Origin of the sequence: Faecalibacterium sp. AF10-46, from assembly GCF_003604105.1 — a bacterium.
Lineage (GTDB): Bacteria > Bacillota > Clostridia > Oscillospirales > Ruminococcaceae > Faecalibacterium > Faecalibacterium taiwanense.
Genome location: NZ_QVGY01000001.1, coordinates 155,067 through 385,752, shown reverse-complemented (window position 1 = coordinate 385,752; position 230,686 = coordinate 155,067). Strand labels below are relative to the sequence as shown.

The following is a 230,686-nucleotide window of genomic DNA, read 5'->3' as shown; positions in this document are numbered from 1 at the left end:
CTTTGGACACTTCTCCCCTTTACAGGTGTATTTACTTGCGCTTTTTGGGGGCAGTACCCTTGCCCACCGGGCCGCGGGGGCGGCGCTCAGCAGCCTTGGACTGCACTGCAGCACTGCGGGTCTGGGCGCGGCCCTTGGCGGCAGCGGCACGCAGACCGTTGATCTCTGCCTTGGTCAGCTCACGGTAGGTGCCGGGCTTGAGCATTCCCAGCTTTACCACGCCCTCGGCATTGCGCTTCAGGCGCACCACCTCAAGGCCCACGGTCTCGCACATGCGGCGGATCTCGCGGTTTTTGCCCTCTTTCAGGGTCATTTCCATCACGGTGCGGCCCGGCTCGTCGGTAACAACGTTGATGGCGCAGGGCATGGTCTTGGTGCCGTCGTCCAGCACAACGCCGCTGCTCAGCTTCAGGATCTGGCTTTCATCGGCGCGGGGCTGCACGGTGACGCGGTACAGCTTGGAGATGCCGCCCGACGGATGGGTGACGGCCTGCGCAAATGCGCCGTCGTTGGTCATGAGCAGCAGGCCCTCGCTGTCCTTATCCAGACGGCCCACCGGGTACAGGCGGGCGGGGATATCGCTCACCAGCTCCATCACGGTCTTGCGGCCCAGCTCGTCGCTGGCGGTGGTCACATAGCCGCGGGGCTTGTACAGGGCCAGATAGTACATCTGCTGATCCTTGCGGATATAGATGCGCTCGTCGTCCACGTGCAGCACGTCGCGGTTGGGGTCCATCTTGTCGCCCACCTTGACGGGGTGGCCGTTGACCTTCACGCGGCCCTCGGCGATGATCTGCTCTGCCGCACGGCGGGAGCACAGACCCTGTTCAGCCATGATCTTTTGAATACGTTCTTCTGCCATAATAAAACTCCTTGTGCGCCTCCCGGCGCTCAAAACGCGCACCTCTCCCCTGTTTTGGGGTGCGGGTGCGCCTGTATCAAAACTGTGAGTTGGAAGCTCACAGTTACGGCGATAGTAGTTAGCAGGCCAGCAGGGAGCTTTCTCCGCGAACAGCCCGGGACTCCAGTCCCGCCCCAACGCTTGCGCGCCGGGGCCCCACCCCCAGGACATTCGCTGGAGAAACTATCTGCCGTCCTGCTGGGATCGGCACCGGATACTCCGGCAAGATGCGCGAAGCCATGTCTAAAGTGCAGGCTGCGACTAAAATCGACAGAAAAGCCCGTCGGGAAGTGCGAGGGCTTCTTTCGCTGGTGGTCTGGCGAGCGCAGGCGGGACGGAGTGTCCGGTGCCAAGCCCCCTCCCTTACTGCTCCGCAGGAGCAGCAGGCTCTTCCTTCTTTTCGTCCTTCTTGATGAGGGCGGCAACCTTGTCCACCAGCTCCGGCAGCATAGTCAGGGCACGGCTGATGGTGTCGGCGTTGTCCGACAGCTGGATGGTGCGCACGCAGCCGTCCTTTACCACGAGGAAGGCCACCGGCTGGATGTTCACACCCGCACCGGAGCCGCCGCCGAACAGGTCCTTGTTGGCGGCGTTCTTGCCGTCAAAGTCGGTGCCGCCGGAGGCAAAGCCAAAGCTCACCTTGGAAACCGGCAGGATGGTGGTGCCGTCCTCGGTGATGATGGGCTTGCCAATGATGGTGTTGGAGTCCACCATCTGGTGGATCTTCTCCATGGTAACGTTCATCAGACCCTGAATGGGATGCTCAGCCATAAAACAGCTCTCCTTTATCGGTTTGATTCGGGCAAAGGCCCGTTGTCTGCAGATCCGGATACTCCTATAGTGTACCACATTATAGGAAGATGTCCAATACTTTTTTGCGCCAGAACTCGTACAGCACCCGCACCGCCGCAAGGACGATGAACAGTGCCTGCGCGCTCACCCGGCAGGACACCCGGTCCTCCACGGTGGGCTGCCCGCTGCCAAAGTCCGGCAGGATGCGCAGCTCATCGAACTGCAGCCAGAGAAAGCGGTCCAGCACGCCCAGTACCGGGTACAGCCACGCCTGCAGCTTGCCGTAGCTGCGGGCAGCGGCGGCGGGGTCCTCCCCGCGCACACCAAGGCGCACCTGTATTTTTGTAATGCGCAGCGCACCGAACACAGCTTTGGTCAAAGTGCCCGCACCTTTGAGCATGGTGCAGAGGATCTCCAGCGTGATCTTTGCCTTTTTGCGCGGCTGGGCGGGCTTGTTTGCCTTGGCGGCAGCGGCCTTTTTGCGGGCCTTCTCCTCTGCCTTTTTCCGCTTGCGCTCGGCCCGCCATGCGGCAAACTTTGCCTTGACCTTGCCAAAGCCTTTGGGCGGCTCCGGGTTTTCCGGTGCGGGCGGCGGCTCCGGCTTCGGGTACTGGAACACCGGGAAGGTGATGCCCAGCGCACCGGCCTTTACGGTGAGCACGCCATGCTCCCAGCAGAGGTCTGCGCAGAAGGGGCACAGCAGCAACAGCACCAGTAAGATCAGCACCACCAGCAGCAGAATACCGATCACCCGGAGGATGAACAGCAGCACTGCGCCCAGCGCGGCGAGGAATGCTCCCATGCGTTACCCCTCACTTTCTGTCGGTGATGCGTTTGTTTCCGTCTCCTGCCCGTGCACCGGCGGCAGGTCGGCCAGAGAAGAAAGGCCGAACACCCGCAAAAAGGTGTCGGTGGTGCGGAAGCTCACCGGCCTGCCCGGCAGGTCAAGGCGTCCGGCTTCCTCAATGAGGCCCTTTTCCAGCAGGCCCGACACGCTGGACGAGGAATCCACGCCGCGCACCTGCTCGATGAAGGCGCGGGACACCGGCTGGTTGTAGGCGATCACGGTCAGGGTCTCCATGGCGGCGGGGCCAAGGGGCACTGCGCGGCGGCTGTCCAGCAGGCGGCGGATGCAGTCGGCCCACTCGGTCTTGGTGGCAAGCTGCCAGCGGGTGTTCAGGTGCAGCAGGCACAGGCCGCTGTCCTCCCGGGCGTAGCGCTCCCGCAGGGCTTCCAGCGCGGCTTCCACGCTGAGCTGCGGCAGCTGCACCGCCTGGGCCAGCTTGTCGGCACCAATGGGGTCGCCGCTGGCAAACAGCATGGCTTCCACGGCTGCACGGATCTGTTTCTGGTTCATTCCTTCTCCTTATCACGTTGGATGCGGCCCCGCTGCATGGTCAGCCGGCCCGCGTCGTCCAGCGTTACGCGGCCGCCGCGCACCAGCTCCAGCAAGGCCAGAAAGGTGGCCACGTTGGTGCTGCGGGTCTGCTGGCGGCTGAACAGCTGGCTCATTTTTGCCGCTGTACCGGTGATCAGGTGCCGCAGAATGTACACCACCCGGCTCGTCACCGACACCATGGGCGCTGTGACCAGCGGCTCGAACTGCTGCTGGGTAGGCTCCCGGCGCAGCTTGGTGCGGCCGGAGAGAGCGGCCCAGTAATCCGCCAGCACCTGCGGTGCATGGTGCAGGTCGTAGGTGTTATCGAACTCCATCTCCATGGGCGGACGCACAAAAACCGGCGCAGCTTCGGCCTTTTGGCGCAAAAGCGCAGCCATGCGGCGGCACTGGTCGTACTCGATCAGCTGGCCGGTGAACTCCTGCTTCATGCGCTCGCCCTCTTCGCTGCGGGGCAAAAGCAGGTAGCTTTTCATCTCCACCAGCCGCGCAGCCATCTCGATGAAGGCGCTGGCGGCTTCCGGGTCCGGGTCGGCCCGCGCCACCGTGGCGGTGTACTGGTCGATCAGCTCCAGAATGGGGATATCGTGCAGGTCCATCTTATGTTTGGCCACAAGCGCCAGCAATAATTCCAGCGGGCCGTCAAAATCTTCCAGATGGAAGGTCAGTTCTTCTGCCACGCTCACACCACCGTCCCAAGGCCGGCATAGTAGATGGAATACGCGATCTTATCAATGTAGCCGGTGCCCTTGCCCAGCAGCTCCCACACGATGTTGTTCAGGTAGTACAGGGGGGTATCCAGTGCGCCGAACCACACTGCCGCCAGCAGGGCGATCATGATATAGCGCTCGTACTTCATCAGGCCAAAGTAGATGCGCCGGGGCAGCAGCACCAGCAGGATGCGGCTGCCGTCCAGCGGCGGCACCGGGATCAAGTTGAACACGGCAAGGCTCACGTTCATCAGCACAAGGTACTGCAGGAACATGGCAATGTAGATGGTGGCATCGTTCACCGGTGCCCAGTAGTACATAAGCTTCCACACCACCATGCCCACATAGGCAAGGAGGATGTTTGCCGCAGGGCCAGCCAGCGCGGTGAGGGCCATGCCCCACTTGGGGTTTTTGAAATTGCGGGGGTCGGTGGAGACGGGCTTTGCCCAGCCCACGCCCGCAAACACCATGCACAGCGTGCCCAGCAGGTCAAAGTGGGCAAAGGGGTTCAGCGAAAGCCGCCCCTGCCGCTTTGCGGTGTCGTCGCCCAGCAGCCATGCCGCCAGCGCGTGGCCGCACTCGTGGAAGGGGATGGCCACCAGCGCCACCAGCGCGCGGATGAGATAATAGATGCCCTGAGAGGTCATTCGATATTCCTGCCTTTTTTCAGTATACCATATATAATACTATTTTTTGAGGTTTTAGACAAGGGGTGTCCAGACGATTTAAAATGATCTCCGCTTCGCTCTGATCATTTCAGCGGAATTTTATTTTTAATTCGTGATTTGTCTACGAGTTGCGGCACCCAGCATTCGTTTCGTGCCTTGAACGGCACTCACGTCTTGCTGGCCGCTGCCCCAACAGCTTCTCCCTGTTTCCGCCACTGGCGGCGGTCGTCGCCGTTGCAGCCTGCGGGCTGCTCCAAATCACATTTTCACACAAGGGGTCGTAACAAAAAACAGCATCTGAATGCATCGGGGCAGTTTTCCAAAAAACCGCAATATTTTTTGAAAAAAGGCTTGCATTTTGCCCGGCAATCTGCTACAATAGTCAAGCTGATTATTTTGATTCCTTACTTCACTGCAGGAGGTGCAAGTACCATGGCTAAATGTGAATGCTGCGGCAAGGGTGTTACCTTTGGTATCAAGGTTTCTCACTCTCATCGTCGTTCCAACCGTACCTGGAAGCCGAATGTCCGTCGTGTCAAGGCGGTCGTTGAGGGTTCTCCCAAGTACGTCTACGCATGCTCCCGTTGCCTGCGCGCTGGCAAAGTTACCCGCGCTGTCTAATTTGGTGTATGTGGCCGGTCACTTTGTCGAGTGGCCGGCTTTTTTTGTTGCTGTAAGGAGGCAAAACACATGGCTCTGCCCAATGATCCCATCATGCTGCTGAGCGTGGTGAACCTGAAGCTGCGTGATTTTTACAAAAACCTCGATGCTCTGTGCGAAGACATGGATGCCGACAAGGCCGACCTTTGCGCAAAGCTCCGGGCCGTGGGCTACGAGTACGATGCCCAGCGCAACCAGTTCGTGTGATATTTCCAGAGAAAGCTTTCTTTTGATCGCTAACGGCCGGCACCGACGTGCAGCGACTGCGCCCGGGCCGGTGAATATAGAAACAAGGAGTGCTTGATTTATGATCCAGGGTACCTATTACAAAGAGTGGAGCAGCGTGCTGAACCGCGAGATGGAGTTCAAGGTATACGGCAGCGCCGGTGTGCCGGTGCTGGCCCTGCCTGCCCGCGGCGGCCGCTTTTACGATTGGGAGAACAACGGCATGCCCGATGCCATTGCCCCGCTGCTGAACGAGGGCAAGGTGCAGCTGTTCTGCGCCGACAGCATTGACGGCGAGGCCGTACTGAACGGCGACATCCCGGTGCGCCGCCGCGCCGAGATGGAGGAAAAGTACTTCGTTTACCTTACCGCCGAGCTGGCTCCCCGGGTGCTGGCCCTGAACGGTGCCGCAAAGGATGCCAAGCTGTGGTGTGTGGGCATCGACCTTGGCGCTGTGCACGCCGTCAACTGCCGCCTGCGCCGTCCCAAGCTTTTTGCCGGTGCCATCGGCCTTTCCGGCATCTACGATCTGGCCCGCTTCTGGGGCAGTGAAGCCGACGATCTGGTGCTGCGCTGCTCTCCCCTGCAGTATCTGGCCGAGAACGGCATCGCCGACAAGCTGGCTCTGGCCAAGGCCGAGGAGAACAGCCTGATGCTCTGCGCCGGTCAGGGTGCCTACGAGGACGATGCCAAAGCCGACACGCAGGCGCTGGCCGATGTGCTGGCCGCACAGGGCCTGCCCGCCCACCTCGAGGTCTGGGGCGGCGATGTCTCCCACGAGTGGTACTGGTGGGGCAAGATGCTGGGCCTGTTTGTGCCGCGGATTCTGGAGAAGTAAAAGTGATTTGATAGAGGGAAGGCATTTGCAGTGCCTTCCCTCTTTTTGTTTATATTTTTCAATTCCCTACTTGATTTATCGGGTTTGCTGTGCTATACTCATGCCGTAAGATTCATACCCCCTATGGGTAAAGGAGATATTTTATGGACAACGAGAAAAAGCCCTGCTGCTGTTGCGGCACGCCCGCCCAGCCCGAAGCTGCCACGGCTCCGGCCATTGACGCATCCGCTGTGCCCACCGAAAGCGTCACCCCCTCCTGCTGCCGCCACAAAGACCGCACCCCTGAGGAACACAAGGCCCTGCTGAACCGGCTCAGCCGCATCGAGGGGCAGGTGCGCGGCATCCGCGGCATGCTGGAAAAGGATGCCTACTGCGTGGACATCCTTGTGCAGGTGGCGGCGGCGAACTCGGCGCTGAACAGCTTTTCCAAGGAGCTGCTGGCACAGCACATCTCCACCTGCGTGGCGGACGACCTGCGCGCGGGCAGCGAGGTAAAGCTGGACGAGCTGATGAATCTGCTGCCCAAGCTCATGAAATAAGAAGCCCTTTCCCGTGCATACTCAACGTAGGAGTGATATTTTATGGAACAATACAACGTTACCGGCATGAGCTGTGCAGCCTGCTCCGCCCGGGTGGAGAAGGCCGTGAGCAAGGTGCCCGGCGTTGCCAGCTGTTCGGTGAGCCTGCTGACCAACTCCATGGGCGTGGAGGGCACCGCCAGCTCTGCCGAGATCATCAAGGCCGTGCAGGATGCCGGCTACGGTGCCAGCCCCAAGCGTGCGGGCGCGGCGGCTGCCAGCTCCACCAGCGCCGACCTTGACGCACTGGCCGACCACGAGACCCCCAAGCTCAAGCGGCGGCTCATTGCGTCGCTGGGCTTTCTGCTGGTGCTGATGTACTTCTCCATGGGCCACATGATGTGGGGCTGGCCCCTGCCCCGCTGGTTCGACGGCAACCACATTGCCATGGGCCTTGTGCAGCTGCTGCTGGCGGGCATCGTCATGGTCATCAACCAGAAGTTCTTCATCAACGGCTTCAAGGGGCTCCTCCACGGCTCGCCTAACATGGACACGCTGGTGGCCATGGGTTCCATGGCAAGCTTTGTGTGGAGCACCTACGCCCTGTTCGCCATGACCCGCGCACAGGTGGACGGCAACCGTGAGCTGGTCATGCACTATATGATGGAGTTCTACTTTGAGTCCGCCGCCATGATCTTGACCCTCATCACGGTGGGCAAGATGTTGGAGGCCCGCTCCAAGGGCAAGACCACCGACGCGCTCAAGAGCCTGATGAAGCTTGCCCCCAAGACCGCCACCCTGCTGCGGGACGGTGCCGAAGTGACCGTGCCCATCGAGCAGGTGCAGAAGGGGGATATTTTTGTGGTGCGCCCGGGCGAGAACATCCCCGTGGACGGCATCGTGCTGGAAGGCACCAGCGCCGTGAACGAGAGCGCCCTGACCGGCGAGAGCATCCCCGTGGACAAGGCTGCGGGCGATAAGGTGAGCGCTGCCACCACCAACCAGTCCGGTTTCCTGCAGTGCCGGGCCACCCGCGTGGGCGAGGACACCACCCTTGCCCAGATCATCCGGATGGTCAGCGATGCCGCCGCCACCAAGGCTCCCATTGCAAAAATCGCCGATACGGTGTCCGGTTTCTTCGTGCCTGCGGTCATTACCATTGCGGTGGTCACCACCATCGTGTGGCTGCTGCTGGGCCGGGAGCTGGGCTATGCGCTGGCCCGCGGCATCTCCGTGCTGGTCATCAGCTGCCCCTGTGCGCTGGGTCTGGCAACGCCGGTGGCCATCATGGTGGGCAACGGTCTGGGTGCAAAGAACGGCATCCTGTTCAAGACCGCCGCTTCGCTGGAAGCTGCAGGCCGCACCCAGATCGTGGCGCTGGATAAGACCGGCACCATCACCAGCGGTGAACCAAAAGTGACCGATATTCTGCCCGCCGAGGGCGTTTCCGAGACGGAGCTGCTCACCCTTGCCGCCGCACTGGAGCGCAAGAGCGAACACCCGCTGGCAAAGGCCGTGCTGGCCTGCACCGACGCGCAGAAGCTCACCGCCCCCGAGGTATCCGGCTTTGCCGCCCTGCCGGGCAACGGTCTGGCCGCAAAGCTGGAGGGCGTGGAGATCTTTGGCGGCAATGCGTCCTTGATCGGCACCAAAGTCACCGTGCCCGCACAGCTGCAGGAGAAGGCCGCAGCCCTCTCCGCACAGGGCAAAACGCCCCTGTTCTTCGGCGGAGCAGGCCGCCTGCTGGGCATCATCGCGGTGGCCGATACCATCAAGGAGGACAGCCCCCGCGCCATCCGGGAGCTGCAGGCCATGGGCATCCGCGTGGTGATGCTCACCGGTGACAACCAGCGCACCGCTGCTGCCATTGGCAGGCAGGCCGGTGTGGACGAGGTGATCGCAGGCGTGCTGCCCGACGGCAAGGAAGCGGTCATCCGCCAGCTGCAGACATCCGGCAAGGTGGCCATGGTGGGCGACGGCATCAACGATGCCCCGGCCCTGACCCGTGCCGACACCGGCATCGCCATCGGCGCAGGCACCGACGTTGCCATCGACGCGGCGGACGTGGTGCTGATGAACTCCCGGCTGTCGGACGTGCCCGCCGCCATCCGCCTGAGCCGCGCTGCCCTGCGCAACATCCACGAAAACCTGTTCTGGGCGTTCATCTACAACATCATCGGCATCCCGCTGGCTGCAGGCGTGTTCATCCCCTTCGGCCTGACGCTGAACCCCATGTTCGGTGCTGCTGCCATGAGCCTTTCCAGCTTCTGCGTGGTAAGCAACGCCCTGCGCCTGAACCTGTTCGACGTGCACAGCACAAAGCACGATCGTGCGGCAAAAAATGCTGCTTCCCTGCCCGCTGTCTCCGCACAGCCCGCAGCGGTTGCAAATAAAGAGAGTACCAAGGAGGACACTGCTATGAAAAAGACCCTGAAAGTGGAAGGCATGATGTGCGGCCACTGCGAAGCCCGTGTGAAGAAGGCTCTGGAAGCCCTGCCCGAGGTGGACGAGGCCGTGGTGAGCCACGAGGCCGGCACCGCCATCGTCACCCTGAACGCCGAGGTCGCCGACGACGTGCTGAAGAAGGCCGTTGAGGATCAGGACTATCCTGTGACCGGCATCCAGTAAACCGCCGCTGAATACGGAAAGGCCGTTGCATGTGAACCGTGCAGCGGCCTTTTTATCGTGTTTACAGGCTTTTAAAATTGATTCAGAATATCATGGTGTCCAATGTCCAACAGCAGAATGATCGTATCACCGTCGTACTGCCAGATGACCCGCACATCCATGTTTACGCTGAACTCGAACAAGTCTACCGTGCCTTGAATACGCTTTGTGCGCAGCGACGGATACAGCGGGTCCATTTCCAGAATTTCCAGCTTCTTTTTCAGCTGCGCCCGCTCCGCTGCGTTCAAACGCTTCAGGTTCTTTATGAATCGTTTGGTGTAGGTGATCTTGTAATTCATTCGTCCGCACCGTCCAGCGCTTCAAACAGTGCGTCCACAGTGTCGAACACCGGCTGCTCCCCTGCCGCAATTTTGGCCTTTGCTTCGTTGATCTCGCTGCGCAGCTCGTCCAGATACTTTTTGGGGTAAACGGCTACCGGCATCAGCTCGATCACGCCATCCTTCTCCACGATCTCCAGCTTGTCGCCCTCACGCAGGCCCATCTTCATTACAATATCCTTTGGAATGGTGATCTGGGATTTTGTCCTCAATTCCGTCAGCATCCTTCATCCTCCTTTGTGCGATTTTCTTACTTTCTCACTTTTATTATACTCTGCTTTTTTGCAAAAAGCAACCATGCACCATAAAATTTTACAAAGCGTCGTTTCTGTGTCTTCTTATTGTATTTCGTCAAAAAGTATGTTAAACTAAAAATGCCGCCCCAAAGGGTGGCGTTAAGGTGCTATCTGCAAGCGCAGGTGGTCATGCTTCCTGCCCTGTATCGCTGCTCTTTCTACATGGAATGAAGCAGAGGTTCCGGGAGGAAACTTTTTTGGAAGTACCCTGCCCGGAGCCTTGAAGGCGAAGGGAGGGATATCAATGAGCCTGATGGAGCTTTTCACTCTGCTCACGGTCATTCTCATGCTATTGAGTCTGATCCTTGATGCAGTTCGCCTGACCGTTGAGGTCTTGGAGAAGTTTTCTCAGCGCAAATGTGATGACAACAAAAAAGATTGACTGCCACAGCCTTCCAACTCCGTGCAGTCAATCTTGATTGTAAAGGTAGGAAGCTGACCATTGCGGACAGCACCTTTTCTATTTATAGTATAGTTATTTTTTGCCGTTTTGTCAAGAGAAGGTGCCCGCCTTCTCTTTTTCTTTTCCCATTTTCCGGTGTATTTTCACCCCGGAAGCTGTGGCTTTTTGCGCAAAAACTATTTGTTGACACGTTGTTTTTTCAGAGTTATACTTATTACAACAACATTTGGTTTTGCTTCCAGTTATAAACCACAGCGAAAGGAGAAATGTATTTTGGGAGTATCCATTCAGGACCGCACAGACTTTCTGAACATGCTGGACGGCTGCAGGACCGAGCAGCAGCTGTTCAGCCGCCTGACCTTTGCGGTAATGTTCCACCAGACCGACCCGGATGCACGGGAAGACCTGCTGGACGACGTGCGCGGCGCAGCCTGCAACATGCAGCTGCCCGCCGTCAATTACAAGATCGATCAATGGCTCAACACCTGCAAGCAGGCGTGGCAGGCCGACCCTGCAGCCTTTATGGCAGCCGTGAACGCGGACGCAAAGCAGCGCAAGCTTGCGCTGGAGGGCAGCGCGGCGCAGCCCGGCCTGCTGGCCGATGTGCCCATGCAGAGCGTGGCGTGGCTGGTGCCGCAGCTGCTGCCGCTGGGCGAAGTGTCGCTGCTGGGTGCCGACGGCGGCACCGGCAAGGGCATCTGGCAGGCACAGCTCATTGCCTATGTGACGGCGGGCAAGACCTCCGGCTTTTTTCCGCTGCCGCCGCAGCAGACCGGTAAGGTGCTGCTGCTTGCGGGCGAGGACGACCCCGGCAAGGTGCTCAAGGCCCGTCTGCTGGCGGCCGGGGCCGACATGAACCGGGTGCTGGTGCTGACCGCCGACGACTACTTTGGCAAGACCGGCCAGCCCCTTACCCTCAAGGATCAGGCACTGGCGGATTTTGCCGCCAAGGCCGGGCCGCTGCTGCTCATCGTGGACCCGCTGCAGAGCTTTCTGCCCTCCGATGTGGAGATGGCAAGCCGCAACCAGATGCGCGGTGCCCTGCTGCCGCTGCGCGCCATTGCCGCAAAGCAAGGCTGCGCGGTGCTCATCGTGATGCACTCCAACAAAAAGCAGGGCGTTTCCGGCCGCGCACGTCTGGCCGACAGCTCGGATATCTGGGACATGGCCCGCAGCGTGCTGATGATGGGCCGCGCCAAGAACGACGGCAAAATTTATCTCAGCCACGAGAAAAACAGCTACGCCCGCCCCCAGCAGACGGTGCTGCTGCACATCGACGATGTGGAGGTGGAGGGCGTAAAGACCGCGCGGGCCGTGTTTGACGGCTACACCGACAAGAAGGATGCCGACTTCATTGAGGAGCGGCGGGTGCGCACGGCGGAGACCCGGCAGGACACCCGCAGCGCCATCCTGAACGTTCTGTCCGAGAGCCGCCTTGGGTCGATGCCCAGCAATGAGCTGCGCGCCGCCGTCCTGCGGGAGATCGGGTGCAGTGACAGTACATACAACCGTGTGTACAGTGAGCTTGTAAAATCCGGTGAGATTGCAAAGCACCAGATCAATCAGGGCGGCAACGTACGCAGTTGGTTCACTGCCATGCCCTACCGTGGAGAAACAAGTGACAAAGTGGCGAAATTATAACGCATCTATGTTTATAATTGTCTGTTTGTCAATTTGATAAAGTGACCCTTGCTGACAAAGTGACTCTGTTTGCCACGCTGTTGTCAGTTTATCAGCTTGACAAAGTGTCTTTTTTCACGCTCATTCATCAAAAATCAGTCACCTTCTCAGATAACGCTCCTACAGTAGCACCTGATAAAGTTCCCTGAAACCAAGGGCTGTGGGCTGGGAGTTTCTCCAGCGAATGTCCGGGAAGTGGGGCCCCGTGCGTAAGCACAGGGGCGGAACCGTGGGTTCCGGGCTGTTCGCGGAGAAAGCTCCCAGCACGCGGCCCAGCCCGCACCTCAACGCGCCAACTCCTCCACCGTGATGCAGCACACGGCAAAGGCCAGCAGGGCGCAGTCCAGCGGCACGCGGCGCAGCACCACCACCCGTTCGGTCAGGGTGGTAAAGGTCTGCACGGCCTGCACCGGCACGGTGCTGCCCAGCCAGAACAGCGCCACCGAAAGCGGCAGATGCACCGCCCGCGCTGCCAGCAAAGGCCGCAGCGAGATCTCGGCCGGGCAGATGGTGCGCACCTGCAAAAGCACCGACACCCCCTGCACACTGAGCGCCGCACAGCACAGCGTGCTGGCCCACAGCCCGGTGCGGGCGGCCTGATCGCAGCCGGAACACACTTCCAGCAGCATGGCGGGCAGCGCCGCCCACGGCTGTGGCAGCAATGCCCCGCACCCTGCCGCCAGCAGCCGGAAGTACAGCACAAAGCCGCAGAGCTTCAGGTAGGTCACTGCCGCCTGCGCGATCACCGCGTCCAGTGCGGGCAGCGGAATGGTTTCCCCCTGCGCGGGCGGAGCCTGCCCGGCCCCGCCCTGCATCCGGCACAGCAGCGCCGCCGTGAGGTAGCCCGCCAGCAGCTGGGCCGCAAACAGCCGCACCCCCACCGCGCGGCTGCCCAGCATCTGCTGCCCTACCGTGAGGATGACAAAGGACGGCCCGCTGCACACACAGGCGGGCAGCAGCGCCGAGGCCTGCCGGGAAGTGAGCTGACCGGTGCGCACGGCTTCGGACGCAGCCACCGCCGCCGGTGCAAAGCCCCCCAAGGCCCCAATGAGCAGCACGCCGCCCGCACCCTTTGCCCGGATGCCCATGAGCCGCGCCGCAGGCCGGAACACAAAGCCCAGCCACTGCCCGGCCCCGCAGCCTGCCGCCAGCGCCGATACGATGAGGAACGGAAACAGCGATACCAGCAGCGGCCCGCCGCACAGCCGCAGCCCCGCCTGCAGGGCATCGGCACAGCGCTGCGGCGCGGCAAACACCAGAAACGCCGTATACCCTGCCAGCGCCAGCAGCACGCCCCGCCGGAAATTCCAGCTTTGATTCATAACTCAGCCCTCCGCATCCATATATATGTAGCAGCGCGCCGCGGGCAGAACTGCGGGATGGGAGGGAATGGGATGTGTGCCAAGCGCAAAAAGCGGCTTAGGCCGCAAAGCTGGCTGGCCCTGCTGTTCCGTCAGCCGCCGCCGGGCTTTTACCGCGCCCCTGCCGTCTACCTGAGCGGGGGCCGCATGGAGGTGGAGCACTTTTGCCGCATTCTGGCCTACAGCCCCGACCGGCTGTGCCTGCAGATGCCCCATGGCCGGTTGACCATCTACGGCGACGGGTTGAAGATCGTCACCCTTACCGCCAGCCGCCTGACCCTGCGGGGGCGGTTCGTGCGCACGGACTTTGCGGATGACTAGGAGGTGCCCATGGAACCGGTAAGCCTTTGGGCCGCGGTGGAGTTCACCGCATGCAATGGCAGCACCGAAGCCCTGCTTACCGCTGCCGCCCGGGCCGGGCTGCATCCCTACGGGGTAACGGCCCTGCCGGGAGGGTTTGGCGGGCGGTGCGCCGCGTGGCAGTACCCGCGCCTTGCCGCGCTGGCCCGCAAGCGCCGGGTGCGGCTGCGCATCCGCCGGAAGCTGGGGCTGTATTTCCGCCTGCGCCCCTTGCTGCGCCGGGCCGGGCTTTGGGCGGGGCTGGCGGTGTTTGTGCCGCTGCTGCTCTTTGCACAGCAGTTCGTCTGGTATGCGGACACCTCTGCCCTCACCACCGGACAGGCCGCGCGGGCCTGCGCCGTCCTGCGGGAAGCGGGCCTGCAGCCCGGTGCGGCTGTGACCGAGGCAAAGCTCACCGCCGGGGAGTACGCCCTTTTGCACAGCGGCGAGTTCTCCTGGGCCAGCCTGAATTTTGCCAAAGGGCGGCTGGTGGTGGAAGCCGCCGCGGCCAGACCCAAGCCGGACATTGCCGCCGGAACGCTGCACGGCATCCGGGCAAAATGCAGCGGCACTGTTCTGCGCACGAACCTTACCAGCGGCACCATGCTGGTGCAGCCGGGCCAGCAGGTGGAAGCCGGGCAGGGCCTCATTGGCACAGCCCGCGCCGAGCGGGACGGCACCCTGATCTTTGCGCCCGCCGCCGGAACGGTGATCGCTCAGTTTGAGTGGAGCGACACCCGCACCGTGCCCTTGGAAGAGACGGTGCAGCAGTACACCGGCGCGTGCACCCGCGCATACCGGGTGACAGCGTTCGGGCACACCTTCTCCCTGCCCGCCGCGCCTGCGCCGGAACATGCGGCGGTGATCCTCCGGCACTTTCAGCCGGAGGTGCCGCTGCTGGGCCTTGCCCTGCCCTGCTCTGTGGAGGAGACCTGCCGCTATGTGCAGCAGCCGGAAACGCTGCACCGCACCGAAGCGCAGGCCGCCGCGCTGGCCCGGCTGCAAAGCCTGCAGGCGCTGTACGCCGCATGGCCGGACGCGGAGCACATCGCCCGCAAAGAGGACTGCACCGTGAACGGCAATGTACTGGACTATACCGTCACCTACACCGTGGCAGCGGACATCTGCGGGTGAAAGGATTCCCGTTGTAATTCGTCAAAAAGTATGCTAAACTAAAAATGCCACCCCGAAGGGTGGCGTTAAGGTGCTATCTGCAAGCGCAGGTGGTCATGCTTCCCTCCGGCAAGCGTCCGGGGGACGTAAAAGCTTATTGTTTGTTCCCCCGTTCGCAAACGCGGAAGGGGGGATGCATCATGGTGTTGAACGATGTTCTGCAGCTGTTCGTCATTGTTGGCGGCACAGTTGGGATTACATTTCAAATCGCATGGGCAATCTTCAAAGAGATCCATAACAATAAGAAATGACCGCCCCAGACTCCCAAACCTGAGCGGTCATTCTTATTGACTATCTAGCCGGAGGGAGCTGACCATTGCGGACAGCGCCTTTTCTGTTTGTAGTATAGTTGTTTTTTAGCGGTTTGTCAAGTCCCCTGCTCTGCAGCGGCACGTTCCGCCGCCTGCGCGTCGTACTCGGCAAGCAGGTCGTTGAGGTCGTACTGGTACTTGCTGTGGCAGAAGTGGCACACCACCTCGCAGGCGGGGTCCTCGTCGCGCATCCTCACCAGCTCCTTGCGGCCAAGGCTGAACAGCATCTCCTTGGTGCGCTCGGCGCTGCAGTCGCACTGGTAGTGCACGTCGCGCTCGTCCAGCACGTTGGGTTCAAAACCTGCCAGCGCCAGCTGCATCATGTCCTCGGGGGTCTTGCCCTCGTGCAGCAGGGTGGTGACGGACGGCATGGCCGCGATATTCTTTTCCAGCTGATCGATCTCCGCATCGGTGGCACCGGGCAGCAGCTGCACCATAAAGCCGCCTGCGCACAGGATGGACAGGTCTTTGTCCACCAGCACGCCCAGCGCCATGACGGTGGGCACCTGCTCGCTGTAGGCGTAGTAGGCGGTCAGGTCCTCGGCGATCTCGCCGGAGACCAGCGGCACCTGCCCCACGGTAGGCTCCTTCTGCAGGCGGTTGTCCCGGATGACGGTGAGCACACCGTCTTTGCCCACAGCGCCGCCCACATCCAGGTGGCCGTTCGGCTTTGCGGGCAGCTCCACCAAGGGGTGATCGATGCAGCCCTTCACGTTGCCGGTGCCGTCGGTGCAGGCAATGACCACGCCCGCCGGGCCGCCGCCGGACACACGCAGGGTGATCTGGTCACGGTCGTCCTTGAGCATGGAGCCCATCAGGGCCGCGCCGGTGAGCAGACGGCCCAGTGCCGCGCTGCAGGTGGCGCTGGTGGTGTGCAGCTTTTCGGCCTTGCGGACGATCTGGGTGGAATCCACGCCGCAGAACACGACCCCGCCGTTCTCCGACAGGCCGCGGATCAGATTTGCCATAAAGTTATCCCTCCAATTGTGTATACTGCTTGACTGCGCAGAAGAAATAGCGCTGGCTGTCCTCGGTCAGCGGGCCGAAGGTCTCGCCGTCGCAGACGCTTTCCAGCGCAAATCCGTGCTTTTCCAGCGCGGTGCGGATGGTGTCAAGGTCATAGGTGTACTCGCAGAACTGCTCGTGGAAGTGCTCGCCGGTCTCGTGGTAGTCGATGTCCACGGTAATCTCCACGCGGCGGTTGGCGGCATCGTAGTGGTTGCGCCACACACAGGCGGCATCCTCTTCCTCAAAGGTGAACGCGTTGTCGCCCAACACGTTCCGGTGTTTGTAGGGCGTGTTCATATCGAACAGGAACACCCCGCCCTTCTCCATGAAAAAGCCCGCGTTGGCAATGGCGGTGTCGAGGTCCGGGATGTGGTTGAAGGTGTCAAAGGTGGACACCGCGCCCCGGATGGTGCCGTACAGATCCAGCTTGAGCAGGTCCTGCCGGAGCAGCAGCAGCCTGCCGGAAAGGCCCAGCTGTTCGGCCTTATCGCGCACAACGCAGAGCATCTCCTCGGACTGGTCAATGCCGATCATATCATAGCCCGCCTGCGTGAGCATCAACGTCAGCTCACCGGTGCCGCAGCCAAGGTCGGCAAGGATGCCGTCGTGGATGCCGTGCTCCTTGAGCTTTGCATGGATGTGGGCATACAGGGCATCGTAATCGGCCTCGCCGTTGAATTCATCGTAGAAATAGGCAAATTCGTTGTAGGCCATGGTTTACTCCGCTTCCTGTTCCCCGGCCACAGCGGCATTGAGCACCGCCTGCAGCTCCGGGATGCCGTAGCCGTTCTCGCCGCTGGTCAGCACCACCTTCTGGCAGCCATAGGGGCGGCAGAGATTTTCAAAGTCTTCCAGCGTCTTGGCCAGCTGGCTCTTTTTGAGCTTGTCGGCCTTGGTCAGGGCCACCACGTAGGGGATCTGGTGATAGTGCAGGTAGCGCAGCATCTGCTCATCGTCGGCGCTGGGGGCGTGGCGGCAGTCCAGCAGCTGCACCAGCAGGGTGTGGTGGCGGGGTGCTTCAAAGTAGCTGTTGATGAGGTCGTCCCAGCGCTCACGGTCGGCGTTGCTCACCTTGGCGTAGCCGTAGCCGGGCAGATCCACAAAGTAGCAGTCGTCCACCGAATAGAAATTGATGGTAGCCGTTTTGCCCGGCGTACTGGACACGCGGGCAAGGTTTTTGCGGCTGCACAGCTTATTGATGAGGCTGGATTTGCCCACGTTGGACCGCCCCGAAAAGCTCAGCTCCGGGCGGTCGCTCTCGGGCAGCTGGCTGGAAATGCCATAGCTGGCAATGAAATCAGCTTTGTTGTAATTCATGGAGCTTTCCTTTCTTTGATAAGGGGATTGTCACCGGACACTCCGTCCCGCCTGCGCTCGCCAGACCACCAGCGAAGGCAAGCCCTCGCACTTCCTGTCGGGCTTTTCTGTCGATTTTAGTCGCAGCCTGCACTTTAGACATGGCTTCGCGCATCTTGCCGGAGTATCCGGTGCCGATCCCAGCAGGACGGCAGATAGTTTCTCCAGCGAATGTCCTGGGGGTGGGGCCCCGGCGCGCAAGCGTTGGGGCGGGACTGGAGTCCCGGGCTGTTCGCGGAGAAAGCTATCTGCCGCCCTGCCCTATTCTCAGCACACCGCGCCGGGCTGGGGCTTTTCTGCGGTGGGCGGCACAATGGCGGCGTCTGCCGCCTTTTTCTTTGCATGGGTGCGGCTGGGAGCCTTGGCCTTCTTTGCGTTCTGGGGCTTGAGCAGGGCCGCGTTCAGCACCTGTGTCAGGCTCTGCATGGGCAGGAAGGTGAGGTTCTTCTTCACCTCGTCGTCCACCTCATACAGGTCGGGTTCGTTGTCCTTGGGGATGAGCACCGTTTTCATACCCTCGCGGTAGGCCGCCATGCTCTTTTCCCGCAGGCCGCCGATGGGCAGCACGTTGCCGTGCAGGGTGATCTCGCCGGTCATGGCCACATCGCCGCGCACCGGGATGCCGGACAGGCAGGACACCAGCGCCGTGGTCAGGGTGACACCGGCAGAAGGGCCGTCCTTGGGCACTGCGCCCTCCGGGGCGTGGATGTGCAGGTCGCACTTCTTGAGCTTTTCCGGGTCGATGCCGTACTCGGCGGCGTGCACGCGCACCCACGTAACGGCCAGCTGAGCGCTCTCCTTCATCACGTCGCCCAGCGAACCGGTGACGGTGATCTTGCCGCTGCCGTTGTCCATCACCTGCACCTCGATGGGCAGGGTCTCGCCGCCCACGCTGGTCCATGCCAGACCGTTGGCGATGCCCACCGCGTTGGTGCGGTTGAGGAAGTCGGGCTTGACGAAGCGGGGGCCAAGCAGCTGTTCCAGCATGGTGCCGGTAACGGAGACGCTTTCCGTCTCGCCTGCGGCGATCTTGCGGGCGCACTTGCGCAGCACGCTGGTGATGGTGCGTTCCAGATTGCGCACACCGGCCTCGCGGGTGTAGCCGTCAATGATGCCGTACAGCGCGCTCTGGCTCAGCGTGACCTTGCCGGTCAGGCCGCAGGCCTTGAGCTGCTTGGGCAGCAGGTGCTTGCGGGCAATGTTGTATTTTTCCACGCGGGTGTAGCTGGGCAGCTCGATCACGTCCATGCGGTCGCGCAGCGGGCCGGGGATGCTGCCCAGATCGTTGGCCGTGGTGATAAAGAGCACATGGCTCAAATCGAACGGGATATCGATGAAATGATCGTTGAAGGTGCTGTTCTGCTCCGGGTCCAGCGCTTCCAGCAGGGCTGCGGCCGGGTCGCCGCGGAAGTCGCCTGCCAGCTTGTCGATCTCGTCCAGCAGCATGAGGGGGTTCGCGCTCTTGGCAGAGATCATGGCAGTGATGATCTTGCCGGGCATCGCGCCGATGTAGGTGCGGCGGTGGCCGCGGATCTCGGCTTCATCCCGCACGCCGCCAAGGCTGATGCGCACATACTTGCGGCCCATACTTTCGGCGATGGAGCGTGCAATACTGGTCTTGCCCACGCCCGGAGGGCCTACAAGGCAGATGATCTGTGCCTTCACGTCCGGTGCCAGCTTGCGCACGGCCAGCGTTTCCAGAATGCGGTCCTTCACCTTTTTCAGGCCGTAGTGGTCGCGGTCCAAAATCTGCTGTGCGCGGCTGATATCAAGGTCGTCCACCGTAAAGGTGTTCCACGGCAGGTCAAGGCAGGTGTCCAGATAGGTGCGGATGACCGTTGCCTCCTGATTGGAGCCCTGCATCTTGGCAAGGCGGTCTACCTCCTTGAGCAGCTTCTTCTCGCTGTCCTCGGCAAGGTGCAGCTCGGTGATCCTGCGGCGGTACTCGTCGGCCTCGGCGTGGGTGTCGTCGCCCTCGCCCAGCTCGTCGCTGATGATGTGCAGCTGTTCGTGCAGGTAGTAATCGCGCTGGTTCTTGTCCATGGACTCGTTGACCTTTTCCGCGATCTCCTTTTCAATTTTCATCACCTGACACTCACGGCGCAGCATCTCGATGAGCTTTTTCAGCCGTCCGTTCAGGGTGCCCTCGTCCATCACAGCCTGCTTGTCCTCGTAGCGGAACAGCAGGTTTGCAGGCATGTACTCGCTGAGGAAGGCGGGGTCGTCGCTGGAAACGATGGCAAACACCACGTCCTTGCCAAGGCGCGGGTTCATGCCAAGGTACTCGTCAAACCCGGCCTTGAGGGCGCGCAGCAGTGCTTCGGTCTCCACGGCATCGTCGGCCTTGCCTGCGCGCACCGGGGCCGGGCGCACCTCCGAAAGCAGAAAATCGCCGCTGGCATCCAGTGCACTGAGCTTTGCGCGGTACTTGCCCTCCACCAGGACCTTTACAAGGTCCCCGGAGACGCGCAGCACCTGCTTGACCTCGGCCACCACGCCGTAGCTGAACAGGTCTGCCTGCTGCGGCTCGGTGGTGTCCATGGACTTCTGTGCCACCAGAAACACGTTAGAATTATTTGCCATTGCCCACTCCACAGCGGCAATGCTCTTTTCGCGGCCCACCTCAAAGTGGACGAGATTGTTGGGGAACACCACCAGCCCGCGCAGGGCGATGGTGGGCAGATGCAGCTTTTTGCGCTCCACCTTGATGGTAACTTTTTCACTCATAGTGCAAACACCTCCCGGCTGCCGCGCACTTTCCCACGGCGGCAGCGCTGTATGCAAGAGATTTTATCTTTAAAATAGCAGGTTGAAAATAGCAGGTTGTTTCCTTATTATACTGATTTCCGGCCAAAATGCAACTGTGCTGCATGGACGGTTGGTTATTCCCCCCGCTTTTCCTGTGTGGAGAAGCCCATTTTGCCAAGAGCCGGCAGCAGGGCCTTGAGGGTGATGGAGGTCAGTGCGCCCATCACAAGGCCCAGCACCAGCATGACCGGCGCATAGTAGAACGAGAGCGACGACGAGATGATCACGCCCGCGCCCAGCAGCTGGCCGATGTTGTGGGCCAGTGCGCCGCATACGGACAGGATGAACCAGGTGGGCCGCACCGGCAGCAGGTAGTAGAGCACCCACATCACCAGCAGGGACAAAAGGCCGCCGCACAGCGAGAGAAAGCCCGCCGTGAAGCCGGACACCAGAAACACGAACAGTGCCTTGAGCACGTCCAGCACCAGCGCCTGCTTTGGCCCCATGAAAAACAGCGCGTACATCACCACGATGTTGGCAAGGCCCAGCTTCATGCCCGGCAAAAGGCCCGGGATGGTGAGCGTGCCCTCAATGAACGAAAGTGCCATGGCCAGCGCAAACAGCAGGCCGGAAAGGGCGATGCGGCGCGTTTTTTCGTAACTGCGTCTGTTTTGGGGCATGCTGCACTCTCCTTTACTCTTCGGTCTGCTGGCTCTGCTCGTAGCTTTCCTGCTCTTCCATGGCAGCTTCCCACGCGGCAAACAGCTCTTCCTGATGGAAGCGCAGGTCGCTCAGCTCGTCGCTCTTCTGGCGCAGCAGGTCGGGGTCGTTGTACACCTCCGGGGAGTTGATCTCGTTGTCCAGCTCCACTTCGCGTGCACCGCAGGCTTCCATCTCGTCCTCGCAGGCCTTGATCTTGGCCCGCAGCTCGGCGCGGCGGCGGCGCTGCTCCCTGCCGTAGCCGGTCTTGGCCGGTTCGGCGGCCTTCTGCACGGCAGGTGCCGGGGCGCTGCGGCCCATCAGGGCATCGTAGCTGGGGTAGAGGGTGGCCTTGCCGTCCTCAAGGTAGAGGATGGGACAGGCCAGACTGTTCATCAGGTGGCGGTCATGGGTGACCAGCAGCAGCGTGCCGGTGTAGGCCATGAGGGCCTCGGTAAGGTTTTCGCGGGTGTAAATGTCCAGATGGTTGGTGGGCTCGTCCAGAAACAGCAGGTTGGGCCGTTCCAGCACGATCTCCGCAAAGCGCAGGCGGGCCAGCTCGCCGCCGGAAAGCGCCTCGCAGGGCTTGAACACCGTCTCGCCCCGGAAGCCCAGCTTTGCCAGATGGCTGCGCACCTCCAGCTCGGTCATGCGGGGGTACTTGTTCCAGATCACATCGATGACCCGGCCCTGCCCCAGACGGTTCTGCTGCTGGGCAAAGATGCTGGGCCGTGCGCCGGTGCCCAGCCGCACCATGCCGCCGGAGGGGCGGCGCTTGCCGTCCAGCACCTGCATCAGGGTGGACTTGCCCGCGCCGTTGGGGCCTGCGATCACCAGCCGCTGGCCGCGGCACACCGTATAGGTAAAGGGTTCCAGCAGGGTGCGCTCCCCTATTTTGATGGTCAGGTTCTTGAGCAGCACCAGCTCGTTCCACGGTTCTACGTCATATTCAAACCGGAACTTGAGCTGGTTGGTCTCGTCCTTGGGCGCTTCGGTGATCTCCAGCTTTTCCAGCTGCCTGCGGCGGCTCTGGGCCATTTTGGTGGTGGAGGCGCGCACAAGGTTGCGGTCCACGTAGTCCTGCAGCTTTTCGGCCAGTGCCACATCTGCATCGTGCTGCTTCTGGCGCAGGGCGTCGGCGGCTTCCTTCTGGGGCAGGTAGGCCGAGAAGTTGCCCTTGTAGGTGGTCATGGTCTGGAAGGAGACCTCCCAGATCTTCGTACACACGTTATCGAGGAAGTAGCGGTCGTGGCTGACCACCAGCACCGCACCGGAATAGCCCTTGAGGTAGTTTTCCAGCCATTCCATGGTGGCAAAGTCCAGGTGGTTGGTGGGCTCGTCCAGAATGAGCACGTCCGGCTTTTCCAGCAGCAGCTTTGCCAGCCGCAGCCTCGTCAGCTCGCCGCCGGAGAGCACCGCAATGTTCTTCTGCCATGTATCCTGCGCAAAGCCCATGCCGGACAGCACCTTTTTGATGTTCACATCCATGTTGTAGCCGTCGGCGGCATCCACGATGTTCTGCAGCTGGTCGTGCCGGGCCAGCAGCTCCGTGTCGTCCGGCTGCGCGGCCATTTTGCGTTCCAGCACCTGCATCTGGGCCATGGCATCCAGCACAGGGGCAAAGGTGGAGCGCATCTCGCCGTAGAGATCCAGCGTGGCATCCAGCTTTGCGTTCTGTTCCAGATAGCCCAGCGTCACGCCGTGGGTCACGCTGAATTCTCCGTCGTAGTCCTGATATTCGCCGGTAAGGATCTTGAGCAGGGTGGTCTTGCCCGCGCCGTTCTGGCCCACGATGCCAATGCGGTCCTCCCGCTCGACGCTGGCGTTCACATCATGCAGGACGATCTTTTCGCCAAAGCTTTTGCCTAGTTTTTCCAAATGTATCAGCATAGTTTTATGATCCGTTCTCTATCCACTTGTTGGCTCAACACTGGTGGCGGCGGTTTTTCAGGCCCACATTGGCCAGCTCTTCCTGCTCCATCACCAGAGGATACAGATCCTTCAGGTCTGCGATCTCGTAGGTGGGCACCACCTTGCCGGGATTCTCAGCGTGATTGGGATTATACCAGCAGGTGTCCAGACCTGCATTCGCGCCGCCCTGAATGTCGCTGCTCAGGCCGTCGCCCACCATCAGCACATGCTCCCGGTTCTCCACGCCAAGGGCGCGCAGGGCCGCATCAAAGATCTTCCGGTTGGGCTTTTCGCTGTCCATCTTCTCGGAGACGAACACGTCCTCCATAAAGTTCAGCACACCGCTCTCGGCCAGACGGCGGGTCTGCACCTTCTGGAAGCCGTTGGTCACAACGGCCAGCGTTGCCACCTCGGAAAGCTCCCGCAGCACATCCAGCACTTCCGGCCCCATCAGGTCCGGGTGGGTGGAGAGCTGTTCCAGATAGAAGCGGTTCATCTCGGCTCCGTCACCGGCGGCATCAATGGCCTTGAGGAAGCGGGTGAACCGCTCTGCCATGAGCTTTTCCCGCTTGATCTGGCCTTTTTCCAGCTGCCGCCACAGCTCCGAGTTGATGGTGCGGTAGGTCTGCACCGTTTCTGCGTCCGGCTCAATGCCGTAGTTCACCAGCGTTTCGGCCAGTGCCTTGCTTTCGGCTGCGTCAAAGTTCAGCAGGGTGTTGTCTGCATCGAACAGCACGCAATAATATTTTGCCATAAACCTTCCCTCTTTTCCTTCTGCCATGGCCTCAAATGCCATGCGCTCAACAACAGGCAGAAGCCAGCCCTGCCGTAAACAGAGCTGGCTTCACATCATTCTGTTACAATTTCGTACGGTGGTACGTCTGTCTGCTCCGGGTCGTTGTCCGGGCAGGTGGTTTTGACATCACAGGGGGTGGCAGCACACTTTGCCATTTCCTCTTCCAGCGCGCCGTTGTCCACGTTCTCCCAGTCGGTGCCGTAATCGTCCACGCTGCCGTCGGTCACATTCTCTTCCCCGGGCAGCGCCGGGATGCGGGGTTCCTCGTAGTACATGCAAACGCCTCCCTTCCTGCCAGCCTATGCGGCACAGCAGGCCGGGGTGACAGCCTCAGGACGCGGAGTCCGTGGATGCGGACTGCTCGTTGGCGGCTTCCTTGCTGGCATTGGATTCCGAAGCCGCATGGGAGCTGCCAGAGCTGCTCTCGCTGCTGGAGCTGCTATGGGAAGCCGAGCTGCTCTCACCAGAGTCCGCGTGGGACGAGCTGGTGCTATGGGAAGAGCTGGCTGTTCCGTTGGAAGCAGAAGCCGAGCCTGCCGGGGAAGCCGTGCTCTCACTGCTGGAAGAGCTGTGAGACGAGCTGCCGGAGGTGGATGTAGCCCCGGAGGATGCCCCGGAGGTGGTGCCGGACGATGCACCGGAAGAACTGGTGCTGCCGGAAGAACCGCTGCCCGACGTGCTGCCGGACGAGCCGGAACTGCTGCCGGAGCCGGACGAAGAGCTGCCGGAGCTTACGCCGCTGACCGTCACATTCAGGGTGTTGCTGGTAACGGTGCAGCCGTTGTAGCTTGCCACTGCGTACACCTTAAAGGTCGCATCGAGCATGGAGGGGTCGATCTCCACCTTGACGGTGGTCTTGCCCGCCGCCTGCGGCACTTCCACACCGTTGGCGTACCAGCGGATGCTGTCGGCAGTGAGGTGCTTGCCGCCCAGCTTTGCGGTAAAGGTGTAGGAATCGCCCAGCACAGCCTTGCCGGTGCTGCTGATATGCACGGAAGCCGCTGCAAACACGGCGGTCACGTCCACGTTCTGCTTGAAGTTCGTATCGGTGCGGGTCTTCTGGGTCACGCCGTCGCTCCACTTGACGAACACATAGCCGTCCTGCGGCACAGCCGTCACGCTGATGGACTGGGCGGCGCTGGTCACTTCATAGGAGAGGGATGTCTTGCCGCTGTCGCTGCCGCTGGAAAGGGTGCCGCCGGTCTTATCCACCCGGTAGCTGGCCTGATACAGCACACCCTGCTCTTCGGAAGAGCCTGCAGCCTCCGAGCTGCTGGGTGCTGTCACCGCAGAGCTGGGGTTCGGGGTATACTCGGCGCGGGTGGGGATGTTGGCGGTGTCGGGCCGACGGTCGTCGGTCTGGTAAGCGTGGGTGCGCAGATAGCTCAGCATGGCCTTCAGGCCCACGGGCTTCAGGTGGATATCGCCGGTCTGGTAGTAATCCTCGCGGCCATAGCCGTTGGCATCCTTCAGCGCTTCGGCGCTGTTGAGGAACTTCAGGCCCATCTGCTCACACATGGACAGCAGGGCCATGTTGAAGTCGTCGATCCTGGTCTGATCCATGTTGGGGTAGTTTGCGTGGTTTGCAGGCACCGGCGGCACCGTGTTCACGATGATGTCGGTGTAGGGGTAGCTTTCCTGAATGGCCTGCACCAGCGCGGTGTAGCTGCTGATGAACTCGTCCACGCTCATGCCTGTATCGTTGGTGCCCAGCATGATGACCACGCGGCGGGGCTTCATTTTGGCCACGGCCTGCGCGATGGTGTAGGTGCTGCTGTCCTTTTTAAAGGTAACGATGCCCTCGTTCAGGGCGGCATGGGTGCCAATGCCCTCCTTGGCGCAGAACTGCTGCAGGCTGATCAGACCGTTGGCATACAGGCGCACCGTGTTGGAATCGCCGAGGAACAGCGTTTCCTTCTGGTAGCTCTCGCCCGCGTCGGCGGTCTCCGGCAGCAGGGCGGCAGAGGTCTCGCTGATCTGGTAGTGATCCGAGATATCCTCTTCGCCCGGCACCAGCACCTCGCTGGAGGGCTGTTCCACCGGGGCCGCAGGGTTCTTGCCGCGCTTGAGCAGCGTCATGGTAATGGCAATGGTCAGAATGGCTGCCAGCGCGCACACACTGCACACCAGCACAGCCTGCTTCTGCATAGGAGTAAGCGCTTGCTTTTCCGGTCGTGTATTTCTCATATTTCTCACCATTCATTTCGTTTCCGGCACAGGGCCTTCCGGTCATGCCTGTCCGTTCAGGATCTGGTCTGCAAGGCTGGCGCAGCTTTCGGCCAGCAGCACCGGGTGGAAGGGTTCCAGTTCTTCCCTGCTGCCATAGCCGTACAGCGCACCGGCTGCATCCAGCCCGCAGTCCGCAGCGCCGCGCATGTCGTCGTTGCGGTCGCCCACCATCAGCACCCGCCTGCCCTGCATCATGGGCTGGGCCAGCACATGGCGCACCACGTCGGTCTTGGTGTCGCGGCTCTCGTCCATGGACGCGCCGCCGATAAAATCAAAATAGCCTGCAAGGCCCTTTTCTTCCAGAATGGGCGTGACGACCTGCGTGGGCTTGGAGGTAGCGGTGCACAGCACAAGGCCCGCATCCTTCAGGCGCTGCAGCATCTCTGCTGCACCGGGGTAGGCGGCGCACTCGTGGCTGCCCTTGACGGCGTAGCTGTCGCGGTACAGGTCGGTGGCCTTTTCAATGAGGGCCGGGTCGGTAAAGTGCTCACCAAAGCTCTTGCGCAGCGGCGGGCCAAGGTAGCGGCGCAGGTTCACATTTGTGGTGTCCACGCCCATCTTGGCAAAGACTTCTTTTAATGTATTTATGATACCGGGAGCGGAATCGATCAGGGTCCCGTCCACATCAAACAGGATCGCATCGTAGTTCAGCAATTTGTAAATTTCCTCACTTTCATGGTGATACATTGTATAGTATAGCACAGAATCCCGTTATCAGCAATTCCAACAAATGGTTTTTACAAAAATTATGCATTCAAGCAGAGAAAAGGCCCGCCCGGCATCCGGACAGGCCTTTCAGCATCTTCTTACTTCGCTGCGGCATCCGCAGGCGGATAGTACAGGTTGTTGGAGACGAACTCCAGCTTATCCTTGAGCACCAGCTCCAGATTTGCCACGGCGTGCACCATGTTGGTGGCCGAATCGTTCACTTCCAGCAGCTTGCACAGGTCCAGACCGTCCAGTTTCATGGCGGCATCCATCTTCCGGCTTTCGGCACACAGGATGTGGCTCAGGGCATTTTCCTGCAGGGCGATGCTCTCCACAAGGTCAACGACCGCCTGCTCCAGCGTCACCTTGGGCAGGCAGGGGCAGGGGCAGCGGGTGGTATCGATACAGTTCTCAGCAGACATGATAAAACCTTCCTTTCGTTCATCCGGTCAGGGGCGGTGTACGCCCCATTCTATGTCTGCCGGGTACGCCGGTGTTACTCCTGCTTTTTAGGGTCCTGGGTGCCGCGCACCTTTTCAATGGTCTCGCGGTAGCCGCCGGAGCCGTACTGGATGCAGCGGTTGATGCGGCTGATGGTGGCCGTGCTGATCTCCACTGCCTTCACGATCTGATCGTAGGTTCTGCCGTCCAGCAGCATCTTTGCCGCTTCCAGCCGCTGTGCCATATCCGAGATCTCCTTTACAGTGCACAGGTCTTCAAAGAAGTTGTAGCACTCCTCCCGCGTTTCCAGACTGAGGATGGCATCAAACAGTGCATCGGTGGTCTGGTTTCTTCTGGAATTTTTATCTGCCATGAATGTTCTCCTTGCCGCCGCAGCGGCCTGTCCGGTTTTGGGAGCGTTCCCTCTTTTAAATGTTTCGGAAATGTTTCGGAACTGTTCCGGCTCTTTCCTGCATCATCACTTTAGCACATCAAAGTGTGAAAGTCAAGCCCTTGGCGTGAACTCTTTTCATCCGTTTGTGTGTATAGTTTTTTTCGTTTCACGCATGAACAAAAATCATCTAAAAATTCTTGCAGAACGCTTTCCTGAATTAGTGTATCCTCCGAACTTGTGCCAAAGATATTGACAATTTGTGAATCCCGCACTAAAATACGGACAATCATTCGGCAAATGCGATGAACAGGACATGATCCTTTGCAGCACCCTCTCCCAGAGAGCCGCCCATCTGATGCAAGGGCAGCAGTCAGGAGCAAAGCGTTCTCCCCTGCGAGCAGCCTGTGTGAACAAAGGCGCTGACCCCGCCTTCCAGTAATGCATGGCCGTTTTGCCCACGTTACGGGGCTGCGTATGTATGTACGCTGGGAGTGGCTGCCCTGTGCAGCAAACGAAGTGGTATCGCGGAGTATTCCATACACGATGTGCAGTGTATGTGAAGGCCTTCGTCTTCGATGGTTCGTCCCAAATGGAACGAACGCAGGAGGACGGGGCCTTTTTTTACACCCTGCCGCACCCATGCCGCTGACATTTGCCGGATGCCAAAAAGGAAAGAGGTAAGAACAATGAATACGCTGGTCATCGTATTGATCGCAGCCGTGTGTCTGTTTGGCGCTTATATGCTTTACGGCCGCTGGCTGGCAAACAAGTGGGGTATCGACCCCTCTGCCAAGACCCCGGCAGTCGTCCATGAGGACGGCCGGGACTACGTTCCCACCGACGGCTGGACCGTGTTTGCACACCAGTTCAGCTCCATTGCCGGTGCAGGCCCTGTTACCGGTGCGATCCAGGCCGCTGCTTTCGGCTGGCTGCCGGTGCTGCTGTGGGTGCTGCTGGGCGGCATCTTCTTCGGTGCTGTCACCGACTTCGGCGCTCTGTATGCTTCCGTCAAGAACGACGGCAAGAGCATGGGCATGCTGATCGAAAAGTACATCGGCAAGACCGGCCGCAAGCTGTTCCTGCTGTTCTGCTGGCTGTTCTGCGGCATCGTGATCGCCGCCTTTGCCGACATGGTGGCCGGCACCTTCAATGCCTACGGTGCTGACGGTGCTCTGGTGGAGGCTGCCCAGACCAACGGTGCTGCCGGCATGGTCTCCATCATGTTCATGGTGTTCGCCGTGATCTTTGGCCTGCTGCAGAAGAACCTGCACTTCACCGGCTGGAAAGAGAATGTGATCAGCATCGTATTCATCGTGCTGTCCTTTGTGGTGGGTGCAAACTTCCCCATCATTCTGGGCAAGGCTGCATGGAGCTACATCACCTTTGTGTACATCTTCTTTGCCGCTGTCCTGCCCATGTGGCTGCTGAAGCAGCCCCGTGACCACATGACCACCTTTATGTTCGTGGCCATGATCGTGGGCGCTGTTCTGGGCCTGATCGTCAACCATCCCGTCATGAACCTGCCGGTGTTCACCGGCTTTACCAACGCCAAGCTGGGCACCATGTTCCCCATCCTGTTCGTTACCGTTGCCTGCGGCGCTGTTTCCGGTTTCCACAGTCTGGTGTCTTCCGGCACTTCCTCCAAGACCGTTACCAATGAGAAGGATATGCTGAAGGTCGGCTATGGCGCCATGGTGCTGGAAAGCCTGCTGGCTGTCATCGCCCTGTGTGTTGCCGGTGCTTCTGCTGCTGCAGACGGCACCCCCGCAGACGGCACTCCGTTCCAGGTCTTCAGCCGCGGCGTTGCCAGCTTCTTCGTGGGCTTCGGCCTGGACCAGCACTTTGCCTCTGTGTTTATGACCATGTGCGTTTCCGCACTGGCCCTGACCAGTCTGGATGCTGTGGCCCGTATCGGCCGCATGAGCTTCCAGGAGCTGTTCAGCGTGGACGACATGGAGCATGCTGAGGGCTGGCGCAAGCTGCTGTGCAACGTGTACTTCTCCACCTTCCTGACTCTGGCTTTCGGCTTCCTGCTGACCAAGATCGGCTACGCCAACATCTGGCCCCTGTTCGGTTCTGCAAACCAGCTGCTGAGCGCTCTGGTTCTGGCCACCCTGTGCGTGTTCCTGAAGGTCACCGGCCGCAGCAACAAGATGATCTTCCCTCCGCTGATCATCATGCTGTGCGTCACCTTCACCGCTCTGGTGCAGCGCCTGATCGCCATGGTCAAGGCCATCAGCAATGCCGCTGCTGTCACCATCCCCGCTGGCGAGACCACTTGGGGTGCTGTGTTCATTGCAAACGGCCTGCAGCTGATCCTGGCCGTGCTGCTGATCGTTCTGGGCCTGAACATCGTGTTCCACTCCTTCAAGGCCTATAAAAACGCTGAGCACAACAGCGAGGCAAAGGTCTGAGTTTCAGATCCTGCTGAACTGAATCTGTAAATGCAAACTGCCGCTGACGGTTTTTATTCCGTCAGCGGCAGTTTTTGTTGCTGTAAGCTTCTATGATTTGAAATGGCCTCCGCGTGCGCTCTGGCCATAAGCAGAGGGAAATTTATTTGATATTGTGGTTTGGAAACGACTGCGGTCGTTTCCAAACCATCTTTTCACAGAAAGAGTCCCAAAGATAAAATGCATAGTCACCACAAAAAATGCAGTGTACGGTCACGACCTTTCCCGTGAAAAAGCAAACCAGCAAAGCCCGCAGGCTTTGCTGGTTTGCAAATATAAAAATAATACTTCCGCTGGAAATGGCCAGAGCGAAGCGGAGGCCATTCTAAATCCTCTGCCCAGTTGCAAAGCACAAGAATCAAAGATTTTCCTCTTCCCAACTCTGCAGCACGGCCAGCTGCAGCGGGGTGTGGAACCAGTGCTCCCCGCCCTCCATGATCGTCAGATGCGCCCCGCTTTCCTGACGGAAGCGCTCGATCATGGTGCGGCTGGTCAGGGCATCCCTGTCACCATACAGCACCTGCGTGCGACCATGCCAGTGCAGCGGATGTTCCCGCACCCAGCACAGATACGGCCATGAGAGGGTCTCACCAAGATCCGTGGGGATCTCCCCTGCCCGCTGCAGCTGTTCCTCGGTCACATGGGCATATTGCATCATATTCGTGATGAGAGCTTCCATATCCACCACCGGAGAGACCAGAAGGGCCTGCTCCGGCGCGTCTCCCTGCAGCGCCTGCATGGCAAGCCACGCGCCGATGCTCACGCCATACAGCCGGATATGCGCCCACACCGGCTTCATGCGGGCGTATACGGCTTCTATCTCCGGCACAGCCACCCACGGCAGAAGCCGCTCCGGGCTGTTTTTCCGTGCGCCATGCTCGGGCAGGTCGATAGCCAGCACCTGCCAGCCTGCTTCACAGGCTGTAGCGGCAAAACGTTCTGCTTCTTCCTTGCAGCCGTTCTTGCCATGGAGATAGAGGTAAACATTCCGGCTCCGGCTGCCGTACAGAATGGCAGGGATGCCCGCAAGAGTCATGATTTGTTTTTTCATAAGGGACTCTCCTTATCCGATCATGCTCTCCATTCGGAGAGACGTTTTGTTTACACTGCGCATTGCTTTTCGTCCTCCCTTCTTTCTGTTTTCTCTATGATAGCACATCCGCCCGGCAAACACAAACAAAAAGGAGCCGCAGCGCCCTGTTACGGGTACTGCAGCTCCCAATTCAACTTTGGAAGTTAAATTACTTCACCATGCTTGCAACTTCAGCAGCGAAGTCGTCAGCACGCTTCTCCAGGCCTTCGCCCTTCTGGAAGCGGGTGAACTTGACGATCTTGATGTCGCCGCCCAGATCCTTAGCGACCTTAGCGGTGTACTGAGCAACGGTCAGGTCGCCGTCCTTGACGAACTCCTGATCGACCAGGCAGTTCTCCTTGAAGAACTTCTTGATCTTGCCCTCGATCATCTTCTGCTTCACAGCCTCGGGCTTGTTAGCGGTCTTGGGATCGCCAGCCATCTGAGCCAGCATGATCTCCTTCTCCTTGGCCACGACCTCAGCGGGGACAGAAGCCTCATCGACATAGCCGGGGTTAGCAGCTGCGACCTGCATGGCGATGTCCTTGCCGTAGGTAACGAACTCGTCCTTAGCCTCGATGCCGTTGGTGGTCTCGAAGTTGACCAGAATGCCGTGGGTGCCGCCGCCGTGGACGTATGCAGAGCAAACGCCCTCGTAACGGACGAAACGGCGAACCTTGATGTTCTCCTTGATGACCAGGATCAGGTTCTTCAGAGCCTCGTCCACGGTCTCGCCGTTCTCGGTCTTGCAAGCCATCAGAGCCTCAACATCAGCAGGGTTCTGCTTCATGATGACCTGAGTAGCCTCCTTGACGAAAGCAACGAACTTGTCGTTCTTGGCAACGAAGTCGGTCTCAGCGTTGACCTCGATGACAACACCCACCTTGCACTGGGGGCAGTAGTCAGCGTAGACCATGCCCTCGGCAGCGGTACGGCTTGCCTTCTTGGCAGCGGTAGCCAGACCACGCTCACGCAGGATCTCGATTGCCTTCTCGAAGTTGCCGTCAGCCTCGGTCAGAGCCTTCTTGCACTCCATCATGCCGCAGTCGGTCTGCTTGCGCAGTTCCATAACGTCCTTTGCAGAAATAGCCATTTTCGTATTCTCCCTTACACGTTATTTTGTTGTTTGTGGGATGGGAAATCAGGCGTTTGCTGCATCCTCAGCGGGAGCGGCCTCCTGGTTGCCCTGCTTGCCTTCCAGCACAGCGTCAGCCATAGCGCCAGCGATCAGCTTGACAGCGCGGATCGCGTCGTCGTTGCCGGGGATCACGTAATCGATCTCGTCGGGGTTGCAGTTGGTATCAACGATAGCCACGATGGGGATGTTCAGCTTGCGGGCCTCAGCAACAGCGATGCGCTCCTTGTGAGGATCAACGATGAACATAGCCTTCGGCAGGGTCTTCATGTTCTTGACACCGCCCAGGTACTTGTCCAGCTTCTCCATCTCCAGCTCCAGCTTGGCAACTTCCTTCTTGGGCAGCAGCTCGAAGGTGCCGTTCTCCTTCATCTTAGCCAGCTGATCCATACGGTCGATGCGCTTGCGGATGGTGCGGAAGTTGGTCAGCATACCGCCCAGCCAGCGAGCATTGACATAGTGCATGCCGCAGCGCAGAGCCTCGTCACGGATGGACTCCTGAGCCTGCTTCTTGGTGCCGACGAACAGGATGTCGCCGCCCTCAGCTGCAACTTCCTTCACGTAGTTGTAAGCCTCGTCCAGCTTCTTCACGGTCTTCTGCAGATCGATGATATAGATGCCGTTGCGCTCGGTGAAGATGTACTTTGCCATCTTGGGGTTCCAGCGGCGGGTCTGGTGACCGAAGTGCACACCTGCTTCGAGAAGCTGCTTCATAGAAACGACTGCCATAGTAAAAATACCTCCAGATATTGTTTTGCCTCCGCACACCGTGATCCCGGGCCGTATCGGACGGTTCGGGACTGCCCTCCACCCATTTGGGCACAAAAGGGCATAGTGATGCGTGTGTAATGCCTTGTTATAATATCACAAACAAACGCCGGTTGCAAGAGTTTTTCTCTGTTTTTTACAAAGAAATCGTCTGTTTTTCGCTCATTTGCCTGTGTCCACGCCGCTCAGGCCCGCAAGGCCCATGCGCTGCAGGGCGTATCCCCTGCCGAACATCAGGTCGTACTGCAAAAGCCAGTGCTCTGCGCACCACCGCTGCTGGAACTCGGTAGGCTCCTGCGTGGTGGTGCCGTCCAGATTCATGGTGGTTCCGCGGGTATTGGTGCGGCTGGCCACACGCAGCTGACGGTTCAGGAACTGGAAGTAGAGCGGCTCTTCCAGACCGTAAATGTCCATCATCACCGGCGAGATATCGTAAGCGGCAATGGTGCCAAGGTCCACCTGCTGCTGGCTGTAGTTGGACCACATCAGCAGCGTGGTCTGGTGCAGGCGGGGGTCTGCGCTGGAATCGCTGGCATAGCCGGTAGTGGTGTAGACATCGTAATTGGAATCGATGGGGTTATAGTGGTCGCCCCAGAACACCAGAATGACCGGCTCGTCCACCTGCGAGAAGTATTCGGTCAGTTTGCCCAGCATGGCATCTGCATCCCGGATGCCGGTAGCAAAATCTTCCAGCGCACCCACGGTGCTGGGCTTGAGGCCCGCCGGGTGGGACAGCACCTTCACCCGCTCGTCGTCCGGGTAGTTGTCCTTGTTATAATTGGTATGGTTCTGCATGGTGACAGCGTGCAGGAAGATGGGCTTGTCCGAGCTGGACTTCATGCTCTCGTACTGCTGAATGATCTGGTCGGCCATGGAATCATCGGTGACAAGGCCGCTGGTCCAGTAGTGCTTGCGCACCTTGGTCACGCCATGCATATCCTCAAGGCTGATAAAATCGTCAAAGCCGAGGTTGGGGTAAGCCTTGTCGCGGCTCCAGTATTTTGCCCAGAAGCAGTGCACGGCTGCGGTCTGGTAGCCCTTGAGCTTGAGGTAATTGGGCATGGCGAACATGGGCTTGGTCACATGCTGCTGGTAGGGCTTGCTGCCGCTGGGCAGGAAGGATACCGAGTAGCCGGTAAGGGCTTCAAACTCCACATCGCAGGTGCCGCCGCCAAAGCTGGGGCTGTAGGCCCGGCCATAGGCGCTGGTCTGCTGCAAGGCGTGCAGGTTCTTGGAGACATCGGTATCAAAGGTGATGCCGTACTGTTCCAGCTCCGAGACATCCCAGTAGGACTCGTCCATCACATAGATGATGGTGGGCTGCTTCACCTGCTCGTCCTTGGGGGTCACGGCGCTGTAGCTGGTGGAGTACAGCGGGCTGGTGGCAAACTTCTGGCTCTCGTCTACATTGTCCAGCAGGGCATCCACCGCTTCCTGCGAGTATTCCTCGGGCTTCGAGATCTCCAGATTGGTGAGGTTGGTCATAAAGCCGGTGATCACGCCGTAGTAGCGGTAGTAGCGGTCCTGCATCCATGCATCCGGCGTAATGCCCAGCACCTGCGTGACAGCGGGCTGCAGGTACACGCCGAACACCAGCAGGCAGAGGGCCGCTGCGGTGGCGGCACTGCCCGCCAGCCGGGGCAGCCACCGCTGTTTGTGACGGCCGCGGTACAGGAAAAAGCTGCCCGCCGTCAGCACCAGCACCACGATGATGGCCACGACCATGCTGGGCTGGATCTTGAGGCCCGCAGCGGATGCCACACCGGCAGCCTCCGACACCTGTGTCAGATCCCATGGCAGGAACGGCTCGCCGCGCAGCTGCAGGGTGTAAAAGTTCACCGCGCAGGGCGCACAGCCCAGCACCGCCATGCCCAGCGTGGACAGCGGCGGGCAGCGGAACACCCAGTCCAGCAGCAGCCACACCAGAAACAGCAGCAGCCACGCCAGCAGATAAGCCCCGATGTGCGGGAAGATAAAACTTGCAAAAACGTCTGCGCTCAGGCTCCCGCGGGCGATCCCCTCGCCCAGCAGCAGCACGATCAGCGATGCCGCCAGCGGGAATACCATCCGCAGCGCCAAAAGCGGTTTGGGAGTTTTCATAATTCCTGTTCCTTTCCTCATCCGTGAAACCTCAGATCAAACGCAAAAGCACATTTCTTTACGCTTTTTGCACAAAGCTTCTGCGATTATTATAGTCACTTCCACAAAAAAGTCCACCCTGTTTTTGCAAAAAATTTACAAACCCAGCTTCACGCGCAGTTTTTGCCACCATTTGAGCTGTTCCGGCTGTGGCGGTGCTTCCGGCAGAGCCGTGTGCACCAGCACCGCATCCGTGCCAATGGTCTCGATCTCCTGCCATGGAATGGTCAGGCTATCGTCCCGGCCAAGCAATCCGAACAGCCTTGGCCGCCCCAGCAGGATCAGGCTCTGCAGCCGGGCGGTGGCAGGGTCAAAGGTCAGGTCGTCGGCCCGGCCAAGGCAGACCCCCTGCTCCAGCTGCACCACCTCTTTTTCACACAGTTCCCGGATGGTCAATGCCCTTCTCCCCTTTCTGCCACAGCTTATGCAGCTGCCGGGCACATCATGCAAAAAGCAGTGGAAACCGCATGGCAGATTGTGGTATACTGTGGGCAGAGCATTCCATGAGAAACAGAGGAAATTTTAAATGTATAAAAGCATCGTGTTTGATCTGGGCGGTGTCATGGTGGATTTTGCCCCCCGCGCCTATCTGGTAGACCGCATTTGCAATGAAGAGATCGAGGAGCAGGTGTACGACCTGACCTTTGGCAGCGAGGAGTGGAAGCAGCTGGATGCGGGGCTTGTCTCCCGCTTTGACGGCAATCAGGCCATGCTGCGCAACGCCAAGGCCGCCGGGCGCGAGTTTGAGGTGCAGGGCGTGCTGGACGACTGGCTGCACATCCTGCGCCCGCGCCGCCGGATGCAGGAGCTGGTGCGCCGCCTGAAGAACCATGGCTACAGCGTGTACTATCTCAGCAACATTCCGGAGGACGTGCTGGCCCTGCTCAAGGAGCGCGGCGTGCTGGACCGCTTTGACGGCGGCGTAGCCTCCTGCGAGGTGCACGTCAACAAGCCCGACCCCCGCATCTATCAGGCCCTGCTGGATCAATACGGCCTGAAGGCCAGCGAGTGCGTGTTCATCGACGACAATCTGGCCAATGTGCAGGCCGCATTCACGCTGGGCTTCGTGGGCATCCAGATGAAGGAAAGCGTGGGCACCCTGATCCGCAGCCTTGCCACCTGCAATGTGGCCCTGCGCTGACCTCCGTGACCCAAAACAGCTCCTGCCGGAAATGCTCTGGCAGGAGCTGTTTTGCTGCTTTAGGAATTACTTTTTCTCGTAGCTCTGGCAGTAGTGCGGGGTCTCCACCTGCTGCGTATCGCAGGTGCACTGCTCGGTCACTTTGATCTGGGGCAGGTCACACTTGCAGCCGCTCACATTGTGGCAGCACTCGCAGACATCACAGGTAACGCCGATGTTTTCCATATTTATCACCTCTCTGTCCACAGTATGGCCTGCGGGCAGGGTGTTTATTCTGGAAAACTCAGCCAGCCTTTTTCGCTTCGCGCTTAGACCGGAGTGTGACTGCTACATGCCGGATGGAAAGCACCGGGTGCACCGGCAGCATCCGCGGGCCTGCCCAGCGCATCACCGCGCGGATCTTCTCCCGCATTTCCGGCTTGTAGCAGTGCACTTTGCAGGCCGAACAGAAGGTCTTGGTCTCCATGAACGGGCATTTGTCAATGCGGGTCAGGGCGTAATCGTGCAGCTGCCGGCACTCCGGGCACAGGCTGCCTTTGGGTGTTTTGTGCTGCCTGCGGCAGTAAAGAGCGATCATCTCGCTCACCAGCATCTTTTCATCTTCGCGTTTCTGATCCAAGTTCTTCGGGATATCCTGCATGGGACGGGGCCTCCTGCTGCCTTATTTTTTTCTACGGCCCGACCGCATTGCAGCGCGGCGCACCGCACGGCGCAAAAATGCAAAGCCTACCGTAACACCAATTGCTGCAGCCACTGCCATATACACCGCTTTCTGAAACCAAAGCGGCAGGAGCGCAGACCTTTCCGTCTGCTGTCCCCTGCCGCAGTTTTGATGCATTCTGTACAGAGGCTGCTGCTTTTGCGTGAAAGTTAGCATTTACTAACTTTCAACTCTGCAAAAACACCGTTTTTCGGTGTTCTCATAGTTTATCGCACCCGTCTCTGTTTGTCAAGAGAAGCTTCTCCTGCTTACCATGCAGCCAGATCTGCACCCAGCTTGCGGCATGCAGCCTGAACATCATCGTCCGGGGCCTCGTTGCAGATTAGGCCCTCACCGTTCAGCACCTGTGCGCCGTCGCCCTGAGCACGCTCCACCCAGTCACGCATCCACTGGCCGTCGCCCCAGCCGTAGGAGCCGAACAGGGCGATCTTCTTGCCGTTCAGAGAACCCTCCAGATCAGAGAACATCGGCTCGAACTCGCTCTCCTCCAGCTGCTCCGCGCCCATTGCAGGGCAGCCAAAAGCCACTGCATCAAACTCAGCCAGCTTTGCGGCGTTCATCTCGCTGCAGGGCACGATGGTGCCGTTTGCGCCCTCTGCCACACAGTTTGCCATGGTCTCGGTGTTGCCGGTTGCGCTCCAGAATACGACTGCTACTTTGCTCATAAAGATCGTCCTCTCTCAAATCAATATTAGTTAGATATCTCTAACTTTATGTTCCATGAAAATGCGTCCAACCACGCAGACGCATTTCCATTTGGTTAGTATCTTCTAACCACCGATAGAATACCACAGCTTCCCTGTCCTGTCAAGCCTTTTCAGCGAAAAATCATCGCCCACACCGTCAGCACCGCGTAGATCACCGGCTGATGCAGCAGATACAGCACCAGCGAGTGCCGCCCCATCCAGCCCAGTGCCGGGCAGACCGAACGGCGCAGCGGTTCCATCCGCGCCCGGCCCACCACGCCGTGCAGAAAGTACCCTGCCCAGAACAAAAACAGCCACGGCAGCAGGGCAAAATAATCGGTGGAATAAAAATCGAAGGGCAGAAAGCCGAAAAACGCTGTAAAGTAATTCGCGTACCATGCATCCGGCAGCGCAAGGCGCAGCCCGCCGAAGCCGAGCCAACGCTCGTCCAGATGATAAGTCAGTGCAAACAGCACCGCCGAAACCGCCAGCCCTGCGGCGGGCGGGATCTTTTTCAGCAGCGGTTCCAGCAGGCCGGTAAGCAGCATGGCGCTGCCCAGAAAGGTCAGCACGCCGAACACTACCCGATCCTCCGGCATGAAGAGCAGCGTCACCGCCGTGACCAGCGCCCCGGCGGCAAACACCTGTGCGCCGCGTTTCAGGGTGTGATGTCCCAGCGGCACGCAGAAGCCGGACAGCAGGATGAACACCCAGCAGATGCTCTGCTGCCACAGCCGCCCCGGCCAGCCGATATACCAGTCCATCCAGATGCCGAACAGAAACATCAGGTCCCAGCAGGCGTGATACAGCATCATGCTGATCAGGTCCAGTCCGCGCAGTTCGTCCAGCAGGGCGTAACGGCTCGCCGGGGTCTTTTGCTGCACTCGTCGCTCGTTTTCCATTTCCCATATTCCCCTTTGCTGCGTTTCGCAATACGATATGACAATATTATAAACCGGCACTGCGGCACCTGTCAACCAGACATCTCAGGGGGTTGAAGGCAGCAAAAAACCGCTGCACAGCAGCAAAGCCATGCAGCGGTCAAATGGATAACCGGGGAGACCTTATCAGACTTCGGTGTTGAAGTAGCGCTTCAGCAGGCCCTCAAAGCCGCGGCCGTGACGGGCCTCGTCCTTTGCCATCTCGTGAACGGTGTCGTGGATGGCATCCAGATTCAGGGCCTTTGCCTTCTTGGCCAGATCCATCTTGCCTGCACATGCGCCGCACTCGGCCTCGGCACGCATCATCAGGTTCTTCTTGGTGCTGTCGGTGACAACTTCGCCCAGCAGCTCTGCAAAGCGGGATGCGTGGTCTGCTTCCTCGTAGGCATAGCGCTTGTAAGCCTCAGCGATCTCGGGGTAGCCCTCGCGCTCAGCCACACGAGCCATTGCCAGATACATGCCGACCTCGCTGCACTCACCCTCAAAGTTTGCGCGCAGGCCATCCACGATCTCCTGCGGCACGCCCTCGGCCTTGCCGATGCCCACAACATGCTCGGTGACATAGGTGTTGCCGGTCTTCTCCACAAAAGCGGAAGCAGGAGCCTTGCAGACGGGGCACTGTGCCGGGATCTCGCCTTCAGCAATATAACCACAAACGGTGCAAACGTACTTCTTCATAAGAATAGACCTCCATCATTCTTTTTATATCAGTTAGAAAACAGGCTGGGCGGTGTTGGTACTCACCGGCCCTTGTCATGGCTCTATTATAGCGAATGATTCTTAGTTAGTCAAGGATAATTTTAAGAATAATTCCTATTTATTTTGCCTTACAGATAAATTCCGGCAGGGTCACTAAAAACCATCATCAAAAACTGTGTGCTTTGCCCTGTGCACCTTAAAAACAGCAAAGCCGCCCTGCACACACAGGACGGCTTCTGCCTTGTTCTTCCTTCTTCTATGGGAGATCAGACCTGCAGGTTGCTGCTGGTAGCGGCTTCGGAGCCGTCAGCAGCATCAAACTCGTAGTCGTTGCCGGGCAGGATAGCGTTCAGCAGGATGCCTGCGATCGCGGCCACAGCCAGACCGGACAGGTTGATGGTGACGCCTGCAACGGCAAAGCTGACGCCGCCCACAGAGTTGAAGCCCAGTGCGCACACCAGAATGACAGCGGCCACGATCAGGTTGCGGCTGTTGGTAAAGTCCACGCGGTTCTCCACCACGTTGCGCACACCGATGGCGGAGATCATGCCATACAGCACAAAGCTGATGCCGCCGATGATGCCGGTGGGGATAGTGTTGATGACAGCCTCAAACTTGGGGCTGAAGCTCAGGATGATGGCCAGGACAGCCGCAATGCGGATGACCAGCGGATCGTAGATCTTGCTCAGGGCCAGCACGCCGGTGTTCTCGCCGTAGGTGGTGTTGGCCGGGCCGCCCAGCAGGCCGGCCATGGTGGTAGCCAGGCCGTCACCCAACAGGGTGCGGTTCAGGCCGGGGTCGTTGATATAGTTGTGGCCCACGGTTGCGCTGATGGCGGCGATATCGCCCACATGCTCCATCATGGTTGCCAGTGCAATGGGGATGATGGTGAACAGTGCGCTGATGAACTCCGGGCTGCCGTCGATGGCAAACAGGCCCATGGCCTCCTTGTGCAGAGGGATGCCCACCCATGCAGCCTCAGAAATGCGCTGGAAGTCCACCGCACCGGTCACCAGTGCCACTGCATAGGACACCAGCACACCGATGAGGATGGGCAGGATCTTGACCATGCCCTTGCCCCAGATGTTGCACACGATCACGACACCCAGTGCCACAAAGGCCAGCAGCCAGTTTGCCTGACAGTTGGAGATGGCGGAGGGAGCCAGGATCAGGCCGATGGAAATGATGATGGGGCCAGTGACCACCGGCGGGAAGAACCGCATGATGCGGCGGATGCCGAAGGTGGAGATCAGCAGGCTGGCCACCAGATACACCAGGCCGGAAAATGCGACGGCGGCGCAGGCGTAGGGCAGCATCTTGGTGTTGGCAATGGTCAGGTTGCCGTCTGCATCTGCCAGCATGGGGGCCACGATGGAGAAGCCGCCCAGATACGCAAAGGAGGAGCCGAGGAATGCAGGCACCTTCTTTTTGGTAATGAGGTGGAACAGCAGGGTGCCCAGACCTGCGCACAGCAGGGTGGTGGAAACGCTCAGGCCGGTGAGCAGCGGCACCAGCACCGTTGCGCCGAACATGGCAAACATGTGCTGCACGCCCAGAATGAACATGCGGCCTGCGCCCAGCTGGCGCGCGTCGTAAATGCCTTTGGAGTAATCGATCTTTTCACTCATGAAGTTTTTCTGCCTCCTACAGAACTCGCAGCCCCAAAAAAAGAGGCACCGCCGTCAGCAAAACGGCAATGCCCCTGAAATTTGGGAACAATGATCCCGCCCGGAAATGAGAAGTGCAATACAGCGCAGTCGATGATTCTTGTGCAGCATGGTGCGCTCCCCCTTTCATTCAGGCTCTTTCCAAACCGCCGCCAAAAGCCCCGCAAAAGGCCGCGGCGGGCAGTCCTTCAAGAGATTATAGCAGACTTTTGGCCGGTGTGCAACCATTTTGCACAATTCTCCTGTATTTCCAGCCCGGAAGTTTGCGCCGCTTCTCTTGCAATCCGGCCCAAAGCGCACTATAATATAGCCTACCATTGCAATCTGTATTATAAGAGAATTATCAGGAGAGTTTATGATCTATCTGGATTATTCCGCCAATACCCCGGTAGACGAAGCGGTTTTACAGCGCTTTTGCGAGGTGGAGCGCAATTGCCCGGGCAATGCCAATTCCCGCCACGCAGCAGGCACTGCCGCAAAGGCTGCCATCGATGCCGCCACCCAGAGCATTGCCCGCAGTCTGAATGTGCAGCCCGCCGAGATCATCTATACATCCGGTGCCAGCGAGGCCAACAACTTTGCCATCAAGAGCATCGCCCGGCTGGAGCGCCACCATGGCAGACACATCATTTCCACCCCGCTGGAGCATTCCTCGGTGAGCGGCAGCCTGACCGCCCTGCAGGAGCAGGGATACGAGATCGACCTTGTGGACATCCGGCAGGACGGCACGGTGGACCTTGCCCACCTGAAAGAACTGCTGCGCCCGGACACCATTCTGGTGGCCGTCACTGCCGTGGACAGTGAGCTGGGTGTGGTGCAGCCGGTGGCCGAGATCGCGGAAATGTTGAAGGCCTGCCCCCACTGCCACTTCCATGTGGATGCCACACAGGCCGTGGGCAAGCTGCCGGTCAGCTTTGCGGGCATCGACACCATGAGCCTGACCGCCCACAAGTTCTACGGGCTGAACGGCATCGGTGTGCTGGTCAAGCGGCGCGGCCTTGCGCTGGAGCCGCTCATCCATGGCGGCGAGAGCACCACCATCTACCGCAGCGGCACCCCCACCGTGGCGCTGGCCTGTTCGCTGGCGCTGGCGCTGGAAAAGGCAGTGAGCGAGCTGCCCGCCCGGGTGGAGCACATCCGCGCCCTGAACGCCCGCCTGCGCACCGGGCTTGCCCAATACCCCAAGGTGCGCATCAACAGCCCGGACACCGCCGTGCCGCAGATTTTAAACCTGAGCGTACAGAACGTGAAGGGCACCGTGTTCCAGCGGGAGCTGGATGCCCAGGGCGTATGCGTCTCGGTCAAATCGGCCTGCTCTTCGGACGGCCTGCCCTCCCGCGCCGTGTTTGCCGTGAGCCATGATCGGCGCAACGCGCTGTCCTCGTGGCGCATCAGCCTGAGCCACCTGACCACGGAACAGGAGATCACTGATTTTATGCAGGCGTTCGATGCCTGTTACAACGCCCTGACGCAATAAAAAGGAGTATTATGAAGCAAGATCCCCCCGCCGACCAGCAGCGAGGGGATCTTTTTTACTGTTTTTGAATGCCGAACAATCTGCGCAGAATGCCGCGCAGCGCCTTGGGGCTTCGGATCACAACTACCTGCATATGCTCCCCGCCTTTCCGTTTTCTGGCCCATCCTATGCAGGCAGGGGCCGGAACGTTCCGGCAAGGGCAGCAGCGCTCAGTCTGCGATGGTCTCCACCACCACCAGCGCACCGCTGCGGGTGGAGATGGTGATGCAGTCCGACCCGGCAGCGTACTCGTTGCTGACGCCCAGCGGGTAGCTGGCGGTCAGCTCCGCATCGGTCAGCTCATAGTAGGAGCCGCGCTCGCACACGCCCTGCGCCCTGCCCTCCATCGGGAAGGCCGAGAAGAAGAAGTACTTCTCCTTCGGGTAGCGGCGGGTCTCGCCGGGCATCACGTAGGTGATGCGGCTGCGCTCATCCAGCAGGGTGGTGCGCACACCGCGCTGTTCCAGCCCAAGGCCGGTGCACAGGTTTGCAAGGGTGTGTTCCACCCGTCTGCCGCCAAGGCCGCCCAGCAGCAGCACCTCGTCAAAGCCCTTTTCCGAGACCAGCTTTGCAGCATACTCGGTGTCGGTATCGTCCTTCACATGGGGCAGCACGATGATATCGTCGTCCTGCTGTTCCGGGCAGGGGGCGGTGTCAAAGTCACCCACGATGATGTTGGGTCTACGCCCCAGAGGTGCGCAGTTGCGGTAGCCTGCATCACAGGCAATGATAAAGTCGTCCGGCCGCAGGGCCTCTGCCAGCTCCGGAGAAACCGGGCAGGCCGAAATGATCACACAGCGTGACATGAATCTCTTCCTTATCCTTTATACTTTCGGGCGCTGCCAATCCTTCACGTCCTTGACTTCCTCGTACATGGCACAGTAGCTGTCGTACCGGGTCTGGGAGAGCCTGCCCTCGGCCAGTGCGGCGCGCACGGCACAGCCTTTTTCGCTGCGGTGGGAGCAGCCGGTGAACTGGCACTGGCCCAGATAAGGCCCGAACTCCGGGAACGCATGTTCCAGATTTTCCTTGGGGATGAACCCGGCGCGGTTCGCTTCCAGACTGGCAAAGCCCGGCGTATCCGCAATGCGCCCGCCAAAGGCTTCAAAGATCGTCACCTCACGGGTGGTGTGGCGGCCGCGGCCCAGCTTCTGGCTGATGGCACTGGTCTCGCGCTCTGCTTCCGGCAGCAGATGGTTCAAAAGGGTGGATTTTCCCACGCCGGAGTTGCCGCAGAACGCACACAGCCTGCCGCTGATCCACTGCTTCACCTCGTCCAGCCCGCCGCCGGTCTCGTAATCGATGCGGATGAACGGCAGGGTCGATCTTTCGTAGGCCTTACGCAGGAATTCCGCCTCGGCCAAGTCGCCCTTGGTGCACACGATCACCGGCTGCACGCCCTTGTCCACCGCAATGGCGGCAAGCTTATCCAGCACCAGCGTGCTGGGCGTGGGCTGGGTGGTGCTGGCCACAAGGAACAGCACATCCAGATTTGCCACCGGAGGCCGCACGAACACATTTTTGCGCGGTGCGATCTCGGCAATGACGGCTGCACCGTTCTCGGTCTCCAGCGTCACCTCATCGCCCGCCACCGGCGTGATCTTCTGCTTGCGGAAAATGCCGCGGGGCTTGCATTCCACAATGCCCTCCGGCGTTTTTACATAGTAAAAGCCGCCGATGCCCTTTGTGATATATCCCTTCATGCACGCCTCCGTCAGCTCAGCAGCGAGGACCACCAGTCGGTCAGCGGTTTCTGCGAAGAGTCGCCGCTGCCCGCTGTGCCCTGTTCGGTGCCGGTCTCGGTGCTGGAAGAAGAGGAGCTGCCGCCAAACAGGCCGCTCCACCAGTCGCCGCCGGTGGTGCTGTCGCTGGGTGCTTCCGGTTCCGGTGCAGGCTCCGGCCCTGCGCTTACCACAATGTTCACGCGGCCGTTCAGCTTTGTGGTAGAGCCTGCCGCCGGGTCCTGACTGATGACAGTGCCCACCGGCTGGTCGCTGTACTGCTCGGTCTGGCTGCCAAGGCCCAGATGGTTCTGCACCAGCAGGGTGCGGGCATCAGCGGTGCTCATGCCGGTCAGCGAGGGCACCTTGGTGGTGGTTGCCACCTGCGGGCGGCTGATATACATCACCACAGTGCTGCCTGCAGCCACCTGACTGCCCGCCGCCGGGTCGGTGCGGATCACCGCGCCGGATGCCACAGAGGTATCCACAGCCTGCGTTACCAGCACCGAGACACCCAGCTCCTTGAGCTGCTGCTCTGCATCGGCCTGCACATAGTTGGTCAGGTCCGGCACGGTAACGTACTGGGTGCCAAGGCTCACAGTCAGGGTCACATTCTGGCCCTCGCGCACCGTGCGGCCGGACACCGGCGACTGCTTATAGATATAGCCCGCCGCATAGTCACTGTTGTACTCCTGCTCCCAGGTAACGCTGATCTGGCCGGAGACCACCTGCTCGGTGGCAGCAGCCTCGTCCTGCGTCATGCCGATATAATCGCCCAGCGTGATATCGGCCTTGTTGTTCATCAGGTTGGAGGAATCGTTCAGGATCATCCAGCACAGCGCAAGGCACGCCAGCGCAAATGCAATGGTAATGCCGAACAGTGCCGGCAGGAAGATGGTGCGCTTTTTCTTGCGCGGTGCGGCCTTTTTGCCGCGGGGCGCAGGCTTTTCGGCCTGACGGTTTGCACGGTTCTGGTTCATGGTACGTTTCACCACCTTTTCGGGTGCATCTTCTGTAATATATTTGTACTCGAACATCACGGAGGGGTTGTGCACGTAGGCGTCCAGCGCATCCAGCATTTCGCGGGCGGATGCGTAGCGGTTCTGCGGCAGCTTTGCCATGGCCTTTTCGGTGATCTCCACCAGTGCATTCGGCACCTCCGGCGCGATCTCGTGCAAAGACTTCGGCTGATCGGAGATCTGCTTGATGGCAACTTCCACCATGTCGTCTGCATCAAAGGGCAGATGACCGCTGAGCATCTCGTACATCATCACGCCCACCGAGTAGATATCGCTGGTGCAGTCGGTCTCATCGCCCTTGGCCTGCTCCGGGCTGATATAGTGCACGCTGCCCATGGCCTTGCCGCTCAGCAGCTGGTTCTCGGCACGGGAGATGCGCGCAATGCCAAAATCCATCATGCGCAGCTGGCCGTTGTCCAAAAGCATGATGTTCTGGGGCTTGATGTCCCGGTGCACCACACCGTTGGCGTGGGCATGTTCCAGCGCCTTTAAGATCTGGGAGATGAAGTGCACGGTCTCCCGGTTGGTCAGCCTGCCGCCGCGCTGGTTAAGGTACTCGCGCAATGTCATGCCGTCCACATATTCCATCACGATATACTGCAGATCATCATTCACCGATACATCGTATACTTTTACGATGTTGGGGTGGTTCAGCAGCGAGATGGCCTTGGATTCATTTTTAAAGCGGCGCACAAGGTCCGGGTCGTGCATATACTCCTGCCGCAGCACCTTTACCGCCACCACGGTACCGGCAGGCACCGGGCCGTTGTGCCCCAGCATGACCGCCTTGTAGACGTTTGCCATGCCGCCGGAACCGATCAGCTCCCGCACCTCATACAGGCCGTCCAGCTTTTTGCCGATCAGGTTGTCCATCAGCGCACCTCCTCCACACGCAGCAGCAGCGCGGTGATGTTATCCGGGCCGCCGTTCTCGTTGGCCGTGCGGATCAGAAGGTCCGGCAGGTCGTAGAACCCGCCGGTGCGCAGCAGCTGTTCCAGCTGTTCTCTGGGCACGGCATTGGTCAGGCCGTCCGAGCACAGCAGCAGGATATCCCCTTTCTGCAGCGGTGCGGTGGTGAACTCCGGGTCCAGCCGGTAGTCCACGCCCAGCGCCTTGGTGATGATGTTTTTCTGAGGGTGGTGCTCGGCTTCCTCCACGGTAATGGTGCCGCAGTCCACCAGCTCCTGCACATAGGAGTGGTCGTGGGTGAGCTGGGCAAGCCTGCCGTCCCGGTACAGGTACGCCCGCGAGTCGCCTGCATGACACAGGAACACCTTGCCGCCGCGCACCAGTGCGCACACAGCCGTGGTGCCCATGCCCGCCAGCGATTCCTCACGCAGGGCCTTCTGGAACACAAAGCGGTTGGCGCTGAGCAGGCTCTTTTTCAAAAAGGTCTCCTCTTCGCCGGGCAGGCACTTGGAAGCATACTGCTCCTGAAAGCAGTGCTCGATCACATCGCACGCGCTCTGGCTGGCTTCCCTGCCGCCGCGTGCACCGCCCATGCCGTCGCATACCAGCAGCCATGCGGCATCGCCGGGCAGTTCTCCTGCGCGATAATCGTCCTGATTATCCTGCCGGACCCTGCCGACATCCGTTTTTCCTGCAAGTTTCATAGGCTTCTCCCTTTAATCTTTACGCTTTCCCGTTCATTTCGTCACGGCGCAGCTGGCCGCATGCGGCGCTGATCTCGCTGCCAAGGCGGCGGCGCACCGTAGCGTTCACGCCAAGGCTCTCCAGCTTCTGCTGGAAGCGGTGCACGTTGGCTGCATCGGTGGCCGAGTACGGGCTGCCGTCCACCGGGTTGATGGGGATCAGGTTCACATGGGCACCCATGCCCCGGATCAGGTTTGCCAGCTGTTTGGCGCAGGCATCGGAATCATTGACACCGCGCACCATGGAATATTCAAAGCTCACGCGGCGGCCGGTGGTGTCCTGATAGCGGCGCACGGCCTGCATCAGCACTTCCACGGGATAGGCATCGTTCACCGGCATCATGCCGCTGCGAATTTCATTGTTGGGTGCGTGCAGCGACACCGAGAGGGTCAGCTGCAGCTTTTTCTCGGCCAGCTGGTCGATCTTGGGCACCAGACCGCAGGTGGAAAGGCTGATGTTGCGCATCCCGATGTTCACGCCCTCGGGCGAGGTGATGTTCTCCAGAAACTTCATCACTTCGTCAAAATTATCCAGCGGTTCGCCAATACCCATGAGCACGATGTGGGAAATGCGCTCCCCGATATCCTTCTGGGCGGTATAGATCTCAGAGCAGATCTCGCCTGCTTCCAGATCGCGCACGCGGCCCGCCTGGGTGGACGCGCAGAAGCGGCAGCCCATGCGGCAGCCCACCTGCGTGGACACACACACCGTGTTGCCGTAGTGGTAGCGCATCACGACAGTCTCGATGCAGTTGCCGTCTGCCATGCGCAGCAGATATTTTACCGTGCCGTCCTTTGCTTCCTGCCTGCGCTCGATCTTGGGCGCGGCAATGTAGAAGCTTTCTTCCAGCTTTGCCAGCAGGGTCTTGGGCTGGTCGGTCATGGCAGAAAACTCGGTGACCAGCTTCTGGTGCACCCAGTGGAAGATCTGCTTTGCCCGGAAGCCCGGCTGACCCATCGCTTTCAGTTCAGCGGTCAGCTCTGCCAGCGTAAAGGAAGAGATACAGCGTTTTTGTTCCATTGTGTTCTCCTATTGTTTTTTACGAACAAGCCACCTGTTTCATTGCAGCTTTTCCCCGTTTTTCTGCATGGCACACAGGAAAAAACCGTCCATGCCGGTACGGGTGGGCACCGAAAGCGCGCCGTGCTCCCCTGCCGTCATCCCGGCGGGCAGCGCTGCGGCAGGCTCCACCACCGTAAACTCCGGGTGGCGGGCCAGAAATGCCGCGATCTGCTGCTGGTTTTCTGCCGGGTCAATGGTGCAGGTGGAGTACACCAGCCTGCCGCCCGCTTTCAGCAGCTGTGCCGCCGTATCGAGGATGGCCGACTGCGTGGCCAATAATTCAGCTTCGCGGGCCGGTTCCAGCTTTTTGTAGCGCAGATCCGGCTTTTTTGCCAGAATGCCAAGGCCGCTGCAGGGCACATCCGCTAAAATGCGGTCGGCCTGCGGCAGGGCCGGGTTCACCTTTGTGGCATCGTTGCACAGGGCTTCCACATTGGTCAGGCCCATGCGCTGCACTGCCGTGCGGATCAGGCCCACGCGGTTCTCGGCGGCATCGCAGCTGTAAAGCCTGCCGGTGCTGTGCATCTGCTCGGCCAGCAGGATGGTCTTGCCGCCGGGCGCGGCGCACAGGTCGATGACTGTTTCTCCGGGCTGTGCGTCCACGCAGAGCGCCGCCAGCTGGCTGGCCTGCCCTTCCACATGGAAGTACCCCTGCCGGAACAGCTCATTTTCCGCCGGGCTGCCCTCGAACCGGGCCAGCACACTGCCGGGCACAATGCCCCGCTTTGCTTCCTTTGCGCCGGAAGCCAGCAGCTTTGCACAAAGCTCATCGGCACTGCCTTTCAGCGGGTTCGCCCGCAGGCTGGTCATGCCGCCGTCGGCCTTGTAGGTAAGGATATCCAGTGCTTCGTCCGGGTAGTTTTTGTGCAGAAATTCCGCCACATCCCGCCCGGCAGAGCCAAGCACCATGAGCCGCTCCACTTCGTTTTTGAAGCTTGCGGTGCTCAGGTCGTAGCTGCACGCCTTGCGCAGTACGGCGTTGACCAGACCGGATGCGCTGGATTTTTTGAAGGCACGGGTCAGCTTGACGGCCTCGTTCACCGCAGCGGACACCGGCACCTGCATATAGCGGGCCTGCGCCAGCGCCGCGCGCAATATTTCGCGCACCGGTGCATCCAGCTTGGCAAGGCCCTTGGGCAGGAACTGGCACAGGATGTAGTCCAGCGTGCCCTGATGTTCCAGCACCGTGTAAAAGATGGCGCTGGCAAATGCTTTATCGCGGCCTTCCAGCTGCTGGCGCTTGAGTTCGGCATCCAGAACAAGGTTGGAAAAACCATCCTGCTCCTGCCGCACCAGCGCCGCCACTGCCGCCGCGCGGGGATTCGCCGCCATCAGAGGATATCCCCCGTTTTCAGGCGCTGACCGGCCGCAAAGGCGGTGCCGTCCATGGTCTTTTTGCCTTCCGGCACCACATTCAGCAGCTGGACGGCCCCCTCACCGCAAGCCACCGTGAGCGGCTTTGTGGCCAGCACGGTGCCGGGCGCTTCACCGTGAGCTTCCACGGCACGGCACTCCATCACCTTGAGCTTTTTGCCGCCGGAGGTGACGAACCATGCACCGGGCCACGGGTTCATGCCGCGCACCCAGTTGTGGATGTGGGCAGCCGATTCGGTCAGGCGGAACTCTGCCATCTCCTTGTTCAGCATAGGTGCAAGGCAGGCGTTCTCATGATCCTGCGGCTGGGGTTTCAGCGTTCCGGCGGCGATGGCGGACACCACCTCGCACAGCACACGGGCACCCACGGCAGTTACGCGGTCAAACAGCTGGCCGCTGGTCTCCTCCGGGTCAATGGCGATCTTCTCGCAGCAGAGCACATCGCCGGTGTCAAGGCCCTCGTCCATCTGCATGATGGAAACGCCGGTCTCGGCATCGCCGTTCAGCACGGCCCACTGCACCGGAGCGCTGCCGCGATACTTGGGCAGCAGGGAGACGTGCAGGTTGATGCAGCCATATTTCGGCGTTTCCAGCACCGACTTCGGCAGGATGCAGCCATAAGCCACCACCACGATCAGTTCCGGGGCCAGTGCGCGGATGTTCTCGTCCTCGCTGCCGTCCCGCAGGGTGCGGGGCTGGAACACCGGCGTGCCGTGGGCAAGGGCCACTTCCTTGACCGGGGGTGCGGTAAGCACCTGCTTGCGGCCAACCGGCTTGTCCCGCCGGGTGTACACCGCGCAGATGTCATGCCCGGCGGCATACAGGGCTTTGAGGCACTCTGCGGCAATATCCGGCGTGCCCATGAACAAAATGCGCATTACTTGTTTCCTTTCGCTTCGCGGGCAGCTTTTTTGCCCTCTTCGGTATCCTCATAGAAATACTCGCTGGACTGCATGATGGTAATGCCGTCCAGATGGTCGTTCTCGTGCTGGATGCAGCGGCCCAGCAGATCCTCGGCTTCCAGCTCGAACCACTCACCGTGGCGGTCCTGTGCGCGCACCTTGACCGCGGCGGGGCGGGTCACAGCGCCGTTGTGGCCCGGGAAGGACAGACAGCCCTCGTAGGCGGTCTCTTCTTCCTCGGATACGGCCAGGATCTCCGGGTTCACAAAGTCGATAAACTTGTACTCGTAATCCTCGGGGATCTCCTCGGGCGCGTCGGTGGTGTCCCACACCACGAACAGACGGCGCAGCATGCCCACCTGCGGGCCGGCCAGACCCACGCCGTCGGCGGCGATCATGGTCTCGTGCATGTCGTCCAGCAGGGTAGCCAGACGGTCATCAAAGGTGGTGACGGGGCGGCAGACCTTGTTCAGGATGGGATCGCCCTCTTTTACAATGTTACGGATTGCCATTTATGGTACCTCCAAATCAGATGTCACCGTCCGAGTGCAGGTCCACCGCAACGGTGGCCTTGGACGGAAGTTTTTCCTGTTCGTATCTTTCCAGTGTGCTGCGCACGAGGTCGCGGAAGCGGCGGTCGTTGCGGCACTTGATGGTAAGTTTGTAGCGGTAGGTGTCGTTGATCTTCTCAATGCTGCCGGGCGTGGGGCCAAGCACCCGCAGCGGCAGGTCCGGCTGTTTTGCCGCCTGCTGGCCCAGCAGGGCCGCAAAGCGCGCCGCCGCCCGTGCCACCTCGATCTCCTTTGCGCCTGCAAAGCCAATGACGCACAGCCCGCAGAAGGGCGGGTACAGGCCCAGCTTGCGGTAGGCGATCTCCTGCTCAAAAAAGGCATCGTAGTCCTGCGCGGCGGCAAGGTTCAGCACCGGGTTATCGGGGTCGGTGGTCTGGATGATGGCAAAGCCGGGGTCTCTGGCCCGTCCGCTGCGGCCCACCACCTGTGTGATGAGGCTGAACACGTTCTCATACGCGCGGAAGCCCTGCGCAAACAGCAGCGAGTCGATGCCCAGCACGCCCACAAGGGTCACATCCTCAAAATCCAGTCCCTTGGCCACCATCTGGGTGCCCACCATGATGTCATATTCGTGATCTGCAAATTTTGCCAGCAGCTTTTCGTGGGCATCCTTTGCGGCAGTGGAATCCTGATCCATGCGCAGCACCCGCGCGTCCGGGAACAGCTTTGCCAGCTCTTCCTCGGCTTTCTGGGTGCCGAAGCCCCGGTACTGCAGCTTGCCGCCGCAGGCGGGGCACACAGTGGGCGGTTCCATCTGGCTGCCGCAGTAGTGGCACAATACCTTGTGCGCCGCTTTGTGGTACACCATCGGCACGCTGCACTTTGTGCACTTGAGCACCTCGCGGCAGTCCTCGCACTGGGCCATGGTCTGGTAGCCCCGGCGGTTCAGCAGCAAAATGGTCTGCTTGCCTGCATCCAGATTGCGGCGGATGGCATCTTCCAGCGACAGACTGATCTCCCGCGGGTTGCCTGCCGCCAGCTCTGCGCGCATATCCACGATCTGCACCGTGGGCAGCGGGTTGCCGCCGTAGCGCTGGGTCAGCCGCACCAGCTGGGTGCGGCCATGCTGGGCCGTGTAAAAACTCTCGGTGCTGGGGGTGGCGCTTGCCAGCAGCAGCAATGCACCGTTTTCCGCCGCGCGCTGCCGGGCCACCTCGTGGGCAGAATAGCGGGGCGCGGATTCCGAGCGATAGGTGTGCTCCTGCTCCTCATCGATGATGATGAGCCCGATGTTTTCCAGCGGCGAAAAGATGGCACTGCGGGTACCCACCACGATATCTGCGCCGCCGTCCTGGATCATCTGCCACTGCAGCAGACGTTCCGTGTGGTTGAGGGCAGAGTGCTGCACCGCCACCCTGCGGCCAAACTGGCTCTTGAGCCGCAGGATCATCTGCGGGGTCAGGCTGATCTCCGGCACCAGCACCAGCGCACGCCTGCCCTGCTCCAGACAGCGGGCAATGAGCTTTAAAAACACCAGCGTTTTGCCGCTGCCGGTCACGCCGTAGAGCAGCGCCGAGTGGGGTGCATCGTCTTCCAGCTTTGGCAGCAGAGCATCGTAAGCCGCCTGCTGCTCCTGCGTGAGGGTGATCGGCTCGTTTTTCAGCGGAATGGACGCATACAGGTCGATGGATTTATTCACCTTGCTGCATTCCAGCACGCCTTTGGCGCACAGGTTATCCAGCACGGCACGGCTGATGCCCTTGTCTTCCAGCTCGTTCAGGGTGCGCGGCCCGCCGCCCAGCAGCGCCACTGCCGCCAATTGCTTGGCTGTCGGCTTCGGCTTTGGCGGCAGCCCGCCCACAAGGCGGTAGGAGTTCTCGGTGTGGCGGGTGAGCTGCTTTTGCAGCACCGGCGTTACACCGTCCGCCGCCACGGCAGGCTTGTACTGTGCACCATAGGGAATGACCGCCTTGACCGCTTCGTAATAGGTGCAGAAGGTGCGCTCCTTCAAAAAGTGCACCAGCCGCAGCAGTTCCGGGGTCAGGCAGGCCGAAGCCGGGGCCACATCGAAAAGATATTTCAGCTTTGCGCTTTCCGGTTCGGCATCGCAGGCCAGCACCACGCCCATGCGGGCGCGGCTGCCGCGGCCAAAGGGCACCAGCACCATGCTGCCAAGTTTTACCGCATTCTGCTGATCCGGCATGACGGCATAGGTATAAAGCTTATCAAAGTGGAAGGTCGCATTGCTGACGGCAACGCCTACCGTTTTGGGCATTCGTCCAGCTCCTTCAAAATGTTATTCTGCGGCACCAATGCGCTGGCAGATGGCCTGATACAGTGCATCGGCGCAGGTATCGACCTGGTCGTTGACCAGCTTCAGGGTGAATTTATCCTGCTGGGCCAGCTCCTGCCGGGCGGTGGCAAGACGTTCCTGAATGCTGTCCTCAGTCTCGGTGCCGCGGCCCCGCAGACGGTGCTCCAGCTCCTCCACCGACGGCGGCAGCAGGAACACGGTGGTCGCGCCCGGGAACATGCGGCGGATGTTCGCTGCGCCGTGCACATCGATGACCAGAACGACCACCTTCCGGGCTGCAAGGCGCTTGTCCACTTCCTCGCGCAGGGTACCGTAGTAGTTGCCGTTATAGAAGTTGTGCTCCACTACCTGATCGTTCTCGATCAGCTGCTGGAACTGCTCCCGGGTGCGGTAATAATAGTCCACGCCCTCCTGCTCACCGGGACGCGGTGCGCGGGTAGTGGCGGAAACAGTCTTTTCGATCTCCGGGTGTGCTTCGCGCAGTGCCTTCACCACGCTGTCCTTGCCGGTACCGGCCGCGCCGGAGACCACAAACAAATATTTATCGTTCGCCATGGGTCTGTTCCTCCTCTGCTGGTGTTTTGCCCTCCTGCCCTGCCGCACGGTTGGCCACCGTTTCCGGCTGAAGCGCCGAGAGCACCACGTGATCGGAGTCCATGATAAGCACTGCACGGGTACTGCGGCCATAGGATGCATCGATCAGCATTCCGCGCTCCCGCGCTTCCTTTACAAGGCGCTTGACCGGGGCGGAGTCCGGGCTGACCACTGCCACCACACGGCCTGCACTGACCATATTGCCAAACCCGATGTTGATGAGCTTCATAAACCCCTCCGAATTCTCTGTATCACTCCAGATTCTGGATCTGTTCGCGGATCTTTTCGATCTCCGCCTTCATATCCACCACGATGCGGGTGATATCCAGATCCTGACACTTGGAGCCGATGGTATTGGTCTCGCGGTTCAGCTCCTGCGTCAAAAAGTCCAACTTGCGGCCCACCGGCTCGTCCAGCTTGAGGATATCGCGGTACTGCGCAATGTGGCTGCGCAGGCGCACCGTCTCTTCATCCACAGCGGTCTTATCACCAAAAATAGCGGCCTCGGTCAGCACGCGGGCATCGTCGATATCGCGATCCTCCAGAATGACCTTGAGCTTCTCGTACAGGCGGTTGGTGTAGGCTTCCACACGGCCTGCGCTCAAGGTCTCCACCCTGCCCACGCACTCCTCGAGGAAGTTCAGGCGGTTTTCCACGTCTGCCTTCATCTTGGCACCCTCGGCGGCGCGCATCTCCACAAAGCGGTCCAGCGCCTGTGCGGTAACGGCAGAAACATCTTCCCACAGCTGTTCCTCGTCCACATCCGCGTGGCGGGTGGTGAGCACATCCGGGAAGCGGGTCAGCACGCCCGCAGAGATATCGTTCTTGACACCCAGCTGTTCCGAAATATCCCGCATGGCCTGCTGGTAGCTGCGTGCCAGCTCCATGTTGACGGCCACCACCGTATCGGCAGCGTCCACATTCTGCACGGTCATGTTCAGCTCCACCTTGCCGCGGGAAATGCGCTCGTTGAGCTGCTTTTTCAGGCGGCTGTCCAGATAACTGCAGGTGCGCGGGATGCGCGAAGAATACTCAAAGTAGCGGGAATTCACGCTGCGCAGCTCCACCGTGATCTCACGGCCATTGCGCACAGCAGTCCCCCGGCCAAAGCCGGTCATGCTTAAGATCATAACGCTCTCCTGTTCTTACATTTTCAGTGTTTCAGCTTACAAGTTTCGGTATACGTATCCGCCTTTGGGTACACAAACCCATGTTACGATACATATAGTTTCATTTTACTATTCTTCGGCCCAAAATTCAAGGTGCACTGTTGCGTGCCGCCGCCAAAACCGGCCGCAATACACGGTGCAAAGCAAAAAAGCTCTGATACAAAATCTTCCGATCCTGTATCAGAGCCTGTTTCAGTTGGTTTTATATACGCAGGTCACGCTGTTCTGCAGCAGATTTGCGTTCAGCAGTGCGCGCTCCACCCAGTGGATATTGTCCGCAATGGTATCGCGGGAGACACCGTATTCTGCCGCAATGTTCTCCATGCTGCGGTACTCGCGGCGGTAGAGCAAAGTCAGCACCAGCTTATCCTGCATTGTGATCTTGGTAAAATGCGGCCTGCGCCGGTGCTCCTTGCAATAAGCCGCATTCAGTGCTTCCAGCATCTGGGCAAATTCCTTCCGAGTGATGCCGAAGGTAAATTCATAATCTTGCTCTGTAAATTCCGCAAGGCGCTGTACCGTGATGCTTCTCATGCAGATCACCTCTTCTTTTTCCGGGGATGCCCGGGTGTCGGCTGCATCCATTTTGATTCATTATAAAATGGATGGATTTTCATGTCAATGAGCCGCCGCCCATTTTTGGGGCCAGATCCGGTGCAAAACACAAAAAGGAGCCTCCCGCCGCAAAAGCGGGAAGCCCCTGGATCCGTTATGAAAGATCAGACGGGATGAGACTGATTGGTGTAGTCCACATGGTCGCCGTCCACGCCCTGCTTCTTGGCATTGCGCTTTTCAAAGAACTTGGGTGCCACCTGCGGGAACATTGCGTAGGTCAGCACATCCTCTTCCTGCGTTGCCCACTTGGCAGCTTCTGCCTTCAGCTTGTCCATCTCAGGAGCCAGAGTATCAGCAAAGCGGCAGGTAATGGGCTGCTCGTCGCCCAGGATCTTCTTGGTGAACTCGGGCTTGATGGGAGCGGGAGTCTTGCCGTAATCACCGTGGACCAGACCCTTGAACTCCTTGGTGACCATCTTGTAGCGCTCGCCCAGGATCACGTTGAACACAGCCTGCGTACCAACGATCTGGCTGGTGGGGGTGACCAGCGGCGGATAGCCTGCATCCTCGCGGACACGGGGGATCTCTGCCAGCACTTCGTCCAGCTTATCTTCCTTGCCGGCATCCTTCAGCTGTTTGAGCATGTTGGAGAACATGCCGCCCGGCACCTGATACAGCAGGGTGTTTGCATCCACGCCGAGGCTCTTCGGGCTGATCTGGCCGTTGGCAATGTACTTCTCGCGCAGCTTTGCAAAGTATGCGCGCACAACGTTCAGCTGCTTCAGATCCAGACCGGTGTCGTAATCGGTGCCCTGCAGGGCAGCGACCAGACTCTCGGTGGGCATGTGGCTGGTGCCCAGGCTCAGGGGGCTCATGGCGGTATCGATGATGTCGGCACCTGCCTCGATGCCCTTCAGGATGGACATGGAAGCCAGACCTGCGGTGTAGTGGCTGTGGATGTCAACAGGGATGCTAACGGTCTCCTTCAGCTTCTTCACCAGATCGTAGCAGGTATAGGGGGTCAGCAGACCGGCCATATCCTTGATGCAGATGGAGTTTGCGCCCATCTCCTCCAGGGTCTTGGCGTAGGCTGCAAAGTACTCGTTGTTGTGCACGGGGCTGAGGGTGTAGCTGATGCAGCCCTGCACATGAGCGCCTTCCTTGTTGGCTGCCTTGATGGCGGTCTGCAGGTTGCGCGGATCGTTCAGTGCATCGAAAATACGGATCACGTCGATGCCGTTTGCAACAGACTTCTGCACAAAGTACTCAACGGCATCGTCTGCGTAGGGGCGGTAGCCCAGCATGTTCTGGCCGCGGAACAGCATCTGCAGCTTCTGGTGGGGCAGCTCCTTGCGCAGGATGCGCAGGCGCTCCCACGGGTCTTCGTCCAGAAAGCGGATGCAGCTGTCGAACGTAGCGCCGCCCCAGCACTCCACGGAGAAGTAGTTGATCTTATCCATTTCCGGCAGGATGGGACGCATCTCATCCATGGTCATGCGGGTGGCCAGCAGAGACTGGTGGGCATCGCGCAGGACGACCTCAGTAACCTTGATCGGCTTTTTGGCCATGATTGTCACCTCTCCCTTAGTTCATGGAAACCAGAACGTCACCGGAGTTGACGGTGTCGCCCTTGTTGACGTTGATGGAAGCCACAGTGCCATCCTGCGGAGCAACGATCTCGTTCTCCATCTTCATGGCCTCCAGGATCACCAGCACGTCGCCAGCCTTCACGGATGCACCGGCCTTGACCTTGACATCCAGAATGTTGCCGGGCATGGGAGCCTTGACGGCAACGGCACCAGCAGCGCCTGCAGCAGCCTTGGGAGCAGCAGCGGGAGCCGGAGCAGCCTTAGGAGCAGCGGGTGCGGCAGGAGCTGCAGCAGCAACCGGAGCAGCACCAGCGGCAGTCTCCTCCACGGAGACGCTGTAAGCAACGCCATTGACGGTAATATTGTAGTACTTCATGGAAGGATCCTCCAAATCAAAATCGTATCAAAAAGATTTATACAGACGATTACAGAGCCATGTTGCCGTGCTTCTTGGGCAGGCGGGCAGCACGCTTGGTGCTCAGCAGTTCCAGTGCGGCAACAACGCTTGCACGCACATTGGCTGCATCGCAGGTCAGGTCAGCAGCGCCGCAGGCAACTGCATTTGCTGCGCTGCACACCTCGGCGGTGTAAGCAGCAGCCTTTGCGTTGGTGGCTGCAATGATGTTGTCGGAAGCATCGATCTCTTCCTTGTACAGGACGCTGACCGCTGCGCTGGGTTCCAGTGCGCTGACGGTGCAGCCAGCCACGGCAATGCGCAGATCGGCAGCAGCCAGAGCGGTGTAAACAGGGCCGACGGCCTTGCCAGCCAGCACAGCCACCTTTGCGGTGGTAGCGTCGGCATAGGTAGCAGCCAGACGGGCAGCCTCACGGATGCCGCCTGCAATGTCATCGGTCGCGCTGGGCACAAAGCCCTCGGTATCCACAATGGTGATCACCGGCACGCTGAAGGCATCGCACAGACGCACAAAGCGGGAAGCCTTGGCCACGCAGTTGTGGCACAGGGTCTTGCCGGTGGCCACAACGCCCACGGCGTTGCCGCCCACGGTGGCAAATGCAGTGTAAACAGACTTGCCAAAGCCTGCATACAGCTCCACAGCGCTGTCCTTATCGACCACGGCAGCAGCAGCCTTTGCAGGCTCTGCACCGGCAGTCAGAGCAGCAGTGGGCTGCTCGAACTCAAAGATCGCAGGGCCGGTCAGGTTGTTGGCCGGCAGCAGGCCCACGATGTGAGCAGCCTTCTCGGCAGCTTCCTCAGCAGTGGGTGCCACAATGGCAGCCACGCCAGCCTTTGCAGCGGCGGCTGCGGTGCCGGCATCGGCCACCTTGTCGCCCTTGGCAGCAGAGGTGAACGGAGCGGTGAAGAACAGCTCTGCGCCCTCAGCCATGATGCAGACATCTGCATTGGCAGCGCTCAGTGCGCTGGTGCCGCCGCAGACACCCAGAACAACAGCCACCTGCGGGATCACGCCGGAAACCTTTGCGATCTGCGCATTCAGCTTTGCGCTGGCGGTCAGCACGTCCAGACCCTCAGCCAGCTTTGCGCCGACGGAGTTGTAGAAGGTGACGACCGGGCAGCCAGTCTGAGCTGCCATCTCCAGAACCTTGATGTTCTTTTCAACATCCTTTACGGTAACAGCTTCGCCGTTCTGGTAAACAGCGTAAGCCTGCTGACCTGCCGCATAGCCGCAGGCAGCGCTCACTGCACCGTCAGCAAACAGTGCAGTGTATTCCCCGTCATCAAAAAACTTGGCGAGGATTTCTCCCTTATTGATCTTTGAAGCCATGGTAAGACCTCCTGGTTGTCTGTGTGAGCTTTCAAAATTAGTTTTATTATACTGAATTTTCCATAAAAATGCAAGAGATTCTATAAAAGTCCATGCGAATCAACATCTGTCGCGCAAAGTTCTACAATTTTTTAACGATTCATCGTTTCTCCGCTTTCCCGCCTTTTTGCGGGCATTTTGCACCGCACACTCAGCTGCCAAAAATTCTCTTTCAATTTTGTGGATTCTGTCTTCCCCTGCTGCATTTTATTTTATAAGAAGTTATGTTACACTATATTTAATATGTAAATTTTTTTCGCAGAACAGCCCGCCGAGAAGCTTCGGGGCGGGTCATTTTGCAGAATATAAAAGGAAGGCCATGTCAAATTGAAAGATCTGCTCACTTCACTCCGCGCCTCCAACGAAACCTACAACTCCATGAAGCACTCCGCCCGGGCTATCATCCGCCGCGCCGAGATCCCCCTGCTCGCGGTCATCGTCCTGTATAAGGCTGCAACGAACCTGCTGTTCGTCCCCCTGATGCAGCAGCTCTGGTCGCTCACGCTGCGGTTCGCACCCATGCACTACCTGAGCAACAACAACGCTTCCGATATCTTTTCCTCCCCCGCGATCATCCTGTGCATCACGCTCATTGCCATCCTGACCGCGTTCTGGGCGCTGTATGAGTTTTCCGTCCTGCTGCATGGGCTGGATCTTGCCCGCAAGGGCGAAACGATCTGCCTACCTGCCCTGCTGCGCACCTCTCTTGCGGATATCCGCCACGCATTCCTGCCGCAGAACTGGCTCGTTCTGATCTACAGTGCCGTGCTGATCCCGTTCACCAATTTTTTCCTCGCCTATAACTATATCACGCAGCTTGCCGTGCCGGAATACATCATGGGTGTCATCCGGGCAAACAGCCGGTATTACCTGCTCTATCTGGCTGCCGGTGCCGCCCTGCTGTTCCTCTGTGTCAGCTGGGTGCTGGTGCTGCCGCTGTTCGTGCTGGAGCGCAAAAGCCTGTGGCAGTCGGTAAAGGAAAGCTTTTGCTGCATCCGCAGGCGCGTCTTCCGTGCTTTTCTTTTGCTGCTGCGCTGGAACCTCTCGGTCGTCCTGCGTTCCCTGCTGCTGACGGCAGCGGTTGCCGTGCCGCTGTACGGCATCATCATCGCGGTCGGGCTACAGAGCACACAGGCCATGTTTGCACTGTCCCGCGCGGCGCTGGCCATTGAGATGCCTTTCTTCCAGTTCCTGATCGACTGCGCCATCACCATGGCGCAGTGCACGATCCTCGCCATACTGCACTGCCGCCTGCGGGAGCAGCTCCCCTCTGAGCCGGAGCCGGTCCAGAGCGGAAAGCATCACCGTTCCACCGGCAGGCTGCTTCTGGGTGCATCGGTTGCGGGTGCTACTCTGCTCACCTTTGCGCTGGCATTCTGTTACCTTGCCCTGCCCAGAGACGACGAGCTGCTTTCCATGCTGGGCGGCGTTGCGCCGGTAGTCACCGCGCACCGCGGCTACTCCGCTGCCGCACCGGAAAACACCCTGCCCGCTTTCCAGCTGGCCATCGATCAGGGCTGCGAGTGGGCCGAGCTGGATGTGCAGATGACCAGGGACGGCGTGGTCATGGTGACCCACGATACCAGCCTGCGCCGCTGCACCGGCCGCAACGAGAACATCTACGACCTGACCTATAACGAGGTTCGCAAGCTGGATGCCGGGCGCTGGTTCGGCCAGAAGTACACTGGTGTCAAAGTTCCCACACTGGAAGAAGTGCTGGACCTGTGCAAAGGTAAGATCCAGCTGAACATTGAGATCAAGCCCAATGCCGCCACCCCGGAGCTGGAAGCGGAAACCATCCGCATCATCCGCGAAAAAGGCTTTGCGCAGGACTGCACCATCACCTCGCAGAGTTATGAAACCCTCTGCAAGGTCAAGGAGCTGGCACCGGAGATCCGGACCGGCTATATCCTTGCACTGGGCGTGGGCAGTTATTACGATCTGCCTGCCGCAGATTTCTTCAGCGTACAGTCCACCTTTATCACCTCCGGTATGGTGCAGCAGATCCATAAGCGCAGCAAGACGATCTCCGCATGGACCGTCAACCGCGAAGAGGATGCCAGCGAACTGCTGAGCATCGGCGTGGACGACCTGATCACCGATAAGCCGGATATGATCCAGCAGCTGCTGAGCGAGGATGCCGACCTTGACAACAGCCTCGTCCTCCTGCGCGACTTCATCCGCGACCTGTTCGCTCCGTCCGATGTCGATGAACCCACTCCTGAGGAAGAGACCATCGAAGAAGCCATCGAGGACCCGGACGAATTGCTGGATGCGTCGTGATCGCGGCAAAGATCAAGTATCCTGTTAAACTACCCGTACACACATAAAAAGCCCCCTGCCAGTTCATCACCGGCAGGGGGCTTACAAGTTTACCTGATCCAGTTTTATCAAGAAAGCTTACTCGAGCTCGGTAAGTTCGGATTCTTACTAAACAAATTTATTTAGTAACGCTATTCTTGAATGTTCCCTTTTTCATGAGATTGCCGTGGTAGATGTGGCTTGCTGATTTTTTAGTATCAGGATAGTATCACGCAACCCGTGGGATCTCTGTGAGTATTATAACGTATTTACGTTTAGGAAGCAACTGTCTTTTAGGAGTCCCATTTATCTTGAATCGTCATTTCAAACGCACGCACTTCTTCTAAGCATCGATATAAGTGATTCTTGATTTCCGACTTCGTACTATTCTCTGCCTGAGTAAATACAGATGATTTGAAGAATAGTCTGTATCCCTGTGTCAACTTTCCTCCATCGGTTAGATTAGCCAACTTCTGGAATGCCGTTCGCATTTCGCCGGTAATGCCCTTACAGTAAAAATAAAGTTGCACATACAACTCATTTTTATCGCTCGTAATTTCATAGAAATAGTAATTGTTTGTCTTCCATGGACTTAGTATGTCTTCATTTGTCGGTATCACGCTATTCAAGAATGGGGTTGTAAAACGGACATATCTGCCTTCGCAATTCTTTATATCAAATACAATTTCACCTCTCTTGTCCCGTTCTTCGCACCACTCCTGTGCAATATTTTTCCAATTTATTCCAGCCAATGCTGTGCTATTTGGCCGAGCACTGTAAACAAAGTCTTCTTCCAAATCAAGGTCATACTTCTTCAAAAGTGCCTTGATAAAACAGATGCAGTCATACGCAGAATATCCCGTGCTGATGTAAATATCGCTGTCATTTTTCAGCTTTACTGCATTCCGGATGGCGTCCTTATCGTAAGCAAATACCGGATTTTGCCACGCTGGAAACACTTCCAAATTTCGCGCCATACGATCAATAATGCTACTGTTTAAGTCGTACAGCTTACCAGCCACCGAACGAACCATAAAGGCAAAACTATCAGCACTGACCCTTTCACCTAGAAGCTCATAGTAGTTGACGAACTTATAGGTCGCATTATGTGGGTCAGACACCGTGTACAGCCGATAGCGCGGATCAGAAAAATCAACCTTTGTTGTTGGCAACTCAATGGGAAAGAGTTTTAAAACCTCTTCAGATAGACGCTCTGCACGAGATTCCATTGTCTGTGCATTCCACTCTGTTTTGTTCTTTACATCACTATAAAGGACGGTAACATGAGTATTTTCCTCTGCAAGCTTATCAAGTTTCTCTGCAAACGGCAGATCACCTAGTTCACTGTTATAACCTGTCAGCGTTAAATTACCCAATGTATGCAGATATCGTTCTCGCACTAACTTCCAATCCGTACCGAGCATTCTCTGCCATGCAGTCGATAGATTCTTGTTCTGCGGCATGATATGCTCGATGGTCAAAGCATCTGTCTTGATTTGCTCTTTACCCTGATTTTCGATTGCCACAAGCAAATACTTACACAGCGCGTTCTTCCGATAAAGATTACGTTCTTTCAGTGCTGCCACGAACTCTGCATCGCTGGGCATCACATCCTTAGATGTCAGCTGAAGTAGGAAAGACACGATGGAATCATAGTAGTTGTTCTTATTTTCCGGGCGATTGAACACCCGTCCGTAAAGGGTCTTATACAAGCCACGCAGCGAGTTTGAACCTACTTCGCAAATCAAGCGGCGGATACTGTAATTCAGGAGCAACCGAAGAACTTTGCAGAGTGTTTCATCATCGATTACACCAGCATCGAAGTCATCAAACACACTGAACAGGAACAGATACACCGTAGTCTGTTTCAGGGTCTGCAAACTTCTCAGCAAATGGTTTACTGTACTGCTGAACCGTTTTTCATCGCCATAATAGAAAGCATGATATTGCTGGACATAGTGGTAAATCTCTTCCAGCATAGATTCATTGGTATACTGCCCACGTGCATAGAGAGCCTTAAACTCATCGTAGGCCGTACTCTCCTTAGCAAATCCATCCATTTTGAAATTCAGATAGTCAAGGAAGAATCCCTCCAACTGATCTTTGGACAGCATCTGCTCTGCTTTAAGCCAGTAATCCTCATATAAACGATCTTGGTCTGTATCTGTCATCAAAACAAAGTTTCGGATTTTATCCGACAAACTTAGCGGAACGCCTGTAGAATTGATTCGTTCAAAAATTTCCTGTGCATTATCGTCATCATCATCCAGCTTAATCTCTGCGCAGGTCAAATGTTCAAGACCATCGTAGATATTGCCAACCCCCATGTCCGGGTTATCATTTAAAAATTCCTGAATCAAATCGCAAAACAGCTCATAGTTCCGATAAATGCCACTCGTCCTATCCATCTGTTCAGCATGATCTTCCATCAACAGCATGAGTTGATTATTATCGCTTTTTATTGGCTTTAGCTTTAGTTTGCTAGAATCATCAATATTGTATCTTTTGAATTTGTCAACATTGAATAGAACTTCCGCCAACGATTTCTTTTCCTCATCTGTAACAGCTTTATCTATCAGTGCTTTTATCAGAATATAAATTGTTGTCAGTCGCTGCTGACCATCAATAACAACATAGTAGTTGATTTTCTTTTCGCTCTTCAAAGGCGCATATACAACCGATCCGCAAAAATGTCTACGATCTCTTTTATGCGCAGTTACTACATCGACAAACAGTTTCCTACACTGTTCAGCTGACCATTCATAGTTGCGTTGGTAAACAGGAATTGCATATTGGCACTTATTCGGTTCGATAAAGTCATTTATAATTCGACCTTCTTCAATTTTCACGCCGCAGTCCATCTCCCATCATTTTTTCTGATTATACCAAATATGCTTTTTTCTTTCAATCTTTCCTGTTCAAAAGCTCCAACCATTAAGTTTTTCTTAATGATTCCCATCACCAAACTCGGACTATCCGGAAATCCCGGATAGTTGCCCCGCCGTCTGAGTTATTAAGCAACACTTAACAACTGCCCTGAACTCTTCGGAATTTCCGAAAAGTTGCCCCGTACGTCCTATATATACAGCCCCCGCCAACATTCGCTGACGGGGGTCTGCTATGCTTACAGCTCTACGCTGTTCTGCCCGTTCTTCTTTTGGCTCCTATCTGTGGTCCGCTCCTGCTCCCTCATAAGCCCAATGACCTGCTGCATCTTTTCGGCACCAAAATAGTTCCATACTCGCCTGAAATCACGTTTCATCGCATAGAGCTGAGAGTTTTCAGCCTCTACCTCTTTCAGCCGCTGGCTTAGATGATGGGTAGCTTTCTTCTCGTCCTGATAGAAGTGCAGATACTTATCCCGCTCATCCTTGACCTCCCAGTACTTCCGATGGAGGGCAAAGAGTACCTTCACCAGCTTCTGGATCAGCGGCATGGCCTTCTTCTCCCGATAGCTCTTGGCGGTCTCAAACGTGGCTGCTTCTGGCACCCATTCTTCTGGCCGCTGGGAGTATTGCGCTGACAGGTTTTCCAAACCTTCCATAATGGGAGCCAGCTTGTTCAGCTTCTGGCTCTGCTTCTGGTAGGTCAGCTCTGCTTTCTGTACCCGCTGTTCAGCGGCTTCTACGGCTGTCTGCGCTGTTTCCAGCTGTTCCTGCATCTCGGTCAGGTCGGTCTGGCACTCCTGCTTGGCAGCTTCCAGAGCCGCCACCTCTTTACTGCGCTCCTGCTTTTTGAAGTCCAGCACAGACAGGTGCTCTTCGTGGGTGCCTTTCTGTTCCCACTCGATGCCGTGCCGCTCCATCACGGCAGCAAGCCGTTCTTTCTCGGCGTTGATCCACTGGTTCAGCTCGGATTCCCGCTTGGAGCCGCCTGCAAAGCCCAAGGCCTTCAGAGCCTGCTTCAGGGAAACCTTGGTGTCCAGTCCTTTGCCCTTCCAGCCGGACACATACGGCACGAAATCGATGTGCAGATGGGGCGTGGCTTCGTCCATGTGGAGGAATGCTCCGAACACCCGCAGTGTCGGGTTACGTTCTTGGAAGCCCTGCATATACTCGTCCAGCAGTTCCTTTGCCAGTGCGCCATTCTCGGTCAGGACACCCATATCATCTTTGTTGCCAATCTGGACGATCAGCTCATGGAAGAGTTTTTCCTGCTTGCCTGTCCGCAGATGCTCATAGTAGTCGTTGATACAGCGGTCCTTGCGCTTCTGCTTGGCGTTGTAGCGGTTCACTGCCTCGTCAAAAAGTTCGTGGTACACCTTCTGAATCGGCTCATCCCGGTACACGACATTCAGGCTGCTACGCTCCGGATCTACGTTTTCAGCGGTGAAACTTCTCCGGTTATGGTTGAGGGAGCCGGGACCCCGCATTGCGGAAATAGTTCTTTTCAATCGCACATCCTTTCTCTGGGAGAAGGTACTAGTGCCGGACACTGCATCAGGCTTTGTTACTTTCGCCGAAAGTAACGCAAAAGCACTTTTGACAGACGTTCCGTCCATCAAAAGATGCCTTTGCGCCCTGCCGGGGGCTATCCGTCTGCGGACGGGGTTTCGCTGCGCCCTGACTTGCTGCCCCGACCAACACCACCTTCCTGCTTATTGGCTGTTCACAGGAGCGTGTCACGCTCCTGTCCTTCGCAAATAGAGGGAATCACCAGCGGAAGCTCTCTGGCACTCCACGCCTGTCCAGATACTCACGTCTGGCCTGTTCCCTCTGTTCCTCGGTAGGTGCCGTCTTATACTGGGCATACAGTTCATGCCGCAGCATTGCATCCAATTTTTGCTCCAAACCCTGTTCAATAATCTCTTCGTACTCATTTTCGCCGCTCAAATGATAATGCAGCAAGGCAACGAAAAGTTCCTGTGAAATTTGCACGTTTTTCATCATTATCACTATCCCGTGTCGGTTGTGTCGATTGTGACGATATTTTACATAGTAGCAAAAATACCGTCACAACCGTCACGAATCGTCACGCCCCAGAATTTTCCAGCGTTAATTTGACCACCCTGCCCTCATGGGTGCGCCTGCTTTCGTACCGAATCCCATAGTCGTTGTAGAGCCTGTCGGCACTCACGTTCAGCTTCCGGGTCAGGATGTTTGCCTGTGTGCTCACACCCGGCAGACGTTCCAGCAGCTCCGTGGGCGTACCACTCCACTCCGGCTGTTCCGGGGTGAGCACCTTTGCCACTGCTTCCAGAAGCGGGTCGGGCGGCAGCTTCCAGAGTTCCGTTTCGGCTCCTTGGAACTCCCACACGCAGCGTTCCCGGTTGAACTCCAACGTCAACTCCTGATCCGGCTGGTCACGCCCCACGATGTCCAGCAGGGCGGTGTTGTCCGTGCGCCGCTTCTTCTGCATGATGAATGCTCCATCCGCTGCACCCAGCAGGCCATTGGTGCCAGAGATCATATCGAAGCTATCCTCGGCTTCCATTTTCCGGGTATGGTGAACCACCAGCAGGCAGATGCCATACTTGTCACTGAAGGTTTTCAGCCTGGTCACGATCTCGTAGTCGCTGGCATAGCTGTATCGGTCCCCGCCGATTTCCCGCACCTTCTGCAGGGTGTCGATGATGATGAGCCGTACATCCGGGTGCTCCCGGATGAATCCTTCCAACTGCTGGTCAAGTCCCTCGCTCACGGACTTAGCTTGCGTGGCGAAGTAGAGATTGCTGGTCTCCTCTACCCCGAACATCCGGGAGAGTCGCCGCTGCAACCGGGCGTAATCATCCTCCAACGCCAGATAGAGGACGGTGCCTTGATGCACCTCGTACTCCCACAACGGAAGCCCCATCGCCACATGGTAGGCGAGCTGCCCCATGAAGAAGGACTTGCCCACCTTGGGCGCACCTACGAAGAGGTAGGTGCCACTGTACAGCAGGTCGTTCACGATGGGTTTCCGAGGTGGATACACTGTGTCGTACAGCTCGGTCATTGATACCGTGTTCAGCCCGAAATTGTTTGACTTTTTCGCGGCTTGCAGATTGATTTGCTTGTCCGAATTTGTTATAATATTGGTGTTGATTTTTGAGGACGACTGTACCGCATCTGCGCCAACAGATACACCCGGTACGGTCGTTTTTCTATTGTCAGTCATTCGCATTCCTCCTTAAGTCCGTTCAACGTCAGAGCCACCATTTGCAGGGTCTCCAGCAAGTCCGGCGGGACTTCTTCATCCACGGCCAGCCGCTGCAATTCCTGATAGATCAGCTCCATCTGGCCTCGTAGGGCTTTGTAGACCCTTGGGTTGCCTACCACGGTGATCTCCCGGTCAGTCAGGCGGCGGATGATATACTCCTGTTTGGTCAACCCGGAGAGCTTTACTTTGGCTTCCAGAACCTCGTCCTCTTCCGGGGACATTCGGAAGGCCACCACCTTGTTCCGCCAGCGGCCTTGCTGGTCGAGTACTCGTTCCATCTTCATCCCTCCCTTCGCTCCATGTCCAGCTTCTGCGCCATCTCCTGCTGCTTTGAGGGGAAGAGGTGGGCGTACTTATAGGTGATGTCCACACTCTCATGCCCTACCCGGTCAGCGATTGCCAAAGCCGAGAAGCCCATTTCAATCAGCAGCGACACATGGGAGTGCCGTAGGTCGTGGATTCGTATCCGCTTCACCCTGGCCTCCTTGGCTCCCCTGTCCATCTCGTGGTGCAGGTAGCTCTTGGTCACCTCAAAGATCCGCTGGTCTGGCTGGACTTTGTAGAGGGATTTCAGATAGTCTCTGATCTCGTCCGTCAGAAACTGTGGCATCTGGATGACCCGGACGCTCTTAGGCGTTTTGGGGTCGGTGATCACATCCCGGCCTTTCAGCCTTTGATAGGATTTGGTGATGGAGAGCAGCCCCTTGTCCAAGTCGAAGTCTGCCGGGGTCAGAGCCAGCAATTCGCCCTCCCGGATGCCACACCAGTAGAGGACTTCAAAGGCGTAGTAGGATTGCGGCTTGTCTATCATGACCTCTGCGAACTTGAGGTACTCCTCCTTCGTCCAGAAGAGCATCTCCTTGTGCTTTTCTGACCCCATGCACCCGGCTGTGGCTGCTGCATTTGATTTCAGCCCATAGAACCGGACGGCGTGGTTCAGAATGGCACTGAGCTGTCCATGGAGCGTCTTGAGGTAGGTCGGCGAGTAGGCCTTGCCGTTTTTGTCCCGGTAGTTCAGCATCTCGTTCTGCCACGCGATTACATCCCGTGGCTTTATCTCACTGAGCCGCTTTTCTTTGAAATACGGTAAGATTTTCGTTCGGATGATGTGCTCTTTGGTAGACCAGGTGTTTTCCCGGAGTCGCTTTTTCTTGTCCGTGATATAAATTTCCACGAACCCTTCAAATGTCATGGTCAGGTCTGCAGCCTGCTGAAGAAGGAACTCCCGCTCCCACGCCAAAGCGTCCTTCTTGGTGGCAAACCCCCGTTTCAGCTTCTTCTGCTTCACGCCTTGCCAGTTCTCGAAGTAGAAGGAAGTGTACCATTTGCCCTGTTTGCTGTCCTTGTAGGCTGGCATCCTATCACTCCTCCCCTGCCCCGTAGATTTTCTCCTGATAGTACCTCCTGCTTACCCGGCCTCCTACGGTCGTGTAGCCCTTGGCTTTCAGTTCCTCGTTCCACTGGGCGATCATCTTATATGCTAGCCCCTGCGAGATGTCCAGTTCCTTTGCCAGCTCGTCTGCCTTGATAAAAATGCTGTTTGCCATTTTTTGTCCTTTCCTTGTCGGTTTCATTTCGGTGCCGCTTCATCCTCGCTGACTTCCGGCAGGCATATCCCCTTTGCGGTGCTGTGCCGTTCCCTTACGGAGCGCTCGCTTCCTTTCGGAAGGTCTTGGCGGTTTGGGTCAGTTTGGCGGTCATTCAATTTTACTAAGCATTTTTGCTTATCTTTTTGTGCCCTCATTATACTAAACACATTCCGTTAAGTCAAGAGGTTTTCAGGTAAAATCTTAAGCTTTTTTGTTTATTTTCTATTGCACCTCCTGTTTTTCTATGCTATACTGGGTTCAACAAATATGTTTAAGTCAGGAGGCAATCGCATGGCAGTCGGTGACCGCATCAAACGTGCCCGCAACCTCCGAGGTATGACCCAGAAAGAACTGGGCATTGCCATCGGGTTTGAGGAGAAAAGCGCAGACATCCGCATCGCACAATACGAAAGCAACACCCGTACGCCCAAGGAAGAGTTGCTCCGCAAGATTGCGGAGGTACTGGACGTGAACTACCGTTCCCTCTATGAGCCGACCCTGTACGCCGCAGAGGATGTGATGTACACCCTGTTCGAGCTGGACGAGCACTACCCCGGCACCCGGCTCTATGAGGTCACAGACACCACCGACCCGGATTTCCCTGAAAAGCACATGGCAGTCAGTTTCCGCTATCGCCTGCTGGATGAGTTCTTAAAGGAGTGGCAGCTCCGTAAGAAGCAGCTCCGGGAGGGTGAGATCAACAAGGAAGAGTATCTGGAATGGAAGCTCAACTGGCCTCAGACCGCCGACGGCTGCGGCCGGTACGAGCCGAAGAAAAAGTGGCGTAAAGAATAAAAGACACAAAAATGCCCTCTGAAAAACTTACCGTTTCTCAGAGGGCATTCTCATGTCTCTCTTTATGAATAATCGCCTGATAGTATCAAAGCAGTATCACAGAGCCTTTTGCCTCTCAAAATATTGCAGTGCATCAATACTTTTCAGGGTTTGTAGATTATTCGAGCTCAATGGTTGCCGGCGGCTTACCGGTGCAATCATAGAACACGCGGTTCACATGCTTGACCTCATTGACGATGCGGCTGGTGACAGTGCCCAGAACATCCCAAGGCATATTATAGCTCTCTGCAGTCATGAAGTCGGTGGTGGTCACAGCACGCAGGGCCACAGCGTAATCATAGGTGCGCTCGTCGCCCATGACGCCCACACTGTGCATGTTGGTCAAGGCTGCATAGTACTGGCTGATCTCCTTATCCAGACCCGCCTTTGCGATCTCCTCACGCCAGATCGCGTCGGCATCCTGCACGATTGCCACCTTCTCCGGGGTCACCTCACCGATGATGCGGATGCCAAGACCCGGGCCGGGGAACGGCTGACGGCTGACCAGATATTCGGGCAGGCCCAGCTCACGGCCAGCCTGACGCACCTCGTCTTTGAACAGGTTGCGCAGCGGCTCCACCAACTCCTTGAAGTCCACAGTGTCGGGCAGACCGCCGACGTTGTGGTGGCTCTTGATAACAGTGGACTCACCGCCCAGACCGCTCTCAACGACATCCGGGTAAATGGTACCCTGTGCCAGGAAATCCACCTTGCCGATCTTCTTGGCCTGCTCTTCGAACACACGGATGAACTCTTCGCCGATGATCTTGCGCTTGCGCTCCGGCTCGGTGACACCAGCCAGCTTTGCAAAGTAGCGGTCGCGGGCATCCACACAGATAAAGTTGATATCAAAGCCATTGGCATTGCCCGGACCAAAGACTGCACAGACCTCTTCCTTCTCGTTCTTACGCAGCAGACCGTGATCCACGAACACGCAGGTCAGCTGCTTGCCGATGGCCTTAGCCAGCATAGCTGCCAGAACGGAGGAATCCACGCCGCCGGACAAGGCGCACAGCACCTTGCCATCGCCGATGCGCTCACGCAGGGCCTTGACGTTGTTTTCCACAAAGGAGTCCATCTTCCAGTCGCCGGTGCAGCCGCAGACGTTGTACACGAAGTTGCGCAGCATCTTCTTGCCTTCCGCAGTGTGCAGCACTTCCGGGTGGAACTGGACCGCATACAGGCCCTTCTCAGCGTTCTCTGCCGCAGCTACCGGGCAGTTGACCGTGTGAGCAGTGATTTTAAAGCCGGGCGCTGCCTGCTCAATGTAGTCGTTATGGCTCATCCAGCAGATGGTGGAGGGCTGCACATCGGTGAACATCTTGCTGTTCGTGTCCACGAACACCTCAGTCTTGCCGTACTCGCGCTCCGGTGCGCGGCAGACATGGCCGCCCAGAAGATGCATCATCAGCTGGCTGCCATAGCAGATGCCCAGCACAGGCACACCCCAGGTAAAGATCTCCGGGTCGATCGTGGGAGAATCCTCCAGATAAACACTGTTGGGGCCACCGGTAAAGATGATACCCTTGGGGTTCTTTGCCTTGATAACCGACAGATCGGTTTTATAGGAATAGATTTCACAGTAGACATTGTTCTCGCGGACGCGGCGCGCGATCAGCTGATTGTACTGGCCGCCAAAGTCCAGCACGATGACAGTTTCATGCTGCATGAAGTTCTCTCCTCCCTTATCCATTCAATGTGTTTCTACAGATAGAATCAGTATATCACATCTGCCAAATAAAAGCGACATCATTTGTGAATTTTCCCGTTTTTATTTTTCACGTATGGGATGCCGCAGAACTGTTTTCAGTGTTCCCGGTGCAGCGCGGCGAGAATCACTCAGATAAATCTCGTGGTGGAAGCGTGTCTCTGAAAAATCAAGCCTATACCCCTGCTCTACGGCAAAGGCATCCATCTGCGCCAGCGTTTTCGGTTCTTCATCATAAGGGCCGATATGCAGGCACTGAACGCAAAGTCCCTCGTCATAGGTCAGGAATTCCGCCTTGGAAAAATCCTTTTTCTTTTTTGCCGTTGCTTCCTGTACGGCCCAATCAAACGCTTCCGACGTCACGAATTCCGGCAGGCGGATCATAGATGTCCACTCAAATAATTCTTTATGCGCATAGTCAACGCCATCCACGCCCTTCTGATGCCACAAGCCCTCCAACGGTGGAACCACATATTCAAAATAGCCGTCCATCTTGTGGCTGCCCTTATAGCTCATTTTGATGGTGAAAGCAATGCCGTACAGCACTCCCATAGCCTCCTGATAGGCTCCACCCGGAGCATTCGGGTCGCCCTTGCCGTGCACTGCCACAAAATTCATACGAGGTATCGTAATCAGATGCGGTTTTTTCGGCGGGAGATAAAATTCCCTGTACTCTTTCTTATAATCAAACAGCATTGCCCTTCACCTCTTCCAGAAGTTCACGCTGTTTCTTTTTGCTGAATCCTCTCAGCACCAGCCGATAGGACTTTTCCAGTATTTCCTTTTTTAGTATACCAGAACAACCTTGTTTTGTAAACAAAGAGTTGTGACATGCCGCAAAAAATCCCCTGCCCTTACAGACAGAGGATCTAAAACAAAAAGAGACCTTCCCACTCTCCGGAATGGGAAGGTCTCTCGTAAGTTTAACCTTTAGCCTTAGGAAAGGCGCGAAGGGTCAAAATCACTCAATAATCTTGCCAACAACGCCAGAACCAACGGTACGGCCACCCTCACGGATAGCGAAACGCAGGCCCTCTTCCATAGCAACAGGGGTCAGCAGCTCAACGTGCATCATGACGTTATCGCCGGGCATGCACATCTCAGTGCCTTCGGGCAGAGTGATGATACCGGTCACGTCGGTGGTGCGGAAGTAGAACTGAGGACGATAGTTGGAGAAGAACGGGGTGTGACGGCCGCCTTCGTCCTTGGTCAGAACGTACACCTGAGACTCGAAGGTCTTGTGGGGGTGCACGGAACCGGGCTTAGCCAGAACCTGACCACGCTCGATCTGGGTACGATCAACACCACGCAGCAGAGCGCCGATGTTATCGCCAGCCTCAGCGAAGTCCAGAGACTTACGGAACATCTCCAGACCGGTGATGGTGGTGCTCAGACGATCGGGCTTGATGCCGACGATCTCCATAGCATCGCCAACCTTAGCAACACCACGCTCAACACGACCGGTTGCAACGGTACCACGGCCAGAAATGGTCATGACATCCTCGATGGGCATCAGGAAGGGCTTGTCTTCCTCACGATCGGGGTTGGGGATATAGCTGTCAACAGCGTCCATCAGCTCCTTGATGCAAGCATACTCGGGAGCATTGGGATCAGTGGAGGTAGACTCCAGAGCCTTCAGAGCGGAACCACGAATGATCGGGGTATCGTCGCCCGGGAAGTCGTACTCGCTCAGCAGCTCACGGATCTCCATCTCGACCAGATCCAGCAGCTCTTCGTCGTCGACCATATCGCACTTGTTCATGAACACGACGATATAGGGCACGCCGACCTGACGAGCCAGCAGGATGTGCTCACGGGTCTGGGGCATGGGACCATCGGTAGCAGCAACGACCAGAATAGCGCCGTCCATCTGAGCAGCACCAGTGATCATGTTCTTAACGTAGTCAGCATGGCCCGGGCAGTCAACGTGAGCGTAGTGACGAGCGTCGGTCTGATACTCAACGTGAGCGGAGTTGATCGTGATACCACGAGCACGCTCCTCAGGAGCCTTATCGATGTTGGCATAATCCATGAAGTCTGCGTCGCCCTTCAGAGCCAGGAACTTGGTGATAGCGGCGGTCAGAGTGGTCTTGCCGTGGTCAACGTGACCGATGGTGCCGATGTTCACATGCGGCTTAGAACGGTCGAACTTTGCCTTTTCAGCCATTGGAATATCCTCCCTTAATTTAGGTTTTGATATTTGGTTACAACAACCCTGCAAGATGCAGACATTGCATTGCAAGGCTATTCTACTAAATTTGCCCTGTAAAATCAAGTGCTTTTACAGGAAATTTTGCCGAGGTTACACTACCCCGGCAAAATTCACTTTAAATTTAAGGCGATCAAGCCTTGGTGCGGCCAGCAATGATCTGGTCAGCAATGTTCTTAGGCACCGGCTCGTAGTGAGACGGCTCCATGACATACTGGCCACGGCCCTGAGTCTTGGAACGCAGGTCGGTAGCGTAGCCGAACATCTGAGCCAGAGGCACAAATGCATTGACACGCTGAGTACCAGCCATAGCTTCCATGCCCTGGATCTGACCACGGCGTGCATTCAGGTCGCCGATAACATCGCCCAGATACTCATCGGGAACGATAACTGCAACCTTCATGATAGGCTCAGTGATGATAGGATCAGCCTTGCGCATAGCATCCTTGAATGCCATAGAACCAGCAATGGAGAAGGCCATTTCAGAGGAGTCGACCTCATGATAAGAACCATCCCACAGGGTAACCTTGACATCAACGACAGGATAGCCAGCCAGAACACCGGACTTCATAGCACCCTGGATACCGTTGTCGATAGCCGGGATGTATTCCTTCGGGATGGCACCGCCAACGATGGCGTTGACGAACTCGTAACCCTTGCCGGGCTCGTTGGGCTCGATCTTGATCTTAACATGACCGTACTGGCCCTTACCACCGGACTGACGTGCGTACTTGGTCTCCTGGTTGGCCTCTTTGCGGATGGTCTCACGGTAAGCAACCTGAGGTGCACCCACGTTTGCTTCAACCTTGAACTCACGCAGCAGACGGTCAACGATGATCTCCAGGTGCAGCTCGCCCATACCGGCGATGATGGTCTGACCGGTCTCTTCGTCAGTGTAGGTCTTGAAGGTCGGATCCTCTTCGGCCAGCTTTGCCAGCGCGATGCCCATCTTCTCGTTGCCGGCCTTGGTCTTGGGCTCGATGGCAACGCGGATAACAGGCTCGGGGAACTTCATGGACTCCAGAATGATGGGATGATTCTCATCACACAGAGTGTCACCGGTAGTGGTGTTCTTCAGACCGACAACAGCAGCGATATCACCTGCGTAGCAGCAGTCGATATCCTTGCGGTGGTTAGAATGCATCTGCAGGATGCGGCCCATACGCTCCTTGTTGTCCTTCACGGAGTTGTAGACAGTGGTACCTGCCTCAACCTTACCGGAGTAAACACGGAAGTATGCCAGCTTACCAACGAACGGGTCGGTAGCGATCTTGAAGGCCAGAGCTGCAAAGGGAGCGTCGTCGGAAGACGGACGGGTCTCCTCTTCCTCAGTCTCGGGATTCACGCCCTTGATGTCAGGGACATCGGTAGGAGCGGGCATATAGTCAACGATAGCATCCAGCAGCTTCTGGACACCACGGTTCTTGTAGGAAGAACCGCAGACAACGGGAACCAGCGTGTTAGCGATGGTCTCCTTGCGGATCGCAGCCTTCAGCTCGGCACGGGTGATCTCCTCGCCCTCGAGGTACTTTTCCATGAGCTCTTCGTCGTTCTCAGCAACAGCCTCGATCAGGATGTTGTGATACTCCTCAGCCTGCTCACGCATATCCTCGGGGATCTCCTCGGTACGCATGTCGTTGCCCATGTCGTCGTAGTAGACCTCAGCGTTCATATCGACCAGGTCAACGATACCGCGGAAGGTATCCTCCTGACCGATAGGCAGCTGGATCGCCACACCATTTGCGTGCAGACGATCGTGCAGCATCTTGATGCAGCGGAAGAAGTCAGCACCCATGGTGTCCATCTTGTTGACGTACACCATACGGGGAACCTTGTACTCGTCAGCCTGACGCCAAACGGTCTCAGACTGCGGCTCAACACCGCCCTTTGCAGCCAGAACGGTCACAGAACCGTCCAGCACGCGCAGAGAACGCTGGACCTCAACAGTGAAGTCCACGTGGCCCGGGGTGTCGATGATGTTGATGCGGTGACGGTTCTTCTTGAATGCAACCGGATCCTTCTGGGTCTCAGAGTGGCTCCAGTAGCAGGTGGTAGCAGCGGAAGTGATGGTGATACCACGCTCCTGCTCCTGAACCATCCAGTCCATGGTAGCGCCGCCATCATGAACTTCGCCGATCTTGTGGTTGATACCGGTGTAGTACAGAATACGCTCGGTAGTAGTAGTCTTACCAGCATCAATGTGGGCCATAATGCCGATATTTCTCGTCATCTGAAGAGAAACTTCTCTGGGTGTAGCCATGAAATTAACCTCCTACAGAACAGATCAATAACGGAAATGAGCGAAAGCCTTGTTGGCCTCTGCCATCTTGTGAGTATCCTCACGCTTCTTCACGGCGTTACCAGTGTTGTTGGCAGCATCCATGATTTCAGCAGCCAGACGCTGAGCCATGGTCTTCTCACCACGGCTGCGGCTGTAGGCAGTCAGCCAGCGCAGACCCAGGGTCTCGCGGCGAGCCGGGCTGACTTCCAGAGGAACCTGGTAGTTAGCACCGCCAACGCGGCGGGTCTTGCACTCGAGGCTGGGCATGATGTTCTCCATCGCCTTCTCGAAAGTCTCCAGAGGATCGTTGCCGGTCTTCTCCTGAATCATGGAGAAAGCTTCGTAAACGATCTTCTGAGCGACGCCCTTCTTGCCATCCAGCATAACGCTGTTGACCAGACGAGTGACCATCTTGGAATTGTAAATAGGATCAGCTAAGACATCGCGCTTAGCAATGTTACCTCTTCTAGGCATCTTTCTTCCCTCCTTCACAGAATGATATCATCGGTACTCGAAAGTAATAAAACTCCCGTTGTGTCACAAAGAGCTGACCTTTACATAAACTGTTGCCCTCCGCTTTGCAAGCGGACTTGTTATTTATATAATGGAAAGCCGTTTATGGCGGTTGTCCTCAATTACTTCTTTGCAGCACCGGCCTTAGGACGCTTTGCGCCGTACTTGGAGCGGGCCTGATTACGGCCTGCCACACCCTGAGTATCCAGGGTACCACGGATGATGTGGTAACGCACACCGGGCAGGTCCTTAACACGACCGCCACGGATCAGCACGACGGAGTGCTCCTGCAGGTTATGGCCGATACCGGGAATGTAAGAGGTGACCTCGATACCATTCGTGAGGCGGACACGAGCAACCTTACGCAGAGCAGAGTTGGGCTTCTTGGGGGTCATGGTACGAACAGCAGTGCAGACACCACGCTTCTGGGGGCTGTTCAGATCAGAATACTGTTTTTTCTGAGAATTGTAGCTCTTCAGCAGTGCGGGAGCGGTGCTCTTGGTAGCCAGAACCTGACGGCCCTTGCGTACAAGCTGGTTAAAAGTAGGCATTTTGTTTCTCCTTTCTTAATAATGCACATCGGACTTTTTCCGACTTTTTTGCCGCACTATCCCCATGAGGGATGCGCAACAGTTATATAATACTCGCTTTACAGGCGGATGTCAACAGTTTTTGCAAAGTTTTTTGCATTTATTCCAGATTTTTTCTTTCAGCATTTTTTCGACGCAAAACGCACGGTTTTCTCTCCTGTTTCCGCTTTTCCGGGCATATAAAAACCGCCCTGCAGGCGGATGCCCACAGAGCGGTCCGTTGTTTTATTTCAGAAGAAGGAGCTTTGCTTACTGTACAGCAGCTGCCAGTTCAGCAGCGACCTCAGCATCGCGCTCAGCCTCACGGTTCTTCAGATCCTCACGGACTTCCGGCAGACCGGTACCTGCGGGGATCAGCTTACCAATGATGACGTTCTCCTTCAGGCCGGCCAGCGGGTCGACCTTGCCCTTGATGGCAGCTTCGGTCAGCACGCGGGTGGTCTCCTGGAAGGATGCAGCGGACAGGAAGGAGTCGTTTGCCAGAGCAGCCTTGGTGATGCCCAGCAGCACCTGCTGGTACTCGACCAGCTTCAGGCCCTCTTCACCAGCGTCGATGCGCTGCTGCAGATCGGCGTTGATGTTCTCCACTTCCAGACGGCTTGCCAGTGCACCGCCGATCAGGTTGGAAGAACCGGAATCCGTCACGCGCACCTTGCGGCACATCTGACGGACGATGACTTCGATATGCTTATCGTTGATCTCAACGCCCTGCAGACGGTAGACCTTCTGAACTTCGTTGATCAGGTAGTTCTGGACATCCTCCAGACCCTTGATTGCCAGAATATCCTGCGGATACAGAACACCTTCACGGGTGATGATGTCGCCCTTCTCCACACGGTCACCCGGCATCACGCGGGAATGCTGGGTGAACGGGATGGAGTAGCTCTTTACGACCTCGGCACCGTTCTCGTCCTTGCCGGTCACCTTGATAACGACATTCTTCTTGGTATCGTCCTGAGAAACGACACCAGAGATCTCGCTCATGATGGCCATGCTCTTGGGACGGCGGCTCTCGAACAGCTCTTCAACACGGGGAAGACCCTGCGTGATATCTTCAGCAGATGCGATACCGCCGGTATGGAAGGTACGCATGGTCAGCTGCGTACCAGGCTCGCCGATGGACTCTGCGGCGATAACGCCGACAGACTCGCCCAGACGGACCGGCTCGCCGTTTGCCATATCGGAACCGTAGCAGCGTGCGCAGACACCGGTCTTTGCACGGCAGGTCAGCAGGCTGCGGATCTTCAGCTTGGTGATGCCAGCAGCCTCGATCTCGTTTGCATCGTACAGGTCGATCATCTTGCCTTCCGGCACGATGACCTTGCCGGTGACGGGGTTGACCACATCGCCCACAGCGAAGCGGCCGATCAAGCGCTCGCGGAAGCTCTCGATCTTCTCCTTGCCCTCGTGGATCTCAGACACCCACAGGCCGTCGGTGGTGCCGCAGTCGATCTCGCGCACGATGACATCCTGAGAGACATCGACCATGCGGCGGGTCAGGTAACCGGAGTCAGCGGTACGCAGAGCGGTATCGGCCAGACCCTTACGGGCGCCACGGGCAGAAACGAAATATTCCAGAATATTCAGACCTTCACGGTAGTTGGCACGAATGGGCATCTCGATGGTGTGGCCGGCGGTGTTTGCCAGCAGGCCGCGCATGCCGGCCAGCTGCTTGATCTGGTTCATAGAACCACGAGCACCGGAGTCTGCCATCATATAGATCTCATTATCCTTGGGCAGGTTGTCTGCCAGAGCCTTGGAGACCTTATCGGTGGTAGCCTGCCAGATGGCGATGGTCTGGTTGTAACGCTCGTTGTCGGAGATCAGGCCGCGGTTGAACAGCTTGCCGACCTTTGCAATCTGCTGGTCAGCCTCAGCGATCAGTTCCTGCTTCTGCGGCGGAATCACAGCGTCGCACACAGCAACGGAGATCGCAGACAGAGTGGAGTACTTGTAGCCCTGCGCCTTGATGGCATCCAGCATCTTTGCACACTTGCGGGTGCCGTTGCGGGTCATGCAGCGGGAAATGATGTCGGGCAGAGTCTTCTTGGTCACGCGGAAGCTGACCTCGTACTCCAGCCAGTGCTCGGGATCAGTACGGTCGATATAACCCAGATTCTGAGGAACAGGGTTATTGAAGATGATGCGGCCGACGGTGGCTTCCACCAGACCGGTGCGCTCCACGCCGTCAATGGTCATGGTGCGGCGCACTTTAATGGGTGCGTGCAGGGTAACGATATGCTCTGCATAAGCCATCAGGGCTTCGTTCTCATCGCGGAATACCTTGCCTGCGCCCTCGTCATTTTCACGAACGGTGGTCAGGTAGTAGCTGCCCAGGATCATATCCTGCGTAGGCACGGTAACAGGTGCGCCGTCAGAAGGCTTCAGCAGGTTGCCGGAAGCCAGCATCAGCATCTTGGCCTCACGGCAGGCATCCTCGCCCAGAGGCAGATGCACTGCCATCTGGTCACCGTCGAAGTCGGCGTTGAATGCGGTACATGCCAGCGGGTGCAGCTTGATTGCACGGCCCTCCACCAGCACCGGGTTGAAAGCCTGAATACCCAGACGGTGCAGGGTAGGTGCACGGTTCAGCAGAACGGGGTGGCCCTTGATCACGGTCTCCAGGCTGTCCCACACTTCGGGCTTAGCGCGCTCCACCATCTTGCGGGCGGACTTGATGTTGTTGGCAATACCCTTCTCCACCAGATCCTTCATGACAAAGGGCTTGAACAGCTCCAGAGCCATTTCCTTGGGCAGACCGCACTGATCCATCTTCAGCTCAGGGCCGACGACGATAACGGAACGACCGGAGTAGTCAACACGCTTGCCCAGCAGGTTCTGACGGAAGCGGCCCTGCTTGCCCTTCAGCATATCGGAAAGGCTCTTCAGTGCGCGGTTGTTGGGGCCGGTGACCGGACGGCCGCGGCGGCCGTTGTCGATCAGGCTGTCCACTGCTTCCTGCAGCATACGCTTCTCGTTGCGCACGATGATGTCGGGAGCGCCCAGCTCCAGCAGACGGCGCAGACGGTTGTTGCGGTTGATCACGCGGCGGTACAGGTCGTTCAGGTCGGAGGTGGCAAAACGGCCGCCGTCCAGCTGGACCATGGGGCGCAGGTCAGGCGGCAGAACAGGCAGCACATCCATGACCATCCATTCAGGACGGTTGCCGGAAATGCGGAATGCCTCAACTACTTCCAGACGCTTGAGGACGCGCACGCGCTTCTGGCCGGAGGACTTTTCCACCTCGGCAGTCAGCTCTTCACTCAGCTGATCCAGATCGATTTCCTTCAGCAGATCCTGAATGGCCTCAGCGCCCATAGCAGCCTCGAACTCATCACCGTAGTGGTCGCGCATCTCACGATACTCGCTCTCGGTGAGCAGCTGCTTCTTTTCCAGACGGGTAGCGCCCGGATCCGTGACGATATAGCTTGCAAAGTACAGCACCTTCTCCAGCAGGCGGGGGCTGATGTCCAGCATCAGGCCGATGCGGCTGGGGATGCCCTTGAAGTACCAGATGTGGCTGACGGGAGCGGCCAGCTCAATGTGGCCCATGCGCTCACGGCGGACCTTAGCCTTGGTCACTTCAACGCCGCAGCGGTCGCAGATCTTGCCCTTGTAGCGGATGCGCTTATACTTACCGCAGTGGCACTCCCAGTCCTTGGTAGGTCCAAAAATGCGCTCACAGTACAAGCCGTCGCGCTCCGGCTTCAGGGTACGGTAGTTGATGGTCTCAGGCTTTTTGACCTCGCCGTAGCTCCAGTTGCGGATCTGCTCCGGGGAGGCAAGGCCGATCTTGATGGAATCGAAAACGTTGTTTTCCATGAAACGAACCCTTTCTTAATCTCTAGTTGTCTCGATGATACAGGCGGCTTTCTTGTTCAGACCACAGGCCCCTCTCCCCTGCCGCAGCACGCGGAACAGGGGGCTTGAGGCTTGTGTTCTTTGTCTGATCAGAAATCTACTTCGTCAGAAGAAGCGGGAGCTTCGGCACCGGAGTTATTGTCCTCCAGCACAGAAGGATCATCGAAACCGGCATCGGCATCCTTAATATTATAATCGTTGAGCAGTTCGCTCTCCTGCACGACGTTCTCAGTGCCGGCAACATCGCGCATATCAAAGCCGGTCTCTTCGTCGTCGAAGTTCTGACGCATGTCGATCTCGTTGCCGTCCTTGTCCTGAACAACAACGTCCAGACCCAGAGACTGCAGTTCCTTCAGCATAACGCGGAAGGACTCGGGGATGCCGGGCTGCGGGATCGGCTCACCCTTAACGATGGCCTCGTAGGTCTTCACACGGCCCTCCACGTCGTCGGACTTGACGGTCAGGATCTCCTGCAGAGTGTAAGCAGCGCCGTAAGCTTCCAGTGCCCAGACTTCCATTTCACCAAAGCGCTGGCCGCCGAACTGGGCCTTGCCGCCCAGAGGCTGCTGAGTGACCAGAGAGTAGGGGCCGGTAGAACGTGCATGGATCTTATCATCGACCAGGTGATGCAGCTTCAGGTAGTACATATAACCGACGGTAACGCGGTTATCGAACTTTTCGCCGGTGCGGCCATCGTAAACGGTGGTCTTGCCATCGCGGTCCAGCTCGATCTTGGAGAAGTCGATGATGTGTCCCTTCTCGCCCATGATCTTGGGGAGCTTCGTGGGATATGCAGGAGCATTCTCACCATGCCACATCTCGCGGGCGGTATCAAAGGTATCGCCGATGTCGTTCTCACGAGCAGAGTCGAAGACGGGAGTCATGACCTTGATGCCGCATGCCTTGGCAGCGTAGCCCAGGTTGACTTCCAGCACCTGACCGATGTTCATACGGGAAGGCACGCCCAGAGGGTTCAGCACGATGTCCAGCGGGGTGCCGTCGGGCAGGTAGGGCATGTCCTCCTGCGGCAGAATGCGGGAAACGACACCCTTGTTGCCGTGGCGGCCTGCCATCTTATCGCCAACGCTGATCTTGCGCTTCTGGGCAATATAGCAGCGGACGACCTCGCGCACGCCGGGCTGCAGTTCGTCGCTGTTCTCCGGGGTGAACACCTTGACATCCACGATGATGCCGTATGCACCATGGGGCACGCGCAGAGAAGTATCACGCACCTCGCGTGCCTTCTCGCCGAAGATGGCGCGCAGCAGGCGCTCTTCAGCGGTCAGCTCGGTCTCGCCCTTCGGGGTGACCTTACCGACCAGAATGTCGCCGCTCTTGACCTCGGCACCGATGCGGATGATGCCGCGCTCGTCCAGATCTTTCAGTGCATCCTCAGAAACGTTGGGGATATCACGGGTGATCTCTTCGGGTCCCAGCTTGGTGTCGCGGCTCTCGGTCTCGTACTCTTCAATATGAATGGAGGTGTACACGTCCTCGCGCACGATCTTCTCGTTCAGCAGAACGGCATCCTCGTAGTTGTAGCCTTCCCAGGTCATGAAGCCGATCAGAGCGTTCTTACCCAGAGAAATTTCGCCGTTGCGCATTGCAGGGCCGTCGGCCAGCACCTGACCGGCCTTGACGCTCTCGCCGACCTCCACGATGGGACGCTGGTTGATGCAGGTGCCTGCGTTGGAGCGTGCGAACTTGACCAGAGGATAATCCTCCAGCTCGCCCTTGTTGTTGCGCACAACAACATGGTCGGCATCCATCTTCTCAACGATACCGTCATTCTTTGCCAGAACAGCGGTGCCGGAGTCGGTAGCAGCCTTGTACTCCATACCGGTAGCAACGATGGGCTGCTGGGTGACCATCAGAGGCACTGCCTGACGCTGCATATTGGAACCCATCAGAGCACGGTTACAGTCATCGTTCTCCAGGAAGGGGATGCAGGCGGTAGCAACAGAGACCATCATTCGCGGAGAAACGTCCATGTAATCGACTTTCTCTGCATCAATTTCAAGGATCTCGTCGCGGCGGCGGGCAGACACACGGGGACGGATGAAGTGCTTGCCCTCATCCAGCGGCTCGTTGGCCTGTGCCACAACGTACTCGTCCTCGACATCAGCGGTCATATACTCCACTTCGTCGGTAACGACCTGCTCGAGCAGGCGGCCGTTCTCGTCGTAGGTCTTCTTGACCTTGCGGTACGGAGCTTCCACGAAGCCGTACTCGTTGATCTTGGCGTAAGATGCCAGATAGGAGATCAGACCGATGTTGGGGCCTTCAGGAGTCTCGATGGGGCACATACGGCCGTAGTGGCTGTAGTGAACGTCGCGGACCTCGAAACCTGCGCGGTCACGGCTCAGACCGCCGGGGCCCAGAGCAGACAGGCGGCGCTTGTGGGTCAGCTCAGCCAGCGGGTTGTTCTGATCCATGAACTGGGACAGCGGAGAAGAACCGAAGAACTCCTTGATGGCTGCCACCACCGGACGGATGTTGATGAGGGCCTGCGGGGTGATGACGCTCTGATCCTGGCTCTGCAGGGTCATGCGCTCACGGATGACACGCTCCATGCGGGAGAAGCCGATGCGGAACTGGTTCTGCAGCAGCTCGCCCACGCTGCGGATGCGGCGGTTGCCCAGATGGTCGATATCATCGGTGGTGCCAATATTGTGGCCCAGACCGTTCAGGTAGTTGATGGAAGCCAGAATATCGGCGACCGTAACGGTGCGGCCGATCAGCTGGTCGTGGTTGCGGCGCAGCATCTCCTTCTGCTCTTCCACATCGGAGGTGGTGTCGAGGATCTTCTTGATCTCATCGAAGGAGCAGCGCTCGTTGATGCCGCACTCCTTCACGTCGAAGGAGAAGAAGCCCTGTGCATCCACACAGCCGTTGGTGATGACCTTGACCTTCCGGCTCTCTTCCTTCATGGGATCGTCGAGCTTCAGCACGACCAGATTCACACCGGCATTGTCAGCCTTCTCAGCCAGCTCGCGGGTGATCTTGGCACCAGCCTCGATCAGGATCTCGCCGGTCAGCGGAGCAACCACATTCTCAGCAGCCACCTGACCGGTGATGCGGCGGGCCAGAGACAGCTTCTTGTTCATCTTATAACGGCCGAAACGAGACAGGTCATAACGGCGCGGGTCGAAGAACAGCATGTTGATCTGGCTGGTAGCAGACTCCACCGTGGGAGGCTCGCCGGGGCGCAGCTTGCGGTAGACTTCCAGCAGGCCCTCTTCCTGATTCTTGGTGGTATCCTTTTCCAGAGTAGCGAGGATGCGCTCATCGTCGCCAAAGAAGTTCAGGATGTCCTCGTTGGTGGACAGGCCCAGTGCACGGCACAGCACGGTGACAGGCAGCTTGCGGTTCTTATCGATACGGACATAGAACACATCGGAAGCATCGGTCTCGTACTCCAGCCATGCACCGCGGTTGGGGTTCATGGTGGCGCTGTACAGGTCGTTGCCCACCTTATCCTTGGCATCGCCGTAGAACACGCCAGGAGAACGCACCAGCTGGCTGACGATAGCACGCTCTGCACCGTTGATCACAAAGGTGCCGGCATCGGTCATCAGCGGGAAATCGCCCATGAAGATCTCCTGATCCTTCACTTCGCCGGTCTCCTTGTTCAGCAGACGGGCGGTGACGCGCAGGGGTGCTGCATAGGTCACGTCGCGCTCCTTGCACTCCTTGATGCTGTACTTCGGCTCCTTATCCAGGCGGAAGTCCACAAAGCTCAGTGCCAGATTGCCGGTGTAGTCCTCAATGGTGCCGATATCGTGGAAGACCTCTTTCAGGCCCTCGTCCAGGAACCACTGATAAGAGTTCTTCTGGACCTCGATCAGGTTCGGCATACTGATGACTTCGTCGATGTGGGAGAAGCTCATGCGCTCGGTTTTGCCGAGCTTTACGGGCTTGACTTTCATCATAAAATCAACCACTCCTTACTTTTATACTCTACGGGATGTCGTATACACGGGTCAAATTTGAGCAGACACACATAATTCGACCCGCGTCGAAGGGAACGTTTCGGCGTTTTTCACAAACTTTTCGGTTTGACCCGTCCAGCCGCCGCCTGCACATTCCTCTTTTTGGCGCACTAGTCCATTATGTGATACTAATGCAGTATACACCCTAAAAGCCTTGCTGTCAAGCCATTTTTCAGATTTTTGCCAAAACAAATTTATTTTTTCTTTCATTTTCGCACGCCCGGCAGCGTGTTGCGTTTTGCTGTTTTAGGGCTTGATTTTTTTATTTTGCACGTTCCTGTTCATAATCCCCTTGTGCAATTTGTCTATCTTTGCCCTTGTGTTTTGGCGTATTACTTTTACAGTCGGATATGCCCGTTTTCCCTTGCGGCCCTTTTTTGTGAAAAAGCAGCTCAGAAAAGCTCGCAGGCTTTTCTGAGCTGCAAATATAAAAATAATGTTTCCTCTAATATTGCCAGAGCGCAAGCGGCGGCAATTATGATCGTTCACTCATCCAGATAATCCCGCAGGCGCTTTGCACGGCTGGGATGCCGCAGCTTGCGCAGGGCCTTGGCTTCGATCTGCCGCACCCGCTCCCGGGTCACATTGAACTCCTTACCCAGCTCTTCCAGCGTATGCGCCCGGCCATCCTCCAGCCCGAAGCGCAGTGCGATCACCCGCTCTTCCCTCGGTGTCAGGCTTTTGAGCACGCTGAACAGTTCCCGCCGCAGCAGCTGCCGCCCGGCTTCATCCACCGGGATGCCTGCATCCTCGTCCTGAATAAAATCTTCAAGGTGGGCATCCTCCTCCTCGCCCACCGGCGTTTCCAGGCTGATGGGGTCCTGCGCCAGCTGCAGCAATTCCCGCACACGGTCCGGCTCCATGTCCAGCTGAACAGCGATCTCTTCCACGGTAGGCTCCCGGCCATTTTTCCGCAGCAGGTCACCCGCCATCTTTTTGACCCGGTTGATGCTCTCCACAAGGTGCACCGGGATGCGGATGGTCCTCCCCTGATCTGCAATGGCGCGGGTGATGGACTGACGGATCCACCACGTGGCATAGGTAGAAAATTTGAAGCCGCGCTCCGGCTCAAACTTTTCCGCCGCCTTCATCAGACCGAGATTGCCCTCCTGAATGAGATCCAGAAACGGCAGGCCTCGTCCTGCATAGCGCTTTGCCACCGACACCACCAGCCGCAGGTTCGCTTCGCTGAGCTTCCGCCGGGCATCCTCGTCTCCGGCCTGCGCGGCACGGGCAAGCGCCGCCTCCTGCTCTGCCGTCAGAAGCGGCACCCGGCCGATCTCCTTCAAATAGGCCTTTACCGGGTCGTCCAGCGCCACCCCCTCTGCCGAAAGCTCATGTTCCAGCCTGCCGATCTGCGTTTCATCCAACGCAGGCAGGTCCGCTTCCTCTTCGGTCAGGTGCACGCCGCGGGCCTCCAGTGCCGTATACAGCTCGTCCAGCTGCGCCACATCGTAATCCTGTTCGTCCATGGCACGGCTGATCTGCTCCGGTGTCAGAGCATGGCGGCGTGCCCGCGCGGCCAGTGTTCTGGCCAATTCCTCCGTTTGCGACAATTTCTGCATGGTTCCTGCTCCTTTCCTCTCCTGCTCCAGCCGGAGGGGAAAGCGGGGATCATTCTTCTACAGGCACATTTCCCTGCTTCTTTTCGCGCATCGACTGGAAGTAATCACTCAGTTCCTCATTGGACATATGCGCCGCCTTGCCTGCCATGGGCATCCCCCGGGCAATGCGGTCCAGATACAGCCGGATATCATCCGGCGTACAATTCACATCGCTGTATTGTGCCGCAAGATGGCTCAGTTCATTCAGCGCTTCTTCGCTTACAAAAGCGCGCAGCGTGGTCAGGCTGATCTCAATGCCCTCCTGTCGGCAGCGCAGCATGGCTTCAAACAGCTCCTTCTGCTGCGGCAGCACGAACTGTTCTGCGGTCAGCTGCCCCTGCACCAGATCGATATAGTGCGGCTCCCGCAGCATGGCCGCCAACAGCCGCTGCTGTGCGCTGGCAATGCCCAGCGCCTGACTGCCGCCCGCACTGTACGGCACGTTGATCTGATTCATCTCACCGGACTTGAGCGCCTGCTGCTTTTTCTCCCAGCGGTGCTTGCTGCCCGCCCTCTTCACGGCGGTCTCCAGCTGGGTCATGATAGCTGTTTTGGAGATGTTGGTCTCCTCAGCCAGACGCCCCGCATACACTTCCTGCTCGGTAGGGTTGGAGCGCTCTGCCAGCATATTCACAGCTTCCTTCACGTATTCCAGCCGCTGGGCATCCTGTGCCAGATCATACTGGCTGCGCAGACGGCCCAGCCGGAAGTCCAGTGCATTGCCCACACCATCCAGCAGAGCCTTGAACCGCTCTGCGCCATACTTTTTGATGTACTCGTCCGGGTCCTTTGCACCGGGGATCTGCAGCACACCCACCTTTACCGGGCTGTTGCGGAACAGTTCCAGCGAGCGCAGCGTGGCCTTCTGGCCTGCTTCGTCCGAATCGTAGCTCAGGATCACCTCGTCAGCATACTCGCTGATAAGCCGCACCTGCTCCGGGGTCAGGGCCGTGCCGCAGGCGCACACTGCTGTGTCGATGCCTGCCTGATGCATACTGATCACGTCCATGTAGCCCTCGCACAGCACGAACCGGCGCACCGCGCTGCGCTTTGCGATCTGCAGCGCAAACACCGTCTCTGATTTGTGGTACACCAGCGTTTCCGGGCTGTTGACATATTTCGGTTTGGAATCGTCCAGCACGCGCCCACCAAACGCAATGATGTTGCCGCGCAGGTCAAAGATAGGGGTCATCACCCGCTTCCAGAACAGGCAGTAGATGCGGCCGGACGCACTGCGCTTGAACAGGCCGCTGGCATCCAGCTCCTGCTGATTGTAGCCCTTATCGCGCAGGAACTGATACAGCGCCTGTCCGTCGTTGGGCGCATAGCCCAGCCCGAACCGGACGATCGTCTTGTCGTCCAGACCGCGCCGCCGCCAGTAGGCACGGGCCTGACGGGCTTCCTCCACGGTGGAGTTCAGGCAGGCGTGGAAAAACCGTGCCGCCTCCTTGTTCATGGAGAGGATGCGGCTGCGCATCCGGCCTGTTTTGTCGTCCTCCTGCGGCTCCGGCATACCGGCTCGCGCTGCCAGCAGCTTAACGGCCTCCGGGTAATCGATGCTGTTGATCTTTTTCGTAAAGGTAATGGCATCGCCGCCTGCGCCGCAGCCAAAGCAGTAAAAGCTCTGGGTGTCCGGGTAGACGTAGAATGAGGGCGATTTTTCGCTGTGGAAGGGGCACAGGCCGCCATACAAACGTCCCTTGCGCTTGAGCTGCACATAGCTGCCCACCAGCTCCACAATGTCGGTGCGGCGGGTCAGTTCTTCAATGTATTCGTGTGGGATCATGGATCTTTCAAACGACCTTTCGGATTTATAGGACATGCCACTTCCGGGGCACAAACAATTCCTCAAAAGTGCGGATGGCAAATTCATCGCTCATGCCACTGATGTAATCAGTCACTGCGCGTTCTCTGCCCTCCTGATAAGCCAGCTGGATGTAAAAGTTGGACATCCGGTCCACATGGTTCAGGTAGTAATCGTACAGTTCCCCGATCACCTTGTCCACCTTCTGCTCTTCCCGCTTGGCGGTCTTGTCCACGTACACGGTGGCGTACATGAAATCCCGCAGCGCAAGGAAGGCTTCGTTTTCCTCTGCGCCCACCTTCACATCCCCATCGCTGTTGGCAAGGATACTGTTGATCATGGTGGTGATGCGGGCAGATTTTGTCTGGCCCAGCACGGCGGTGCATTCCTTCGGCAGGGTGGCTGGGTCCAGCACACCGGCGCGCACCGCGTCCTCAATGTCGTGGTTCACATAGGCGATCTGATCCGCCATGCGCACGATGCGCCCTTCCGGCGTTGCCGCCCAGGTGCCCTTTGTGTGGGTCACGATGCCGTTGCGCACCTCCCACGTCAGGTTCAGGCCCCGGCCGTCCTTTTCCAGCTTGTCCACCACACGCAGGCTCTGCATGTAGTGCTTGAAGCCGTCCGGGCACAGCTCATTCAGCGCGCGCTCCCCGGCATGGCCAAACGGCGTGTGGCCCAGATCATGGGCAAGGCTGATCGCTTCGGTCAGATCTTCGTTCAGCCGCAGGGCGCGGGCAATGGTCCGCGCGATCTGCGAGACCTCCAGCGTGTGGGTCAGTCGGGTGCGGTACAGGTCTCCCTCCGGCGAGAGGAACACCTGCGTCTTTTGTTTGAGCCGTCGGAACGCCTTGCAGTGCAGCACCCGGTCACGGTCACGCTGGAATACCGGCCGGATCGGGTCCTGCTCTTCCGGCACGACCCGCCCCCGGCTAGCGTCACTGAAAGTAGCCCACGACGCGAAGGTCATATGTTCGATCTCTTCTGTGCGCTGACGTACATCCATACAAAGTCGCCCTCCCTTTTTGTCGCCATTCCCCCTCTCTGTTTCGGCACAGCCGATCCCAATTGCTGCGTCTGCGGCAATTGTAGCACACCCGCTTTGTCGAAGGGGGAAAAAGCCTGTCGGTTCGCAAAATAATGCTTGCTTTTTTATTTTTGCCGCTGCCTGGTTCAGAACGGTGCGTAGAACGGGTCGGATACCGTCACCTGCGCGCTGCCGCGCGTCAGCTCCCGCAGCTGTTCCAGCAGCGGGCCTTCGGTGTGTTCCGGCATCTGCCAGCACAGGGTCACGCGATCCGTGAACTGCGGCGCTGCCTGCTTGGCACCTGCCGCATCGATCAGCAGCGATGCCCGCTCATAAAGGGAGTAATCCACCGTCACGCTCAGCTCCACCACGCTGCGCACCGTGACCACCTCGGCATTTTCCAGTGCACGGGCCGTAGCCGTGGTGTATGCACGCACCAAACCACCGGTGCCCAGCAGCACACCGCCAAAGTAACGGGTCACCACCACGATCAGATCCGTCAGGCCGCTGTGCTGCAGCACCTCCAGCGCTGGTGTGCCCGCCGTCTTGGCCGGTTCACCATCATCTGAATAGCGTTCCCGGTTGCCTTCCCGCAGGCGGTAGGCATACACATTGTGGCGGGCGGTACGGTTGGCCGCACGCACCTGTTCCAGAAATGCAACGGCAGCTTCCTCGCTGTCCGCAAATGACAGCGCCGCAATGAAGCGGCTCTTCTTTTCTTCGTATTCTCCTGTGGCCGTGCCATGGATGGTGCGGTAATCCTCCACTGTGGTTCCTCCTGCATGTTATTCAAAACAAGTATAACATAAATCGTCCGTTGTGCAACCACTGCCGCATACGTTTTTGTGTCAAGGGCAGCTTCCTGTACTGCTGCCCGCATGTCCTCTGCCAGAAAAAAGCGCAACAAAAAAATCGGCCAAGCCTTGCAGCTCAGCCGATCTTTTATTAGAAGAAAGCAGATGATCACTTCGTAAAGAGCTGGATCCACTGATGGCCCCAAGTGCTGGAGCTGTTGTAGTAGTAGCCAACACCCATTGCACGAGCTTCGGGATCCAGAATGTTTGCGCGATGGCCTTCGGAATTCATCCAGGCATTCACGACTTCTTCAGGAGAAACGCTGCCCCATGCGGCATTCTCGCCAGCAGCGGCATCCGTCACGCCGTACTCGCTGAGAACAGTGTACCACTTGGTACCATTGGGACGAACGTGAGAATTGACGGTTGCGATCTCTTCGGCGCGCTGCTGAGCAGCTGCGGTGAGCTTTGCATCGCCCATGACCAGGGGCTGCAGGCCGTACTTTGCACGCTCGGCATTGACCAGATCCAGAACTTCCTGACGGTAGTTGCTGGTGTAAGAGTTTTCGGGGTAAGAGAAGATCAGCACCCAGTAGTTGTTGTAAACGCCGCCTTCGTAGTGGCCCACACTCATGGTGGTCACATCCGCATTCAGCATGCGCTCACGTGCGAAATCAATGTTCATCCACTGATCCACCGCTGCATCGGGGGTAGAAACGCCAGCTATGTAGTTTTCACCAACAGACACATCGTCGATACCATTCTCGGCGAAGATGGTGAAATCGCGCTGACCGTTGGGACGAACGTAAGAGTAAGAAACAGCCAGCTCTTCAGCGCGCTCCTGAGCGGCATTGTTGTGGCTGCTGTCGCCCAGCTGAACGGGCTTCAGGCCAGCCTTTGCGCGCTCGTTGTTTACGCGGCGCAGGAACTCGTTCTGATAAGCTTCGTCCTGAAAGCTGATGTAGGAATTTTCTTCTTCGATGGAGACAGAAACCGAAGCCTCAGCTGCGTTTGCAGTAACAGGCTTGAGAGATGCAGCACCAAAAACTACAGCCAGAGTCATAGCTGCTGCTGCGATATTCTTCAGGGTGCGCATCTCGAGTTTCATAAGACATCCTCCGTAAGCCTTTGTATATAAAAGCTTTTTTTGCATTCCTGCGAATGCGTGCCGCAACACATTCGCAACGTTTCCGTTTCAAATATGTCACTCTTGTGCAACAAGAGTATCACAAGAACATCTCATCGTCAAGGGGTTTCTGTCGATTTTTTTGAGAAAAAATGCAAATAAATCAAAATTTCCTGTTCCAAAAGCGTTTCACAAGTGCAACAGGCTCAACCAGGATCCCGTAAATTTGTTACGCCTGTGTTGCACTTCACCGTTTTCGGGATTGTTTCGTCACACTTTACGTGTTGCATTTTATTTTTCTACACTTTTTCTGCAGTGTTTTTCATGCATTTTTCCGTATGTTTATTCGCTTACATGCATATTTCAAAGTATAACAGACTTTTGTGTGCGCTTTTTCCGTTCCACTCCCCTCCCGCAGCCCTTTTCTGGGCTGCAGCCGGCCTTTGGCTGTACTTTCTGCAACAAAAAACAGCACAGGCAGCCTTTTCAGGACCATCTGTGCTGTGCCGTATTCCTTACATAAAAAGAAGAGCGGCTCCGAAGAGCCGCCCTCCCACAATTCAGGCTATGCTATAAAAAGATCTCGCGTCAGTCGATCACTGAGCAGCCTTTGCTGCCTCGATCTGCTTGATCAGCTCGGGCACGACCTTGAACAGATCGCCCACGATGCCGTAGTCGGCAACACCGAAGATGGGTGCGCCCTCATTCTTGTTGACAGCGATGATGCACTCGGAGTCCTGCATACCAGCAGTGTGCTGGATAGCGCCGGAAATGCCCAGAGCAACATAGATCTTGGGATGCACGGTCTTGCCGGTCTGGCCAACCTGATGGTCAGCAGTCATCCAGCCTGCATCGGTGACGGCACGGGAAGCGCCCACAACGCCGCCGCCCAAAGCGGCAGCCAGCTGCTCAGCCAGCTCAATGCCCTTGTTGACATCCTTGCTGATGCCGCGGCCAACAGAGACGATCACGTCTGCGCCGATCAGATCGACCAGCTTTTCAGCTGCCTTCTCAACGCTCAGCACTTCGGTCTTAACATCGTCAGCGGTCAGGCTGAAGGCGGGCTTCACGATCTGGCAGGCATCAGCCTTGGCCTGATCGAAGGGAGCCTTCTTCATAACGCCGGGGCGGACGGTGGACATCTGCGGACGGAAGCGGGGGCAGATGATGGTAGCCATCAGATGGCCGCCGAATGCGGGACGGGTCATCTTCAGGTTGCGATCCTCATAATCGAACTTCTGCTTGGACAGGTCGATGGTGGAGCTTTCCTTCAGGAATTCGACATACTTTGCAGTGTCGATATCCAGATGGGTAGCATCGGCGGTCAGGCCGGTGTGCAGGCGGGCTGCGCAGCGGGGGCCGAGATCGCGGCCGATGTTGGTTGCACCGATCAGCAGGACTTCGGGCTTATACTCGTTGACCATGTCGCACACGACCTTAGCGTATGCATCGGTGGTGTAGTCCTTCAGCAGGGGGCTGTCGCAGACCATGACCTTATCAGCGCCATAGCCGCCCAGTTCCTTGGCAATGCCTTCCACGTTGTCGCCCAGCAGCAGGCCGGTGACCTCGCAGCCCAGCTCATCAGCCAGCTTGCGAGCCTCGCTCACCAGCTCGAAGTCAGTGGACATCAGTGCGCCCTGGCGCTGCTCGCAGAAGACCCAGACGCCCTTGTATTCGTTAAAATCAGCCATTGTAATCCTATGCTCCTTTCATCAGATCAGGTGCTTCTTGGCCAGGATACCAGCCAGCTGGGCAGCAACATCGTCGCCCTTCAGCATGGTGCCTGCGCCCTTCTGCGGAGGAGTGAAGGACTTAAAGACGTTCGTCGGAGAACCCTTCAGACCGATGGTATCAACCTCGATCAGCGGATCGTCCTTCAGTGCGTTGTAATCAAACACTTCCATCGGCTTGTCGTAGCAGGTGAAGATGCCGTTCACGCTCATGTAACGGGGCTGGTTCAGCTCCTTGATGCAGGTCAGCAGGCAGGGAGTCTGCACCTTGACCATCATGTAGCCGTCTTCCAGCATACGCTTCACGGTCAGGGTGTTGCCATCCTTCTGGATGTCTGCCACGTAGGTGACCTGAGGCAGATGCAGCTTTTCAGCGATCTGCGGGCCGACCTGTGCGGTATCGCCATCGATTGCCTGACGGCCGCAGAACACAACGTCCTCGGGGCCAACGCCGATCTTGTTGACAGCGGCAGCCAGGATCTGGCTGGTTGCAAAGGTATCGGAGCCGCCGAACTCACGGCCGGAGACCAGAACAGCCTTATCAGCGCCGCGGGCCAGCAGCTCACGCAGCATGCCTTCTGCCGGCGGGGGACCCATAGTAACAACAACGACCTCGCAGCCGGTCTCGTCCTTCAGCTTCAGAGCAGCCTCCAGAGCGTTCAGGTCATCGGGGTTGGTGATGGTAGCCATCGAAGCACGATCCAGAGTGCCGTCAGCCTTAACGGCGACCTTGCCGGAGGTATCAGGAACCTGCTTTACACAAACAATTGCTTTCATTGTAACTCTTGCCTCCCTTACTTCAGCAGCGCGCCGGAAATGACCATCATCTGCACTTCGCTGGTGCCCTCGTAGATCTCGGTGATCTTGGCATCACGCATCATGCGCTCGATGGGATAGTCACGGGTGTAGCCGTAACCGCCGAACAGCTGCAGGCAGCGGCGGGTCACATCGCTTGCGGTGCGGGCTGCGATCAGCTTTGCCTGAGCAGCCTCGACGCTGTAGCGGACCTTCTTGCCGTCCATAGCCTCCTGCTTCTTCAGAGCAGCGGCGTAAACCAGATACTTTGCAGCCTCAACGCGGGCCTTCATCTCAGCCAGCTCGAACTGAGTGTTCTGGAAAGCTGCGATGGCACGGCCGAACTGCTTGCGCTCCTTGACGTAAGCCACGGTCTCTTCCAGCGCGCCCTCGGCAATGCCCAGAGCCTGAGATGCGATACCGATACGGCCGCCGTCCAGAGTAGCCATAGCCAGCTGGAAGCCCTTGCCGCGCACGCCCAGCATACGATCCTTAGGAATGCGGCAGTCCTCAAAGATCAGCTCGCAGGTAGAAGAACCGCGAATGCCCATCTTGTCCTCAGCCTTACCGACGGAGAAGCCCGGGTCGGTACGCTCCACGATGAAAGCAGAGCACAGCTTGGTGGGACGGCCCTTCTTGTCCAGCACATTGTCGGTGACGGCAATGACGATGAACACATCAGCAAAACCTGCATTGGTGATGAAGATCTTGGAGCCGTTCAGCACCCAGCAGTCGTCCTCTTCCTTTGCAATGGTCTGCTGGCCCTGTGCATCGGTGCCGGCACCCGGCTCGGTCAGGCCGAAAGCACCCAGCCACTCACCGCTGCACAGCTTGGGCAGATACTTTGCCTTCTGCTCGGGAGTACCATTTTCATAAATAGGAGCAGCACACAGGCTGGTGTGAGCAGAGACGATGACACCGGTGGTGCCGCAGACCTTGCTCAGTTCTTCCACTGCCATGACGTAGGACAGCACATCGCCGCCTGCACCGCCGACCTCAGTCGGGAAATAAATGCCCATCATGCCGAGCTTGCCCATCTTTTCGACGGTCTCTTTGGGGAAGTACTCTTCCGCATCAACCTTCTTTGCCAGGGGCTTGACTTCGTTCTCAGCAAACTCGCGGTACATTTTCTGTACCATCTGCTGCTGCTTGGACAGAGTAAAATCCATCGCTATATCCTCCTAACGGGTCTTTTTCATTTACCGGAATTGCCCGGTGCAAACAAATTCCTCCCGGCCGCTTTTCCACGGTCGGGAGAAACGTTTATCAGAATTTACAGCTGGTCAACAGGGGTCTTGGTGCGGTCTGCGTTGTAAACGTAGAAGCCCTTGCCGCTCTTGCAGCCCAGGTTGCCGCCGCGGACCATCTTACGGATCAGCGGGCAGGCACGGTACTTGCTGTCGCCGGTCTCCTTGTACAGCACATCCATGATGGCCAAGCAGATATCCAGGCCGATGAAGTCGCCCAGCTCCAGGGGACCCATGGGGTGGTTGGCACCCAGCTTCATAGCGGTGTCGATGCCGGCGATATCGGAAACGCCTTCCATCTTGATGAAAGCAGCTTCGTTGATCATGGGGATCAGGATACGGTTGACAACGAAGCCTGCAGCCTCGTTGACCTGAACCGGCTGCTTGCCGATGGCAACAGAGATCTCCTTGATCTTCTCAACGGTCTCAGCGGGAGTGTTGCAGCCTGCGATGACCTCGATCAGCTTCATGCGGTCTGCGGGGTTGAAGAAGTGCATGCCGACCAGCGGACGGCCAACGCCCTTGCCGATCTCGGTGATGGACAGAGAAGAAGTGTTGGAAGCGAAGATGCACTCGGGCTTGCAGATCTTATCCAGTTCGCCGAAGGTGGTCTGCTTGACCTTCATATCCTCAAAAGCAGCCTCAACGACCAGATCGCAGTCAGCGCACAGGTCTTCCTTCAGGCCCGGGGTGATGGCAGCAACGATAGCGTCTGCCTTTTCCTGCGTCATCTTTCCCTTGGCAACCAGCTTCTCGTAGCCCTTCTTGATCTTTGCCAGACCATTCTCGGCCCACTCCTGCTTGATGTCGCACAGAGCAACGGTGTTGCCCTCAACCTGTGCAAATGCCTTTGCGATGCCCTGGCCCATGGTGCCAGCGCCGATAACACCGATCTTCATAGGAAACCTCTCCTTTAATATCAAAAATTATGTAGTAATGGATTAGTTGTTGGTGAACACTGCCTTGGGCTTCGGCTTCTCACGGCTCAGGAAGCAGGCCATGCCTTCCTTCTGGTCGTGGGTCTCGAAGCAGTCGCCGAACAGCTTTTCCTCGACCTCAACAGCCTTCTCGATGGGCAGGCTGATGCCGCCGTTGATTGCCTTCTTGCAGTTGCGTACAGCGATGGGTGCATTCTTTGCGATCTTGCCGGCCAGCTTCAGTACGTTCTCCATCAGTTCAGCCTGAGGATACACAGCGTTCACCAGACCAATGCGCAGAGCCTCGTCCGCCTTGATGTTCAGTGCAGAGTAGACCAGCTGCTTTGCCATACCCATGCCGACCAGACGTGCCAGACGCTGGGTACCGCCGAAGCCCGGGGTGATGCCCAGACCCACTTCCGGCTGGCCGAACACAGCGTTGTCAGAGCAGATGCGGATGTCGCAGCTCATAGCCAGCTCGTTGCCGCCGCCCAGTGCAAAGCCGTTCACGGCTGCAATAACGGGGATGGGGAAGCTCTCAATCATCAGGAACACATCATTGCCCAGCTTGCCGAAGGCCTCACCCTCTGCCTTGGTCATGGTGCTCATGGAACCGATATCTGCACCTGCCACGAAGCTCTTGTCGCCTTCGCCGGTCAGAACGATGCAGCGGACATTCTCCTGATCCACAGCCTCAAAAGCTGCCTTCAGGTCTGCCAGAACTTCGGGATTCAGGGCATTCAGTGCCTTGGGGCGGTCGATGGTAATGATCTCAACTGCACCCTGCACCTCGGTTTTTACAAATGCCATTGTGAAAACCTCCTATTCAAATCTTATCAATTATCACAAACAGCCCCCGGACGGAGGAAAGGCTCTCCGGTTTCCTTCCCCGTCCGGGTCTGTCATTCAGTCAGGATTCCAAGAGGTGGAGCTTAGTCCATCTCAACGATGGTAGCGCAGCCCATGCCGCCGCCGATGCACAGGGTAGCCAGGCCCTTGTGTGCACCGCGATGCTTCATAGCATACAGCAGGGTGACCAGGATACGAGCGCCGGAAGCGCCGACCGGGTGGCCCAGAGCAATTGCGCCGCCGTTGACGTTCACCTTGCTCATATCAAAGTTCAGAGCCTGGCTGACAGCCACAGACTGAGCAGCAAATGCCTCGTTGGCCTCGATCAGATCCATGTCAGCAACAGTCAGGCCGGTCTTTGCCATGACCTTCTTGGTAGCGGCGATGGGGCCCAGGCCCATGACTTCGGGCTCAACGCCAGCCAAAGCACCTGCGACCCAGGTAGCCAGAGGCTTCACGCCCAGCTCCTTAGCCTTCTCCTCGCTCATGATGACCAGAGCAGCAGCGCCGTCATTGATGGCGGAAGAGTTGCCGGCGGTCACGATGCCGTCCTTGGTGAAAGCGGGCTTCAGCTTTGCCAGCACTTCAGGAGCGCTCAGACGGGGGCCTTCATCAGTATCGAACACGGTGTCGCCCTTCTTGCCCTTGATCACAACGGGAACGATCTCGTCCTTGAAAGCGCCGTCCTTGATGGCCTTGTCAGCCTTCAGCTGGCTGTTGTATGAGAACTCGTCCAGCATCTCACGGGTGATGGGGCTGTAGCCGTACTTCTTCTGATAGGTCTCGTTGGTGCAGACGTTCTCAGCGGTCATGCCCATGTGCTTGTTGAAGCCGCAGGCATCCCACAGAGCATCGTTGACCATGGTATCCACGATCTCGCTCTTGCCCATAGGAGCGCCCATGCGGTAGCCGTAACGAGCCTTCTGCAGTGCGAAGGGAGCCATGTCCATGTTCTCCATGCCGCCTGCGACCACGATATCAGCATCGCCAGCCTCGATCATCTGAGCAGCCATATTGACGCAGTTCAGACCGGAGCCGCACACCACGTTGACAGTGACAGCCGGGGTCTCGATGGGCAGGCCAGCCTTCAGAGCAGCCTGACGAGCGACGTTCTGGCCCAGACCGGCCTGAATGACGCAGCCCATGTAGACATGATCGACCTGCTCGGGAGCGACGTTTGCACGGTTCAGAGCTTCCTTGATGACGATGGAGCCCAGCTCAACTGCGGGAACGTTTGCCAGAGTGCCGCCGAACTTGCCAATAGCGGTACGGCATGCAGATGCGATAACGATCTTTTTCATGTGAATAGCCTCCTGAATTGTGTATGTGTTACTTTTCGTAAGCCATTTTTATCAAAACGCCCGTAAGCGCTTTTACAAATTAGGTCTCGGGGTCTTTTTTCTGCCGGATCAGCGCATACTTTTCGTTGACCGCCTTTTCCACATTGGGTGTGACGAACTTACCGATGTCGCTGCCGTAGTAAGCTGCCTCTTTTACAATGGTGGAAGAAAGGTAGCTCCACTTGATGCTCGTTGCCAGAAACATGGTCTCGATGCCGGGCATCAGTGCGTGATTGGTCTGCGCAAGCTGGATCTCGTTTTCAAAATCCGTCACCGCCCGCAGGCCCCGCACCATCACCGAAGCGTGCCGTTTCTTGGCGAACTCCACGGTCAGGCCGTCGAAGCTCTCCACCGAAACATTCTGGATGCCCTTGCAGCATTCCTTTAGAAGCTCCACGCGCTCCTCCACGGTGAAGAGCGGATTCTTTGCGCTGTTGATGAGCACCGCCACGATCAGATGATCGTTGATCTTTGCTGCGCGCTTGATGATATCGAGATGCCCTTTTGTGACCGGATCGAACGAACCGGGATAAACTGCTGTTGCCATCGTCTGGTGTCCTCCTTGAGCGCTGTGAAAAGCGCGTTTTGGTTCTGCCATGATAGCACTTTCCAGTCTTGGGTGCAAGATTTTTGTGCAAGCTGTACGTTTTATCGTTAAAATTTAAACAATCAATGTCATGCTGCATCGCAGCTGCCTGCTACGCTATAAGTAAACCATATCGTCAAAATTTTATCAAGTCCTTTTGCAAAGATTTTGGTTTTTCAGCACCAAACAATCGCCTAAAAACTCCGCGAATTTTGTCCATATTGCCAGTCGGTCAAAATTTTCTCGATAAACTATTGATTCTACACATTGTTAATGTTATAACTAAGTTGTGCAGATCTGCTGCCCTGTCCGACAGCTGCCTTCTGCTGGTTATCAGGATATCATCCGCCTGTGTCAGAGCTGTGTTCAAATTGCCAACAGGTGGTAAACATCCTGCAAAGATTTGTCCGTGCAGGAAGAGTAAATGATAAATTTACAATTCCTTTATGTTATTATAGGAGAGGATGGTTTATAATGGATTTTACGGAACTGTATGCTCAGAAGAAAATGACCGCCGCTCAGGCTGCCGCACTGGTCAAAAGCGGTGACTGGGTGGATTACGGCTGGGCTGTGAACACCCCTGTGGCGGTGGATGCCGAGATTGCAAAGCGTCTGCCTGAGCTGGAAGGTGTCAACTTCCGCGGCGGCATCCTGATGTGGGTGCCCGCGATCTTCCAGATCGACGATCCCGCTGCACACATGACATGGAACAGCTGGCATATGGGCGGCATCGAGCGCAAGGCCATTGCACAGGGCTTCTCCTTCTACTCCCCCATCCGTTATTCCGAGCTGCCCCGCTACTACCGCGAAAGCCCGGATCCGCTGGATGTGGCGGTGTTCCAGGTGGCCCCCATGGACGAGCATGGCTACTTCAACTTCGGCCCCAGTGCATCTCATCTGGGTGCTGTGTGCGAAAAAGCCAAGAAGATCATCGTTGAGGTCAACAAGAACATGCCCCGCTGCCTTGGCGGCATGGAGAACTGCATCCACATTTCTCAGGTCACCGGCATCGTGGAAGGCGAGAACCCGCCCATCGGCCAGATGGCCGCTCCCGGTGCTGCTACCGAAGTGGATCTGAAGGTTGCCAACCTGATCGTTCCGCAGATCCCCAACGGTGCCTGCCTGCAGCTGGGCATCGGCGGTATGCCCAATGCCATCGGCAGCCTGATCGCACAGAGCGATTTGAAGGATCTGGGCGTGCACACCGAAATGTATGTGGATGCCTTTGTGGATATCGCCAAGGCCGGCAAGATCACCGGTGCATGCAAGCAGCTGGACAAGGGCCGTCAGGTCTACGCCTTCGGTGCCGGCACCCAGAAAATGTACGATTACCTGAACGATAATCCGGAGTGCATGTCTGCACCCGTGGACTACACCAACGATATCCGCAGCATCTCCGCACTGGATAACTTTATTTCCATCAACAACGCTGTGGACATCGACCTGTTCGGTCAGGTGAACGCCGAGACTGCAGGCCTCAAGCACATCTCCGGTGCCGGCGGTCAGCTGGACTTCGTTCTGGGCGCATACCTTTCCAAGGGCGGCAAGAGCTTTATCTGCCTGTCCTCTACCTTCTTTAATAAGAAGACCGGCCAGCTGGAGAGCCGCATCCGTCCCACTCTGGAAAACGGCAGCATCATCACCGATACCCGTGCCAACATCCACTACCTGTGCACCGAGTACGGCTGCGTGAACCTGAAGGGCCTGACCACTTGGGAAAAGGCCGAAGCTCTGATCAGCGTAGCACATCCCGACTTCCGTGAAGACCTGATCAAGGAAGCCGAAAAAATGCACATCTGGCGCAGGAGCAACAAAATCTGATAAGTGCCGCGGAGATTCCTGCTGTCCGCGGCTGAAATGGAGTCTATCATGATGGACAAAAAGCCGCACATCAAGCCCTACCTCTACGGGATGTTGGCAGGATTTGGAGCGATCTCCCTGAGCATCATCTTCTTTTTCCTGATCTACCGCTTCGATGGTTTTGGCGATGCCATCTCCACGCTGACCGGCATTCTGATGCCATTCATCTACGGTGCCGTCATCGCCTACCTGCTCAAGCCTGTGTGCAACACCATCGAGAGCTTTCTGCGCCGGTTCATTCCGGAAAAGATGCATGGTCTGGTCAATGTGCTGTCCGTTACGCTGACCATCCTGTTCGGCCTGCTCCTCATCTACGCTTTGTGCATGATGATCATTCCGCAGCTCATTACCAGCGTGACCACCCTGTACTACACTGCGCAGCGCAACCTCGCAAAGTTCGTGCAGTGGGCGAATCATGTGGAGTTCATTGAGAACAACCAGCAGATCATGGACATGCTCAACTCTGCTTATGCCACCATCAGCACCAATATCGATGATCTGATCAAGACCCGGCTCCTGCCCTCCATGCAGAACATCGTCAGCGGTGCCGCAGTGGGTGTGCTGAACGTAGTGACCATGGCCAAGAACCTGATCATCGGCATCATCGTGGCCGTGTATATGCTGGCCAGCCGCAAGCGCTTTGTGCAGCAGGCCAAGCTGGTGCTCTACAGCATCTTCAAGCCCCGCTGGGCAGAGCTGATCAAGGAAGAAGTGAAGTACGCCGATAAGATGTTCGGCGGCTTCATCAACGGCAAGATCATGGATTCCGCCATCATCGGCGTGCTGTGCTATATCGGCTGCCTGATCTTCAAGTTCCCCAGTGCCCTTCTGGTTTCCGTGATCATCGGCGTGACCAATGTGATCCCCTTCTTCGGCCCGTTCATCGGTGCCGTGCCCGCCACTCTGCTGATCCTCATTCAGAACCCCATCAAGGCGCTGTGGTTCGTCCTGTTCGTTCTGGTGCTGCAGCAGCTGGACGGAAACGTGATCGGTCCCAAGATCCTAGGCAACACCACCGGTCTTTCCAGTTTCTGGGTGCTTTTCGCCATCCTGCTGTTCGGCGGTCTGTGGGGTTTTGTGGGCATGATCGTAGGTGTGCCGCTGTTTGCAGTCATCTATGATGTGATCAAAAAGCTGGTCATCTACGGCCTGAAGCGCAACAAGGAGATCGACCTGCTGCAGACTTACCACGACAACTTCGGTGACCCGGAGGACGATGTTCCGGTAGAAACGTCTGCATCGGAAGCACCTCCTGTCGAAACAAATAATCTATCAATCACAAAGCCCCGGCATTCCATGTGATATGCTGCCCCTAGAGTAGACAGAGTAAAAAACAAAAGCTCTGAGTACTCTGGGGGTATTTTCATGTCAAGAAAGAGCAATCACTATTCACTGTTGACTGCTGCAACAACCGCCGTTACCAGCACCGTCTGTTCATCCAGATGCCGATGCTGGCAGATGCCGATGCAGGCTCATGTCGGTGCCATGAACCGAGCTTCCTGATCCCGATTTTGCACAAAAAATTCGCCGTCTCCTTGTGGAAACGGCGAACAAAAACCTTATATTATTTTTTCTACTTGACAGAATGCACTTCAGTGATTCAGAGCGGGTCCTGTTTTTTTATTTCTGTTTCGTGCAGAGCTTTCTGGCTGCGTTTTATGCCGTCACTCCACGGTCACGCTCTTGGCCAGATTACGCGGCTTATCCACGTCACAGCCGCGCAGAACAGCCATATAATAGGCAAATAGCTGCAGCGGCACAATGAGCTGCAGCGGCATCAGGATATCCTCATACTCATCCAGTCGGATCACGGCATCTGCCACGCCTTCCGGCACCGCAGCATCCTTTGTGGTAAACAGCAGCACCCTTGCTCCGCGGCTGCGGGTCTCCTTGGCATTGGAAATGGTCTTTTCGTACACCTGTTTCTGGGTGGCCAGTGCGATCACCGGCACGCCATCGGTGATCAGGCTGATGGTACCATGTTTCAGTTCACCGGCTGCATAGGCATCCGAGTGCACATAGCTGATCTCCTTGAGTTTCAGGCTGCCCTCCAGCGAGAGCGCATAGTCGAACCCGCGCCCAATGAAGAAGCAGCTCTGGGTGTTCACATAGCGGCTGGCAAGGTACTTGATCTGCTCACAATCTGCAAGGCGCGGCTTGATGATCTCCGGTGCGCGCAGCAGCTGGGCCGTAAAGCGGCGGGTCTCTGCCTCGCTCAGCCGTCCGCGCGCATAGGCCAGCCGCAGTGCAAACAGATAAAGCACGCACATCTGCACCATATACGCCTTGGTGGATGCTACCGCGATCTCCGGCCCGGCGTAGGTGTACATTACATAATCTGCGGCACGTGCAATGGAGCTGCCCACCACATTCACGATGGCCAGCACCGGCACGCCGCGGCTCTTGGCCAGCTTGAGCGCTGCCAACGTGTCGCTGGTCTCGCCGGACTGGCTGATGATGATGACCAGATCGTTCTTTTCCAGAATGGGGTCCCGGTAACGGAACTCGCTGGCAATGTCCACCTCGGCGGGCACACGGGCCAACGTTTCGATGGCAGATTTGCCCACCATACCGGCATGCATAGCCGTACCGCAGCCCACCAGATGCACCCGGCCAATACCGCGCAGCACTTCATCGGTCAGCTCCGGGATGCGCAGCACCGGCAGTCCGTCCTCTACACGGGGGCTGACCGTGGCCATAATGGCCGCAGGCTGCTCGTTGATCTCCTTGAGCATAAAGTGGGGATAGCCGCCCTTTTCGGCAGCTTCCATATCCCAGTCCGCCGTCAGCTGCTGGCGCTCCACTGGCTCACCAAATTCGTTGTAGAAGCGGATGCCCTCTGTGGTGCAGACGGCCATATCCCCTTCTTCCAGCACGCTGTATTTCCGGGTATACTTGAGCAGTGCCGGAATATCCGAAGCCACAAAGTTTTCGCCCTCGCCCCAGCCGACGATCAGCGGGCTTTCCCGCTTGACTGCAAAAATGGTGTCCGGGTAATCCCGGAACAGCACGGCCAGCGCATAGCTGCCGCGCACCTTGGCAAGCGCCTGCTGCAGTGCACGCAGCGGGTCACCGGTATAGCAGCTGTCGATCAACTTTACCAGTACTTCGGTGTCCGTCTCACTCTGGAAGGTATAGCCTTTTGCGGCCAAGCGCTCCTTGAGCAGGCCGTAATTTTCAATGATGCCATTGTGCACAATGCTCACACGCGGGGTCGAATGCGGGTGGCTGTTCACATCGCTGGGCTCGCCATGGGTAGCCCAGCGGGTGTGGCCGATGCCGCAGAAGCTTTGTGCCAGCTGCTGCGCCGCCAGCTTTTCCCGCAGGGCGGTGAGCCGTCCTTTGCTTTTTACCACGCGGATGCCGCCGTCCAGCGCAAGCGCCACACCGGCGGAGTCGTACCCGCGATACTCCAGCTTTTCCAGACCATCCAGCAGCACGTCCTGCGCACTGCGCTTACCGACATAACCAACAATGCCGCACATACAAAACACCTCCATACCGACCGTTCCCGCGCAAAAAGGCGCAGTGATACCCAGTCAGCTTCCTAGTACAGTTTATGTTCTTGTATGGCTTTCTTTGAAGGGATCTGTTGCGGTATTGCTGCCGTTTTTTGCCCTTCTCTGCGGCTGGTCTAGCCCTCAGCCGGAGAAACATCCGCCGAATCTTTCGATGATTCCTCTCCTCGTCACCCTCGCGGCTGTCACCCGCGTGGCCCGGCGCTTTGCGTTACCTGTGTGCTGCGCTCTCCCCTTTCTGATGCCCCATTATAGCACAAAGGCTGGCTCAGCGCCAGCCCAAAGTTTTATGAAGTTTCGGCCGCCAGACCAGCCGGTACATCATGAGCATGTTATGCAATGCCCGGTCGTACAGCACAAAGGCAACATTGCCCATGGCCAGCGTTGCCAGCGAGACCGCCAGCGCGGTGGTGCGCAGCTCCTGCGAAATGCTGCCCGCCGGCACCAACAGAAATACCAGCCCGTACATGGCCAGCACTGTGCCGTTGCACAGCAGCAGCTTGCAGACAATGCACAGAACCGCAGGGCGGATGCGCTCAAACTTCGGCTTTGCCAGCGGGTAATACCCCAGCAAAAACACAAAGATCAGCGCTACTTCCTTATCCGGCACGAACAGCAGTGCCAGCAGGCTGACTGCCGCATAGGCCGTCAAAGCCAGCTGCATCCCGCACTCCACGCAGACTGTTGCAACAAGAAAGCCCGCCACTGCAGGCGCAATGAACATGGCAATGGGGATCACAGCTCCCAGCAGCATCAGTGCGACGCACAGCGCCGCCACAATGCCGCAGTAAGCCATGGCCCAGCTTTTTTGATGGTTTTGCTTCATGGGATCTCCCAGTTTTCGTGCTCAGCACCGGCTTCCAGCGGGTCCACCGCATGGTGCAGACCAAGCAGCATGATGTTATCCAGCAGGCCGCGGTTCAATTTGATGTCCAGCATACTGTACACGCGAATCAGATCGTTGGCGGCAGCCAGTGCCTGACGGCGGGCATTCTCCACCGCCGCAGCCTGTCCCCGCAGGTCGTTGACTACGAACACGTTGTAGCGGCCACTGCGCTTGTCCATCTCAAAGCGCTCAGCCTTATCCAGCAGGTAAAAAATGCGGCCGATGCTGCTGCCGATGTAGCGCATGCTTTTGCGCTGGCTGGGGTCGTCGGTGGCAAGGGTGGAATACAGTGCACCGTAAATGTTGCTCATGGGTTCAGCGGCAAGAGAGTAGTTCTTGGCGCTCAGGTTCATCTGCACCACGGCCTGATCCCGCTCCTGCACGAACAGCCGTTCCAGCGCCGGGTTCTCCTGCACGGCACGCTCATAGGCGCGGCGCAGCAGCAGACGGTCCACCGCACGGCGCAGGCGCTTGAGCGGCCGCAGCTCGCTGTATTTGCGGTCCTGCAGGTTGTGCCAGCCCAGCAGCACCTCCACCTGTGCGGCCAGCCGGATGCCCTGGGTCTGGCACATGAGCCTGCGCCAGGCCAGTGTGCCCGGGACCCGCTTGCGCTGGCAAGTGGCCTGCCGCCCGGCCAGACTGTCCGAAAGGATGGCAAACAGCACGCCGTTGCTCCGCAGCAGATGGCAGGAATATAATCCGTACGCCTCGTACAGCTGACGCCGCACCCCGCGCAGATAGCGCAGGTAGATATTGTAATCCCGGATGGTGAGCTCCGGCAGATATGGCCGCATCCTACCCTTCATACGCACCTTTTCCTCCTCGGAAGAACCGCAGAATAATAAGGTAAGTATAATCCATTTTCAGCCCGGGTTCAACCATCCTTTGTAAAAAGAGCATGAATTTGTCTCATCTTTGCCGCACGTGGCGCGGAACACAGCGTAAAACTTCCTGTGTTTGCGTTCATTTCCATCTCCTGCCAATTCAGATCCCGCTTTGTTTTTTTTTCGGTAATTACCGGCTGCAATGTAAAAAGCCGCACTGGACAGCTCCGGTGCGGCAGGTAACATTTTTCAATTACTTCTTGTTAAAGCGGTTCGGTGCAGTGCGCTTGCCGTCAAAGCCGGACTTCGGCATCGGCTTTGCAGTGTGCTCAAGCTTGAGCGCGCTGTAGTACATATACAACTGGCAGGGGATCATGCCGTTGTACATCTTGCGGCGCTTGTTGGCACGCTTGCCGTAGTGGGTCTCAAAATCCATATCGGCAGTGATCGCATACACGCCTGCACAGGGGTGTGCTTCCATCTGCCGGCCCAGCGTGCGGGCCAGCTTTGCAGCACCTTCAATGGTGCTCATGCGCTCGCCATACGGGGGATTCGTCAGCACGATGGCCTCCTGCTTCGCGGCAAAGTCGGCCACATCAGCCACTTCAAAGTGGCAGCGCTTTTCCACACCGGCCAGCTTTGCATTGGCGTTGGCCAGAGCCACAGCGGCAGGGTCGATATCATAGCCAAAGGCTTCAAAGCCCACATCCAGCTTGGCCTCGGCCAGTGCCTTCTGACGCTGCTCTGCCCAGATGGCTGCCGGCACAAAGCCATAGCGCTCAGCGGCAAAGCGGCGCTTCAGGCCGGGGGCAATGTTCATGGCTTTCTGAGCAGCTTCGATCAGCAGCGTGCCGCTGCCGCAGAAGGGGTCCTCCACCAGACTGTCGCGGCGCACACGGCCAAGGTCTGCAATGGTAGCGGCCAAAGTCTCGCGAATGGGTGCCTCCATGGCGTTGCGGCGGTAGCCGCGCTTGTGCAGACCGTCGCCGGTGGTGTCCAGCATGATCTCACACTGATCCTTGCGCAACATGAAGCGGATCTTGTACTCCGCGCCGGTCTCCGGCAGCACAGAGGTGTGGTGCTTTGCCATCAGGCGCTTGACCACAGCTTTTTTGATGATGCTCTGGCAGGCAGGCACACTGGACAGCTGGCTGTTCAGTGAAGAGCCGGTGACCGGAAAGGCTGCGTCTGCGGGCAGCAGCTCCTCCCACGGAATATCGTACACGCCGTCGAACAGGTCATCAAAGGTGGCGGCCCTGTAGCGGGCCAGCAACAGCATCACGCGCTCCACCGTGCGCAGATTGAGGTTTGCAGCAGCAATCATCTCTGCGCCGCCGGCAAAGCTCAGACGGCCATCGTCCACGCGGATATTCTCTGCGCCGATGCGGGTCAGCTCAAATTTTGCAGTGGATTCACACCCAAAAAAGCAGGGCGCGATCAGTTCAAATTTTGCAGGCATTGTGTTTCCTTTCTTTTATTACGGAAAAAACAGACCTGCCCGATCAAATGAGACAGGTCTGTTTCCGTTATTTTAATCAGGCTTGAAAAGCGCAGGCCTTTCCGCTCAGCGGCGGCCACCGCGGCCGCGAGGCGCATAACCACCGCCGCGGCGGTTATTGGTCTCGTGATCAAGATCGGCCATCTTCTCTTCGCTCTGGCTCTTGAAGCGGCTCATCATGTCCTCAAAACTCATGTTATCGGAACGGACGGGAGCCTTGGGCTGCCATACACGGGGTGCGCTGTCGCGGGCAGGGCCTCTGCCGCCCTCACGCGGGGGACGGCCAGCGCCGCCGCGGCCTGCACCAAAATGACCACCCTCGCGGGGGCCGCCCGGACGGGGACCACCAGAGCGCGGACCGCTTGCAGGGCCTCTGCCCTCACGCGCCGGGCGCGGAGGCGGCGGCAGCAGGCGCTTGATGGACAGCGCGATCTTGCCATCCGGTGCAATGTTGATCACCTGCACCTTGACGATATCACCATCGTGCAGAACAGCTGCAATGTCCTGCACGAACTCGTTGGACACCTCGGAAATATGGACCATGCCCACACGGCCCTCCGGCAGTGCGACAAAAGCGCCAAACGGCTTTACACCGGTGACGCGGCCCTCGAATACGTTCCCTACCTCAATTGCCAAAACTCAATACTCCTTGTTTTCCATAGAATGGGCAGCAATTCAGCTGCCGGTCACATCCACAAAGATGCGCTCGTTGGGTGCAGCGTAATTGTAAGAATCCCGCGCGACCCACTCGGTGATCTGGTCTGCATCGCCGCTGAGAATGCGCTGCATCTCCTCGTTTTCAGTCTTTTGCTGGGCGATCTGCTCGTTCAGCGTGTCCAGCTCCGCACGTTTGGAGCTGATCGTAACCTGATTGGAAATGTATGCTGCCAGCATACTCAGCAGCAGCAGGACAAAAAACACCCGTACAAGCGTTTTAACGACCACTTTCTTCTTGCGTTTTCTGCGGTCCGGTGCTGCCATGATCTCTTCTGCCCCCGTTGCATTTGACTCTTACTTTAACACATATGAATTATACATCATGCGGCGCTGGTTTGGCAAGTTCTTTTTGCGCTTTTTTGCAGTTCTTTTTGCGCTGCGGCGTAGTTTGCGTGCCTTTCTCCGCCGGGCGCGCCGCCGCTCTGCCGGCCGGAGCACCCGGCGCTGTAAAACGCCTCCCGCTGCACGCAGCGGTGCACCCAGCACAAAGGCTGCTGCACCGGCACCGGCAAAGGCTGCCGCAGCCATGTACCAGCGCAGAACACCGGCACTGCTCTGCCCTGCTGCGTAGCTCTGCACAGTGGCCAGCACAGCACCCATCCACACCAGATCCGACACAAAAGCTGCACGCCCTCTGGCCGGGAATACAGCCCGCAGTGCGCCGATACTGGCTCCCAGCACCGTGCAGGCAGCGATCTCCTGCCCAAGGGCTGCAGGCGGCAGTACCGGGATCATCGCAGCAGGCGGCGCAGAAAACCGCCCGCCGGTGCGCTGACCGTATATTCCAGCGTGTCGATGCGGCCGGTGAACTTCGCCTCCCCGGTCTCCAGATCCAGCGCCGCCATGTTCAGCTGCGCCCCGGTCAGGTGCAGCGTACCCTTGCCCGTTTCCATGGCAGCGCTGTCGGCATTGCAGTGCAGTACCTTCTGCACACCGGTCACCGTCAGGCGGGCGCGGCTTTCCAAGATTAGATCGTGCGGCGCGGGCTGCGGGTCTCTGGGTGTTTTTTCCGGCATGGTTCGTCTCCCCTTTTCTGGTGCATCCTATGCACCGGACCGGGGCTTTTATGCCTGCTCGCCCTCTGCAATGATCTCGTACATCTCGCGGGCCACATCCTTGGTGCGCGGCTCCACATCCGAGAGCACCTTTACCTTGATGGGCCGGTTGCCAAAGGTCACTTCGATGATGTCGCCCGCCTTGACGGCCTGACTGGCCTTGGCGATCTTGCCGTTGATGAGGATGCGGCCTGCATCGGCCACCTCGTTTGCCACGGTGCGGCGCTTGATCAGACGCGAAACTTTCAAATATTTATCCAGACGCATGGATCTTCCTCCTGTCACAAAAAATGCCGCCGCACCCTCTTGCAGGCAGCGGCGGCAAAGCAGATACAGCTTACAGGGTGTCCTTCAGGGACTTGCCGGGCTTGAACACGATGCTGCGGGAAGCGGCAATGGTGATCGGCTCACGGGTGCGGGGGTTGATGCCCTGACGCTCGGCGCGCTCACGCACCTCAAAGGTGCCAAAGCCGGAAATGGTGATCTTTTCGCCCTCAGACATGGCCTTGCTCAGTGCTTCAAACACAGCATTGACAGCCTGCTCAGCACTCTTCTTGCTCATCTCAGTGTTCGCAGCAACCTGTGCGATCAGATCGGTCTTCGTCATAAAAATACCCTCCAGATTTGTTACTTGGTGTTCTTTTTTTCTCTATCGGAGCAGGTCACTCGACCTGAGTACCGCTTTGTTCTTTCTGCGCCAGCAGTTCTGCACAATAGCGCTTGGATGCAAAGGTCAGCGCTTCCTCCGCGTCCACACCTGCCAGCCGCATGGCATTGGCCGCAGCAAACAGCAGTTCTCCCGCCGCCTGTGCGTCCTGTTCCCGGTTCCAGCCGTCCAGTGCTGCCTGCAAAGCCTGCCGTGCCGTTTCCGGCACAGACTGCTCTGTCCCGCAGCGGTCGGCACGCTTCTGCAGCTTCTGGGCACGCATCAAAGCAGGCAGCGTAACCGGCACTGTGCCCAGCTCATCAGCCAGAGTGGTGCGGCCCTTTTCCTTATTTTTGAGCGCATCCCAGCCGTTTATACCCGCATTTTGTGCCGCCGAGGACGCAAAGATGTTCGGATGCCGGAACACCAGCTTCTCGCACACCTCACGGCAGACATCCTCAAACGTAAAGCGCCCGCGCTCTTCTTCGATCACCGCGTGGAACGCCACCTGCATCAGCACATCGCCCAGCTCTTCCTGCATCAACTGCGGATCGTCAGCATCAATGGCCTCCAGCGCTTCGCAGGTCTCTTCCAGAAAGTTCTTCCGGATGGAAGCATGGGTCTGTACCTTATCCCACGGACAGCCGTTCTCCGGGTCCCGCAGGATACGCAGAATTTCCAGCAGCTGCTCTGCCGTATAGGGTGCCTTTGGCTGCCAGTCCAGCACAGCGCTCACCTGCCTTGTAAAAGATACTGTATATTGTATCGCATCTCATGCAGTTTTGCAAGACAAAGTGCGCAAATTTCCCGCATTTCTCCTGCATTTTCCGCTCGCAAAAACAGGACGGTGCCCTGTGGGGAGCGCCGCCCTGTTGCTGAACCGTTTTATTACAGCTGTGCACCGCACTTGTTGCAGAACAGTGCATCGTCCGAGACGGGAGCACCGCACTGCGGGCAGGCTTTGTGCTCTTCCGGTGCAGCTTCGGCAGCAGGGGCTTCCGGCTGGTCGGCAGGAACTTCCTCGTGCACCACATATTCCGCCTCGGCAGCTTCCGCCGGGGTCAGGGATGCTTTCAGGCGGGCGATCTCCTGCTCGATGTTATCGATCATCTCGATATACTTATCCACCAGCGGCTGGTTTTCTTCCTTGCCCTTGGCCAGACTGTACACCAGTGCGCCCAACTGGCGCTGTGCCTTGAGCAGCTTGCCCTGCTCATTTACGATCAAAGCCTGAGTCCTGCCCTTTTCGGCCAGATCCAGCGCAGCGTTCTTGCCTTTTTCGGCATATTCCAGACCCATTTCCTTGATCTTGTTGAAATCCATAAAAGACACCTCTCTTACTATCGGCCTGTTTATCGTGGGCCATGTGCGGATGTTATCTCCATTATAGCGCACAAGCCGCTCATTTGCAACGAACGGACCGCATTTTTTACAGTTCGGTGCCGGTTTGGAAACAATTTTTTCGCATTCGGCCTAAATTTACACGATAAGTTCACACATCGGCATTCTGTGCCCTGCGGTCGGCTGCGCCGCCGTAGAATTCCCGCAGCATGCTGTCCTCCGGCAGCAGCTCCAGCTCCAGCGGTGCCACATGCTCAAAGCGGCGGGCTGTCTCGTCCCACAGCTCTGCATTGTGGCCTTCCAGCGTGAACTGACGGCGCACCACGCCCAGCAGCTTGGAGATCAGGCCCAGCTCGTAGGTAAAGGAGGTATCCAGCAGAAAATCTGCCGTGGTCTTGAAGCCCTTGATATACCGCGTCTCACCGTCCAGCACGCGGTCCCACATGGCAAGGGTCTTTTCCGGGCTGCGGCCGCGCGCTGCAGCGTCCCGCAGGGTGCGGCGGCACAGGCGGATATCCTGCGTGTTGATGACGCGGCGGCCATCGATGCAGTATTCCTCCCGCAGGCCTGCATAGATGCGGTAGATGTCGTCGCCCTTTACAAGGCCGGTCAGCTCCGGGTTCAGCGCATGGATGCCCTCCACGATGCATACACCGCCCTGCAGGTCGATGGGCTCCACCTCTGCCGAGCGCTTTTCGGCAGAGAAATCGTAGATGGGCAGCACGGTCTTGCCCGTCTCGCTCAGCTCCCGCAGGCACTGCTTGATGAGAGGCAGATCCAGCGTATCGGGGTTCTCGTAGTCCAGCGTGCCGTCCGGCAGGCGCGGATAGAACTCTGCGCCTTTGAAGAAATTATCCAGACTGACCACCTGCGCCGGGGTCCCGCGCTTTTGCAGAGCCTTTGCAATGCAGTGGGCGCTGGTGGTCTTGCCGCTGGCCGACGGGCCGGTGAGCATGACGATCTTTGCGCCGGAAAGCTGCACTTTCTGGGCGGCGTAATCTACCCTTTGGGCATAGCTCTGCTCACTCAGGTCGGCAAGTGCCTGCGGGCTGCGGGCTGCCACATTGTACAGATCGATCTCAACCAGACGTTTGGGTACCCAAATCGTGATCATAAAAATCAGCCACTCCTTTTTTGCGTTCCAGCACCTCCGCAAAACGCTGGATATATTCGTTCGGATACTTAAAATTGAAAATGCGCTGCATCCGTTTTCCGCCGTCGGCCACCAGCTTGGTGCTGCCGCCTGCACCGGCGGAGAGGATGGTCTGGACTTCCTCCATGATATAGATGTTGTAATATCCCTCGTGGCCCGGCTTGCACCAGCCCACGTTTTCCAGGTTCTGCAAGGTATTCTTCTGGCGGTAGAGGTAGTAGGGCCGATAACCCGCCTCGGCCAGCAGATGGCACTTTTCCAGCATGGCGGCGACATCGGCGTAGTCGTTCTCCTTCTGGTCCTCAATGACGATGCGGGAAGCGCGCTTGAGGGTGAGGGTGTGCACGGTGATGTTCTCCGGGTCCAGCGCGATGGCCTGCCGCAGGCTGCGCTCAAAACTTTCCACCGTATCGCCGGGCAGACCGGCGATCAGGTCCATGTTGATATCATCATGACCGGCCTTGCGCGCTTCGGCATAGCAGTCCAGAATGTCCTGCGCCGAGTGCTTGCGCCCAATGCCCGCCAGCACCTCGTCCGAGAAGGTCTGCGGGTTGATGGAGATGCGGGTAGCGCCGTATTCCTTGATGACCGCCAGCTTTTCGGCATCCGTGCAGTCCGGACGGCCTGCCTCCACCGTATATTCCACGACCTTCGAGAGGTCAAAATTCGCCCGGACCGTGCCCATCAGCTGCCGCAGCTGGTCGGCAGACAGGCTGGTGGGCGTGCCGCCGCCGATGTAGATGCTGCAAAGGGTAAGCCCCGCCTTGTCAGCCTGAATGCGGATCTCTTCCACCTCTCGGCACAGACAGTCCACATAAGGCTGCACCATCTTGCGGTCGCGGTCCAGATTGCAGCTGACAAAGCTGCAGTAGCTGCACCGGGACGGGCAGAACGGGATGCCGATGTACAGGCTGTAGGTCCCGGGTTCATTGCCCACTTTCAAGATCGGCTCCTGCAGGTCGGCAATGGCCTTGGCCATCTGGTATTTCTGCTGGGAGCAGTCGAACCGGTCAAGGAAAAAGTGGTCGATCTCCGCTTCCGTCCAGCCTGCGGCGCGCTTGTCGTGGATGAGCCGCACCGGGCGCACACCGGTCATTTTGCCCCATGGCGGGCGGATGCCGGTCCAATCCCGCAGCAGATCATAGGTCAGGCTGGCAAGGCTGAATTCCGGGGTCTCGCCGCCCTGTTCCACAGGCGCAGGCAGCGGTGCGTGTCGTTCAGCACTTCTGCCGTCCTGACGCACCAGTGCATGCAGGCCGTCCGGCGTTTTTTCTGCCCAGACGCAGTCCTCGGCGTTCTCCGGCGGGGTGAGGGTGAGCGGTGCCATGGGGTAAAACAAACGCACCAGATGCTCCACTTCGTAGCCGGAAGGCAGGCCTGTAATATAAATCTTCATGTTGTTCACTCTTTAAAATAAATCATTGTTGCCGCGCAGAGCGCTGCGGATATAGTAGTTATTGTCCAGTTCATCGCCAAAGGTGGAGAACTCGCCGTGGCCGGGCAGCACCTGCGTGCCGCGCGGGATGGGCAGCTTTGCCAGCTTACGCAGGCTCTCGGCCATCTGTGCACTGCTGCCGCCCTCCAGATCGGTACGGCCGATGCTGCCTTCAAACAGGGTGTCGCCGCAGAAGAGATACTCGCCGCACAGCAGCACCACGCCGCCGGGCGTATGGCCGGGCGTGTGCCAGACCGTGAACTGCAGCTCGTCTACCGAGACAGTCTCCCCTTCTGCGTAGCCGCAGTCCGCTGCGCTCAGCGGATACATGCGGTCGCCTGCAAGGTCGGCAGCCTCACAGTAGAGCTTTGCGTTCCACTCGGTGCGCAAGGCTTCGGCGCTGCCCACATGGTCGTAGTGGCCGTGGGTGCACAGGATGGTGGTGAGCTGCGCATTGTTTTCCTTTAAAATTTTATCGTAGGTCTGCGCATCTGCCGCCGGATCAATGACCACGGCATGGCCTGCGTCGGAAATGAGCAGGAAGGTATTGGTATACAGCGGCGCAGCGCCCGGAATATGAAAAGCCTGCATGGTGGTCACTCCTTTTTCTTCCACTCGTCGGTATCGATGATAATGGTGCAGGGGCCTTCGTTCACAAGAGCCACCTGCATGTCCGCGCCAAACTCGCCGTGCTGAACATCCTTCAGGCCCTGTTTGTTCATCTCTGCAAGGAACAGCTCGTAAGCATCCACGGAGAGCGGCGGCTTTGCGGCCTTGATAAAGCTGGGCCGGTAGCCTTTTTTCGTGTCACCGTAAAGGGTGAACTGGCTCACCACCAGAGCCGAATAGCCAAGGTCCTTTGCGCTGAGATTCAGCTTGCCCTCTGCGTCCGGGAAGATGCGCAGGCCCGCGCATTTATCGGCAAGCTTGGGCACGATGTCCAGACTGTCGGTATCCCTGACACCCAGCAGAATCATAAGGCCCGGCCCGATGGCCCGCGGCTCACCGCCGTTTACCCGCACACTGGCGGAAGAGACCGCCTGAATGACTGCACGCATGTTTTAGCTCCTTGTCACCTTGAGCACGTCCTTTACCTTGGAAAGTCTTGCGACCACACGGTTGAGGTGCTCGGTATTGTTGATGCCGATGGTCAGGCTGACCATGGCGCAGTTGTTTTCCACCTGACGGGCGTTCACCGCATAGATGGGCACCCGGATATCCGCCAGCGCAGCCAGCACATCCTGCAGCAGCTCGTTGCGGTTCAGCGCGATGATCTCAATGCCGGCCTTATAGCTGTCCTTGACGCTGTCGGCCCAGTACGCCTTGACCCAGCGGGGGGCGTTGGTGGGATCTTTCATGCTGGAAATGGCGTTCACGCAGCTCTGCTTATGGATGGAAACGCCAAAGCCGCGGGTGATAAAGCCCACGATGGGGTCGCCCGGCAGCGGGCTGCAGCACTTGGCAAACTTGATGGGGGTGTTATCGAAGCCTTCTACCACCACGCCGTCGGTAGCGTGCACACGGCTCAGGTCCACCTTGGGCAGGTCTTCCCCGGCCTTTTCCTCCGAAGTTTTCAGCTTCTGCCACTCCTCCTTGAGCTTGGGCAGGCAGTTGGCAATGGTCATGCCGCCGTAGCCGATGGCGGCATAAAGCTCCTCGGCATTGTTCTGGCGCAGGCGGCGGGAACAGCTGTTGATAAAATCGTCCAGCTGGTCGTCCGGAATGATGATCATTTCCCTGCGCAGCTCACGGGCCAGCGCATCACGTCCCTGCGTGATATTTTCCTCGCGGCGCATCTTTTTGAACCAGTTTCGGATCTTGCTCTTCGCTTCGCTGGTGCGCACGATCTTGAGCCAGTCGCGGCTGGGGCCTTTGTCCGCCGGGCCAAGGATCACTTCGATGATCTCGCCGGTGGAAACGATGTGGTCGATGGGCACCATGCGGTTGTTCACCTTGCAGCCCACCATGCGGTTGCCCACCGCCGAATGGATCGCATAGGCAAAATCGATGCAGGTAGCGCCGGTGGGCAGGTTGATGACATCGCCCTTGGGGGTAAAGGCAAACACTTCCTCCGGCAGCAGGTCGCTCTTGAGGTCGTGCAGCAGATTGCCGGAATCCTCGCTGACGCGCTGGTTTTCCAACAGCTGGCTCACCCATGCCAGACGTTCGTCCAGCTTGTCGTGGCCATCCAGACCTTCTTTATACTTCCAGTGGGCCGCAACGCCGTACTCGGCCTGCTCGTCCATCTTGCGGGTGCGGATCTGCACCTCAAAGGGGATGCCCTCGTGGCCGATGACGGTGGTGTGCAGGCTCTGGTAGCCATTGGGCTTGGGAGTGGAGATATAGTCCTTGAAGCGGTTGGGCAGCGGATGGTACATATCGTGGATGAGGCCCAGAGTGCTGTAGCACTCGGCCAGCGTATCCAGAATGACACGCACCGCATAGATATCGTAGATCTCATCAAAGGACTTGTTCTGCATGATGGTCTTGCGATAGATGCCGTAAATGCTCTTGACGCGGCGCTTGATGGTAGCGCCCTCAATACCGCTTTCGGCCAGCCGCCGCTCGATCACACCGGACACCTTTGCAAGGAACTCCTCGCCTGCACGCTCACTGAGCATCCGGCTGATCTCCTCGTAGCCCACAGGGTCAAGATAATGCAGGCTGCGGTCCTCCAGCTCTTCCTTCACGTTCAGGATGCCCAGACGGTTGGCGATGGGGGCATACACCTCCATGGTCTCGCGGGCTTTATCGCGGCGCTTCTGTTCCGGCCATGCATCACCGGTGCGCATGTTGTGCAGCCGGTCGCACAGCTTAATGATCATCACGCGCACATCGCGGCTCATAGCCAGCAGCATTTTGCGCAGGTTTTCGGCCTGCAGTTCTTCAATGTTGGAGAACTGGATCTTGGTCAGCTTGGTCACGCCGTCCACCAGCAGGGCAACTTCCTCGCCAAAGGCGGCTTTCAGGTCGTCCAGCGTAGTGGGAGTGTCCTCCACCACATCGTGCAGCAGGGCCGCAGCAATGCTCTCGGAGTCCATACCAAGGTCCAGCACCAGCCGTGCCACGGCCAGCGGGTGGCAGATATACGGCTCGCCGCTGCGGCGGCACACCCCCTTGTGGGCAGTGTTGGCAAGGTCATATGCCTTTTCGATCATCTCCATATTGTAGGAGCGGCCGCTGGCCTTGATGGCCTCACACAGCTTTTCCCAGGTAACGATCTCCGGCCGTACCTCCGAAGGCAGAGTTCCTTCCGGTGCATCGGCCAGCTGTGCTGTTGCAGAAACGGTAGCCGTTTCCTGCACCGGCACCGGCTGATGCAGGTGGGTCTTTGCGGAGTAGAGATCCTCTTCCCGCACAGGCTTCGGTGCCGGGACAGCAGTTTTCTTTCCCTCTGGCATTTTACATTCCCTCCAAACATTTCAGGACCGGGGCATCCGCAAGGTTCTTTTTGCCCTGTGCAGGCACAAGATCCAGATACTTTGCTCCGCCCTTTTCCACCGTGGCGATCAGTCCCACCTGTTCCAGAGCCGTGACCGCCACCAGCGTTTTGCCTGTATTTTCCTCGCCCAGTTTTGCGCACAGCGGCTGCAGATCTTCCGCGTGCCAGCGGCGCGCCTGCAGCTCACGGTACACTGTGACGATATCACTGCGCTCAGGCGTAATAAGCTTTTTCTGTTCCTCGGTCAGGGGTGTGCCGCGGCGCAGCGCCGCTACAAAAGCAGCCTGCTCCGCAAGCTTTGTGCCCAGCCCTGCCGGGTGCAGGTCCAGAATGCGGCCCGAAAGCTGTGCGCCCCGGGGCGAATCGTAGACCGAAAGGTTCAGCGCAGCATCCACCACATCGCCCATGGCATAGGGCAGCTGTTCCGGCGGCATGCCGAACCACACGGCATACACGCTGGCATTGCCCTGCCGCAGGCGCAGGCGGCTGTGCCTGCCCTCCGATACCGGGTATACCCCATCCAGCACGGCGTTCTGCAAAAGGAACACCGGGGTCGGGTTCTCGGCCCCATAGGGAGCCAGCTGGTCGAGCTTCCGCACACTTTCCACGGTCACACGGTCCAGATGGATGGGCAGGTCGCACTCCAGCGGGGTGGTATGCAGCACCGGGCATTCCCGTGCTGCCCAGTCGTTCAGGCGGCGGCGCAGAGCGGGCAGATTTTCTTCCCGCACCGAAAGGCCCGCAGCCATGGCATGGCCGCCGTAGCGGATGAGCAGATCTGCGCAGGCACCAATGCAGGCATGCAAATTGAAGCCCTGCACGCTGCGTCCGCTGCCCTTGCATTCGCCGTGCTCGTCGATCGTCACCACGATCACAGGTCGGCCGGTGCGTTCCACCAGCCGGGATGCCACGATGCCAATGACACCGGGGTGCCAATCGCGGCCCCACAGCAGCATCACGCGGTCTTCTAGCCGCTCCGGTTCCTGTTCCAGCAGTTCCTGCGCGGCCTTGAAGATCTGCAGCTCTGTCTCCTGACGCTTTGTATTGATCTCGTTCAGTTTATGGGCCAGCTCTGCGGCGCGGTCCGGGTCCTCACACATCACAAGCTGCAAAGCCGTAACAGCGTTGTCCATGCGGCCAGCCGCATTGATGCGGGGCGCAATGGCGTAGCTGACATTTTCTGCGGTGACCGGTTTGCCCGCAAGGCCCACCTCTTCCAGCAACGCTTCCAGACCCGGACGGTCCGTGTTCTGCAGCTGGCGCAGGCCCGCCTTGACAAGGGTGCGGTTTTCGCCGGTAAGCGGCATCACGTCCGCCACAGTACCCACAGCGGCAAGGTCGCCGCAGTAATCCAGCATTTCTTCCGGCGGGCAGCCATCCAGTGCGGCACACAGCTTGAACGCCACGCCCGCACCGCACAGGCCCTTGAAGGGACTGGTGTCGTCCTCACGACGGGGGTCTACCACGGCAATGGCCTTGGGCAGAGTTTCCGGCGGCAGATGATGGTCGGTAATGATCAGGTCAATGCCCAGTTCAGCGGCATAATCGGCTTCTTCCACAGCAGAAATGCCGTTATCCACCGTCACGATCAGCTTGCAGCCCTTATCGTGGATGGAACGGATGGCATTGCGCGAAAGGCCGTAGCCGTCACCCTCGCGGCTGGGCAGCATACATTTTACGGTAGCCCCCATGCCCTTGAGATGCTGGTACAGCAGGGCCGTGGCCGTCACGCCGTCCACATCATAATCGCCGAACACCACAATGGTCTCGCCCTCGTCAATGGCCCGCCAGATGCGCTCGCAGGCCTTGTCCATATCGGTGAGCAGCGAAGGGTCGCTCAATTCTTCCTCACCGGCAAGCAGGGTCAGTGCTTCGGTAGGGTCGGTAATGCCGCGGGCCGTCAGCACGCCCGCCAACAGGGCATTTTCCTTCTGCTGGGCGGCAAGGGCGGCCGCATATTTTTGCTCGCTCCACGGCTCGTCGTCCTGTGCGTTATATTCCAGTTCTTCGGTGGCCTGCTCCGCAATCGCCTGCGTCAGCTCCCGCAGCGCGGCACGGTCCAGCGGCTTCAGATTCCATGCACGGTAGGTCATTCAAAATTTCCTCCCGTCAGGCCATCGTTGGCCAGCATTCCCTGCAGGGCGGCGATCTCAGAAGAGACATCCATCGCTACATCCGAGAGCAGCGTATCATACAGGGTGTCGTAGGCCTGATTCAGCGTGTGAAGGATGCCCGCGATATCGCGGCGGATGGTCTCGGCGTTTTCACCCTGCTGGCCCTGCACATCGTTGTAGGTGTGCAGCAGCTTGAGGGTGGTGGGGATATAGTATTCCGCAAAGCGGCGGGCCTTGGGCAGGCTTTCCGGGTGTGCTTCCAGCCAGTCACAGATGGCAGTGGTGGTGGTCTGCATATGGTCCAGCTCTTCGCGGCCCTGCGCATCCTGCATCAGCTGTTTTTCCTGCTGCAGCACGGCGGCAAAGCGGCGCGCTGTCTCAAGATTGAGCGGCACATCGTCTGTTTTTTCTGTCTCCGGTTCCGGCTGCGGCGGTGCCTTGGAGGCTGCGGCAGCTTCCTGCGCGGCACGGTAATCCTCAGCAGTCAGGTAAAGCTTTTCCGCTTTTTCGTCCACCCATGCACTCAGCCAGCCATTGCGGATGAATCTGCGCACCCGCTTGAGGGCACGGGCCTTTTTCTCGTCCACGGCTTCCAGCGGCAGGCCCTTTTTGCAGTCAAAGCCTTCTGCTGCCTCGGCCAGACGGAGCAGCGTCTTGCTGGCCTTCAGGCGGGATGCACCGGCAGTGATCATCCACACGAACACGGCGGTGACAGCCGCAAAGCACCAGCCGGTGATCCGCACCGCCCCCAGTGCAAAGCTGCCCATGGCTGCAGCATTTTCAGCCATAAAGCTGTCCTGCAGAAGAGCCTGCAGAACCGCCGCATTGGGCGTAAACAGGCCCGCCGCACCCAGACAGGAAACCGCCGTGATGCCAAAGATCACCGTAAACGTGATGCCGACTGCCAGCAATGCGCAGCCTGCGCTGTAGCGCTTTTTGGCACTGGCGCGGATCTCGTCTGCCGGGGTCGTCTCTGCCTTGCCGAACATCTGCCGGAACCAGCCGGAAACACCTGCGGCCTGCGCGTTGATATCGTCCTCATTCAAGCCCTGTTTTTTCGTATTCTGCGCATTCTGGCGGCTGCGGTAGTATTCATCCCGGCTTCTGCGGAACGCCTTTGCCGCTTCGCCAAGGCCAAAGTTTGCAGCATTCACCGCCGCACGGCCCACACCATAGGCGCGGTCGCCAATGTCCTCCCCTTTGCCCTCAAAGCCATGGGCAAAGGCATCCGACACGGTATCGCCAAAGGCGCGCAGCTGGTCTTCCAGCTCCTGCTGCACCTGACGGCCCTCATTTTCCCTCATTGTATCGTTTTCACGATCGTTCATCGAATTCTTCTCACCCTTCTGCCGGTGCATACCGGCTGATGATGGCGCGGGCCACCCGCAGGCCATCCACGGCGGCGCTCATGATGCCGCCCGCATATCCGGCACCCTCGCCGCAGGGATACAGACCTGCCAGCTGGGTGCATTCAAAATTTTCTTCCCGCTTCAGCCGCACCGGGCTGCTGGTGCGGGTCTCAAGACCCGTAAGGATCGCTTCCGGCGCGGTATAACCCGCAATTTTGCGCTCGTAGGCGCGCAGGCCCGCCCGCAGCGTTTCGGCCAGCTCCTGCGGCAGCAGTGCGCCGAGGTCTGCCGCAGCAACGCCGCGGTCATAGGTAGGCTGCACGCGTCCAATGTTCAGCTGGCCGCGCCCTTCCAGAAAGCTCTGGATGTTCTCTGCCGGAGCGGCATACTCCCCTGCACTGCGCCCAGCGGCGTAGGCTCTGGCTTCCAGTTCCCGCTGGAACGCGATGGCCCGGCGTGGATCGTCTGCAAAATCCTTGCCGCCCACGCTCACCACCACGGCCGCGTTGGCATTTTTGCCATTGCGGGCGTGAAAGCTCATGCCGTTGGTCACTACACGGCCTTCCTCGCTGGCCGATGCCACCACCTGCCCGCCGGGGCACATGCAGAAGGTGTAAACGCACCGCTCCCCCACATGCTGGGAGAGCTGATACTCGCCCCGCGGCAGAGCCGGATGCCCGGCAGCCTCGTGATATAAGCTCTTTTCGATTTCACTCTGCAGATGCTCGGCGCGGAAGCCCACGCTGAACGGCTTGCATTCCAGCTGCAGGCCGCTGTCCATCAGCATCCCAAAGGTATCGCGGGCCGAGTGGCCCACCGCGAACACTAAAGCTTCGCAGGCAAAGGTGCCATTTGTGGTAAAAATGCCGGTGAGCCGACTATTTTTCTGTTCAAAGCCGGTCAGGGCCGTGTTGAAATGCACCTCACCGCCCAGAGCTTCGATCTCCTTGCGGATAGAGGTGATCACACCGCGCAGCAGGTCGGTGCCCACATGGGGCTTCTGCTTCCAGGCGATCTCCTCCGGCGCACCGTGCTGCAGGAACACCTCGGTAACAAAGCCGCACAGTTCATCGCCGATGCGGGTGGTCAGCTTGCCGTCCGAGAAAGTACCGGCACCGCCCTCGCCAAATTGAATGTTCGCATTCACATCCAGTTCGCCGGTAGCAGAAAAATGTTCCACCGCCTTTACGCGCTCGTCCAGCGCCGGGCCGCGCTCCAGCACAATGGGCTGATAGCCCTGCCGGGCCAGCAGCAGCGCTGCAAACAGGCCCGCCGGGCCAAGGCCGCACACCACAGGCCGATGTGCCAGCGGCTGGATGCCATTCTGCACCGAAAAATCCACCTTCTGCTGCAGAGAAGCATCACCACAGCGGGCTGCAAAAGCCGCTTCCTCGGCAGGTTCTTTCAGGGTGACAGCCACGGTATACACCAGCTTGGGCTGGCCGTGGCGGGCATCCACCGAGAGCTTTGCCACGCCCAGATGCTGCACCTTTCCGCGCGGGATGCGGGCAGCGTGCAGGGCTTTTTCAAATGCCTGCGGCTCTCCGGCAGAGAGCGGCAGACGGATGTTGCGAACCAGAATCATGTTATCGTGTGTTCCTTTTTGTTTCAGTTGCTTTCGATGCGGCACTGCAGCACATAGCTGCCCAGTGCAAAGATCTTGCCGTTGGAGGGCACATACAGGCGGCAGGCAATGTTCTGCTCGCCGGTCGCCACCGAGAAATCCTCGGCATCGATCTCAATGACCACCTGCTCCGGGGTCAGCGTTTCGATCGCGCCCTTGGGGCCGCAGAGCGTTACATTCATCAGGCGTTCTGTCTGCACCGTCAGCTGGTAGGTAGAGGGCAGATTGACCACCTGCACGCAGGTATTGGGCAGGTTCATGGTCTTGGTTCCCAGATTGGAGCAGTCAAAGCTGACCGTAATGGTGGAAATGTTATCCAGCAGATAGATGTCTGCGGGCAGGTCGATGGGCAGCTCATAGCTCTTGTTCAGTGTAAAGGTGGAAAGGTCGATATTGCCGATGGGCAGCGTGGACAGCATATCGATCTTGGCTGCCGGACCTGCCACCTTGAGCTGCTTGCGGCTGAGTGCATATACCAGCACCGAATCATCAAAATCACGCGGTGCATTGATGAAATTCACGTCCACCGGCAGCGTTGCCATCTTGTACACCTGCAAGGTCACATCCACGCTGTTCTCTTCCAGCTCCGTGTACTCAAACTTGACTTCCTTGCCGCCGGAGGTATAGAAGCGCAGCGGCGTGTTCAGCGTGATGGACTCGGTCAGTTCGCCGCTGTAGGTCACCTCTGCTGTGCAGGTAGCAACTTTGTCCAGCTCACTGCTGGGGCCGGAAAGGGTGATATTCTCCTTGGAAACATCCGTACTATAGAGGATATAGCCGTCCGCGATGGTCAGGTAGTTGGTGGTAATGGTAACGGGCAGGGTCTTTTCCTCCACCACGTCAAACACCACATCCACCGTGTTGTCATTGCCTTCCATGGTCACGGTCACACCGTTCAGCAGACCGTTGGCACCGCGTACCAGCAGGCGCAGGGTCTTTTCGCCGCTGTCGCGTACGCTGGAAAAATCCGGGTAGACCACAAAGTCGGAAGCCGTCAGCCCGCCGATGGTGTAGCCGTCGCCGGAGATTTTCAGGTTCACGGTCTTATCCTCGGCGCTGACGATGCTCAGGCCCCGGGAGGTGTAAGCAGCGGAATCGTAGGTATAATCCACCGGCACATTGTAGATGGTGTTGCTGGTGCCGGGCTGCACGATGATGGTGACCACCATCCATGCAACGATGGCACCCAGCACCGAAAGTGCCAGCCGGATGCGGCGGTCGTCCAGAATGTTTTTCTTATGGGCGACCGCAGGCTTTGCGCCATTTTTCTTGTTGGGTTCGTTGTTCATTGCGCATCGTCCTCCTTCTGGCTGACCCATTTCCACAGACGGTCCAGCTGACCGCGCCAGCCGCTGACCGTCGTCTTTTCGGTGGTGGTCTCCTTGGGGATCATCTCATCCACCAGACGGGTATACAGGGTCTGGCGGTCAAAATGGCGGATCAGCACGCCGTTTTTCGCCATGGAGATGATACCGGTCTCCTCGCTGACCACGATGGCGATTGCATCGGAATTTTCGGCAATGCCAAGGCAGGCGCGGTGACGGGTGCCCATATCCTTGCCAAGATCCAGATTGTTGGAAAGCGGCAGCACACAGCCCGCGGCTTTGATGCGGCCATTCTCAATGATGGCAGCACCATCGTGCAGGGGCGTGCCCTCGTAGAAAATGGTGCCCAGCACTTCCAGATTGACCGCACTGTTCACCGGCGTGCCGGTGCGCACGATCTCCGAAAGGTTCGTGTGGCGTTCCAGCACGATCAGTGCACCGGTCTTGGTCTCAGAAAAGCGCTCTGCCGCATCGCAGATGGCAATGATGGCGCTGCGCCATGCACCTTTTAGGCTGGGATCGTTATAGCGGCCTTTGACATTGAACAGCTTGGCGGCCCACTGGTCGGTCTGGCCCATGCGCTCCAGCGCACGGCGGATCTCTGGCTGGAACAGCACCACCAGCGTCAGCAGGCCCACCTGCAGCAGTGAGTTCAGCAGCCATGTAACGGTACGCATGTTCAGCGTTTCTGCCACCAGATAGACGGCCATCACCAGCAGCGCACCCTTGAACAGCTGGCCGGCGCGGGTGCGGTTGACAATGCCCAGCAGCTGGTAAATCAGGAAGGAAATGATGATGATATCCAGCAAATCGACCAGTTTGAAGGTCTGGAAATTTGCAATGATCGCGTTCAGAGTCATTGGTACACGCTCCCGTTTACAGTGTTTCGATCAGGGCAACAGCGTGGGCGGCAATGCCCAGCCCCTCACCGGTAAAGCCCAGATGTTCCTCGGTGGTGGCCTTTACACTCACGGCATCCACCGGCAGGCCGAAGGCATCGGCCAGATTCTGGCGCATGGCCGGAATGTACGGCGCAAGCTTGGGCCGCTGACACAACAGCGTCGCGTCGATATTTTCAATGCGGAAGCCGTGCTCCTTTAAAATTTCGGCCACACGGCGGGCCAGCTTCAGGCTGTCGGCACCGGAGTAGGCCGGGTCATTGTCCGGGAAATGCTGGCCGATATCCCCCAGCGCAGCGGCACCCAGCACAGCATCCATCACCGCATGGGCCAGCACATCTGCATCCGAGTGTCCCAGCAGGCCTTTTTCAAAGGGCACTTCCACGCCGCCCAGGATCAGCTTGCGGCCTTCCACCAGACGGTGCACGTCATAACCATGTCCAATGCGCATTTTGTATTCCTCTTTCTGTTCCGGGCGGGGCAGGTCCTCGCGGGTCGTGATCTTATAATTGGCGTAATCGCCCTGCGTCAGCTGCACGGCGCGGCCGGTCAGCTCGAACAGGCTGCAGTCGTCGGTGACAAGGCGGGCTTTTTCGGCATCCAGCTCTTCCAGCGCAGCAAGGTACTCTGCGCGGTCAAAGCACTGAGGGGTCTGCACCGCATACAGGGTGCTGCGGTCGGGCGTTGTGTACACAAGGCAGGCATCCGGCACGGTCTTTCCGTTGCCGCGCGCTGCAGCCTTGATGGTATCCTTTACCGGTACGGCAGGTGCAGCTGCGCCGCACCGTGCCGCTGCTTCCAGCGCTGCTGTAATGACGGCCTGACTGACGAAGGGTCTTGCCGCGTCGTGCACTGCCACAAGCTCCCCTGCTGCCGCCAGCACGCCGTTTTTTGCGCTCTCGGCGCGGGTAGTGCCGCCCGTTACGATCTGCACAGGCTTTGTGCAGTCTACTGCCTGCTGCTCCACAAAGGCGCGGTTCTTACCGGCCACCAGCACGATCTCCGTGACAAGCGGGTCCTGTTCAAACGCGCGGATGCTGCGGTGCAGCACGGTCTCGCCGCCCAGATCAAAGCTGAGCTTGTCAAAGCCCATGCGTGTGGAAGACCCCGCCGCCACCAGTACTGCGGATACTCTCTTTTCCAATTTCTTCACCTGCCCGATTCCTATAGTAAGCCATATTTTATTATAGCGTATAACTTCCCAAACTGCAACCAATATTCTACAGCAAAAATGCCCCTCTGCACACAGCAGAGGGGCACAAACTTGTTCTTGATGGAGTTTACTTCAGGATCGGCTCGATGGCAGCAGCCAGAGCATCCTTCTGTGCCTGTGCTTCAGCCAGATCCTTGCCCAGAGTGGTGAAGTAGGTCTTGATCTTCGGCTCAGTGCCGGAGGGACGCACCACAACGGTCGCACCGTTTTCCAGACTGTAGATCAGCACGTTTGCAGCGGGCAGGCCGGTCTCCTCGGGCTTCTTGTAGTCGGTCACCTTGACCACCTTGTGGCCAGCCAGCTCGGCGGGCGGGTTATCACGCAGCTTCTGCATGATGGAAGCCATCTTCTCCATGCCGGTCAGGCCGGGGAACTCGAAGCTGTCCACCTTGTTCAGGTAGCGGCCATACTGTTTATAGATCTCTTCCAGACGCTGCTTGATGGAGGAACCGATGCTGCGGTAGTAAGCGGCCATTTCGCAAATCAGCATGGAACCGATGACGGCATCCTTATCGCGTACATAGGGGCCGGCCAGATAGCCGTAGCTCTCCTCGAAGCCAAAGATGAAGCGGTCCACCTCACCGGCAGCTTCCAGATTTGCGATCTGGTCGCCGATCCACTTGAAGCCGGTCAGCACGCTGCGCATTTCCACGCCGTAGTGTGCGGCAATGGCATCGGCCAGAGGAGTGGATACGATGGACTTGACGGCCACCGGGTTTTTGGGCATGGTGCCCTTCTCGATGCGGCCTGCGCAGATGTAATCCAGCAGCAGAGCGCCCATCTCGTTGCCGGATACCAGCTCATAGCTGCCATCCGGGCACTTCATGGCAATGCCCACGCGGTCGGCATCGGGGTCGGTGGCCAGCATCAGGTCGGCACCAGTCTTGGTTGCCAGCTCCAGACCCAGCTTCAGAGCCTCGAAAATTTCGGGGTTCGGGTAGGAGCAGGTGGTAAAGTAGCCGTTGGGGTACTCCTGCTCGGGCACGATGGTGATATCGGTGATGCCCATATCGTTCAGCACATGAGTGACAGGCACCAGACCGGAACCATTCAGCGGGCTGTACACCAGCTTCAGGCCGGCAGTCTTGCACAGGCCCGGGCGCACCTGACGGGCCTCAATGGCATCATACAGTGCCTTCTTGCAGTCGTCGCCCACAAAGCGGATCAGGCCCTGCTCCACGCCCTCGGCAAAGGAGATGTACTTTGCACCGGTCAGCACATCCGTCTTCTGGATCTCATCGTACACGATGGCAGCAGCATCATCGGTCATCTGGCAGCCATCCGGGCCGTAGGCCTTGTAGCCGTTGTACTTGGCCGGGTTGTGAGAAGCCGTGACCATGATACCAGCATTGCACTGGTAGTAACGGGTAGCAAAGCTCAGTGCAGGCACAGGCATCAGAGCATCGTAAATGCGCACCTTGATACCGTTTGCAGCCAGAACGCCTGCGGCGGTCTTGGCAAAGATATCGCTCTTCAGGCGGCTGTCGTAGCTGATAGCCACAGTCTGGCTACCGCCCTGAGTCTTGACCCAGTTTGCCAGACCCTGCGTGGCCTGACGCACAACATAGATATTCATACGGTTGGTGCCAGCGCCCAGAACGCCGCGCAGACCAGCGGTGCCAAACTTCAAAGCCACAGCAAAGCGGTCCTTAATCTCGTCATCATTTCCCTCGATCTTTGCCAGCTCCGGCTTCAGATCAGCGTCTTCCAGCTCTGCAGCCATCCAGCGCTTATATTCATCCAAATACATCTTGCACACCTTACCTTTTGTAAATTTTTCCGCAAAAAGAACAGGTTTGGTTAAACCTACTTATAATATAAACTCTCCGCGTCCATGTGTCAATTGCGTAATCTGCAACAAGATTTGCAATTCAAAACCGGCATATGGCACAAAAATCAAAGTTTTTCCCGGTAAAGTCGGGAACCGTCCCGGCCTCGCTTGCATTTTCCAGCAGTTCATAACTCTGGCCTGCATCGTCCAGAACGTCCAGCCACTGCTCCAAACCGATGCTGTTTTCACACAGGTAGCGCAGCAGCTGCATTGCCCGGGCAAAACTGTCCTGCAGCAGCACCGCGCTGCGGCGCACCCGTCCATCCTGCTCCTGCCGCAGCTCCATTACAACGCCCCGCGCAACGGCGGCACCGCAATATACAAGGGTGTGGGCATGCTGCAGCCCTTCCAGTTCTGAATATGTACGGATATAGCGGCAGTATTCTTTGCTCATCATGGAAAACTCTCTCCTCTCTATCGCATTGACATCTTTCCTGCCCTTTACTATAATGAATTTAGAAGCATTTTTGTGTCGAAGTATGACATAATCATCCAATATTTTCCACTTTTGCCAATTCTTTTCCGTCATATCATCCGCTGGGATAAGGGAGAACAACATGTATTCTGTTACCAGAAGCTTTGGTCTGAACGGCCTGAGCGGCTTTGCCGTGGCAGTGGAGGCCGACATTTCCGGCGGTCTGCCCGCCTTTTCCATCGTGGGCCTGCCGGATTCCGCTGTGCGTGAAAGCGCCGACCGTGTGCGCGCCGCCATCAAAAATCTGGGCTTCAAGTTCCCAGACCGGCGCATTACCATCAATCTTGCCCCGGCGGATGTGCGCAAGACCGGCCCGGTGTACGACCTGCCGCTTCTGCTGGCAGTGCTCACTGCCAGCGGCCAGCTGGAGGATGTGCCTGCCGACGCGGCATTTCTGGGCGAACTGGCACTGGACGGCACCCTGCGGCCGGTTTCCGGCGTGCTGCCCATGGCGCTGGCTGCAGCAGAAAATGGCACCCACGCCCTGTATGTACCTGCCGAGAATGCCGCTGAAGCAGCCGAGGCCTGTGCCGACAGCATGGCCGTCTACCCCGCCCACACGGCACGCGAAGTTGTAGATGCCCTGCGCGGCATCTCCCCGCTTGCCCCGGCGGCTGTTGTTCCCTTTGACCCTGCAGACGCCTGGGCACAGGTGCCGGATTTTGCGGACGTGATGGGACAGTCGCTGGCGCGGCGGGCTATGGTCATTGCTGCCGCAGGCGGACACAATGTTTTGCTCATTGGCGCACCCGGCACCGGCAAATCCATGCTGGCAAAGCGTCTGCCCGGCATCCTGCCGCCGCTCACCCGTGAGGAAGCCGTGGAGACCACTAAAATTTATTCCATTGCAGGGCAGCTGCCGCAGGGCCGGGGCCTGATCTCTGCACGGCCTTTCCGCAGTCCGCACCACTCGGCCAGTGCCGCAGCTCTGGCTGGCGGCGGCGCACAGTTCCGGCCCGGCGAGTGCAGCCTTGCCAACTGCGGTGTGCTGTTTTTAGACGAATTGCCGGAGTTCTCCCGCGAGAGTCTGGAAGTGCTGCGCCAGCCGCTGGAGGACGGCCAGATCACCGTGAGCCGAGCGGCAGGCAGCGCCACCTATCCCAGCCGCTTCCAGCTGGTAGCCGCCATGAACCCCTGCAAATGCGGCTACTACGGCCACCCCACCCGGCAGTGCACCTGTTCGCCCAGTGCTGTGCGGCAGTACCGCAGCCGTGTGTCCGGCCCGCTGCTGGACCGCATCGACCTGTGCGTGGAGATGGACCCCATCGCCTTTGACGAGCTGCACGCCGTCGTCCCTTCCGAGAGCAGCGCCGATCTGCGCAAACAGGTGCTTACCGCCCGGGCCATTCAGGCAAAGCGCTATGCCGCCCCGGGTTTTGAGGATGTGCTCTGCAACGCCCAGCTCACCGCCGGGCAGGTGCGGCGCGTCTGCCGCATGACCCCCGCCGCCGAGCGGCTGCTGCGCGCCTCCTACGACGCTTTGGGCCTTTCCGCCCGCGCCCATGACCGTATCCTGCGGGTGGCCCGCACGGTGGCCGATCTGGCAGGCAAACAGCTGCTGGATGAGGATTGTGTGCTGGAAGCCCTGCAGTACCGGGCACAGGAAAAAGTGGAAGTATAAAAACTTCTCCGTCTTTGCTTCACAGATCCGCCTTCCCCGAAAAGGGAAGGGTTTGTGCAGCTTACCGTTACGCGCAAAAAAGCCATCTGTATCTTTCCAAATGCTCAATACGAGCGGAAGATCACAGATGGCTTTTTATAATTGCTTTTTAGAATCTGCGCCATGTATCCGGCAGGAACAGCACCAGCATCGGGAAGATCTCCAGACGGCCGGCCAGCATGTCGAAGATCATCACCAGCTTTGCGGGGTTCGTAAAGCTTCCAAAGTTCATCATGGGGCCTACCTGCGCAAGGCCCGGGCCGATGTTGTTCAAAGTAGCTGCAATGGCTGTGAAGTTCGTCACCATATCAAAGCCATCCAGACTGATGAGCAGGAAGGATACCACGAAGATGAAGAAATACGCGCCCATAAACACATTGGTGGTGCGGATGGTCTCGTGGTTGAGCAGCTTGCCGTCCATGCGGACGGGGGCCACCACCTGCGGGTGCAGTGCCTGCTTGAGCTCCTTGCCCAAGGTCTTGCCCAGAATGAGGAGGCGGCTCACCTTGATGCCGCCGCCGGTGCTGCCTGCGCAGGCACCAATGAACATGAGCACCACCAGAATTTCTTTGGAGAGGGTGGGCCACAGGTCAAAATCGCAGCTGGAAAAGCCAGTGGTCGTGATGATGGAACCCACCTGAAAGGCTGCTTGACGCACCGCTTCGCCAAAGCTGTTATAAAGGCTGTAGATATTGGCCGTGATAATGCCAATTGCCACCAGAATAATGGCGAAGTAGCCGCGCACTTCCTCGCTGATGGCGCGGTTGAATTTGCGCAGCAACAGCAGGAAGTAGGCATTGAAGTTGACACCAAACAGAATCATGAAGATGGTCACGACCCACTGGATGTAGGGAGAAAAGCTGGTAAAGCTGTCGTTCTTGAAGCCGAAGCCGCCGGTGCCCGCCGTGCCGAAGGCCGTGAGCATGGACTCAAACAGCGGCATGCCGCCCAGCATCAGGAATACCAGCTCCAGCACGGTGAGTGCAAAATAGATGCCGTACAGGATCTTTGCGGTAGACTGCACCTTGGGCACCAGCTTATCCACCTGCGGACCGGGGCTTTCTGCCTTCATCAGGTTGACGTGGGAGCCACCAGTCAGGGGCAGCAGCGAGAGCAGGAACACCAGAACGCCCATGCCGCCGATCCAGTGGGTGAAGCTGCGCCAGAACAGAATGCCCTTGGGCAGATCCTCTACCCCGGGCAGGATGCTGGCACCGGTGGTGGTAAAGCCGGACACCGTCTCAAACAGGGCATCCACCGGGTTCGGGATGCAGCCCGTCACCACAAACGGAACGGCACCCACGATGGAAATGACGATCCAGCTCAGCGAGGTAGCAGCAAAGCCCTCCCGCATATAGAATACCTTGCTTTGGGGCTTGATGCCGCGCAGGGCGTAGCCGATGGCGGCGCTGACTGCCGCCGTGATCAGAAACACGCCCAGCACGAACCATTCGCCGTAGATCCAGCTGGCTGCCGCCGGAAGCAGCAGCAGCGCTCCCTCGATCAGCATGACATAGCCCAGCAGACGGAAAACGATCGCATAATTCATAGTCTGCCTCCGTCAACCCTCTGCGCCCTTGTCCAGAATATCGCGCAGGTCATGCAGACCATGCTCCAGCGTGACCACGATCACGTTGTCGCCCACCTGGATCTGGTCGCCGCCGCGCGGGATCAGGATCTGATGGCCGCGGGTGATGCAGCACAGCAGCAGATTCTTTTTCAGGTGCAGCTGGCTCAGGGGGACACCGGTGGCAGCGCTCTTCTCGTGGACGGTAAATTCCAGCGCTTCCACACGGTCGTCCAGAATGCGGTACAGCGTCTTGATGTTGCTGCCCGCTTCGTTCTGCAGTGCACGCACATACTGCACGATGTAATCGCAGGTCATGTACTTGGGGTAGACCACGCTGCCCAGATCCAGACCGGCCAGAATATCATCAAATTCCAGACGGTTGACTTTGGTGACCAGCTTGCCGTTGGAGTGCTTTTTGGCAAACAGGGTCAGCAGCACATTTTCCTCGTCGATGTTGGTCAGGGCCACAAAAGCCTCGGTGGACTCCATGCCCTCCGAGAGCAGGAATTCGCGGTTGGAGCCGTCCTCGTTCAGGATCTGTGCGCCGGGCAGCTGCTCGGCCAGCTCCATGCAGCGGGCAGGGTCGCGCTCCACGATGCGCACACGCACGTGGTTTTCCAGCAGCTCCTGGCTCAGATAGAAGGCGATGGCACCGCCGCCCACGATGAAGGCATTGCGCACCGGGCGCACCGGCAGGTGGATGCGCTGGAAGAACTCGTGGGCCTTTTCCTGTGTTGCAAGGAAGGTGACCTGATCGCCGTTCTGCAGTACAAAGTTACCGTTCGGAATGATCACGCCGCCGCTGCGCTCCACTGCACACACCAGAATGTCGCTCTTCAGACGGGTGGGGATCTCGCGGATGGCCACGCCATCCAGCCCCTGCTCTGCAGTGAGTGCAAACTTGATCAGCCGCACACGGCCGTCTGCAAAGGTGTCGATCTTGCTTGCACCCGGGAAGCGCAGCAGATGGGAGATTTCCTTTGCTGCAGCCATTTCCGGATTGATGATGGCCGAAATGCCGATTTGCTTTTTGATAAAGTCCAACTCATGGCTGTAGGACGGGTTGCGCACACGGGCAATTGCATGGCAGTGGCCCGCCTTTTTGGCAAACATGCAGCACAGCAGGTTCAGCTCATCCGAACCGGTCACGGCAATGAACACATCCGCGTCTTCAATGCCGGCCTCTGCCAGCGTGGTGATCGAGGAACCGTTGCCCACGATGCCCAGCACATCGTAGCTTTCAGTCAGGTGCTCCACACGCGCTTTGTTGGTATCCACAATGGTCACATTATGGTCTTCCTCACTGAGCTGCCGCGCCAGCGCAGTACCAACCTTGCCGCCGCCCACCAGAATGATCTTCATAACAAGTCCTTTCTCTTTCCGCGTCCCTTCTGCCGGGACAGCACAAATCCATCATAGTATACCATATCTCCTGCCAAAGTTCCACTGTTTTCCACATTATGCAACAAAAACCTGCCAAATGACGCAAAAAAGCCCCGGGAGATACCGTCCCGGAAGCTTTTATTTCATTTAATAGCGCGCCACGCCGTCCTTCGTTACAAGGGCATACACCAGCGGGGCTTCCTCCGGCTTCTCAGGGCCGTATCCAAGGCCGCTGCGGTACTCGGCGGCGGCAGCTTCAAACTTATCGGCTGCGCCGTAGAAGGTGGCAAGGCTCTCGCCCTTCTTTACGTAGTCGCCGCGCTTTTTATGCAGGGTGATGCCGGCGGCAAAATCCAGCGGGTCGCCCTTTTTCTGTCGGCCCGCACCCAGCAGTACGCTGGCAGAGCCAATCTTCTCGGCATCGTTCGCCACAATGTAACCGTCCTGCTCTGCCAGCAGCTCAAAGCTTGCCGCGGGCTGCTCAAACAGGCTGTAATCGTCCAGCACGCGGGTATCGCCGCCCTGCGCCGCAAACATCTCCTTGCACTTTGCAAAGGCAGACCCATCGGCGATCACCGCCTCGGCCATGGCGCGGCACTCGGCAGGAGTGCCCTTATCGGCCAGCACCAGCATGTTCGCCGCCAGCTGCAGGCAGACCTCGGTCAGGTCGGCGGGGCCATGGCCCTTGAGCACATCCATGCTTTCCATGACTTCCAGACTGTTGCCAATGTTATGGCCCAGCGGGGTGTCCATATCGGTGATCATGGCAGCAACGCGGCGGCCGTGATGGGTGCCAATGGATACCATCAGCTTAGCCAGCTCAATGCTCTGGTCTACCGTTTTCATAAAAGCTCCGGTGCCGGTGGTCACATCCAGCAGGATGGCATCCGAGCCGGAAGCCAGTTTCTTGGACATGATGCTGGATGCGATGAGTGGGATGCAGCTGACGGTTGCGGTCACATCCCGCAGGGCATACATTTTTTTATCTGCAATGGCAATGCCCTCGCTCTGGCCAATGACCGACAGGCCGATCCTGTTCACCTGCGCAAAGAACTCCTCCTGCGAGAGGGCGGTTCTGGTTCCGGGCACGCTCTCCATCTTATCAATGGTGCCGCCGGTATGGCCAAGGCCCCGGCCGCTCATCTTGGCGATCTTCACGCCGCAGGCCGCCACGATGGGGGCAATGACCAGCGTGGTCTTGTCACCTACGCCGCCGGTGGAGTGCTTGTCCACCTTGATGCCCGGAATGGGCGAAAGATCCACCATCACACCGCTGTGAGCCATCACATCGGTCAGCTCTGCGGTCTCCTCATCGGTCATGCCGCGCAGATAGACAGCCATCATCCATGCAGCCATCTGGTAATCAGTCACTTCTCCGCTGACATAGCCATTGACGATCTGCTCCAGCTCCTCACGGCTGTGCGTACCGCCATCACGCTTTTTTGCGATCAGATCATAAACGCGCATCGTATCACGCTCCTCGTTTTTTCAATAGTACGACATTGATAGTACGACATTGTAAGATATAGTATAGCAAAATTCCAAACAAAAGCAAGTATCATTCTGTAAACTTTGCCCAATTTTAAGCCAAAAAGGGCGCAGCCGCCCGGAAAAGCAGCTGCGCCCTTTTTTGGGGATCACGAATCGTCGTTTTAGCGGGATTCCTTGTCATAGGGGATGCCCTCTGCCTTGGGTGCCATGCTGTTCTTGGAGGTAAACGCCAGAATGATCATGGACGCCACGAACGGCATCATGTTGTAGATGTTGCTGGACCAGTGCAGCTGTGCCAGGAAGGTGGAGTCTGCAATGTTTGCCAGACTCTTGAACACAGCAAAGAACATGGCTGCGCCAAAGATGTTGAAGGGCTTCCACTGGCCAAAGATCATAACAGCCATGGCAAGGAAGCCTGCGCCGGCCACGCCCACCTCAAAGTTCCAGGTCTGCACCGGGGGCACGATGTAGGCCATACCGCCGATCGCGCCCAGCGCACCGGAAATGACAACACCGGCATAGCGCATCTTGTAGACATTGATGCCCACAGAGTCCGCTGCCTGCGGATGCTCGCCGCAGGCACGCAGGCGCAGGCCAAAGCGGGTCTTGTACAGCACCACATAGCTGATGATCAGCAGAATGATGCCCAGCGGCACAAAAATGCTCAGTTCCAGCCCGCCGATGCTGAACAGGAAGGGCTTGTTGGAGTAGTTCAGCTTTGCACTGCCGCTATCGCTGAAATACTTGGCAATGACCACCGCAATAGCAGTAGCCAGCAGGTTCAGGGCCGTGCCGCCGATGGTCTGATCCGCCTTCAGGTTGATGGAGGCAAAGGCCAGCAGCAGACTGTACACCATACCGGCCAGTGCCGCCACCAGAACAGAGATCAGCACCACGAGGAAGACCGGCATACTGGAAGGCAGCATGGTCAGGGTGAGAACACCCGCCACACCGCCAATGACCATGATACCTTCCAGTGCAATGTTGATGATGCCGGAGTGCTCACTGAACATACCGCCCAGTGCCACCATCATCAGAACGATGCCATACAGCAGCGTATATTTGATCAGAAGCAGCATATCACTTGCCCTCCTTTTCGGTTGCAAATCCTGCAGGAGCAGCAGGCTCTGCGTTCACATTGGTCTTGTCGGCATTCCTGAACAGCAGTGCGTGGATCTTGCCGCGGAACAGCATGGAGAATGCGCACAGGTAGATGATGATGCCGCTGATCAGGTCCGAGATCTCAGTGGGGTAATACTTGGTGGAAAGGAAGGAGCCGCCCACCGAGATATGGGAAATGAAGATCGCCGAGAAAATGGTGCCAATGGGGTTGGAGCTTGCCAGCAGTGCAACGGAAATGCCGTTGAAGCCCATTGCCGGCAGGCTGGTGGAGTTCAGCGGGTTCCACTGGGACACATTGGACAGATAGTACAGGCCCGCACCAAAACCGGCCAGCGCACCGGCAATGGCCATGGAGAGGATGATGTTCTTCTTCTCGTTGATGCCGGCGTAGCGGGCAGCGCTCTTGTTCAGGCCGACTGCCTTGAGCTCGTAGCCGAAGGTGGTCTTGTTCAGCACCACCCAGATCAGAACTGCCACCGCTGCCGCCAGGAAGATGGCGATGGTGGTGCTGTTGGTCTGGAACAGCTTGTTCAGGCCGAAATCCGGGATGATGGACTGAGCGTAATCGGCGTTCTTGCTGATGTTGATGGTACGGGTGTTGCGCACATCGTACATGGGGCCGGTGCCGTTCTGGTAAATGAGCTCATTGACCAGATACAGGCCGATCCAGTTGAACATGATGGAGGTAATGACCTCGTTGATGTTGAAGTAGGCCTTGAAGAAGCCGGGGATCGCACCCCAGATGCCGCCCAGAATGGTGGCTGCGATCAGACAGACGAACCACGGCAGCTTGAGCATGATGGCGCAGTACAGAGCGCCGTAAGCGCCCAGCGTATACTGACCCGCCGCACCGATGTTGAACAGGCCGGTCTTGAAGGCAAAGGCCACGGACAGACCGGTCATAATGAGGGGAGCCGCATTTGCCAGCTCCTTGCCGACACCGTAGGGCGCGTCATGGAAGCCGCCCTTCAGGATGCGCACAAAGCCGTCGCCCCATGCGTGGGCCGGGTTGATGGCCAGCAGCACCAGAAAACCGACCACAAGGCCAATCAGGATGCACAGCAGAGCAGCCAGCACACTGGTGATGGAGCTGTTCAGACTGCTGTGGGAAAGTTTTTTCTTGTTCATGTGTTATTTGCTCTCCTTTCCCTGCTTGCGTGCGCCTGCCATATGCAGGCCCAGCTCCTGCACGGTGGTGGTCTTGGGGTCAAATTCGCCCACGACCTCGCCCTCGTACATCACAAGGATGCGGTCGGACAGGTTCATCACCTCGTCCAGCTCCAGACTGACCAGCAGCACGGCCGTACCCTTATCCCGCTCGGCCACGATCTGACGGTGGATGTATTCAATTGCACCAACGTCCAGACCGCGGGTGGGCTGGACTGCCACCAAGAGCTTCGGGTCCTTATCGATCTCACGGGCAATGATGGCCTTCTGCTGGTTGCCGCCGGACATGCTGCGCACGGTGGTCAGGCTGCCCTGACCGCTGCGCACATCGTACTGGGCAATGAGCTTATCGGAATATTCGCGCACCTTATCGCTGCGGATAAAGCCGCCCTTCTGGAACTCGGGCTGCCAGTAGCGCTGCAGCACCATGTTGTTTTCCAGACTGTAATCCAGCACAAGGCCGTGCTTGTGGCGGTCCTCCGGGATATGGCTCATGCCGTCCTTGGAGCGCTGACGGATGGACTCGTTGGTGATGTCCTTGCCGTCCAGTGTGATCTTGCCGCTGCTGATCTTTTCCAGACCAGTCAGGCCGTAGACGAACTCGGTCTGACCGTTGCCCTCGATACCGGCAAGACAGACGATCTCACCGGCGTGCACCTGAAAAGAGACATTCCGGACTGCATCCTTCTTGTGCTGGGCATTGTGCATGGTGACGTTTTCCACATCCAGCACCACTTCGCCGGGGTTGGCAGGCTTTTTGTCCACCTGCAGCTGCACATCACGGCCAACCATCATGCGGGAAAGCTCTTCCTTGGTGGTATCCTTGATGTCCACGGTACCCATGCATTTGCCCTTGCGCAGAACTGTGCAGCGGTCTGCCACAGCCATGATCTCGTTGAGCTTGTGGGTAATGAACAGGATGGACTTGCCTTCCTTCTTGAACCCGCGCATGATCTCCATCAGTTCGTCGATCTCCTGCGGGGTCAGCACTGCGGTAGGCTCGTCGAAGATCAGGATCTCGTTGTCGCGGTACAGCATCTTCAGGATCTCAACGCGCTGCTGCATACCAACAGAGATATCGCTGATCAGTGCATCCGGGTCCACGCGCAGGCCGTACTTTTCGCTCAGGGCCATCACCTTTTTGCGTGCCTCGGCCTTCTGCAAAAAGCCCATCTTGTTGGGTTCCACGCCCAGAATGATGTTGTCCAGCACGCTGAAGCATTCCACCAGCTTGAAGTGCTGGTGCACCATGCCGATGCCCAGTGCGTTTGCATCATTGGGGTTGCGGATAGCAACCTCCTTGCCGTTTTTGCGGATCTGACCAGCTTCCGGCTGGTACAGGCCAAACAGCACGCTCATCAGTGTACTTTTGCCGGCGCCGTTCTCGCCCAGCAGGGCATGTACCTCGCCTTTGCGCAGCTGCAGGGTGATATCGTCGTTTGCTTTGATCCCAGGAAACTCCTTGGTAATGTGGAGCATTTCGATCACAAAATCCTCTGCCAATCTGCTCACTCTCCTTTCGTGTCGTTTCGACACCGATACTTCTTTAAGTTCCATTATACCTGATTTGCGGCAATTTGCACATGTCTTTTTTGCTTTTTGGCAGAAAGCACAGACAATAGTATTACTTTTGTACTCTTTTCACGAAGAGTACGCTGCATTTTTCCCGCATTACGCCAATAGAAGACAGAAAAAAGCGGGACACCCCGTTACAGGATGCCCCGCTTTGAAAAGAACCATCGATCGTCCGCAGGCAGGCCTGCCGGACAACAGCTTACTGGATGTAGTTGACAGTGGTGAACTCGCTGACGGTGGGCTTGGTAGCGTCGTCGGAGCTGTTATCAACAGTGATCTCGCCGCTCTTGATCTTGCCCTTGACTTCCTCGTACTCGTCGGTGGTGAAGGACTCGAAGTTCCAGCTGTCTGCATCGGTGGGCAGGCCGACATAATCGCCGTCCTCCAGACCGAAGTTGCCGTTGGAAGCTGCGATGTCGCCCCAGCTGCCGGCCTCGATATCAGCCAGAGCAGTGTTGACAGCCTCGGACAGGCCCTTCATAGCAGAGGTGATGAACGGGTTATAAGCGTAGGTGCCGTCTGCAACGCCGTTTGCACCGATGTAGTTCTGGTCAACATCAACGCCGATGACGTAGCCGTTGTTCTTCAGAGCAGCCTCAACAGCGGAGGTGTAGATGCCGCCGCCGCAGGCAAAGACGACCTGAGTGCCGTTGGAGTACCAGCCCTCCATACGGGAGGTGATGTTTGCATCACCGTAGAACTGGCCGCCGTAGAAGTAGTTGATCTCGATGTTCTGGCCCAGCTCAGCAGCAGCGGCATCAGCACCTTGCACGAAGCCGTAGCCGTAACGGATAACAGCGGGAACAGCCATGCCGCCCAGGAAGCCCAGCTTGGTCTTGCCGTCCTTTGCGATGGCGTAGCCTGCCAGATAGCCTGCCTGCTCCTCTTTGAAGGTGATGCAGTAGCAGTTGGCAGGGATGGCATCGGTGCCGATATCGCCCTGCGTCACATCGATGGCGATGAACTTGACATCGGGATACTGGTCAGCAGCCCATGCCAGAGAAGCACCGTACAGGTAGCCGACGCAGACGATCACATCAGCGCCGTCGTTGACAGCCTGACGGATCATGGTCTCGCGGTCCTCATCGGAAGCGTCAGCCTCGGGGATGTAGTACTGGCAGTCATCGCCCATGTAGCTGGAAACAGCAGCCCAGCATGCCTGGTTGAAGCTCTCATCATCGATCGTGCCGGTATCGCAGGTCAGAGCGACCTTGACGATCTTCTCACCGCCCTCAGCAGCAGAGGAGGCAGTAGAAGCAGCAGCGGAAGAAGCGGTGCTGGCAGAAGAAGCGGAAGAACCGCCGCAGGCGGTCAGAGCAGCGGCAGCGGCAGCAGCACCAGCCACAGCCAGAAAGTTACGACGAGAAATCTTCATAAGAAACTCTCCTTTATTTTAAAAAATCGCGTCAAATAAATAAAATGCGCAGAGCTGCACATTTACTGGCTCAAGTATAACGGCAAGCCGTGTCAGATGCAAGCAAATTCCGATTACAAAATCTTTACAATAATTTTGTCAGTTTTTATCAAAAGTAGTATTTATGCACAAATTTGCCGTAGTTCCGGCCATTTTCCGTGCACTCCCTGTGTTTTGCCGCACAATGCACGTATTTCCGTTACTTTATTGTCCTGCAGTGTGCCTCTGCGCTTTTATCCCGTTACTTCACGGCACGGTTGCCCGCCACATTGGAGGGGCCAAAGCCGAAGGGCAGCAGTTCGTCCATGCTGCGCTCGATAAAGTCTTCCGGTGTCTTTGCCATGATAACGTTCAGTTCCGGCCCGCCGAATTCAAACAGAGCCTGGCGGCACACCCCGCAGGGAGAAGTGATCTGCTCGTTTACCTCGCCGCGGCGGCTGCCCACCACAGCAATGTCGGTGAACTCGGTCACGCCCTCAGCCACCGCCTTGAACAGAGCCGTGCGCTCTGCACAGCTGGTGGGGGTAAAGGCAGCGTTCTCCACGTTGCAGCCGGTAAAAATGCGGCCATCCTTGGCGCGCAGGGCAGCGCCCACCATAAAATCGCTGTAGGGCACATAGGCTTTTTCCCGTGCAGCCAGTGCCATGCGGATGAGCTCCTTCTTTTCTTCCAGCGTCAGGTTTGTCATATCCGTCACTCCTTTTTTGGTTTTCAGCGGTCGAAAACAGCGCGGCAAGCCCTTTTGCAGGCAAACCGCGCTGAAATACGTTTTTAACGCTTAGTATTCTGCACCCAGTGCTACCTTCATCATGTCGGTAAAGCTCTTCTGGCGCTGTTCTGCCGTGGTGATCTCCGGCGAAACAAAGCTGTCGGAAATGGTCAGCAGGCAGGCAGCGTTCTTGCCCAGCACCTGTGCATTGGCAAACAGGGCAAAGCTCTCCATCTCCACGCACAGGCAGCCGCGCTCGTCGCGCAGCTTTTCCCAGTAGGTGGGCTTTGCATCGGAGGGCTGACGGTAGAACACATCCGAAGAATGGATGTTTCCCTCGATGAGGGGGATGCCCTGCTTTGCGGCAGAAGCGCGCAGCTTGTCGTTCAGACTCTGGCTGGGCAGGGTAACATTGCCGTCAAAACCGCTCTGCACGCGGGCATAGTTGCTTTCACTCACAGCACCGGCGGCCAGCACCACGTCAAACAGCTTGGCCTTGTCGGTATAGCTGCCGGCAGAGCCAATGCGGACGATGTTCTCTACATCGTAGAACTTGAACAGCTCATAGGAATAAATGCCGATGGAAGGCATACCCATGCCGCTGCCCATCACGCTGATGGGACGGCCCTCGTAAGTGCCGGTAAAGCCTAGCATGCCGCGCACGCCGGTCACCTGACGGACATCCTTGAGGAAGGTATCCGCAATGAATTTTGCACGCAGGGGATCGCCCGGCATCAGAACGGTCTTTGCAAAATCGCCTTTTTCAGCACTGATGTGAGGGGTAGACATAAGATCATCTCTCCTTTTCTGTTACATAATACAGCAGATGGGCCTTCTCCGGAGAAAAAGCCCTCTGCAAACTTACCTTTACCTATACTTTCTGCGGTTGAACACATTCTGCGGCGCGATGTAGCTGCCGTTGCGGCGGATCTCAAAGTGGCAGTGGTTGCCGCTGGAGCGTCCGGTGCTGCCCACATAGCCGATCAGCTGGCCCTGCTTGACGGTCTGACCGGAGTGCACCGCCAGCGACAGACAGTGCGCATACACCGTGGTGTAGCCGCTGCCGTGGCTGATGATGATGGAGTAGCCATAACCCGTACCGGCACCGGCCTTGTTGTAGCCGGCCTTGGTCACGGTGCCGCCCGCCGATGCGTAGATGGGCGTACCGGCAGCCGCACAGATATCCACACCCTTGTGGCTGCCGCCGTACCAGCGCGAGCAGTTCCGGTAGCCGGGCACCGGCCAGATGAACTGACCGCTGCCGGTGATGTAGCTGGTGCTGCTGGTCACCTTTTTGGTGCCCTTCACGATCTTTTCCGTGACAGGCTCCTGCACCACTTCCGTGCTCAGGATCTTCTGGGAAAGCTGGATGCCGTCGGTGTTATAAACACGCTGCGCCGTGATCTGACGCAGGCCGTTCACACCGTTCTGCACCGTTTTCTTGGTGCCCACCGTGTACTCGTTGGAGGTGGTGGTCTCGGTGGTATAGGGGATCTCCTCCTGCCAGGTCTCCACCTTGGTGATGCGCACTTCCAGCGTAGCTTCCTGCTTGGTCACGATCAGCTCATCACCGGCCTGAATGTTGGATTTTTCATTCAGCTGTGCGCCTTTGAAGCTGGGGTTCAGCTCGCACAGTTCCCGGAAGGTCAGGTCGTTTTTCTGGGCGATGCTCCACAGCGTGTCGCCTGCGCCCACTGTGTAGATCTTTTCCTGCTGCTGCACACCGGAAAGTTCCTTTTCCACATCCGCTTCGTCCTGAAAGCTGTCGTTGAAGTAGATGCCGTTTTCCAGCGTGACTTCCTTGTTGAAGCCCACGGTCACGTTGGAGTTCTCAGGGTCCTCATAGGGTTCCAGCAGGCTGCTCAGGTAGCTCTGCAGGCTGGCACCATCGCTGCACACTGCGGTCAGCTCACCATCCAGATACAGGGCCGTGCCCTCGCTGATCTCGTCGCTGGCGCTCTTCAGGATCGCGTCCGCCATCTCGTTTTCATCCATGGTCTTGTGGGCCACGGTAACGGTGTAGGTAGGCTCCACGGTCCACTTTGCATGGTCGGTGTCTGCGTAGTTGATACGCTCCTGCACCGCCTCGCGGGCCGAGTTGAACACATCCTCATTGGCCACATAGCCGACGGTCTGGCCGTTCACCTGCACCTCCAGCGCATAAGGCTGGCGGACGGTATGGTTGAACACGGTCACCATAACGGCCAGTGCGCACACCGGCAGCACATACATGGCCATGCGCGGCAGTGTTTTCAGGTTGCGGCGCACGCCGCTGGCCAGATAATGTACGCTGGCTTTGCAGGCTGCGGCAAAGCCTTTTTCTTTCCGCACCCGTTGGGCGTGCACCAGCAGCGAACCGCAGCCCCGGAAGAACAGCCAGATCGGGCCGAACAGGTCCCGGAACATCTGCGCTGCCCCCGGGAACGCCATTGCCGCAGTATTTGCCAGCAGTGTCGTAAATGCCTGCCACAGCCACAGCCAGCCGCTGCGCAGGCCGCGCCCAACGCGGACGAATACATACTCTGTAGAATAGCCCAGTGCATACAGCGTCTCCCCGATGACTGGCGCGGCAGAATTCTGGGCAAGCTTTCTGCCAAAATCATTCATATGATTCTGGGTTTTACGGCGCAGCCGGTGCCGGTGCAAAAGCCCCATGCATTGCAGCTGTGCCCAAAGGGAGCGCAGCCTCTGGCCGCGTTTCGGTTTTACCGGTGAAGCGGGCTGCTGCTCCTTTGTCTTGTCTTCGATCAAAAGGTTTTTCTCCTTCCTTGCCGCCAATGCACACACGGTGCCGGGATAAGACGGCGGCGGTCTTGGGCGCACATGCCCTTTCCAGCAGGCTCATGCGCACAACATTCTTATTTTATTATACACCCTGCCGTCTTTGAAACAAGCATTGTCACAAAATTTGGGCGGTTCTTTCACTTACTTTTCACCAAAAAGCTGTTTCATATCCTGCGGCATCGGGCTTTCTGCCGCAACAGTCTTCCAGTTATTTCCATTCGCCGGGCATTTCACCCGGATTCCGCCCTCCACCGGGGTGTACACCGGCACCCGGAAGCTCTGCCTTGCACAGTGCAGCGCCTGCCGCCCAATGCGCTCCCGGCTCCCGCCGTAAAGGTCATCCCCAGCCAGCGGGTGGCCGATGGACGCAAAATGCACCCGGATCTGATGGGTGCGGCCCGTTACCGGCACACAGGCTGCAAGGCTCAGGCCGTTTTCTGCCTTTAATATGGTATACTCGGTGCGGCTGGGCTTGCCGTCCGGGGTCACGCAGCGGCCAATGATGCTCTCCGCCTGGCGGCCAATGGGCGCGTCGATCACGCCCGGACCCAGCGGCAGCTCCCCCTCCACAACGGCATAGTAGAGTTTTTCCACATTCCGGGCCAGCAGCGGCGCAGCGTAGGCGTGCTTTGCAGCCAGAACAAGGCCGCTGGTGTCCTTATCGATACGGTTCACCGGGCGGAACACCGGGCTGATGCCCTGCTGCGCAGCCCATGCCGCATACCCGTTGGCAAGGGTATCGTAGGGGTAGTTCAGGGTGGGGTGCACGGCCAGATGCGGCGGCTTTTCCAGCACCACTGCAAAGGCATCCTCATAGACCACGTTTACCGGGATCTCCGGCTGTGGGGCCACGCCTTCCCCTTCCGGCGGCAGCTCAAAGCTGACCGTCTGCCCCGGGTACACCCTGCGGTTGGCAAGGACAGGCTCTCCATCCGCAAAAAAGCCGCTGCCCCGGAACTTGACTGCACGGGCAAGGTCGGTGGAGACGGCACACTGGCGCAGAAAATTGCGCAGAAGCACTCCGTTTTGGGTCTGCAGCGTATCGGGCACCGTAAAAAACAGCCACATATGCACCCCCACCTCCTGCGCAAAAAACATAAAAATGTATAAGATATTATATCAAAAAAGGCTTCTACTTGCAAATCCTTCTTTTTTATGGTATCATGAGGAGCGGAAAACGAGTGGAACATACGGCGGCGGGGCGGCTTTGACCGCTCTGAGGAAAGTCCGGGCCTCACAGAGCACGGTAACTGCTAACGGCAGCCGAGGGTGACCTTAGGGAAAGTGCAACAGAAAACAAACCGCCGCAGCAATGCGGTAAGGATGAAACGGCGAGGTAAGAGCTCACCAGCGCATGGGTGACCATGCGGCTTTGTAAACCCTACCGGAAGCAACGCCTATATGGGACGTACAGCGCTGCTCGCGTGTCCCGAAGGCGGCACGAGCCTGTCAGCAATGGCAGGTCTAGACAGATCGTCGTTTAATACAGAACCCGGCTTACGGTCTATCTCGTTTTCCATTTTTCAGTCTTTGATTCCCGCACATTTTTGTGTGGGATTTTTTATTTTTTGTCTTGCCCGCTTTCTTCGTCGGGCAGTGCGAGATGGAGAGAGCGCGGCTGTTTTGTTTTTGTCATTGTTCTTTTACTTCCCGTTTGGGTCTGTTTGTGGTATACTATGTGCACTGCAGGAAATTGCAGTCAACTAAGAAAGACAGGATGTGAAATCCTCCGATGAAAGATGGTTTTTTGAAAGCAGCCGCCCTTTCTCCCGCACTGCGGGTGGCCGACTGCGCCTATAATGTCCGGCAGATCACGGATGCTTTGCACAAAGCCGCAGCCCGCGGCGTAAAGCTGGCCGTGTTCCCTGAGTTCTGCCTGACCGGCTATACCTGCGGCGACCTGTTTTTGCAGCGTACTCTGCAGACCGGCGCGCTGGACGCTTTGAGCGCCCTGCTGGCTGAAACGCAGGAGCTGGACGTGGTGGCTCTGGTGGGCCTGCCGCTGCTGGTGCACGGCAAGCTGTACAACTGCGCCGCCGTGCTGTGCCATGGCCGCATTCTGGGCCTTGTACCCAAGACCTATCTGCCCAACTACGGCGAGTTCTACGAAAAGCGTCAGTTCACCCCGGGCAGTACCGAGGTGGAGCTGGTGGAGATGTGTGGTCAGCAGGTGCCCTTTGGCACTTCCCTGCTGTTCCGCTGCCGCCAGATGCCCAGTTTTGTGCTAGGTGTGGAGATCTGCGAGGATCTGTGGAGCGCCCTGCCGCCCTCCACCTTCCACGCGCTGGCCGGTGCGACCGTGATCGCAAATCTTTCCGCCAGCGATGAGACCGTCGGCAAGGCCGAGTACCGCCGGGCGCTGGTGTCCAACCAGTCTGCCCGCCTGCTGTGCGGCTACCTGTATGCTTCCGCCGGGCACGGTGAGAGCACGCAGGACATGGTGTTCGCCGGCCACGACCTGATCGCCGAGAACGGCACTATTCTGGCGGAGAACGCTCCCTTTGACGGCGGCTGTGCCGAGACCGAGATCGACTGCCAGCGCATGGAAGCCGAGCGTGCCCGCAACACCAGTTTTGAGCTGAGCGGCGAGGGCTACCAGACCGTGGAGTTCGATCTGGAACCGGCAGAGACCACGCTGACCCGCTGGATCGACCCCGCACCCTTTGTGCCCGGCGACCCCAAGCGCCGCGCCGAGCGCTGTGAGCTGATTCTGAAAATGCAGGCCGACGGCCTTGCAAAGCGGCTGGAACACGCCCACGCAAAGACCGCCGTTATCGGCATTTCCGGCGGCTTGGACAGCTGTCTTGCGCTTCTGGTGGCCGTGCGTGCCATGAAGCAGCTGGGCCGCCCCGCCCGGGATGTGCTGGCTGTGACCATGCCCTGCTTTGGCACCACGAAGCGCACCCGCAGCAATGCAGAGATCCTGTGCGATGAGCTGCAGGTCTCCTTTAAAGAGATCGATATCGCCAACACCGTGCACAGCCATTTTGCGGACATCGGTCAGGACGAGAGCGTGCTGGATGTCACCTTTGAAAACGGTCAGGCCCGCGTGCGTACGCTGGAGCTGATGGACACCGCCAACCGCACCGGAGGCCTTGTAGTGGGCACCGGCGACCTTTCGGAGCTGGCGCTGGGCTGGGCCACCTACAACGGCGACCACATGAGCATGTACGGTGTGAACGCCGGTGTGCCCAAAACGCTGGTGCGCCACCTTGTGCGCTACGAAGCCGACATTGCCGCCGCCGATGCTCTGCGCACGGTGCTGCTGGATATTCTGGATACGCCCGTCTCCCCGGAGCTGCTGCCTGCCAAGGACGGCGAGATCGCGCAGAAGACCGAGGACCTTGTGGGACCCTACGAGCTGCACGATTTCTACCTGTATCAGGTACTGCGCTTCGGCTTTGGCCCAGCCAAGATCTTCCGGCTGGCAAAGGCTGCATTCGCAGGCCGGCCGGAGTACCCGGACAGTGTTCTGTACAAGTGGCTGCGCAACTTCTACTGGCGGTTCTTTGCCCAACAGTTCAAGCGCAGCTGCCTGCCCGACGGCCCCAAGGTGGGCAGCGTGACCCTTTCGCCCCGCGGCGACTGGCGGATGCCCAGCGATGCCTGTGCCGCACTGTGGCTGGCCGAGCTGGAACAATTACAGATCAAGGACTAACGCATGAAAAACAAAAAGCTGCTTGCCAATCTTCTGTTTGCCGTGGTCATTCTGGCCATTGCCGCTGTGCTGCTGGTGGTACGCCGCGTGCACGCTTCCGGCTCCGGGCTGCGGGCCGAGCTGATCTACGGCGACAACAACACCACCATGAACCTGCCGCTGGACGTGGATGAGACCTATGATGTGGACACCGGTTACTATACCGTCCACATCCAGATCAAGGACGGTGCAGCCCGGTTCGTGGATTCGCCCTGCCCGGATCACATCTGTGAAGGCTTTGGCTGGCTTTCCAACGAAGATCAGACCGCCACCTGCCTTCCGGCCCGTGCAGTGCTGACCATTGTACCTGTTTCCTGACAAAAAGGAGTGGTTTTGAATGATGGATGAAAACGATCGTTCCCACGAAGATTACCGTTCTCTGCGGCACATCAGCCGCAAGGAAGGCTCTGAGGACACTGCGCCCATCGAGGTAGACAGCTCGGCGTTTTTTTCCGAGCTTCCGCCGGAACAGCCCAGCACACCGCCTCCGGCCCAGCCTCCCCAGAAGCCGCCGCGCAGCGGCCACAACACACCCGTACCGCCCAAGGCCCAGCCGCCCGTGGATGGAGCCGTGGCAGTACCTTCCAAGTGGGGGAAAATTTTGCTGATCTTACAAGGTATTTTAAGCATTCTGGCACTGGTGCAGCTGTGGCGCACCCAGATGCTGCCGGTGCTGTATCTGGTCATTCTGGCCGCGCTGCTGGCACTTTTGTGGCTGCTGGTAAAGCGCTGTCAGGAATACAATGTTCCCGGCAAGGTAGCCCGGGTATTCTCGGTGTTCCTGTGCGCTGCCATGGCGCTGGGCTGCTTCTGGGCCCAGCAGGGCCTTTCTGCCTTGGGCAGCATGACCTCTGGCCTGCTCACCGGTGCCGAGGCCAACAAGATCACCAAGGAGCCGTTTGTGATCTACCTCAGCGGCGTGGACACCCGCGGCGAGCTGACCGAAAATGCCCGCAGCGACGTGAATATCCTTGCTGCCGTGAACCCTGTCACCAAGAGGGTAGCCCTGATCAACACCCCGCGCGACTACTACGTAGACCTTGCCGGCACTGACAGCAAGGATAAGCTGACTCACGCCGGTCTGTACGGCGTGGAAACCAGCATGGCCACACTGGGCAATCTGTACGGCGTCAATGTTGACCATTACATCCGCATCAACTTTGCGGGCTTCATCAGCATCATCGATGCGCTGGGCGGCGTGGATGTCTACTCCGATCAGGCGTTCACTTCTGTGGGCAGCCCCGGCTACTATGACCCCACCACCTTTGTGGAGGGCTGGAACCATCTGGACGGCAAGGCCGCTCTGGCCTTTGCCCGTGAGCGTCACGCCTTTGCATCCGGCGATATCCAGCGCGGCATCAACCAGATGAAGGTGATCGATGCCATGCTGAACAAGATCAAGTCCCCTGCCCTGCTGATGGGTTTTTCCAAGATCATGGATGCCGCAGCCGACTGCTTTGTGACCAGCTTTTCACAGGATCAGATCAGTGCGCTGGTGCGGATGCAGCTGAGCGACTTTGCCGAGTGGGATATTGAAAGCTACACCGTCACCGGCACAAGCTCCAGCAGCACCAAGTGCTACTCTGCCAAGGGACAGAAGCTCTACGTCATGAAACCGGACGATGCTTCTGTGAGCAAGGCCAAGGAAATGATCGCGTCCGTGCTGGGCGGTGAGGGCACCGTTGCCGACACCACCCAGAAGCCGGAAAAGACCGAGGTGTTCACCCCCACCACCGACCCGAACGCCGCTGTTTCGGAGGTGCCTGCGGAGAGCGTTCCCGAGGAAGTGCCCGCCGACAGCCTGCCGGAAGAGACTGTCCCGGCCGACCAGCCTGCAGATGCAGAGCAGCCTGCCGACACCCAGCCGCAGGAGCCGGAAGCTCCCGCCGAGGGCGAGACCGGCAGCGGTGATACGGCCGGAGAAGCACCGTCCATCTCCCTGCCCACGCAGGAAGAGGTGGAACAGGCTGCATCGTCCATCTACAATGCAGCTTCCTCCATCTGGGATGCCATTCAGGATGCCGCTTCGCAGCAGAACGAAGCCGCGTGACGATTTAAAATGTCCTCCGCGCAAGCTCCGGACTCTATCGTGGAAATATTATTTTATTTGCAAAACAGGAAACAACTGCGGTCGTTTCCTGTTTTGCTTTTTCACCAGAAAGTCCGTGCCGATAAACTGCATAAAAATGCCGCCTGCATCTTGAACCAATGCAGGCGGCTTTCTCATTCTATAAAATCATTATGCCTTGATCTCGTTCCAGACGCTCTTGCCGTCCAGAGAGGAAGCATCCACATCAAGATACTCGCAGATGGTCTGGGCGATGGTGCCAAAGCACAGACGGGTGCCAAGGTCAACGCCGGGCTTCACGCCCTTGCCGCAGATCAGATACGGCACATACTCGCGGGTGTGGTCGGTGGTCTTGGTATAGGACGGGTCGCAGCCGTGGTCAGCCGTCACCATCAGGAGATCGCCCTCCCGCATCCCGGGGATGAAATCTGCCACGAACCTGTCGAACTCCGTAGCAGCGGCGGCATAGCCTGCCACATCGCGGCGGTGGCCGTAGAGCATATCGAAGTCCACCAGATTTACAAAGGCAAGGCCCTCAAAGTCGCGGGTCTGGAGCGCCTTGGTGAAGGCGATGCCGTTGGTATTGCCAGTGGTCTTGATCTTCTCGGTCACGCCCTCACCGTCAAAGATATCGAAGATCTTACCCACAGCGATCACATCCCTGCCCGCGTCCTTCAGCAGATCCAGCATGGTAGCGCGGGGCGGCTTGAGGCTCAGGTCGTGGCGGTTGGTGGTGCGGTAGAAGGTATCCGCAGTGTGGCCCAGGAAGGGGCGTGCGATCACGCGGCCCACGCCGTACTCGCCCTTGAGCATCTCGCGGGCGATCTCGCAGTAGCGGTACAGCTCATGCACCGGCACCAGCTCTTCGTTGGCGGCCACCTGAAATACACTGTCGGCACTGGTGTAGACGATAAGGGCGTTTTCTTTCATGGCCTGCTCGCCGTAATCCTTCAGCACCTGCGTGCCGGAGTAAGGCTTGTTGCACAGCACCTTGTGGCCGGTCTTTTCCTCAAACTCGTGGATCAGCTCATCCGGGAAGCCGTTCGGGAAGGTGGGCAGCGGCTTGGGGCTTACCACACCGGCGATCTCCCAGTGACCAATGGTGGTATCCTTGCCCATGCTCTGCTCCTGCAGGCGGGCAAAGGAGCCGATGGGCGCTGCGGTCTTTTCGCCTGCGGTCACGCCATCAATGTTGAACATGCCCATCTTTTGCAGGTTGGGGCAGTTGAAGTTGGGGTGTTTTGCAATGGCACCCAGGGTGTTGGTGCCCTCATCGCCAAACGCTGCGGCATCCGGCTCTGCGCCAATGCCAAAGCTGTCGAGGACGATCAGAAAAACACGCTTTTCCATATCGTTTTTTCTCCATTTCTTCCGGGGACCTGCCCCGGATAAGTGATACTATCTTTACTTATCATTATAAGCAAATCCTGTGCCGGATGCAAGCGTTTTTGCTGTGCTGCAAATATCCGTCATTTTCACCAAAATGTTCGTCATTTCGTTCACAATTCAACGAAGCGTTTTGGCGTTTTTGTTCGTTGCTGCGTTATTTCATGAAAAAGACATCTTAGCTGCCAAAAAAATTGCAGCGCAGCTTGAATTTTTTCTTGCCCTATTGTATCCAAGCGGGTATAATAGTAAATGGAAAGGTTTTGAACTACAGAATTTTTCCGCTTTTGTACCACAGCACGGGATTTTTCTCGTTGGCCACGCGCAGCTGCCTGTACGACGACAGCCTGCCGCAAAATAGAGAATGTGAAGTTGTAGTTGGAGGTAGTAAAAGTATATGAGAAAAACCAAGATCATCTGCACTCTGGGTCCGTCCACCGATCAGGAAGGCGTTCTGCGCGAGCTGGTCGCCAACGGCATGAATGTTGCCCGTTTTAATTTTTCCCACGGCTCTCACGAAGAGCATCTGGGCCGCTTTGAAAAGCTGAAGGCCATTCGTGAAGAGCTGGGCAAGCCGGTCGCCGCCCTGCTGGACACCAAAGGCCCCGAGATCCGCCTGAAGGACTTCAAGAACGGCACTGAAATGCTGGAAGCCGGCCAGACCTTCACCCTGACCACCCGCGAGGTGGAAGGCACCAAGGAGATCTGCTCCATCACCTATAAGGACCTGCCGCAGGACGTGCAGCCCGGCGGCACCATCATGCTGGACGACGGCCTGATCAAGCTGCAGATCGTCACCGTGAACGACACCGACATCGTGTGCAAGGTGCTGAACAGCGGCAAGATCAAGAACAAGAAGGGTGTCAATGTGCCCGGCGTGCATCTGTCCATGCCGTATATGAGCCAGCGCGACCGCGACGATATCATCTTTGGCGCACAGCAGGGCTTTGACTTCATCGCTGCTTCCTTCGTGCGCACCGCGCAGGATGTGTACGATATCCGCAACCTGCTCAACGAGTATGATTCCGATATCCGCATCATCGCCAAGATCGAGAACCGTGAGGGCGTGAACAACATCGACAGCATTCTGGCTGCAGCCGATGCTGTCATGGTGGCCCGCGGCGATCTGGGCGTTGAGATCGACTTTACCGAGCTGCCCGGCATTCAGAAGAATATCATCGAGCGCTCCTTCTCCTTTGGCAAGCCCATCGTCACCGCTACCCAGATGCTGGACAGCATGATCGTGAACCCCCGTCCCACCCGCGCCGAGATCTCTGACGTGGCAAATGCCATCTACGACGGCACCTCTGCCATCATGCTCTCCGGCGAGACTGCTGCCGGTGCTTACCCCGTGGAGGCCCTCAAGACCATGTCTGCCATTGCTGAGCGCACCGAGCAGGAGAACCACGCCCGCTTTGTTCCCCTCACCGAGAACACCGGCAAGATCAGCGTGAGCGACGCAACTGCACACGCTGCCTGCCTGACCGCCAAGGACGTGAACGCTGCCGCCATCGTCACCGTGTCCGAGTCCGGCAACACCGCCCGTCTGCTGAGCAAGTACCGCCCGGAGCAGCCCATCATCGCCTGCGTGATGAAGGAGCAGGTGCAGCGTCAGCTGGCCCTGAGCTGGGGCATCACCCCGCTGATGATGCCTCTGGCACACAGCACCGATGAGCTGATCGAGATGTCCACCTCTCTGGCCAAGGAGAACGGCTACCTGCACAACGGTGAGCTGGCCGTTGTGACCGCAGGCGTGCCTGTGGGCGTGTCCGGCACCACCAACATGATCAAGATCCACATGGTAGGCAACTGTCTGGCTACCGGTGTGGGCGTTGGCCGCGAGAATGCCGACGTGACCAGCGCCACCGGCAAGGCCTGCGTCTGCCGCACGCTGGAAGAGGTACGTGCAAAGTTCAAGCCCGGCATGGTTCTGGTGGTGCCCTCCACCAGCAACGAAATGCTGAGTTACGTGCGTGATGCCGCCGCTCTGGTGGTGGAAGAGCCGGGCCTGAACAGCCACGCTGCCATTGCTGGCAAGGCCCTGCTCAAGCCTACCGTTGTGGGTGCCGCCGGTGCTACCAGCCACATCCGCGACGGTCTGATGATCGCTGTGGACTGCGCTCACGGCAGCGTGCAGCGCCTGCAGGCATAAGCCAAAGGAGAAGATCATGGAACGCATTGCAAGCTTCTGTGTTGACCATACCAAACTGGACCGCGGCATGTATCTGAGCCGTCAGGACGGAGATGTTCTCACATGGGACATCCGCATGAAAAGGCCCAATCACGGCGATTACCTGTCCACCGGTGCCGCCCACACGCTGGAGCATCTGTTTGCCACCTATGCACGCAACAGCGCCTTTCAGGACAGCGTGATCTACGTTGGCCCCATGGGCTGCCGCACCGGCTTCTATCTGCTCACCCGCGGCCTGACTCCCGCCGAGGCACTGGAGCTGACGGTGGAATCCTTCCGCTTCATGGCTGGCTTTGAGGGCGCTGTGCCCGGTGCCAGCGAAGTGGAGTGCGGCAACTACCGCGATATGGATCTGCCCGCTGCCAAAGCCGAAGCCGCTGCCATGCTGCCGGTGCTGGAAGCACTGACCGGCGACGAGCTGCATTACTAAGCTATCTTCACCCTTCAAATTCATCATCATAAAAAGCGCTCTTCCGCCGGGGTTTCCCGTGGGAGAGCGCTTTCGTTTTAGTTGTTCTTGATTGCATCCAGTGCCTGCCGTGCAGCACGAATGTTTTCTTCACCCGTCTGCCATACCTCAAACTCTGAAAAGCCCGGCAGCCCCATGGGCACACCCTCGCGGCGGAAGGTCATGCGGCTTTGCAGCACCTGCTTGCCGGAAAGGTGGAACGCACGTGCCCCGGTCTGTGCGGCCAGTGCCGGGATGTTTTGTGCCGTGACACCGGCACCTACCAGAATTTCCACGCTGTCCCCTGCCCGCTCCACCAGTCGGCCGAGAAGCTCCGCTCCCTCTGGGGCACTCGCCGCCTGCCCGCTGGTGAGGATGGTACAAAGGCCCATGCTCCGGACCGTTTCCAGTGCCGCAAAGGGGTCGGCGCTGACATCAAAGGCACGGTGCAGGGTACACGCCACCGGACGGCCTGCCTTTTCCGCTGCCCTGCGCGCCGCCGCATAAATGGGCCGCATGGCATCCGCATCCAGCTGCCCTTCCGGGGTCAGCACACCGGTCACGATACCATCCGCCCCGGCCTCCACCAGCTCTGCAGCCAGCTGTTCCATCTGGGCAAGCTCGTAGCTGTCGTAACAGAAGTCTCCGAACCGGGGCCGCAGCAGAGCGCGCACCGGCAGGCCGGTCTCCGCCTTGACCTGACGCACCAGCGCAAGGCTGGGCGTTGTACCGCCCACGATCAGGTCGGCACACAGTTCCAGCCTGCTGGCACCGCCGCGCTTTGCTGCCAGTGCACTGGCAGTGCTGTCCACACATACTTCCAGAACAGAACGCATTTCAATTCCTCCCTTTTTGCCGGGCCTTGAATCCGGCATTCTGGTTTATTCTACCACGTTTTTCCGTTTTATAAAACCCTGTGGCAGCAAAAAAGCTGCGGCCCGGGTCTTATCCCTGCCGCAGCCTTTGTTGTTTTTTTCAAATCAGACCCAGCGCCTTGAACTCCTTTGCAATGCCGTCCTCGTATACCGAGGGAGCAATGCGGTCGCACCGCTTTTTCAGGTTTTCGGAGCCATTGGCCATGCACACACTGATGCCGACAACATCGGTCATCTGCAGGTCGTTATCGCTGTCACCAAAGCCGATGGTATCCGCCAGCGTGCAGCCCAGATGATCACAGATGGCCTTGATTCCGGTGCCCTTATCAAATTTGCGGTTGATGAGCTCACCATTCACAAAGCCATCGGTCAGGCGGTCCAGCTTGCTTTCGCAGAACACGAACTGGTCGGCATAGAGCTGCTTTGCCTCGGCAAGGTCGCTCTCGTGGTCGGCAATGAACACGATCTTATACAGCGGTTCCCCTTTGTAATCGGAAAGCGGCAGGATGGACATGCCCTCTTCCATGGCTTTGCGCCAGCGTTCTGCTTCGCTGTTCAGCGGTGCATCGTTCTTTTTGTGGATAAAGTTCCACCTCTCAGCCATCTTGCTTCCGCCAAAGGTGGCATCCCGGGCTTCCAGCGTGCACTCCACGCCATTGCGCTCCAGCGCCGCGCGCACGCCTTCAGCCTGCTGCGGCTCCATTGGGATATCCACCAGAGTCTTGCCATCGCACAGCACATAGCCGCCGGCGCTGCACACTGCGCCTGCAAAGCAGTCGTGCCGCAGCAGCGGTTCGGTCATGCGGTGGTTGCGGCCGGTGCACAAAAACAGCTTGTGTCCGTTTGCTCTGGCGCGATCCAGTGCAGCCAGAGTGCTTTCCGGGATGAGCATATCACCCGGCGGCAGCAGCGTGCCGTCAATATCCAGAAAAATCAGCTTACGACCCATACTTTTATCCTTTATCATCAAAGGGAGCCTCGCTCCACGATCTGATAGCCCAGCGTCACCTGACGCACAGGCCCGCTGCTCCCATTCTCTTCCAGCATCTGCAGCAGGATCCGGGCAGCCTCCTGCCCCACCTGCTTCTGGTAAAAGCGCACCGTTGCCAGCCCCGGTTCCATCATGCTGCCAGCCCAGCTGTCGCCAACGCCTGCAAGACCCACATCCTGCCCCACATGCCGTCCTGCTTCCCGCAAGGCACGCATGGCACCAAAGGCCACCGTGTCAGTCACGCAGACCACACCGTCCAGATCCGGGCAGCGCACCAGCAGTTCCTGCATACAGCGCTGGCCCTCCTCCATGGTAAAGGCGTTGCAGCAGATGCGGGGCATCTGTTCGCCGTTCAGTCCGGCAGCGTTCAGCGCATCCTGCACGCCCTCACGGCGCTGCACGCCGGTGGCATCGTCCCGCTCTGTACCGCCAATATAGACGATCCTTCTGCGGCCATGGTCCAGCATCCGCTGGGCAAGTTCCCGGGCTGCAGTGCGGTCGTCGTTGTACACGCAGGCCACATCCTGAAAACGCTGGCCTGTTACCACCACCGGCACACGGCAGTTTTTCAGTGCCTGCGCCAGCTGAGGGGTATAATAGCTGCCCAGCAGGATGATGCCCGCCACGTGGTTGCGCTGCATGGCAGTCAGATAGCCCAATTCCCGCTGGGCATCCAGCTCGGTGTTTCCCAGCAGCAGCAGATAGTTCTTTGCATCCAGCTCACTGGCAATGCCTTCCGTGATCTGCCCCACCGACTGAGATCCGATGCTGGGAGCGATCACCCCCACCTGATTCACTTTTCCAGTGCGCAGAGTCTGGGCGGCGGTATCCGGGCGGTAGCCGGTCTTTTCCACTATCTCGCGGATGACAGCCCTCTTCTGTTCGCTCAGGGGGCCTCCGTTCAGGTAGCGGCTGACCGCCGCACTGGATACACCCGCCATTTTTGCAATATCACTGATGGTCATTTGCAGTACTTCTCTCTTTTGGGATGCATTGTTATGTGTAAACGTTTTCATGCTTATTATAAACCGCTTTCATCCATCCCGCAAGATGCGCTTTTCCCGGTTTATTCCGAACGCATTTTTGTTTTTCTGGCAACTGTGTACAAAAGACGGCTTTTTTCTGAGAAGCAGGGCATTACAGGCGGTCAGGCTGCGCCCATGCTCCATGCACGCACGGCAAGCCCCAGCAGCAGGACCACCAGCAGAACGATGAACACGGTTTTATTGCCAGTTCTTCTCTGTTTCTTTTTGCGGCCTGCCGTGCTGCGGCTTTTGGCCGAGCTGCTGCGCGCTGTGGTGCTTCTGCTGCCGGAGGAACGGCTGCCGGCCGTTTTGCGGCTCTGGGTGCTGCGGTTCTGGCCCTGCTTTGTGCTCTGGCGGGCTGGCTCGTGCGCAGCCGTTTTTTCTTCCGGCGTACGGCTGGATGCGATCGGCTCCTTTGCGCCGCAGCGTGCCAGATAATTTTCTGCATCGCGGTAATAGCGGGCAAGTTCATTCTCGCGGAAAGCCGTGCCCACATAGCCGTCTTCCAAGCTCTCCACCGCCTCGTTGAACAGGATCGCCGCCTGAGCGGCATCGGTGTGATCGGTGGCGTGGGCGGCTTCGTTGCGGGCGGTGCGCACAGCATTGCAGGCGCGGCGGGCCGCACCCGGATTGCTGGTATTGCCCAGCAGGTCCAGCGGTTTGGCGGCATCCTTTTCCGGGTCCAGCAGAACCCGCATACAAATGGTGGTATCCAGCTGCTGCCAGCTGTTTTTGCCGGAAAGATCCGGCATACGGTCGTAGTAGTCCGGGCTTTCCTGCTGGCGCTGTGCAACGTGATCCAGCAATGCACCCAAGCTGTGCGCACCGGGTTTGTGCTCCCAGTGCCAGCGCAGCAGGCGGCGGCTGATCTCATCGCAGGCAGTCTTGATCTCAAAGGCAGCCTGTAAGGCTTCTTCCGGCATAATGGTTCTCCCTTCTTCTGGCATACAAAAAAGCGGAGAAGGCATACCGCCCTCTCCGCTGCTGTTTGTGTTACAGCACGAACTGGTAATACACGAAGCCGCACAGTGCCACTGCTGCACAGACAATGGCAGTGATGGGCGGCACCCAGCGGATCAGCGCTTCGGCCACGCTGTCGCGCTCGTCCTCGTATTCTTCCTCGTCGTCATAGGCAGGCTCCGGCTGCTGAGATATCGGCTGTGCACGACGGGCTGCAGCAGGCATCACACGGGTGCCTTCGTCCGCAGCTGCATGAGATGCCCTGCTCGGGAACTGTGCCCGCATTCCGGCATCCATCACACGGGTCTGCTCTGCAGCAGGTTCTTCCGGCTGTGGTTCTGCTTCACGGCACGGTGCACCCATGATCCGGGTCGGCTCCTCCTGCACGGGCGCTGCGCCCATAATGCGGGTAGGCTCTTCGGCCTGCGGGGCAAGAGGCGTTTCCAGTTCCGGCTCGGTCTGGGCAGGCTGTTCCGGCTGCAGCAGAGTGTTCAGCGCGTTCTGCAGCAGGATGCGGTCGCAGCCGCACTCCGAGCAGTACACGGTATCCTCCTCCTTCGGGTGGAAGGCACCGCAGGCGCAGTACCAGCCGTTTTCAAACACCTGAGGCTGATACTTCAGCTCCGGGCGGTTCATGCGGGTCTCCAGCGCCTTTTCCAGCTCAGCAGACAGGCGCTTGGGGGCAGGCAGGCGCACGCGCTTGATGCCGTCCAGATGCACCACCCGCTTGCCGTTGTACACGTTGCACAGCGAAACATCCACGCTGGTGATGGCCTTTGCGGTAACGAACACCGCATCGTCCATGCCAAACAGTTCGCCGGGCTTTACTTCCAAGTCACGGTACTCGAACCGGTCCTCGCACAGGATCACGCCGTCCACGCCCTTGCACTTGAAGTGGATCTCCAGTGCGGTCAGGGTCACCTTGGAAATATTCTTGAAGGTCAGGCAGACCGCGTGCTCCCCGCTGACATCACCCTTGAGCAGCTCCACGCAGACGAACTGCACCGGGCTGCCGGGGGTGTAATAGTTTGCGCGGGTCCGTGCGACCGGGTTAAAATTTTCCTCCACGACACTCGCTCCTTTCCGTTTGGATCAAATCAGTTCTGCGGGTCCTGTGCATCCGGCGTTTCCGGTGCAGCGGTCTCCGGCAGCGGCTGGGCCGTTTCGGCCTGTTCGGCAGGCTCAGCGGTCTCTGCAGGTTCAGCAGTTTCGGCCTGCTGAGCGGTCTGAGCAGAGGCAGCCTGCACGGTCTGAGCAGACTGTTCCGGCTTCGGCTCATCGCCTTCACGCGGGGGCAGTGTGCCGCCCGCCATAATGGTGTTGAACTCCTGCTCGTTGAGCTTCTCGCGTTCCATCAGGGCCTGTGCCAGCGCGTGCAGCTGATCGATGTGCTCGGTCAGGGTGCGGCGGCAGGTCTCGTAGGCTTCATCGATGATATCCCGCATCTCGCCGTCGATCTCGGCAGCGGTGGTCTCGCTGTAGCCCTTGCCCTGACCCAGATCGCGGCCCAGGAAGGTCTCCTCCTGCGAGGTTCCGTACACCACAGGGCCAAGCCGCTCCGAGAAGCCGTACTTGGTAATCATCTGGCGGGCAATGTTGGTGGCCTGCTGCAGATCATTGGAAGCACCGGTGGAGATATCCTCCAGGATCAGCTGTTCGGCCACGCGGCCGCCCAGACTGGAAACGATATCCTCGAACATTTCGCCCTTTGTCACGTAGCTGCGGTCTTTCTCGGGCAGGTACATGGTGTAGCCGCCAGCCTGACCACGCGGGATAATGGTGATCTCGTGCACACGGGGGTGATGCTTGCAGTAGAAGCCCGCCACAGCGTGGCCTGCCTCGTGGTAAGCAGTCAGCTTCTTTTCCTCCGGGGTCACAACGCGGCTCTTCTTCTCCGGGCCAGCCATCACCTTCATGGAAGCTTCCTCGATATCCTCCATGGTAATGGCCTTGCGGTTGCGGCGTGCAGCCAGCAGAGCTGCTTCGTTGACAAGGTTCTCAAGGTCTGCGCCCGCAAAGCCTGCGGTGCGCTGTGCAATGACCCTGAGAGAGACATCCGGGGCCAGCGGCTTCTTTTTGGTGTGGACCTTGAGGATCTCCTCACGGCCCTTGACATCCGGCAGGCCCACATAGACCTGACGATCAAAGCGGCCCGGCCGCAGCAGGGCCTTATCCAGAATGTCGGCACGGTTGGTGGCCGCCATGACGATGATGCCGTCGTTGGCCTCAAAGCCGTCCATTTCCACCAGCAGCTGGTTCAGGGTCTGCTCGCGTTCATCGTGGCCGCCGCCCAGACCGGCACCGCGCTGACGGCCCACAGCATCGATCTCATCAATGAAGATGATGCAGGGCATGGACTTCTTTGCCTTATCGAACAGGTCACGCACGCGGGATGCACCCACGCCGACGTACATTTCCACAAAGTCAGAGCCGGAAATGGAATAGAAGGGCACACCGGCCTCGCCTGCGCAGGCGCGGGCCAGCAGGGTCTTGCCGGTGCCCGGAGGGCCTACCAGCAGCACGCCGTGGGGAATGCGTGCGCCCAGAGTGTTGAACTTCTCCGGGCTTTTCAGGAACTCCACGACCTCTTTCAGCTCTTCCTTTTCCTCGTCCTCACCGGCAACATCGGCAAAGGTGGCTGTCTTTTGGTTCTCGTGCTCGTCCTTCACCTTGGCTTTGCCAACGTTCATGATCCCGCCGCCGCCAGCGCCACCGCGCATCATGGAGAAGAGCAAAAAGCCGGTGCAGCCCAGCATTGCCAGATAGAACAGGATCTCCATCCATGGGATGCTTTCCTTGACAGGGGTATAATCGTACACCATGGGAGCATCCGGGTTTGCGGCATCGTAGGCGGCAATGTAGTCGCCTACATACTTGACGAACATGGATGCATAGGGCAGCTTGTAGCGCACAGTCACAGTGCCGTCGCTGTTCTTCTGCGCAGCAGTATCCTCATCCGAGGAGGACAGCATACCGCTCAGCAGTCCGCCGGTGGCCTGCGTGGTGCTCTGGGACGTGGTATCGGGCAGGGGCAGGTTGTTCTTGCCGCCTTCCTTGAGGTTCATGGTGATGACACCGGTGTTCAGGTCCAGCGAGAACTGCGTGACCTGCAGGCTTTCAAAGTAATGCACCACCGTGGAATACTCCATGGAAGAGCTGCTGGCAGAGCCGGTGCCGCCCAGCACCGACCAGACCATCAGCACCGCCGCCAGCGCCAGAGCAAGGATCAGCGGATTGAAACGGGGTCTTTTGGATTGCAAAAAAATCAACTCCAGTTCTTGGATGAATTATAGTGTGAGAAATCACTTCTCGTAGACTTCAGGCTTGAGCACACCCACATAAGGCAGGTTGCGGTATTTTTCATCGTAGTCCAGACCGTAGCCCACCACGAACTCGTCCGGCACCTGGAAGCCCTCGTAGTCGGGCTGGATATCGGCCTTTCGGCGGCTGGGCTTGTCCAGAATGGTGCAGATCTTTACCGAGTTGGGGTTGCGCATCTTGAGCATGGGCACAAGATTCGAGAGGGTGACGCCGGTATCCAGAATATCCTCCACGATCAGCACATCCTTGCCGGACAGATCACCGTCCAGATCCTTGATGATCTTTACAAGGCCGCTGGTAACGGTGTTGCTGCCACCGTAGCTGGACACCACCATAAAATCGATGCTGCAGGGAATGCTCACCGCACGCATCAGGTCGGCCATAAACACCACCGAGCCCTTGAGGATGGATACCAGAACAAGGTTCTTGCCCTCGTAATCCCTGCTGATCTGGGCACCCAGCTCAGCAACCTTTGCCTTTAACTCTTCTTCACTGACCAGAACGGTCTTGATATCATCATGCATGCTCATGTTATTTCCTCCCTATGTTCCATTTCCATCTGCAGCACCTGCGCAGTGTCTGCATCCGGGGCAAGGCCCTCGGCAAAGCCCGCACCGCAGACCCACAGTACTTCGCTGCCCGCCGCCAGCAGCGGCAGCTGGTCACGCAGCTGCGCGGGGATGCCCGCTTCGTTCATCCACTTGCGCAGCCGGTTGTGCACACTTCGCCCCGCCGGGCGGTATACATCTCCCGGCTGGCGGGTGCGCAGGACAAGACCAGCATACAACGTAGTTATTCTAGCATAATCCGCCTGATTTTTTAAGTCTTTTTTATGAACGACTTGTATTTTTTCTTCAAAATCAGCCGTAAAAAGCCCTGCAGTCACCTTCCAGCCGCCCGCAAGGCAGTATTCTGCCTGTTTTTCCGGCTGAAAGGGCTGGCTTTCCGGCCGTTTGTCTTCCTGCTGCCGGGGCCGTTCCGGCACAATCTCCTGCCAGAAGCATCCGTCTCCGGCACAAAAGCGCACCCGGTCAGTCAACTGTACCGCACCGCTGCCGCGCCGCACAAGGCCGCACAGCAGCTGCACATATTTTTCCTCTGCGTCACGCACGGGAGCCGTCAGCGAATGCATGGCTGCTTCCAAAACAAGCGCATCCGCATCGGAAAGCGGGCCCAGCCGCCACACTGTGCAGGCTTCCGGGCTTTTGATGGCAGCCTGTGCCGCATCCAGACGTGCAGCGGAAAGCAGCTCTTCGGCCTTCCGGGCAAAATAGGCATCTGCGCGGGCTGCCTTCTCGCAGAAGCGGGCAAGGTTTTCCACCGCTGCGCCGTTGGTGCTCTGCAGCGCAGGCAGCGCCGCACGGCGCACCCGGTTGCGGGCATAGGCATCGGTCGCGTTCGTCTCATCTGTGACCCATGCCTGCCCGGCTGCACGGCAGAAGCTTTCGGTATCCTGCCGGGTAAGGGCCAGCAATGGCCGCAGATAGCACCCGCGCTTTGGCCGGATGCCTGCCGCACCGTGCAGCCCCGTGCCCCGGGCCAGCCGCAGCAGCAGGGTCTCAGCCTGATCATTTGCAGTATGGGCCGTTGCAACGACATCTATCCCCTCCCCGCACAAATGCGCAAAGCAGGCATAGCGCAGGCGGCGCGCCCAGTCCTCCCCGGCATGTTCCGACGGCAGGCCCACTTCGTCGGCCATCTCTGCAGCATGGAACACCCGCAGCGGCACACCCAGCCGGGCGCATTCCGCCCGCACAAAGGCTTCGTCCCGGTCGGCGTTCTCGCCGCGCAGGCCGTGGTTCACATGGCAGGCCGAAAGCACAAACCCGAACTCCGGCTGCAGGGCCAGCAGGATGCGCAGCAGTGCCATGCTGTCTGCCCCGCCGGACGCTGCCGCGGCCAAGTGCAGCGGCTCACCCGGACAAAGCAGCTTTTCTCGCAGGACAAACATGCGCACATGCGCCAGAATTTTTTCATTGTTCATCAGCGTTTAAAGTCCACATCCATAAAGCGGGTGTGGGCACCATCCCAGCCCAGCGGCACCGTGCTGGTCTCGCCGTGACGGTTCTTCGCCACGATGCACTCTGCCGTATCGGCATCCACCTCAGCGCCGTCCGGGTTCTGGCTGGCATAGTAGGAATCGCGGTACAGGAACAGAACGCAGTCGGCATCCTGCTCGATGGAACCAGAATCGCGCAGGTCGGAAAGCTGGGGCCGGTGGCTGGAATTGTTGCCCTGCTTTTCCACCGCACGGGACAGCTGAGAAAGTGCGATGATGGGCACATTCATTTCCTTTGCCATGATCTTGAGGTTTCGGGTGATGGAGCTGATCTCCTGCACGCGGTTCTCGCTGCGCTGGCCGGTGGTCATCAGCTGCAGATAGTCGATGACGATGAGGCCCACATTCGGGCGGGTGGGGTCCTGATTCACCCGGCGGATCTTCGCCTTCATCTCAGTGATGGTGATGCCGGAGGTATCGTCCATATAGATGGGTGCATCGTGCAGCTTTTCGGTGGCAAGGGCCAGATATTCCCAGTCCTCGGCGCGCAGGGCACCGGTGCGGAATGCCTGACTGTCGATGCCGGCCTCAGCAGAAAGGATGCGGTTCGTGAGCTGTTCCTTGGTCATTTCCAAGCTGAAGATCGCCACCGGCACCTTCTGCTGCATGGCCACGCGGGTGGCGATGTTCAGCGCAAAGCTGGTCTTGCCCATACCGGGGCGGGCCGCAAGGATGATGAGGTCGCCGCGGCCAAGGCCGGTGAGCACCGTATCCAGCAGGCGGAAGCCTGTGGGGATGCCCTTGTATTTGTCCGCATCCGGGCCGCTGATCTTCTGCAGGTTGGTCAGGGTCTCCACCATGCTGGAGGAAAGCGGTGTCAGTGCGCTGGAATCGCGGCCGGAGCGGATCTCATAAATGCGCTGCTCCGCGTTTTCCAGCAGCAGGTCGGCATCCGGCTCATCTCCGGCATCCTGCAGGATGTCCTTTGCAACGCCCATCAGCTGGCGCACCAGATACTTTTCCTGCACGATCTGGGCATAGGCCTTCACGTTGGAAATGCTGGGCACCGTCTCGGCAAGGCCGGTCAGGTACACCTTTGCTTCGTCGGCACTGGGGAACACGCCGTCCGAGATAACAGCGTCCAGCAACGTCACAAAGTCGATGGTCTGGTCGGCGGTGAACAGGCGCAGCATTTCGGAGTAGATCTGCGCATTCTGCCGGGTGTAGAACATCTCCGGCCGGATGATCTCCACCAAGTCGGTGAGCGTTTCCGGTTTGAGCAGCACCGCACCCAGTACGCTCTGCTCTGCCTGCATGTTGTAGGGCAGGTTGATGCCCACGCTTTCCAGATTCAGTTCATTGGAATAATGTCGTTCGTTCGGCATGGTAGTTTATCCTTTTGCATCATTTCGCTGAAAAGCCAAAAAGCGCCCCCTGCTGTGAGGGGGCGCAGATGGCAGAAAAATCAGGCCTGTTCCACTTCCACCATGATCTTGAAAGAAGCGACCACACCAACGTGCAGACGGACCTTGCCGTTGAACACACCGGCATCCTTGATGTCCTTGGTCTCCAGCTCGATCTTCTTCTTATCGATGGGTGCGCCTGCCAGCTGAGCCAAAGCATCGGCAACTTCCTTGCCGGTGACTTTGCCGTGCAGACGGCCGGATGCACCGCCCTTGGCCTTGATGGTCACGGTCTTGCCCTCGATCTTTGCGGCCAGATCCTTGGCAGCAGCTACGGTCTCAGCCTCGTGGAAATCGGCAGCAGCTTCCTTGCTGCGGGCAACGTTCACAGCGCTGGCATCTGCCACAGCGGCCAGCTTGCGCGGGAACAGATAGTTGCGGGCGTAGCCGTCGGAGACCTCGTGGATCTCGTCCTTCTTGCCAATGCCCTTGATATCCTGCTTGAGAATCACTTTCATGATAGTATCCCTCACTTCTCACCGGAAAACCGGTGCAGTTGTTGTGTTTATAGTATAGCGCATTTGTCGCTTTTGGGCAAGAGGAAGCGCCTGACCATTTAAAATGGCCGCCGCTCCGCTCTGGCCATATTCAGCGGGAATTTTATTTTTAATTTGTAAATCAGAAAAATCTGCGGATTTTTCTGATTTACTTTTTCACGGGAGGGGTCGTAACGGCAAACGACATATGCTGCTGTCGGCCTGCGGCCGTCGCGCAGCGACTTTAAATCGGCGTAACACAAAAAATCCTTTAGCGCAGCGACTTGGATTTTTTGTATGGAGCCCAACCGCTTTGGGATTATTAAGGGCGTGCAGCCCTTAATTCGTGCCTCCCGCGCCTCGAAAGTAGCGGGTGCTTTTCTGGTTCTCTTTTGGCACACAAAAGAGAACGTACCCGGCGGCCATGCTTCTTGCAAAAGGCAAAAAGCCTGCCCCACACGACCACATTCTGCCCGGGAAGCGGTTACGCCAGTTCCTTTGCAGCCACGTCCAGAGCCACCTCAATGACCTTGTCCATGTCATAGTACTTATACTCGCCCAGACGGCCGCCAAAAATCACGTCCGGCTCCGCATCGGCCAGCTTCTTGTACTCGGCATACAGGGCACCGTTCTTCTCGTCATTGACGGGGTAGTACGGCTCATCGCCCTTCTTCCACTCAGCGCTGTACTCGCGGCTGATGACTGTTTTGGGCTGGGTGCCGAACTCAAAGTGCTTGTGCTCGATGATGCGGGTGTAGGGAGTTTCCGCGTCGGTATAGTTGACCACCGCGTTGCCCTGATAGTTGTCGGTGTCCAGCACCTCGGTCTCAAAGCGGACGCTGCGGTACTGCAGAGCACCCAGCCTGTAGCCAAAGTAGGCATCCACCGGGCCGGTGTAGACCACCTTCTCGGCCAGAGCGTTCAGATTTTCGCGGTCGGCCAGATAGTCCACATTCAGGCGCACCTCGGTGCCGTCCAGCATCTTTTCCACCATGGCGGTGTAGCCGCCATTGGGAATGCCCTGATACAACGCATTGAAGTAGTTGTCGTCGTAGGTGAAGCGCACCGGCAGACGCTTGATAATGAAGGCCGGCAGTTCGGTGCAGGGGCGGCCCCACTGCTTGCCAGTGTAGCCCTTGATAAGCTTTTCGTAGATATCGGTGCCCACAAGGCTGATGGCCTGCTCTTCCAGATTCTGCGGGTCGGTGATGCCTGCTTCCTTCTTCTGCTCTTCGATCTTGGCCTTGGCTTCGGCAGGGGTAACAACGCCCCACATCTTATTAAAAGTGTTCATATTGAAGGGCAGGTTGTAGATCTCGCCGTGGTAGTTTGCCACCGGGCTGTTGGTGTAGCGGTTGAACTCTGCAAACTGGTTCACATACTGCCACACAGCCTTGTTGTTGGTGTGGAAGATATGTGCACCGTAGCGGTGGACGTTGATGCCCTCCACCGGCTCCGTGTAGATATTGCCTGCAATGTGGCTGCGCTTATCGATCACAAGGCACTTCTTGCCTGCCTTTTTTGCTTCCTGTGCAAAGACCGCGCCGTAAAGGCCGGCACCAACGATCAGGTAATCGTACTGCTTCATGGGTGTGATCCTCTCTGTTCCGTTTATTTTCCTTCTACATCGCCCTTTTTCTGCGATGCATAGTATTTGTCGATGGCATCTTCGATGCGGGCACGGGCTGCTTCCGGCGTGATATGCTTGAGCTGTGCTGCTGCCATGGTCTGGTGGCCGCCGCCGCCCAAAGATTCCATGATCACCTGCACGTTCACGGCACCCAGACTGCGGGCCGAGATGTTCACGCCTGTGCCCACCTGCACTGCCACAAAGCTGGCATCCACGCCCTGAATGGTCAGCAGATCGTTTGCCGCCTGTGCAATGGCCACGCGGGCTTCCGGTGCCACCTCGCCGCTGACGGAGATCGCGCAGTTTTTGTACATGCGTGCTTTTTCCACCAGATCTGCCTTGGCATTGTACTCCACCATGGTCACATCGAACAGCTGGCGCACCCGCTCCGTCTCCGCGCCATAGCGGCGCAGCGCAGCGGCAGCTTCAAAGGTACGCACACCGGTGTGCAGGGTAAAATCGCGGGTATCCAGCATGATGCCGGACAAAAGGCCCTCGGCCTCCACACGGTTGGGCTTGTCGTCGCGCTCGCCCACGTACTGCAAAAGCTCCGTGACCAGCTCACTGGCCGAGGAAGAATACGGCTCATGGCAGACCAGCGCCGGGTTCTCGATGTAGCCCACGCCCTTGCGGTGGTGGTCGATCACGGCTACCTTGCCGCATTTTTCCAGAATATCCTTGCTTTCCACAAGGCCCACCTGATATGTATCCACCACGATGCACAAGGTGCGCTTGGAGATGATGGGCAGTGCGTCCTTCGGGTCGATAAAGTCGTCCTTCTGGCCTGCACGGCACAATGCATCGATCAGGCTGCCCGCAAGGGTAGCGTCACGCCGCACCGCGATCACCGCCGGGACATCGCATATTTTGCAGATGCGCAGCACGCCCTCGGCGGAGCCGATGGCATCCAGATCGCTCATGCGGTGGCCCATGATGACCACATGGTCGGCTTCCTTGATCAGCTTTACCAGCTGGTCGGCCACGATGCGGCTGCGCACCTTGCTGCGCTTTTCCACGCCGTGGCTCACGCCGCCGTAGAACGTAAAGCCGTCCGGTGTCATTTCAGCGGCCTGATCGCCGCCGCGGCCCTGCGCCATATCCAGCGCCTGCACGGCCATATCCTGGGCTTCCCGCAGGGTCTTGGCCCCGCGGCCAATGCCGATGGACAGCGAAAGGTTCACGCTGGGATCCAGCGCACGGATCTTGTCCAGCACATCGTAGCCGCGGTTTGCGAACTGCTCCATCTGGCGCTCTTCCACCACAGCGATATAGCGGCCGCTGGCTACACGGCGCAAAAAGCCGCTGCCCCGGCCGATCATATCCTCCAGCGTGCGGTTGATGCCTTCCAGCAGGCGGGCGCGCTCGCTGTCCAGCATGTCACCGAACACATCGTCGTAGCCGTCCACCAGAAACACCAGATAGCCCGGACGGCTGGCTTTGTATTCCGCCTCCACCTTGCGCAGGGCGGTCTCCTCGTTCAGCACCAGCAGGGTCATGCTCTCGGCATTGCCGGGCACCGTGGAGCTGTGTACGCTCCACATGCCGTCCGCGAGGGTCAGCAGCTGGCCCTCCTGCCTGCGGCACTGCTGCAGATCAAGGCCGGGCAGCACCTTCTGCACGCGGCTCACCAGCGCATCCTGCCCGTTCAACAGGCGGGTGCGGAACTGTGCATTGTACCACAGCACCGTCTCACCGGAAAGCAGCGCGGCCGGCTGAGAGAGCGGCTCCAGACTGAACTGCAGCTTGGAGCCTTCAAAGCTGCCGCCGCACATCCACCGGGCCACCCACTTGCGCAGCTGGCAGCGGAACAGCACCACCACAACGCCCCACAGCACCACCAGTGCCAGCAGCGCCGGCCATGCCGTGGGCCGCTGGACCAGCAGCACCAGCACCAGCAGGCCGCACAGCACGGCCAGACTGGCGGTGAGCATCTCCAATGTCCATCTTGGTTTTTGTTTCATCAAATCTCCTGCCTTCCGCCGCATTGTTTGCGGCAGTGTGCCCGGATCAGACCTCCATCAGGATGGGGAGGATCATCGGGCTGCGCTTGGTGCGCCGATAGATATAGCTGCTCAGTGCCTCGCGCACGCGGGTCTTGACGCTGTTCCAGTCGCGCACATGTTCATCCACGCAGCGGTCCAGCGCATTTTCCACGATGCTCTGTGCACCGTCCATCAGGCTCTCGTTCTCGCGCACATACACAAAGCCACGGCTCACAAGGTCCGGGCCGGCCAGCACCTTGCCGGTCTTGCTGTCCACGGTGGCCACAATGATGACCAGACCGTCCTCGGACAGGTGTTTGCGGTCGCGCAGGACCACATTGCCCACGTCGCCCACGCCAAGGCCGTCCACCATCACTGCACCGGCGGTGACAGGCTCGCCCAGCTTTATCTCGTCCTGGCTGAGAATGACATTGGAGCCGTTCTCCGCGATCAGAATATTGCTGGTAGGGATGCCAAGGCTGGCAGCGGTGAGGGCGTGCTTTTTGAGCTGCTTGTACTCGCCGTGCACCGGAAGGAAGTACTTGGGCCTGGTCAGGGTGAGCATGAGCTTCTGTTCTTCCTGACAGGCGTGGCCGGAAACATGCACATCGTACATGCTCTCGTAAATGACCTCTGCACCCAGCAACAGCAGACCATTGACGATCTTGGTCACGCTCTTCTCGTTGCCGGGAATGGGATTTGCCGAAATGATAATGAAGTCGCCGGGGCCCACGCGCACCTGACGGTGGCTGCAGGATGCCATGCGGGAAAGGGCGCTCAAGGGTTCGCCCTGGCTGCCGGTGGTAATGAGCACTACCTGCTCCGGGGGATACTGGTTCAGCTCATCCACGCTGATGAGGGTGCCCTCCGGGATGTGCATATAGCCCAGTTCCTGCGCCATGGCGGTGTTGTTCACCATGCTGCGGCCGCTGAAGGCCACTTTGCGGCCATCCTCCACGGCCAGATCGATGATCTGCTGCACGCGGTAGATGTTGGAAGCAAAGGTGGCAATGATGATCCGCTTGTTGCGTGCGCGGGCAAACAGATTGCGCACACCTGCAGCCACCTTCTGTTCGGTGGCGGTAAAGCCCGGACGCTCGGAGTTGGTGGAATCGCTCAGCAGAGCCAGCACGCCGTGCTGACCGTACTCGGCCAGCGTGGACAGGTCGGTGACACCGCAGGCCAGCGGGGTGTAGTCGATTTTAAAGTCGCCGGTCTGGATGATGGTGCCCGCCGGGCTGTCGATGGCAAAGGCCACCGAATCCGGGATGGAGTGGTTCACATGGATGGGCTCAATGGTAAAGCAGCCCAGCTTGATCTTCTGTCTGGGGGTGATCTCCACGAACTTGGTCTTGCCTGCCAGACCGAACTCCTCCAGCTTGTTGCGGATCAGGCCGCAGGTCAGGCGGGTGCCATAGATGGGCAGGTCAAATTTCTGCAGCAGATACGGGATGCTGCCGATGTGGTCTTCGTGGCCGTGGGTGATGAGCAGGCCCTTGATCTTATCCTTGTTCTGCACCACAAAGGTGAAATCTGGGATGACCATGTCCACGCCGTACATGTCGCTGTCCGGGAACACAAGGCCGCAGTCCACGATGATCATATCGCCGTTGCACTCGTACACGGTCATGTTCTTGCCCACTTCGCCCAGACCGCCCAACGGGTAGATGTGGATGGGCACCGCAGCCTCTCTGGGCTGCTGCGGGCGGCGGGGCCGACGGTTATAATAAGGGCGGCGGGTGGTGCGGGGGCGCTTTTCGCCCGTCTGCGCGGCGGGTGCGCCGGTGCTCTGAGCAGCAGCTGCTGCCTTGCTGCGTGCGGAATTATTGGTATTTTCTTTCGACTGTGCCATTCTGACCTCCAAAATAATTACAGCGCAGGCCGTCCCCGCTTGTGGGAACAGCCGCGCTGTGCATGGGAAGCACCTTGAAAAATCGCATCGGCTTCCGTTGGATGCACCGTATAGAATTTATTTCTCAGCGTGTTTTTTGCAAACCGCTGCCTGTTCCGTAAGAGGTTTTGTGCCAGATAGGTCCATCTGCTCGATGCGACCGTGGCTTTTCTGTTGGAACGCCCGGGCACACGCCTGCGGTGCGCCCCTATACGCATTTTGTTAGGATAAGTATAGTATTTCCCGGCGTTTTTGTCAATTCCAAGGTTTGGCAGCTCCGGCACGGAATATACATTCGCACTTGACAGAAGCCGGAAAATAGCGCTAAATAGAAGCAACTCATTTTAGAAGGAGAACCGCATGAAGCAGGTCGAAGTGTACACCGACGGCGCATGCAGCGGCAATCCCGGCCCGGGCGGCTGGGGTGCCGTGCTGCGCTACCGTTTTAACGGCAAAGTTTACGAAAAAGAGCTGAGCGGCGGCGACGACAGCACCACCAACAACCGCATGGAGCTGACAGCCTTTATCGAAGCACTGCGCCAGCTCAAGGAGCCGTGCGAGGTACGGCTGTGCTCCGACAGCCAGTATGTCATCAATGGGCTTCAGAAGGGCTGGGCCAAAAACTGGCAGCGCCGGGGCTGGAAAAAGGCAGATGGCTCCCCCGCCCTGAACCCGGACCTCTGGGCACAGGCACTGGAGCAGGAAGCCCGGCACAAGATCACCTATGTCTGGGTCAAGGGCCACGCAGGCCACCCGGAGAACGAACGCTGCGACCAGCTGGCCGTGGCACAGAGCAAAGCACATGGCGGGAGGCAGGGAACATGAGCGACACATTTTTGCCCGGCAGCGGGTTCGACACCTACGAGAGTCAGGATAAGGTTCTGGTGCAGATGGACGGAAGCAGAGAATGCGCCGTAGCTGTGCGCATTTTACAGCAGCAGGGCTTTGCCGTGGCGGGCGCTGCCGTGCGGCTGGCAGCAGAACAGACCACCGATGCGGAAAGCGCCAAAAAGGCAGCAGAGGCCCTTGGCATCGAGTGCATTGTACTGAACGCCGAAGCACTGGCCGGGCAGGACGCAGACGTTCTGGGCGAAGGCGGCACGCCGCTGTTTGCCGCCCTGCTGACGGCTGCAGACAAGCTTGGGATGCAATATGTGGCAACCACTCACCGTGCCCGGGTGGAGACCGGTGCAGACGGCGTGCACACCGTCTGCCCGCCCGCAGGCACCGGCAGTGATGACAGCACGATTCTTGCAGCTCTGCCGCAGGAAACGCTGGCACGGCTGATCTTGCCGCTGGGCGATTTTGCCCCGGAAGATGTGGCGGAGATGGCCGAGGATTTTAAAGTTTAACCGTACGTTTCAAATGGCCTCCGTTGCACTCTGGCCATATTCAGCGGAAACATTATTTTTATATTAGAATTCCGGAAAATCTGCGGATTTTCCGGAATTCTTTTTTCACAGGCAAGGCCGCTGCGGCACACGGCATCTGCTGTTTTTGCTTCCTGCGGAAACAGCCGCACGGCGGCAGAAATGCATTCTGCGGTTCGGACCCCATTCCCGTGAAAATTAAAATCGGGAACATCCGCAGATGTTCCCGATTTTCGCATTATCAATATAGTTTCCGCTGAATATGGCGCAGCGCACGCGGAGCCATTCCAAATCGTTTTGTCAGTTCTGGGGATGCACGATATCGCGCCAATCCAGATCTCCGCGCTCCAAGCCGTGGATCAGCACCTCAGCGGTGGCGATGTTGGTGGCCATAGGGATATTGTGCACATCGCACAGGCGCAGCAGCGTCATTTCGTTGGGCTCGCTGGGCTTAGCGTTGATGGGATCACGGAAGAACAGCAACAGGTCGATCTCATTGCAGGCGATGCGGGATGCGATCTGCTGGTCGCCGCCCTGCACACCGGCCAGAAAGCGCTGCACCTGTAAGCCGGTAGCTTCTGCGATCAGTTTACCGGTGGTGCCGGTCGCTACCAGTTTATGCTGGCTCAGGATGCGGCAGTACGCCGTACAAAACTGAACCATCAGCTCCTTTTTGGAGTCATGCGCAATGAGTGCAATCGTCATCCGTTACCCTCTCCTCTTCCTAAACGATTGGAACGCTTTTTCAAAAAAGTCCTTTGCTTGAAATGATATCACAAAATCCAATCTTTTACAACTGGTTTTTATACAAAATATTCAATTTTGTTTTCTTTTCCAGTCCCATGTGGTTCAAACCGACGCTGCAGCGCCCTTCCGTCTGTCCGTTTTGTCTCCCGTTTTCAGTTCTCCGGCGCAATGGCATCGGGGTTCTGCTCGGTGTCTGCGGCGGGCTGCTGCTCGTCCTGCACGGCAGGCTGGGCTTCCCCTTCTGCTGCCGTTTCCGGCGCAGCGGTGTCTGCGGCAGGTGTCATCTGTGCAGGCTGGGCTGCGGCATTGCCGGTGGTCTGGCCTGCAGCGGCCTGAGCTGGGTCAGTGGTCTGCGCCTGATCTTCCTGCTGGGCCTGCTCGGCTTCCTTTTCCGCTTCAGCCTGCTGGGCAAGGCTGCCATCCTTCAGGGCAAAATAGGCATTTGCAATGTCCACCACCAGATCACCGGTACGGGCACCATAGCCGCCGTACTCAATGCTAATGCCAATGGCGATCTGCGGATCATCCGCCGGGAGGTAAGCCACCATCATGGCGTTCAGATAGTGCTTACCGGGCGCATAGGTCTCGCTGCGCTGAGGTGTACCGGTCTTGCAGGCGATCGGCACCGGATAGCTGGAAATTTTGCCGCTGATGGTGCTGGGCACCTGCTTCATGCCCTGCCGCACCAGCTCAAAGGTGTTGCCGGTGCCTTCGATCACATCCATGACCTCGGGCTTGGTCTCGCTGAGCACCTCGCCGGTGTTGGTGTCCAGAATGGCCTTGACGAAATGGGTGCGGTAACGGGTGCCGTTGTTGGCCAGCGTTGCCGCGTAGGTAGCCAGCTGGATGGGCGAGACCACCGTGTTGCCCTGACCGATGGCGGCCTGCACATCCAGCGATGCCGTATAGTTGGAGTCGCTCTTGGTGGTCAGACGGCCCACGGCCTCGCTCACCTCCACACCGGTGCGCTGGCCAAGACCCAGCTTGTAGGCATAGGCATCGTACACATCGCTGGTCAGGCGGCGGCCAACATCATAGAAGAAGATGTTGCAGCTCCACTTGATGGCCGTTACCACATCAATGTTGCCGCTGTGGCCATGGCGGGTACAGCGGGGGTGGTAATCCTTGAAGTAGTTGTACACGCCGTTGCAGTAAACGGTAGAATACTGGTTGATGAGGCCGCTGTCCAGTGCAGCCACCGCCACGGCGGGCTTGAAGGTAGAACCCGGCGTATACAGGCCCTGCAGTGCGCGGTTGAACAGCGGCAGGCTCGGGTCGGAGCTGTACTCGCTATAGTTGGCGGCATACAGGTTCTGGTCATAGCTGGGATAGTTGGAAGCAGCCAGCACACTGCCGTCCTTCACGTCCAGAACCACCACCGCACCGGCGGCAGCTTTCATGGTGCCGGTATTGTACACGCGGTTGATCATATCAATGTTGTCCGCCAGTGCCTTGTCCACGGCACGCTGGAAGTTGCTGTCAATGGTCAGCTGCACGGTATGGCCCGGCTCCGGAACAGTGGTGAGCTTTGTATCCACGATCACGCCGTCCGAATTGCGGGTGATGGTCTTCACGCCGTCCTTGCCGCGCAGCTCGTCCTCAAAAACGGATTCCAGACCGGAAATGCCCAGAACATCGTTCATGTTATAGCCTTTTTCCCGCAGCGGATAGGTCACCTGACCGTTGGGATCGGTCACCTTCCACTTTTCCGCCGTGATCTTGCCCACACGGCCCAGCACCGCCGGGATGATATCGCTCTGGTCGTAGCTGCGAGCGCTGGTCTCCACGATCTCCACACCCGGCAGCTGCAGGCTGTGCTCCTTGATGGTGGCCACCGTTGCTGCACTGACGTTTTCTGCCATGACAAAGTTGTTCACATTGGAGAACGCCTGCCGGTCCATCTCGTAGTGGATGCCGGCCAGCACACGCTGCCATTCCGGCGAAAAATCCTGCAGATCGTTCTTTTCCACCAGCATTTCCATTACATCGTTGGCGGTGGCGTACTGCTGCAGACCAAGCGTTTCCTTCATGTCTGCCAGCTGCTTCTGGTCGCTGGTGGACGTGTCATCGTCCGTAAAGGCGTAATTGCCTGCTGCGTCCGCCTGACCGATCAGCAGCGTATCGTTCCAGCTCTCGCCATTCGCACGCAGCAGCTCCACGATCTGCTGCAGCATGGTGTCCAGATCCCGGTCGCCCATCAGCAGTTTGTTGAGGACCACATTGTAGCTGGTGGTTGTGGTGGCAATGCGCCGCCCGGCGCTGTCCACGATATCGCCGCGGGCCGCCGTGACCGTAAAGTTGTAGTCGGTGGTGTTGGTGGCCTTGGCCTTAAAATCGTCGCCGTTGACCAGCTGCAGAAAGATCAGCCGCATCACGTACAGGCCCATGATAACACATGCCACTGCAATGAGCAGGATCATCCGGTGCACAACGGTTTTTCGTTCGTTTTGGTTCATCCGCGTTTCCTCCGGCGGTTCAGACTACGCCGTTGTCGATTTTGAATGCGCTGTAAATGTGCCGCACCAGACTGAACAGCATCAGCGACGGCACCAGCGTCATCATGGCCGAAGGCAGCACAAAGGTCAGCCAGCGGCTCAGCGCCCAGCTGTAACCGGGCATGTAGTAGAAGAACAGCCAGTCCAGCGAGAGCACCACAAGGGCCGTGCCGGTGCTGATGAGCGCAAAGTTCCATGTGCTGCCCTGCAGATACACCTGAACCAGCACCGAAAGCGCAAAGCAGAGCAACAGCAGTTCCAGCGCCAGCATACCCACGGTGCGCCCGGCAGTGTAGTCCCACAAAAGGCCGCTCACGGCACCAAACAGCGCACCTGCAAACTCGCCTTCATACACGGCCACAGCCAGACACAGCGGCAGAATGAACAGCGGCTTTGCCTGCCCCAGCTGGAACAGGCCGGGGGTCGTCTGCAGTGCCGCGCACACAAACAGTGCCACCGCGTAGCAGACCCATTTCAGGATCTGGCTGCGGCTGCGCATGCGGCGTGATTCCATACAAATGCGCCCCCTTAATAGTCGGTAATAACGAATACGTGCTTGACCGTGCGCGGGTCTGCACCCGGGCGCACCACTGCAATGGAAGATTTGCCGCTGACTTCCGGCTCCACCTTCTGCACGGTTCCCACCAGCAGATCCGGCGGGAACACTCCGCCAAGACCGGTGGTAATCACCTGATCGCTCATCTTCGTCTCAGTGGCGCGTTCCAGATTGGTCAGCACGCACAGGCCGTCACCGGCATAATCGGTGCTGCCATTGATAATGCCGTTTTCCCGCGTGCGGGATACCACGCCCGCAGCGCTGAAGCTGGGATGCAGAATGGTCATCACTTTGCAGCTGGTGGTGTCGGCTTCCACCACCATGCCGATCAGATAGCCCTTATCGCTGATCACGGCATCGTTCACGGCTGCGCCGTTCACCGTGCCGCAGTCCAGCGTAAAGCCTCCGAACTCATCCAGTGGGTCGCGGCCGATCACAAAGGCAGAAATATAGCTTGCTTCGGTGTTAGAATCCTGAATGCGGGCCAGTGCCTTGTAGGCTTCGTTCTCCGCCTTGATGCGGTCGTAGTCCACCATCTGCTGGCGAAGCTCGGCATTCTCCGCTTCCAGCTGTTCGTTCTGTTCCATGACTTCATCGATGCTGGTGTATTTTTCCCACACCGAGCCAATGCCGCCGCTCAGTGCCGATGTGACCTTCTGGAGCGGCATCAGCACCACGCCCAGCAGCTCCTGCGGGGCAGCGGTCAGCCGTCCGTTGGCACCGGCATAGGCCATGATGCCCACCAGAAACACCGCCACGGCTACCAGTATTTTAAATTTCCATGTGTCAAAAAAATCCTTCAAGGGAGTACCCTCCTGTTTCGGGTGGATGCCATGCCATAAGAAAAGCGCGGACAGCCCTGCCATCCGCGCAAGAGACATTGTTTGCAGCGGAAATCAGCGCAGACGTTGCGCAAAAGAGCCTTTTTCCGCAAGTGTGGGCCTTGCCCGTGTTACATGTGGCCGCCGTCGGTGTCCAGCACGTCATGCAGGACATCCACATGATCCAGCACCGCACCGGCACCCTTGGCCACGCAGTCCAGCGGGTCTTCCGCAATGTGTACGTCGATGCCGGTCTCGCTCTGGATCAACTGATCCAGACCGCGCAGCAGTGCGCCGCCGCCGGTCAGAGTGATGCCGCGGTCGATGATATCCGCACTCAGCTCCGGCGGGGTGCGCTCCAGCGTTTCCTTGATGGCGCTGGTGATCTTGACCAGGCATTCAAGCAGAGCTTCGCGCACATCCTCCGAGTGGACGACGATGTTCTTGGGCAGGCCGTCCACGAGGTTACGGCCCTTGATCTCCATGGTCATTTCGGGGTCCAGCGCATAGGCGGAGCCGATCTCGATCTTGATCTGCTCTGCGGTGCGCTCACCGATCAGCAGGTTGTACTTGCGCTTGATGAAGGCGATGATGGCCTGATCGAACATATCACCTGCCATGCGCACGCTGCGGGAGGCCACGATGCCGCCCAGAGAGATCACAGCGATCTCAGCCGTGCCGCCGCCGATATCCACGATCATGCTGCCGGTAGGCTCGCTGATGGGCAGGCCCGCACCGATGGCTGCCGCCATGGGTTCCTCAATGACGGACACCTGACGGGCACCGGCCTTCAGGGTAGCTTCGCGCACAGCGCGGCGCTCCACCTCGGTAACGCCGGACGGGATGCAGATGACCACGCGGGGGCGGGAGAACATGCTGTTGCCGCATGCCTTCTTGAGGAAATTTTCCAGCATGTTGGTGGTGATGTCAAAGTCAGCGATCACGCCATCCTTCAGCGGACGCACAGCCACGATGCTGCCGGGGGTACGGCCAATGACAGCCTTTGCCTCGGCACCCACACAGCGCACCTCGTCGGTCTTGGTATCCACAGCCACGACCGAAGGCTCCCGCATGATGATGCCCTTGCCCTTCATATATACCAGAGTATTTGCGGTACCCAGATCGATACCTACATCTTTAGAAAACAGGCCCATTGTAAAAATTCTCCTTATGCTTCCCATTTTATCTATAGCGCCAGAACATCCGGCAGCCCTTTTGTGCCGCCTTTGCGCAGAATAACACGGTTCTATTATAGCCGCAAGGCAATGATTTCTCAAGCGTTTGCGCAAGTTTTCTTCGTTTTTTCCAGTTTTATCACACAAAATGTGCCAGCAGCTGTACGGTGCGGCTCACCGGCAGACCCATGATGGTGTAGTAGTCGCCCTCAATACGGTCCAGCCAGAGGGCCGCCCGTCCCTGAATGGCATAGGCACCGGCTTTATCGTAGGGTTCGGCGGTGGAAGCGTAGAAGTCGATCTCCTCTTCACCCAGCGGGAAGAAGGTAACGCGGCAGCTGTCCACAAAGCTTTCAGTGCGCGCACCGTCCGAGATGCACACGCCGGTGTGCACCTCGTGGGTGGCACCGGAAAGGGCGCGCAGCATCCGCTTTGCGTCCTCTTCGCTGTGGGGCTTGCCGAATACTTCACCGTTCACATCCACCACGGTGTCGCAGCCGATGACCACAGCGCCCGGATGCTGGGCCGAAACAGCAAGGCACTTGCCCCGGGCCAGCTGTTCCACCAGATGGGCAGGCGTAGCGGCCTGCACCGTACTTTCGTTAAAGTCGCTGACGCAGACGGTGAAATTGGTGGTATATAAGGAGAGCAGCTCCCGCCTGCGCGGGCTGCCGGAAGCTAAGATCAGGTTCATGATTCCATCTCACTTTCCGGTAGAGCCAAAGCCGCCCTCGCCACGCTGGGTATCGCCCAGCTCTTCGGCAGGCACAAAGGCAGCGGTGTACACCGGTGCAATGCACAGCTGGGCCACACGCTCACCGGGCTGAATGGTGTAGGCTTCCCTGCCCAGATTGACCATGGGCACCTTCAGCTCGCCGCGGTAATCGCTGTCCACCACGCCCACGCCGTTGGCCATGCACAGGCCGTGCTTGATGGAAAGGCCGCTGCGTGCGTACACCAGTGCCACGCTGTGGGGGCCGGGCAGCTCGATGGCAAGGCCGGTGGGCACCAGTGCCCGCTCCATGGGGGCAAGGGTGAGCGGCGCGTCCAGTACGGCGCACAGGTCGGCGGCAGCAGAGCCGGGGGTTGCGTAAGAGGGCACCTTGGCACGGGTGTCCAATACCTTATATTTTACTGTGATGGGTTCCATAGTATACCTCGTTTTGATTTTATAGCAACTCCTTCAGGGAGGGAGCTGGCATTGCGTCAGCAATGACGGAAGGAGTTTCAGTTCGTACCTTTAAAATACAACCCACGGGTAAAATCACCTTCAAAGGGTGCATGGGTGCGGATCATCTCCAGAATTTTGGCCGCTTCCTCCCGGCTTTCCAGCGTGAAGTAAGCCACACCGTAGTCCACCGTCAAAGCGCCCGGCTTATCCCCCATATAAATAGGTACAGGGTTATAGATGGTGCGCACACCAAGGCCGCACCGCACTGGGAACTTCTTGGCCTTGCGGTCGGTCAGCACGCCGGTCTTGTCGCAGTGGGCGCAGTCGTGGATGTTCTGCAGCGGGCAGGCACGGGTGATCATCAGCGGCATATGGCCGTACACCAGCACGCCGGTGGGCACCGGCCTGCCGTTATGGGTGGGCGCAATGGTGCTGATGTCGCTGTCCTTCACCTCGGGCAGGATAAGCATGGAGCCAAGGCCGTTGTCCGCGTAGAACTGCGCGGCCAGCTGGTTCGTGATGTTCAGGCCAAAGCTTCCGCTCATGGGCAGGCCCCGGCACAGGCGCAGGTGGGCGATATTGCTCACCTCATAGCCTGCAAAACCGGCGTCCTGCGTGGCCGCGATGCGGCGGGCGGTATCCTCTTCCAGCTTGCCAAACATGACCCGGGGCAGTTCCAAAAGGGTCTTTGCCCGCCATTCCCGGGGCACGCGGTCGGCCTGCGCAATGGGCAGGATGAGATACTCGATGCCGTCAAGCGCCCGCTCCGGCACCTGCTCCCAGCTCTCAAACCGGGCACGCAGGGTACGGTGGGGCGGCAGGGTGCGCAGCGGCAGGGCAGGCACATGCTCCTCGGTGGTGGGCCACGGGCGCAGCACTTCCCGCTTTTTGAGCAGGGCATCCAGCGCTTCACGGCGCAGCTCGTTCACCGCACCGCCCGGGATAAACCACGTCCCGCCGTCCATTTCCACGGTGATATCCTGATCTTCCACCGCAAAAGGCGTGCCGCCGGTCTTGGCAAGGCTGCGGTGCAGGCTTTCGGTGGGATCCGTACGGGCAGGCTGCGGCTCTGCATCCCCATAGGCAAAGGCCTTGCTGCCGTCTGCATCGGTGACAGTGAGCTTTTCGCCACCCTCTTCAATTTCCAGCTTCATCTTTACCGGCACGCGGCTGCGCTCACGGCGGTAAAGCTCCCGCAGCATGGGCAGGGTCTTTTTGGTCTGTTCTGCATCTGCTTCGCTGCGCACGCCGAACATGGTGCCGTCGATCTTTCCATCCAGATAGCCGGAGGTGAAGCCGGAACGGCTGAAAGCATTCTTCAACAGGTCGCGGTCGTAGGCGCGGCCCTCGCGGCCTGCCAGACAGGCGCTGACTGCCGCCGCCACATACTCCGGCGTGCGCAGACGGCCCTCGATTTTTGCCGATGCCACGCCAAGCGCCTGCAGCTTGTCCAGCTTATCAATGACCGAATTATCCTTTAAGGACAGGTGGTGCAGGCGGCCCGGCTTGCCCTCCGGCAGGGCATTTGCCTCAAACGGCAGGCGGCACGGGCCGGCACAGGAACCGCGGTTGCCGCTGCGTCCGCCCAGAAAGGCCGACATGTAGCACTGGCCGCTGACGCACATGCACAGCGCGCCGTGCACGAAGCACTCGGTCTCGATGCCGCAGTGCTTTGTGATATACTCCACCTCGGGCATGCTCAGCTCACGGGCCAGCACCACGCGGGTGAAGCCCAGCTCCTTGAGCTCCAGCGCACCCTGCAGGCTGTGCACGCTCATCTGGGTGGAGCCGTGGCGCGGCAGCTGCGGTGCAATTTTACCGATCAGCGTTGCCACTGCCAGATCCTGACAGATGACCGCATCGGCACCGCTGGCTGCAACGGCACGGATGGCCTGTTCCAGCGCGGGCAGTTCGCCGCCATAGACGGTGGTGTTCAGCGCCACATGCACAGCCACGCCCCGCGCATGGCAGAAGGAGACCGCATCTTTCAGCGTATCCGCGTTAAAATTGTCGGCACTGGTGCGGGCATTGAAACCCGAAAAACCCAGATACACTGCGTCGGCACCGCTGAACACAGCGGCACGCAGCATTTCTTTGTTGCCCACCGGGGCAAGGATCTCGATCTTTGACATACTTCTCCTTTATCCTGTAAACGGCTTATTCTGCCTTGTCCGCTTCGCCCTCTGCAAGAGACTGCTGTGCCGCCTGCTGGGCGCGCTCCTCGCGCCGGACTTCCTTATTGCGCATCTTTTCCAGCTGTTCGCGCAGGGCGGCAGCTTCCCGCCGCAGCACCTCATTCTCTGCTTTGACCTTATCTTCCGCCAGCTTTGCGCGGGTGGCATCCGCAATGTAATCCTGGATCTGGCTGCGCATATTCTCAGCACTGCCGGTGCTCTTGCGGTATTCGTCCAGATAATCCATGGCGCAGAACACCGCCGCCTTCGTCACCGAAAGATTCGCATTGTCGTCCAAAAGCTTGGTGATGTCTTCATCCAGCTTTTTCGCCAGCGACAAAATATATTTTTCCGGGTCCGTCGTAGCAATGGCATACGGCGTACCTGCAATGTTCACCCGTACCTTGTTGACCATATCTGTTTCCCCTTTTTATCCTTTTCTGCCCGCAGCGGGCAGTGATCTTCTGATTTTTGCCGGGAAACGGCACCGTTCCCGGTACCGTTTTGGTGTCTTGTCACCCGCCGGGCGAGTTACCCGGCACATTTCTCCCGGAGTTTGTCCCCGAAAATGTTTCGGAACACAGCTTTCTTTCTCTATTATAATATAAATAAGCATCAAGAAAAAGTGTATTTTTTGAAATTTTGGCATATTTATCAGAAAGTTCAATAAAAAAATGTCAGTTACGGAAAAAATGCCCTGATTCCTTGCATTTGTCATTCTGCCATATTATAATATCTTTGTCATGTTGGCGGCAGAGCAAGTGAGGGAAAGTGCCTGCAGGCGCCAATTATTTCAATTATTTTAGCAAAGCTGAAAACTTATGCGGATAGGAGTACCTTTATGACATCGAAAGAATTCGGTAAACTTCTTCAGGACAAGCTCACCAGCGAGTACGGCGTGGAGCTGAGCGTTGCTTCCAACCAGCAGATCTACCGCTCTCTGGCTCTGATCTGCCGCCAGATGATGAGTGAGAACCACAAGAAGTTCCAGTCCAAGGCCATTGGCACCGGCACCAAGCAGGTGTATTACCTGTGCATGGAGTTCCTGATGGGCCGCAGCCTGAAGACCAGCCTGCTGAACCTGGGTCTGGACGAGGTGGCAAAAAAGGCCCTGTCCGACGCTGATATCAGCATTGACAGCATCTTTGAGGAAGAGCCGGATGCAGGTCTGGGCAACGGCGGTCTGGGCCGTCTGGCTGCCTGCTATCTGGACGGCATGGCCACCACCGGCATCTGCGGCACCGGCTACTCCATCCTGTACGAGTACGGCATCTTCAAGCAGAAGATCGTGGACGGCTGGCAGCAGGAGCGTGCCGACAACTGGCTGCCCGGCGGTCAGGTCTGGCTGAAGAGCCACCCCGATCAGGCTGTGGAAGTGCGCTTTGACGGCGAGATCCACGAGAACTGGGACAACGGCTTCCACTATATCCAGCACACCAACTACAACAGCGTCATGGCTGTTCCCTCTGATATGTATGTGCAGGGCTACGACGGCAAGGGCGTTGCAAAGCTGCGCCTGTGGCAGGCAAAGGCCCCGGACTTCGATATGTCCAGCTTCTCTCTGGGCAACTACAACACTGCAATGAGCAAGAACGCCAATGCAGAGCTGATCTCCAAGGTGCTGTACCCCAACGATAACCATGTTGAGGGCAAGATCCTGCGCCTGCGCCAGCAGTACTTCCTGTCTGCCGCATCCATCGGCGATATCGTCCAGAACCACCTGTCCAGCTATGCGACCCTCGAGAACCTGCCCGACAAGGTGGCCATCCAGCTGAACGACACCCACCCCACTCTGGCCATCCCCGAGATGATGCGCATTCTGCTGGATGAGTGCGGCTTTGGCTGGGACAAAGCCTTCAACATCTGCCAGAAGGTCTTCTCCTACACCAACCACACCGTCATGGCTGAGGCTCTGGAAAAGTGGAACGTGGACATCTTCAAGATGACCCTGCCCCGCATCTACCAGATCGTGGTGGAGATGGACCGCCGCGCCCGCGCAGAGCTGGAGAAGGTCTTCCCCGGCGACAAGGGCAAGATCGACTATATGGCACTGATCGGCGACAATCAGGTGCGCATGGCAAACATCTGCGCCTACACCGCCAACAGCATCAACGGCGTGTCCAAGCTGCACAGTGAGATCATCAAGGACAGCGTCTTCCACGATTACTACCTGTTCAAGCCGCAGGCCTTCAAGAACGTGACCAACGGCATCGCTTACCGCCGCTGGCTGCTGGCCTCTAACCCCGGCCTGTGCAAGCTGCTGGACGAGACCATCGGCGACGGCTACAAGCATGATGCTTCCGATCTGTCCAAGCTGAACAAGTTCGAGAACGACAAGACCGTTCTCAAGCGCCTGAACGAGATCAAGCTGGAGAACAAGACCAGCTTTGCCAACTATCTGGCAAAGAGCACCGGTCAGGTCATCGACCCGAACTCCATTTTTGACTGTCAGGTCAAGCGTATGCACGAGTACAAGCGCCAGCACCTGAACGCGCTGAACATCGCTGCCCAGTACCTGTACCTGAAAGAGAACCCCAACGCCGACTTCATCCCCAAGACCTATATCTTCGGTGCAAAGGCTGCTCCCGGCTACTACATGGCAAAGCAGATGATCCGCATGATCTGCAAGCTGGGCGACCTCATCAACAACGACCCCGCTGTGCGCGACAAGCTGCGCGTGGTCTATCTGGAAGAGTACTGCGTCTCTCTGAGCGAACACCTGATGCCCGCTGCCGAGGTCTCTGAGCAGATCTCTCTGGCAGGCACCGAGGCTTCCGGTACCGGCAACATGAAGTTCATGCTGAACGGCGCTATCACTCTGGGCACTCTGGACGGCGCAAACGTGGAGATCGCAGACGCTGCCGGCAAGGAGAACGAGCTGATCTTCGGTATGCTGACCCCCGAGGTGAACAACCTCAAGCAGGTGGGCTACCATCCCAACGCCTTTATCACGGGCGACGACGTGGCCAACTACACCCTGAACTTCCTGGAGCGTGGCTGGAACGGTGAGAACTTCCACGAGGTGACCGAGAACCTGCGCACCAGCGACCCGTACATGGTCATGGCCGACTTCAAGGATTACCGCCGTGCACAGGCCGACCTGCAGAAGCTGTATGGCGACCGTGAGAAGTGGGCACAGATGAGCCTGAAGAACACCGCCAACAGCGGCATCTTCAGCGCCGACCGCGCCGTGCTGGACTACGCACGCGACATCTGGTACGCTTCCCCGGTGCCCATGGGCAAGTAATTTTCCCTTAAAAAATCCATCTGCCCCGGCGGCGTTTGGCCCGCCGGGGCTTTTTTGAGAAAGGACGACCCTGCTTTGTCTTGTCTGTTCAATAGCTATGACCCCTATTTCAAGCAGCCCTTTGGTGCAGTGCGGGCCGGGCAGTCCGTACGCCTGACCCTTTGCATCCCGGAAGAGCTGGGCTATGTCGATCCTCATCTGGTGCTCCAGAAGGAGGGAAAATATGACGTGCCGGTGCACTACCGCATGAAGTTCGACGGCCAGACCCCCCAGCAGAACCACTTTTCCGTGGAGCTGCCGCTGAACGACCCGGGCCTGTACTTCTACTACTTCGACCTCTACACCGACTTCCGCCGCATCTACCGCGGGCCGGACAACTGCGGCGTTGTCAGCTGGCAGGAAGGCGAAAAGTGGCAGATTACCGTCTACGATACCGGTTTCCAGACCCCGGAGTGCATCAAGGGCAAGGTGTTCTATCAGATCTTCCCGGACCGGTTCTGCGAGGGCATTGAGAACAAGCCCATGCCTTTCCCGGACCGGCTGTATCAGGCCGACAAACACGCCGAACCCTTCTGGCAGCCCAACGAGACCGGCGGCCATCTGAACGAGGACTATTTCGGCGGCGATTTGGAAGGCATCCGCATCAAGCTGCCCTACCTGCGAGAGATGGGGGTGGACTACCTTTACCTCAACCCCATCTTTGAGGCACACTCCAACCACCGCTACAACACCGCCGACTATCTCAACGTAGACCCGCTGCTGGGCACCAACGAGGAGTTCGAGGTGCTCTGCCGCGAGGCCGCTAAGTACGGCATTGGCATCGTGCTGGACGGTGTGTTCAGCCACACCGGTTCCGACAGCCGCTATTTCAACCGCGAAGGCCGCTATGGTGACGGCGGTGCTTACCGCGACCCCAACTCCCCCTACCGCAGCTGGTACGATTTTGACCCCAAGTATAAGGGCGGCTACCGCAGCTGGTGGGGCTTCGAGACCCTGCCCGAGGTGAACGAAGAGACCCCCTCCTATGTGGAGTTCATCACCGGCGAGGGCGGTGTCATTGACACATGGCTGCGGCGCGGTGCCGCAGGCTTCCGTCTGGATGTGGCCGACGAGCTGCCGGACGATTTTATTGAAAAGATCCGCGCCGCTGTCAAGCGGGTCAGCCCGGATAAGTTCCTGCTGGGCGAGGTGTGGGAGGATGCCACCACCAAATACGGCTTTGGCCAGCGCCGCACCTACCTGCTGGGCAAGGGGCTGGACAGCGTGATGAATTACCCCTTCAAGAACGCTGTGCTGGACTTTGTAAAGGGTAAGCCCGCCGAGCAGGCCATGGGCGAAATTCTGTCCATCTGTGAGCACTACCCCGCCCCTGCCATGGACACTGCGCTGAACTTTCTCTCCACCCACGACACCGAACGCGCCCTCACCGTCATCGCGGACGAGCCCTCCAATGGCCGTGGCCGCGAGTGGCAGAGCGGCCGCTGTGTGACCGGCGAAGCCTACGAGGAAGGGATGCTGCGCCTGCGCATGGCCTATGCCATCATCTACACGCTGCCCGGCGTGCCCTGCCTGTACTACGGTGATGAGATCGGGATGCAGGGCTACCGCGACCCCTTCAACCGTGCCTTCTTCTGCTGGGACAGCCACGAAAAGCGCCTGAAGCCGGTGCTTGCCCAGCTGGCGCAGCTGCGCCACAGCTGCGAGGCCTTCCGCACCGGTGAGCTGCGGGTGCTGCGGGCGCAGGACGGCATCCTGCACTACCAGCGCGTAGGCGAAGCGGAAACAGCCGAGATCATCGTAAACCGCTCGGAGCACATCATCGTGGAGCCGCTGGCTTCCGGCAAACACACGGAGGTGAACCCCATGGGCTTTACCATCGTGGTGGAGGAGAACGGGCATAACCCGAACCACAGCTATTACGATATCAAGTAAAAGCGATTTGAATGCCCGCCGCGTTCGCTCTGGGCATATTCAGAGGAAATTTTATCTTTTATTTTCGCAACAACGGGCAGCCTGCGGGCCGCCCGTTGTTGCATTTTCACACAAAGGGCCGTATCCGCAAACTACATCTTGCACTGTTTTTCATTTATTTTGTTCTTTATTTCGTTTTCTGTGCAACGTTCCAGTAAAAAACGCTTGACCTTCCACCCGGGGGATACTCTATAATAGGGGCATAAGGAGGGAGAACCATGAATCCTGTTCCATTTCTCTGGCTGGCTGCCGTGGTGGGCTTTTTGCTGTTGGAGGCTTCCACCTTCAGCATGACCTCCGTCTGGTTCGCCGTCGGCGCAGCTGCCGCCCTGCTCACCTGCCTGTTCACGGATTCGTTCCGGGCGCAGGCTCTGGTGTTCATCGTGGTAAGCATTCTGTGCCTGCTGGCGTTCCGGCCGCTGGCTGCAAAGCTGCGCCAGAAAACCACCCCCACCAATGGCGACCGCAACCTTGGCCGGGAGGCCACCGTGCTGACCACGATCACCGCCGACCTGCCGGGTCGTGTGCGGCTGGACGGCGTGGACTGGAATGCCCGCTGCGCCACTCCCGGCGACATTCTCACCCCCGGGCAGCGCTGCCGTGTGACCGAACTGCACAGCACCCTGCTCATCGTGGAGCCCGTATTGACCGAAAGCCGCAGAGCGTGATCTGCGTTCTGCGCTGAAACGTTGCACCCATCTGAAAAAGGAGAACCACTATGGTCATGTTTTTTCTGATCCTCGCGCTGGTCTTTGTCGTCCTGCTGGTGATCATCACCAATATCGTCATCGTGCCCCAGTCCAAGGTGTATGTCGTTGAGCGGCTGGGCAGCTACTCCGACACATGGTCGGCAGGCCTGCACATTAAGATTCCCTTCATCGAGCGCATCGCCAAAAAGGTGAGCCTGAAGGAGCAGGTGGCAGACTTTCCCCCTCAGCCGGTCATCACCCGCGATAACGTTACCATGCAGATCGATACCGTGGTGTTCTTTCAGGTGATGGATGCCAAGCTCTACACCTACGGTGTCAACCAGCCCATTGCGGCAATCGAAAGTCTGTCCGCCACCACCCTGCGCAACATCATCGGCGAAATGGAGCTGGACCACACCCTGACCAGCCGCGATGTCATCAACGGCAAGATCACCGCCATCCTGGATGAAGCCACCGACAAGTGGGGCATCAAGGTGAACCGCGTGGAGGTGAAGAACATCATCCCGCCGCGTGAAATTCAGGAAGCCATGGAGAAACAGATGAAGGCTGAGCGCGAGAAGCGCGCCGTCATCCTGAAAGCCGACGGCGAAAAGCAGGCCGCCATTACCGCCGCTGAGGGCGAAAAGGAAGCCGCCATCCTGCGTGCAGATGCTGTGAAGCAGCAGCGCATTCTGGAAGCCGAGGGCGAAGCACAGGCCATTCTGGCCGTGCAGAAGGCCAACGCCGATGCCATCCGCCTGTTGAACGAGGCCATGCCCAGCGATAAGGTTCTGGCCATCCGCAGTCTGGAAGCTCTGGCCAAGGTGGCCAACGGCAAGGCAACCAAGATCATCATTCCTTCGGAGCTTCAGAATCTGGGCGGCGTGGTGCCCAGCATCAAAGAGCTGATGACCGACCCGAAGGACGCAGAATAAAGAATTTTATAAAGGACAGCTTCCTCGCCCTCTCAGTCTCACTTCGTTCGACAGCTCCCCCAAAGTGGGAGCCCTTGGCAGAATGATAAAGTCTCCGGTTTTGCCAAAGCCTCTCCCTTTGGGAGAGGTGTCACGGAACGTGACGGAGAGGGCGAGGCCGCTTGTGGAGGAGCACCACTATGATCTACGATACCCTGAACAATCTGCCCAACTATCTGGGCGTGAGCGACAACCTCGACACCGTCATTGAGTATATCATGGCGCGGGACATCACCACCCTGCCCGCCGGACGCACCCGCATCGACGGCGAAAAGGCTGTGGTCACTGTGAGCACCGTCACACCGCTGACTTCCGATAAAGCGCTGTTTCAGCGCCACGACAACCACATCACGCTGGAGACCGATCTGGACGGCAGCGAGCTGTTTGAGGTGAGCCTTGCAGAGCTGACCCCGACAAAGCCCACCGACGAAGCCACCGACACCACCGTGGGCACCGCAGGCACCAGCATTGCCGGAATGCTGTGCGAGGGGCGGTTTGCCCTGTATCTGGCCGGAGAGCCCTATAAATCCGGCCTGAAGGCGCAGGGCTGCGGCAAACTGAAGAAAGCCGCGTTCAGCATCGAGCTGGACCCGGACGATGAGGACGAGACCGAGGAATAAGCCGAGAGAGGGCATTTATATGGGATTTTTTGCTGTACTGGCTGCAAGCCTGTTTGCCGTGTTCCTCTTTACCGTGTTCGGCGGCTATTCGCTGCTGCTCTGGTGCCAGCAGTCCCTGCTGATGGTGGTTCCGCCTGCGGTGGTGCTGGCTGTTCTGGTGTGGACGTTCCTGAAAATGGACGACAAGATCACCGCTCTGCAAAAGCGGGTGGAGGAGCTGGAAGACGCACAGAAAAACGCCGAAAAGCCCGAAAAATAAATACAGCGCCGCCCTTGCCAGAGAAGATTCTCCTGCAGGGGCGGCGCTCTTTTTTGCAGCTTACTTTTTATCCTGTGGGTCATCCAATCCTTTGAACATCACCATGCCCAGAATTGCAAAGCTGGCGCCCAGCACAAAACCCACTGTTCCCAGTGTCACGCTGAACAAAACGCCCATGGCAACGCCGAACAGGATGCCCGCGATTTGACTTTTCTTCATTTTACTGCTCTGCCTTTCCGTACCATGCAACGGACAGCCGCCACGAGAGAGCATACAGCGCCAGCGCCGCCGCCAGCACGACAACCAGCACCAACAGCGAACCATGGGCAGGCAGGATGCTGTTCAACAGGATTCCACCGGAGGACACAGCAATGCCCATCAAGCAGGCCAGCACACCGATGCAAAGATAATACACATACCTTGCCTTCTCGTAGCCAAAGCGGTAGGTCAGCGGCAGCAGGATCATGTTGCCCAGCAGGGTCAGCATCGCTACCTGAAGCAGGGTCGCCACGGTGATCTGCACGGTTACCGTACCCCAGAGCAGCTGTGCTGCTGCCAGCGCTGCCATGCTCAGCAGCTCCGACAGTGCCATAGCACCCAAGCCGATCAGGTATTTGCTGCCCACCAGCTGCTCTTTTGTCACCGGCAGGGCGGCACTGTAAGCACTGAACCGGCTGTTCTGGTCGTAGGCCAGCAATGTCATGGGGAATATCCCCAGCAAAAACCCACCGTACAGCATAAAGAAATTAGAGCCTTCCTTCATGCCAAACACTCCCACCAGCATCATGACCACCGCTGCCAGAATGATCACTCTGGTATAGTACCACATCTGATAGACATCCTTTAACAGCAGACCCTTCATTGCACATCTTCCCCTTTCACCATCAACACAAACAATTCCTCAATGCTTACCGGGGCAAGCTCTGCTCCGGCGGGCATTGCATCCCGGCGCACAAGCGCCTCGACTCCGTAGGGGGTGACCCGCTTGCCGTACACCCGCGTATCCAGTGCCGCCAGCTGCGCCGCCGTGCCATGCCACAGGGCGTATTCCTCCCGCAAGGTGTCCTTTTCCTCATAGAGCAGCAGCCTGCCCTTGTGCAGGAAGGCGATGGTATCGCACAGCTTTTCCAAGTCGCTGACGATGTGGGAGGAGATAAGGATAGAGTGGTTTTCGTCCCGGGTAAAGTCCAGCAGCAGGTCGGTCACCTCGTCCCGCACCACCGGATCCAGCCCGTTGGTGGCTTCGTCCAATAGCAGCAGCTTCGGGTGGTGCGCCAGCGCCACGGCAATGCACAGCTTCATCTTCATGCCGGTAGAGTAGTCCTTGTATTGCTTTTTGTCCGGCAGACCGAATTTTTGGCACAGCTCCGCATAGGCGGCAGCGTCCCAGTTGCGGTAGATGCCCGCCATCACCTTGCCCGCCTGCACCGCATTCAGGCACAGGGGAATGCCCTCGCTGCCCAGCACCACGCCGATTTCCTCCTTGCTGCGGACAGAAGCGGTGCGGCTGTCCCTGCCAAGGATGGTCACGGTACCGCCGTCCCGCTGCACCATGTCCAGAATCAATTTGATGGTGGTGCTTTTGCCTGCGCCGTTCTCGCCGATCAGGCCGCAGATGGTGCCGCCGGGCAGTGTCAGATCCAGCGGTCCGAGGGTAAAGTCCTTATAGTGTTTTGTAAGTCCACGCAGTTCCAGTGCGTTCATGTTCAGCCCTCCCACAGCAGTTCCAACATCTCCCGCAGCTCTTCCCTGCTCAGCCCGCAGGATGCGGACAGCTTCACAGCTTCGGTGAGGTGCGCTTCAATTTTTTTCAGGTTCTCTTCCCGCAGCAGCTCGGTGTTTTTAGGGGCTACAAAAAAGCCCTTTGCCGGTACTGCGTAAAGGAAGCCCTCTTTTTCCAGTTCATCGTAGGCACGCTTTGTGGTAATGACGCTGATGCGCAGATCCCGTGCCAGCCCCCGGATGGAGGGCATGGCCTCGTCCGGCTGCAAAGCCCCGCTGATGATCTGCTGCTTGATCTGGTTGTAGATCTGGTCATAGATAGGCGCGCCGCTTTTGTTGTTGATAAACAGTTCCATCGGCTGCTCCTTTGGCTCTTATGTTTTGTCTGTATATGCACAGTATATACAGTAGATACGGATTTGTCAAGAGAATGCGCAAAAAAAATACACCCGCCGTCCAAAACGGACAGCAGGTGCATTTTTTAGGTTTTACAGTGCCTTGATGGCGGTCTTAATGCGCTCGGCGGCCATCTTGGTCTTTTCGGCGTCACCGAAAGCGGTCAGGCGGAAGTAGCCCTCGCCGCACTCGCCGAAGCCCACGCCCGGGGTACCGACCACGCCGCAGTTTTCCAGCAGCCAGTCGAAGAACTCCCAGCTCTTCATGTTACCGGGGCAGCGCAGCCAGATGTAGGGGCTGTTCTTGCCGCCGCAGTACCACACGCCGCACTCGTCCAGAGCGTCTGCGATGACCTTGGCATTCTTGCGGTAGTAGTCCAAATTCTGCTGGATCTCGGCCATGCCGCTCTCGGTGAACACCGCAGCGGCGGCGCGCTGCACCACGTAAGGCACACCGTTGAACTTGGTAGTCTGGCGGCGCAGCCACAGCTTATTGATGTTCATGCCCTCGCGCTCCAGCTCCTTGGGCACCACAGTGTAGCCGCAGCGGGTGCCGGTGAAGCCTGCGATCTTGGAGAAGGAGCAAATTTCAATGGCACACTCGCGTGCACCCTCGATCTCGAAGATGCTGCGGGCGAGGTTCTCGTCGGAGATGAAGCACTCGTATGCAGCATCGTACAGGATGATGGCATCGTTCTTCTTGGCGTAGTCCACCCATGCCTTGAGCTGGTCGCGGGTGTAGGCGGCACCGGTGGGGTTATTGGGGCTGCAGATATAGATGATGTCAGCCTTCACATTCTCATCCGGCATTCCCAGGAAGCCGTTCTCCTGACTGGTGCGGCTGTAGATGATCTTGCGGCCATCGGTCACGTTATCGTCCACGTAGGTGGGATAAACGGGGTCCGGCACCAGCACGGTGTTGTCCACATCGAACAGGCCCAGTACGTTGGCCAGATCGCTCTTTGCACCATCAGAGATGAAAATTTCATCCTCTGCCAGCTGGGTGCCGCGGCCTGCGTAGTAGCCCTGAATGGCCTGTTTGAGGAAGGGGTAGCCCTGCTCTGGGCCATAACCGTGGAAGCCTTCCTTGGTGCCCATCTCATCGGCTGCATCGTGCATGGCCTTGACCACACACTTTGCCAGCGGCTGGGTCACGTCGCCAATGCCCAGACGGATGATCTCCTTCTCCGGGTGTGCCTCCTGATAAGCGGCCACCTTGTGGGCAATGTCCACAAACAGGTAGCTTGCCTTCAGCTCGTTGTAATGCTTGTTCATCTTCATGGTTACTTTCCCTCGATTCATCTTTGTATCATGTTCTCCGCCGCCGGACGGCGGCAGCGAACATTCTTTTTAAACTTCTGTGATACCTTCGCACACGGTCTCGGCGGTGCCGGTCATCAGCAGCTGTCTGCCGGGCAATACCCGGATGGTCAGCACACCGCCGCGCAGCTGCACATGGATGTCCTCGCCTGCCGGGCAGATGCCAAGCTCGGTCAGGGCCGCCACGGTGGCGCAGGTGCCGGTGCCGCAGGCCCATGTCTCGCCGCTGCCGCGCTCCCACACCCGCATCTTCAGGTGGGTGGGATCCACCACCTGCACGAACTCGGTGTTGATGCGCTCCGGGAAGTTTGCGTGGTGCTCAAAGGCCGGGCCGATCTCTTCCAGCTTCAGGCTGTCCACATCCTCCACCACGGTCACACAGTGGGGGTTGCCCACACTGATGCAGGTCACATGCCACGTTTTGCCGTCCACGGTCAGTTCTTTGTCCACAAGCGGTTCTTCGCCCATGTTCACAGCAGGCAGGCTGGCAGGCATGGCACTGTAAGCGCCCATCTCCACCTGCCACAGGCCCGCACCCTTGTGGGTGACGGTCTTCAGGCCGCTGAGGGTATCAATGGCAAGGGTCTCTTTGGCAATGCCGTGGGTGTACAGCCATTCAGCCACACAGCGGATACCGTTGCCGCACATCCTGCCCTCGCTGCCGTCTGCGTTGAAGATGCGCATCATGCCGTCCGCACCCGCCGTCTGCGCAGCACAGATGCAGATGATGCCGTCCGCACCAATGGAAAAATGCCGCCGGGACAATTTTTCGGAAAGGGCTGCAATGTTCTCCGGCACACCGCTTTTGCGGCAGTCCAGATAGATATAATCGTTGGCGCAGCCCTGCATTTTGGTAAATGAAAGCTTCATGCTCAAAACTCCTTCATGGGACTTGTGGTCAGTCCCTATAAACTCGCTACTCTATAATGATAAGAAACCGGGGCGCTCCTGTCAAGCGAAAATGCACCTTTCCGGCAATTTTTCGCAAAGGAATCTGTCAGAATGGAAAACAGGGCTTGACAATACGCATGGCATGGGATATAAAAAAAGAGAGAGTTTTGTACAGTCCGGGGCCGCGCAGCATCTGCGGGTGCATCCGTCACGGCAGCCGCATGCACGGCACCGGTGTACAGGACAGGCAAAACAACTGCAAAAAGGAGACCACAGGAATGGATACTTTTGAAAAAATCCGTGCATTGCTGGCGGAGCAGCTGGATGTTGACCCGGCAAAGATCACGATGGACAGTGACATCATGAGCGATTTTGAGGCCGACAGTCTGGATATCGTGGATATGGTGATGACGCTGGAGGATGAGTTTGGCATTGAGGTGCCGGACGATGCCATCGAGTCCCTGCGCACCGTGGGCGATGTGGTAAACTTTGTGGACAGCCACGCGCAGAACTGATTCAGTCAAAAAGCCCTGCCTTCTGGTGCGGCACCCGGCCGCACTGCATGGACGGGGCTTTTAATATGGTTCGTGCGGAACGCAAGCCGTTTGGCGCACGGCCTTAGGAGGAAAAAGCAAAAATGGCAAAAGATTCAAAGAAGCTCGTACAGGCGATCACCAGCCAGGAAGAGAACTTCGCACAGTGGTACACCGATATCTGCGTGAAGGCAGAGCTGGTGGAGTACTCCAGCGTGAAGGGTTTCATCATCCTGCGCCCCTACGGTCAGGCCATCTGGGAGCTGATCCAGAAGGACATGGATGCCCGCTTCAAGGCCACCGGCCATGAGAACGTGGCAATGCCCGTGCTGATCCCGGAAAGCCTGCTGCAGAAGGAAGGCGAACTGGTCAATGGCTTCGCGCCGGAGGTGGCGTGGGTCACGATGGGCGGTTCCGACAAGCTGGAAGAGCGTCTGGCCGTGCGTCCCACCAGCGAGACCATGTTCTGCGACCACTGGTCCCGCGTGCTGCACAGCTACCGCGAGCTTCCCATGAAGTACAACCAGTGGTGCAGCGTTGTCCGCTGGGAAAAGACCACCCGCCCCTTCCTGCGCAGCCGCGAGTTCTGGTGGCAGGAAGGCCACACCATCCACGAGACTGCCGCCGAGGCTGAGGCTGAGACCCAGCAGCAGCTGAACTGTTATGCAGATGTCTGTGAGCAGGATCTGGCCATCCCCGTGGTGAAGGGCCGCAAGACCGACAAGGAAAAGTTTGCCGGTGCCGAGGCCACCTATACCATCGAGGCCATGATGAAGGACGGCAAGGCCCTGCAGAGCGGCACCAGCCACTACTTTGGCGATAAGTTCAGCAAGGCTTATGACGTGACCTTTACCGGCCGCGACAACCAGCTGCATCATCCGTTCCAGACTAGCTGGGGCGTTTCCACCCGTCTGGTGGGCGCTATCATCATGACCCACGGCGACGACGACGGCCTGATCCTGCCCCCGGCAGTGGCCCCCATTCAGGTGGTCGTAGTGCCCATCGCAGCCCACAAGCCCGGCGTTTCCGAGAAGGCTGCCGAGCTGGCCGAGAAGATCAGCAAGTATGCCCGCGTGAAGCTGGACGACAGCGACAATGCCCCGGGCTGGAAGTTCTCCCAGTGGGAGATGAAGGGCGTGCCCCTGCGTCTGGAGATCGGCCCCAAGGATCTGGAAAAGAACCAGTGCGTGCTGGTGCGCCGCGATACCCGCGAAAAAGTCTTCGTCTCTCTGGACGAGCTGGAGACTGCGATCCCCGCACAGCTGGAAGCTCTGCGCAAGGACCTGTACGAGCGTGCTCTTGCCAACCGCGAGAAGCGCACCTGGGCTGCCACCACCATGGACGAGGTGAAGGAGCTGGCCAAGGCAAACACCGGCTACATCAAGACCATGTGGTGCGGCGACCTTGCCTGCGAAATGAAGATGAAGGAAGAAGTCGGCCTGTCCAGCCGCTGCATGCCGTTTGAGCAGGAACACCTGAGCGATGTGTGCCCCTGCTGCGGCAAGCCCGCCAAGACCATGGTCTACTGGGGCGTGGCGTACTAAGCTTTCCTTTTGATGACAGCATAAAAGCTCCCGGAGCATTTCGATGTTCCGGGAGCTTTTATGCTGTTTGCAGAACTCCTTCCGTCATCGCTGGCGCGTTAGCGCCTGAGAGGGTTTTGTCATTCACCTTTTTCAGCGGTCAAATGTGGTGCTCAGGGTGGTCTCCCAGCTTTCACCCGGGGCAAGGCAGGCGGCGGCTGCACGCTGGCTCCACGCCTGCGGGTCAGTCTCGGCGGCGGGCAGGCTGTGCCATGGCTCGATGCACACAAACCGCACCGGCTTTGCGGGAGCCGACCAGATGAGCGAATAGGGGTAGCCCTCCACCCTGCAGGTGATCTTGCGGCCGGTGCCTTTCTCATAGATGCCAATGGTCTTGGTGCGCAGGCCCGCCATGCAAAAGCTGTCGTTTGCGAACAGATCATCCGTCAGCTGGATGGCCTGCTGGTTCTTCCACTGATAATAGCACTTGCCAGACAGCAGGCCGTTCGGGCGGGCATCCAGAATGACCGGGCTTTCCGGCTGGTCGAACCGGAACTCGTAATCCGTGGTGGTGTGCTGTGCATCAAAGGGGATGTTGAACGCCGGGTGATAGCCGATGCCAAAGCGTAGCTCTTCGGTGCCGGGGTTGCGCACCGTCAGCGTATGGTGCACGGTCTTGCCGTCCAGATGGAAGGTGCTGGTGAGCACAAAGTCGAAGGGGAAGCGTTCGGCTTTGATGGCATCATCCGAGCTCAGCTCCAACTGGATGGTGTCGCCCTCGGCCTTGAGCAGGGTGTGCTCCACATCGCGGGCAAAGCCGTGCTGACCGCCCTTGTACGTTTTGCCGCCCGCCTCAAAGGTGCCGCCGGGCAGCTTGCCCGTCCACGGGAACAGAATGGGTGCGTGGCGCTTCCACACTGCCGGGTCGGCCTGCCAGAGCAGCTCTTCCCCCGCCGCATTTTTCAGGCTGACGGCTTCGGCACCGTGGGTATCCACAGTCAAGGTCAAAAATTCATTGTGAATGGTTGCCTGCATTGCTGTATTCTCCTTTATGCTTCTTATCATAGGCTGTCCGAACGGCAGGTGCGCCCACTCCGTCCTGCTTCCGCTCGCCAGTCCATCCAGCGTGAGAAGCCCTCGCACTTCCCGTAGTGGTGCATCGTCGATCCTAATTGCAGCCTGCACTTTAGACCATGGCTTCGCGTCATCCTGCCGGAGTGGGCGCACCCGCCTAACTGCTTCCAGTATACACTCCTCTGCTGCAAAAGAAAAGCCCCATTCACGCGCGGCGGCGCAGTGGAATACGCTGTGAGAGAAGCGATACCACTTTTACAGCAAAGGAGCATCCGCCTATGAAAAACACCGGCATTCTACGCATTCAGGCTTTCGGTGCACGTCAGTCCTCGCCCATCGAGGGTGTTCTCGTCACCGTGTCCGGCAACGGCTTTACCGCTCAGCGTATCACCGACGAGACCGGCACCGCTGCCGACCTCTCCATTGAAGCCCCCTCCTGTGCGCTGTCCCTGCAGGAGGACAACACCATCCGGCCCTATGCCGTTGTGGATCTGACTGCCGCAAAAGCAGGCTACCGCACCGTGCGCATTCAGGGCGTGCAGATCTTTGCCGGGCAGGTCACCCTTGCCCAGCCGGAGATGATCCCCGATACCGAGGAAGGCCGCGATATCCCGAATGTGCCGGTGGTCATCCCGGAGCATTCGCTTTTCACCGGAGACGGCGGCAGCGGCCCGGAGCCGGTGCAAAACTGCGTGCCCCGGGTGCTGGACAGAGTTATCATTCCCAAAAACATCACGGTGCATCTGGGCAGGCCTGCGGCATCCGCCCGCAATGTGACTGTCTCCTTCCGGGACTATATCGCCAATGTTGCATCCAGCGAAGTCTACCCTACCTGGCCGGACGAAAATAACCCAACGGGTCATCCAGAGCTTTTTCGCTCAAAAATTCCATTCGATCGTGATTTTTTGCCCACCCATCCGTGCATCCTTCGGCCCGACCACTACACGGTCCACCAGCAGCACAACAAGTTCGCGGGTCAGATGCGAAACCTGTGCCAGTTCTCGGACACGCTGCATTTGCGCCTGCACCACGCCGGTCTCTTCCTGCTGTTGTTCCAGTTCCGCCTCCAATGCATTGATCCGTGTCTCTGCCTTTTTCACTTCTTTCAGAAAAGACTGGTTCATTTCCGAAAACTGGACGGCGTCAATCAAACCGGACACCTTATCCAGATACAGCTGCTGCACAGCCCTGCGGCGCCGTTCTACCTCGCTTTTCAGCCGTTTCAGCTCACTGCGCTGCGCTTGTTGCCGCACCGGGTCATCCCTCCGGGGCAGCTCCACCTTTTCCGGGTCGAAGTAGTCCTCTGCATATTCCCGGATGCGCCGGAGCACCAGCTCCTGCAGGTCATTCAGGTTGGTGCAGGTCCTGTTCCCGCACCGCCCGGGGTCACGCTGGTGCATCCGGCAGCGGACATAGCGCACACGGGTGCCATCTGCCTTGGGCGGCCGGCCGGTCTGCTCCATGATGCAGCCGCAGCAGCTGCACACCACTTTCCGTGCCAAAGGGTGGATCATGCCGCCGACGCCGCTGCGGGTGCGGCCCTGCATCGTCCGCTGCACCATAGCGTAGGTATCCTTGTCGATGATGGCTTCGTGAGTGTTCTCCACCACGATCCACTGAGACTTGGGGAGCCAGACCGTCCGCTTGGATTTATAGCTCACCCTTTTGTGCCGCCCCTGCACCAGATCCCCGGCATAGGTCTGGTTGTGGAGCATCTGGTAGATGGTCCCGCTGCTCCACAGCGGCTCATAGGGCGTTTTCCGAGTCAGGTGGCAGCGGTCTCCGTTCTGCTGCTTGTACGCCGTGGGGCTCGGCACCCCCTCCTCGTTCAAAATCTGTGCGATCTTGTGGGCTCCCACGCCGCGGAGAGCCATGGCGTAGATCCGCTTCACCACCTCCGCCGCCTCCGGGTCGATCTGAAGTCTCCCCTTCACCGCTGGGTCTTTCCGGTAGCCATACAACGCAAAGGAGGCAATGTACTGCCCCTCCTTCCGCTTGTGGTCCAGCACCGAACGGACATTGACGGACAGATCCTCCAGATACCACTCGTTGATCAGACCGTTGATCTGCCGGGACTTTTTGTTGGCGGTATCGTCGGTATCCACATGGTCCACCACCGCAATGAACCGGATGCCCCACTCCATGAACTTTCCGTGGAGGTATTTTTCCACCAGCTCCATATCACGGGTAAAACGGGACTGGGTCTTTGCCAGCACCACATCAAACCTATGTTCGCTGGCAGCCTGGATCATCGCATTGAAGGCCGGACGGTTCCGGTCGATGCCGGAGTAATCCTCATCAGAATAGATCTGGTAGAGTTCAAGCCCCTTTTCCATGGCGTATTGGATCAGCATCGACTTCTGGTTCTGGATGCTTTCTGATTCACCGGTTTTGGTTTCGTCTTCTTTGCTCAGACGGCAATAAATTGCTGCTTTCATGCTTTGCACCATTGCAGTGACACTCTGTCAGACACCGGCCTTTGACGGATCGGCAGCAGACAGTCTATCAACGATATATCGTTCAAACTCCCGTTGAAAACGTTCTTTGCGCTGCTGGTTGGTCTCAGAATGGAATTTTTCGTGCAGGATAAAAGAAGTTTTCTCCATAGGCTCCCCCTTTTCGGTTTACCTTGTTGTGATGTGCGTCCTTTCAGTCTATTTCCGTCTGCAGGAAATCAGAACTTTTCAGGCTGCAATCCTTCAGGGCGGTGTGGTCCAGCTCACATTTTGTAAAGGAGCAGTCCACAAAACCTTGCATTTTTTCAGACGTCATACTGAAAGAAAAGGTGTCTTGACACATCCGTTTGGGAGGTACTCCGTATGAAATTTCTGATCGTAGTGGATATGCAAAACGACTTTATCACCGGCTCGCTTGGCACAAAAGAGGCCGAAGCCATTCTGCCGAAGGTGCTGGAAAAGATCCGCACCTACCGTCCGGAGCAGATCTTTGTCACCTAGGATACACACCCGGACAACTATCTGGATGGTGCCCGCTTTGACCGGTGCTGTCAGCACCACCTTGCGGATCTCGTCCATCACCGGGAAGATCATATCCTTGGGGACGGCCTTGGTCAGGCGCACGCTGGTAACAGGCAGCTCGCCGCCCTTGACCAGCACCGAGCTGGCGATGGTGCGGCGGGGCGCAGTCAGCTCCTGACGGACATACTGTTCGCCGCGGGGGCAGGTGTGACCGGTGACCGAGATCACCTGACCATTTTCAACTTCGGCTTCGATCTCGCAGCCGTTGGGGCAGACGATACAGGTAAATTGCTTTTTCATTCCACCGACACCTCCAGTGCGCCCGTTTCCTGCAGCTTGGCAGCAGAGACCTTGAACTGGATCATCTCCGCAGGAATGGCTTTCTTCATCTTCTTGGCAGCAACTTCCACACCGTTCTGGCGCACCACGATGCGGCAGTCACGTTGCCGTCCACGGTGGGGGTGATGTGGATGCCCATGTAGGTGTTGCTGGGCACCGGGTACACCGGCATGGGCAGCAGCTTGCCCATGCGCTTGTGCAGGATGATGTAGTTGCTGCGGGAGCCGATGACACGGTAGCCGGTCAGGCCCAGCAGGTCGGAGATCTGTTTTGCGCCCAGACCAGCGGCGTTGACCACCCAGCGGGTGCAGAAATCGCCGTGAGCGGTGTGCAGGTAGTACAGCTCATTTTCCCGGGTGATAGCCTCTACCTTATTGAAATATATTTCATCGTTTTAAATACATCTTGCAGTCGGGATTGTCAAGCCGTTTCGGCAAAAAACGTGCACAAAAAGAAGCTCTGTCCTTTGGAAAAAACGACAGAGCTTCTGGAAATTCGGGGATATTCACTTAAAATACTGGGGGAAGGACTCCCGGATGGTGGCAAGGTTTTCGGTATACCGCTGCATGTGCCGGGCGGCAACGGTCCGCGCAGCGGCAGCATCCTTTGCTTCGATGGCCTTCAGCAGACTGGTGTGGTCGTCCAGAATGGCCTCTGCCGGACGGCAGCGGAAGCTGAGCACCGTGGTGCGGTCAAAATGAGGTGCCAGATTTTCCACCAGATCGTACCAGTACGGGCAGCCGCACTGCACATAAAGCAGCCGGTGGAATCCCTTGTCCAGCGCAAAGATCTTTTCCTCCTGCGCTCGCTGAATGTACATCTGCCACAGCGCCACATTCTCCCACAGGTGGTCCAGCTGCTGATTGTTCAGCATCTGGCAGGCCATCTCGGACAGATCGATCTCCAGCACCGCCCGGAGGTGCCGCACCTCCTCTACCAGCTCCGCGTCGATGAGGGAGACATAGGTGCCGATCTTCGGACGGATCTCGATGAGCCGCCGCTGCACCAGCTCCAACTCTGCCTCCCGGAAGGGCATCCGGCTGACTCCCAACTGCTGGCACAATTCCGGCTCGTTGAGTTTTTCTCCGGGTTCCAGACAGGTGTTGACAATGTTGTCCACCAGAACGCGTAGCACATAGTTCTTGGCAGATTCACCGTTTCTGCGCTCAGAAGTCCGTACAATTGTTCACCGCTCCTTTCTTTGATCGCTTTTTGCATTATACGCGATTTCAGGGCAGGTTGTCAAATCCGAAAATCGGGGCATCGGCTCTGTATCCGTCAGCGCAGAGCCCCCTATTATAATGGAAGCGCGCCACACCCGTTCTGCCATGGAAGAAGTGCAATTGTGAATGAAACGCGTTTCTTTTCAAAGAACGCTGAGAGACTTTCCTTAAAACAAATCCGCCAAAAATAAAGGCAAAAATCAGTCAAAACGACCATAAAAACTAAGAATTGATAAAAAGAATAAAAAATACTTGACAAAAAAGGAGCAAAGCCGTATTATGAAATCGCAATGAAAGCGGATACACAATGTTTCCATTGAACTCCGCAGGCCATGCCGATGGCCGAAACGAACCGTGTCTCAGGTGGAGCTTTCCACACGAATACAAGAGGACAAAAAACAAGGAGGCTATTGAAATGAAAAAGATCTCTCGTCGCCGTTTCCTGCAGATCACCGGCATCTCGGCAGCTGCAGTCGGACTGAATGCCTGCGGCGGAAGCTCCGGCAGCACTGCCGGCACTGCAGCTTCCGGCAGTGCAAGTGCAGCCCCTGCAGCGGACGGAAAGAAGTACACTCTGCGTGCTTCTTCCAATCAGGCAGCCACAAGCACCATCGGCATGGCGCTGGCAAAGTTTGTGGAGCTTGTCAACGAAAAGAGTGCCGGTCGGATCAAAGCAACGGCAAACTACGGTTCTGAGCTGGGCAGTCAGGCTGAGCAGGTGGCAATGGCCATTGCAGGCGATCTGGAGCTGGTCCTGTCCACTCCCGGCACCGGCCCGGGTGCATACGACGGTCTGGAGCAGATGCAGATGTTCGAGTTCCCCTTCCTGTTTGAGGATAACGATCAGTACCGCCGTGTGCTGAAGGGTGCCGAGGATCAGGTGAACGAGTTGGCAAACACCATCGGCCTGAGCGGCATGGGCGGCATGTCTATGGGCTCCCGCGATATGCTGACCACCGTGCCCGTAAAGACGCTGGCCGATATGAAAGATCTGGTCATGCGCGGTCCCAACGCCATCTACAACGGAATGTTCGAGTGTCTGGGCGCTGCTGGCATCACCATGGACTGGAACGATATTTATACTTCCCTTTCGCAGAATGTCTGTCAGGGCTGCGAAGGCTCTCCCGTGATGTTGAATGCGTCCAAGCTGCAGGATAATGCAAAGTATCTGGCCATCACCAATCATATCATTGCCTGCGTTTACTTCTTCTTCAACACCGACTGGCTGGAATCTCTGCCGGAAGATGTGCGCACCCTCGTCACCGATTGCGTGAAGGAAGCCGTGGATTATCAGGAGTCCATTGATGACGATGCCCAGAAGGACGCACTGGAGCAGATGAAGAAGGATGGCGTGGAGGTCACCGAGCCTGCCGATATTCAGGCATGGAAGGATGCTTGTGCACCAATGCTGGACGAGTATCGCGCAAAGGGCGATGCCTGGGCCAAGTTCACTGACCTGCTGCTCTCCATTAAGTAAAAAGCCGGCATCGGCTATCCCTGTATTTTGAATGGAGTTGTCCGGGCTGTATCTTTCTGGAACCAGAAATTTTCAGCCCGGACTTTTTTGGTGATACACAAAATCATTGCGGCAGGAGGTGTCTGCTTTGAATGCACTGAGAAAAATTGATAAGATCCTGAATAGGGTCCGGTCGGTCGTACTGGTCGCACTGCTGGTTTCCATGATGGGCATGTGCACAATGAATGTCGTTCTGCGCTACCTGATCAAAGGTGTGTCGTTTCTTCGTCCGTTTTCATGGGTAAACGAGATGATGCAAATGCTGGCGATCTGGGTAGTATTTCTGGCGGCGGGGCTTGGCGTACGGCAGGATGCGCATGTCAGTCTGGAGAGCTTTACAGAGAAATATCTGCCCGCCAAAGCATCCCGGATCCTGCACAAGGCCGCACAGGTGATCGTCATTGCTACGTTGGTTCTGCTGATCGTGATCGGCATTCAGCAAACGATCAAAATGCGCACAAGTTTCCTGCAGAACCTGCCCATCTCCAATGCATGGTTCTATGCAGCGATCCCGGTGGGATGTGCGTATCTTCTTTACGAATATATTCTGATCCTGGTGTTCGGCAAAAACCCGTTTGCTTCCTCGCCCGGTGAGGACGACAATGTGACCGGCGCGTTTTGAGAAGGAGGGAGGACACAGATGCTTACCGTATTTTTGATTTTTATTGTTCTGCTTGCCTTTATCTTTCTGGGATTTCCCATTTTTATGTCGCTGCTGATCACCGGCATCCTGTTCCTTACGTTAGGCGGCAACTCGCTGGGACTTACCGTCATCAAGATGTTCGGCAGCGCCAACAGCCTTTCGCTGCTGGCCATCCCATACTTTGTCATCGCGGGCAACATCATTATGAAGGCTCGCATCACCGACAAGCTGGTCAACTTTGCAGATGCAGCCGTTGGCTGGCTGCCCGGCGGTCTTGGTCATGTGAACGTGCTTACCTCCATGATCTTTGGCGGCATTCAGGGCAGCGGCTGCGCCGATGCTGCAGCCATTGGCGGCATGCTGATCCCTGCCATGGAAAAGCAGGGATACGACAAAGATTATTCTGTGGCAGTCACCGCAGGCTCCTCCATGCTGTCGCCCATCATTCCGCCCAGCATCGCCATGATCCTGTATTCTTATTATACAGAGGTGCCCGTGGGACGTCTGTTCATGGGTGCACTGGTGCCCGGCATTCTTTTGGGACTCCTGCAGATGGGTGTTGTGTATCTGGAATACCGGCTGCGCAAATATGACATTCCCCGCACCCGCTTCTCTCTCCGGAATCTGCTGACGACCGCATGGCATTCTCTGGGAGCACTGATGATGCCCCTGATCATTCTCAGCGGCATCTGCTTCGGCATCGTTACGCCCACCGAGTCCGGTGTTCTGGCCATCCTGTACGGTCTGCTGTATGGCTTCTGCATCAGCAAGACTCTGAAGTGGAGCGACATTCCCGGCATCCTGATCGATTCTGCCGTGACGACCTCTGTGGTGTACATGACCATTGTGGGTGCCGGTGTGCTTTCCAATGTGCTGGTGCGCCTGCACTTCCAGACCGAGGTGCAGAATTTTGCGGTCAACACACTGGGCAGCCCGGTGCTGGCAGTGCTGTTCCTCATCGTGACATTTGTGATCCTTGGCATGTTCCTGGATCCCACTGTCATCATTGCCATGTTTGCAGCCACCGTGCTTGCCATTGGCAACTCGCTGGGCTTTGATCCCATTCAGTTCGGCGTTCCCATGGTCATCGTCATGCAGCTGGGCGCGATCACCCCGCCGGTTGGCACCTTCCTGTTCATCTCCTGCGGCGTGGCAAAACTTCCGGTAGAAAAAGCGGCCAAGCCTCTGCTGCCCTACATCGCGACCGTCGTGATCGTCGTTGCGCTGGCATTCGTATTCCCGCCGCTGGTCACCTGGCTGCCGGGTCTCATCTACGGCTGATAAAGAAAAGGGGGTATCCTTATGCAGGAAAAAAAAGATGGAGCAATGTATGCACCCAAGGGCAGGTCAAAGCCGGTATGCGCCCCGGGTGACTTCCCCGTAGGAGTCATCGGGCTGGACCATGGTCACATCTACGGCATGTGCAACGGTCTGACCGAGGCGGGTGCCGAGATCACGCTGGTGTACGACTCCGACCCTGCAAAGGTGGCGCAATTCCAACAGGCGTTCCCCTCGGCGAAGGCTGCGGCGAGCAAGGATGAGGTGTACGCCTCCAATGTGAAGATGATCGCTTCGGCATCCATCCCGCTGGATCGCGGGCCGCTGGGCGTGGAGGCTATGCGCCACGGCAAGGATTTTTTTGTGGACAAGCCGCCGCTGATCACGCTCGAGCATCTGGAGCAGGTGCGTCAGACGGTGCGCGAGACCGGGCAGAAGTTTTTCTGCTATTTCAGCGAGCGTCTGCATGTGGAAGGTTCGGTGTATGCACAGCAGTTGCTGGAACAGGGCAAGATCGGCAAGGTCGTGCAGGTAATGGGCTGGGGCCCCCACCGCATGGGCCCTGAGAGCAGTCGTCCGGACTGGTTTTTTGAGAAAGATGTTTACGGCGGCATCCTCACGGACATCGGTTGTCACCAGATCGAGCAGATCATATTCTTTTCCGGAGCCAAAGATGCCCGCATCGTGCACAGCCGCGCAGGCAACTACAATCATCCGGGCCGCCCCGGACTCGAGGACTTTGGCGACTGCATGATCGAATGCGACAACGGTGTGACCGGTTACTTCCGGGTGGACTGGTTCACCCCGAAGGGGCTGGGTGCATGGGGTGATGGTCGCACCATCATCGAGGGCACGGACGGCTACATTGAGATCCGAAAGTATATTGATATCGCCAACAACGCAGAAGGCGATCAGGTGTATTATGTTGACCACGAAGGCGAGCATCACTGCTGCGCCAGCGGCAAGTGCGGTTTTCCCTTTTTTGGCGGCATGATCCGTGACTGTCTGGATCACACCGAGCTGGTGATGAAGCAGGATTACATCTTCCGTGTGATCGAGCTTGCGATCCAGGCAGAACGCGAAGCGGAAAAAGTTGGCTTTAAGAGGTGAAATTGATGGAACAGAAAAAAATCCGAATCGCCATTATTGGTGCAGGCGCGATCGCAGATGTACATATCAAGGCCTATCTGCAGTATCCGGATCTGTGCGAGGTGTGCGCGGTGTGCGACCTTTTCCCGGAAAAAGCCGAACAGCTCATTCAGGCAAACGGGCTGACCGCCGCAAAAGCCTATAAGGACTGCCGGGAAGCCATTGCTTCCGGCGGCATCGACGCAGTGTCCATCTGCCTGCCGCCGCAGATGCACGCGGAAATCGCCGTGGAAGCTCTGCGCAGCGGCTGCCATGTCATCTGTGAGAAGCCCATGGCCTGCTCACTGGAAGAGTGCGATGCCATGATCGCCGCAGCCAGAGAAAGCGGAAAGCTCCTAAGCGTGGTGGTGCAGAATCGCTGCAAGACCCCCAACCAGAAGGTGAAAAAGATCCTGGACGAGGGGCTCATCGGCAAGGTGCTGTTTGCCACTGTGGATTCGCTGTGGTGGCGCGGACAGAGCTACTACGACCTGTGGTGGCGAGGCACATGGGATAAGGAGTCCTCCGGCGCGATGGCGAGCCACGGTGTGCACCATATCGACCTGATGCAGTGGATGCTTGGAATGCCGGAAAGCGTGTACGCGGTCATCCGCAATGTAGGGCACGACAACTCCGAATGCGAGGATCTGGGCATTGCCATCCTGAACTATCCGGACAAGCTGGTGCGGCTTACCACCTCCATCGTGAACCATGACGAAGCGCAGCAGATACAGTTCAATGGCGAAAAGGCCAGCATTGCAGTGCCGTGGAACGTGTCGTCCAACGCCTCCATGGTCAACGGCTTCCCCGAGGAAAATCGGGAAGAAGAGGAAAAGCTGCAAAAATATTACGATGATCTGCCCGATCTCGAGCGTGAAGGCCACCCTGCCCAGCTGCTCAACTTCCTGCGGGCGATCCGTGGGGAAGAAGCTCTGTTTGTAGACGGTGCCGAAGGCCGCAAGACCATTGAGCTGATCACTGCCATCTACAAATCCGCCAACACGGGCACCACCGTCACGCTGCCCCTTACCGGTGACGATGTGTACTACCAGCGGGGCGGCTTTGCCAAGGTGATGCCTCACTTCCACGAAAAACACCGCAGCGTTGAAAATTTTGTAGGTGCAAAGCCTATCACGCTGGGGCGTGACGTGGGCAAGTGATGCGGCAGTGATCTGTCGGCTGAACCGGTCATTGTTCCCAGACACCCCTTGCGTGGAAGCTCCTGCGCAAGGGGTGTTTTTCGGATGCAGCGGCGGCGCGGGACCATCTTTGCACACCCGGCAGTTCCGGACGCAAAAATGGTTCACGGCAGCTTGACATTGCTGCCGTGAATATGGTATTTTTGTACCAACAAATCCAAGTAAAGGAACCTGCGTACAGATGAACATTTACGACGTTTCCAGAGAGGCAAATGTATCTGCTGCCACGGTATCCAGAGTGATCAACGGAAGCAGCAAGGTCAGCCCCGCTACCCGCAAAAAAGTGCTGGATGTGATCCATAAAAGCGGATATATCCCAAACGCCTTCGCACAGGGGCTCAGCCATGATACCATGCGTACTGTGGGCATCCTGTGCGTGGACCCCTCCGACCCGAATGCCTGCGGCAATTTTTCCATGGGGATCGGTTATGTACAGCGGGAGCTGCGCGGCTTTGATTATGATACCGTCATCTATTGCGTGGGCTACGATATGGAGGATAAGGCAAGCTGCCTGCAGACCATGTGCGACCGCCGCGTGGATGCCATTGTGGTGCTGGGTTCTTTCTTTGTGGAAGGCGACCCGGAAAAGAATGCCTGTATCATCAAGGCTGCTCAGCAGGTACCGGTTTTTCTGGTCAATGGCTACATTGATGCGCCCAACGTATACTCCTTCCGCTGCGGTGACCGCAAGGGCGCGTTTCAGGCGGTGAACCAGATGGCAAAGAGCGGTGCCAAAGACATCCTGTTTCTGCACCACAACATGACCGGCAGTGTGCGCAGCAAGCTGGAGGGCTATCAGGAGGCTCTGCACCAGAACGGGCTTACCGTGCGGCAGGAGTACATCTGCTCCTGTTCGCTGGATATTCAGGAAAGTGCTGCCGAGGTCGAGCGACTGGCCGAAGCAGGGCTGAAGTTCGACGGTGTAATTGCCACCGAGGACAGCATTGCGGTGGGTGTACTCAAGTATGCCCAGCGGCACGGCATTGCAGTGCCGGACGATCTGTGTGTGATCGGTTTTGGCAACACGAACCTTACGGAAAGTTGCACCCCAGAGCTGAGTTCCGTGGACAACAGTGTGGAGGCAGCCTGTGTGGCCGCAGTTTCCATGCTGATCCACAAACTCAAAAATCACCGTATTCCCTCGGAGCTCACTGTCTCCTCGGCGGTGGTGTACCGCAAAACCACCCGGTAAGAAGATGCCCTTCCTATCATCGTTGGCATGGCTTTGCAGCCAATCAGCCACTGTATCCACTGTAATTTTGGCAGGCCCGTCCGGCGGACAGCCATAAGCACCGGCAGAGACAGCCGGAGAAGCAATGCGGTGGATGCGGTGGCTTTTTGCCAGTTTCGGCGAATCGCGGCAGCAGCATGTCAACTGCCCGGCATCCTCCGGGGCACCGGATCCCAACGTTTTGGACGGAGTCCTGCACATCCATGCCAAACCCGAAAATGATGCCGATACCGGCAAACGCCGGGTTGCACCCCCGCAGGCGGTCGCGCACCGCCCAAAAAAGCTTGAAAGCACGGTTCAGAACTTGAAAAACTGCTGTTTTTCGGGGGGGATCGTGCGTTTATTTTTTTCTTTGGTTTGTGCTGCCCTACCTGGCCGGAGCAGGCCCTGCGAGCCAACATCCACTGCCAGATCTCGCTGGCACTCAACCGCATCTACACCGAGTGGTACCCCAGCAAAGGCTACACCTTCAACATTACCAACTCCACCAGCTACGACCAGTATTACGTTCACGGACGCACGGTGTTCGATGTGATGGTGCGCATCACCGACGACATCTTCAACACCTATATCCGCAAGACCGGCACCGTAAACCCCTACTACTCTGAATACTGCGACGGTAAATCGGTCACCTGCCCGGGTCTCAAGCAGTGGGGCACCGTGACGCTGGCCAATCAGGGCCGTAACGCCTTGCAGATCCTGAAGTATTACTACGGCAACGACATCGAGATCATCCGCACCTCGAACATCCAGTCCATCCCCCAGAGCTACCCCGGTTCGCCCATCCGGCAGGGCGACAGCGGCACAGCGGTGTTCACCCTGCAGCGCCAGCTGAACCGCATCACCAAGGACTATCCCTTCCTCGGCCTGCTGACTGTGGACGGCGTGTTCGGGGCCAAGATGGCCGCCACGGTCAGGGCATTCCAGAAGCAGTTCAACCTGACCGCCGACGGTGCAGTTGGACGGCAGACATGGTACAAGATCAGCTATATCTATGTGTCGGTCAAGGATCTTGCGGAGCTGACCAGCGAGGGCGAGGTATCCAGCGGCACTCTCTCGGACGGCACATGGGGCGGCACCGTGCTGCGCACCGGCTCTACCGGCAGTGCTGTGGAACAGCTGCAGTTCTGGCTGAATACGCTGGCGCAGTACACTTCCTCCATCCCATCGGTCACGGTGGACGGCGTATTCGGCAGCGGCACAGCCGCAGCGGTGCGGGCCTTCCAGCGCAAATACGGCCTGACCGTGGACGGCGTGGTGGGCCGTGACACATGGACCGGGCTGTACGACCAGTTCCGCAGCATCCAGTCCGACAACGGCACCCCCAATGCCTACCCCGGCACCGCCCTGCGGGAGGGTGCAAGCGGACAGAATGTGCGGCTGGTGCAGTTCTGGCTCAAGATCGCGCGCACGGTGTACTCGAACCTGAACAACATCACGGTGGACGGCAAGTTCGGCAGTGCCACCACAGCGGCAGTCAAGCGGTTCCAGACCTACTTTGGCCTGACCAGCGACGGTGTAGTGGGCCGCACGACATGGAACAAGCTATACGAGGTGTACAACGACATCGCCAACAAGCTGCTGTCGTCCAGCCTGCGCCCCGGCGAGTACCCGGGCGTGCTGCGCAAAGGCTCCTCCGGCACAGCGGTGCGGGAGCTGCAGTTCTACCTCTACCTCATGAGCGCCTACGAGAGCAGCATCCCGGCCATTGGCATCGACGGACAGTTCGGTGCTTCCACCGAAGCTGCCGTGCGGGCCTACCAGCGCTTTGCGGGGCTGACTGTAGATGGCATCGTGGGACGTACCACATGGAACAGCCTGTACGACAAGGCGTCCACTCTGCGGACATCCGGGCCGGTGGTCACCCTGAAACGCCTGCCCTACCCCGGTACCCCGCTCACAGTGGGGTCTTCCGGCAGTGCAGTGCTCTACTACAGCCTGCTTTTGCAGCGCATTGCCTACTACTTTACCAGCGTGGAGGCCCCGCCCCTCTCCGACCAGTACACCGACGAGACTACCGTCGCCACCCGCAGCGCACAGGAGCTGCTGGGCCTGCCCGAGACCGGCATTGCGGATGCCGACACATGGACAGCTGTGGAAGCGCTGAGCCTGCAGCTCGCCGCCGAAATGCCCAACCCCGACCGCAGCATCGGGCATGGCCCGGTCTACCCGGGCCGGGCCATCGGCGCGGGCAGCGTGGGGCCGGACGTGGCGCAGGTGGAGACATGGCTGAACGGGCGTTCCTGCCTGTACTGCACCGAGGGCTATGTGACCGAGAACCGCTGCTTCGGCCCGGAAGAGACTGCCGCCGTCCGGCTGACACAGCAGCGAGCCGGGCTGCTGGTGACCGGCACCGTGGACCGCGGAACATGGGCCGCGCTGCAGGCCCAGAGCTGCCCACACTGCAGCAAGGAGGAATGAGCGATGGCACGACTTCTGATCTACGATGCCTACGAGAACAAGGTATACACCTATGCAAACCTGAACGAGAACGACCCCATGCCCTACAGCACCGGCACCACCCTGCGGGTGCGGGAATTCCGGGGCAAATCCGCCAGCCCCACCCTGTGGACCACCATTGCGGCCATGGAAGCGTGGAACCTGACCCGCCGCAAGTACGGCAAGGGCATCCCGGTGGGATATGCCTTCCGCCGCATCTGGGAGGGCGGCCACGGCACCCGCAGCCAGCACTACGCGGGCGTATCCTTTGACGTGGGCCAAAGCCTGACCCGGACCGCCCGCACGGCCATCTACAACGCAGCCCGGGGCACCGGGGCGTGGGGCTATGTGGAGCCGCTGAGCCAGACCCCCACATGGGTGCACATGGACCGCCGCTACGGCACGCCCGCCTGCAGCGGCACCACCGCAGGCTACCCCACCCTGCGGCGGGGAAGCCGCGGCTGCTATGTGATGATTCTGCAGGACGCGCTTTCCACGCTGGGCTACCAGACCGGGAGCCGAATCGACGGCATCTTTGGTGCCCGGACGGAGGAAGCGCTGAAAGGCTTCCAGCGGCGCACGAGCCTGCGTGTGGACGGTGTGTGCGGCTGCAACAGCTGGAAAAAGATCAGCACCGCCGTCATCGGCGTGGGACGGACAAAAACGACGATCGATTAGCAGAAACTCCCCCAGTCACCTTCGGTGCCAACCCCCTCGGAGATGGGGCCTTTGGCAAAACCGCAAGCTTTTCCTCTTCGCCAGAGGCTCCCTCATTGAGGGAGCTGGCAAACCCAAAGGATTTGACTGAAAGAGTTCCCCCGTGAAACATCCTTCGCTTCCCATCACCGAAAGTTGAAACTTTCTCCCCCATCTGCCCTTTTCGTTGCGCGGTTTGGAAAAACGTGCTAAAATAGCTCTATTATTAAAATGGTTCATGTTGAAAGCAAGAGGATTTGAGGGGTATTGTATCATGGAATTTTCCAAACGACTGGACTTGTTCGGCGACGAGATCTTCGCCGCACTGAACGAACGCAAGGTAGCTCTGGAAGCACAGGGCCGTACCATTTATAATCTGAGCGTCGGCACGCCGGACTTTGCGCCTGCCGAGCACATCCGCAAGGCCATGATGGACGCAGCCGCCGACCCGCAGAATTGGAAGTACAGCCTGCGCGACCTACCTGAGCTGCTGGATGCTGTGTGCGGCTACTACAAGCGCCGCTTTCATGTGGAGATCACCCCGGATCAGGTGGCCAGCTGTGCGGGCAGTCAGGAGGGCGTGGGCCACATCGGCATGGTGCTGTGCGACGAGGGCGACACCGTGCTGCTGCCCACTCCCTGCTACCCGGTGTTCATCGCGGGCAGTCTGCTGGGCGGCGCAAAGCCGTGGTATTACCCGCTGACCAAGGAGCACGGCTTCCTGCCTTATGTGAAGGACATCCCGGAGGATGTGGCCCGCAAGGCAAAGTATATGATCGTCTCCCTGCCCGCAAACCCGGTGGGCAGCGTCGGCTCCCCGGAGCTGTACGCCGAGCTGGTGGCCTTTGCCAAAAAGTATGACATTCTCATCATCCACGACAACGCCTACAGCGACATCATCTTTGATGGTGCCGTGGGCAACAGCTTCTTCAATACGCCGGGTGCCATGGATGTGGGCGTGGAGTTCTTCAGCCTGTCCAAAAGCTTCAACGTCACCGGTGCCCGCATCAGCTTTCTTGTGGGCCGGAGGGACGTGGTAGCCGCCTTCAAGAAACTGCGCGGCCAGATCGATTTTGGCATGTTCCTGCCGGTGCAGAAAGCGGCCATCGCCGCCCTGACCGGCCCGCTGGACATGGTAAAAACGCAGTGCGGCCTGTACCAGCAGCGCCGCGACGCTCTGTGCGGCGGCCTGCGTTCCATTGGCTGGAATGTGCCGGACAGTCACGGCAGCATGTTCGTGTGGGCACCCATCCCGGCAAAGTACGCAAAGAGCATGGACTTCTGTCTTGACCTTGTGGAAAAGAGCGGTGTGCTGTGCACGCCGGGTTCCAGCTTCGGCCCGCTGGGCGAAGGCTACGTGCGCTTTGCCCTCACCCTGCCGCCGGAGCACATTGCCGAGGCGGTGCAGTCCATCAAGGCAAGCGGTATCCTGAACTAAAAAAACGGGAACGTCCATGCGGCGTTCCCGTTTTTTTATGCGTTCACAATATTCTCTCCCGCGCCATCCAGCCATGTGCGCAGGTTGTTGGCAGTAATATCCATCAGCCGCTGCAGGGCTTCGTTGGTGGCCCACGCGATGTGCGGTGTCAGCAGGGCATTCGGCAGGCCGCGCAAAGGGCTTGCCTGCGGCAGCGGTTCAGTGCCAAAGGCATCGGCGCCGTAAAAGCCAAGCTTCCCGTTTTTCAGCGCATCGGCCACGGCCTGCTCGTCCACCAGTGCACCGCGCGCAGTATTCAGCAAGATCATGCCGGGCTTTGCCTTTGCAAGGGTGGCCGCGTTGATCAGCCCCTGTGTTGCAGGTGTTGCCGGGCAGTGCAGGCTGAGCACATCGCTGCGGGCAAGCAGGGTGTCAAGATCCACGAACTCCACACCGTCGGTTTTGTACTCCGGACGAACGGTGCGGGTGCACACCAACACCTCCATGCCAAAGGCCTTGGCAATGCGGGCGGTCTGCCGGCCAATGCTGCCGTAGCCATAGATGCCAAAGGTCTTGCCCAGCAGTTCCACCTGCGGCAGCAGACCGTAGGACGCAGGCTCCTCGGTGCGCCATTGGCCGTCCTGCACAAGGCGATGGTAACGGTCGGCGCACTGGCAGATGGCCAGCAGCAGGCTGAAGGTCATCTGTGCCACACTGTAAGTAGAATAGCCCGGCACGTTGGCTACCGGCACGCCATGGCGGCGGCAGGCCTTCAGATCAAGGTTATCCGTGCCGGTGGCAATGATGCCCACCCACCTGAGCTTCGGGCACTGGGCCAGCACGGCTTCGTCGATGCGGCACTTATTCAGGAACACGATCTCCGCATCCCCGATGCGCGGCACCACCTCTTCCTGCGCGGTGCGCCCATAGCGGGTGATGTCCGGCACAAGCGCCTTCACACCCGACCAGTCCAGATCTCCCTGCTGTATGGCATAATCTTCCAGAACCACTGCTTTCATTTCAACTTCCTCACTTTCACATCATACGGGATACAGTGCCAGCACCGTGCCCTGCGGGCTTTCGCGGCTTTCCAGCGCGGCATAGCCCCGAGCCAGCAGGATGGCAATGTGCACCCGGTCGGCCAGCGGGAGCCATACCGGCGGCACATTCTGCGCAAGGCACCCGGCCTGCAGCAGAAAACACGGTGCCAAACTGTCCAGCGGGCGGATAGCCCGCAAAGCAAACCCCTGACGCAGATACAGCGGGATCAGCTCTTCTGCTGCACATTCCACCACGGCCCACCGTGCCCGCTGCCGGGCAAGAAACTCCTGCCGGGCAGCAGCCGCAGCCAGCAGCGGCGCAAGGGTCTCGGCGGCATGGCCGTCCGGCCCGGCTGCCGGGGTCAAAAAATATCCGCCTGACGTGCGGTTCCAGCCCAGAAAGCGGCGCAGCGCAGCCGCCGCTGCCACATCAGCATCCATGGGCAGCAGGATGCACCCGGCTCCCGGCACACCGCGTGTACTGTACATGCCCCACACCTCACCTACCGTCAGCATCCGCAGCACCTCGCTGCGCGGACGGTACACACTGCTCACTTCGCCCTGCGCCAGCCGGCAGAATTCCTCCGCCGAAAGCCGCCTTACCTGCCGCGTGCGCGGCGGGTCACAAACCTGGATCATTTGGTTTCCCCCATTCTTTTTCAGTATGCATCCAGCATACCGGACCGGGGGCGAGAATCGGCGCGAAACAGGGCCGCTCTTTTTGTTTTACAGATCCAGCGTTACATCCTCGCTCAGCACCTGACCAATGGGCTTTGCAATGCACAGGTCGGCTTCCGCATCTGCCCCGGTGGGCTGCATGTTGATGACCACCAGATGGTCGCCCCGGAAGTACCGGATCAGTCCTGCCGCCGGGTACACCACAAGGCTTGTGCCGCCGATGATCAGGGTATCCGCATGGCGGATGGCGTTCACCGCGCCGGACAGCACCTCCTCGTCCAGCCCTTCTTCATACAGCACCACATCCGGCTTGACGATGCCGCCGCACTCGGTGCAGCGGGGCACACCGGTGCTGTTGGCAATGAAATCCACATCGTAGAACTTACCGCAGCGGGTGCAGTAGTTGCGCAGGGTGCTGCCGTGCAGCTCGTACACCGTGCGGCTGCCCGCCGCCTGATGCAGGCCGTCGATGTTCTGGGTGACGACCGCTTTCAGCCTGCCCTCCCGTTCCAGCTTTGCCAGCCGCAGGTGGGCCGCGTTGGGCTTTGCCCCCTTCACGATGAGCTTATCGCGGTAAAAACGGTAAAACTCCTCCGGGTTCTCCTCCCAGAAGGTATGGCTCAGGATCGTTTCCGGCGGGTAGGCGTACTTCTGATGATAAAGTCCGTCCACACTGCGGAAGTCCGGGATGCCGCTCTCGGTGGAAACGCCCGCCCCGCCAAAGAACACGATGCTGCTGCTTTTGGCAATGATCTCTTCCAATGCCTGTACCATAACAAAAAACGCCCCTTTCGCCGGATGTACATTTGTGTTAAGATAGCTTCAGTATAACACAAACTCACAGGAAAGGAAGCGCAACTTTTGAACGTCTGGTATGTGAACAGCATTCTGGGAACCTTCCGGCTGGAAGAGGAAAACGATGCCATCTGCGGGCTGACCCTCTGCCCGGACGGAGTGCCGGAACTGGAACCGCTGCCCCGCAAGGTGTGCGAGACACCGCTTTTACAGGAAGCCGAGGAGCAGCTGAACGAATATTTTGCCGGGGCGCGCAGGGAATTCGATCTGCCGCTGGCCCCCAAGGGCACCCCCTTCCAGAAGGCCGTCTGGGCCGAGATGAACAAGATCCCCTACGGTGAGACCCGCACCTACGGCCAGCTGGCCGCCGCTGTTGGCAAGCCCAAGGCCAGCCGTGCCGTGGGCGGTGCCTGCCACTGCAACCCCATCGCCATCCTTCAGCCCTGCCACCGGGTGGTGGGCAGCACCGGCAAGCTCACCGGCTACGCCTATGGCGTGGAGATGAAGCAGTATCTTCTGGAATTGGAAAAACAGGAATAAGCAAAGGGAAAGGCTCTGCAGAAATTTCGCAGAGCCTTTTCCTTTTACCATAAGTTATTGTGCACTGTAAATGCTGCCCATCGTCCAGGAATTATCCGCGCTGTACTTGGCGTGGTTGCGCAGGTAGGTGACCCACGCGCCGTAGCCGTTGCCGGCAGAGAGATGCACGCCATCCGGCGCTGCAAGCATCTCCTTCAGGTTGCCCTCGCCGTCGGCAAGGGTCTCCCACAGGTCAAGGTAAACGCATCCCTTGCTGGCGGCCAGCTGAGCCAGCTGCTCGTTCACACCGCGCAGCACATCCGATGCAAGGCCAGGCTTTTCGGCAGCTGCCGAGGGTCGCACCGGCGGGATAGACTGCACGTAGATCACGCAGTCCTCGCCCAAAGCCTCGCGCAGCATATCCAGCATCTGGCCATAGTAGGCAAGGAAGCGATCCGAAGCGCCCAGCGTGGTGAGGGTGTTAGTGCCCAGCAGGATATACAGCTTCTTGGGCCGGGCAGCGGCCAGCACATCCAGCGCTACCTCCTGCCCGCGGGTGGGGCTTTTGACTGCGCTGCGGTTCACAATGGCATCCGGGCCAACGCCGGTATAGCCGCAGATGAGTGCCCCGCCCAGATTGATCTGGTAATCCGAGAAGCCCACCGTCAGACTGTCGCCCAGAAAGGCTGCGTCCGCAAAGTAGCTCAGGTCCACCTGCCCGCAGCTGGGCTGGCGGATGACGCTGGCATCATAGGCTTTGACGGTGTAGGCCCCAGCGCTCTGCTTTGCAGGGCCAAAGTTCTCCAGTGTGACGGCCTGCCCACCGGTGCTGCCATCCTGTGCAGCACTGCTGCTGTCCGCTTCGCCCTGCATGGGCAGCGGTGCCAGAATGTTCTCGGCAATGCCGCTGGCGTTGGTAGACGGGGTATCGCCCGCGCCCTCTGCGCCCTTTTCCAGAATGGCCGTGATGGCGTAGGATACCAGCAAAATGGCGACTACTGCGCCCAGAAAGCGCAGCTTGCCGCTGACTGTACCGCGCCGTGCCCGGCGCGGCGCAGAATGATACTCGTGTGAAATGCCCATGGTTTTTCCAGCTTTCTCCATTTTTCCCGCACAGAAGGGGGTTTTATCCGCCCGGGGCTGTGCGTTTTTTATTTTATCATAATTTTTTTGCCTGCGCAACCAATTAGGTCTTGCATACAACAGGCAAAACAGGTACAATAAGGATGTGGTAATTTTGCACATTTTACAAAAAGGGTGTGCACATGCCGCAAACTTTTTTGTATCACTTGCAGCATCCGGTTTGTTTGCCGCACGGTCTGCGGGCAGTGCAGGGCCTTTAGACCAAACCCCACTCTGGCGGCGCGGAAGCCGGAACCTGCAGCGATGTACAAATGATAAGAATGAAATTTGCAAAAGGAGGTACTCATGGCCAAGAATGTGATCATTGGTCAGAGCGGCGGCCCTACCGCCGTGATCAACTCCAGTCTGGCAGGCGTGTACAAAGCCGCCTGCAGCCTGGGTGCAGACAAGGTGTACGGCATGAAATACGGCATCGAAGGTCTGCTCAAGGAAGAAATGCTGGAGCTGAACGTCCTGCTGGACGACCGCATGAGCATTGAACTGCTCAAGCGCACGCCTTCCAGCTACCTTGGCAGCTGCCGTTACAAGCTGCCGGACCCGGATGTGGACTCCACACCCTTCATCAAACTGTTCACCCTGTTTGACAAGTACGACATCTGCGCGGTGTTCTACATTGGCGGTAACGACTCCATGGACACCATCGCAAAGCTTTCCCGCTACGGTGAGCGCGTGGGCAGCAGCGTGCGGTTCATCGGTGTGCCCAAAACCATCGACAACGACCTGTGCCTGACCGACCACACCCCCGGCTACGGCTCTGCCGCCAAGTACATTGCCACTATTTTAAAGGAAGTCATCCGGGATTCCTCCGTGTATGACATCCGCAGCGTGACCGTGGCCGAGATCATGGGCCGACATGCGGGCTGGCTTGCCGGTGCGGCCTGCCTTGCGGGCGGCGACGACTGCGAAGGCCCGGATCTGATCCTGCTGCCGGAGGTGCCCTTCGATCAGGACAAGTTCCTTGCCAAGGTGGACGAGCTGCAGCGCCGCAAGTCCAATGTGATCATTGCGGCCAGCGAGGGCGTAAAGACCGCCGACGGCACCTATCTGTGCGATCTGGTGTCCACCGCAGGCCAGCTGGATGCCTTTGGCCACAAGGCCGTGCTCAGCGGCACCAGCCGTTATCTCTCCGACCTCATCCACGACAAGCTGAACTGCAAGAGCCGTGCCATCGAGTTTTCCACCCTGCAGCGCTGCGCCAGCCATCTGGCCAGCCGCACGGATGTGAACGAAGCCTACGCTGTGGGCGGTGCCGCAGCAGCCGCCGCCTTTGCGGGCGAGACCGGCCGCATGATCGCGCTCAAGCGCATTTCCGCTTATCCCTACCAGTGCATCACCGAGTCGGTGGATGTGCAGCAGGTGGCAAACCTTGAAAAGAAGGTGCCGCTGGACTGGATCAGCCCCGACGGGATGCAGGTGACTGCTGCCTTTGAGGAGTATGCCCGTCCGCTGATCCTGGACGAGGTAACGCCCGTCTATGTCAACGGCACCCCGCGCCACATCCGCCTGTAATCCCTTTTCCCGCGTCTGTTTTCGTGCATCCTGCACGTAATATTATATTGCCGAAACAGAAAAACAAAAAAGGAGAAATCATCATGGGTAAAAATGCAATCGTTGGTCAGTCTGGCGGTCCTACTTCCGTCATCAATGCAAGCCTTGCAGGCGTATTTGAAAGCTGCAAGAGTCGCGGCGCAGAGATCGTTTACGGTATGTGCAATGGCGTTGCCGGTCTGCTGGAGGAGCGGGTGGTGGATCTTTCCACCGTGCTGACGGACGATCTGGACATCGAACTGCTCAAGCGCACCCCGTCCAGCTTTCTGGGCAGCTGCCGCTACAAGCTGCCCGACTGGCATGAGGACGAGACCGTCTACAAAAAGCTGTTTGCCATTCTGGAAAAGCTGAACATCGGCTACTTCTTCTACATCGGCGGCAACGACTCCATGGATACCATCGGCAAGTTGGCCGAGTACGGCGAGCGCATCCAGAGCGACATCCGCTTTATGGGCGTGCCCAAGACCATCGACAACGACCTGATGGTCACCGACCACACCCCCGGCTACGGCTCTGCTGCCAAGTACATCGGCGTGGTGATGAAGGAGATCATCCGCGATGCCACCGTGTACGGCACCAAGTACGTCACCGTGGTGGAGATCATGGGCCGCAACGCCGGCTGGCTGACCGCTGCCGCCGCTCTGGCAAAGAGTGACGACTGCGAGGGTGTGGACATGATCTGCCTGCCCGAAGTGCCCTTCAATGTGGAACACTTCATTGAGAAGGTGCGCGTGATGCAGGAGAAGAAGCCCAGCATCGTGATCGCCGTTTCCGAGGGCGTAAAGCTGGAAGATGGCCGTTACGTCTGTGAGCTGGCCGACGATGTGCACGCAGTGGACGCTTTCGGCCATAAGGCCCTGACCGGCACCGCCCGATATCTGGCCAACGTGGTGGCCCGCAATCTGGACACAAAGACCCGCTGCATCGAGCTTTCCACCCTGCAGCGCTGCGCAGGCCATCTGACCAGCCGCACCGACATCACCGAAGCCTATCAGGTGGGCGGTGCTGCCGCCAAGGCGGCCTTTGAGGGCGTTACCGGCCAGATGGTGGCCCTGAAGCGCATCTCCAACAGCCCGTACCAGTGCACCACCGAGCTGCATCCCATCAGCGAGGTGGCAAACCTTGAAAAGAAGGTGCCGCTGAGCTGGATGAACGCCAACCACACCCAGATGACCGATGAGTTCCTTGCTTATGCCCGCCCGCTGATCCAGGCCGAGCTGACCCCGCTGTACATTGCCGGTCTGCCCCACCACATCTACATGAAGAATCAGAAGTGATCTCTCCTGCATTGATTTTTCTCAAGGCATGATGAAAGCCCGTCCGAGTTTTAGGCCCGGACGGGCTTTTTGCATTTCGGTATTCTCCGCCTTAGAACATCAGACCGCTGCGCCGACTTTGGGTGCGCCGCCTGCGATCTCCTCTGCCGTCAGGGGCTTTGCCTCCACCGGGGCATTTAGGCGCTCCTTGGCCACTGCCAGCATCAGCTTGATGCGGTTCTCCTGATTGACCTTGGTGGCGCTGGGGTCGTAATCGATGGGGGTGATGTTGGCACTGGGGTACAGGGCGCGGATCTTGTTCACCATGCCCTTGCCCACGATGTGGTTGGGCAGGCAGCCGAAGGGCTGGGCACACACGATGTTGCCGTAGCCGCCCTGCACCAGCTCGATCATCTCGGCAGTCAGCAGCCAGCCCTCGCCCATCTTGGCACCCAGCGAAATGATGCCCTTGGGCTTTTCCACCAGCTCCTTGAAGGGGCCGGGGGCGTAGAAGCCTGCGTCGGCCTCAGCCTTGAGCATGGCGCGCTCGATGCTGTCCAGCCAGTTCAGGAACTGGTCAATGCCGATCTTCACAGCCAGCTTGCCGCCGTACAGTACATGATCCTCGCCCATGTTGAAGGCGCAGTACTGCACAAAGCCCATCAGGCCCGGGAAGTTCACCTCGCAGTCCTGACTTTCGAGGAACTTCTGCAGGTCGTTGTTGCCCAGCGGGCTGTACTTGACGTAAATTTCGCCAACCACGCCCACCTTGACCTTGGGCACCCGGGTAACGGGGATGGCAGCAAAGTCCTTTGCGATGAGGGGGAAGGTGTGCTTCATCTCCTTGGAGGTGTAGCCCTTGCCTGCCAGCAGCACGCGGCCCAAGCGTTCCACCCACAGGTCTACCATCTTATCGGCAGCCCCCTTCTCGTTCTCGTAAGGTGCCACCTGATTGCGCAGAGCGCACAGCATATCGCCGTAGAAGATGCAGGCCAGCGCACGGCGAGCCAGCGGCAGGGTCATCTGGAAGCCGCTGTCCTTTTCCAGACCCGAGAAGTTCAGGCTGGCCACCGGGATCTGCGGATAGCCCGCCTTGACCAGTGCCTTGCGCAGCAGATGAATGTAGTTGGAGGCACGGCAGCCACCGCCGGTCTGGGTGATGAGCAGGGCGGTGTGGTCCAGATCGTACTTGCCGCTGTTCAACGCGTCCAGAAACTGACCGATGACCAGCAGAGCCGGGTAGCAGGTGTCGTTGTGGACGTATTTCAGGCCCAGCTGTGCCACGGCACTGCCGCAGTTGCCCAGAATTTTGCACTTGTAGCCGTCGTAACGCAGAGCGTACTCCAGCAGGCGGAACTGGGTAATGGCCATGTTGGGGATGAGGATGGTATGGGTCTTCTTCATCTCCGGAGTAAATTTGGGATAATTGTATTCCATAGGTTCCTCCTATGTTGCTTTCTTAAAAAGCTTTTTGCTCTATCTCTATTTTATTCTGCCTTTTCTGCGGCTACCTCGTCCCGCTCATCCAGAGCGGCGAACAGACTGCGCAGGCGGATATTCACGGCACCCAGATTGGTGATCTCGTCGATCTTGAGCTGGGTGTAGAGCTTGCCGCCCTCCTGCAGAATTTCGCGGGTCTCGTCGGTGGTGATGGCATCCACGCCGCAGCCGAAGGACACCAGCTGCACCAGATCCATATCCTTCTGGGTGGTGCAGTACTTGGCGGCGGCATACAGGCGGCTGTGATAGGTCCACTGGTTCAGTACACTGGTAGGGAACTTCTGCACCCGGTTGGAAATGCTGTCCTCGGTAACAACGGCAGCACCGTGGCGGGTGATGAGGCGGTCGATGCCGTGGTTCACCTCGGGGTCCACATGGTAGGGGCGGCCTGCCAGCACGATGATGCGCTTGCCCTGACGGCGGGCTTCATCGATGATCTCGCTGCCCTTCACGCGGATCTTTGCCATGTGGGACTCGTATTCCGCATAGGCGGCATCCGCTGCGGCCTGCACTTCCTTCTCGGAGATACCGCCAAAGTACTTGGGCAGGATGTTCTTTGCCATCTTGTGCACAAAGTCCTTCGGGCGGTGGATGCCCACATAATCATAGATGAACTTGGTGCCCTCCAGCTCCGGGCAGTTGCCTGCCAGAACCTCGGGGTAGTAGGCCACCACCGGGCAGTTATAGTGGTTGTCGCCCAGTCCCTCGTCCACATTGTAGGTCAGGCAGGGATAGAAAATAGCGTCCAGCTGCATCTGGCTCAGGGCCTTGATGTGGCCGTGGCTCAGCTTTGCCGGGAAGCAGGCGGTATCGCTGGGGATAGTAGCCTGACCGGCGAGGTACAGGCCGCGGCTGGACACCGGGCTGGTGTGCACGGCAAAGCCAAGCTTTGTCCAGAAGGCCCACCAGAAGGGCAGCAGCTCGTAGAAGCCCAGACACAGCGGGATGCCGATGGAGCCGCGCTTGCCGGCCACCGGCTTATACTCGGCCAGAAGCTGCTGCTTGTAGGCGTAGAGGTTCAGGCTGTCGTCGGCACTCTTGCCGGTCACAGGCTTATCGCAGCGGTTGCCGGAGATGTACTTGCGGCCATCCGCAAAGGTGTTGACGGTAAGCTGGCAGTGGTTGCCGCAGCCGCCGCACTTCACGCTGACCACCTTCTGCTCAAACTTTTCCAGCTCTTTCTGGCTCATCATGGCAGAAGCAGTCTTGTGGGCCTTCTGGCTCTGGCGCAGGCCGAACAGCGCCGCACCGTAAGCACCCATCAGACCGGCAATGTCCGGGCGGATGACCTCCACGCCCATCTCCTTTTCAAAGGCGCGGAGCACGGCTTCATTATAAAAGGTACCGCCCTGCACCACGATCTTACGGCCCAGCTCTTCCGGACTGGACGCGCGGATGACCTTGTACAGTGCGTTCTTGACCACGCTGATGGACAGACCAGCCGAGATGTTCTCGATGCTTGCGCCGTCCTTCTGGGCCTGCTTGACCGAGCTGTTCATGAACACGGTGCAGCGGCTGCCCAGATCCACCGGGCGGTCTGCAAACAGGCCAAGGCTTGCAAATTCCTTCACGTCATAGCCCAGTGCCTGTGCAAAGGTCTGCAAAAAGCTGCCACAGCCGGAGGAACATGCTTCGTTCAGGAAGATGTTGCTGATGGCACCATCTTCGATCTTGAAGCACTTCATATCCTGACCGCCGATGTCGATGATGAAATCCACATCCGGCATAAAGTATTTTGCAGCGGTAAAGTGAGCCACCGTTTCCACCAGACCGTAATCGCAGCGGAATGCGTTCTTCACCAGCTCTTCGCCGTAGCCGGTGGTGGTCACGCTGGCCACCTGCAGGCCCGGGTGCTCCTTGTAAATTTTCAGCAGCTGTTCCCGGATGAGAGGCAGCGGGTTGCCGAGGTTCGGTTGATAGTTGGTGTAAAGGATCTGGCTCTTCTCGTCCACCACCACCAGCTTGACGGTGGTGGAGCCGGAGTCGATGCCGATATGCACCGGGCCGCACTGCGCGCTGAACGGCACACGCGGCACACTGTGGGACATGTGGCGGGCGTGGAAGGCCTCGTATTCCTCCTTGCTGGCGAACAGCGGCGGCTCGCTGGCGTAGGTGGCAGTGGCAGCATACTGATCCAGCGCATCGGCCACCTCGGACAGAACAAAAGCCTTGTCGGCATAGAGGGCAGCGCCCAGTGCCACATACAGCAGGCTGTTCTCCGGGCAGGTGCCGGTCACGTTCAGCGCTTCGTCAAAGCTCTTGCGCAGCACACTGCTGAAGGTGAGCGGGCCGCCCAGATACAGGATATTGCCCTTGATGGGACGGCCCTGTGCAAGGCCTGCAATGGTCTGATTGACCACAGCCTTATAAATGCTGGCAGCAATGTCCTCGGTGCGGGCACCCTGATTGATCAGGGGCTGCACGTCGCTCTTGGCAAACACGCCGCAGCGGGACGCAATGGTGTAGGTGCGCTGTGCATTCTCTGCTGCCTTGTTCATCTCGTCGGCACCCATTTTCAGCAGGGTGGCCATCTGGTCGATGAAGGCACCGGTGCCGCCGGCACAGCTGCCGTTCATGCGCACCTCGGTACCGTTGGTCAGAAACAGGATCTTGGCATCCTCACCGCCCAGCTCGATCACGCAGTCGGTGGCAGGCACAAAGCGCTTGACCGCCACGCGGGTGGAGAACACCTCCTGCACAAAGGGCACGCCGCAGCTGTCGGCCAGACCCATGCCCGCCGAACCGGAAATGCTCAGCAGCGCCTTCTGACCGTGCAGCTGCTCGGCATCGATGCGGCGCAGCAGCTCCTGCGCCTTTTCCAGAATATGGCTGTAGTGCCGTTCGTATGTAGAATACAGCAGCGCATCATGTTCATCCAGCACCACACACTTGATGGTGGTACTGCCGATGTCAAGACCTACTCTCACGTTGTTTTTCCTCCTAAGGACAAATGCCGGAGGCAAAGCCCCCGGTGGACGGCAAAATCAATTTCTTTGCCAAAAATTAGTTTGTTAACGAATCATTTTGTCAATTCGCATACAAATGTATTATAATCCAATTTTGCGGCACAATCAATCAGCGTCCTTTATTTTACACAGAAAAAATAGTATTTTCCGCTCAAAAAGTTAAACATTTTGTGAACTTGTCGCTTTTTATGCGGCTGCGCCGGTGTCTTGGCAAAGGTTCTTAACCTTTGCCAACAAAAAAGGACTGCCGCACAGGAGCATCTCCCCCCGCAGCAGTCCTTATTCATTATTATAAAGCAATCATGCAGCATGCATCACAGCTCGTCCGGGTCGCCGCGCTCCGGCATGGTACGCAGCTCCCGCACCAGCATATTGCGCAACTGGTACTGATGCTGCTGTGCCTGTGCCGTATCGCCGCCCGTATGCAGCTCTACCGTCGGCTCCGTTATGCGGTCGGTGCACAGAGGAATGGTCACCACTGCCTGTGTGCCCTTTTCCGGTGCGCGCTCCACCCGCAGGCCCCAGCCCATACGGCGGCAGCACTCGCGGCAGAGCAGCAGGCCCAGCTTTGCGCCGCCCAGAAAGCAGCGCCGGTTCTCCAGCCATGTATCCTCGCCTGCTTCCGGCAGGCCGCAGCCATTATCCATCACCGTCAGCTGCCAGAAGCTTTCGCTGCGGCGCAGCATCAGCCGCACTTTGCCGCCCGCACTGCAGGCCCGCAAGGCATTCGAAAGCAGATGCAGGCACAGCAGTTCTGCATCATTGCGGTCCGCCATGACCCGGCAGGCTGTCCAGCCGCCATAGTCCAGCGTCAGTTCCACCCCAAGCTGCGCCTGCACCATATCGGCCTGTGCGGCGACCTGCTGCAGCAGCTGGCACAGGTCCAGCGGATAGAGCCGCGGGTCTTCCTCGGTGCGCAGAAAATCCAGCAGCGACATCACTTCGTTCACAGTGCGGTCCAGCCTTGCCGACGCAGCGCTGATATCGTTCACCGCCTGCCGGGTCTGCTGGTCGGCACCCACATGCGCAAGGTGCTGGTCCAGATATTCGCAATTGCGTCCGATCAGACCCAGTGCATGGAAGCATGCCTGTTCCACATCCTTCTGCGGGACCGCCTGCGCGGTCAGTGCACCCGCCTCGTTCTGCCGCATCTGCTCCATACCCTTGCGCCTCCTGTGTTTTATGCTCAGTCGTCCTTCTGACGCTGAAGATAATTCTTGACTGTGTAGATCAGTTTACCAGTGGTAGGTTTCTCGTCCGCAAATCCGCTTTCTTCCTTGAAGCGCAGCCACTTGACCGAGGGCTTTGCTTCCAGCTGGTCGATCATACGCCGGATGCCGCTGTCCACAGCAGAGACCGACACATCGTACTGCTCGCTCACCGCCTGCAGGATCTCCTTGCGGATGGCCAGCTTCTGGCTGGTGCCGTACACCACGCCCACCGCACAGGAAAGATAGTTGCAGTTCACGTCCGGCAGCTGGATGCCCCAGCCCTCGTACAGTTCCTGACACTTGCGTTCTATGCGCTGGCTCTGCCGTCCCGGCAGGCGGTACAGCTCCCACAGCAGGTTCTTCAGTTCGGCATGGCCCACATAGCAGAACCCATCGCCCGATTCCAGACAGATGGCACTCGTATTCTGCCGCCTGCCCTCATCAAACAGAACAACATTCGGTTTGGGATCCATGCTGCGGATATTCATTAAAAACTCCAGCCCGCTCATATCTTCCAGCTGGCTGCAGAGGATCACAACATCAAACTGACGGCCCTGACGCAGCTGTTCCAGCAGACGGCCGCCGTTCTGGAAGCAGGTGCACTCCAACGCAGGGCTTTGCTCCTGCAGGTAGTTCTTTTCCACCCGCAGTTCCTTGCGGTCGTAGCTTCCAAGGGCGATCTGCAGCGTTTTTGCTGTGTGCTCACTCTCCACGCAACGCGCCGCCTTTCTGCCTGAGCTGTTCTGTATCGGTCAGTTCTTCTACCACATCCTGCCAGATCTCCGGCTGGACACCATTCTCACACAGATAGCGCAGGATCCGGTAGCAGAACTCTGGTGCAGCTGCAATGTAGCAGCTTTGCATGTACTGCCGGTTCCCGGTACGGCAAAGCGTCAGGCAGCAGCCGTCTTCGTTGCCTGTATCCATTGAGTATACCAGCGTATATGCTTTCTGCAACCCGTCGATTGCCGAAAACTGACGGATCATAGGTGAAAATGTACGTTCCATAATTTTTCCTCCCTTGCTACAAGGTCCTGCGACATTTTTAAGGCATTCCTTGTTTTTCTTATCTTATTTTAAAGAGCAAGGAGGGCTGGTTCAATCCTGAAAAAGCGTCTAAAAACATCAAAATCACATTCGTTGCATTTTTTTGTCGTGTTTTTCTGTTCCGTGGCACATTTTATTTTGTACTTGCGTTTGATCGCAGATTTTTTGCGTCGTATTGGCAGTGCAATTCTGCTTTCGTGATGTTTTTCCGTTTTATCAGGATCTTCCGCTATTAAAATAGCACGACGGCGACGCAAATTCAACCTCCACGTCAATTTTTCCTTTATTTTCCTGTTTTTCTGCCTCAAAAGCCAAAAATACCGGTCCGGTCAAAATTTACGTTGAAATATACACAGTTTTTTCATATTGTTCCGGTAAAATAGAAGTGTATAACGCCTTGCTGCGGGTCCTGTATCCGGGCAGTTTATTATAATGTATAGCGGCAGCGTTCCTGCGAGGATGCGCCGGAAAGGCTCACACATGCTCCAACTCAACCACATCAAGAAAGAATACAAGACCGGCGATCTGGTGCAGAAAGCACTGGATGATGTCAGCCTGAACCTGCGGGACAACGAATTCGTCGCCATTCTCGGCCCCAGCGGTTCCGGTAAGACCACCCTGCTGAACGTCATTGGCGGTCTGGACCGCTACGACAGCGGTGATCTGATCATCAACGGCATCTCCACCAAAAAATATACCGACCGCAACTGGGACTCTTACCGCAACCACACCATTGGCTTTGTGTTCCAGAGCTATAACCTCATCCCGCACCAGACAGTGCTTTCCAATGTGGAGCTGGCGCTGACCATCTCCGGCATTTCCGGTGCCGAGCGCCGCAGCCGGGCCACCAAGGCGCTGGAGCAGGTAGGTCTGGGCGACCAGCTGCACAAGCACCCCAGCGAAATGTCCGGCGGCCAGATGCAGCGTGTGGCCATTGCCCGCGCACTGGTCAACAACCCCGACATCCTGCTGGCCGACGAGCCGACCGGCGCACTGGACAGCGACACCAGCATTCAGGTGATGGAGTTGCTGAAGGAGGTGGCCAAAGACCGCCTTGTGGTCATGGTCACCCATAACCCGGAGCTTGCAGAGCAGTATGCTACCCGCATCGTCCGCCTGCGGGACGGCGTGATCCAATCGGACACCGCACCGTTTACGCCGGATGATTCCGCTCAGGTGCCGCCGGTGCACAAAAATCTGGGCCGTTCTTCCATGTCGCCGCTCACCGCTCTCGCGCTGAGCTTCAACAACCTGCTCACCAAAAAGACCCGCACCCTGCTCACCGCGTTTGCCGGTTCCATCGGCATCATCGGCATTGCGCTCATCCTTTCGCTCTCGGCCGGTGTGAGCAATTATATCCAGGAGATGGAACGCTCCACCCTTTCGGAATATCCGCTGCAGCTCTCGACCACCGGCGTGGACCTTGCCGCCCTGCTGGATCCGGAAAGCTACACCAGCGCCGTTGCCGACAACACCAATGTGGGCACCACCAGCACTTCTTCCACCCCGGAGGGCATGGTCACGGTGCGTGAACTGCTGAGCCAGCTGACCGAGGATAATTCCTCTGTCAATGACCTTGCTTCCCTGAAAAAATATCTGGACAGCAGCGAGTGCACCATCTCAGAGGATGCTGCTTCCATCGAGTATACCTACGGCACCGTACCGCTGATCTACCGCCAGAACAAGGACGGCACCGTGCGCCAGATCTTCCCGGACAGCAGCCTTTCTGCGCTGAACAACACCACCTCTGCCGCCGGCATCGTCTCTTCCATGACCAACCAGAGCGTGTTTACCGAGATGGCCGAAGAGCCTTCGCTGTACGAAGATCAGTACGATGTCAAGGCAGGCCGCTGGCCGGAAAGCTACAACGAGGCCGTTCTTGTGCTGAATTCGGATGGCAGCATCAGCGACTACGCTCTTTATATTCTGGGCATTGAGGACGACAGCGTGATGATGCGTTTTCTGCAGGAGTACGCAAAAAACAAGAACACACAGGCTCCCACCGGCTACGGCACCTACCCCTACGATACCTTTGTGGGCCTGAAATATAAGATCGTTACCAACTCAGACTATTACGTTTATGACGAAGAACGCCAGATCTGGCGCAACCGCTCCGACGATGAAGCGTATGTGGAGCAGCTTGTGGAAAACAGTCCGGATCTGACCATCGTGGGCGTGGTGCAGCCCCGCGCAGATGCCAGCTCCACCATTCTGCCCATAGGCGTTGCCTATACCCATGCACTCACCAACTACGCCATCGACCATGCAGCCGAAAGTGAAGTGGTAAAGCAGCAGCTTGCCGACCCGGAAGTGAACGTGCTGACCGGCGAGCGCTTTGATGCCGACCAGCGCAAAACCGATCTTGACATTTCTTCCCTGTTCTCGGTGGATACCGATATGCTGAAGGATTCCTTCCAGTTCGATGCAAGCAAGCTGCAGTTCGACCTGAGCGGTGCATTTGATCTGCAGGATGGCAGCTTTGACTTTTCCTCCATCCTTGATCCGTCCGCGTTCCAGCTGGATCTGAGCGATCTGGACCTGAGCGACATCGACATGAGCGATGTGGAGCTGCCGGACATGGACGCGCTGGATCTGAGCCAGTTGTTTGCCGATATGGACCTGTCCGTCTCGGAGGATGCGCTGCAGAGCCTGATGAAGAAGATCATGAATGGCTATAAGCGCTATATCATCGGCAACGGCATCTTGAATCTGGATAAGATCGGTTTCTCTTCCTATATGGAGAGCGACCAGTTCAAACAGCTTCTGTCCGAATCCATGGGCGACCTGCTGGACACCACCGGCCTGCAGGAGCAGTTCACCGCTTCACTTCAGCAGAACCTGCAGGGCATCATGACGAGCTATCTGCAAAGCTACTCGGAACAGCTGAGTCAGAAGCTGGGCGAAGCTCTGCAGACCAAACTTACCGCTGCCATTCAGACCCAGATGAGCACCGTGATGCAGCAGCTGATGACCCAGCTGACCACTCAGTTCAGCCAGCAGATCCAGTCCGCCATCCAGAACAACATCGCTCAGCTCAGCAGTCAGGTGGAAGATGCCCTGAAGATCGACCCCACTGTGTTCCAGAGTGCCGTGCAGGTGAACATGAGCACCGACGACCTTGTGGATCTGGTCAAAATGAACCTGCAGTCCAGCACCACCTCCTACGGCAGTGTTCTTGGTGCACTGGGCTATTCGGATTATGCCAAGCCCGGCAGCATCTGGATCTACCCCAAGAGCTTTGAGGCCAAGAACCGCATCGTGGACAGCCTGAACGCCTACAACGCCGCCATGCGTGCGCAGGGAGAAGAGGACAAGGTGATCGTATTCTCGGATACGGTTGGCACCCTGATGAGCGCCGTGACCAGGATCGTAGATATGGTCAGCAATGTGCTGGTGGCCTTTGTTGCCATCTCGCTGGTGGTTTCTTCCATCATGATCGGTGTCATCACCTATATCAGCGTGCTGGAACGCCGCAAGGAGATCGGTATTCTGCGTGCCATCGGTGCATCCAAGCACAATGTCTCCGAGGTATTCAATGCCGAAACCTTCATTATCGGAATGTGCTCCGGCGTGATCGGCGTGGGCCTGTGCCTGCTGCTGCTGATCCCCGGCAACATGCTCATCCACTCCATTGCAGGAACCACCAGCGTCACCGCTGTGCTGCCGCCCAAGGCTGCACTGATCCTGATCGTTCTGGCTACCCTGCTCACGATCCTTGGCGGCCTGATTCCCGCCCGCAGCGCAGCCAAGTGCAACCCCGTCACCGCCCTGCGTTCTGAGTAATTTCCTTTCTCTGCAAGCAAAAGGAGTCGCTGCATCACGCAGCGGCTCCTTTTTTGATGTCCGGTGCTTTATCTCAATTTCTCGTGTAATTCCTCATGCAGTTCCTCGCGCTCTTCCTTCAGTTCCTGCTTGAGAGTCCGGTCGATCTCCTGTGTCTCCTGCCGGATCTCAGCCAGATCCTTTTCGATCGCAGGGTTTTCTTTGATTTCTTCCCGGATGAACATGAGTGCAAAGCTTACCAGCAGCAGCCCGCAGGAGATCCAGATGGTCTTTTCTGCCAGCCGCGCTGCGCCCACGCTTCCAATACCGGCACCCACCGCGAACAGCAGGATGATGCCAAAATAACGCATCATCCGGTCCTTAGCTTTCGGCTCATGGGTCTTGCGCCAGATGCAGAATGCTTCCACACCGCTGCGCAGGTCACCAATGCACATAGTGCTGGCAAATGCATAGCCGTTCACCTTGCGGAACGCCTGCACCTGCATCGCGCAGGAGAAGGAAACGATGGCGTTTGCCAGCAGATTCTGCTCCTGCGGTAAAAAACCTACAACGAACAGCAGAAGCACTTCGCCCAGCACCACCAGCTGCCGCCAGTGAAGCCGCTGCATGTCACGAAAGCACTCCCGCATCTTTTCTGCCACCAGTACGCCCAGCGCAAAAGCACACAGAGGAACCAGATAGTGTAGCACCCGATCCCACTGACCATCCATGATGTTGGCACTCAGCAGCACGATGTTGCCGGTCTGTGCATTTGCAAACACCTTGCCGCGGAACAGATACGTATAGGCATCCTGCAGCCCGCCCGAAAGCGAAAGGAACACCGCCGTCAGGAAGGACTCCGACATCTGCCCATGATGTTTTGTTTTCATATTACCTTTTCCCCTCTTTTCGCACCCTATTATAATATATTTTTACAGCTTGGTTCATATCAATTTTACATGTCATGCATGTATATCCCTGCGTCCTGCCAGAGCCAAAAATACGGCCGTGCCCGGCCCGCACTTTGCATTCCCTCACAGGTTGTGTTAGAATAAGAAAAAAGCTTTTCCAAAGGAGAACTTCCTTATGCCGAATATTGTCGAGATCACAGACCTTTCCGCACCGGAGCTGGATGTCTATGCCCGCCTGACGCAAGCGCAGCTGCGCAATCGTCTGGAGCCGGATAAAGGCATCTTTATTGCCGAAAGCCCCAAGGTGATCACCCGTGCGCTGGATGCCGGATACACCCCGCTCTCCCTGCTCATGGAGCGCAAACAGATCACCGGCCCGGCTGCCGTTATCCTGACCCGCTGCGGTGATGCCCCGGTGTACACAGCCGACCGTGAGACCCTTGCCAGCCTGACCGGCTTCGTACTGACCCGCGGCGTGCTGTGCGCCCTCCGCCGCCCGCTGCCGCGCAGCGTGGAAGAGGTCTGCCGCAATGCCCGCCGGGTGGCCGTTCTGGAGGGCATTGTGGACTCCACCAATGTGGGAGCGATCTTCCGCAGCGCCGCTGCACTGAACATGGATGCCGTGCTCGTTACTCCTTCCTGCTGCGACCCGCTGTGCCGCCGTGCCGTGCGTGTGAGCATGGGCACCGTGTTTCAGGTGCCCTGGGCGCAGATTGGCACCTGTCCTGCCGACTGGCCGGAAAACGGCATTGCTCAGTTGCACAGTCTTGGCTTCAAGACTGCTGCCATGGCTCTGAGCGACCGCTCCGTAAGCATTGACGACAGCGCTCTTTCCGCTGAGCCGAAGCTTGCCATCGTGCTGGGCACAGAGGGTGACGGCCTTGCCCACAGCACCATTGCCGCCTGTGACTACACCGTAAAGATTCCTATGTCCCACGGCGTGGATTCCCTGAATGTTGCCGCTGCCAGCGCTGTTGCTTTCTGGCAGCTAGGCAACCGCTGATGAGCCAGGCTTTTGGCCCTGCCCAAAATACTTGACAAATCGCCCGAACAGAGTTACACTTACAGGGTCATCACATGGGCCTATAGCTCAGCTGGGAGTGCAAGCGTATCGCTTTTGTGCCCCACAGAGTTGTGGGCATTCAAATGGGGAGTATGTCGGTTGGTCGCCCAACCGAGTCACGCCCCTAAATATGGGCCTATAGCTCAGCTGGGAGCCCATGCGGTCCTTAAACAATCTGGAGTTATATACCACGCGCCCCCAAGCGGTTTTTGGGGGCTTAAATATGGGCTCGTAGCTCAGTTGGGAGTGCAAGCGTATCGCTTTTGTGCCCCACAGAGTTGTGGGCATTCAAATGGGGAGTATGTCGGTTGGTCGCCCAACCGAGTCACGCCCCTAAATATGGGCCTATAGCTCAGCTGGGAG

At 58.2% G+C, this 230,686-nt stretch carries 206 protein-coding genes and 1 other RNA gene; 48 read left to right on the top strand and 159 right to left on the bottom strand.

Going from position 1 to position 230,686, the window contains the following annotated elements; all coding sequences use genetic code 11:
* Window positions 1–31 precede the first annotated feature (31 nt).
* From DWV57_RS01880 to DWV57_RS01855, 6 genes are all read right to left on the bottom strand, one after another.
* Complete coding sequence (locus DWV57_RS01880) at window positions 32–862, bottom strand: pseudouridine synthase (protein WP_005941260.1); 831 nt, start codon at window positions 860–862, stop codon at window positions 32–34.
* A gap of 402 nt (window positions 863–1,264) precedes the next feature.
* On the bottom strand, window positions 1,265–1,672 hold the full coding sequence (gene ytfJ / locus DWV57_RS01875; protein WP_118527832.1) for a GerW family sporulation protein: 408 nt from the start codon (window positions 1,670–1,672) through the stop codon (window positions 1,265–1,267).
* Between the two features lie 79 nt (window positions 1,673–1,751).
* Window positions 1,752–2,495, bottom strand: coding sequence for a DUF2953 domain-containing protein (locus DWV57_RS01870; protein WP_120019747.1), 744 nt, complete (start codon window positions 2,493–2,495; stop codon window positions 1,752–1,754).
* A gap of 3 nt (window positions 2,496–2,498) precedes the next feature.
* Complete coding sequence (gene scpB, locus DWV57_RS01865) at window positions 2,499–3,050, bottom strand: SMC-Scp complex subunit ScpB (RefSeq protein ID WP_005941268.1); 552 nt, start codon at window positions 3,048–3,050, stop codon at window positions 2,499–2,501.
* A complete protein-coding gene (locus DWV57_RS01860; protein ID WP_120019924.1) occupies window positions 3,047–3,769 on the bottom strand; it encodes a segregation/condensation protein A in 723 nt (240 codons plus the stop codon). The genes scpB and DWV57_RS01860 overlap by 4 nt, the downstream gene beginning before the upstream one ends.
* A 2-nt stretch (window positions 3,770–3,771) precedes the next feature.
* The gene (locus DWV57_RS01855; protein ID WP_118527838.1) at window positions 3,772–4,446 is read right to left on the bottom strand and encodes a site-2 protease family protein; all 675 of its coding nucleotides are present in this window, start codon (window positions 4,444–4,446) and stop codon (window positions 3,772–3,774) included.
* Window positions 4,447–4,899: 453 nt separating this feature from the next.
* Here DWV57_RS01855 and rpmB point away from each other — a divergent pair, with 453 nt between their 5' ends.
* From rpmB to DWV57_RS01830, 5 genes are all read left to right on the top strand, one after another.
* Window positions 4,900–5,088, top strand: a complete 189-nt coding sequence (rpmB, locus tag DWV57_RS01850) for a 50S ribosomal protein L28 (protein WP_080545321.1) — start codon at window positions 4,900–4,902, stop codon at window positions 5,086–5,088.
* 69 nt (window positions 5,089–5,157) lie between these two features.
* A complete protein-coding gene (locus DWV57_RS01845; RefSeq protein ID WP_097801859.1) occupies window positions 5,158–5,334 on the top strand; it encodes a DUF4250 domain-containing protein in 177 nt (58 codons plus the stop codon).
* 100 nt (window positions 5,335–5,434) lie between these two features.
* Entirely contained in the window at window positions 5,435–6,190 is a 756-nt protein-coding gene (locus DWV57_RS01840) for an alpha/beta hydrolase-fold protein (protein ID WP_005941285.1), read from the top strand.
* Window positions 6,191–6,333: 143 nt separating this feature from the next.
* Window positions 6,334–6,729, top strand: a complete 396-nt coding sequence (locus tag DWV57_RS01835) for a metal-sensing transcriptional repressor (RefSeq protein ID WP_120019746.1) — start codon at window positions 6,334–6,336, stop codon at window positions 6,727–6,729.
* Window positions 6,730–6,771: 42 nt separating this feature from the next.
* A complete protein-coding gene (locus DWV57_RS01830; RefSeq protein ID WP_120019745.1) occupies window positions 6,772–9,336 on the top strand; it encodes a heavy metal translocating P-type ATPase in 2,565 nt (854 codons plus the stop codon).
* 71 nt (window positions 9,337–9,407) lie between these two features.
* Here DWV57_RS01830 and DWV57_RS01825 read toward each other — a convergent pair whose 3' ends face one another.
* Together DWV57_RS01825 and DWV57_RS01820 are read right to left on the bottom strand one after the other, a co-directional pair.
* Entirely contained in the window at window positions 9,408–9,674 is a 267-nt protein-coding gene (locus DWV57_RS01825; RefSeq protein WP_097774883.1) for a type II toxin-antitoxin system mRNA interferase toxin, RelE/StbE family, read from the bottom strand.
* Window positions 9,671–9,937, bottom strand: a complete 267-nt coding sequence (locus tag DWV57_RS01820) for an AbrB/MazE/SpoVT family DNA-binding domain-containing protein (protein WP_097774882.1) — start codon at window positions 9,935–9,937, stop codon at window positions 9,671–9,673. The genes DWV57_RS01825 and DWV57_RS01820 overlap by 4 nt, the downstream gene beginning before the upstream one ends.
* Window positions 9,938–10,253: 316 nt before the next feature.
* On the opposite strand from DWV57_RS01820, the gene DWV57_RS14380 reads away from it, so the two are divergent.
* Both DWV57_RS14380 and DWV57_RS01815 read left to right on the top strand, forming a co-directional pair.
* Window positions 10,254–10,391, top strand: a complete 138-nt coding sequence (locus DWV57_RS14380) for a hypothetical protein (RefSeq protein ID WP_165853639.1) — start codon at window positions 10,254–10,256, stop codon at window positions 10,389–10,391.
* A 294-nt stretch (window positions 10,392–10,685) separates the two neighbouring features.
* Window positions 10,686–12,053, top strand: coding sequence for an AAA family ATPase (locus tag DWV57_RS01815; RefSeq protein WP_120019744.1), 1,368 nt, complete (start codon window positions 10,686–10,688; stop codon window positions 12,051–12,053).
* 323 nt (window positions 12,054–12,376) lie between these two features.
* Here the strand turns inward: DWV57_RS01815 and DWV57_RS01810 are convergent, their stop codons facing one another.
* Window positions 12,377–13,414 carry a hypothetical protein gene (locus tag DWV57_RS01810; RefSeq protein ID WP_120019743.1) on the bottom strand — a complete coding sequence of 346 codons (1,038 nt, stop codon included), beginning with the start codon at window positions 13,412–13,414 and terminating at the stop codon, window positions 12,377–12,379.
* Between the two features lie 72 nt (window positions 13,415–13,486).
* On the opposite strand from DWV57_RS01810, the gene DWV57_RS01805 reads away from it, so the two are divergent.
* On the top strand, window positions 13,487–13,774 hold the full coding sequence (locus tag DWV57_RS01805) for a YabP/YqfC family sporulation protein (RefSeq protein WP_243112284.1): 288 nt from the start codon (window positions 13,487–13,489) through the stop codon (window positions 13,772–13,774).
* Window positions 13,775–13,783: 9 nt separating this feature from the next.
* Complete coding sequence (locus DWV57_RS01800) at window positions 13,784–14,926, top strand: sporulation protein YqfD (RefSeq protein ID WP_120019741.1); 1,143 nt, start codon at window positions 13,784–13,786, stop codon at window positions 14,924–14,926.
* 406 nt (window positions 14,927–15,332) lie between these two features.
* Here the strand turns inward: DWV57_RS01800 and hslO are convergent, their stop codons facing one another.
* The 12 genes from hslO to DWV57_RS01735 all read right to left on the bottom strand — a co-directional run bounded on the left by hslO (window position 15,333) and on the right by DWV57_RS01735 (window position 27,545).
* Window positions 15,333–16,244: an Hsp33 family molecular chaperone HslO gene (gene hslO, locus DWV57_RS01790; RefSeq protein WP_120019739.1), complete on the bottom strand. Its 912-nt coding sequence runs from the start codon at window positions 16,242–16,244 to the stop codon at window positions 15,333–15,335.
* A gap of 4 nt (window positions 16,245–16,248) precedes the next feature.
* Window positions 16,249–16,998, bottom strand: a complete 750-nt coding sequence (locus DWV57_RS01785; RefSeq protein ID WP_005940360.1) for a class I SAM-dependent methyltransferase — start codon at window positions 16,996–16,998, stop codon at window positions 16,249–16,251.
* Window positions 16,999–17,001: 3 nt separating this feature from the next.
* Window positions 17,002–17,601 carry a ribosome biogenesis GTP-binding protein YihA/YsxC gene (gene yihA / locus DWV57_RS01780; protein WP_005940358.1) on the bottom strand — a complete coding sequence of 200 codons (600 nt, stop codon included), beginning with the start codon at window positions 17,599–17,601 and terminating at the stop codon, window positions 17,002–17,004.
* A gap of 306 nt (window positions 17,602–17,907) precedes the next feature.
* Window positions 17,908–20,367 carry an endopeptidase La gene (gene lon, locus DWV57_RS01775; RefSeq protein ID WP_120019738.1) on the bottom strand — a complete coding sequence of 820 codons (2,460 nt, stop codon included), beginning with the start codon at window positions 20,365–20,367 and terminating at the stop codon, window positions 17,908–17,910.
* Between the two features lie 155 nt (window positions 20,368–20,522).
* Window positions 20,523–21,068: a Gx transporter family protein gene (locus tag DWV57_RS01770; RefSeq protein WP_097774873.1), complete on the bottom strand. Its 546-nt coding sequence runs from the start codon at window positions 21,066–21,068 to the stop codon at window positions 20,523–20,525.
* A 13-nt stretch (window positions 21,069–21,081) separates the two neighbouring features.
* Window positions 21,082–22,977: an ABC-F family ATP-binding cassette domain-containing protein gene (locus DWV57_RS01765; RefSeq protein WP_120019737.1), complete on the bottom strand. Its 1,896-nt coding sequence runs from the start codon at window positions 22,975–22,977 to the stop codon at window positions 21,082–21,084.
* 34 nt (window positions 22,978–23,011) lie between these two features.
* Entirely contained in the window at window positions 23,012–23,752 is a 741-nt protein-coding gene (locus DWV57_RS01760; RefSeq protein WP_120019736.1) for a YjjG family noncanonical pyrimidine nucleotidase, read from the bottom strand.
* 95 nt (window positions 23,753–23,847) lie between these two features.
* Window positions 23,848–24,069, bottom strand: a complete 222-nt coding sequence (locus DWV57_RS01755; protein ID WP_118527866.1) for a hypothetical protein — start codon at window positions 24,067–24,069, stop codon at window positions 23,848–23,850.
* A gap of 55 nt (window positions 24,070–24,124) precedes the next feature.
* Entirely contained in the window at window positions 24,125–25,942 is a 1,818-nt protein-coding gene (locus DWV57_RS01750; protein WP_207666228.1) for an SGNH/GDSL hydrolase family protein, read from the bottom strand.
* A gap of 81 nt (window positions 25,943–26,023) precedes the next feature.
* Window positions 26,024–26,677 (bottom strand): HAD-IA family hydrolase, encoded by a 654-nt coding sequence (locus DWV57_RS01745; RefSeq protein ID WP_243112283.1) that lies wholly within the window; start codon window positions 26,675–26,677, stop codon window positions 26,024–26,026.
* 152 nt (window positions 26,678–26,829) lie between these two features.
* Complete coding sequence (locus DWV57_RS01740) at window positions 26,830–27,153, bottom strand: hypothetical protein (protein WP_005940334.1); 324 nt, start codon at window positions 27,151–27,153, stop codon at window positions 26,830–26,832.
* A 74-nt stretch (window positions 27,154–27,227) separates the two neighbouring features.
* Window positions 27,228–27,545 (bottom strand): YerC/YecD family TrpR-related protein, encoded by a 318-nt coding sequence (locus tag DWV57_RS01735; protein WP_120019735.1) that lies wholly within the window; start codon window positions 27,543–27,545, stop codon window positions 27,228–27,230.
* A 707-nt stretch (window positions 27,546–28,252) separates the two neighbouring features.
* Here DWV57_RS01735 and DWV57_RS01730 point away from each other — a divergent pair.
* Window positions 28,253–29,980, top strand: a complete 1,728-nt coding sequence (locus DWV57_RS01730) for a carbon starvation CstA family protein (protein ID WP_118527872.1) — start codon at window positions 28,253–28,255, stop codon at window positions 29,978–29,980.
* Window positions 29,981–30,377: 397 nt separating this feature from the next.
* Here DWV57_RS01730 and DWV57_RS01725 read toward each other — a convergent pair whose 3' ends face one another.
* The 5 genes from DWV57_RS01725 to DWV57_RS01705 form a co-directional block, all read right to left on the bottom strand.
* A complete protein-coding gene (locus tag DWV57_RS01725) occupies window positions 30,378–31,070 on the bottom strand; it encodes an alpha/beta hydrolase (RefSeq protein WP_120019734.1) in 693 nt (230 codons plus the stop codon).
* 190 nt (window positions 31,071–31,260) lie between these two features.
* Window positions 31,261–32,184, bottom strand: coding sequence for a translation elongation factor Ts (gene tsf, locus DWV57_RS01720; RefSeq protein WP_097774867.1), 924 nt, complete (start codon window positions 32,182–32,184; stop codon window positions 31,261–31,263).
* A 48-nt stretch (window positions 32,185–32,232) separates the two neighbouring features.
* Window positions 32,233–32,955, bottom strand: a complete 723-nt coding sequence (gene rpsB, locus DWV57_RS01715; protein ID WP_005940316.1) for a 30S ribosomal protein S2 — start codon at window positions 32,953–32,955, stop codon at window positions 32,233–32,235.
* A 201-nt stretch (window positions 32,956–33,156) separates the two neighbouring features.
* Window positions 33,157–35,094, bottom strand: a complete 1,938-nt coding sequence (locus DWV57_RS01710) for an LTA synthase family protein (protein WP_120019733.1) — start codon at window positions 35,092–35,094, stop codon at window positions 33,157–33,159.
* A 135-nt stretch (window positions 35,095–35,229) separates the two neighbouring features.
* Window positions 35,230–35,529, bottom strand: a complete 300-nt coding sequence (locus DWV57_RS01705; RefSeq protein ID WP_097774865.1) for a YlmC/YmxH family sporulation protein — start codon at window positions 35,527–35,529, stop codon at window positions 35,230–35,232.
* A 130-nt stretch (window positions 35,530–35,659) separates the two neighbouring features.
* Here DWV57_RS01705 and DWV57_RS01700 point away from each other — a divergent pair, with 130 nt between their 5' ends.
* Window positions 35,660–36,274: an HAD family phosphatase gene (locus DWV57_RS01700; protein ID WP_097777932.1), complete on the top strand. Its 615-nt coding sequence runs from the start codon at window positions 35,660–35,662 to the stop codon at window positions 36,272–36,274.
* A 66-nt stretch (window positions 36,275–36,340) separates the two neighbouring features.
* Here DWV57_RS01700 and DWV57_RS01695 read toward each other — a convergent pair whose 3' ends face one another.
* The 6 genes from DWV57_RS01695 to DWV57_RS01670 all read right to left on the bottom strand — a co-directional run bounded on the left by DWV57_RS01695 (window position 36,341) and on the right by DWV57_RS01670 (window position 40,949).
* Complete coding sequence (locus DWV57_RS01695) at window positions 36,341–36,499, bottom strand: DUF1540 domain-containing protein (RefSeq protein WP_097777933.1); 159 nt, start codon at window positions 36,497–36,499, stop codon at window positions 36,341–36,343.
* Window positions 36,500–36,557: 58 nt separating this feature from the next.
* Window positions 36,558–36,914 carry a nitrous oxide-stimulated promoter family protein gene (locus tag DWV57_RS01690; RefSeq protein WP_120019732.1) on the bottom strand — a complete coding sequence of 119 codons (357 nt, stop codon included), beginning with the start codon at window positions 36,912–36,914 and terminating at the stop codon, window positions 36,558–36,560.
* 329 nt (window positions 36,915–37,243) lie between these two features.
* A complete protein-coding gene (locus DWV57_RS01685; protein WP_005940293.1) occupies window positions 37,244–37,660 on the bottom strand; it encodes a flavodoxin in 417 nt (138 codons plus the stop codon).
* A gap of 152 nt (window positions 37,661–37,812) precedes the next feature.
* A complete protein-coding gene (locus DWV57_RS01680) occupies window positions 37,813–38,583 on the bottom strand; it encodes a heparan-alpha-glucosaminide N-acetyltransferase (protein WP_120019731.1) in 771 nt (256 codons plus the stop codon).
* Window positions 38,584–38,748: 165 nt separating this feature from the next.
* Window positions 38,749–39,300: an NADH peroxidase gene (locus DWV57_RS01675; protein WP_005926148.1), complete on the bottom strand. Its 552-nt coding sequence runs from the start codon at window positions 39,298–39,300 to the stop codon at window positions 38,749–38,751.
* 287 nt (window positions 39,301–39,587) lie between these two features.
* Window positions 39,588–40,949, bottom strand: a complete 1,362-nt coding sequence (locus DWV57_RS01670) for a uracil-xanthine permease family protein (protein ID WP_120019730.1) — start codon at window positions 40,947–40,949, stop codon at window positions 39,588–39,590.
* Between the two features lie 394 nt (window positions 40,950–41,343).
* Between DWV57_RS01670 and DWV57_RS01665 the strand changes: the two genes are divergently transcribed.
* Window positions 41,344–42,465, top strand: coding sequence for a cysteine desulfurase family protein (locus DWV57_RS01665; protein WP_120019729.1), 1,122 nt, complete (start codon window positions 41,344–41,346; stop codon window positions 42,463–42,465).
* A gap of 209 nt (window positions 42,466–42,674) precedes the next feature.
* Here the strand turns inward: DWV57_RS01665 and DWV57_RS01660 are convergent, their stop codons facing one another.
* From DWV57_RS01660 to DWV57_RS01585, 16 genes are all read right to left on the bottom strand, one after another.
* The gene (locus tag DWV57_RS01660; protein WP_044953453.1) at window positions 42,675–43,310 is read right to left on the bottom strand and encodes a thiamine diphosphokinase; all 636 of its coding nucleotides are present in this window, start codon (window positions 43,308–43,310) and stop codon (window positions 42,675–42,677) included.
* 18 nt (window positions 43,311–43,328) lie between these two features.
* Window positions 43,329–44,207: a ribosome small subunit-dependent GTPase A gene (gene rsgA / locus DWV57_RS01655; RefSeq protein ID WP_097777939.1), complete on the bottom strand. Its 879-nt coding sequence runs from the start codon at window positions 44,205–44,207 to the stop codon at window positions 43,329–43,331.
* A gap of 11 nt (window positions 44,208–44,218) precedes the next feature.
* Window positions 44,219–46,117 (bottom strand): Stk1 family PASTA domain-containing Ser/Thr kinase, encoded by a 1,899-nt coding sequence (gene pknB / locus DWV57_RS01650; RefSeq protein WP_120019728.1) that lies wholly within the window; start codon window positions 46,115–46,117, stop codon window positions 44,219–44,221.
* The gene (locus DWV57_RS01645; protein WP_120019727.1) at window positions 46,117–46,857 is read right to left on the bottom strand and encodes a Stp1/IreP family PP2C-type Ser/Thr phosphatase; all 741 of its coding nucleotides are present in this window, start codon (window positions 46,855–46,857) and stop codon (window positions 46,117–46,119) included. Before DWV57_RS01645 ends, pknB begins: the two co-directional genes overlap by 1 nt.
* Window positions 46,858–46,876: 19 nt before the next feature.
* Window positions 46,877–47,917 carry a 23S rRNA (adenine(2503)-C(2))-methyltransferase RlmN gene (gene rlmN, locus DWV57_RS01640; protein WP_120019726.1) on the bottom strand — a complete coding sequence of 347 codons (1,041 nt, stop codon included), beginning with the start codon at window positions 47,915–47,917 and terminating at the stop codon, window positions 46,877–46,879.
* Window positions 47,918–47,956: 39 nt separating this feature from the next.
* Window positions 47,957–49,291 (bottom strand): 16S rRNA (cytosine(967)-C(5))-methyltransferase RsmB, encoded by a 1,335-nt coding sequence (gene rsmB, locus DWV57_RS01635; protein ID WP_118527897.1) that lies wholly within the window; start codon window positions 49,289–49,291, stop codon window positions 47,957–47,959.
* Complete coding sequence (gene fmt / locus DWV57_RS01630) at window positions 49,291–50,211, bottom strand: methionyl-tRNA formyltransferase (RefSeq protein ID WP_120019725.1); 921 nt, start codon at window positions 50,209–50,211, stop codon at window positions 49,291–49,293. Before fmt ends, rsmB begins: the two co-directional genes overlap by 1 nt.
* Window positions 50,211–50,747 carry a peptide deformylase gene (def, locus tag DWV57_RS01625; protein WP_097777944.1) on the bottom strand — a complete coding sequence of 179 codons (537 nt, stop codon included), beginning with the start codon at window positions 50,745–50,747 and terminating at the stop codon, window positions 50,211–50,213. Before def ends, fmt begins: the two co-directional genes overlap by 1 nt.
* Window positions 50,748–50,763: 16 nt before the next feature.
* Window positions 50,764–53,022, bottom strand: coding sequence for a primosomal protein N' (priA, locus tag DWV57_RS01620; protein WP_120019724.1), 2,259 nt, complete (start codon window positions 53,020–53,022; stop codon window positions 50,764–50,766).
* A 21-nt stretch (window positions 53,023–53,043) separates the two neighbouring features.
* Window positions 53,044–53,616 carry a guanylate kinase gene (gmk, locus tag DWV57_RS01615; RefSeq protein ID WP_120019723.1) on the bottom strand — a complete coding sequence of 191 codons (573 nt, stop codon included), beginning with the start codon at window positions 53,614–53,616 and terminating at the stop codon, window positions 53,044–53,046.
* Complete coding sequence (locus DWV57_RS01610) at window positions 53,603–53,884, bottom strand: DUF370 domain-containing protein (RefSeq protein WP_005940246.1); 282 nt, start codon at window positions 53,882–53,884, stop codon at window positions 53,603–53,605. The genes gmk and DWV57_RS01610 overlap by 14 nt, the downstream gene beginning before the upstream one ends.
* Before the next feature lie 22 nt (window positions 53,885–53,906).
* Window positions 53,907–54,785: a YicC/YloC family endoribonuclease gene (locus DWV57_RS01605; protein ID WP_120019722.1), complete on the bottom strand. Its 879-nt coding sequence runs from the start codon at window positions 54,783–54,785 to the stop codon at window positions 53,907–53,909.
* A gap of 231 nt (window positions 54,786–55,016) precedes the next feature.
* Window positions 55,017–55,358, bottom strand: a complete 342-nt coding sequence (locus tag DWV57_RS01600) for a transposase family protein (protein ID WP_118528073.1) — start codon at window positions 55,356–55,358, stop codon at window positions 55,017–55,019.
* 185 nt (window positions 55,359–55,543) lie between these two features.
* The gene (locus DWV57_RS01595) at window positions 55,544–56,947 is read right to left on the bottom strand and encodes an oxaloacetate decarboxylase subunit alpha (protein ID WP_005940236.1); all 1,404 of its coding nucleotides are present in this window, start codon (window positions 56,945–56,947) and stop codon (window positions 55,544–55,546) included.
* A gap of 16 nt (window positions 56,948–56,963) precedes the next feature.
* Window positions 56,964–57,344, bottom strand: a complete 381-nt coding sequence (locus tag DWV57_RS01590) for a biotin/lipoyl-containing protein (RefSeq protein WP_005940233.1) — start codon at window positions 57,342–57,344, stop codon at window positions 56,964–56,966.
* 49 nt (window positions 57,345–57,393) lie between these two features.
* Window positions 57,394–58,713: a carboxyl transferase domain-containing protein gene (locus DWV57_RS01585; protein ID WP_118527907.1), complete on the bottom strand. Its 1,320-nt coding sequence runs from the start codon at window positions 58,711–58,713 to the stop codon at window positions 57,394–57,396.
* A gap of 366 nt (window positions 58,714–59,079) precedes the next feature.
* On the opposite strand from DWV57_RS01585, the gene DWV57_RS01580 reads away from it, so the two are divergent.
* Window positions 59,080–61,035 (top strand): glycerophosphodiester phosphodiesterase family protein, encoded by a 1,956-nt coding sequence (locus tag DWV57_RS01580; RefSeq protein WP_243112282.1) that lies wholly within the window; start codon window positions 59,080–59,082, stop codon window positions 61,033–61,035.
* Window positions 61,036–61,346: 311 nt separating this feature from the next.
* Here the strand turns inward: DWV57_RS01580 and DWV57_RS01575 are convergent, their stop codons facing one another.
* From DWV57_RS01575 to DWV57_RS01545, 7 genes are all read right to left on the bottom strand, one after another.
* A complete protein-coding gene (locus DWV57_RS01575; RefSeq protein WP_165853638.1) occupies window positions 61,347–63,902 on the bottom strand; it encodes a DUF262 domain-containing protein in 2,556 nt (851 codons plus the stop codon).
* 275 nt (window positions 63,903–64,177) lie between these two features.
* The gene (locus DWV57_RS01570) at window positions 64,178–65,446 is read right to left on the bottom strand and encodes a plasmid recombination protein (protein WP_243112281.1); all 1,269 of its coding nucleotides are present in this window, start codon (window positions 65,444–65,446) and stop codon (window positions 64,178–64,180) included.
* Between the two features lie 259 nt (window positions 65,447–65,705).
* Window positions 65,706–65,939 carry a complexin-2 gene (locus DWV57_RS01565; RefSeq protein WP_120019921.1) on the bottom strand — a complete coding sequence of 78 codons (234 nt, stop codon included), beginning with the start codon at window positions 65,937–65,939 and terminating at the stop codon, window positions 65,706–65,708.
* Window positions 65,940–66,024: 85 nt separating this feature from the next.
* A complete protein-coding gene (locus DWV57_RS01560; RefSeq protein ID WP_120019719.1) occupies window positions 66,025–67,149 on the bottom strand; it encodes a helicase RepA family protein in 1,125 nt (374 codons plus the stop codon).
* Window positions 67,146–67,475 carry a hypothetical protein gene (locus DWV57_RS01555; protein ID WP_097770292.1) on the bottom strand — a complete coding sequence of 110 codons (330 nt, stop codon included), beginning with the start codon at window positions 67,473–67,475 and terminating at the stop codon, window positions 67,146–67,148. Before DWV57_RS01555 ends, DWV57_RS01560 begins: the two co-directional genes overlap by 4 nt.
* Window positions 67,472–68,548: a site-specific integrase gene (locus tag DWV57_RS01550; protein WP_120019718.1), complete on the bottom strand. Its 1,077-nt coding sequence runs from the start codon at window positions 68,546–68,548 to the stop codon at window positions 67,472–67,474. The genes DWV57_RS01555 and DWV57_RS01550 overlap by 4 nt, the downstream gene beginning before the upstream one ends.
* Window positions 68,549–68,552: 4 nt before the next feature.
* A complete protein-coding gene (locus DWV57_RS01545) occupies window positions 68,553–68,738 on the bottom strand; it encodes a hypothetical protein (RefSeq protein ID WP_055184318.1) in 186 nt (61 codons plus the stop codon).
* Between the two features lie 333 nt (window positions 68,739–69,071).
* On the opposite strand from DWV57_RS01545, the gene DWV57_RS01540 reads away from it, so the two are divergent.
* A complete protein-coding gene (locus DWV57_RS01540; protein WP_120019717.1) occupies window positions 69,072–69,575 on the top strand; it encodes a helix-turn-helix transcriptional regulator in 504 nt (167 codons plus the stop codon).
* Window positions 69,576–69,732: 157 nt separating this feature from the next.
* Here the strand turns inward: DWV57_RS01540 and guaA are convergent, their stop codons facing one another.
* From guaA to coaD, 21 genes are all read right to left on the bottom strand, one after another.
* On the bottom strand, window positions 69,733–71,283 hold the full coding sequence (guaA, locus tag DWV57_RS01535) for a glutamine-hydrolyzing GMP synthase (RefSeq protein ID WP_118527935.1): 1,551 nt from the start codon (window positions 71,281–71,283) through the stop codon (window positions 69,733–69,735).
* A 102-nt stretch (window positions 71,284–71,385) separates the two neighbouring features.
* Window positions 71,386–72,018 (bottom strand): GyrI-like domain-containing protein, encoded by a 633-nt coding sequence (locus tag DWV57_RS01530; RefSeq protein ID WP_120019716.1) that lies wholly within the window; start codon window positions 72,016–72,018, stop codon window positions 71,386–71,388.
* 265 nt (window positions 72,019–72,283) lie between these two features.
* Window positions 72,284–73,489 (bottom strand): elongation factor Tu, encoded by a 1,206-nt coding sequence (gene tuf, locus DWV57_RS01520; protein WP_118527939.1) that lies wholly within the window; start codon window positions 73,487–73,489, stop codon window positions 72,284–72,286.
* Between the two features lie 175 nt (window positions 73,490–73,664).
* Window positions 73,665–75,791, bottom strand: coding sequence for an elongation factor G (fusA, locus tag DWV57_RS01515; protein ID WP_118527941.1), 2,127 nt, complete (start codon window positions 75,789–75,791; stop codon window positions 73,665–73,667).
* Window positions 75,792–75,815: 24 nt separating this feature from the next.
* Complete coding sequence (gene rpsG, locus DWV57_RS01510) at window positions 75,816–76,286, bottom strand: 30S ribosomal protein S7 (RefSeq protein WP_005930552.1); 471 nt, start codon at window positions 76,284–76,286, stop codon at window positions 75,816–75,818.
* Between the two features lie 161 nt (window positions 76,287–76,447).
* Window positions 76,448–76,876: a 30S ribosomal protein S12 gene (rpsL, locus tag DWV57_RS01505; RefSeq protein ID WP_005940205.1), complete on the bottom strand. Its 429-nt coding sequence runs from the start codon at window positions 76,874–76,876 to the stop codon at window positions 76,448–76,450.
* A 288-nt stretch (window positions 76,877–77,164) separates the two neighbouring features.
* Window positions 77,165–80,737, bottom strand: coding sequence for a DNA-directed RNA polymerase subunit beta' (rpoC, locus tag DWV57_RS01500; RefSeq protein ID WP_120019715.1), 3,573 nt, complete (start codon window positions 80,735–80,737; stop codon window positions 77,165–77,167).
* A 128-nt stretch (window positions 80,738–80,865) separates the two neighbouring features.
* On the bottom strand, window positions 80,866–84,708 hold the full coding sequence (locus DWV57_RS01495) for a DNA-directed RNA polymerase subunit beta (protein WP_118527945.1): 3,843 nt from the start codon (window positions 84,706–84,708) through the stop codon (window positions 80,866–80,868).
* Between the two features lie 51 nt (window positions 84,709–84,759).
* On the bottom strand, window positions 84,760–84,978 hold the full coding sequence (locus DWV57_RS14295; RefSeq protein WP_133300959.1) for a hypothetical protein: 219 nt from the start codon (window positions 84,976–84,978) through the stop codon (window positions 84,760–84,762).
* A 275-nt stretch (window positions 84,979–85,253) separates the two neighbouring features.
* Window positions 85,254–86,333: an RNA polymerase sigma factor RpoD gene (gene rpoD, locus DWV57_RS01490; RefSeq protein WP_120019714.1), complete on the bottom strand. Its 1,080-nt coding sequence runs from the start codon at window positions 86,331–86,333 to the stop codon at window positions 85,254–85,256.
* Between the two features lie 49 nt (window positions 86,334–86,382).
* The gene (gene dnaG / locus DWV57_RS01485; protein WP_120019713.1) at window positions 86,383–88,158 is read right to left on the bottom strand and encodes a DNA primase; all 1,776 of its coding nucleotides are present in this window, start codon (window positions 88,156–88,158) and stop codon (window positions 86,383–86,385) included.
* A 25-nt stretch (window positions 88,159–88,183) separates the two neighbouring features.
* On the bottom strand, window positions 88,184–89,182 hold the full coding sequence (locus DWV57_RS01480) for a deoxyguanosinetriphosphate triphosphohydrolase (protein WP_120019712.1): 999 nt from the start codon (window positions 89,180–89,182) through the stop codon (window positions 88,184–88,186).
* A 167-nt stretch (window positions 89,183–89,349) separates the two neighbouring features.
* Entirely contained in the window at window positions 89,350–89,970 is a 621-nt protein-coding gene (locus DWV57_RS01475; RefSeq protein ID WP_120019711.1) for a YigZ family protein, read from the bottom strand.
* 196 nt (window positions 89,971–90,166) lie between these two features.
* Window positions 90,167–91,105, bottom strand: coding sequence for a CAP domain-containing protein (locus DWV57_RS01470; protein ID WP_120019710.1), 939 nt, complete (start codon window positions 91,103–91,105; stop codon window positions 90,167–90,169).
* Window positions 91,106–91,719: 614 nt separating this feature from the next.
* Window positions 91,720–92,814, bottom strand: a complete 1,095-nt coding sequence (acrA, locus tag DWV57_RS01465; RefSeq protein ID WP_097778131.1) for an acryloyl-CoA reductase electron transfer subunit beta — start codon at window positions 92,812–92,814, stop codon at window positions 91,720–91,722.
* Between the two features lie 21 nt (window positions 92,815–92,835).
* On the bottom strand, window positions 92,836–93,630 hold the full coding sequence (gene acrB / locus DWV57_RS01460; RefSeq protein WP_097778132.1) for an acryloyl-CoA reductase electron transfer subunit gamma: 795 nt from the start codon (window positions 93,628–93,630) through the stop codon (window positions 92,836–92,838).
* A gap of 17 nt (window positions 93,631–93,647) precedes the next feature.
* A complete protein-coding gene (locus DWV57_RS01455; protein WP_097778133.1) occupies window positions 93,648–94,817 on the bottom strand; it encodes an acyl-CoA dehydrogenase in 1,170 nt (389 codons plus the stop codon).
* 104 nt (window positions 94,818–94,921) lie between these two features.
* The gene (locus DWV57_RS01450) at window positions 94,922–95,794 is read right to left on the bottom strand and encodes a 3-hydroxyacyl-CoA dehydrogenase NAD-binding domain-containing protein (RefSeq protein WP_097774829.1); all 873 of its coding nucleotides are present in this window, start codon (window positions 95,792–95,794) and stop codon (window positions 94,922–94,924) included.
* A 42-nt stretch (window positions 95,795–95,836) separates the two neighbouring features.
* Window positions 95,837–96,622, bottom strand: a complete 786-nt coding sequence (locus DWV57_RS01445; RefSeq protein ID WP_120019709.1) for an enoyl-CoA hydratase-related protein — start codon at window positions 96,620–96,622, stop codon at window positions 95,837–95,839.
* Window positions 96,623–96,744: 122 nt separating this feature from the next.
* Window positions 96,745–97,962 (bottom strand): acetyl-CoA C-acetyltransferase, encoded by a 1,218-nt coding sequence (locus DWV57_RS01440; protein ID WP_005940168.1) that lies wholly within the window; start codon window positions 97,960–97,962, stop codon window positions 96,745–96,747.
* 79 nt (window positions 97,963–98,041) lie between these two features.
* Window positions 98,042–98,548 carry a pantetheine-phosphate adenylyltransferase gene (gene coaD, locus DWV57_RS01435; protein WP_120019708.1) on the bottom strand — a complete coding sequence of 169 codons (507 nt, stop codon included), beginning with the start codon at window positions 98,546–98,548 and terminating at the stop codon, window positions 98,042–98,044.
* A 513-nt stretch (window positions 98,549–99,061) separates the two neighbouring features.
* Here coaD and DWV57_RS01430 point away from each other — a divergent pair.
* Together DWV57_RS01430 and DWV57_RS01425 are read left to right on the top strand one after the other, a co-directional pair.
* Window positions 99,062–100,408: a butyryl-CoA:acetate CoA-transferase gene (locus tag DWV57_RS01430; protein ID WP_120019707.1), complete on the top strand. Its 1,347-nt coding sequence runs from the start codon at window positions 99,062–99,064 to the stop codon at window positions 100,406–100,408.
* Window positions 100,409–100,456: 48 nt separating this feature from the next.
* A complete protein-coding gene (locus DWV57_RS01425) occupies window positions 100,457–101,749 on the top strand; it encodes an AI-2E family transporter (RefSeq protein WP_165853636.1) in 1,293 nt (430 codons plus the stop codon).
* A 362-nt stretch (window positions 101,750–102,111) separates the two neighbouring features.
* Here DWV57_RS01425 and glmS read toward each other — a convergent pair whose 3' ends face one another.
* The 25 genes from glmS to DWV57_RS01300 form a co-directional block, all read right to left on the bottom strand.
* Window positions 102,112–103,932 carry a glutamine--fructose-6-phosphate transaminase (isomerizing) gene (glmS, locus tag DWV57_RS01420; protein ID WP_120019705.1) on the bottom strand — a complete coding sequence of 607 codons (1,821 nt, stop codon included), beginning with the start codon at window positions 103,930–103,932 and terminating at the stop codon, window positions 102,112–102,114.
* A 301-nt stretch (window positions 103,933–104,233) separates the two neighbouring features.
* Complete coding sequence (locus tag DWV57_RS01415) at window positions 104,234–104,791, bottom strand: hypothetical protein (protein ID WP_118527965.1); 558 nt, start codon at window positions 104,789–104,791, stop codon at window positions 104,234–104,236.
* Complete coding sequence (locus tag DWV57_RS01410; protein ID WP_097778139.1) at window positions 104,788–105,657, bottom strand: DUF5685 family protein; 870 nt, start codon at window positions 105,655–105,657, stop codon at window positions 104,788–104,790. Before DWV57_RS01410 ends, DWV57_RS01415 begins: the two co-directional genes overlap by 4 nt.
* 271 nt (window positions 105,658–105,928) lie before the next feature.
* Window positions 105,929–107,134, bottom strand: a complete 1,206-nt coding sequence (locus DWV57_RS01405) for a class I SAM-dependent RNA methyltransferase (protein ID WP_120019704.1) — start codon at window positions 107,132–107,134, stop codon at window positions 105,929–105,931.
* A gap of 105 nt (window positions 107,135–107,239) precedes the next feature.
* The gene (locus DWV57_RS01400) at window positions 107,240–107,809 is read right to left on the bottom strand and encodes a S1 RNA-binding domain-containing protein (RefSeq protein WP_120019703.1); all 570 of its coding nucleotides are present in this window, start codon (window positions 107,807–107,809) and stop codon (window positions 107,240–107,242) included.
* A 39-nt stretch (window positions 107,810–107,848) separates the two neighbouring features.
* Complete coding sequence (locus DWV57_RS01395) at window positions 107,849–108,154, bottom strand: septum formation initiator family protein (protein ID WP_005940137.1); 306 nt, start codon at window positions 108,152–108,154, stop codon at window positions 107,849–107,851.
* A gap of 30 nt (window positions 108,155–108,184) precedes the next feature.
* Complete coding sequence (locus DWV57_RS01390) at window positions 108,185–108,625, bottom strand: hypothetical protein (RefSeq protein WP_120019702.1); 441 nt, start codon at window positions 108,623–108,625, stop codon at window positions 108,185–108,187.
* On the bottom strand, window positions 108,622–108,906 hold the full coding sequence (locus tag DWV57_RS01385; protein ID WP_120019701.1) for a YabP/YqfC family sporulation protein: 285 nt from the start codon (window positions 108,904–108,906) through the stop codon (window positions 108,622–108,624). The genes DWV57_RS01390 and DWV57_RS01385 overlap by 4 nt, the downstream gene beginning before the upstream one ends.
* 48 nt (window positions 108,907–108,954) lie before the next feature.
* The gene (locus tag DWV57_RS01380; RefSeq protein ID WP_005940129.1) at window positions 108,955–109,212 is read right to left on the bottom strand and encodes an RNA-binding S4 domain-containing protein; all 258 of its coding nucleotides are present in this window, start codon (window positions 109,210–109,212) and stop codon (window positions 108,955–108,957) included.
* Between the two features lie 70 nt (window positions 109,213–109,282).
* On the bottom strand, window positions 109,283–109,552 hold the full coding sequence (locus DWV57_RS01375; RefSeq protein WP_097778145.1) for an HU family DNA-binding protein: 270 nt from the start codon (window positions 109,550–109,552) through the stop codon (window positions 109,283–109,285).
* 55 nt (window positions 109,553–109,607) lie between these two features.
* Entirely contained in the window at window positions 109,608–110,318 is a 711-nt protein-coding gene (locus tag DWV57_RS01370) for a MazG family protein (protein ID WP_243112280.1), read from the bottom strand.
* Window positions 110,319–110,479: 161 nt separating this feature from the next.
* Entirely contained in the window at window positions 110,480–110,914 is a 435-nt protein-coding gene (locus tag DWV57_RS01365; protein ID WP_120019699.1) for a zinc ribbon domain-containing protein, read from the bottom strand.
* A gap of 169 nt (window positions 110,915–111,083) precedes the next feature.
* A complete protein-coding gene (locus DWV57_RS01360; RefSeq protein WP_097778148.1) occupies window positions 111,084–112,046 on the bottom strand; it encodes a nucleoside kinase in 963 nt (320 codons plus the stop codon).
* Window positions 112,012–113,481, bottom strand: a complete 1,470-nt coding sequence (gene hemZ / locus DWV57_RS01355; RefSeq protein WP_120019698.1) for a coproporphyrinogen dehydrogenase HemZ — start codon at window positions 113,479–113,481, stop codon at window positions 112,012–112,014. Before hemZ ends, DWV57_RS01360 begins: the two co-directional genes overlap by 35 nt.
* Window positions 113,482–113,493: 12 nt before the next feature.
* Window positions 113,494–114,111 carry an MBL fold metallo-hydrolase gene (locus tag DWV57_RS01350; protein WP_120019920.1) on the bottom strand — a complete coding sequence of 206 codons (618 nt, stop codon included), beginning with the start codon at window positions 114,109–114,111 and terminating at the stop codon, window positions 113,494–113,496.
* Window positions 114,112–114,116: 5 nt separating this feature from the next.
* The gene (dtd, locus tag DWV57_RS01345; RefSeq protein WP_005940113.1) at window positions 114,117–114,578 is read right to left on the bottom strand and encodes a D-aminoacyl-tRNA deacylase; all 462 of its coding nucleotides are present in this window, start codon (window positions 114,576–114,578) and stop codon (window positions 114,117–114,119) included.
* A gap of 3 nt (window positions 114,579–114,581) precedes the next feature.
* Window positions 114,582–116,921 carry a bifunctional (p)ppGpp synthetase/guanosine-3',5'-bis(diphosphate) 3'-pyrophosphohydrolase gene (locus tag DWV57_RS01340; protein ID WP_097778151.1) on the bottom strand — a complete coding sequence of 780 codons (2,340 nt, stop codon included), beginning with the start codon at window positions 116,919–116,921 and terminating at the stop codon, window positions 114,582–114,584.
* A gap of 1 nt (window position 116,922) precedes the next feature.
* A complete protein-coding gene (recJ, locus tag DWV57_RS01335; RefSeq protein ID WP_097778152.1) occupies window positions 116,923–119,055 on the bottom strand; it encodes a single-stranded-DNA-specific exonuclease RecJ in 2,133 nt (710 codons plus the stop codon).
* Entirely contained in the window at window positions 119,052–120,404 is a 1,353-nt protein-coding gene (locus DWV57_RS01330; RefSeq protein ID WP_243112279.1) for a 5-bromo-4-chloroindolyl phosphate hydrolysis family protein, read from the bottom strand. The genes recJ and DWV57_RS01330 overlap by 4 nt, the downstream gene beginning before the upstream one ends.
* A gap of 10 nt (window positions 120,405–120,414) precedes the next feature.
* Window positions 120,415–122,010 carry an FAD-dependent protein gene (locus tag DWV57_RS01325; protein ID WP_120019696.1) on the bottom strand — a complete coding sequence of 532 codons (1,596 nt, stop codon included), beginning with the start codon at window positions 122,008–122,010 and terminating at the stop codon, window positions 120,415–120,417.
* Window positions 122,011–122,033: 23 nt separating this feature from the next.
* A complete protein-coding gene (locus DWV57_RS01320; protein WP_120019695.1) occupies window positions 122,034–123,338 on the bottom strand; it encodes a CdaR family protein in 1,305 nt (434 codons plus the stop codon).
* Window positions 123,335–124,234: a diadenylate cyclase CdaA gene (gene cdaA / locus DWV57_RS01315; RefSeq protein WP_005940107.1), complete on the bottom strand. Its 900-nt coding sequence runs from the start codon at window positions 124,232–124,234 to the stop codon at window positions 123,335–123,337. Before cdaA ends, DWV57_RS01320 begins: the two co-directional genes overlap by 4 nt.
* A 16-nt stretch (window positions 124,235–124,250) precedes the next feature.
* The gene (ispF, locus tag DWV57_RS01310) at window positions 124,251–125,417 is read right to left on the bottom strand and encodes a 2-C-methyl-D-erythritol 2,4-cyclodiphosphate synthase (protein ID WP_120019919.1); all 1,167 of its coding nucleotides are present in this window, start codon (window positions 125,415–125,417) and stop codon (window positions 124,251–124,253) included.
* Between the two features lie 136 nt (window positions 125,418–125,553).
* Window positions 125,554–127,236, bottom strand: a complete 1,683-nt coding sequence (locus DWV57_RS01305; RefSeq protein ID WP_005940102.1) for a phospho-sugar mutase — start codon at window positions 127,234–127,236, stop codon at window positions 125,554–125,556.
* 121 nt (window positions 127,237–127,357) lie between these two features.
* Entirely contained in the window at window positions 127,358–127,714 is a 357-nt protein-coding gene (locus DWV57_RS01300) for a hypothetical protein (RefSeq protein ID WP_207666227.1), read from the bottom strand.
* Window positions 127,715–127,874: 160 nt separating this feature from the next.
* Here DWV57_RS01300 and DWV57_RS01295 point away from each other — a divergent pair, with 160 nt between their 5' ends.
* Window positions 127,875–129,413 (top strand): YifB family Mg chelatase-like AAA ATPase, encoded by a 1,539-nt coding sequence (locus DWV57_RS01295; protein ID WP_120019694.1) that lies wholly within the window; start codon window positions 127,875–127,877, stop codon window positions 129,411–129,413.
* A gap of 148 nt (window positions 129,414–129,561) precedes the next feature.
* Here the strand turns inward: DWV57_RS01295 and DWV57_RS01290 are convergent, their stop codons facing one another.
* The 11 genes from DWV57_RS01290 to DWV57_RS01240 all read right to left on the bottom strand — a co-directional run bounded on the left by DWV57_RS01290 (window position 129,562) and on the right by DWV57_RS01240 (window position 143,735).
* Window positions 129,562–131,001 (bottom strand): TrkH family potassium uptake protein, encoded by a 1,440-nt coding sequence (locus tag DWV57_RS01290; RefSeq protein ID WP_120019693.1) that lies wholly within the window; start codon window positions 130,999–131,001, stop codon window positions 129,562–129,564.
* 12 nt (window positions 131,002–131,013) lie between these two features.
* The gene (trkA, locus tag DWV57_RS01285) at window positions 131,014–132,384 is read right to left on the bottom strand and encodes a Trk system potassium transporter TrkA (RefSeq protein ID WP_120019692.1); all 1,371 of its coding nucleotides are present in this window, start codon (window positions 132,382–132,384) and stop codon (window positions 131,014–131,016) included.
* Between the two features lie 168 nt (window positions 132,385–132,552).
* The gene (locus DWV57_RS01280) at window positions 132,553–133,872 is read right to left on the bottom strand and encodes a thymidine phosphorylase (protein ID WP_097778159.1); all 1,320 of its coding nucleotides are present in this window, start codon (window positions 133,870–133,872) and stop codon (window positions 132,553–132,555) included.
* A gap of 185 nt (window positions 133,873–134,057) precedes the next feature.
* Entirely contained in the window at window positions 134,058–134,975 is a 918-nt protein-coding gene (locus DWV57_RS01275; protein ID WP_120019691.1) for an ABC transporter permease, read from the bottom strand.
* A 1-nt stretch (window position 134,976) separates the two neighbouring features.
* Window positions 134,977–136,146: an ABC transporter permease gene (locus DWV57_RS01270; protein ID WP_120019690.1), complete on the bottom strand. Its 1,170-nt coding sequence runs from the start codon at window positions 136,144–136,146 to the stop codon at window positions 134,977–134,979.
* Between the two features lie 3 nt (window positions 136,147–136,149).
* The gene (locus DWV57_RS01265) at window positions 136,150–137,664 is read right to left on the bottom strand and encodes an ABC transporter ATP-binding protein (RefSeq protein WP_165853652.1); all 1,515 of its coding nucleotides are present in this window, start codon (window positions 137,662–137,664) and stop codon (window positions 136,150–136,152) included.
* Window positions 137,665–137,959: 295 nt separating this feature from the next.
* Entirely contained in the window at window positions 137,960–139,135 is a 1,176-nt protein-coding gene (locus DWV57_RS01260) for a BMP family ABC transporter substrate-binding protein (RefSeq protein ID WP_097778163.1), read from the bottom strand.
* A gap of 280 nt (window positions 139,136–139,415) precedes the next feature.
* A complete protein-coding gene (locus DWV57_RS01255; protein ID WP_005940064.1) occupies window positions 139,416–139,862 on the bottom strand; it encodes a cytidine deaminase in 447 nt (148 codons plus the stop codon).
* Between the two features lie 90 nt (window positions 139,863–139,952).
* Window positions 139,953–140,672, bottom strand: coding sequence for a purine-nucleoside phosphorylase (gene deoD / locus DWV57_RS01250; protein WP_120019688.1), 720 nt, complete (start codon window positions 140,670–140,672; stop codon window positions 139,953–139,955).
* A 78-nt stretch (window positions 140,673–140,750) separates the two neighbouring features.
* Window positions 140,751–142,634: a M23 family metallopeptidase gene (locus tag DWV57_RS01245; protein WP_243112278.1), complete on the bottom strand. Its 1,884-nt coding sequence runs from the start codon at window positions 142,632–142,634 to the stop codon at window positions 140,751–140,753.
* Window positions 142,635–142,808: 174 nt separating this feature from the next.
* Complete coding sequence (locus tag DWV57_RS01240) at window positions 142,809–143,735, bottom strand: RluA family pseudouridine synthase (RefSeq protein ID WP_120019687.1); 927 nt, start codon at window positions 143,733–143,735, stop codon at window positions 142,809–142,811.
* 110 nt (window positions 143,736–143,845) lie between these two features.
* Here DWV57_RS01240 and rnpB point away from each other — a divergent pair.
* The 4 genes from rnpB to DWV57_RS01220 all read left to right on the top strand — a co-directional run bounded on the left by rnpB (window position 143,846) and on the right by DWV57_RS01220 (window position 148,414).
* Window positions 143,846–144,183, top strand: an RNA gene (rnpB, locus tag DWV57_RS01235) — RNase P RNA component class A.
* A 216-nt stretch (window positions 144,184–144,399) separates the two neighbouring features.
* The gene (locus DWV57_RS01230; protein ID WP_120019686.1) at window positions 144,400–146,325 is read left to right on the top strand and encodes an NAD(+) synthase; all 1,926 of its coding nucleotides are present in this window, start codon (window positions 144,400–144,402) and stop codon (window positions 146,323–146,325) included.
* Window positions 146,326–146,328: 3 nt separating this feature from the next.
* Window positions 146,329–146,682 carry a NusG domain II-containing protein gene (locus DWV57_RS01225; protein WP_097774802.1) on the top strand — a complete coding sequence of 118 codons (354 nt, stop codon included), beginning with the start codon at window positions 146,329–146,331 and terminating at the stop codon, window positions 146,680–146,682.
* A gap of 19 nt (window positions 146,683–146,701) precedes the next feature.
* Entirely contained in the window at window positions 146,702–148,414 is a 1,713-nt protein-coding gene (locus DWV57_RS01220; RefSeq protein ID WP_120019685.1) for an LCP family protein, read from the top strand.
* A gap of 189 nt (window positions 148,415–148,603) precedes the next feature.
* On the opposite strand, the gene DWV57_RS01215 is transcribed toward DWV57_RS01220, so the two are convergent.
* Window positions 148,604–149,782 (bottom strand): phosphopentomutase, encoded by a 1,179-nt coding sequence (locus tag DWV57_RS01215; protein WP_120019684.1) that lies wholly within the window; start codon window positions 149,780–149,782, stop codon window positions 148,604–148,606.
* 79 nt (window positions 149,783–149,861) lie between these two features.
* On the opposite strand from DWV57_RS01215, the gene DWV57_RS01210 reads away from it, so the two are divergent.
* From DWV57_RS01210 to DWV57_RS01200, 3 genes are read left to right on the top strand one after another with little or no spacing between them, the layout of a single operon-like run.
* Window positions 149,862–150,179: a hypothetical protein gene (locus tag DWV57_RS01210; RefSeq protein WP_120019683.1), complete on the top strand. Its 318-nt coding sequence runs from the start codon at window positions 149,862–149,864 to the stop codon at window positions 150,177–150,179.
* Between the two features lie 36 nt (window positions 150,180–150,215).
* A complete protein-coding gene (gene pyk, locus DWV57_RS01205) occupies window positions 150,216–151,970 on the top strand; it encodes a pyruvate kinase (protein ID WP_120019682.1) in 1,755 nt (584 codons plus the stop codon).
* Window positions 151,971–151,986: 16 nt separating this feature from the next.
* Complete coding sequence (locus DWV57_RS01200) at window positions 151,987–152,439, top strand: S-ribosylhomocysteine lyase (RefSeq protein ID WP_005940027.1); 453 nt, start codon at window positions 151,987–151,989, stop codon at window positions 152,437–152,439.
* A 77-nt stretch (window positions 152,440–152,516) separates the two neighbouring features.
* Here DWV57_RS01200 and DWV57_RS01195 read toward each other — a convergent pair whose 3' ends face one another.
* The 13 genes from DWV57_RS01195 to DWV57_RS01135 all read right to left on the bottom strand — a co-directional run bounded on the left by DWV57_RS01195 (window position 152,517) and on the right by DWV57_RS01135 (window position 169,031).
* The gene (locus DWV57_RS01195) at window positions 152,517–153,293 is read right to left on the bottom strand and encodes a copper homeostasis protein CutC (RefSeq protein WP_120019681.1); all 777 of its coding nucleotides are present in this window, start codon (window positions 153,291–153,293) and stop codon (window positions 152,517–152,519) included.
* Between the two features lie 139 nt (window positions 153,294–153,432).
* Entirely contained in the window at window positions 153,433–154,281 is an 849-nt protein-coding gene (locus tag DWV57_RS01190; RefSeq protein WP_120019680.1) for an HAD family hydrolase, read from the bottom strand.
* A gap of 17 nt (window positions 154,282–154,298) precedes the next feature.
* On the bottom strand, window positions 154,299–155,288 hold the full coding sequence (locus DWV57_RS01185) for a LacI family DNA-binding transcriptional regulator (RefSeq protein WP_120019679.1): 990 nt from the start codon (window positions 155,286–155,288) through the stop codon (window positions 154,299–154,301).
* Window positions 155,289–155,470: 182 nt separating this feature from the next.
* Window positions 155,471–156,271: a hypothetical protein gene (locus DWV57_RS01180; RefSeq protein ID WP_165853635.1), complete on the bottom strand. Its 801-nt coding sequence runs from the start codon at window positions 156,269–156,271 to the stop codon at window positions 155,471–155,473.
* A 70-nt stretch (window positions 156,272–156,341) separates the two neighbouring features.
* Window positions 156,342–157,376, bottom strand: coding sequence for a hypothetical protein (locus DWV57_RS01175; RefSeq protein ID WP_120019678.1), 1,035 nt, complete (start codon window positions 157,374–157,376; stop codon window positions 156,342–156,344).
* Window positions 157,377–157,405: 29 nt separating this feature from the next.
* The gene (gene ftsH, locus DWV57_RS01170; RefSeq protein WP_120019677.1) at window positions 157,406–159,577 is read right to left on the bottom strand and encodes an ATP-dependent zinc metalloprotease FtsH; all 2,172 of its coding nucleotides are present in this window, start codon (window positions 159,575–159,577) and stop codon (window positions 157,406–157,408) included.
* Between the two features lie 33 nt (window positions 159,578–159,610).
* Window positions 159,611–160,159 carry a hypoxanthine phosphoribosyltransferase gene (hpt, locus tag DWV57_RS01165; protein WP_118528027.1) on the bottom strand — a complete coding sequence of 183 codons (549 nt, stop codon included), beginning with the start codon at window positions 160,157–160,159 and terminating at the stop codon, window positions 159,611–159,613.
* A complete protein-coding gene (tilS, locus tag DWV57_RS01160; RefSeq protein ID WP_118528029.1) occupies window positions 160,156–161,613 on the bottom strand; it encodes a tRNA lysidine(34) synthetase TilS in 1,458 nt (485 codons plus the stop codon). Before tilS ends, hpt begins: the two co-directional genes overlap by 4 nt.
* Window positions 161,613–163,013 carry a replicative DNA helicase gene (gene dnaB / locus DWV57_RS01155; protein ID WP_005939997.1) on the bottom strand — a complete coding sequence of 467 codons (1,401 nt, stop codon included), beginning with the start codon at window positions 163,011–163,013 and terminating at the stop codon, window positions 161,613–161,615. Before dnaB ends, tilS begins: the two co-directional genes overlap by 1 nt.
* Window positions 163,014–163,093: 80 nt before the next feature.
* Window positions 163,094–163,549 (bottom strand): 50S ribosomal protein L9, encoded by a 456-nt coding sequence (rplI, locus tag DWV57_RS01150; protein ID WP_005939994.1) that lies wholly within the window; start codon window positions 163,547–163,549, stop codon window positions 163,094–163,096.
* Window positions 163,550–164,051: 502 nt separating this feature from the next.
* Entirely contained in the window at window positions 164,052–165,155 is a 1,104-nt protein-coding gene (gene glf / locus DWV57_RS01145; protein ID WP_118528031.1) for a UDP-galactopyranose mutase, read from the bottom strand.
* Window positions 165,156–165,178: 23 nt separating this feature from the next.
* Window positions 165,179–167,158 (bottom strand): DHH family phosphoesterase, encoded by a 1,980-nt coding sequence (locus tag DWV57_RS01140; RefSeq protein WP_243112277.1) that lies wholly within the window; start codon window positions 167,156–167,158, stop codon window positions 165,179–165,181.
* 46 nt (window positions 167,159–167,204) lie between these two features.
* Window positions 167,205–169,031: a ribonuclease J gene (locus DWV57_RS01135; protein WP_120019675.1), complete on the bottom strand. Its 1,827-nt coding sequence runs from the start codon at window positions 169,029–169,031 to the stop codon at window positions 167,205–167,207.
* A 399-nt stretch (window positions 169,032–169,430) separates the two neighbouring features.
* On the opposite strand from DWV57_RS01135, the gene rnhA reads away from it, so the two are divergent.
* The gene (rnhA, locus tag DWV57_RS01130; RefSeq protein ID WP_005939979.1) at window positions 169,431–169,895 is read left to right on the top strand and encodes a ribonuclease HI; all 465 of its coding nucleotides are present in this window, start codon (window positions 169,431–169,433) and stop codon (window positions 169,893–169,895) included.
* Complete coding sequence (locus tag DWV57_RS01125) at window positions 169,892–170,422, top strand: hypothetical protein (protein ID WP_120019674.1); 531 nt, start codon at window positions 169,892–169,894, stop codon at window positions 170,420–170,422. Before rnhA ends, DWV57_RS01125 begins: the two co-directional genes overlap by 4 nt.
* A 318-nt stretch (window positions 170,423–170,740) precedes the next feature.
* Here DWV57_RS01125 and mgsA read toward each other — a convergent pair whose 3' ends face one another.
* From mgsA to DWV57_RS01080, 9 genes are all read right to left on the bottom strand, one after another.
* Entirely contained in the window at window positions 170,741–171,145 is a 405-nt protein-coding gene (mgsA, locus tag DWV57_RS01120) for a methylglyoxal synthase (RefSeq protein ID WP_005939970.1), read from the bottom strand.
* A gap of 194 nt (window positions 171,146–171,339) precedes the next feature.
* Window positions 171,340–173,643: a penicillin-binding transpeptidase domain-containing protein gene (locus DWV57_RS01115; protein ID WP_120019673.1), complete on the bottom strand. Its 2,304-nt coding sequence runs from the start codon at window positions 173,641–173,643 to the stop codon at window positions 171,340–171,342.
* Between the two features lie 19 nt (window positions 173,644–173,662).
* Window positions 173,663–174,196, bottom strand: coding sequence for a rod shape-determining protein MreD (gene mreD / locus DWV57_RS01110; RefSeq protein WP_120019672.1), 534 nt, complete (start codon window positions 174,194–174,196; stop codon window positions 173,663–173,665).
* 14 nt (window positions 174,197–174,210) lie between these two features.
* On the bottom strand, window positions 174,211–175,041 hold the full coding sequence (mreC, locus tag DWV57_RS01105) for a rod shape-determining protein MreC (protein ID WP_243089058.1): 831 nt from the start codon (window positions 175,039–175,041) through the stop codon (window positions 174,211–174,213).
* A 149-nt stretch (window positions 175,042–175,190) separates the two neighbouring features.
* Window positions 175,191–176,213, bottom strand: a complete 1,023-nt coding sequence (locus DWV57_RS01100) for a rod shape-determining protein (protein ID WP_005939954.1) — start codon at window positions 176,211–176,213, stop codon at window positions 175,191–175,193.
* 160 nt (window positions 176,214–176,373) lie between these two features.
* Window positions 176,374–176,931, bottom strand: a complete 558-nt coding sequence (locus tag DWV57_RS01095) for a Maf family protein (protein ID WP_120019671.1) — start codon at window positions 176,929–176,931, stop codon at window positions 176,374–176,376.
* A gap of 6 nt (window positions 176,932–176,937) precedes the next feature.
* Complete coding sequence (gene dut / locus DWV57_RS01090) at window positions 176,938–177,384, bottom strand: dUTP diphosphatase (RefSeq protein WP_005939948.1); 447 nt, start codon at window positions 177,382–177,384, stop codon at window positions 176,938–176,940.
* Window positions 177,385–177,461: 77 nt separating this feature from the next.
* Window positions 177,462–179,537 (bottom strand): U32 family peptidase, encoded by a 2,076-nt coding sequence (locus DWV57_RS01085; RefSeq protein ID WP_120019670.1) that lies wholly within the window; start codon window positions 179,535–179,537, stop codon window positions 177,462–177,464.
* Window positions 179,538–179,562: 25 nt separating this feature from the next.
* Entirely contained in the window at window positions 179,563–179,994 is a 432-nt protein-coding gene (locus DWV57_RS01080) for a cell division protein ZapA (RefSeq protein ID WP_120019669.1), read from the bottom strand.
* 426 nt (window positions 179,995–180,420) lie between these two features.
* Between DWV57_RS01080 and DWV57_RS01075 the strand changes: the two genes are divergently transcribed.
* The 6 genes from DWV57_RS01075 (at window position 180,421) to DWV57_RS01045 (ending at window position 187,339) form a co-directional block, all read left to right on the top strand.
* Complete coding sequence (locus DWV57_RS01075; protein ID WP_120019668.1) at window positions 180,421–182,826, top strand: glycogen/starch/alpha-glucan phosphorylase; 2,406 nt, start codon at window positions 180,421–180,423, stop codon at window positions 182,824–182,826.
* A 75-nt stretch (window positions 182,827–182,901) separates the two neighbouring features.
* A complete protein-coding gene (locus DWV57_RS01070; RefSeq protein ID WP_120019667.1) occupies window positions 182,902–184,758 on the top strand; it encodes a glycoside hydrolase family 13 protein in 1,857 nt (618 codons plus the stop codon).
* 257 nt (window positions 184,759–185,015) lie between these two features.
* The gene (locus DWV57_RS01060; protein WP_120019665.1) at window positions 185,016–185,465 is read left to right on the top strand and encodes an NfeD family protein; all 450 of its coding nucleotides are present in this window, start codon (window positions 185,016–185,018) and stop codon (window positions 185,463–185,465) included.
* A 50-nt stretch (window positions 185,466–185,515) separates the two neighbouring features.
* Window positions 185,516–186,421, top strand: a complete 906-nt coding sequence (locus DWV57_RS01055; protein ID WP_005939926.1) for an SPFH domain-containing protein — start codon at window positions 185,516–185,518, stop codon at window positions 186,419–186,421.
* A gap of 179 nt (window positions 186,422–186,600) precedes the next feature.
* A complete protein-coding gene (locus DWV57_RS01050; protein WP_120019664.1) occupies window positions 186,601–187,080 on the top strand; it encodes a YhcH/YjgK/YiaL family protein in 480 nt (159 codons plus the stop codon).
* Between the two features lie 19 nt (window positions 187,081–187,099).
* On the top strand, window positions 187,100–187,339 hold the full coding sequence (locus tag DWV57_RS01045) for a hypothetical protein (RefSeq protein WP_120019663.1): 240 nt from the start codon (window positions 187,100–187,102) through the stop codon (window positions 187,337–187,339).
* A 60-nt stretch (window positions 187,340–187,399) separates the two neighbouring features.
* Here the strand turns inward: DWV57_RS01045 and DWV57_RS14375 are convergent, their stop codons facing one another.
* The 6 genes from DWV57_RS14375 to dapF all read right to left on the bottom strand — a co-directional run bounded on the left by DWV57_RS14375 (window position 187,400) and on the right by dapF (window position 191,646).
* A complete protein-coding gene (locus tag DWV57_RS14375; protein ID WP_005939916.1) occupies window positions 187,400–187,558 on the bottom strand; it encodes a hypothetical protein in 159 nt (52 codons plus the stop codon).
* Between the two features lies 1 nt (window position 187,559).
* On the bottom strand, window positions 187,560–188,201 hold the full coding sequence (locus tag DWV57_RS01040; RefSeq protein WP_120019662.1) for an ABC-2 transporter permease: 642 nt from the start codon (window positions 188,199–188,201) through the stop codon (window positions 187,560–187,562).
* Window positions 188,198–189,043, bottom strand: coding sequence for an ABC transporter ATP-binding protein (locus DWV57_RS01035; RefSeq protein ID WP_120019661.1), 846 nt, complete (start codon window positions 189,041–189,043; stop codon window positions 188,198–188,200). Before DWV57_RS01035 ends, DWV57_RS01040 begins: the two co-directional genes overlap by 4 nt.
* Before the next feature lie 2 nt (window positions 189,044–189,045).
* Window positions 189,046–189,417: a GntR family transcriptional regulator gene (locus DWV57_RS01030; protein ID WP_005939906.1), complete on the bottom strand. Its 372-nt coding sequence runs from the start codon at window positions 189,415–189,417 to the stop codon at window positions 189,046–189,048.
* 132 nt (window positions 189,418–189,549) lie between these two features.
* Window positions 189,550–190,737 carry an LL-diaminopimelate aminotransferase gene (locus DWV57_RS01025; RefSeq protein ID WP_097774778.1) on the bottom strand — a complete coding sequence of 396 codons (1,188 nt, stop codon included), beginning with the start codon at window positions 190,735–190,737 and terminating at the stop codon, window positions 189,550–189,552.
* Window positions 190,738–190,806: 69 nt separating this feature from the next.
* Complete coding sequence (dapF, locus tag DWV57_RS01020) at window positions 190,807–191,646, bottom strand: diaminopimelate epimerase (protein ID WP_120019660.1); 840 nt, start codon at window positions 191,644–191,646, stop codon at window positions 190,807–190,809.
* A 299-nt stretch (window positions 191,647–191,945) separates the two neighbouring features.
* Between dapF and acpP the strand changes: the two genes are divergently transcribed.
* Together acpP and proS are read left to right on the top strand one after the other, a co-directional pair.
* Window positions 191,946–192,182: an acyl carrier protein gene (acpP, locus tag DWV57_RS01015; protein WP_044953468.1), complete on the top strand. Its 237-nt coding sequence runs from the start codon at window positions 191,946–191,948 to the stop codon at window positions 192,180–192,182.
* Between the two features lie 122 nt (window positions 192,183–192,304).
* A complete protein-coding gene (gene proS, locus DWV57_RS01010) occupies window positions 192,305–193,744 on the top strand; it encodes a proline--tRNA ligase (RefSeq protein ID WP_005939895.1) in 1,440 nt (479 codons plus the stop codon).
* A 132-nt stretch (window positions 193,745–193,876) separates the two neighbouring features.
* Here the strand turns inward: proS and DWV57_RS01005 are convergent, their stop codons facing one another.
* The 7 genes from DWV57_RS01005 to DWV57_RS00970 form a co-directional block, all read right to left on the bottom strand.
* The gene (locus tag DWV57_RS01005; RefSeq protein ID WP_120019659.1) at window positions 193,877–194,758 is read right to left on the bottom strand and encodes an aldose 1-epimerase family protein; all 882 of its coding nucleotides are present in this window, start codon (window positions 194,756–194,758) and stop codon (window positions 193,877–193,879) included.
* Between the two features lie 335 nt (window positions 194,759–195,093).
* Window positions 195,094–195,540, bottom strand: a complete 447-nt coding sequence (locus DWV57_RS14370) for a hypothetical protein (RefSeq protein WP_165853634.1) — start codon at window positions 195,538–195,540, stop codon at window positions 195,094–195,096.
* A 135-nt stretch (window positions 195,541–195,675) separates the two neighbouring features.
* Complete coding sequence (locus DWV57_RS00995; RefSeq protein WP_097778388.1) at window positions 195,676–197,235, bottom strand: recombinase family protein; 1,560 nt, start codon at window positions 197,233–197,235, stop codon at window positions 195,676–195,678.
* A gap of 27 nt (window positions 197,236–197,262) precedes the next feature.
* Complete coding sequence (locus DWV57_RS14365; protein ID WP_154258627.1) at window positions 197,263–197,403, bottom strand: hypothetical protein; 141 nt, start codon at window positions 197,401–197,403, stop codon at window positions 197,263–197,265.
* 162 nt (window positions 197,404–197,565) lie between these two features.
* Window positions 197,566–198,075, bottom strand: coding sequence for a DUF1667 domain-containing protein (locus DWV57_RS00985; protein ID WP_343214680.1), 510 nt, complete (start codon window positions 198,073–198,075; stop codon window positions 197,566–197,568).
* Between the two features lie 85 nt (window positions 198,076–198,160).
* Window positions 198,161–198,448: a hypothetical protein gene (locus DWV57_RS00975; RefSeq protein ID WP_242959405.1), complete on the bottom strand. Its 288-nt coding sequence runs from the start codon at window positions 198,446–198,448 to the stop codon at window positions 198,161–198,163.
* Window positions 198,449–198,619: 171 nt separating this feature from the next.
* Window positions 198,620–199,249, bottom strand: a complete 630-nt coding sequence (locus DWV57_RS00970; RefSeq protein WP_243089061.1) for a GntR family transcriptional regulator — start codon at window positions 199,247–199,249, stop codon at window positions 198,620–198,622.
* A gap of 503 nt (window positions 199,250–199,752) precedes the next feature.
* On the opposite strand from DWV57_RS00970, the gene DWV57_RS00965 reads away from it, so the two are divergent.
* From DWV57_RS00965 to DWV57_RS00925, 9 genes are all read left to right on the top strand, one after another.
* The gene (locus tag DWV57_RS00965) at window positions 199,753–200,814 is read left to right on the top strand and encodes a TRAP transporter substrate-binding protein (protein ID WP_158576352.1); all 1,062 of its coding nucleotides are present in this window, start codon (window positions 199,753–199,755) and stop codon (window positions 200,812–200,814) included.
* Window positions 200,815–200,941: 127 nt separating this feature from the next.
* Window positions 200,942–201,475 carry a TRAP transporter small permease gene (locus DWV57_RS00960; RefSeq protein WP_097778200.1) on the top strand — a complete coding sequence of 178 codons (534 nt, stop codon included), beginning with the start codon at window positions 200,942–200,944 and terminating at the stop codon, window positions 201,473–201,475.
* A gap of 18 nt (window positions 201,476–201,493) precedes the next feature.
* Window positions 201,494–202,777, top strand: coding sequence for a TRAP transporter large permease (locus DWV57_RS00955; protein WP_097778201.1), 1,284 nt, complete (start codon window positions 201,494–201,496; stop codon window positions 202,775–202,777).
* 21 nt (window positions 202,778–202,798) lie between these two features.
* A complete protein-coding gene (locus tag DWV57_RS00950; RefSeq protein ID WP_118528086.1) occupies window positions 202,799–203,884 on the top strand; it encodes a Gfo/Idh/MocA family oxidoreductase in 1,086 nt (361 codons plus the stop codon).
* Window positions 203,885–203,889: 5 nt separating this feature from the next.
* A complete protein-coding gene (locus DWV57_RS00945) occupies window positions 203,890–205,062 on the top strand; it encodes a Gfo/Idh/MocA family oxidoreductase (protein WP_097778203.1) in 1,173 nt (390 codons plus the stop codon).
* Between the two features lie 220 nt (window positions 205,063–205,282).
* Entirely contained in the window at window positions 205,283–206,293 is a 1,011-nt protein-coding gene (locus DWV57_RS00940) for a LacI family DNA-binding transcriptional regulator (protein WP_097778204.1), read from the top strand.
* A gap of 396 nt (window positions 206,294–206,689) precedes the next feature.
* The gene (locus tag DWV57_RS00935) at window positions 206,690–208,753 is read left to right on the top strand and encodes a peptidoglycan-binding protein (RefSeq protein WP_243112276.1); all 2,064 of its coding nucleotides are present in this window, start codon (window positions 206,690–206,692) and stop codon (window positions 208,751–208,753) included.
* A gap of 3 nt (window positions 208,754–208,756) precedes the next feature.
* Window positions 208,757–209,449 (top strand): peptidoglycan-binding domain-containing protein, encoded by a 693-nt coding sequence (locus DWV57_RS00930; protein ID WP_097781966.1) that lies wholly within the window; start codon window positions 208,757–208,759, stop codon window positions 209,447–209,449.
* 292 nt (window positions 209,450–209,741) lie between these two features.
* The gene (locus DWV57_RS00925; RefSeq protein WP_120019657.1) at window positions 209,742–210,905 is read left to right on the top strand and encodes an aminotransferase class I/II-fold pyridoxal phosphate-dependent enzyme; all 1,164 of its coding nucleotides are present in this window, start codon (window positions 209,742–209,744) and stop codon (window positions 210,903–210,905) included.
* Between the two features lie 35 nt (window positions 210,906–210,940).
* On the opposite strand, the gene DWV57_RS00920 is transcribed toward DWV57_RS00925, so the two are convergent.
* The 3 genes from DWV57_RS00920 to DWV57_RS00910 all read right to left on the bottom strand — a co-directional run bounded on the left by DWV57_RS00920 (window position 210,941) and on the right by DWV57_RS00910 (window position 213,376).
* Window positions 210,941–211,903 carry a D-2-hydroxyacid dehydrogenase gene (locus tag DWV57_RS00920; RefSeq protein ID WP_120019656.1) on the bottom strand — a complete coding sequence of 321 codons (963 nt, stop codon included), beginning with the start codon at window positions 211,901–211,903 and terminating at the stop codon, window positions 210,941–210,943.
* 21 nt (window positions 211,904–211,924) lie between these two features.
* Window positions 211,925–212,563 (bottom strand): hypothetical protein, encoded by a 639-nt coding sequence (locus DWV57_RS00915; protein ID WP_120019655.1) that lies wholly within the window; start codon window positions 212,561–212,563, stop codon window positions 211,925–211,927.
* 87 nt (window positions 212,564–212,650) lie between these two features.
* Window positions 212,651–213,376, bottom strand: a complete 726-nt coding sequence (locus DWV57_RS00910) for an NAD-dependent protein deacylase (RefSeq protein WP_097774769.1) — start codon at window positions 213,374–213,376, stop codon at window positions 212,651–212,653.
* Between the two features lie 87 nt (window positions 213,377–213,463).
* On the opposite strand from DWV57_RS00910, the gene DWV57_RS00905 reads away from it, so the two are divergent.
* Window positions 213,464–213,937, top strand: coding sequence for a methylated-DNA--[protein]-cysteine S-methyltransferase (locus DWV57_RS00905; RefSeq protein WP_120019654.1), 474 nt, complete (start codon window positions 213,464–213,466; stop codon window positions 213,935–213,937).
* A 54-nt stretch (window positions 213,938–213,991) separates the two neighbouring features.
* Here the strand turns inward: DWV57_RS00905 and DWV57_RS00900 are convergent, their stop codons facing one another.
* On the bottom strand, window positions 213,992–214,999 hold the full coding sequence (locus tag DWV57_RS00900) for a GDSL-type esterase/lipase family protein (protein WP_120019916.1): 1,008 nt from the start codon (window positions 214,997–214,999) through the stop codon (window positions 213,992–213,994).
* 345 nt (window positions 215,000–215,344) lie between these two features.
* Between DWV57_RS00900 and DWV57_RS00895 the strand changes: the two genes are divergently transcribed.
* Together DWV57_RS00895 and DWV57_RS00890 are read left to right on the top strand one after the other, a co-directional pair.
* A complete protein-coding gene (locus tag DWV57_RS00895) occupies window positions 215,345–216,568 on the top strand; it encodes a 6-phosphofructokinase (protein WP_005939849.1) in 1,224 nt (407 codons plus the stop codon).
* 83 nt (window positions 216,569–216,651) lie between these two features.
* Window positions 216,652–217,884 (top strand): 6-phosphofructokinase, encoded by a 1,233-nt coding sequence (locus tag DWV57_RS00890; RefSeq protein ID WP_044953421.1) that lies wholly within the window; start codon window positions 216,652–216,654, stop codon window positions 217,882–217,884.
* A 99-nt stretch (window positions 217,885–217,983) separates the two neighbouring features.
* Here the strand turns inward: DWV57_RS00890 and DWV57_RS14915 are convergent, their stop codons facing one another.
* The 6 genes from DWV57_RS14915 to DWV57_RS14290 form a co-directional block, all read right to left on the bottom strand.
* A complete protein-coding gene (locus tag DWV57_RS14915) occupies window positions 217,984–219,300 on the bottom strand; it encodes a 2-hydroxyacyl-CoA dehydratase (protein WP_120019653.1) in 1,317 nt (438 codons plus the stop codon).
* A gap of 50 nt (window positions 219,301–219,350) precedes the next feature.
* On the bottom strand, window positions 219,351–222,290 hold the full coding sequence (locus DWV57_RS00880) for an acyl-CoA dehydratase activase (protein WP_165853633.1): 2,940 nt from the start codon (window positions 222,288–222,290) through the stop codon (window positions 219,351–219,353).
* 353 nt (window positions 222,291–222,643) lie between these two features.
* Window positions 222,644–223,489, bottom strand: a complete 846-nt coding sequence (locus DWV57_RS00875; protein ID WP_120019651.1) for a HAMP domain-containing sensor histidine kinase — start codon at window positions 223,487–223,489, stop codon at window positions 222,644–222,646.
* A 26-nt stretch (window positions 223,490–223,515) separates the two neighbouring features.
* Window positions 223,516–224,253 (bottom strand): response regulator, encoded by a 738-nt coding sequence (locus DWV57_RS00870; RefSeq protein ID WP_097778216.1) that lies wholly within the window; start codon window positions 224,251–224,253, stop codon window positions 223,516–223,518.
* Window positions 224,243–224,548, bottom strand: coding sequence for a hypothetical protein (locus DWV57_RS00865; protein ID WP_242959366.1), 306 nt, complete (start codon window positions 224,546–224,548; stop codon window positions 224,243–224,245). Before DWV57_RS00865 ends, DWV57_RS00870 begins: the two co-directional genes overlap by 11 nt.
* Before the next feature lie 68 nt (window positions 224,549–224,616).
* Complete coding sequence (locus tag DWV57_RS14290) at window positions 224,617–224,844, bottom strand: hypothetical protein (protein WP_133303622.1); 228 nt, start codon at window positions 224,842–224,844, stop codon at window positions 224,617–224,619.
* Window positions 224,845–225,067: 223 nt separating this feature from the next.
* Between DWV57_RS14290 and DWV57_RS00860 the strand changes: the two genes are divergently transcribed.
* Window positions 225,068–228,370, top strand: coding sequence for an ATP-binding cassette domain-containing protein (locus DWV57_RS00860; RefSeq protein ID WP_120019650.1), 3,303 nt, complete (start codon window positions 225,068–225,070; stop codon window positions 228,368–228,370).
* Between the two features lie 68 nt (window positions 228,371–228,438).
* Here DWV57_RS00860 and DWV57_RS00855 read toward each other — a convergent pair whose 3' ends face one another.
* Window positions 228,439–229,239, bottom strand: coding sequence for a YoaK family protein (locus tag DWV57_RS00855; RefSeq protein WP_120019649.1), 801 nt, complete (start codon window positions 229,237–229,239; stop codon window positions 228,439–228,441).
* Window positions 229,240–229,435: 196 nt separating this feature from the next.
* Here DWV57_RS00855 and DWV57_RS00850 point away from each other — a divergent pair, with 196 nt between their 5' ends.
* A complete protein-coding gene (locus DWV57_RS00850) occupies window positions 229,436–230,263 on the top strand; it encodes an RNA methyltransferase (protein WP_120019648.1) in 828 nt (275 codons plus the stop codon).
* The last annotated feature ends 423 nt before the right edge of the window (window positions 230,264–230,686 follow it).

Bases quoted from the DNA above. Each gene is read 5' to 3' on its own strand.
- DWV57_RS01325 (WP_120019696.1), bottom strand. From the start codon at position 122,010: ATGATTCTGGTTCGCAACATCCGTCTGCCGCTCTCTGCCGGAGAGCCG.
- DWV57_RS01140 (WP_243112277.1), bottom strand. From the start codon at position 167,158: ATGAAACAAAAACCAAGATGGACATTGGAGATGCTCACCGCCAGTCTG.
- DWV57_RS01035 (WP_120019661.1), bottom strand. From the start codon at position 189,043: ATGAACGCACTGGAACTGCGTGGACTTACAAAACACTATAAGGACTTT.
- DWV57_RS01810 (WP_120019743.1), bottom strand. From the start codon at position 13,414: ATGAATCAAAGCTGGAATTTCCGGCGGGGCGTGCTGCTGGCGCTGGCA.
- DWV57_RS00890 (WP_044953421.1), top strand. From the start codon at position 216,652: ATGGGTAAAAATGCAATCGTTGGTCAGTCTGGCGGTCCTACTTCCGTC.
- DWV57_RS01530 (WP_120019716.1), bottom strand. From the start codon at position 72,018: ATGCTGTTTGATTATAAGAAAGAGTACAGGGAATTTTATCTCCCGCCG.
- glf (WP_118528031.1), bottom strand. From the start codon at position 165,155: ATGAAGCAGTACGATTACCTGATCGTTGGTGCCGGCCTTTACGGCGCG.
- DWV57_RS01750 (WP_207666228.1), bottom strand. From the start codon at position 25,942: ATGCAGAAGCAGGCTGTGCTGGTGTGCAGTGTGTGCGCGCTGGCAGCC.
- DWV57_RS01025 (WP_097774778.1), bottom strand. From the start codon at position 190,737: ATGAAGATGAACAAGCATTACAACGAGCTGAAGGCAAGCTACCTGTTT.
- DWV57_RS01700 (WP_097777932.1), top strand. From the start codon at position 35,660: ATGTATAAAAGCATCGTGTTTGATCTGGGCGGTGTCATGGTGGATTTT.
- def (WP_097777944.1), bottom strand. From the start codon at position 50,747: ATGGCAATCCGTAACATTGTAAAAGAGGGCGATCCCATCCTGAACAAG.
- DWV57_RS00855 (WP_120019649.1), bottom strand. From the start codon at position 229,239: ATGAAAACAAAACATCATGGGCAGATGTCGGAGTCCTTCCTGACGGCG.
- DWV57_RS01560 (WP_120019719.1), bottom strand. From the start codon at position 67,149: ATGACTGACAATAGAAAAACGACCGTACCGGGTGTATCTGTTGGCGCA.
- DWV57_RS00930 (WP_097781966.1), top strand. From the start codon at position 208,757: ATGGCACGACTTCTGATCTACGATGCCTACGAGAACAAGGTATACACC.
- DWV57_RS01115 (WP_120019673.1), bottom strand. From the start codon at position 173,643: ATGAACCAAAACGAACGAAAAACCGTTGTGCACCGGATGATCCTGCTC.
- DWV57_RS01415 (WP_118527965.1), bottom strand. From the start codon at position 104,791: ATGAAGCAAAACCATCAAAAAAGCTGGGCCATGGCTTACTGCGGCATT.
- dtd (WP_005940113.1), bottom strand. From the start codon at position 114,578: ATGCGTGCAGTCATTCAGGCGGTCTCTTCCGCCAGTGTGCGGGTAAAC.
- pknB (WP_120019728.1), bottom strand. From the start codon at position 46,117: ATGGACAACCTGATCGGCAAAAAGCTGGACGGCCTGTATGAGGTGCGG.
- DWV57_RS01710 (WP_120019733.1), bottom strand. From the start codon at position 35,094: ATGAAAACTCCCAAACCGCTTTTGGCGCTGCGGATGGTATTCCCGCTG.
- DWV57_RS01360 (WP_097778148.1), bottom strand. From the start codon at position 112,046: ATGATCACGATTTGGGTACCCAAACGTCTGGTTGAGATCGATCTGTAC.
- DWV57_RS01320 (WP_120019695.1), bottom strand. From the start codon at position 123,338: ATGAACAACGAACCCAACAAGAAAAATGGCGCAAAGCCTGCGGTCGCC.
- DWV57_RS01825 (WP_097774883.1), bottom strand. From the start codon at position 9,674: ATGAATTACAAGATCACCTACACCAAACGATTCATAAAGAACCTGAAG.
- DWV57_RS01695 (WP_097777933.1), bottom strand. From the start codon at position 36,499: ATGGAAAACATCGGCGTTACCTGTGATGTCTGCGAGTGCTGCCACAAT.
- hpt (WP_118528027.1), bottom strand. From the start codon at position 160,159: ATGAGCATGCATGATGATATCAAGACCGTTCTGGTCAGTGAAGAAGAG.
- lon (WP_120019738.1), bottom strand. From the start codon at position 20,367: ATGAGTGAAAAAGTTACCATCAAGGTGGAGCGCAAAAAGCTGCATCTG.
- DWV57_RS01280 (WP_097778159.1), bottom strand. From the start codon at position 133,872: ATGCGCGTTTATGATCTGATCGCAAAAAAGCGTGATGGCGGTACGCAC.
- tsf (WP_097774867.1), bottom strand. From the start codon at position 32,184: ATGGCTATTTCTGCAAAGGACGTTATGGAACTGCGCAAGCAGACCGAC.
- DWV57_RS01820 (WP_097774882.1), bottom strand. From the start codon at position 9,937: ATGCTGACGGAATTGAGGACAAAATCCCAGATCACCATTCCAAAGGAT.
- DWV57_RS00900 (WP_120019916.1), bottom strand. From the start codon at position 214,999: ATGGGCATTTCACACGAGTATCATTCTGCGCCGCGCCGGGCACGGCGC.
- DWV57_RS01055 (WP_005939926.1), top strand. From the start codon at position 185,516: ATGGTCATGTTTTTTCTGATCCTCGCGCTGGTCTTTGTCGTCCTGCTG.
- DWV57_RS01405 (WP_120019704.1), bottom strand. From the start codon at position 107,134: ATGCCTGCAAAATTTGAACTGATCGCGCCCTGCTTTTTTGGGTGTGAA.
- dut (WP_005939948.1), bottom strand. From the start codon at position 177,384: ATGGAACCCATCACAGTAAAATATAAGGTATTGGACACCCGTGCCAAG.
- DWV57_RS00950 (WP_118528086.1), top strand. From the start codon at position 202,799: ATGCAGGAAAAAAAAGATGGAGCAATGTATGCACCCAAGGGCAGGTCA.
- proS (WP_005939895.1), top strand. From the start codon at position 192,305: ATGGCAAAAGATTCAAAGAAGCTCGTACAGGCGATCACCAGCCAGGAA.
- deoD (WP_120019688.1), bottom strand. From the start codon at position 140,672: ATGTCTACCCCTCACATCAGTGCTGAAAAAGGCGATTTTGCAAAGACC.
- DWV57_RS00945 (WP_097778203.1), top strand. From the start codon at position 203,890: ATGGAACAGAAAAAAATCCGAATCGCCATTATTGGTGCAGGCGCGATC.
- DWV57_RS01305 (WP_005940102.1), bottom strand. From the start codon at position 127,236: ATGTATTTGGATGAATATAAGCGCTGGATGGCTGCAGAGCTGGAAGAC.
- DWV57_RS01425 (WP_165853636.1), top strand. From the start codon at position 100,457: ATGATGGACAAAAAGCCGCACATCAAGCCCTACCTCTACGGGATGTTG.
- DWV57_RS01300 (WP_207666227.1), bottom strand. From the start codon at position 127,714: ATGATGAGCAAAGAATACTGCCGCTATATCCGTACATATTCAGAACTG.
- pyk (WP_120019682.1), top strand. From the start codon at position 150,216: ATGAGAAAAACCAAGATCATCTGCACTCTGGGTCCGTCCACCGATCAG.
- DWV57_RS01260 (WP_097778163.1), bottom strand. From the start codon at position 139,135: ATGAAGATTTCTCGTCGTAACTTTCTGGCTGTGGCTGGTGCTGCTGCC.
- DWV57_RS01270 (WP_120019690.1), bottom strand. From the start codon at position 136,146: ATGAACAAGAAAAAACTTTCCCACAGCAGTCTGAACAGCTCCATCACC.
- DWV57_RS01870 (WP_120019747.1), bottom strand. From the start codon at position 2,495: ATGGGAGCATTCCTCGCCGCGCTGGGCGCAGTGCTGCTGTTCATCCTC.
- DWV57_RS01050 (WP_120019664.1), top strand. From the start codon at position 186,601: ATGATCTACGATACCCTGAACAATCTGCCCAACTATCTGGGCGTGAGC.
- DWV57_RS01785 (WP_005940360.1), bottom strand. From the start codon at position 16,998: ATGGCCTACAACGAATTTGCCTATTTCTACGATGAATTCAACGGCGAG.
- ytfJ (WP_118527832.1), bottom strand. From the start codon at position 1,672: ATGGCTGAGCATCCCATTCAGGGTCTGATGAACGTTACCATGGAGAAG.
- DWV57_RS01830 (WP_120019745.1), top strand. From the start codon at position 6,772: ATGGAACAATACAACGTTACCGGCATGAGCTGTGCAGCCTGCTCCGCC.
- rpsL (WP_005940205.1), bottom strand. From the start codon at position 76,876: ATGCCTACTTTTAACCAGCTTGTACGCAAGGGCCGTCAGGTTCTGGCT.
- DWV57_RS01195 (WP_120019681.1), bottom strand. From the start codon at position 153,293: ATGCGTTCTGTTCTGGAAGTATGTGTGGACAGCACTGCCAGTGCACTG.
- DWV57_RS01215 (WP_120019684.1), bottom strand. From the start codon at position 149,782: ATGGAAAAGCGTGTTTTTCTGATCGTCCTCGACAGCTTTGGCATTGGC.
- dnaG (WP_120019713.1), bottom strand. From the start codon at position 88,158: ATGATCCCACACGAATACATTGAAGAACTGACCCGCCGCACCGACATT.
- DWV57_RS01125 (WP_120019674.1), top strand. From the start codon at position 169,892: ATGAGCGACACATTTTTGCCCGGCAGCGGGTTCGACACCTACGAGAGT.
- DWV57_RS01290 (WP_120019693.1), bottom strand. From the start codon at position 131,001: ATGAATTATGCGATCGTTTTCCGTCTGCTGGGCTATGTCATGCTGATC.
- recJ (WP_097778152.1), bottom strand. From the start codon at position 119,055: ATGACCTACCGTGCATGGAATCTGAAGCCGCTGGACCGTGCCGCGCTG.
- rlmN (WP_120019726.1), bottom strand. From the start codon at position 47,917: ATGGAACAAAAACGCTGTATCTCTTCCTTTACGCTGGCAGAGCTGACC.
- DWV57_RS00910 (WP_097774769.1), bottom strand. From the start codon at position 213,376: ATGGTACAGGCATTGGAAGAGATCATTGCCAAAAGCAGCAGCATCGTG.
- DWV57_RS01440 (WP_005940168.1), bottom strand. From the start codon at position 97,962: ATGAAAAAGATCGTTATCGCATCTGCATGCCGTACCGCTATTGGCAAG.
- DWV57_RS01685 (WP_005940293.1), bottom strand. From the start codon at position 37,660: ATGAGCAAAGTAGCAGTCGTATTCTGGAGCGCAACCGGCAACACCGAG.
- scpB (WP_005941268.1), bottom strand. From the start codon at position 3,050: ATGAACCAGAAACAGATCCGTGCAGCCGTGGAAGCCATGCTGTTTGCC.
- DWV57_RS00860 (WP_120019650.1), top strand. From the start codon at position 225,068: ATGCTCCAACTCAACCACATCAAGAAAGAATACAAGACCGGCGATCTG.
- DWV57_RS01060 (WP_120019665.1), top strand. From the start codon at position 185,016: ATGAATCCTGTTCCATTTCTCTGGCTGGCTGCCGTGGTGGGCTTTTTG.
- rsgA (WP_097777939.1), bottom strand. From the start codon at position 44,207: ATGAAGGGATATATCACAAAGGGCATCGGCGGCTTTTACTATGTAAAA.
- fusA (WP_118527941.1), bottom strand. From the start codon at position 75,791: ATGGCTACACCCAGAGAAGTTTCTCTTCAGATGACGAGAAATATCGGC.
- DWV57_RS01340 (WP_097778151.1), bottom strand. From the start codon at position 116,921: ATGCCAGAGGGAAAGAAAACTGCTGTCCCGGCACCGAAGCCTGTGCGG.
- DWV57_RS01075 (WP_120019668.1), top strand. From the start codon at position 180,421: ATGACATCGAAAGAATTCGGTAAACTTCTTCAGGACAAGCTCACCAGC.
- DWV57_RS01040 (WP_120019662.1), bottom strand. From the start codon at position 188,201: ATGAAGGGTCTGCTGTTAAAGGATGTCTATCAGATGTGGTACTATACC.
- DWV57_RS01275 (WP_120019691.1), bottom strand. From the start codon at position 134,975: ATGCTGCTTCTGATCAAATATACGCTGCTGTATGGCATCGTTCTGATG.
- DWV57_RS01230 (WP_120019686.1), top strand. From the start codon at position 144,400: ATGAAAGATGGTTTTTTGAAAGCAGCCGCCCTTTCTCCCGCACTGCGG.
- DWV57_RS14375 (WP_005939916.1), bottom strand. From the start codon at position 187,558: ATGAAGAAAAGTCAAATCGCGGGCATCCTGTTCGGCGTTGCCATGGGC.
- DWV57_RS01470 (WP_120019710.1), bottom strand. From the start codon at position 91,105: ATGAAACTCGAGATGCGCACCCTGAAGAATATCGCAGCAGCAGCTATG.
- DWV57_RS01200 (WP_005940027.1), top strand. From the start codon at position 151,987: ATGGAACGCATTGCAAGCTTCTGTGTTGACCATACCAAACTGGACCGC.
- rpmB (WP_080545321.1), top strand. From the start codon at position 4,900: ATGGCTAAATGTGAATGCTGCGGCAAGGGTGTTACCTTTGGTATCAAG.
- DWV57_RS01445 (WP_120019709.1), bottom strand. From the start codon at position 96,622: ATGGCATTTGTAAAAACCGAGGTGCAGGGTGCAGTTGAGATCATTACC.
- tuf (WP_118527939.1), bottom strand. From the start codon at position 73,489: ATGGCTGAAAAGGCAAAGTTCGACCGTTCTAAGCCGCATGTGAACATC.
- DWV57_RS01605 (WP_120019722.1), bottom strand. From the start codon at position 54,785: ATGATCTTAAGCATGACCGGCTTTGGCCGGGGGACTGCTGTGCGCAAT.
- DWV57_RS01880 (WP_005941260.1), bottom strand. From the start codon at position 862: ATGGCAGAAGAACGTATTCAAAAGATCATGGCTGAACAGGGTCTGTGC.
- rnhA (WP_005939979.1), top strand. From the start codon at position 169,431: ATGAAGCAGGTCGAAGTGTACACCGACGGCGCATGCAGCGGCAATCCC.
- DWV57_RS01665 (WP_120019729.1), top strand. From the start codon at position 41,344: ATGATCTATCTGGATTATTCCGCCAATACCCCGGTAGACGAAGCGGTT.
- DWV57_RS00985 (WP_343214680.1), bottom strand. From the start codon at position 198,075: ATGAAAAAGCAATTTACCTGTATCGTCTGCCCCAACGGCTGCGAGATC.
- dapF (WP_120019660.1), bottom strand. From the start codon at position 191,646: ATGAAGCTTTCATTTACCAAAATGCAGGGCTGCGCCAACGATTATATC.
- DWV57_RS01595 (WP_005940236.1), bottom strand. From the start codon at position 56,947: ATGGCCAAAAAGCCGATCAAGGTTACTGAGGTCGTCCTGCGCGATGCC.
- DWV57_RS00925 (WP_120019657.1), top strand. From the start codon at position 209,742: ATGGAATTTTCCAAACGACTGGACTTGTTCGGCGACGAGATCTTCGCC.
- trkA (WP_120019692.1), bottom strand. From the start codon at position 132,384: ATGAAGATCATTCTGGTGGGCGGCGGCAAGGTTGGTACTGCGCTGGCG.
- DWV57_RS01555 (WP_097770292.1), bottom strand. From the start codon at position 67,475: ATGAAGATGGAACGAGTACTCGACCAGCAAGGCCGCTGGCGGAACAAG.
- acrB (WP_097778132.1), bottom strand. From the start codon at position 93,630: ATGAAAGCAATTGTTTGTGTAAAGCAGGTTCCTGATACCTCCGGCAAG.
- DWV57_RS14915 (WP_120019653.1), bottom strand. From the start codon at position 219,300: ATGGAATACAATTATCCCAAATTTACTCCGGAGATGAAGAAGACCCAT.
- DWV57_RS01080 (WP_120019669.1), bottom strand. From the start codon at position 179,994: ATGGTCAACAAGGTACGGGTGAACATTGCAGGTACGCCGTATGCCATT.
- DWV57_RS01725 (WP_120019734.1), bottom strand. From the start codon at position 31,070: ATGAAAAAACAAATCATGACTCTTGCGGGCATCCCTGCCATTCTGTAC.
- DWV57_RS01585 (WP_118527907.1), bottom strand. From the start codon at position 58,713: ATGGCTTCAAAGATCAATAAGGGAGAAATCCTCGCCAAGTTTTTTGAT.
- DWV57_RS01255 (WP_005940064.1), bottom strand. From the start codon at position 139,862: ATGACAAACCTGACGCTGGAAGAAAAGAAGGAGCTCATCCGCATGGCA.
- DWV57_RS14380 (WP_165853639.1), top strand. From the start codon at position 10,254: ATGAGCCTGATGGAGCTTTTCACTCTGCTCACGGTCATTCTCATGCTA.
- DWV57_RS01240 (WP_120019687.1), bottom strand. From the start codon at position 143,735: ATGTGGCTGTTTTTTACGGTGCCCGATACGCTGCAGACCCAAAACGGA.
- acrA (WP_097778131.1), bottom strand. From the start codon at position 92,814: ATGGCTGATTTTAACGAATACAAGGGCGTCTGGGTCTTCTGCGAGCAG.
- DWV57_RS00850 (WP_120019648.1), top strand. From the start codon at position 229,436: ATGCCGAATATTGTCGAGATCACAGACCTTTCCGCACCGGAGCTGGAT.
- rpoC (WP_120019715.1), bottom strand. From the start codon at position 80,737: ATGGAAAACAACGTTTTCGATTCCATCAAGATCGGCCTTGCCTCCCCG.
- DWV57_RS01385 (WP_120019701.1), bottom strand. From the start codon at position 108,906: ATGCCGGAAAAAACACCCAGAGACCCGCAGCCCGCGCCGCACGATCTA.
- DWV57_RS01330 (WP_243112279.1), bottom strand. From the start codon at position 120,404: ATGAACGATCGTGAAAACGATACAATGAGGGAAAATGAGGGCCGTCAG.
- DWV57_RS01550 (WP_120019718.1), bottom strand. From the start codon at position 68,548: ATGCCAGCCTACAAGGACAGCAAACAGGGCAAATGGTACACTTCCTTC.
- DWV57_RS01180 (WP_165853635.1), bottom strand. From the start codon at position 156,271: ATGCCGGAAGAAGCCTTACAGGCTGCCTTTGAGATCAAGACTGCCTGC.
- DWV57_RS01085 (WP_120019670.1), bottom strand. From the start codon at position 179,537: ATGTCAAAGATCGAGATCCTTGCCCCGGTGGGCAACAAAGAAATGCTG.
- rsmB (WP_118527897.1), bottom strand. From the start codon at position 49,291: ATGGCGGCGAATCCCCGCGCGGCGGCAGTGGCGGCGCTGGTGCGGCAG.
- DWV57_RS01495 (WP_118527945.1), bottom strand. From the start codon at position 84,708: ATGATGAAAGTCAAGCCCGTAAAGCTCGGCAAAACCGAGCGCATGAGC.
- DWV57_RS01680 (WP_120019731.1), bottom strand. From the start codon at position 38,583: ATGGAAAACGAGCGACGAGTGCAGCAAAAGACCCCGGCGAGCCGTTAC.
- gmk (WP_120019723.1), bottom strand. From the start codon at position 53,616: ATGGCGAACGATAAATATTTGTTTGTGGTCTCCGGCGCGGCCGGTACC.
- tilS (WP_118528029.1), bottom strand. From the start codon at position 161,613: ATGAACAATGAAAAAATTCTGGCGCATGTGCGCATGTTTGTCCTGCGA.
- DWV57_RS01540 (WP_120019717.1), top strand. From the start codon at position 69,072: ATGGCAGTCGGTGACCGCATCAAACGTGCCCGCAACCTCCGAGGTATG.
- DWV57_RS00920 (WP_120019656.1), bottom strand. From the start codon at position 211,903: ATGAAAGCAGTGGTTCTGGAAGATTATGCCATACAGCAGGGAGATCTG.
- DWV57_RS01265 (WP_165853652.1), bottom strand. From the start codon at position 137,664: ATGCTCCACATTACCAAGGAGTTTCCTGGGATCAAAGCAAACGACGAT.
- DWV57_RS01190 (WP_120019680.1), bottom strand. From the start codon at position 154,281: ATGGGTCGTAAGCTGATTTTTCTGGATATTGACGGCACGCTGCTGCCG.
- mgsA (WP_005939970.1), bottom strand. From the start codon at position 171,145: ATGACGATTGCACTCATTGCGCATGACTCCAAAAAGGAGCTGATGGTT.
- DWV57_RS01855 (WP_118527838.1), bottom strand. From the start codon at position 4,446: ATGACCTCTCAGGGCATCTATTATCTCATCCGCGCGCTGGTGGCGCTG.
- cdaA (WP_005940107.1), bottom strand. From the start codon at position 124,234: ATGACTCTGAACGCGATCATTGCAAATTTCCAGACCTTCAAACTGGTC.
- DWV57_RS01295 (WP_120019694.1), top strand. From the start codon at position 127,875: ATGTATTCTGTTACCAGAAGCTTTGGTCTGAACGGCCTGAGCGGCTTT.
- DWV57_RS01735 (WP_120019735.1), bottom strand. From the start codon at position 27,545: ATGGCAGATAAAAATTCCAGAAGAAACCAGACCACCGATGCACTGTTT.
- DWV57_RS01600 (WP_118528073.1), bottom strand. From the start codon at position 55,358: ATGAGAAGCATCACGGTACAGCGCCTTGCGGAATTTACAGAGCAAGAT.
- DWV57_RS01845 (WP_097801859.1), top strand. From the start codon at position 5,158: ATGGCTCTGCCCAATGATCCCATCATGCTGCTGAGCGTGGTGAACCTG.
- guaA (WP_118527935.1), bottom strand. From the start codon at position 71,283: ATGCAGCATGAAACTGTCATCGTGCTGGACTTTGGCGGCCAGTACAAT.
- DWV57_RS01800 (WP_120019741.1), top strand. From the start codon at position 13,784: ATGGAACCGGTAAGCCTTTGGGCCGCGGTGGAGTTCACCGCATGCAAT.
- DWV57_RS01380 (WP_005940129.1), bottom strand. From the start codon at position 109,212: ATGCGTCTGGATAAATATTTGAAAGTTTCGCGTCTGATCAAGCGCCGC.
- DWV57_RS01590 (WP_005940233.1), bottom strand. From the start codon at position 57,344: ATGAAGTACTACAATATTACCGTCAATGGCGTTGCTTACAGCGTCTCC.
- DWV57_RS14370 (WP_165853634.1), bottom strand. From the start codon at position 195,540: ATGCACCGTGATGTTTTTGGGAATGATAACTCTGTCCAGCACCCGGGG.
- DWV57_RS01835 (WP_120019746.1), top strand. From the start codon at position 6,334: ATGGACAACGAGAAAAAGCCCTGCTGCTGTTGCGGCACGCCCGCCCAG.
- DWV57_RS01135 (WP_120019675.1), bottom strand. From the start codon at position 169,031: ATGGCACAGTCGAAAGAAAATACCAATAATTCCGCACGCAGCAAGGCA.
- glmS (WP_120019705.1), bottom strand. From the start codon at position 103,932: ATGTGCGGCATTGTTGGTTATGTCGGTAAGCGCAGTGCGCAGGACGTG.
- yihA (WP_005940358.1), bottom strand. From the start codon at position 17,601: ATGAATTACAACAAAGCTGATTTCATTGCCAGCTATGGCATTTCCAGC.
- DWV57_RS01645 (WP_120019727.1), bottom strand. From the start codon at position 46,857: ATGAAACTTGCAGGAAAAACGGATGTCGGCAGGGTCCGGCAGGATAAT.
- DWV57_RS14365 (WP_154258627.1), bottom strand. From the start codon at position 197,403: ATGGAGAAAACTTCTTTTATCCTGCACGAAAAATTCCATTCTGAGACC.
- DWV57_RS00995 (WP_097778388.1), bottom strand. From the start codon at position 197,235: ATGAAAGCAGCAATTTATTGCCGTCTGAGCAAAGAAGACGAAACCAAA.
- DWV57_RS01740 (WP_005940334.1), bottom strand. From the start codon at position 27,153: ATGTCTGCTGAGAACTGTATCGATACCACCCGCTGCCCCTGCCCCTGC.
- DWV57_RS01100 (WP_005939954.1), bottom strand. From the start codon at position 176,213: ATGGGCCTGTTTTCTAAAGATGTAGGTATCGATCTGGGTACCGCAAAT.
- DWV57_RS01450 (WP_097774829.1), bottom strand. From the start codon at position 95,794: ATGAAGATCGGTGTTATCGGCGCTGGCACCATGGGCCAGGGCATCGCA.
- DWV57_RS01365 (WP_120019699.1), bottom strand. From the start codon at position 110,914: ATGGATTTCAACAAGATCAAGGAAATGGGTCTGGAATATGCCGAAAAA.
- DWV57_RS00875 (WP_120019651.1), bottom strand. From the start codon at position 223,489: ATGGAGCAGATGCGGCAGAACGAGGCGGGTGCACTGACCGCGCAGGCG.
- DWV57_RS01755 (WP_118527866.1), bottom strand. From the start codon at position 24,069: ATGTACTACGAGGAACCCCGCATCCCGGCGCTGCCCGGGGAAGAGAAT.
- DWV57_RS01225 (WP_097774802.1), top strand. From the start codon at position 146,329: ATGAAAAACAAAAAGCTGCTTGCCAATCTTCTGTTTGCCGTGGTCATT.
- DWV57_RS01805 (WP_243112284.1), top strand. From the start codon at position 13,487: ATGTGTGCCAAGCGCAAAAAGCGGCTTAGGCCGCAAAGCTGGCTGGCC.
- DWV57_RS01185 (WP_120019679.1), bottom strand. From the start codon at position 155,288: ATGACCATCAGTGATATTGCAAAAATGGCGGGTGTATCCAGTGCGGCG.
- DWV57_RS01375 (WP_097778145.1), bottom strand. From the start codon at position 109,552: ATGACGAAGACCGATCTGATCGCACAGGTTGCTGCGAACACTGAGATG.
- fmt (WP_120019725.1), bottom strand. From the start codon at position 50,211: ATGCGCATTTTGTTCATGGGCACGCCGGATATTGCCGCAGAGTGCCTC.
- DWV57_RS01760 (WP_120019736.1), bottom strand. From the start codon at position 23,752: ATGGCAAAATATTATTGCGTGCTGTTCGATGCAGACAACACCCTGCTG.
- DWV57_RS01395 (WP_005940137.1), bottom strand. From the start codon at position 108,154: ATGGCAGCACCGGACCGCAGAAAACGCAAGAAGAAAGTGGTCGTTAAA.
- acpP (WP_044953468.1), top strand. From the start codon at position 191,946: ATGGATACTTTTGAAAAAATCCGTGCATTGCTGGCGGAGCAGCTGGAT.
- DWV57_RS01730 (WP_118527872.1), top strand. From the start codon at position 28,253: ATGAATACGCTGGTCATCGTATTGATCGCAGCCGTGTGTCTGTTTGGC.
- rplI (WP_005939994.1), bottom strand. From the start codon at position 163,549: ATGAAAGTGATTCTCAAGCAGGATATCAAGGGCATTGGCAAGAAGGAC.
- DWV57_RS01840 (WP_005941285.1), top strand. From the start codon at position 5,435: ATGATCCAGGGTACCTATTACAAAGAGTGGAGCAGCGTGCTGAACCGC.
- hemZ (WP_120019698.1), bottom strand. From the start codon at position 113,481: ATGAAGATTTATATTACAGGCCTGCCTTCCGGCTACGAAGTGGAGCAT.
- DWV57_RS01455 (WP_097778133.1), bottom strand. From the start codon at position 94,817: ATGGATTTTACTCTGTCCAAGCAGCAGCAGATGGTACAGAAAATGTAC.
- DWV57_RS01690 (WP_120019732.1), bottom strand. From the start codon at position 36,914: ATGCAGGATATCCCGAAGAACTTGGATCAGAAACGCGAAGATGAAAAG.
- priA (WP_120019724.1), bottom strand. From the start codon at position 53,022: ATGCCCAAAACGGTAGGCGTTGCCGTCAGCAATGCGACCTTCCACTTT.
- DWV57_RS01030 (WP_005939906.1), bottom strand. From the start codon at position 189,417: ATGGAACTGTTTATCAACAACAAAAGCGGCGCGCCTATCTATGACCAG.
- DWV57_RS01390 (WP_120019702.1), bottom strand. From the start codon at position 108,625: ATGATCCCGGTACTGCCGCCTGCAGCCCTTGGGCAGGAGATCGCTGCC.
- DWV57_RS14295 (WP_133300959.1), bottom strand. From the start codon at position 84,978: ATGAAAGAAAAAATAAATTTGTTTTGGCAAAAATCTGAAAAATGGCTT.
- rpsB (WP_005940316.1), bottom strand. From the start codon at position 32,955: ATGGCAGTCGTTTCTATGAAGCAGCTTCTCGAAGCAGGTGTGCACTTC.
- DWV57_RS01610 (WP_005940246.1), bottom strand. From the start codon at position 53,884: ATGAAGCTCATCAACATCGGGTTTGGCAATATGGTCAGTGCAGGCCGT.
- DWV57_RS01350 (WP_120019920.1), bottom strand. From the start codon at position 114,111: ATGCAGGCTTTTCATATTCCGGGCGCTGCGCCGCTGTATACCAATACC.
- DWV57_RS01480 (WP_120019712.1), bottom strand. From the start codon at position 89,182: ATGGATGTACGTCAGCGCACAGAAGAGATCGAACATATGACCTTCGCG.
- coaD (WP_120019708.1), bottom strand. From the start codon at position 98,548: ATGGCAACAGCAGTTTATCCCGGTTCGTTCGATCCGGTCACAAAAGGG.
- DWV57_RS01005 (WP_120019659.1), bottom strand. From the start codon at position 194,758: ATGCAGGCAACCATTCACAATGAATTTTTGACCTTGACTGTGGATACC.
- mreD (WP_120019672.1), bottom strand. From the start codon at position 174,196: ATGGAATCACGCCGCATGCGCAGCCGCAGCCAGATCCTGAAATGGGTC.
- DWV57_RS01410 (WP_097778139.1), bottom strand. From the start codon at position 105,657: ATGAAGGGTAGGATGCGGCCATATCTGCCGGAGCTCACCATCCGGGAT.
- DWV57_RS01045 (WP_120019663.1), top strand. From the start codon at position 187,100: ATGGGATTTTTTGCTGTACTGGCTGCAAGCCTGTTTGCCGTGTTCCTC.
- DWV57_RS01545 (WP_055184318.1), bottom strand. From the start codon at position 68,738: ATGGCAAACAGCATTTTTATCAAGGCAGACGAGCTGGCAAAGGAACTG.
- DWV57_RS00915 (WP_120019655.1), bottom strand. From the start codon at position 212,563: ATGATCCAGGTTTGTGACCCGCCGCGCACGCGGCAGGTAAGGCGGCTT.
- DWV57_RS00965 (WP_158576352.1), top strand. From the start codon at position 199,753: ATGAAAAAGATCTCTCGTCGCCGTTTCCTGCAGATCACCGGCATCTCG.
- hslO (WP_120019739.1), bottom strand. From the start codon at position 16,244: ATGGCAAATCTGATCCGCGGCCTGTCGGAGAACGGCGGGGTCGTGTTC.
- DWV57_RS01660 (WP_044953453.1), bottom strand. From the start codon at position 43,310: ATGTCACGCTGTGTGATCATTTCGGCCTGCCCGGTTTCTCCGGAGCTG.
- DWV57_RS00865 (WP_242959366.1), bottom strand. From the start codon at position 224,548: ATGGAACGTACATTTTCACCTATGATCCGTCAGTTTTCGGCAATCGAC.
- DWV57_RS00895 (WP_005939849.1), top strand. From the start codon at position 215,345: ATGGCCAAGAATGTGATCATTGGTCAGAGCGGCGGCCCTACCGCCGTG.
- rpsG (WP_005930552.1), bottom strand. From the start codon at position 76,286: ATGCCTAGAAGAGGTAACATTGCTAAGCGCGATGTCTTAGCTGATCCT.
- DWV57_RS01770 (WP_097774873.1), bottom strand. From the start codon at position 21,068: ATGCCCCAAAACAGACGCAGTTACGAAAAAACGCGCCGCATCGCCCTT.
- DWV57_RS01220 (WP_120019685.1), top strand. From the start codon at position 146,702: ATGATGGATGAAAACGATCGTTCCCACGAAGATTACCGTTCTCTGCGG.
- DWV57_RS01765 (WP_120019737.1), bottom strand. From the start codon at position 22,977: ATGCTGATACATTTGGAAAAACTAGGCAAAAGCTTTGGCGAAAAGATC.
- DWV57_RS01675 (WP_005926148.1), bottom strand. From the start codon at position 39,300: ATGAAGAAGTACGTTTGCACCGTTTGTGGTTATATTGCTGAAGGCGAG.
- DWV57_RS00940 (WP_097778204.1), top strand. From the start codon at position 205,283: ATGAACATTTACGACGTTTCCAGAGAGGCAAATGTATCTGCTGCCACG.
- DWV57_RS00955 (WP_097778201.1), top strand. From the start codon at position 201,494: ATGCTTACCGTATTTTTGATTTTTATTGTTCTGCTTGCCTTTATCTTT.
- DWV57_RS01670 (WP_120019730.1), bottom strand. From the start codon at position 40,949: ATGAGTGAAAAGATCGATTACTCCAAAGGCATTTACGACGCGCGCCAG.
- dnaB (WP_005939997.1), bottom strand. From the start codon at position 163,013: ATGCCGAACGAACGACATTATTCCAATGAACTGAATCTGGAAAGCGTG.
- DWV57_RS01565 (WP_120019921.1), bottom strand. From the start codon at position 65,939: ATGAAAAACGTGCAAATTTCACAGGAACTTTTCGTTGCCTTGCTGCAT.
- rpoD (WP_120019714.1), bottom strand. From the start codon at position 86,333: ATGCAGAAATTGTCGCAAACGGAGGAATTGGCCAGAACACTGGCCGCG.
- DWV57_RS01430 (WP_120019707.1), top strand. From the start codon at position 99,062: ATGGATTTTACGGAACTGTATGCTCAGAAGAAAATGACCGCCGCTCAG.